Source organism: Halomonas sp. PAMB 3264, from assembly GCF_031954245.1.
Lineage (GTDB): Bacteria > Pseudomonadota > Gammaproteobacteria > Pseudomonadales > Halomonadaceae > Vreelandella.
Map to the genome: position 1 here is coordinate 2,562,954 of NZ_CP134866.1, position 230,686 is coordinate 2,793,639.

Below are 230,686 nucleotides of genomic sequence, written 5' to 3' on the forward strand. Positions count from 1 at the left end.
TTCTTCCCTTCTTCCCATCGCAGGCGCGGCGCTTGTTACAAGCCACTGGCCGCTCACCGTGCGCCGGTTGGGTAAAGCCGCGCTTATCGCCTAAACTGAACCCTATGCCGTCATGAGCAGTCCAAGCGATACCTATCGCTTTGAAGAACCAACGCTTTACCGACACACGCCATCAAGGAGGCGCCCATGGCCAAGATCGAAAAAACGCCGGAGCAGTGGCGCAGCGAGCTCAGCGCCGAGCAGTACCGCGTGGCGCGGGAAAAAGGCACCGAGCGTCCGTTCACCGGCGACTATCAGGTCAGCGACGAACAGGGCATTTATCACTGCGTCTGCTGTCATGCACCGCTGTTTGAAAACGAGCACAAGTTCGAGGCTGGCTGCGGCTGGCCAAGCTTCGACCGGCCGCTGGGGAGCCACAGCGTCGAAGAGCACAGCGATACGAGCCACGGCATGACCCGTACCGAGGTCGTCTGCTCACACTGCGATGCCCACCTGGGCCACGTCTTCCCGGATGGGCCGCCGGACACTACCGGGCTTCGCTACTGTATCAATTCGGTGTCGCTGGAGTTTCACCCCAACGAGTAATGGCGCCCCCGGTTTCCGGCGCATCCACATGAGTCGCGCACTCGCGGGCTGGCATTCTGATAGAATGGCAGCCCGTTTTTTTGCCCTTTGATTGCGCTTTCAGGAGAGTTCCATGCTCGGCTGGTTTCCCGGACACATGAACAAGGCCCGCCGCCAGATCAAGGAGGCGCTGCCGGAAATCGACGTGGTCATCGAGGTGCTCGATGGGCGTCTGCCCTACTCCAGCGCCAACCCGATGCTGGCCGAGTTGACCCGCCACAAGCCGGTTTTGAAGATTCTGACCCGGGCGGATCTGGCCGACCCGACGCGCACCAGCGAATGGGTCGCGCATTTCGATGCCCAACCCGACACCCGAGCGCTGGCGGTGACCACCACCCAGAGCCGCGAACTCAAGAAGATCCCCAAGCTCTGCCACGAGCTTGCCGGCGCGGTGCGCGCGGACCGCGACGTGCGCGTGATGGTGATGGGCATTCCCAACGTGGGTAAATCCACGCTGATCAACGGCCTGGCCGGGCGCAAGATCGCCAAGACCGGTAACGAGCCGGCGGTCACCAAGCGCCAGCAGAAGGTGCGCATCGACGGGCGCGTGGCGCTGATCGACACGCCCGGGGTACTGTGGCCCAAGATCGAGGATCAGGCGAGCGCCTACCGGCTGGCCGCCAGCGGCGCCATTCGCGACACCGCCATCGAGTACGTGGACGTGGCGATCGTCGCCTGCGCCGAGCTCGCCAAACGCTATCCCGAGGCGCTCAAGAGCCGCTACAAGCTCAAGGCGCTGCCGGTTTACGAGGCGCTCCCAACGCCTCAGAGCGTCGACGCCGACGGCCCCACGCGCCCGGACTTTCTCGCCCTGGCGGGCTTCGACGGCCACGCGATCCTCAAGGAGATCGCCGCCAAGCGCGGCGGCCTGCGCCCCGGCGGCGAGGTGGACTGGCACCGCGGAAGCGAGGTACTGCTGCACGAGCTTCGCGACGGCAAACTCGGGCGCATTACGCTGGAAACCCCGGACGACATCCCCGCCCCGACGGACGAGATCGATGCAGGTGAGACGCCCGACGATAGCGCCGAATTGGGCGCAGACAGCGCAGGCCCTCACGCGCATAATGATCAATGACTTCGTCGATCGACCCCGTTGACCAATAACCCGACCAACCAAGGTACTCTGGGACACTTCATGGACACGACGCACCCCGTAGACTCATCGCTCACAGAGCCGCAGCCGCTCATGAAATCGAACAAGTTGCACAACGTCTGCTATGACATTCGCGGCCCCGTTCTCGAGCACGCCAAACGGCTGGAGGACGAAGGTCAACGCATTCTGAAGCTCAACATCGGTAACCCCGCCCCCTTCGGGTTCGAAGCGCCCGAAGAGATTCTTCAGGACGTGATGCGCAACCTGCCCACCGCTCAGGGCTATTGTGACTCCAAGGGGCTCTACTCGGCGCGCAAGGCGATCATGCAGGAGTGCCAGCGCAAGGAGATTCCCGGTGTGGGCATCGAGGACATCTATATCGGCAACGGCGTTTCCGAGCTGATCGTGATGTGCATGCAGGCACTTTTGAACGACGGCGACGAAGTGCTGATTCCCGCACCGGACTACCCGCTCTGGACCGCCGCGGCGCACCTGTCCGGCGGCCACGGCGTTCACTACCGCTGCGACGAGCAGGCCGACTGGGCACCGGACATCGACGACATTCGCGCCAAAGTCACCAGCCGCACGCGGGCGATCGTGCTGATCAACCCCAACAACCCGACCGGCGCCGTCTACCCGCCGGAGGTGGTTCGCCAGGTGTTAAAGGTCGCCCAGGAGCACCAGCTGGTCGTATTTTCCGATGAAATCTACGACAAGATCCTTTACGACGGCGTCGAGCACACCGCCACCGGCGCGCTTGCCGATGACGACCAGCTCGTGATCACCATGAACGGGCTGTCCAAGAGCTACCGCTGCGCCGGCTTTCGCTCCGGCTGGATGACCATTTCCGGCACGCTGGCCAAAAAGCGGGCGCGGGACTACATACAGGGCCTGACCATGCTCGCCTCGATGCGTCTGTGCGCCAACGTGCCGGCTCAGCACGCCATTCAAACGGCGCTCGGCGGCTATCAGTCGATCAACGATCTGGTGCTGCCCGGCGGGCGACTTCTGGCCCAGCGCGATATCACCGTGGAAAAGCTCAACGCCATTCCCGGGGTATCCTGCGTCACACCCAAGGGCGCGCTCTACGCCTTTCCGCGGCTGGACCCGGCGATCTTCAATATCAAAGATGATCAGCAGCTGGTGCTGGATCTGCTGCTGCAGGAGAAAATCCTGCTGGTACAGGGCAGCGCCTTCAACGCCCCGGATACCGACCACGTGCGGATCGTCACCCTGCCCTGGGCGGATCAGCTTGGCGACGCGCTGGATCGGTTCGCCAACTTTTTATCCCGCTATCGTCAGTAGACGCTGGAAACTGGCGCGCGATAACCGACTCTAACCGCTGAACGTCAACCGTTTAAAATCCTGAAGGAGACCACTACGATGATGCGTATTCTGCTGTTTCTGGCCACCAACCTTGCGGTGGTGCTGGTAGCAAGCTTTACGCTGCGCCTGTTTGGCGTGGAAGGCTATTTACGAAGTCAGGGCATCAACTTCACCGGCCTTTTGCTGTTCTGCTTCATCATTGGCATGGCGGGCTCGATGATCTCGCTGTTCATGTCGAAGTGGCTGGCCAAGCGCTCCACCGGCACCGTGCTGATCGAGGCGCCCTCCAATTCCACCGAACAGTGGCTGGTGGACACCGTGGCCGAGCTTTCCCGCGAGGCGGGCATCAAGACGCCAGAAGTCGGTATCTTTCCGGCGCAGCAGTCCAACGCCTTCGCCACCGGCTGGAACAAAAACGATGCGCTGGTCGCGGTATCCGCGGGGCTACTCAACCGCATGCGCCCGGACGAGGTACGCGCGGTACTGGCCCACGAAATCGGTCACGTGGCCAACGGCGACATGGTGACGCTGGCGCTGATTCAGGGCGTGGTCAACACCTTCGTCATGTTCTTCGCCCGGGCCGTGGCGCACCTGCTCGACGGCTTCTTGAAAAGCCGCGGCAGCGAAGGCGGGCTTGGGTTCATGGGCTACTTTGCGGTGGTCATGGTCGCGGAGATCGTCTTTGGCATCATCGCCTCGGCCATCGTCGCCTGGTTTTCGCGCTTTCGCGAGTATCGCGCCGATGAAGCCGGCGCCAGGCTTGCGGGCACCAACGCCATGGTCAACGCGTTGGCGCGTTTGAAAGCCGAAACCGAGATGCCGGATCAAATGCCCGACACCATGCGCGCCATGGCGATCACCAAGGGCCAGACCCGCTCGCTTCTGGAGAAACTCTTTGCCAGCCACCCGCCGCTGGATGAGCGCATTCGCGCGTTGAAGGAAGCGGCCTATCGCCAATAAGCGCTTATAGCCGACCCTCGTAGCCAGCCCTTTTAAAAACACTTGCTACGCGATCGCGAGGCGCCCTGGACCAGCCGGTTCAGGGCGCCTCGCTTTTTCATGCCCTTGAATGCTCACGTGACCAGCGTATACAGCGCCGAACGCACGCACCCTCGCCCGGCCGCCTTGGCCTCGTAAAGTAACTGATCGGCCGCCTTGATCAGTACCGACGGGTCGTCGCCGGTCACACAGCGCGTGCTGGCAACGCCCAGGCTGATCGTCACTACCGGCGCGACATCCGAGGTGCTGTGGGTCAGCGCCAGCGCGCGAACGGCGGCTTCGAGCTCGAGCGCCTTGCGCGTTGCGTCGAATAGATCCGTGCCCGGCAGCAGGCAGATGAACTCCTCGCCGCCGTAGCGCGCGACCAGATCCCGGGGGCGGTGAATATGTTGTTTGAGCAGGTCGGCGATGGCCTTCAGGCACTCGTCGCCGCTTACATGGCCGTAGTGATCGTTGTAGCGCTTGAAAAAGTCGATATCGAGAAAAAACATCGACAGCGATAGCTGGTCCTGACGACAGCGCCGCCACTCCTGGTCCAGCCGCTCATTGAAGTAGCGACGGTTTGCAACGCTAGTGAGCCCATCCTTGAGGGCCAGTTCGTGAAGACGCTGATGCTCCTGCTCGCGGCGGCGCAATACCGCCGTGGAAATTTGCAGCGCCGCCGAGCGCAGCCGATCGGCGCTCTCTTCGAGCATGCCAGAGTGAAGTGGCGGCGCGGGCTCGTGGGTACGGGCCAAGCGAATGACGTGACCATTGACGCCAGGTAACTGGGTGACCGTTAGCGAGCGCCGGCCATTGATGTACTCGAATTCCGGTGGCAATGCCTGCGCGTCGAGCCAGGAAAGATCCAGCGCCCGTTCAGGCAACAGGCAAGCCTCAAGAATCGCCGTGGCGCTCACGCCCGGGTTGAGAAGCGTCGCGGCATCGGCGAACTCCTCGGCAAACCCGGCGTTCCAGTCGACCAGACGCTGCTGGGCATCGAAGACAGCCATGCTCTGAAGGGGCGCTGGATCTCTATTCATGCAGGGCGCCGGCGTGCAGCCGTTCGAGCGCCAGCTTCGTTCCTTCTATGCGCGCGCGAATCTTGGCCAGCGCGGTTTCCCGCGAGGTGGAAACATCGTCGCAAAACGGTGAAAAACCGCAGTCGTCGGTGGTACCCAACTGCTCGAGCGGGATGAAGCGAGCCGCCTGCAGCACGCGCTCACACACCTCTTCGGGGGTTTCGATACGCGGGTCGTTGACATCGATCACGCCGATAAAGGCGCGCTGCCAAGGCTTTAAATAGCGCGCAACGATTTTGAGTCCGCGCTCCGGGTCCGCCTCGCCGGCCATGGCGATGTAGAAACTGCCGGCCTTGAGCTCGAACAAACTCGGCAACAGCTCCGCGTAGTCGACATCGGCGCTATGAGTGGCGTCGTGGTCAGCGCCTGGGCAGGTGTGAACACCGATACGCTGGCGCTCCTCCTCGGTGAGCCGTGCCAGTACCCGGTTGTTGAGTTCGATGAAGCTATCGAGCACGCTGCCGCTGGGGTCGAGCTTGAGCGCCAGCCTGCCCTCGGTAAAGTCGATCTGCACCTTGTCGGCCCCCGCGGCGAAGCAGCCGCGGATCTCTTTCTCCTGCTCGTCGATCAAATCCTCGAGAAACTGAGCGCGGCTGTAGCCCTCGATTGGCTCGGAGGGGTAAAAAAGGCTCACCGCCGAAGCCGAGATGATCGCCTGCTTCATGGGCAGTTTCGTGTAGTGCCTCGCTTTTACGAGCGTGTCGGCGGCAGAGAGTGCGTAGCGAAACGGGCCGGATACCAGCCGCGGCAGGCGGCGCACGTGGCCATCGCTGAAGGGAATTTCGAGACCGTCCGGGGCGAAGTTGTGACCGCCCTCGACCAGATAGGTGGCAAAGCCATGGGTCTTGCGCTGCTCGCCGTCGGTGATGATCGGCGAGCCGGTGGCTTCCAGCTCGCTCATGGTTTGCTTTACCGCTTCATCAAAAAGAGCCTGCATGGCTGTCCAATCCAGCTGGCCCGCATTGTACTCGCGCTGGGCCTGCATCAGCGCTTGTGTACGGGGAAGGCTTCCGATGGCCTCGGTCGGCAGGATCGTGATTCGTTTATCCATGACGTGCGGTCCTCGTCGGGTAGTTTGTTCGATATAAAACAACCTGCCGGGCCCGTGCAAGCGTTATCTATCGCGCTCGCCGCTATGGCGCCTACTCGATGCATCGGGCGTTGAAGCCCGCCCCAGACAGCACAGCTTCGAGTGAGCGCGCATCGCCCGACAACTGAACCTCCAGGGTGGCGAACTCACGGCGCAGCGGATAGTTCGTTCGGCAGTCATCGAAACCGGCCGCCAGTCCGCGCTGGCGGCACTCTCGTTTGAGCGCCTGCCTATCGCGGCGCACGTCGTAGACCGCTCTCATACATAAACGTAGCGCATCCTCGACGGGCAGCGCACCTTGTAAATGCACCGCTCTCAATGCAGGCGCTGGGCAAAGGCTGGAAAATGACGGCCCTTCGGGCAGGTTTAGCGTTTGCGTCAGCGCCTGTTGAATCATGAAGGTGCCGCGCAGCTTGCCATCCAGGCTGTGGCCGGCAATGTGGGGTGTGCCAAGCGCGACCCGCTCGAACAAGCCGGCATCGATGGCAGGCTCACTCTCCCACACGTCCAGCACGGCCTCGAGATCACCGCGCGCCGCCAGGCGCTCATCCAGCGCCTGGCCATCCACACAGTCGCCGCGCCCGGCATTGATCAGCACCGTGTTGGGCGCAAGCGCCGCGAGCCGCTCGGCGTTGAGCAGATGGCGGGTTGCATGCTCGCCTTCGCGTACCAGCGGCGTGTGCAGGCAGAGCACGTCACAGCGCTCGATGAGCTCATCGAGCGCGACGAAGCCTTCGGCCCCCTCGCGCTCGGCCCGCGGTGGGTCGCACACCAGTACCGCCACCCCAAGCGCCTTGAGGCGCGCCATGAGCCGCCCGCCGACGTTGCCCGCGCCCACGATTCCAACGGTGCGCTCGAACAGCGACCAGCCGCCCTGCTCGGCCAACGTCAAAAGGCTTGCCAGCACGTAGTCCACCACCGCCTCGGCGTTACAGCCCGGGGCACTGGCAAAGCCGATGCCGCGCTCGTCCAGAAAGTCGAGGTCGACGTGATCCACGCCGATGGTGCAGCTTCCCACGAAGCGCACCGGGCTCTTTTGGAGCAGCGCCGCATCGACCTGGGTGACCGAGCGCACGATCAGCGCGTCGGCATCGCTTACGTCCTGGGCGCTGATCTCGCGACCGGGGCGACGCAGGATATCGCCCAGGTGACCAAAGCAGGTGTCGGCGGCGGGAATGTTCGCATCGATGACGAGTTTCATAGGCGTTTCAATATCCGGGCTTTACAATACGTTGGAGGCGCGCGAGGCGTGACAGGACGTATTCAAGGAGAACAGGTTTTGAGGAGACCATAGTGATCGTACGCTGGGAAACCGACCATGACTATGTGCTGGTGCATATTCACCAGGACATGTTCGGCGACTGGATCTTCAGCCGCGCCTGGGGGCAGATCGGCACTCAGTTCGGCGGGCTGAAACATCAGTTGGCCGATACCCGCGAACAGGCGCAAATGTGGCTCGACGACGAGGCCACCATCCAGGCCTCGCGCGGGTTCGATAAAGTGCTGGAAGCCGACGACCACACCCCGGAAGCTCAGGACGCGATGCGCCAGCTATCGCTTCTGGACGCGCTCTAACGCCGTTTCAGACCCGGTGGCGCAACGTGAAGACGTGGTGCAGATTCGTTCGCCGCTGAAAATCCGGGTCGAAGGTGTTAGCGGTGATCTCTTCCACCAGATAGCGCTCGGTGAGCGCTTCGTCGAGCTTGAAGCGGCGCTGGTTGTTGGAAAACACCAGCGTGCCGCCGGGGGCCAGCCGCGCCATCGCGAGTTCGATCAAGCGCGGGTGGTCGCGCTGCACGTCCAGGGTGTCGCGCATCTTCTTCGAGTTGGAGAAGGTCGGCGGGTCCATGAAGATCAGATCGAACTGGGTATCGGCGCGCTCGAGCCAGCGAAAGCAGTCCTCGCGCACTACCCGGTGGCGGCGCTGGTCGAGATCGTTGAGCGCGAAATTGTCCTTGGCCCACTCCAGATAGGTGTTGGACATGTCCACGCTGACGCTGTCGCTCGCCCCGCCGAGCGCGGCCTGTACCGTGGCGGTCGCGGTGTAGCAGAACAGGTTCAAAAAGCGCTTCCCCTGAGCCAGCTCGCCGAGCATACGCCGCACCGGGCGGTGATCCAGAAAAAGCCCGGTGTCCAGGTAGTCACGCAGGTTGACCCACAGCCGGGCATCGCCCTCGCGCACCTCGAAACGCTCACCGCTGGCACCGCGCTTTTGGTACTGGGCGTTGCCAACCTGGCGCTCGCGGCGCTTGATGTAGATGGCGCTTGAATGCACGCCGAGCGCCTCGGGCAGCACTTCGAGCGCATCGAACAGGCGCTTTTGCGCTTGGCCTGCGTTGATCGACTTCGGCGCGGCGTACTCCTGCACGTGCACCTTGTCGCCATAGCGGTCGACGGCCAGCGCGAACTCGGGCATGTCCGCATCGTATATCCGGTAGCAGGTCTCTCCGCTCTGCTTGAGCCACTTCTTCAAGCGCTTCTGGTTCTTGGCCAGCCGGTTGGCGAACATTTGGGCGTTCTCCGAGACCTGGCGCTCGCCGCTTACCGCCTGCGCGGCGGGTTGGCTCTCCCCTTGCTCGATACGCTCATCGCTTTCGTTCGCCTGAGGCGTCGCGTCGATCTCCATCAGCAGCAGCTTGGCGTCGAGCGCGGCGTTTTTCAGCGCGTACTGCTTGTGGGCGCGAAGCCCGAGGCGATGGCCCAGATCCGGGTTGCCGGTAAACACCGCCAGCGTCCAGCCAGGAAAGAGCGCGCGCGCCTTGTCGCCAAGCGTGGCGTACAGGCCGACAAGCTCCGGAAGTTCGCCCAAGCGCTCACCATACGGCGGGTTGGTGATGATCAGGCCGCGCGACTGATCGAGCGCCTCGGGCCGGGTGAGCTGTGACAGACTCTGCCCGGCCAGCTCAATCAGCGCGGGCACGCCGGCGCGCATGGCATTGGCCCGGGCCGAGGAGATTGCCGCCGGGCTCTGATCGAAGCCGTAGAGCGTGGTCTTGCAGCGTTTTCGCCCGATCGAGGCGCGCGCCTGGGCTTCACGCTTGAGCTCCTGCCAGATAGCGACGTCGTGGCCCGCCCAGCCTTCGAAGCCAAAACGCGGGCGATGCAGGTTGGGAGCCTGATCGGCGGCCATCAGGGCCGCCTCGATCAACAGTGTGCCCGAGCCGCAAAGCGGGTCGACCAGCGCCTCCCCTTGCTTGGCGCGCTCAAGCCAACCCGCCCGCACTAAAAGCGCAGCGGCCAGGTTTTCCTTGAGCGGCGCGTGACCGACCTCCTTGCGATAGCCGCGCCGGTGCAGGCTGTCGCCGGAAAGATCGACCCCCAGGGTCAAATTCGCCCGATGAAGATGGGCGTAAAGGCGCAGATCCGGCGTTTTGGTGTCGATGTCCGGGCGCGGCAACCCCGCCAGCGCCAGCGAATCCACTACCGCGTCCTTGACCGTTTGCGCGCCAAAGCGGGTGTGGCGAATCTGGTCGCTGCGCCCGTGAAAATCGACCGCCAGGGTGTTACCGGCGCTAACGTGCGACGGCCAGCTCACGCCGAGCGCAGCACTGTAGAGCTCGGCGGCGCTCTGTACCATCGTCGCGCGCTTGATCACGAGTACGACTCGGTTGGCCAGCCGCGACCAGAGACAGGCGCGGTAAGCGGTTTCGAGATCGGCGCTGAAGTAGACCCCGGCCACCGTGGCCTTGTCCGGACGGGCGCCCAGCGCCAAAAGCTCATCGAGCAGAAGACTTTCGATGCCTCTGGGGCAGGTGGCTAAAAACTCTAGCGAGGCGTTCTGGCTGGGCTCGGTCATAAGCATCGGCGCGCGTAACCGCGCGAAATTCCTGTATATGGCAAATGTGTTTACGTTCGATGACAATTTGGGGGTCGACAAGGGACCATATCATGGGCTAACAATAAGAGAGTAGCTACTTAAACGCATGCGTACATTGTCAGGGTTTGACGCCGAACGACCAACCTTTGCGTCGACGCAAACCCTTGGCTTGTCGAGTTGTTCCGGGTCGTTATGCACGTGAGTGCCGAACCCGTGGCCCGGAACCTACTCGCTCTTGAAGTAAGCTCCGAGGCTGCTTCCGGTTTTTTTCATCGCGCCGGTTAGCCGCTTCATACTCAAGGCTTTCATAAGAGAGGTCAGCCAATGAAACGACAAAAGCGTGATCGCTTCCAGCGGGCATACGTTCACGGTTACAAAGCGGGTGTCACGGGTCGCTCTCGTGACGATTGCCCAAGCCAGGACATCAATTTACGCGAGTACTGGATGAGCGGTTGGCGTGAAGGTCGCGGTGATCAGTGGGACGGCATGACGGGCGTCTCCGGTATCCATAAAAACCCGATGGTCATGACCTGACCCGGACGTTTTTCAAACGAACCTTCAAAACCAGATTTAACCGACCAAGCCCGCCTGTTTTCAAGCGGGCTTTTTCGTGCCTGACTGCGAGACTTTACTCCTTACCCCTTCGCAAGCGCCCTGGCGCAGCCACTCACGAGTTTGGGGCCTTCATAAATGAGCCCGGAGTAAAGCTGCACGAGATCCGCGCCGGCAGCGAGCTTTTCCTGCGCCTTTTTAGGGCTATCGATGCCGCCGACCCCGATGATGGGCAAGCCCGGCAAGTGCGCGCGCAGCGCGCGAATGATCCGGTTCGAGGGTTCGAACACCGGCCGCCCCGAAAGCCCGCCCGCCTCTTCGGCGTGAACGTGACCTTTCACCGCGCTGCGCTCGACGGTGGTATTGGTCGCAATAACGCCGTCAAAAGCGTTACGTGTAATGCTTTGAGCGACCAGCGCGATCTCCTCATCGCTCATGTCCGGGGCGATCTTGATTAAAAGTGGCACCCGGCGCCCGGTTTGCGCATCCAGTTCATTGGCGCGCTCGCGAAGAGGCCCAAGCAGCGCATCGAGCTGGTCGCCGAACTGCAGCGTTCGAAGCCCCGGCGTATTGGGCGAAGAGACGTTCACCGTCACATAGTCCGCCACGTCATGCACTGCCTCAAGGCACGTCAGGTAATCACCCAGCGCCCCGTCCACCGACGTCGTGAGGTTCTTGCCGATATTGATGCCGACCAGCCCCGCATAGCGGCGTTTTTTGACCTGCTCGACCAGGTGCAGCACGCCCTTGTTGTTGAACCCGAAGCGATTGATGATGGCGCCATGCTTGGCGAGGCGAAACAGGCGCGGCTTGTCGTTGCCCGGCTGGGGTTTGGGCGTCACCGTACCCACCTCGACAAAACCAAAGCCGAGCGCGCCCAGTGCATCCAGGTGATCGGCGTTTTTATCGAGCCCCGCGGCCAGCCCCACGCGGTTGGCGAACCTGAGCCCCATCAGCTCTACCGGATCGCTCACTGCGGGCCCATATAGCCGCTCGACGCCGCCCGCTTGATAGAGCTTGTCCAACGCGGTGAGGGTAAGGCCATGCGCGGTTTCAGGGTCGAGGCGAAACAGCAGCGAGCGAGTGAGCTGGTACATCGAGGGCTCCGGGCATTCATCGAAGGGTGGCGATAGCGTAGGCAACAGAATCGGGCGGGAGTATACCGTAAAGCGGTGGGCGTCGCAGAAAAGCGCCGAGGCCATGCATCACAACGCGGCATCTGCCCACAAAAAAGCGCGCCCCGCAAAGCGGGGCGCGCCGGGTCAAGCGAGTGGACCGCCTAGCCTTCGCTACCGCTTTCGGCCAGATCGACGAGTTCGCGTACGGCCACGGCAAAGAGCGCAAAGCCGCCCTCGGTGCCGCCGCTCACCTCTTCGATCAAACGGCGCCAGCGGCGGTGAAGGTCCGCGTGCTGCTTGAGCCACTCATCCACCAGCTCCTGGGTATCGCGGCTGCCGGCGTCCATGTTGAGTACGCTGATGGTCAGCGCCAGCTGCTGGCGGTCGATGTCGTCACGGAAGGTTTCCCGCGCCTGGGCCTGCCAGGCATCGCGCACCTCGAGCTGGGTCACCTGACGCGTCATCCAGGGCAGCTCCAGGCGGCTGCCGATTTCGTGGAATACCTCGGCCACGCGCTGGGGCTTTTCGTTGGTGCTGCGCGCGGCGAAGATGATCCCAAGCCCGCCGTAAAGATTGGGCGCGCCGGCCACGGTCGAGGCCAGTGTTTCCGGTACACCCTGCTCGACGAGCTCGTCGCGGCGCTTGAGCCACTGCGTTTGCTCCTCGCCGCTTAGAAGCTCGCCGATGCTCTCCTGAAGCTGCGAAAGCCGCGGACGGAAGTATTCGATCGCATCCTGGGTGGAGAGCCCCATGTGCAGGCGCACGAACCAGCGCGTCGCGCGGCGGATCAGGCGCATCAAATCGAGCATCATCGAGTACTGAACGCGGTTGGGCACCTGGTTGTCCAGCGCCTCGATCTGGCCCCACAGCTCATTGAAGTTGAAGGCGTCGCGGGCAATCACGTAGGCGCGGGTAATGTCCGCGCGGCCCGCGCCGGTAGAGTCGATCAGCCGGCGAATGAACACCACGCCCATGTGATCCACCAGATCGTTGGCGACCTGGGTGGCGACGATTTCACGCTTCAGACGGTGCTCGTACATTTCCTTCTGGTAGCGCTCGACCAAAACGGAGGGAAACAGCCGCTCGAGGTGGCGGTCGATGTAAGGATCGTCCGGCACGTTGGACTCAATCAGATCCCCCTTGAGCGTGCTTTTCGCATAAGACGTCAGCACCGATAGCTCGGGCAGGCGCATGCCTTCGTTATTGCTGGCGCGCTCCTTGAGCACTTCGTCCGAGGGCAAAAACTCGAGTTCACGGTCGATCTGACCGGCGCTTTCGAGCTCGCTGATAAAGCGCCGGTACGGCCCGGAGCCCTGGCGGGAGAGCATTTCAGACAGGTCGATCGACTGGGTCTGACGGTAGTTGTCCAGAACCACGAGCTCGCCGACCTCATCGGTCATCTCGGCGAGCAGCTCGTTGCGCTGCTTCTCGGTCATGTCGCCGCGCTTGACCACCTCGTCGATCAGGATCTTGATGTTGACCTCGTGATCCGAGCAGTTCACGCCGCCGGCGTTGTCGATGAAGTCGGTGTAGACGCGCACGCCTTTTGCCGCGGCTTCCATGCGCCCGCGCTGGGTCAAACCGAGGTTGCCGCCCTCGCCCACCACGCGGCAGTTGAGCTCATTACCGTTGATGCGAAGCCCATCGTTGGCCTTGTCGCCCACGTCGGCGTCGGTCTCCTCGGAGCCCTTGACGTAGGTGCCGATACCGCCGTTCCAGATCAGATCGACCTTCGCCTTGAGCATGGCGTTGATGAGCTCGTTAGGCGAGAGCTTGTCGGCCTCGATATCGAAGACCTCAGCCATTTCCGGGGTGATCGTGATCGACTTCGCGCTGCGGCTGAACACGCCGCCGCCCTGGGAGATCAGCTCCTGGCTATAGTCTTCCCAGCTCGAACGGCCCATGTCGAACATTCGCTTGCGCTCGGCAAAAGAGGCGTCGGTATCCGGATTGGGGTCGACGAAGACGTGCAGATGGTTGAACGCCCCGACCAGCTGGATCTTGTCGGATAGCAGCATGCCGTTGCCAAACACGTCGCCGGCCATGTCGCCGACACCGACCACGGTGAAGGGATCACGCTGGGTGTCGAGATCCAGGTTCTTGAAGTGACGCTTGACCGACTCCCAGGCACCGCGCGCGGTGATCGCCATCTTCTTGTGGTCGTAGCCGTTGGCGCCGCCCGAGGCGAAGGCATCGCCCAACCAGTGGCCATACTCCAGTGAGATCGCGTTGGCGTAGTCGGAAAACGACGCCGTGCCCTTGTCCGCTGCTACTACCAGATACGTATCGTCCTCGTCGTGGCGCACCACGTTCTGCGGCGGCACCACTTCGCTTCCTTCGAGATTATCGGTCACGTCCAGAAGCGCGCGGATGAAGATCTGATAGCAGGCGATGCCCTCGTTCTGCACGGTTTCGCGGTCGGCGTTTTCCGGCATGCGCTTGCAGACGAAACCGCCCTTGGCGCCGACCGGCACGATCACCGAGTTCTTGACCTGCTGCGCCTTCATCAGCCCCAGCACCTCAGTGCGGTAATCCTCGAGGCGCTCGGACCAGCGCAGCCCGCCGCGCGCGACCTTGCCGCCGCGCAGATGAACACCCTCGACCCGCGGCGAACACATGAAAATTTCGAACATCGGTCGCGGCTTGGGAATGCCGGTCACTTTCGTGGGTTCGAGCTTGTAGGCGATGTAATCCTTGAATTCGCCCTGCTCGGTTCGCTGATAGTAGTTGGTGCGAAGCGTCGCCTTGATCAGCTCCATCAAGCGGCGCAACAGCTGGTCGTCGCTGAGACTCGCCACGCCGTCGAGATGCTCGTTCAGGCGCTCTTCGCACGCTTGGGTGTCGTGAGACTCGACCTCGGGGTCGAAGCGCTGCTGGAACAACTCGACCAGGCTCTGGGTGATCAACGGGTAGTTGGCAAGCGTGGTGGCGATGTAGTCCTGGGACATGCCAAAGCGAATCTGCTTGAGATAGCGCGCGTAGCCGCGAAGCATCGCGACTTCGCGCCAGTCGAGCCCGGCGCCGAGCACCAGCCGGTTGAAGCTGTCGTTGTCTGCCTGGCCTGCCCAGATGCGCTGGAACGCTTCGCTGAAAATATCGCGCATCTGGCTCATGTCGACCCCGGTGCGCGAATGCTCGAGTTCGAAGTCATGGATCCAGTAGCGCGCGTGGGGGCTTGCGATATCGTAAGGGCGCTCGCCCTGCACGCGCAGGCCAAGATTTTCCATCATCGGCAGCACGTCAGAGAGCGGAATCTGACTGTCGCGATGATAGAGCTTCAGGTTCATGCCGCCGACCTGCTCTTCCATCGGCCGGTAGAGCGACAGCGACAGCTTTTTGTCGTCGCGAAGCGTCAGCAGGTGCTGGATGTCGAACACCGCGGTGCGGGCGTTGAAGTCCTCGCGGTAGCTTGCCGAAAACGCATGCTGGAACCGCTCCATCAGCTCGTTGGTGCGCTCTTCGCCAAAGCCCTCGCTCATGGCGTCAAAAAGCTCGTCGCGCCAGCTGCGCGAAAGCCTCGACACCTTGTTCTCGAGCCGTTTCAAATCGTAGGGCGTGGGCGAGTCGCCCTTGAAGCGCAAAATGAGCTGGATGCGCGCCAGCACCGACTCGGAGAGGTAGGTGTTGAAATCGCCAAAGCGGGCGTCGAGCTCGTCGCACAGCATGGTTTGAATGCGCTGACGTAGGTCGGTGGAGAATACGTCCCGCGGCACGAACACCAGGCACGAATAGAACTTGCCGCTCACGTCGGTGCGGATGAACAGGCGCACCTGACGGCGCTCGCGGATATTGAGAATCCCCAGTGCCGTCTCGGCAAGCTGCTCGGTGTCGATCTGGAAAAGATCGTCGCGCGGGAAGACTTCCAGAATCTGCAGCAGCTGCTTGCCGTTATGGCCGCGCGGGTTGAAGCCCGCAATATCCATCACCGCCTTGAGCTTGCGACGCAATAGCGGGATGTTGCGCGGCGATTCGTTGTACACCGTGGCGGTGAACAGGCCGAAAAAACGCCGCTCGCCGATCACGTTGCCGTCGTCGTCGTAGCGGTCGACGGTGATGTAGTCCGGGTAGGTGGGGCGATGTACGCGGCTATGGTGCGCGCTCTTGGCGAACGACAGAAGTTGCGGTACCAGCACGAAGCCACTTTCGTCGACGCCCTCTTCGGTACGGATGCGCTCGCGGTAGCGCGTCTGATTCAGGCGAAAAACGCCCAGCACGCTATTGGGATCGCGCTCGAGCTCGCCGTCCTTCAGGTAGTACTCGTCGTAGCCCAAAAAGGTGAAATTGTCTTTCAAGAGCCACTCGAGAAATGCGATGGCCTCTTCGTGGTCGTCCGGGTCGAGCTGCGGCGGGCAGTTTTTCTCGAGCTCCTGAATGGCCGAGGTGATCTGATTGCACATCGGGTCGAAGTCTTCCACCGCGGTGCGCACGTCGCGCAGCACGTTGTGAAGCTTCTCCTCCATATTCGACAGCGCCTGTGGGTCGGTCTGACGATCCACTTCGATGACGATCAGCGACTCTCGCGCCTCCGGGGCGTTCTCGTCGCGCGGCGTGGTCAAGGTCTCGAGGCGATGACGGTCGTCGCGGTCCACGGCGAACACGGCGTTTTGAATCGCGTGAACGGTCAAGCCCCGGCGGTTGAGCTCGATGCGCACCGAATCGACCAGAAACGGCATGTCTTCGTGCAGCACCGCCACGAAGGTGTGGTGCGACTGCCAGCCGTCCTCTTCGAAATCCGGGTTGAAAATGCGCACCTTCGGGCTTTGCGGGTCGTGGTGCAGCAAAAACTGCCAGATCGATAGCGTGGCGCCGTAGAGATCGTCGAGACGGCGGTCGACAAGATCCTCCACCGGGACGGTGGCGTAAAAGTGGCGGGCGAACGCTTCGATACACGCCGCCCGGTCCGGCTCCAGCCGCGCTTCCAGGCGCTCCTGCAGCTGTTTCAAAAGATCTTGTCGACTCTCATCACTCGCAACGTTGTGCATCCATCACCTCGATTGCCTGGGCCGGTGGGGCCAAAACGAACAATAATCGGCCTTGGGGCCACGATTTCCGTTAGCTTACTGTAGCAGCTCGCTCCTCTCTAACCATCTGCCAACTTGCTTATGGAGTATGCCGTACTGGCATCAAGGTCATTTATCGCTTTACCAGCACCACGCCACACTCACAGTGGTGGGTAAACGGGAACTGGTCAAACAGCGCAAAGCGCTCGATGTCGTGGGTTTGCGTCAAAAGCGCGAGATTGTCGGCAAGCGTTTGCGGATTGCAGGAAATATAGACGATCCGCTCGTACTCGCTGATCTGCCGACAGCTCTGCTCATCGAGCCCCGCCCGCGGCGGGTCCACCAGCACGGTCGAAAAATCGAAGCTATCGAGTTCCATCTCGGCGACCCGGCGCCCGGTTTTCTCGCCTTTTAACGCCAGCGAAAACTCCTCGGCGGACATCCGCGCCACCACCGCGTTCTCAATATGGTTAGCCTCGATATTAACGTTAGCACTGGCCACCGACGTACGGGAAATTTCCGTGGCCAGCACGCGGCGAAAATTACTTGCAAGCGCGATGGTGAAGTTGCCGTTACCGCAGTAAAGCTCCACCAGATCGCGCCCGGTTTGATCACGGGTCGCTTGCCTTGCCCACTCGAGCATGGTCTGGCAGATGTGGGCGTTGGGCTGGGTGAAGCTGTTCTCCACCTGCTGGTAGTCGAGGCTGCGCCCCTCCACCGTCAGCCGCTCCCAGACGTGGTCACGCGTCAGCACCAGGCGCTGCTTGCGCGAGCGGCCGATGATCATGATGCCCAACGTCTTCTCCAGCGCCTGCGCCTCAGTTTCCCAGGCCTCGTCGAGCGGTCGGTGGTAGATCAGCGTGACCAGCGCCTCGCCGGAAAGCGTGGTCAAAAACTCGACCTGAAAGAGTCGCCGCCTGAGCGTATCGCTTTGCAAAAACGCCTCTCTAAGCTTCGGCATCAGCGCGTTGATGCGCTCGCTGGCCACCGGGTACTGATCCAGACGCACGACCTTTTTATCCTTCGGGTCCTCCGGGTTGACCTCGAACATGGCGTAAAACAGGTCGTCGCCTTCGTGCCAGATCCGAAACTCGCAGCGCTGACGGTAATGGCTCGGCGGCGACGCGTAGACCTCGAGCGCTGGCGGTGAAAACGGCGCGAACAGCGCGTCGACGAACGCGCGCTTTTCATCGAGCTGCTCATCGTAACGTTGGGGGTCGACAGCGGGAATGGCCAAGGGGGCTCCTTAAAAAGTGATCAGCGCTGCCCTCGCTCAGGCAGCGACAAGCGGTGCGGGGCCTTGAAACCGAAGGTCTCGAAGCCGCGAACGAGGTGGTCGGCGTCGGCGGTGGTGAAAGAGCGCCCATCCTGAGGGCCGCGGGCGTGGGGCATGACGTCGACGACCCGGCGGGCAATGGCGTCGCCGGAGTCGATCCATTGAAGCGGCCCAGGCGCCAGGGTTTCGAGCACCGGCTTCAACAGCGGAAAGTGGGTACAGCCGAGCACCACGGTATCGAGCGGACATGGCGCGGTCACCGCCTGCCAGAGCGGCTCCAGCGCATGCTGCACGCGTGCGTGATCGACGTGTTGGCCGGCAAGCCAGGCCTCGGCCTCGGTGACCAGGGCGTCGGCCGCCACTTTGGTGACTTCGCAGTCGCTGGCGAAGCGCTCGATCAGATCCTGGGTGTAGGGGCGGTGCACCGTGGCGCGGGTAGCCAGAAGGCCGATATGCCGTGTTCGGCTTGCAAGCGCGGCGGGCTTGATGGCGGGCACGGTGCCGATCACCGGAATGTCCAGCGCCTCGCGAAGCCCACTCAGTGCCAGGGTGCTGGCGGTGTTACAGGCCACGACCAGCGCGCTGGCCCGACAGGCGGTGACCGCCGCTTGGCATACGGACAGAATACGTCTGGAGAGCGTAACGTCGTCGCGCAGCCCATAGGGCAACCAGGCGTTATCGCAGGCGTAGCACAGGGGGATATCTGGATGGCGCAAGGTGAGCGAGCGGGCCACCGAAAGCCCACCGACACCAGAATCGAAGATCAGGACGGGCCCGCTCATGGCGCCCCGCCCGGGCCAATGGATGAGTAAGCCACAAGCGCTCTCTGGGTGTTTAAAAGGCGCCAGTTTAACACGCCCGAAAGGCTCGGGCGCGCGTGGTCTTAGAGGTCGGGCACTTCGGCGTTATTGAGCTCGGCGTAAAGCTCGGGATAGGCATTTTGCAGGCGCTCGAGCTCCTGCTGCGCCTTGTCCGGCAGCGCCTGGCGAAGTGCTTCCAGATCCTCGTCAGTGAAGTACTTGTCGATCAACGGGAACAGATGCTCGCGCTCGTGGCGAAGGTAGGTGCGATGGGCGTCGAGGTAGGTGCTCAAGTCCTCGGCGAAACGATCCATCGGCAGCACGTTGTCCATCAGGATCATATCGATATCATCAGAGAGCTGGGCCAGGCTCGGCTTGAGCTGGCGGTAGTCCTCGGCCATCTTCTCCATGAAAGGCAGCTCTTCCGAGGCCTTCTCCTCCAGGCGCTCCACGCAGATCTTTTCCAGAGGTGTGGCGAACTCGTCCATGTAAGCGAGGATGTAGTCCACGACTTCACGCATCAGCTTGAAGTTGGGCCGCTCGCCTTGCACCAGCGTTTTTTGCTTAAGCTGAAGCACATGAAGCATGCGCGCCATATTGGCATGGTCCAGACGCAGTTGATTTAACATGAGCCAAACTCCTTAAATGGTGGTCGAGCCTTACCTTCAAAGTCCCTGTCAAGGCATTGGACACGCGCTGGATAAGCAATGTCTACTACACTGTGACAACTGATTTTTAGCAACTGACCTTTGATAACCTATCTTTAGCAAAAAATCCGTGGCAACGACGGCGCTTCGAGACACCGCGTTACAAAGCGTATGTCCTAAGGTAGCCTGCCGCAACGCGCTTTGCCATAGCAGGACCCGGCGACTCTCGACGCCCTGACGCACGAAGGATAAAGACATGGACCTTTTTGACAGCGCCGAGGCCCCGCCCGCCGACGGCGCCCCCCTCGCCTTTCGCATGCGCCCGCGCCACCTGGACGACTACGTGGGCCAGCAGGCGCTGGTCGGCCCTCATAAACCGCTGCGCCAGATGGTCGAGTCGAAAAGCGTACGCTCGATGATCCTCTGGGGCCCGCCCGGGGTGGGCAAGACCACGCTTGCCGAGCTGTTGGCCCGCGCCTCGGACTCGGCGCTGGAGCAGCTAAGTGCCGTGATGGCCGGGGTGAAGGAGATTCGCGCGGTGGTCGAGCGCGCGCGTCAGACCCGCGCGCAGACGCTGCTCTTTCTGGACGAAATCCATCGCCTCAACAAGAGCCAGCAGGATGCGCTTTTGCCCCACGTCGAATCCGGGCTATTGACGCTGATCGGCGCGACCACCGAAAACCCCTCCTTCGAGGTCAACTCGGCGCTTTTATCCCGCACCCGGGTCTACGTGTTGAAGCCTTTAAGCGAGCAGGAGTTGATCGACGTGATGCGCCAGGCGCTCGAGGACCGCGAGCGCGGATTGGGCCGGCGGTCGATCGAGCTCGAAGAAGGCGTGCTCCAGGCGTTGGCCCGCGCCAGCGCCGGCGACGCGCGCCGGGCACTGGGGCTTCTCGAAACCGCCTGCGACTTCACCGAGCAGCGCGGCGAGCGGGAAGTGCTGGCAAAGGCGGCGCTTTTGGATGTGATCGGCCACCAGTCCAGCGCCTTCGATAAGCAGGGTGACGCCTACTATGATCTGCTCTCGGCGATCCACAAATCGATTCGCTCCTCGCGCCCGGACGCCGCGCTTCTCTACATGGCGCGCTTCATTCAGGGCGGCGGCGACCCGCTGGACGTGGTGCGAAGGCTCAGCGCCATCGCCTCGGAAGACGTGGGCAACGCCGACCCGCGGGCGCTGCCGCTGGTGATCGCCGCCTGGGATGCTTACCTGCGCCTGGGCGACTACGAGGGCCAGCGGGCGATCGCCCACGCCGCCATTCACCTGGCGGTCGCGCCCAAGAGCAACCGCATCGACCGCGCCTGGAAAGCGGCGCAGTCGTTCGTCAATAGCCAGCCCCAGGTGGACGTGCCGAGCTACCTGAGAAACGCGCCGACGAAGCTAATGGAGGAGCTCGGCCACGGCGAAGGCTACCGCTACGCCCATAATGAGCCCAACGGCTATCCGGCCGGCGACGCCCACGACTGCTGGCCCGAGGCGCTGCCCAAAACGCGCTTTTTCGAACCCAGCGCCCAGGGCCAGGAGAAGCGCTTTGCCGAGATCATGGCCTGGCGCGAGGCCAGAGACGAAGAAGCCAACCAGACGCCGGGAAGCGCCTGATTGGCTTTTAGAGACTGACTTTAAAGCCGCCGGCTTTGAGCCCCGGTCAGCGCCGGGGCCAAGGCCGGGTTTTTCTAGTAGGTTTCGCGAATGACGTCGGTGCCTTCGGGAATCTCGAAATCGAAAAGGCTGCGGTCTACACGTCCGTTTTGCACGATATCGTCGAAGGTGATCAGCGTGCGCTGACCGGTGCTGTCGGTCATCATCAGCTCGCTCAGGGTCTCGCCTTCGAACACCATGGAGAGCTCTTCGAACAGCGTCTCGTTGGAGGTCGGCACGAGCGTGAACACGTCTTCGCTGCCTTCCTGGGCGTAGAAGACGTCGAAGTTCTCAGTCAGATCATAGGCGCTCCCCGAGAGCAGCAGCGCCGGGGTGTGGGAGACACGGTTGTCCATTGCCTGCACCGTGACCTGCTCCAGATCCGGGTCATAGAGATAGACTTCGCTTCCGTCGGACACCACTACCTGAGCGTACGGGGCTTCGACTTCCCAGCGCAGCATGCCCGGGCGGGATAGCCACATTTCACCGCGCGCATCCTGCAGGCGCTCACCGCCGCTGCCGCTGATCATCTGCTCAAACGATGCCTGATAGCTCTCCAGCGGCTCGAGACGTTCAGAGAGACGCTCGGCGGCCTCGTTGGCAAACGCCATCGGTGCTGCGAAGGTCAAACCCAGTGCGCTGGCCGTCAGCGCCAGCGAAGAACCGCGCCGTGTGTCTTGATCGCTCATTACCTTACTCCCCAGGCAGTGTTGCCAAATGGCGGCACGCGCGTGCCGCAACGGTTTTGATATTTGGACAGGAACATCCCTGTGTCCACACTCAGACGCTCATCGCGCCCCGGGGTTTCACCGGTGGCGCGACTTTCACGCTTGTTGCACGATTGATGCCTCACTTATTGGCCCACCGGCGGCGGGGCCAGCACTTCGCGGGCACCGTTGGAGCCCATCGTCGACACCACGCCGGCGCCTTCCATCGCCTCGACCAGCCGCGCAGCGCGGTTGTAGCCGATCTTGAAGCGGCGCTGCACCGCGGAGATCGACGCCTTGCGGGTCTCGGTGACGAACTGCACGGCCTCGTCGTAAAGCGCGTCCTGCTCGGCGTCGTCACCGTCGCCGCCTTCGGCTTCGAGCCCGGCCAGCGCATCCGCGGAAACACCGCCGGAGAGGATTTCATCGATGTACTCCGGCTCGCCGCGGCGCTTCCAATCCTCGACCACGCGGTGCACCTCGTCATCGTCGACGAAGGCCCCGTGAACGCGGTTGGGCGGCCCGGAACCGGCGGGCAGGTAAAGCATGTCGCCGTGGCCCAGCAGGCTCTCGGCGCCGCCCTGATCGAGAATCGTGCGCGAGTCGATACGCGAGGAGACCTGAAACGCCATGCGCGATGGAATGTTCGCCTTGATCAGGCCGGTCACCACGTCCACCGACGGGCGCTGGGTAGCGAGAATCAGGTGAATACCCGCGGCGCGAGCCTTCTGCGCCAGACGCGCGATCAGCTCCTCGACCTTCTTGCCGACGATCATGAACATGTCGGCGAACTCGTCGATCACCACCACGATATAAGGCAGCTTTTCGAGCACCGGCGGCGTCTGGTGCATTTCCCAGGGCTGCGGCTCCCAAAGCGGGTCCGCGACCTGAGCGCCGGCGCGCTCGGCTTCATCCAGGCGCGCGTTGAAGCCGGCGATGTTGCGCACGCCCATCGCGGCCATCAACTTGTAGCGCCGCTCCATTTCGGCCACGCACCAGCGCAGGCTGTTGGCGGCCTCTTTCATGTCGGTGACCACCGGCGCCAACAGGTGCGGGATGCCGTCATACACCGAAAGCTCGAGCATCTTGGGGTCGACCATGATCAGCTTGAGCTCGTCCGGCGTTGCTTTTAACAGCATCGAGATCAGCATGGCGTTCACACCTACCGATTTACCCGAGCCGGTGGTACCGGCGACCAGCAGGTGGGGCATCTTGCCAAGATTCGCCACGACGGGACCGCCGCCAATATCCTGGCCCAGCGCCATGGTGAGCGGCGAGCTCTCCTGCTGGTAGCGGTCGGAGTCGATCACCTCGCGCAGGCGAATCATCGCCCGGTGTGGGTTGGGAATTTCGATACCCACCGTGGGTCGACCGGGGATCACCTCGACCACGCGCACGCTCTTGACCATCAACGAGCGCGCCAGATCCTTGGCCAGATTGCTGATCTTGGAGACCTTCACGCCAGGCGCAGGCTTGATCTCGAAGCGCGTGATGACCGGGCCGGGCCAGGTGTCGACCACGTCCGCCTTCACGCCGTAATCGCGCAGGCGCACCTCGAGCAGCTCGGCCATGTCGCTGAGCTGCTCTTCGGTGTAGTTGGGCTGATGCGGCTCCGGCGGCGTCAGAAGCTGGTAGCTTGGCACCTCGCCTTCGGGCTCGTCTTCGGTTTCGAACGCCGGGCGCTGATTCTGTAGATGCTCGACGGTCCAGAGCGTGGGCCCGGTATCCGGCTCCGGCGCGGCGCGCTCCTGGGTGAACGTCGGCTCCTGACGCGCTTCCCGCGGCGCGACCGAGGCTGGGGCCGGTGCAGGCGTTGTAGTGGTAGCCGGCGCCGGGGTCGGCGCATACGCGGGCTCGATCTCTTCGTCGTCTTCCCACACCGGCTCGGGCACGACTTCCGGCACCCTGCGGGGCGGCTCGGGCGCGCTGGCGCTCAGCGGCTCGCGCGGCTGGGCGCTCCACGGCTGAGGCGACACGTCGTCATCGATAAGCGCGTCGTCGGACGCGTCATCCTCCTGGGGCTCGTCGATGAAAAAACGATTGGGCGGCACGGGCTCTTCATCGCGCCTTGACGCGCGAAGCGACAGCGGAACTTCATCGCTGTCGGACGGCGTGCTCCAGGGCGCCGGCTCAACGGGCGCTTCCTGCTCGGCAGGGGCCGGGCCAAAGGCCGCAGGCGCCGGCCGCGGCTCGGGCTCGGGCTCGGGCTCGGGCTCGGGCTCGGAAGTAGGCTCCTCAACTCGAGAGGGTGCCGCAAACACGTTGGACACCGGCGCTGTTTCTTCCGGTACTTGCACCGGCGTGGCCGACGTCGGCGCTTCGGTGTTCTCGGCCTCGAGCGGTGTTTGGGCGCGTGCGGACATCGGCTCGCTGGGCGCAGCATCTACCGGGCGCGACGCCATCGGTGCGTCATCGAGCGGCGCGTGTTCGAGGCGGGTATCTTCGCGCGGCGTCTGCTCGGCGGGCGCTTCTTCAACGGGCGGCACTTGCGTTGCCGGCGTCTCGTCGGTTGAAGCGCTTGCCGTCTGCGTCGCGTCGTCTTCTGCCAACGCCTCGGCATTAGAGGCTGAGAGCGTGGGCTCGGCGCGGGCGGGTTTTACCGCCGCCGGCTTGCTCGGGGCGGGCTCGGCGGCAGGCGGCTGCTCGCTGGAAGCCGGCGGCGCGTAGTGATGGGCCGCGGCCTCCCAGGGAATCGAGGTATCGGTGGTTTCGCTTTGATCGAAGGCGGCCATGCGCGGCTCGCGGCGGCTGCCTTCGCGGGCCCGGGGAGCGGCGTCCGCACTGGCCGCCGCGCTCGTCTCAAAGCGCGCCGCCTCGGCCTCCTGCTGCTCACGCGCTTCTCTCTCCTGGCGGTTGCGCTCCTTGAACTTGCGTGCTGCCTCTTTGGAGGCGGCCTTGATCGAGGCGCGCTCTTCACGCTTTTGCTTGCTTTTGGCGCGGCGATCGCGCCAGCCGGCGCCCAGACGACAAAAGCGTTTGCCGAGCTCGTCGGCCACGTTCAGCCAGGAGAGGCCGGTAAACAGCGGAAAGCCGATCAAAATGAGCGCGGCGGCGATCAGGCCCACCCCGCCACTTCCCACCAGCGGGCGCAGCGTGCCGACCAGGCCCTCGCCCAGAATACCGCCGGAGGCGTAGGGCAAAATGCTGTCGGGATGATAAAAGTGCAGCGCGCCGAGCATGGTGGTGCCGAACATCAACAGCACAAGCCCCCCGGCGTGCACCGCAATGGCGACCGGGTCGATCTCGAAGCGCACCTGGCGTGAGCGCATCAGCCACCAGGCGGCGAAGCCGAACATGCCGGGCCACCACAAGGCGCTTGCCCCCAAAAGTGAATAGAGCACGTCGGCAAGCCAGGCACCCACCGGGCCCATCCAGTTGTGCACGTCGGTTTCCGGCCCCTGGTAGGACCAGCCCGGGTCTTCCGGCTGGTAGCTGAACAGGGCCAGCAATAAAAAGACGCACAGCGCCAGCAGCACCACGACGACGCCTTCGCGCATCGAGCCCTGAAGGCGCAGGCCGAAACGCCGCGCCTTATCCCTGGCGGCCTTGACCCGAGTGGACTGGGCCGACGTCGATGGTCGACGCGAACCGCCCTGCGTTCGCTTGTCTACCGTCTTGTTTACTTTCAAGCGATTCTCCCTTTACACCTGGTGGCGTCGTTAGTCGACTTGCGAGTTTGCATCATACCGAGCATCCTTTCGCCATCACAGCGCTTGTCGCTTCGAGTTGGCGTTCAAACGTACTCGCGGCGTTTTTTCGAGACGATCACCAAGGCTGTTTCCAAAGGCGACAAGGAGTCCTTCATGCTGCCCTGGCTTTCATCGCCACTACCCGCCTTTCCGGAGACCGCCAGCGCGCTCGACACGCCCAACGGCCTGCTCGCCGCCGGCGGCGCGCTGACCCCCCGCTGGCTCATCGAGGCTTATCGCCGCGGGGTCTTCCCCTGGTACAGCGACGGCGACCCCGTGCTCTGGTGGAGCCCCGACCCGCGAATGGTACTGGCGCCTTCGCAGTTCAAACTGCGGCGAAGCCTTGCCAAGCGCCTGCGCAATGGTGGCTTTCGCGTGACGCTGAATCAACACTTCGATGCCGTGATCGACGCCTGCGCCGCGCCCCGCCAGGGCGAGCCAGACACCTGGATCAACCCGGACATGCGCGCGGCCTATTGCCATCTTCACAGCCTGGGCATTGCGTACAGCGTCGAGGTCCACCAGGACGACGAACTCGTCGGCGGGCTTTACGGACTGGCCATGGGGCCGGTATTTTTCGGCGAGTCGATGTTTTCGAAAGCGCCGGATGCTTCCAAGGTGGCATTGGCGCACTTGGCGCGCGCCATGGCGGACAACGGCGGCGCGCTGATCGACTGTCAGATGCATACGCCACACCTGGAGCGTTTGGGTGCCGCCCCCATCGCCCGCGCGACGTTCGTGAGCTATCTTGAACAGTGGCTGCCGGAAAACGCGTTCGACCTGACCGGTCACCACCCGGTCGTTCCGGCTTCGCCCTGGCTCAACGCCGTACCCGCCGCCTATTGACGCGAGGGTCAACACTCAAGGAGATAGCCGTGAGCAGCAGCGCCTCCCGCGGCCCGGTCCGCGATCTACGCTTTTTTCTGACCGTGCCCCACGCCTGCAGCTACCTGCCGGATCAAAAAGCGACGACGCTGTTTCTGGACCCCAAGGAAGCCCCCTCCCACGGCGTGTACGATGCGCTTTCGCTGCTGGGCTTTCGCCGCAGCGGCCGGCACCTGTATCGGCCTCACTGTGAAGGCTGCCAGGCGTGCCAGTCGGTGCGCATTCCCGTCGCGCAGTTCGAACCCAATCGGACCCAGCGCAAAATCGCCAAACGTAATGCCGATGTCACGACGCGCGTCGTGGCCGCCCATTACCATAACGCCCACTATGCGCTCTACGCCCACTACATACGCTCGCGCCATAGCGACGGCGACATGTACCCGCCAAGCCAGGAGCAGTATCGCACCTTTTTGACCCTCGACCAGCCCTACGCCAACCTGATGGAGCTTTACCTGGAAGAACGGCTGATCGGTGTCGCCGCGTTCGATCGCCTCGAGCACGGTCTCTCGGCGATCTACACTTTCTTCGCCGTGGATGAGGAACTCGACCGGCGCTCACTGGGAACGCTTGCGATCCTGAAGCTGATCGAGCTTTGCCAGCAGCAGGACTTGTGCCACCTGTATCTGGGCTACTGGATCGAGGAGTGCCGGAAAATGCGCTACAAGCAGGCGTTTTCTCCGCTCGAGGTGCTGGAAGGGCGCCGCTGGCGCGCGCTCATTCGCTAAAACGGCGCGCTTTTTTGCCTTGACGCCAGCCTTGCGGCACAATATAGCTCTGCTTACCAAGCCCTTGTAAACGATTTTGCCAGTTGACTCGTATTGGCCGACGGCTGTATCGGGCAACCCTGGTTTTGGTAAACCTGGTTTTGACAAGCAAAGTTCTTGGCCACCACAGTGCCAGCGAATCTGTTAAACTGGCAACGACGATATTAAATAAGTGAGGATTTGCCTATATGGCACGCGAAGACCATATTGAAATGGAAGGCGTCATTGTCGATACCCTTCCCAACACCATGTTTCGTGTCGAGCTCGAAAACGGCCACGTGGTGACCGCCCACATTTCGGGCAAGATGCGCAAGAATTACATCCGCATTCTGACCGGTGACAAGGTCAAGGTAGAGCTGACCCCTTATGACCTTTCCAAGGGCCGCATCGTTTACCGTTCGCGCTAAACACCCAACGCTTTCGTGCTTATTTGAATTGACGTAATCGCCCCCTTCGTTACGCGCACGAGCACGAGCGTTTCTCCTCTTTTACGGCGCCTCAAAATGACAACGCCCCGTCAATGACAGGGCGCTGTACGCGGTTGAATCTTACGCGTTGACCGTTACGGGGCGTCGGCCATTTCAGCTTCGGTCGAAAGCGAAAGCTCCCCTTCTTCCAGACTGACGTGCACCGTACCGCCATGCTCGGCCAGCTCGCCGAAGAGAATCATCTCGGCCAGCGGCTTTTTCAGTTTCTCCTGAATCAGGCGAGCCATCGGGCGTGCGCCCATATCCGGGTCGTAGCCCTTGTCCGCCAGCCAGTCGCGGGCCGAGTCGTCTACGTCGAGCTGTACGCGCTTCTCGTCGAGCTGCGCCTGAAGCTCGATCAGGAACTTGTCGACCACGTTGCGCACCACGGTCATCGGAAGCGCGCTGAACTGAATGATACCGTCCAAACGGTTGCGGAACTCCGGTGAGAACGTGCGGCGGATGACTTCCATCGCGTCCGTGGTGTGATCCTGAGTCTGGAAACCGATCGAGCGGCGCGATGCCTGTTCGGCACCGGCGTTGGAGGTCATGATCAGAATGACGTGGCGGAAGTCCGCCTCGCGGCCGTTGTTATCGGTCAGGCGGCCATGATCCATCACCTGCAGCAGCAGGTTGAAGACTTCCGGGTGTGCCTTTTCGATTTCGTCGAGCAGCAACACGCAGTGCGGCTGTTTATTGACCGCCTCGGTCAACAGGCCGCCCTGATCGTAGCCAACGTACCCGGGCGGCGCGCCGATCAGGCGTGACACCGTGTGGCGCTCCATGTACTCGGACATGTCAAAGCGCACCAGATCGATCCCCATGATGTGCGAGAGCTGCTTGGCGACTTCGGTCTTGCCCACACCGGTGGGGCCGGCGAACAGGAAGCTGCCCACCGGCTTGTCCGGCGCCTTGAGCCCGGCGCGGGAGAGCTTGATGGCCGCCGCCAACGAGTCGATCGCCTCGTCCTGCCCGAACACCAGCATCTTGAGGTCGCGGTCGAGCTTTTCGAGCAGCTTGCGATCGGAGCTGGAGACGCTCTTCGGCGGGATCCGCGCGATGGACGCCACCACGGCCTCGACCTGCTCGACATCGATGGTGTCGACCCGCATCTCAGAGGGCAGCATACGCTGATGCGCCCCCGCCTCGTCGATCACGTCGATCGCCTTGTCCGGCAGATGGCGGTCGTTGATGTAGCGATCCGCCAGACGCGCGGCGCTCTCGAGCGCCCCGTCGGTGTACTTGAGCTCGTGATGCTCTTCAAAGCGCGAACGCAGCCCCTTGAGGATCTTGATGGTGTCGTCCACCGAGGGCGCCGGCACGTCGACCTTCTGGAAACGCCGGGCAAGCGCGCGGTCCTTCTCGAAGATACCGCGAAACTCCTGGAACGTGGTCGAACCGATGCAGCGAAGCTCACCGGAGGAGAGGAGCGGCTTCAACAGGTTCGAGGCGTCCATCACGCCGCCAGAGGCCGCACCTGCGCCAATCACGGTATGAATCTCATCGATGAAGAGAATCGAATTGGGCTGCTTTTTGAGCTCACTCAAAAGGCTTTTCAAGCGCTTTTCGAAATCGCCGCGGTACTTGGTACCAGCGAGCAGCGCGCCCATATCGAGGGAGTAGACCACGGCGTCGGCGATGACGTCCGGCACGTCCTCTTCAACGATGCGCTTGGCCAGGCCTTCGGCGATCGCGGTCTTGCCCACGCCGGCTTCACCGACCAGAAGCGGGTTGTTCTTGCGCCGGCGCGCCAGAATCTGAACCACGCGCTCGAGCTCATGATCGCGCCCGATCAGCGGGTCGATTTTGCCCAGACGCGCCTGCTCGTTGAGGTTGGTGGCGTAGCCGGTCAGAGGGTGTGCGCCGCCTTCGGCACTGGCTTCTTCCACATCGTCACCCTCCTGCTGAGAAGATGTATTCGACGAATTGTGACCGGATACCTTGGAAATACCGTGGGCGATGTAGTTGACGGCGTCGACCCGCGCCACGTTTTGCTGTTTCAGGAAGTAGACGGCCTGGCTCTCCTGCTCGGAGAAGATGGCCACGAGCACGTTGGCGCCGCTGACTTCGCTTTTACCCGATGACTGTACGTGAAAAACCGCGCGCTGAAGCACGCGTTGAAAGCCAAGCGTGGGCTGGGTTTCGCGCTCGCTCTGACCTTCGGGAATCAGTGGCGTGGTCGAATTGATGAAATCCTGCAGATCGGACCGCAGCTTGTCGAGATTGGCCCCGCACGCTTTGAGCACATCGACGGCGGACGCGTTATCCAGAAGCGCTAAAAGCAGGTGCTCGACGGTCATAAACTCGTGGCGCTTTGAGCGAGCCACGGTAAAGGCCGTGTTCAGGGTCAGTTCAAGTTCTTTGCTCAGCATGGCAGTCCCCTTTTCGCTACTCCCCGGGGCGTATTCACCCGGGACTTGCGTCGGATCAGTTTAATCGACCGGCACTTTCAACATCGGGTACAAATGCCCCGCTTGCAAGCCCCACTGCCACTTTTTTTCAACGTTTACCGGCGCGCTTTCGCGCGTTCTCCGGCGCTTGTCTCAGTCGGCAGCTTCGATGTCGCTCATGAGCGGATGCTCGCATTCGCGGGCGTATTCGTTGACCTGATGGCTTTTCGTCTCCGCGATGTCGCGAGTGAAAATACCGCAGGTACCTTTGCCCTGGGTGTGCACGGCCAGCATGATCTCCACGGCCTTTTCGTTATCCATGTTGAAAAAGCCCTGGAGTATTTCGATGACGAACTCCATCGGCGTGTAGTCGTCGTTGTGCAGCACTACTTTATACAGCGGCGGCTGGGCGAGTTCGGGCTCTGACGTCTGTACGTCCAGGTCGTCGTCGTGCTCGGTCGATGCCGAGCATGTCATGCCTGACACCGAAGCATTCAGGCAAGGATTCTCAAGATTGGGCATAAAGCGTTGCGTATCGTCTCTGTGCTGACAGGCGAAGATGTGGCAAGCAGGCTTGCTATAAGACGCCCATGCTCAGCAAGGGTTCATGGAAAAGACAAAATTATCACACTGGGTCATACAAAAAACCCCCGCCCGCCGAGCGGACGAGGGTATGTACCTCCAGGCGGGCGTTAGCCCTTGGCGACCAGCGCCAGCGCCTCGTTGAAGGTCTGGCTCGGACGCATGGCCTTGCTTGCAAGCTCACGGTCCGGGTGGAAGTAGCCCTTGAGCTCGACCGGCTTGCCCTGGGCGCCGTTGAGTTCGTCCATGATGGTGGACTCGTTGTCGCGCAGGGTTTTGGCAAGCTCGGTGAAAAGCTTCTTCAGCTCGGCGTCCTGGTCCTGGGCGGCGAGCGCCTCGGCCCAGTACAGCGCCAGATAGAAGTGGCTGCCGCGGTTGTCGATTTCGCCGGTCTTGCGCGACGGCGACTTGTTGCTGTCCAAAAACTTGCCGTTGGCTTCATCCAGCGCGCTTGCCAGCACCGTGGCGCGCTGGTTGTCGAAGGTAGAGCCAAGGTGCTCGAGCGAGGCGGCCAGCGCCAGAAACTCGCCGAGCGAGTCCCAGCGCAGATGATTCTCTTCGACCAGCTGCTCGACGTGCTTCGGCGCCGAGCCGCCAGCGCCGGTTTCGAACAGGCCGCCGCCGTTCATCAGCGGTACGATCGAGAGCATCTTGGCGCTGGTGCCAAGCTCCATGATCGGGAACAGATCGGTCAGGTAGTCGCGCAGCACGTTGCCGGTGACCGAGATGGTGTCTTCGCCGCGGCGAATGCGCTCGAGCGACAGCGCCATCGCCTCGACCGGTGCCAGAATGCGGATGTCCAGACCGTCAGTGTCGTGCTCCTTGAGGTAGGTCTCGACCTTTTCGATCAGCTTGGCGTCGTGGGCGCGGTTGGCGTCGAGCCAGAAAATCGCCGGCGAGCCGCTTTCGCGCGCGCGGTTGACTGCAAGCTTGACCCAGTCCTTGATCGGCGCGTCCTTGGTCTGGCACATGCGCCAGATATCGCCGGCTTCCACGTCGTGGCTGAACAGTGTCTGGCCACTTTCGTCAGTCACCACCACGGTGCCATCCGCCGGGATGTGGAAGGTCTTGTCGTGGGAGCCGTACTCTTCGGCTTTCTGCGCCATCAGGCCAACGTTGGGTACGCTGCCCATGGTGGTCGGATCGAAGGCGCCGTTTTTCTTGCAGTCCTCGATCACGCTCTGGTAGATCGTGGCGTAGCAGCGATCCGGAATCACGGCCTTGGCATCCTGCAGCTCATCGCTTGCGTTCCACATCTTGCCGGAATCGCGAATCATGGCGGGCATGGAGGCGTCGATGATCACATCCGACGGTACGTGCAGGTTGGTGATGCCCTTGTGCGAGTTGACCATCGCCATCGGCGGGCGCTCCTTGTAGAGCGCGTCGATGTCGGATTTGATCGCCTCACTCTGCTCGGAAGGCAGCTTCTCGATCGAGCTGTAAAGATCGCCCAGACCAGAAGCCGGGTTGAAGCCGGCGAGCTTGAGTGCATCGGCGTGCTTGTCGAGCACGTCCTTGTAGAACTCCTCGACCACGATGCCGAACATGATCGGGTCGGACACCTTCATCATGGTGGCTTTCAGGTGCAGCGAGAAAAGGATACCGCGCTTTTTGGCATCCTTGATTTCGCTGTCGATGAAGTTACGCAGCTTACGGCTGCTCATGAAGGCGGCGTCGACCACTTCGCCTTCCTTCACCGAAAGCCCGTCTTTCAACACGGTGCGTGTGCCGTCTTTCTGCTTGAGCTCGATCTTGAGCGTGCCGGCGGATTCGATAATGGCGGACTGCTCGCTGCCGTAGAAGTCGCCTTCCGACATGTGCGCCACGTGGGAATCGGACTCCTTGCTCCACTCGCCCATGCGGTGCGGGTACTTGCGCGCGTAGTTCTTGACCGACTTCGGCGCGCGACGATCCGAGTTGCCCTCGCGCAGCACCGGGTTTACCGCGCTGCCCTTGGCCTTGTCATAGGCCGCCTTGATGGCCTTCTCTTCGTCGTTTTGCGGCTCGTCCGGGTAGTTCGGAAGATCGAAGCCCTGGCCCTGCAGCTCCTTGATGGTCGCTTTCAGCTGCGGACCGGAGGCGCTGATGTTCGGCAGCTTGATGATGTTGGCTTGTGGAGTGGTGGCAAGCGTACCGAGCTCGGCCAGGTCGTCACTGACGCGCTGCTCGTCGCTCAAACGATCGGGAAACTGCGCCAGCACGCGGGCCGCCAGAGAGATATCGCGGGTTTCGACGACGATACCCGCCGAGTCGGTAAACGCATCGACAATCGGTAACAGCGAATACGTTGCAAGCGCGGGGGCTTCATCGGTGAGCGTGTAGATGATCTTCGGCGTTTCGGACATTGTGCGTTAACCTCGTTTCTCACGGTGACTAAAAATTTCCGGGCGGCTCGATGGTGCGGGCCAGGATCAAGCCTGGCGCTTGGCCACGAATCAAAGCGTTTCATGCAAGCGACGCCATGACGATAGTGTCATCATAACGTTTAGTATTTGTGTAATTCAGCGCTGCACTTTACTCCTTTATGCGATTGTCGACAAATTCACCCCGCTTCAAGAGAGCCCGATGAGCACGCTCTATCTTCTGCACAAGCCCTATAAAATGCTGTCCCAGTTCACCGATAGTGAGGGGCGCGCGACACTCTCCGACGTGATCGACGTCCCCAACGTCTACGCCGCGGGGCGGCTGGACTACGACTCCGAAGGGCTGCTGCTGCTGTGCGACGACGGCGCGCTCATCCACCAGATCACCCATCCGCGCCACAAGCAACCCAAGACCTACTGGGTTCAGCTCGAAGGCGAGATCGACGACGAGGCACTCGCCGCGCTCAAGGCCGGCGTGACGCTAAAGGATGGCCCGACCCGCCCAGCCAAGGCCCGGCGCATCACCACCCCAGCGGTGGGATCGCGCGTCCCGCCCATCGAGCCCAAACGCCATCCAAACACCAGCTGGATCGAGCTGACCATCACCGAGGGGCGAAACCGCCAGGTGAGGCGCATGACCGCCCACGTCGGCTTTCCCACGCTGCGCCTGATTCGCGCGGCCATCGGCCACTGGCGCCTCGACGACCTGGCCCCCGGGCAGTGGCGTACCGAAACCCTGCACGCGCCGCAAAAGCCCGCTGCCAGAGGCGGTAAACAGAGCCCAAACAAGAAGTCACGCCAGGGCCAAGCGCCCCGCGCGGGTCAGAAACCAGGTCGAGGGCCACGCTCATGAAACGCATTCACACCACCGCGGCCTGCGTGATCGAGCGCGACGGGCGCTATCTGATGGTCGAGGAGGAGCGCGGCGGCCCGCACACGCTGTTCAATCAGCCGGCCGGTCACATCGAGCCCGGCGAAGGCCCGATGGCGGCGATTTTGCGCGAGGTCGAGGAAGAGACGGCCTGGCGAGTGCGCCTGAGCCACTATCTTGGCCTCGAGGTGTTCCACACCCCGGAGAAGACCTTTCATAGCCACGGCTTCATCGCCACGCCTGAGGTATGGCTCGCCACGCCGCTGGACCCTGACATCCTCGCCACTCACTGGCTAACCTTCGATGAAGTCAGACAGCTTGCGACCAACGAGCGGGTGCGAAGCCCGCTGGTGATCAAGCGTCTCGAGGCCGCCCGCGCCGGGCGCGTTTACCCCCTCGCCATCATCAGCGAGTGATGCCGCGACTGCCCGTATGACGCGGTGGGAAGCCGGCGTTTTACTCGGCGCCCTTTGACTCGAAGGCCAGCCCCCGCATCGTGTATAATCGCGGCCAACTGCATATCACTTGACGAGGATGGCAATGACATCCACACAGAACGCTTCCACTCCGGGCGCCGGATCGCCGGCCGCCGGCAAGGTGATCGTCGGCATGTCCGGCGGCGTCGACTCGTCGGTCTCGGCGCTTTTGCTGTTGCAGCAGGGCTATGAGGTCGAAGGCCTGTTCATGAAGAACTGGGACGAGGACGATGGCACCGAGTACTGCACCGCGAAGGAGGACCTGGCCGACGCTCAGGCCGTGTGCGACAAACTCGGTATCAAGCTGCATACCGCCAACTTCGCCGCGGAGTACTGGGACAACGTGTTCGAGCACTTTCTCGAGGAGTACAAGGCCGGACGCACGCCGAATCCGGACATCCTGTGCAACCGGGAAATCAAGTTCAAGGTGTTCCTCGACTACGCCGAAATGCTCGGCGCCGAGCTGATCGCCACCGGCCACTACGTGCGCCGCGGCGAGCGCGGCGGCCGTGCGCGGCTTCTGAAGGGGCTCGATACCAACAAGGATCAGAGCTACTTTCTGCACGCCGTACCCGAAGCCGCCATCGCCAGAACGCTCTTCCCCGTGGGCGAGCTCGAAAAGCCTGCGGTGCGCGCACTTGCCGAAGAGTTCGATCTCATCACGGCGAAGAAGAAGGACTCCACCGGTATCTGCTTTATCGGTGAGCGCCGCTTCAAGGACTTCCTGCAGCAGTACCTGCCCGCCCAGCCAGGCAAAATCGAAACCCTCAGTGGTGATGTCATCGGCGATCACATGGGCTTGATGTACTACACCCTGGGCCAGCGTCAGGGCCTGGGGATCGGGGGGTTGGCCAACTACTCCGAGGACCCCTGGTACGTGGCAGGCAAGGATCTCGAGCGCAACGTGCTCCAGGTCGTCCAGGGCAAAACCGACGAGCACCTTTATACCAACGCGCTCTGTACCGAGGCGATGGACTGGGTCGCCGGTCAAGCGCCGGTCGCCGAGGGCCGCTTCACCGCGAAAACGCGCTACCGCCAAAGCGACTGCCCCTGCGCCGTTCGCAGCCGCCCCGATGGCAGCGTCGAGGTCGTTTTCGACGACCCGCAGTGGGCGGTCACCCCGGGCCAGTCGCTGGTGCTCTACGACGGGGACGTTTGCCTGGGGGGCGGTGTGATCAGCGCGACCTGGAACGTTGCCGAGGTCGCCGCATGAGCTCGACCACACCGATTCATCGCGCCCCGGACTCCCCCTCCGCGCGCCAGACGCTGGCGTTGGCCGGCGTTTTCCAGGCGGCGAGTCTGGTCGACGAGCTGGCCCGCACCGGGCAGGTCGACACCCGCGCCTGGGAGACGCTGATCCACGCTACGCTCGACACCAATCCGGCCAGCTTCGAGGCGATCTACGGTGGCCATCCCAACAATCTGCGCCGCGGCCTCGAGACGCTCGAGGCGCTTTCCGGGCGCAAGCAGGCCAACCCGGTGGTGCTGCGCTACGGCTTCTCCATGTTGATGCTGATGAACAAGCTGCGCAGCGACACCGCGATGATGGACGCCCTGGGCGAGAAGCTCGCCCACGCCCAGCACCAGGCGGAGCACTTCGGCCCGACCCACGAAAACGTGATCGCAAGCCTGGGCGAAGCCTATCAACAGACGCTTTCGACGTTTAAAACGCGCATCGTCGTTCAGGGCGACCCGTCGCTTTTACAGACCCGCATGATGCCCGAGCGCGTACGAGCATGCCTGATGAGCGGCATTCGCTTTGCGCTCTTGTGGCACCAGCAGGGTGGGCGGCGCTGGAAGCTGGTGTTTCAGCGCAAGGCGCTGCGTCGCGCCCTCGATAGTTTCAATTAGGCCTTTGGCCCTCACGATCCCCCGTTATTTTTGGAAATCTTGCCATGCAACTCACCGCTTTGACCGCCCTCTCCCCCGTCGATGGCCGCTACGCCGACAAGGCTGCCGCGCTCAGGGAACACTTCAGCGAATTCGGCCTGATCCGCGCCCGCGTGATCGTCGAGGTGCGCTGGCTGCAGCGCCTGGCCGAACACGAGGGCATCGCCGAGGTCAGCCCGCTCTCGAGTGAAGCCACCGCGTTTCTTGAAACGCTGATCCGCGAGTTCTCGGTGGCGGACGCCGAGCGGATCAAGGAGATCGAGCGCACCACCAACCACGACGTCAAGGCGGTCGAGTACTTCCTCAAGGAGAAGATCGAGGGCAACGCGGAGCTTCACGCGGTGACCGAGTTCATTCACTTCGCCTGCACCAGTGAAGACATCAACAACCTCTCCTACGGCGTCATGCTCCTCGACGGCCTGAACGCCATGCTGCCGACGCTGCATCAGGTGGCCGACGAGATCGCCAAGCTCGCCGTCGCCCACGCCGGCGAGCCGATGCTCTCGCGCACCCACGGCCAGACCGCAAGCCCGACGACCCTGGGCAAGGAGATGGCCAACGTGGCGTACCGCCTGAAGCGCCAGCTCAAGCAGATCGAGGCCGTCGAGGTGCTGGGCAAGATCAACGGCGCGGTAGGCAACTACAACGCGCACCTGACGACCTACCCGGAGATCGACTGGGAAGCCAACGCGCGCACGTTCGTCGAAGGGTTGGGGCTTCGCTTCAACCCCTACACCACCCAGATCGAGCCGCACGACTACATCGCCGAGCTGTTCGACGCGATCGCCCGCTTCAACACCATTTTGATCGACTTCGACCGTGACGTCTGGGGCTACATTTCGCTTGGCTACTTCAAGCAGCGCACCGTGGAAGGCGAAATCGGCTCCTCCACCATGCCGCACAAGGTCAACCCGATCGACTTCGAGAACTCCGAGGGCAACCTGGGCTTGGCCAACGCGGTGCTCAACCACCTGGCCCAGAAGCTTCCGATCTCGCGCTGGCAGCGTGATTTGACCGACTCCACGGTGCTTCGAAACCTCGGCGTGGGCCTGGCCTACGCGCTGATCGGCTACCACGCGAGCCTGAAGGGCATCGGCAAGCTCGAGGCCAACCCGACGCGCTTGGCCGAGGATCTGGACAACAGCTGGGAAGTGCTCGCCGAGCCGATCCAGACCGTCATGCGCCGTTACGGGATCGAAAAGCCCTACGAAAAGCTCAAGGAGCTGACCCGCGGCAAGCGTATCGACCAGGCAGGCTTTGCCGCGTTCATCGACACGCTGGAACTACCCGCCGAGGTCAAACAGGAGCTGAAGGCGCTGTCGCCGGCAAGCTACATCGGCAACGCCCGTGCCCAGGCGCAAGCGCTGCCCGAGCGCCTGGATGCGCTGTAAGGCGCGCCGCTCAACCACCCGTTCACCAAGGATATCGCCATGAGCCACCGCAACGAGCCGCTGACCCTGCTGGGCGATCTGACGCCCGACGAGTTTTTGAAAAACTACTGGCAGCAGAAGCCGCTGCTGATTCGTGGTGCGATCCCGGATTTCGTCAGCCCGCTGGATCCGGACGAGCTGGCAGGCCTTGCCTGCGAGCCGGGCGTCGAGGCGCGGCTGGTCGAGGAGAACGGCCCCGACGGGCCCTGGCAGGTGAGCGCCGGGCCCTTCGATGACGCCACCTTCGAGCGCCTGCCGGCAAGCCACTGGAGCCTGCTGGTTCAGGCGGTGGATCACTACGTACCCGGCGTTGCCGCGCTGATGAAGGAGTTCGACTTTCTGCCCGGCTGGCGTCTGGACGACATCATGGTGAGCTACGCCCCGCCCGGCGGAAGCGTCGGTCCCCACGTCGACCAGTACGACGTGTTCCTGCTCCAGGGGCGCGGCCAGCGCCGCTGGCAGCTGGGTGGGCCGCAGCCGGACGACGCGCCGATCATCCAGGGCATCGATCTCAAGATTCTCGAGACCTTCGACATCGAGCCGGACTCCGACTGGACGCTGAACCCGGGCGACATGCTCTACCTGCCGCCGGGCTGGGCGCACCACGGCGTAAGCCAGACCGACAACTGCATGACGTATTCGGTCGGCTTTCGCGCGCTCTCTGCGGACGAGGCGATCACCTCTTTCGCCGACTATCTGGGCGAGCAGCTGCCCGGCTCGAAACGCTACAGCGACGCCGGCATGGCGCCTGTGGAGCATACCGGCGAACTCGACGACGCCGCCATCGAGCGGATGCGCCACTTCATCCTCTCGACGCTGGACCAGCCCAAAGAGCTCGCCCAGTGGTTCGGCCGGGCGATGACTCAACCAAAGTATATGGACCAGGTCATGCCGCTGGAGGAGCCGCTTGACGAAGAAGACCTTGTCGCGCAACTACACGCCGGCGAGCCGCTTTTCCACATGCCCGGCTCGCGCATCGCCTGGCGCACCGAGGCCGGGGTGACCACGCTATTCGCCGACGGCGACGGCCTGCCCTGTACCGAGCCCTTGGCGCGGCGCATCGCGGACCCGGCCCCGCTGTACGCCGATGTTCTCGAGCTCGACGGCGCCGCGGCGGTGCTCACCTACCTGGTCAACGCGGGTAGCCTTGCCTTCATGGATGACGACGACGAGTAGCGTCGATTTCAAAACCGTCACGCTCAAAGCGCCGCCTCCCAGCGGCGCTTTTTTTATGGTTGGTGAAAAAAAACGACCCAGTCGCGCCGTTCGCGTAATGCCGTGTCGTTTAACTACGACGACGTCTGCCCCGAAGTGTCAATTGCTGCGCTGCACCACCTTGTCGATAGTAAAGACACACCCGCCCCGACTGGCGCGGGAAACGCGGCCTAGGGGCCGACTGCGAACATGACCGGAGAGTGCGACATGACAGGACTTCTCGACGACATCAAGGCAATGGCTCAACTCAAGGAAGCCCAGGGCGGCAAGTGGAACGCCATCAAGCCCGAGTACGCCGCGCGAATGCGTGCCCAGAACCGCTTTCATACAGGGCTCGACATCGCCCGCTACACCGCGTCCATCATGCGCGCCGACATGGCGGCGTTCGATCAGGACCACGCCCAGTACACCCAATCGCTGGGCTGCTGGCACGGCTTCATCGGCCAGCAGAAGATGATCGCGATCAAAAAGCACTTCGGCTCCACCAAACGCCGCTATCTGTACCTGTCCGGCTGGATGGTCGCTGCGCTGCGCTCCGAGTTTGGGCCGCTGCCGGATCAGTCGATGCACGAAAAAACCTCCGTGGCCGCGCTGATCGAGGAGCTCTACACCTTTTTGAAGCAGGCCGACGCCTGGGAGCTCAACCACCTGTTTCGCCGGCTCGACGACGCCAAAGCGGCCGATGATCGCGGTCAAATCGAAACGCTGACCCGCCAGATCGACGAGCACGAAACCCACATCGTGCCGATCATCGCCGATATCGATGCCGGCTTTGGCAACGCCGAGGCCACCTACCTGCTGGCGAAGAAGTTCATCCTCGCTGGCGCCTGCTGTATCCAGCTGGAAAACCAGGTCTCCGACGAGAAGCAGTGTGGCCATCAGGATGGCAAGGTCACCGTGCCCCACGAGGATTTCCTCGCCAAGATCAACGCCGTTCGCTACGCGTTTTTGGAACTTGGGGTGGACGATGGCGTGATCGTTGCCCGCACCGACTCGCTCGGCGCCGGCCTGACGCAAAAGATCGCCGTGACCCACGCACCCAATGATCTGGGCGATCGGTACAACGCCTTTCTCGACGGCGAGGAGATCGCAAGCGCCGAGGAGATCCAGAACGGCGACGTGGTCATCAAACAAAACGGCAAGCTGGTCAAACCCAAGCGCTTGGCCTCAGGGCTTTACCAGTTCAAGCCCGGCAGCGGCGAGGATCGCGTGGTGCTCGACTGCATCACCAGCCTGCAAAACGGCGCCGATCTTCTGTGGATCGAAACCGAGAAGCCCCACGTTGGCCAGATCGCAGCCATGGTCGACCGTATCCGCGAGGTGGTGCCGGACGCCAAGCTCGTCTACAACAACTCGCCGTCGTTCAACTGGACGCTCAACTTCCGCCAGCAGGTGTTCGACGCCTGGCAGAAAGAGGGCAAGGACGTATCGGCCTATGAGCGCGACAAGCTGATGAGCGCCGAGTATGACGCCACCGAGCTTGGCAGGCTTGCCGACGACTGGACCCGCGACTTCCAGCGCAGTGCCGCGAAGGACGCCCACGTGTTCCACCACCTGATCACCCTGCCCACCTACCACACGGCGGCGCTCTCCACCGACAATTTGGCGAAGGGCTACTTCGGCGAGGAAGGCATGCTCGCCTACGTGGCTGGCGTCCAGCGCCAGGAGATTCGCCAGGGGATCGCCACGGTCAAGCATCAGGACATGGCCGGCTCGAACATCGGCGACGACCACAAGGAGTTCTTCCACGGTGACGCGGCGCTCAAGGCCGGAGGCAAGGACAACACCATGAATCAGTTCTAAGGCGCTTACCCAGCGGCGCGCTCGCCCCCACCCACGGCGCGCCGCTTTCGTTCAAGCCCCTTGTACAGCTCTTGCACAAAACGCCGGCGTTAACTAAAGTCTCAACGCGTCGCCGCGCTCGAAGCGTCGTGTCGAACGTATGAGGTTCGCCGCCCGCGTGCACGGCCTCTGCACACTGTTTGCTCGATTTGCCCACTCAAGCGCCAAATGTGACCTTTTTAAAGTTCAGTGACCTTTTTGACCCTTGGGTAGTCAAAGCGTGTAACTTTGGTTATTTTTAACGAACAGCGTTTGATAACCGTGACACTCAAAGCAGCCGCTCGCGCTGAGAGAACTGGAGGTTTTACATGAAACGACTTTTACCCGTTGCCGCCCTGAGTCTTTTGACCCTGGCCGGCTGTGCGAACACCGCCCCCTACTCCGGCGACGTCTACCGCGGTAACCAGGCCCAAACCGGCCAGAGCGTGAGCTACGGCACCATCGTCGCCATTCGCCCGGTTCAGATTCAGGCCGACAGCCGTGCGGGAGGCCTTCTGGGCACCGGTGGCGGCGCCATCATCGGTGGCCTTCTGGGTAGCCAGGTCGGTGGCGGTAGCGGCCGTCAATTGGCGACCGTCGCGGGTGCGCTGGGGGGCTCCGTGGCCGGCAGCTCCATCGAGGATCGCGCCAACCGCGTCAGGGCGCTGGAAATGGAAATTCGCCGCGATGATGGCAGCGATGTCGTGGTAGTTCAGCGCGCCGACCGCCAATTCCAGGCCGGCCAGCGAGTGCGCCTGATCGGTAGCGGTGGCAATCTGAGCGTGGCGCCCTACTAAGCGCTTCTCCAGCGTATGTACTGAACAGCAAAAGCCCGGCCAATGGCCGGGCTTTTAGCATGGGTGCTTTAATCCTGCGCCGGAATCGATGTGACGTGCCGAGATTAGTGCGACAGACCGCTCGCCCAGTTGGCGAGCTTCACCACGGCCAAACCGATCAGCGCGAGCAAGATGGCGACCAGCAGAATCTCGACCGGGTTGATCAGCGCGGTCGCGCCCAGCACGGCCAGCGCGATGATCCAGACGTAGCGGCTCTCGCCACGGCTTTTCAAGGCGGCAGGCAGTACCTTATCCAGCCCTTCACTGACGCCGTTGTCCCACCCCTTGTAGGCGAAATAGGCAATCAGAACAAAGGCAATAACCCATAAAATCATGACGGTGGTCATAAAAGCTCCCGGAAAAACGGTTTGAAGAAGCGCGAAAAAGTGAGGCTTAGAGTATCGCCGGGCTGTTTGACACGCAATACCGATCATTGTTCGAGAGGTCGAAAAACCGCTTCGCGCCCCCTGACAAGCGGGCTCACACACGTTACCATTATGGTACATGCACTCACCGAAAGGTTATTCAATGCAAATTGCGCAGAACTCGGTTGTCGCGTTCCACTACACCCTGACCAACGATGCAGGTGAAGTGCTAGACAGTTCTGAAGGCCGCGAGCCGCTGACCTATCTGCACGGCGCTGGCAACATCATTCCGGGCCTCGAAAAAGAGCTCGAAGGTCGTAATGAAGGCGAGAAGCTGAACGTCAAGGTAACTCCGGAAGAAGGTTATGGCGAAGTTCAAGAGCAGCTGATGCAGGAAGTGCCGCGTGATGCCTTCCAAGGCGTCGAGAGCGTCGAGCCGGGCATGCAGTTCCAGGCCCAGACCGAAGGCGGCCCGCTGATGGTCACCGTCAAGCAGGTCGAGGGTGACACGGTCGTTGTCGACGGCAACCACCCGCTGGCCGGCCAGCACCTGAACTTCGACGTTGAAATCGCCAACGTCCGCGAAGCAAGCCAGGAAGAAGTCGAGCACGGTCATGTACACGGCGAAGGCGGCGTCGAGCACTAAGCTCTTCCCATCTGACTCGACAGTGTAAAGGGCGGCCCTCGGGCCGCCCTTTTTGCGTCTACTCAAAGCTACTTGCTCAGACTTCCGGAATCAGCACCAGCTGGCCGTGGCGCACGCTGCGCGACGAGGTCACTTCGTCGGAAAACTGCTGCAGCGCCTGGCCGCTGCCTTTCAAGAGCGCCACTTCCAGGCAGCTGTCGGCATTGATATGCACGTGAAGCGTCGAGAGCGTCAGATCATGATGGTCGTGGGAGTGGCGCGTCAGGCGCTTGGAAAGCTCGCGAGCGCCGTGATCATAGACATAGACGAGCGCGCCCATATAGGTCGCCTCCGGCGTCGCCTCGGCCTTGAGCCGGTTGAGCCCGCTTCGCGCTAGATCGCGAATCGCCTCGGAGCGGTTCTGGTAGCCCCGTGCATGCATGAGCGCATCCACGTCCCTGACCAGGTCGTCGTCCAGAGTGAGCGTTACTCGCTGCATACAGGTCTCTCTATCGCTGGTTTTCGCGCCGCTCGAACCGGTAAAGGCCAAGCGCAATGAAAAAGGTAACGCCCAGCAGCAGCCAGGAGCCAACCGCCACGCCCGACCACTGCGCCCAGCGCCAAAACGGCTCGAGCCAGAACCCGCCGACGCTCGCCCCCAGGTAGTAAAACACCAGATAGAGCGCCGAGGCGCTGCCGCGCGCGCCCTGAGCGTAGCGTCCTACCCAGCCCGAGGCCAGCGAGTGGCAAAGAAAAAAGCCAAAGGCGTTGATCAATAGCCCCAGCATCACTAGCCACAGCGGCGATAAGAGCGTCACTCCGGTGCCCAGCATCAAAATGAGAATACCCGCGCCCATGCAACGTGCCGGCGAAAAGCGCTGCGCCAGCCGCCCCGATACCGTCGAGCCGAAGGTGCCGCCGAGATAGGTCAGAAAGATCAGCCCCAGGGCGCCGGCGGCGAGCTGATAAGGTGGCGCCGCCAAGCGAAAGGTGATGTAGCTGTACTGGTTGATGAATATAAGAAAGTTGAGCCCTCCCAGCACGTAGGCGGCCAGCAGCACCGGCGTGCGAAGATGGCCGGCCAAATCCCGCAGCGCCTGGCGAAGCTCGAAGGGCTTGGGCACGAATGCCTTGCTATTGGGTAACAGCCGCCAAAAAAGCAGACAGCCCAGTAGCGTCATCGTCCCGACCGTCAAAAACGCCGCGGCCTCGCCGCCAAGCGTCGCGGCGAAGCCGCCGACCACGCGCCCGCTGATGCCGCCCAGGGAGTTGGCGCCGATATAGAGCCCCACGGCGCTCAAAAGCGCCGGCTTGTCGAACTCGTCACCCATCCAGGCGATGGCCACCGCCGGCAGCCCGCCGAGCACGAAGCCTTGAATGAGCCTTAGTAGCAGTAGCGTCTCGAAATTGGGCGCCGCGGCCAGCAGCAGCGACAGCGCGCCGGCGGCTACCAGCGTCACGCGCATGATCGTCTCGCGGCCGATCGCGTCCGACAGCGGCCCAAAAATCAAGAGCGCAAACGCCAACGACAGAGTCGCGGCGGACATCAGAAGGCTTACGCCGAGGGTGGAGACCTCAAACGTCGTCTTGAGCGCCGGCAGCAGCGGCTGGGGCACGTAAAGATTGATGAAGACGAGAAAGGAGCCCAGGCAGAGCGCCGCCGTGGCGCGCCACCAGGCACGGGTTTTAGCCTCGATCATCGCACGTCCATCGACGAAAACGCCCGGCCGCTGGCCACCGCTTCATCCATCCCCGTAAGAATTAGAAACCGCCCAGGCTTGCCAGGTGCGTGGGCTCCAGCGCGCGGCGCGACTGCCAGTAGTAGCGCTGCCAGTAGCTGTTTTGCATGCTCGAAATGATCACGCCCTGGGAGGAGGAGGCGTGCATGAAGTAGCCGTCCCCCATGTAGATGCCGACGTGGTTGTAGGGGCCGGGGGGTCGGAAGAAGACCAGATCGCCCGCCTGAAGCTCCTGGCGGTCGATCAAGCGTCCCTCGTGGACCTGATCGGTGGTGGATCTTGGCAGATCCCGGTTGAACGCATCGCGGTAAATGTTTCGAACGAAGCCGGAGCAGTCCACCCCGCGCTGGGTGGTGCCGCCGATCCGGTAAGGGGTGCCGGACCATCGCTCGTGCTGGGCGAGCAGCGCGTTCTTGATCATCATTGGTGGAGGGGTCTGGACACTGCTTAGCGAGTTCAGGGGATTGTCGACGGACGACATTTGCGCGTTCTGGCCATTTTTAAGCCCGGGAAGCGACATGGCAAAGTAGTCGTCCGGGGGCTCTACACCGTGGCGGGATTGGGAACCGGCACACCCTGCTAACAAGGAAAAAATTACACAAGCGCCCACTACACGGGCAGCTGTCACAGACCAGTGTGGCAACGAAACCATGCAAACAACCCCTTGAATTAATGACCCGAAACCAAGCTTTTTTTCTAGCCAAGGACTATAAGCCAATTACAGGCCCTTTGGCGAGCCTCAATGTAATATCCGCTGGTCCCCCGGGAGCGTATCGATATGCAGCGGCGCAAAGTGGCGCGGGCGGGTGCCGGGAAAATCCAGGCTGGTCCAGGGGCCGGCAAGAATCGGCGCGCCGCTGAGCCAGGCGACCATGGCTTGGCGAAAGCCCGCCAGAAACTCCTCGCGCTCCGGGGTTTCGCCCATGAAAAAGGAGAAGCCAGCGTACATGCCCGCCGCGTACTCCTGCCAGCCCGCGTAGTGGGTATCGGCGAGCTGATAGGCGCGGTCCAGCGTGCGGTTGAAGGCGTCCCGGTCGAGCCACCCAAGCTGGCGCCCGGCGATCGCCAGATCCATGAGCTGGGCGATGTCCCAGGCGGCCATGTCGACATCGTTGCAGCCGTCCTCGTTGTCACGCACCCGGCGAAGGCGCAGAAGGTGGTGGCGCTCCTCCTCCACGCACTCGCCGGACTCCAGAATGGCGATCTCGCTTTCGAGCCGCTCCGGGTTCAAGGTATAGGGCGCGTAGTTGATCTGATACTCCTGACGATCACCGGACTCGAGCATGAAGCCGAGAAAATCCTGCATGTCGGCGGCGCTCGACAGGTGGTAGTGGGTGTCGACCCACTCGCGAATCGAGGCCTTTTCGCGCTCACTCTCGATCTGAGGCTCGCTCCACACGGCGCTATTGAGCGGGCCGACCAGCGCCATGGCGGTGAAGTGGGTAAGGCTTGGCCGCTCGCCGGGCTCACGCCAGCTCCCCGGGTGCCAGTCCAGCCAGTAGAAAAGACTGCCCGGATCGTCCAGATGCCAGGCGATCTCGCCGATCAGCGAGTCGTGCTCGGGCTCCGGCAAACACCCTTCCCAGGCGAACCAGGCTTCCAGCAGGTGTTTGGGCGAGGGATAAAAGCGGCACAGGCAGCTCTTGAGAGCGTCGGCGTACTCGGTCAGCGCCTTGCTTTCGAACAGGTGGCTATCAAAGGCCATGTAAAGATAGAAAGCGAACTTCTCGGCCATGTGAATGGTCGCGGCGTGGCGGCTGACGCCCTTGAGGCTTTGAAGCTGGCGGGCGTCGTCGACGCTCGGGCGGCCAAAGAGGGTTTGCGCCGGCGGCATGACGCCGTGCACGGCGTCGGCGGCGAGCTGGTTCAGGTGGTGCGCCTGGGCGGGCAGCCAGTAGCGCTCAAGCGCCCCGGCGCCCTCGTCGGCGTGCAGCGACAGCGCGTCCTGCAAATAGAGTGCGGCATCAGCGCGACGCTTCTCGCCCATGAAGGCACCCGGGTCGACCTGGCGCAGCAGCGCATCGGGTTCGCGCACGCTCGCCAGCGCCAGCAGCCAGTGGTGGCCGCTGGCGCGAAAGCCCTTGATGCGCGTGCGCGAGGCGCTTTGGGTGGCACTATCCAGCAGCGCGTTGGGGGCGATGTCCCAGGGGCTGCAGGCCGCCTTCAGCAGCAGCGTGGCATGGGCCCCCGGGGTCATGTCGCGCCGATCGATGCCCTCGAACAGGCTCTGACCACGCCGATAAGCGGCCAGTAGCGCCGGCCAATCGCCATAGCGCTGGCCAATCAAATCGGCGCTGTGGGCGGCGATGTCGTCCGCCTCGGCCTGGCTCAACAGCCCGCTACAGGCCCCGGCCCAGGCGAGTTCGACGATGCGCAGCCAGTCCCAGCCAGCCCAGTCGAAGGGCTCGTTCTGGCTGACGAACTGCACCAGCACCGGCGCATAGGCGGAGTCGTCGTCGGCGCCGCGCTGCCACTCCAGGCGCTGTGCCTGGTCCATTTCGAGCAGCTCCCGGGCTTCGATATCCCAGCGCTGGCGATCGCCCTGGGCGCTGAGCCAGAGCACCACACCCAACAGTTGGTCGCGATCGTCGACCTGCCATACCCGCGAGAGCCACTGGCGCGCCTCGGGCCAGTCGCCGGGGGTGGCCGGGTAGCACATCACCGGATGAAACAGCGCGCCGAGCCGCCAGGGCCGAGTGCCCGGCGCTTGGGGCCAGAGTGCATTCGGGGCCGGCGCCTTTACAAGCGCCTGCTCGAACGCTTCCCAGCTGACCGTGTCCGCCTCGTTTTCGCGTTGGGTCAGCGTTTGGCAGGCGTCCAGAAAACGCTCGTGGGCGCGCCTGGAGGCACGCTCGCCAAACGCCAGGCGCAAATCGCGAAGCCAGCTGCGCAGGTCGTGATACTCGCCGCCGATCCGGCGCATGACGTGGTGCGCCCAGGTACAGGCCTGCGCTTGTGTAATCCAGCCGGCGGCGCCAGCCAGCGCGCTGTACTCGAGTGCGCCCAGCAGATGGTATGCCGGGGCGCTCGTTGCCCCCAGCCCGTGCAAAAACGTCTCCACCAGCTCGCCGCGGTGGGAAATACCCAGTGCCTTGAGCCGTTTTTCGGCTTGTACGCTATCCAGCGCTAAAGGATGCGCGGTGGTCACCCCGTCGCACAGCAAAAGCTGTTGGGCCCACCAGGCGGTTAATGCATCGGACAAAAGACACCTCGAAAACGACACTCGGCAACGCGCCGGCACAAAGCGCCCTAGTGTAACGGAAACTGCAGTCCAGGCCGATAGCGCGCTTGAGGGTTTACACAAAAACACCGCCCCGGAGTAGGCTCCGGGGCGGTGTTTTTAAACGCTTGGAAACGTCTCGCCGGTTGGAACGGGCGCCGCTTTAGCGGCCCCCTTTATCCGGCCTTGTTCAGGCTTACGCCTTGCGTACCTTGCTGATGACCCACAAGAGCACGACAGCGCCTACGGTCGCGGTGACCAGCGAGCCGATGAAGCCACCGGCGGAAAGTCCCAACAGGCTGAACAAAAAGCCGCCGATCACCGCCCCTATGATCCCCACGCCAATGTTCGCGATGATGCCAAAGCCGCCACCGCGCATGATGTTGCCGGCGATCCAGCCAGCCAGACCACCAATGATAAGCCACGCTAAAAAGCCCATAATACCTCCCTGGTTTTTCGATATAGGCGCCGGTTTTACCTACCGGGCGCGCTTGTCCTAACATAGCACACAGTCACCGCGATGCGCCTGGTTTATGTGCAAGGCGGCTTAGGCCGTGTGAAGGCTTGAGACCGCCTGGCGTATCGGCCCACTACCCGCTCTGCACCACCACTATTCATTCTCCAAAGGAACGCCCATGATCCCCGATTCGCTGCAAACGCTCGTCGACGACGTCGACGGTCAGTCCAACGCCCGGTGGCAAGACCGCGAGGTCGTCGTCTTCAACATGGCGTGGGGGGAGATGGTCGTGAGCCTGCAAGGCGCCCAGGTGCTGCACTTCAAACCAAAAGGCGATAGCGCCGCCTGGCTTTGGGTCACACCGACGCCTGCAGCGCTTCCCGACACCATTCGCGGCGGTATTCCGCTGTGCTGGCCCTGGTTCGCCGATGAACGCTACGCCGACGAGTCACCCGAGCGCGACGGCCCTTTCCACGGTCTGGCCCGCCAGGCGCCGTGGCGCCTCGACGCGGTGGACGAGCACGCCGAAGGCATCGAGGTGCATCTCTCCCCTAATGATCGCCTGCACAGCCTGCTCACCGCGCGGGTCGTCATTCAGGCCAACGCCCAGCGTCTAAACGTCGAGCTGATCAGCGAGAACATCGGCGAGACGCCGGTGAAGATGAGCGGCGCGCTGCATACATATCTCGGCGTGGCGCACACCCACCAGTGCCGCCTGGAAGGCCTGGCCGGGGCGCGCTACCTGGACAAGCTCAAGGACTTCGCCGAGGCCGAGCAGCAGGGCGTGCTCGCCGTACACGGCCCGGTCGATCGCATTTATCACACCAACGAAGCGGTTGCGCTGAGTGACGGTGAGCGCACCCTGCGCGTAGCGAAGCAGTCGAGCGATTCAACCGTCGTGTGGCACCCGGGCGATGCCCTGCCCGCGGACACGCCGCAGGAGGCCGGCTTTCGCTTTGTCTGCGTGGAAGCTGCCAACACCCGCCTCGACCCGGTGTGGCTGGTGCCCGGCGCGCAGCACCTGTTAGGCACGACACTGAGTCTGGACTAACCCTCGCCGTTAATCGCCGGTTAATCAGCGCTTTGCTAAGCTTGAAAGCATCACCTGTCGATCGTTCACCGCAAGGAACCACTCGCATGCCCCAGCCGTTAAGTCGGGAGCTCAACAACCTGTTGGAGCGCGGCCGTGACCGCCAGCTAAGACTTGCCGTCACGGGGCTCTCTCAGGCCGGCAAAACGGCGTTTTTGACCTCGCTGGTCAACCAGCTTCGTCACGCGGGTCTTGAGGCGAAACTCGATCTGCTGCCCGCCGCCCGGGAAGGGCGACTTTTGGGCGCCAAGCGGCTCAACCAGCCAGACTTGGGCGTGCCGCGCTTTCCTTATGACCCTGGCATGGCCGCGCTCGACGACACGCCGCCGCGCTGGCCGGCGCCGACCCGAGGTATCAGCGAACTGCGCCTGGAGCTTCGCTTCAAGCCGGCGCAAAACGGCTGGTTCACGCCGGAGACCGCTAAGCTGACGCTGGATCTGTTCGACTATCCCGGTGAGTGGCTTCTGGATCTGCCGCTTCTGCAGCACGATTTCTACAGCTGGTGTCAGGCCCAGGCGCAGCACCAGGGCCCGCACCGCCGGGCGCTATTCAATGAGTGGTACGCCTCGATAGAGGCGCTCGACCCGGCCAAACCGGTCGACGAAACCACGCTTGCCAGCATCTCCAAGCAGTACGCCGACGGGCTCAAGCGCGCCAAGCAGGCAGGCTTTTCGGATCTCCAGCCGGGCCGCTTTCTGCTGCCCGGCGAGCTCGAGGACGCACCGGTATTACAGTTTTTCCCGCTGCCAGATTTGACTCAGCCCCAGGAGACCCTGGACACGCTGCCCGATGAAAGCCTCTACGCCACGCTCAAGGCGCGCTTTCGCTACTACCAGCAGCAGGTGGTACGCCCCTTCTACCGCGACCATTTTCGCCGTTTTGACCGCCAGATCGTGCTGGTCGACGTGCTGGGCGCGCTCAACGCCGGGCCCGAGCGCTTCGAGGATTTATCGAACGCCCTTGGCCAGCTGATGCAGAGCTTCAACTACGGCAAGCGCAGCCTGCTCACGCGGATGTTCGCCCCGAAAATCGACCGGCTCGCGATCGCCGCGACCAAGGCGGACCACGTCACGCCCGATCAGCACGCAAACGTAGTCACGCTTCTCGAGAGCCTTCTGGCCGAGCCGCTGAAGGATCTGCGCTACGCCAACGTGCCGGTCAAGGCGTTTTCACTGGCCGCCATTCGCGCGACCCAATCCCGTGAAGTGCAGGAGAACGGCAAGCGCACCCCGGCGCTTAGAGGCACGACCCTCGAGGGTGAGGACGTGCTGCTCTACCCGGGTGACGTGCCGAGCCGGCTGCCCACCGCCGAGTTCTGGCAGCGCCAGGGCTTCGACTACCCGAGCTTTCGCCCGATGAGCCGCAACACCGATGCGCTCGATCACATCCGCATGGACGCCGCCCTCGACTGGCTGATTGGAGACAAGCTGCAATGACCACCCCCAACCCGCGCCGCCAGTTCAGCCTCGACGACACGCCGCTGGATGATGAGCCGCTGCGCACCCACGAGCGCTTCGACCCGCTGCGCGAGGACCACCCGTTGACCGAGCCCGAGGCCCGCGCCCTGCCCGAGGCTAACCTGGGCGCGCCACGCAAGCGCCGCTGGGGGCTGATGTTCGCGCTGATCGGTGCAGGCGGGCTGGGGGCCGCCGAGTTCGCCACCGGCATTCCCGACGCCATCGAGGGCTCGGCCTGGCTAAGCGTGGCCTGGCAAGCGTTTGGTTTGGGGCTGATCACGCTGGGCGGCGCGTCGCTGGTCAAGGAGCTTGGCCGGCTCAAGCGCCTCAAGCGTCACGATCGGCTGCGCGAGGAGCTGGCCACGCTCCCCCACTGCTCCTCCGAGCAGTCGAAGGCGCTTGCCGAGAAGCTGAAAGTCCAGCTCAAGCTCAGTGACGACGACCCGCACTGGCAGGCATTCACGCGCGCCTGCCAGCCGCACCACAGCGGCGCGGAGGTACAAACACTGCTTTGCTATCACCTGCTCGCGCCCCGGGATCGCCGCGCGCAGCAGCTGATCACGCGCATGTCCGGTGAGACGGCGCTGATGGTGGCGATCAGCCCGCTGACGCTGGTGGACATGGCGCTGGTCGCTTGGCGAAGCCTCGCCATGGTCGACCGGCTCTGCCGGCTTTACGGGCTGGAGCTTGGCTACGCCAGTCGCCTGCGCCTGTTTCGCAACGTCCTGCACAACATGGCCTTCGCCGGCGCCACTGAGCTTGCCTCCGATGTCAGCATGGACATGCTCTCGCTCGACTTGACCGCCAGGCTATCAACGCGCGCCGGTCAGGGCTTGGCCACCGGGCTCTTGAGCGCCCGCCTGGGGCTTCGCGCCCAGCGCCTGTGCCGGCCGTTGGCGTTCAGCGCCGAAGAGCAGCCCCAGCTCTCCGATCTGCGCCAGTCGCTTTGGCGCCAGCTCAAACGGGCCGACAAGGAGCCCGCCCCGCGCGCTGAGCGCTAAGCGGAAACGAGTGCGTCAGGCGATACGCTGTTCGCTATCGGCATCGAACATGACCGCCCGGCTCATGTCGACTCGAAGCGCCAGCCGATCCCCCGGGGCAACCCTGCACTTGGGGCCGACTCGGGCGGTGACTTCCTCTTCGCCCAGCGGCAGGCGCAGCAGAATGTCCGCCCCGGTCGGCTCGACCACGCTGACCGTCGCCGCCATTGGCGTGCCCTCTGCCTGGGTGCCGAGGCGCGCGTCCTCCTCGCTGAAATGCTCCGGGCGCAGGCCGAGAATCACCGTTTTACCGATCCGCTCGGCAAGCGCTTCGGTTGTCCGCGCCGCGGGCCAGGGGAGCGTCAGGCGCTCCTCGCTCGGGGTCTCGATACGCAGTTGAACCCCGCCATCTTGTTGCTCGAGCGTGGCGCGAATGAAGTTCATCGAGGGCGAGCCCATAAAGCCCGCCACGAACATGTCCACCGGGTCGTTATAGACCTCGTCGGGCGAGCCCAGCTGCAGGATGTGCCCGTCACGCATCACCGCGATCTTGTCCGCCAGCGTCATCGCCTCGACCTGGTCGTGGGTGACGTAAACGATGGTGGTGCCCAGGCGCTGGTGGAGCTTCTTGATCTCGGTGCGCATATCCACGCGCAGCTTGGCGTCCAGGTTCGACAGCGGCTCGTCGAACAGATACACCTTGGGCTCGCGCGCCAGCGCCCGCCCCATCGCCACCCGCTGGCGCTGCCCGCCGGAGAGTTGGGCGGGCTTGCGCTCCAGAAGGTGCGAGATCTGCAGAAGATCGGCCACCCGCTCCACCGCCTCGAAGCGCTCGGCCTTCGGCACCTTGCGCATCTCGAGACCGAAGCTGATGTTCTGGCGCACCGTCATGCTCGGGTAGAGCGCGTAGGACTGGAACACCATGGCGATATCCCGCTCGGCGGGGGTGCGCCCGGTCACGTCCTCGCCGTCGATACGGATATACCCGCTGGTCACCGGCTCGAGCCCGGCAATGGCGTTCATGAGCGTCGACTTGCCACAGCCGGACGGCCCCACCAGTATCAGAAACTGTCCCGACTCGATGGAAAGGCTCACGTCCTTGAGCACCCGCTCGCGGCCGAACTCCTTGCGTACCTGGTCGATTTCAAGCGCTGCCATAAATACGTTCCCGTGATTATTGTTGAAGATTGGCCGTTAGCCCTTGACCGAACCGGCGGTCAATCCGCGCACGAAGTACTTGCCCGCCAGCACGTAAACCACCAGCGTCGGCAGTGCGGCAATCATCGCCGCCGCCATATTGACGTTGTACTCGGTGACCCCGGTCGAGGTGTTCACGAGGTTGTTGAGCGCGACCGTCACCGGCTGGGTGTCGTGGCCCGAAAACGCCACGCCGAACAGAAAGTCGTTCCAGATCTGGGTGAACTGCCAGATGATCGACACCACGATGATCGGCGCCGACACCGGCAGCAGAATGCGCCAGAAGATGCGAAAGAACCCGGCGCCATCGAGCTTCGCCGCCGACACCAGCTCATCGGGAATGCCGACGTAGAAGTTGCGGAAAAAAAGCGTCGTGAAGGCGATGCCGAACACCACGTGCACCAGCACCAACCCCGCCCGGGAGCTTGAAAGCCCCAGCCAGCCAAGCGTCTGCGCCATGGGCAGCAGCACCACCTGAAACGGAATGAAGCAGCCAAAGAGCATCAGGGCGAACACGACCTCCGCGCCCTTGAAGCGCCACTTGGTCAAGGCGTAGCCGTTGAGCGCGCCGAGTGTGGTCGAGATCAGCACCGCGGGAATCACGATGGCAAACGAGTTCCAGAAGTAGCCACCCACTCCCTCGCAGCGCATGCCGGTACACGCCTCGCCCCAGGCTTTGGTCCAGGGGGCGAGCGTTGGGTTTTGCGGAAGCGCCAAAAGTGAGCCGGCGGTGATCTCGTCCAGCGGCTTGATTGAAGTGATCAGCATGATCAGAAGCGGCAGCGCGTAGAAAAGTGCGGCCAGAATCAAAACGGCGTAAAGCGCGCTGCGCGAAAGGCGCGCGCCAACGGTTTGGCGACGAATGGCATCACCCATAGCGGCGGCTCCTCAGTTCCGAATAGAGATAGGGAATCAGAATCGCCAGCACCCCGCCCAGCATCAGCATGGCGCTGGCGGAGCCCAGCCCGATCTGAGCGCGGTTGAAGGCGTGGGTGTACATGAAGGTCGCGGGCAGGTCGGTCGCGTAGCCCGGCCCACCGCCGGTCAACGCCACCACCAGATCGAAGCTCTTGATCGCGATATGGGCCAGAATCATCACCGCGCTGAACACCACCGGGCGCAGACACGGCATCACCACCCGCCAGTAAATGCGCGGAAGGCTCGCCCCGTCGAGCTGGGCGGCCTTGACGATGCTGTCGTCGATGCCTCGAAGCCCGGCCAGAAACAGCGCCATTACGAAGCCCGAGGCCTGCCATACCGCGGCGATCACCAGCGTATAGATCGCCATGTTCGGATCGACGATCCAATCAAAGCGAAACGACTCGAAGCCCCAGCCCTGCACCATTGCCTCGATGCCGAGCTGCGGGTTCAAAAGCCACTTCCACACCACCCCGGTGACGATGAACGACAGCGCCATCGGGTAGAGATAGACGGTGCGTAGCGCCCCCTCCTGACGGATTTTCTGGTCGAGCAAAATGGCCAGCAACGCACCAATCACCAGGCACACCGCGACGAAAAGCGCGCCAAAGATCATCAGGTTGGTGGAGGCGACCCACCAGCGGTCGTTGGCCATCAGCCGCGCGTACTGCCCGAAGCCGACGAAGTCGTAGCTTGGCAGCATGCGCGAGCTGGTCAGCGACAGCACGAACGTCCAGAGCATGAAGCCGTAGACGAAGAACAGAATCACGGCCGCCGAAGGCGCCAGCACCAGCCGCGGCAGCCACGCCTGCAGTCGGCCGGACGCCGTCGGCCGCCGGGCCTTCGGTGAAATCGAGTGTGTCATGGGGAAATCTCGCCGGTCAGCAAGGCGCGCCGCCGGGCGGCGGCGCGAAGATCAAAGAACGTTTAGAACGAGGCCATCTGAGCGGCGCTCACCAGGCGCTCGGCAGCCTGCTCGGCGGGCATGTTGGCGTCATTGAAGTAGTTGGTCACCACATCGAAGATCGCGCCCTGCACATCGGCACGCACGGCCATGCCGTGGGACATGCTGGGCACCAGGCCACCGGTTTCGGCGGTGCGCTGGAAATCCGCCAGCGATTGCTCGGCGCAGCTGTCGAACTCGCTCATGTCGAGATCCGGGCGGGCGGGAATCGAGCCCTTGGCCAGGTTGAAGGCTTCCTGGAAGGTGGGTTCGAGTACCAGCCGCGCCAGCGCTTGCTGGGCCTCGCGTTCGCCGTCGTCGCTGACGCGGAACATGGCGAGGCTATCGATGTTGAACGAGAAAGCGTCTTCACTGCCAGGCGCTGCGGCGCACAGGTAGTCTTCGCCAGCAGTAAGCCCGGCGGCGGTGAACTCGCCCTTGGCCCAGTCGCCCATCAGCTGAAAGCCGGCCTCGCCCTCGATCACCATATTGGTCGCAATGTTCCAGTCACGCCCGGGCATACCCTCGTCCATCAGCTCGCGCAGGCGTTTGAAGGTCTCCAGCGCCTCGATCATTTGCTCGCTTCCCAGCGCCTCGGGGTCGAGCTCGACCAGCGACTGGCGGTAGAAATCCACCCCCTGGCTTCCCAGCACCACGCTCTCAAAAATCGTGGCGTCCTGCCAGGCCTGGCCGCCGTGGGCAAGCGGGATAAAGCCCGCCTCGCGAATCGCCTCGCCAGCGGAGAACAGCTCGTCGAGCGTCGTGGGCATTTCGACCCCGGCGGCGTCCAGCACGTCCGGGTTGGCCCACAGCCAGTTGACCCGGTGAACGTTGGCCGGCACTGCCACGTAATGACCGTCGAAGCGCATGATATTGGCGACCACCTCGGGCAGCAGCGCGTCCCAGTTCTCCTCGGCGGCGACGTCGTCGAGATCGCCCAGAAGTCCGAGCTCGCCCCATTCCTGAATTTCCGGACCCTTGATCTGGGCCGCCGACGGCGGGTTGCCAGACATGGCGCGGGATTTCAGTACGGTCATTGCGGTTTCACCGCCACCACCGGCCACGGCGAAATCTTCCCAGCCGTAGCCTTCGGCCTCGAGAAGCTCCTTGAGCACGTTGGCCGCGCGGGCCTCGCCGCCGGAGGTCCACCAGTGGAGGACTTCGACATCGCTTGCCTGGGCCGAGGTGGTGGCGGCCATCGAAAGCGCAAGGCCGAGGGCAGATTGACGCCAAGTCGGTAGAGGCAAAGCAGGTAGACGCAAAGTACGTAGAGGTAGAGTAGGTAGACGCAGCGTGGACATGGTGGCTCCTGGCGTTGTTATTGTCGGCGCCTGAGGCGGCGCGGATCGACTGTTATAAGACGTTCGACATCGAGGGCCAAATTCGAGCGTGCCCTTTACGTGAGGGTACGCCGCCAGACAGGCAAACGGGAGTCTCGCTTTCCTACAAAGTGTTGGCGCTTTATTACAAGCCAGTAACATTGGCCTGACGGGCAAGCGTCAGCGTGGCGACGAGCCCGCCGGCGGGATGATTGGCAAGCGTAATGTCGCCGCCGTGGGCGCGGGCGATGTGCCGGGCGATGCCGAGCCCCAGGCCGCTGCCGCCGGTGTGGCGGCTGCGTGAGGCTTCCAGGCGCACGAACGGCGAAAAGACCCGATCGAGCTGTGACTCCTCGATGCCGGGGCCAGCGTCTCGAATGCGCAGCGTCACGCGCTCCGGGGCGTCGATGATCTCTACCCGGGCGTGCCGGCCGTAGAACACCGCGTTTTCCAGAAGATTCGAGAGACAACGCTTGATCGCCAGCGGCTTGACCACCAAAGGCGCGGCCTGACCGGTGATCTCGACATCGCCGCCCTGCAGGCGAAGCTCCAAGGCGTGATGAAGCGCCAGCGCTTTGATATCCGTGGCCGCGGGCTCCTCGTGCAGGTCGAGCCCCTTGACGGAGGCCAGCGCCCCCTTGACCAGTTCGGAAAGCTCGTCGAGCGAGGCACAAAAGCGCTCGCGCTGGCGGGGGTCGTCGAGCATTTCGGCGCGAAGGCGCATCCGGGTAATCGGGGTTTTCAAATCGTGGGAGATCGCCGAAAAGAGCCGCTCGCGCTCCTCGACCTGCTCGCGTATGCGCCGCTGCATACGGTTGAACGCCGCCGCCGTCGCGGCGACTTCTCGCGGGCCGCTCTCCTTGAGCGGCGGGCTATCCAGGTCGTCGCCGAGCTGCCGCGCGGCGCGCGCGAGTCGCGCCAGGGGCCGGGTGGCGCTTTTGATGCTTAAAAGCGAGAGCCCCAGTACGCTGATCAACACCAGCACCCCCACCAGCAGGCGCTCGTCGGAAAGCCAGGCACCGGCGCTGAAAATATCCGGCACGCCGAGCAGCGTGGCGACATAGAGCCACATGTTGGGCGCAAGCTCGAGCTGCACCACCAGAATCGGCGGCGACAGCGGCTCCATCAACAGGCTGTGCTGGCCCCAGCGCGGCGGCAGATCATGCAGCAGCACCTCGTTATTGAAAAGGCGCAGCGTATCCGGGCGCGAGAACTCGACGACGACATCCTCGATGGCGAGCTCGCGGGTCAAAATGGTGTGGACGTTGTCCACCACCAGCGCCTTTTCCGGGCCGTCGCCGATATCGACCACCGGGATGCGCCGCTCGTTGACGCTGACGAAAAAGCGCGTGCCGCCCATGTTGCGCAGCTGGTCGAGCACGATATGGCGATAGTCCACCGGCAGCGAGCGAAAGTACTTCATGGTCGCGGCGATGCTTTGCGCCATATTGTTCGATAGCTCATCGAGCTGTTCGAGCTGGCTGGCGCGTACCTGAGCGCTCCAAAGCGCGTAGCTGCCCGCTTGGGCCGCTAGTACCCCAATGATCATGATGATCACGAAGCGCCCGCGAAGCGTGGCCGGAAGCAGGCGTTGAAGAAGTCGTTTCAGCGTCATCACCCGACGGCATCGACCCGGGCGGTGAGCACGTAGCCCGCCCCGCGCACGGTACGAATCAGCTGGGAGTGCTGGGCATCCTCGCCCAGGCGCTGGCGCAGCCGGCAGACGTGAACGTCGATGGAGCGATCCAGCGGCGGCGCATCGCGCCCTCGGGTGAGCGTGTAAAGATCGTCGCGGGTGATCACCGTCGCCGGGCGCTCGAGAAACACCTGTAGAAGCTGAAAGTCGGCGCCGGAAAGCGCAACCTGGGCGCCGCGCTCGTCGGTCAGCTCGCGGGTGGTGCGGTCGAGCTGCCAGGCGCCAAAGCGCACCACCCGGGCGTCTTTGACGCTGGCCTGCGCCGGGGCGTGGGCGCGACGCAGCACCGCCTTGATGCGCGCCAAAAGCTCGCGCGGGTTGAACGGCTTGGCGACGTAGTCGTCGGCGCCGAGCTCGAGCCCCAGAATGCGGTCGGTATCGTCGCTACTGGCGGTGAGCATGATGATCGGCAGATCCCCCTGGCGGCGCAGGCGGCGGCAAATGGCGAAGCCGTCGTCGCCGGGCATCATCACGTCCAGGATCAAAAGGTTCGGCGTGCTCGTCGCAAGCGTTTTGAGCAGCGAATCGGCCCCGTCGGCGGTCTCTACCCGGAAACCATGGCGGCCCAGATAATCCGCCAGCAGCTCGCGGATCTCCGGGTCATCGTCGACGACCATGATGCAGTCACTCGAGGTGGTCATGATAAGCGGGTTCCGGCTCATTATCGTTGGGCCACGATAATGGTGGAGAGCCCGGCCCGCTACAAGCGCCTATCGACCAAGGTGGTAGACGCCCTGCCCTGCCTTAAAGCCCGAAACGCTCGCGCAGAAGCTCGGCCACCCCCGCCTCGTGGTGGTGGCCGATCTGGCGTCCTCGCCCGAGCCGCCCGGCCATCTCCGGGTGGGCGTTGGCCATGTAATGCGCCTCGCCGGCGAGCGCGAGCATCTCCACGTCGTTCAGATTGTCACCAAAGGCGAGGCACTCGTCGGCGCGCAGGTTCAGGCGTTCGAGCAGTGCGGCAAGCGCCACACCCTTGTTCACCCCACCGGCCATGATCTCGAGCGAATTCGGCGTCGAGTAGGTGACGTGCAAGTCATCCCCGCCGATCTGGCGAACGCTTGCCTCGATGCGAGCGAGCTCTAATGGGTCGCCGCCATACAGCACCTTGCCGATGCCGTTGACCGGCATCTCGCTTGCCGGAACCACCTGATAGACGAAGCCGGTCGCAGCGTGCATCGCCAAATGCCCCGGCGACTCGGAATCGATATACCAGGCGTCGTCCAGATAAAGGCTCAAGCGCACGTTGGCCGGGCGCTCGAGTTCGATCAGCGCCCGCGCCTTTTCCGGGTCGACGTGGTGGGCCGCGAGCAGGGTGTCGTCCGGGGCGTGGGTGTAGGCGCCGTTGCTGCTGATCAGATGCATCGGTACGCCCAGCTCGTCGCGAAACACCTTCATGTCGCGGTAGTGGCGCCCGGAGGCGAGCGTGAGCTGGTGGCCCTGCTCGGTGAGCGCGCGCAGCACCTCGATGGTGCTTTCGTGCAGCACGTGATCACTTCCCAAAAGCGTTCCATCCAGGTCGGAAACAATCAGCCGGGGGGTCATGGTGGCTCCTTGGTCGAGGGCGTTAACGAGGGGCTTGGTCAGGTTTTTCACGCGCTTCAAACGGCTGGCAAGCTTAACCGATTATCAGAGCCGCAGGTAAGTCATTGACCTTGCGAGCCGGAGGCGATATCGACTCGCCGAGCAATTGGCGCGGTGGGCGGGAATCCGTATAGTGGCAGCCTACTCTCGCCAACTGATTGAACTCATGCTGCAAAATAATTCCGTGCTGGCTCAGCTCAAGCAACAGATTCGTGACACCACGCCGCGCGCCGAAGGCGTGATCAAGGGCACCGAGAAAGGCTTCGGCTTTCTCGAAACCGATGCCGGCGACTCCTATTTCGTGCCGCCCCCCGCCATGAAAAAGGTGATTCACGGCGACCGGGTCGAGGCAGTGATTCACGAAAACGGCGACAAGAAGTCCGTCGATCCGGAGAAGCTGATCGAAGCCGGCCTCGACCGTTTCGTCGCTCGCGTGCAAAAGCGCGAGGACCGCCTGGCCGTGGTGCCGGACCACCCGTCAATTCGCAACGTCATCAAGTCGCGCATCAAGCGCAGCCTGGACGAATCGAGCATCGGTGACGGCGACTGGGTCGTGGCGCGCCTCGTTCGCCATCCGTTAAAGGCGGACGATCGCGGCTTCTTTGCCCAGATCGACGAGCTGGTGGCCAAGGCGGACAACCCGGCGGTGCCCTGGCGGGTGACCCTGGCTCGCCACGCGCTCGAGCAAGCAAGCCCGGAGGCCGGCAGCGACTGGCCGCTGCGCGAGGAAGGCCTTGAGCGTGAAGACCTGACCGCCGAGCCCTTCTTCACCATCGACGGTGAAAAGACCAAAGACATGGACGATGCGCTGCGCATCACCACCCGCGACGACGGCGGCTGGGATCTCTCGGTCGCCATCGCCGACCCGACCGCTTATGTGGACGAAGAGCACGCCGCAGATCTGGAAGCGCGGGTGCGCGCCTTCACCGTCTACCTGCCGGGCCAGAACGTGACCATGCTGCCCGAGCAGCTGGCCGACGACCTCTGCTCGCTGTGGGAGGGCAAGACCCGCCCGGCGCTGGCCTGCACGCTGACCGTCAACGCCGACGGAAGCCTGGGCGACTACCGCTTCTTCGCCGCCAACGTGCAGTCCCACGCCAAGCTTGCTTATGACCGCGTTTCCGATTGGATCGACTGTGAAGGCGACTGGGCCCCGGCGGATGACATCGGCGAGCAGCTCAAGGCGCTCCAGGCGCTGACCGAGGCGCGCACCGCTTGGCGCAACGAGCACGCGCTGGTGTTCAAGGATCGCCCGGACTACGTGTTCGAGCTCGATGAAGCGGGCAACGTGTTGGCGATCAACACCGAAGAGCGCCGCATCGCCAACCGCATGATCGAAGAGTCGATGATCGCCGCCAACGCCTGCTGCGCGGATTATCTGGCCGCTAACATCGGCCACGGCATTTTCAACGTGCACCGCGCGTTCGAACCGGAAAAAGCCGAAGCCGCCCAGGAGTTTCTCGCCGGTCAGGAGATCGAAGTGGCCCTCGAGGCGCTCACCGAGCTCGACCACTACAAGGAGCTCAAGCGCGCGCTCGAATCCCGCGACGACGCCTGGCTCGACGCCCGCCTGCGCCGTTTCCAGGGTTTCACCAGCATGTCCGCCCAGCCCGGCCCGCACTTCGGTCTGGGGCTGGCCGCCTACGCTACCTGGACCTCGCCGATTCGTAAGTACGGCGACATGGTCAACCACCGCTTGATCAAGCGCGTGTTGAAAGGCGAGCAGGCCCCGGCCGAAGCGAGCCAGGCACTGACCGAGCAGCTCACCGAGCGCCGCCGGCTGAATCGCATGGCCGAGCGTGACGTGAAAGACTGGCTCTACGTGCGCTTTTTGACGTCGGCGGCCCAGAACCAGGACGTTTTTGAGGCCGAGATCATGGCGATCAACCGCGGCGGCATGCGCGTGCGTCTGCTGGCCAACGGCGCTACCGCCTTCGTGCCCGCGCCCTTGATGCACGCTGACCGCGACAAGGTCGTGATCGACGACAAGGAAGGCCGCATCCAGATCGAAAGCGAGGAGCGCTACAAGCTCGGCGACGCCCTGCGCGTACAGCTCGTCGAGGCGCGTGAAGAAACCCGCTCGCTGGTGGCCAAGCCTGCCGCCTAAACGGTGTTGAAACGCGAAAACGGCGGCGCCTTGAGGCGCCGCCGTTTTTTTATGTCCTGAAACTCGCCGCGGCGGGTCAGGTCGTCGCGTGGCGAGACGGCTTCGACGCCGCTCGATCGTTTTGAGCGTAATGAGGCTGGGCAAAGAAAAAGCGCAGCATTTCGCGGCTCGCCTCTACTCCCCTGGGGTCGGTATAGCTTCCCGACGCGCTGCCCCCGGCCCAGGCGTGGCCGGCGCCGTGCAGCGTCCACTGCTCCAGCCTGGCAACCCCTTGACCGTCGCGATGTACCCGGCGCGTATAGCGCTGGCCGGCGCCGGACGCCCCCTGCTCGGTCGTGGCGCCGAGTCGGCTAGCGGCGTACTGCGCCGCCACGCGCTCGGCGTTTTTTGGATGCACGGTGGTGTCGCGGTCGCCGTGGAAAACGATGGCCGGCACGCGGCACTCCTGCCCCTTCGTGACGGCGGTGGCGCCCTGCCCGCCCTGCATCGCGGCCAGCGCGTCCGGAAGGCTTTTGGCAACGCCGTGGGGCAGCCCCGAGTGCACGCCAACGGCAGCGTAAAGCTCCGGATACGTCATGGCCAGGGTAGTCGCCATGGCCGCGCCTGCGGACAGCCCGGCCACGAACACCCGCGAGGCATCGAGATGATAGGCGTCCAAAACCTGGCGCGTCATGCCCGCCAGAAGCTCGGGCTCGCCGCCGTCGCGCGCCTGGTCCTGGGCCTTGAACCAGTTCCAGCACTTCGAGGTATTGGCGCTTGCCGGCTGGGCCGGGTAGAGCACGCAAAACGTCTGCTCTTCGGCCAGCCGGTTCATGGCGGTACCGGCGGCGAAGTCGTCCGGGTTTTGGGTGCAGCCGTGCAGCATGACCACCAGCGCCAGCGGCTGTCCCTGATAGCCGCTCGGCGTGTAGAGCTTGTAATCGCGTGCGCCGATACGGTTGGCAAAGCGCCCGGCGGTGAAGGCGCCGGGAGTGGCCGGCGCCAAGCGCTCGGGCGCAGCGTCAGCACTCGTCGTGCCGCCTTTCATACCGGCCCACTGCTGGTGCCAATCAAACGCGTGGGGCTGGCGCGGTGCTTCGAACGGCTCGAAGATGCGCGCCTTCACCTCGCAGGTGCTATCAAACACGTTACCGGTTTCGGTCGACGCGGGCTCGGGGTCATCTGCGCCAGGCGCGCCCCCTTGCAGCACCCGCATCGCCTCAGTCAGCTTTCCGGCGCGGGTAAGCCGCGTCGCTTCTTGCATTCGCTGGGTACGGGTTGCGTCGGTCATGATCGATACCTCATGGATACATCAATGAATACGTCAGTGGATGCGGCCTGATAGCGCCGCCTTGACCGCTTTACTGGCATGCAGGGCGCCGAGCACCACGACGGAGTCGATCGTCGCGGCGGCAAGCTCCGGGGTGACATCGTCGGCGATCGTCGCCATGCCGAGCACCTGGATCTGCAGGGTTTCACCCGCCGCCTGCAGCGCTTCCAGATCCGCCCGGCTGTAGTGCGTAAGCCCCAGCACGAAGGCCTTGCGCGACACGGTTTGCTTGACCACCTCGGCGTGGCTCGCCAGCTGGTTACGGATCGCCGTGCGGATCAGGTCGGTGCGGTTGGCGTAGAAGCCTTCCTGGACCAGCAGATCGATCTGCCCCAAATCGACCACGCCCAGGTTGATGGTGATTTTTTCGCTGGTGTCGCCGGTCTTGCGGCGCAGCTCGTGAACGCTCATGAAAACTCCTTTCTACATTAAAGATGGCCTATGGAATCCATATACCATCCATATGGATGTTATATTAGACTCGCTTGAGCAATAAGCAAGATCTTTCGATGTAAAGGCGGTAATGAAACGTGCTCGATGCGGCAAGCGATGCCGCTGTCGCATAACTGACTTGTTTTCTCGCTAGGCTAAGCGATCACTACGGCCGGCGGAGACGACCTTGCATATTGCCGACATCACCATGTTTCACGCCCCGGCGAGCGGCGGCGTGCGTACCTACCTGCAGGCCAAGCACCGCGTGCTGCAAGCGAGCGGCGTTCGTACCAGCCTGCTGGTGCCCGGCGCCGAGCGCGACAGCCTGAACGATCGCCATACGCTGCCCGCGCTCAACCTGCCGTTGGGCCAGGGCTACCGCTTTCCGCTGCGCCGCGGGCCCTGGCGCGAAGCGCTCGTGAACCTTGCACCGAACGTCATCGAAGCCGGCGACCCCTACGTGACCGCCTGGGCCGCGCTCGAGGCCGGCCAGCGCCTTGGCGTTCCGGTGGTGGGCTTCTACCACTCTGACCTGCCCCGGCTGATGGGCGACCGCTTCGGCCACCGCGTACAGCGCCGCCTGATTCGCTACGTGGCCGATCTCTATAACCGTTTCGACAGCGTGCTCGCGCCCTGCCAGGCCATGGCGGATCGTCTTTTGGATTGGGGCGTCAATGACGTGCGCGTTCAGTCGCTGGGCGTGGACCTCGAGCGCTTTCATCCGCGCCATGCCGACCCTGCCTTGCGAACGCGCTACGGGATTGCCGAGCACAAGCGGCTGCTGATTTTCGTCGGGCGCTTTTCACGGGAGAAAAACATCGACGTGCTGCTCTCGACCATGAAGCACCTGGGCGAGGAGTATCATCTTCTGCTGATGGGCCCGGGGATGCCGACGCGCGTGCCCGCCAACGTGACCAGCGTGAGCCGCTGCTGCGGCGCTTTCGAGGTCGCGGCGGCGCTGGCCGCCAGCGACGCGCTGCTGCACGCCGGCACCCGCGAGACGTTTGGGCTGATCGCCCAGGAAGCGATGGCCAGCGGCCTGCCGGTGGTGGGCGCGCGCGCCGGGGCGCTGATCGAGAACGTGCCGTTGGGCGCCGGCGTGTTATGCCCGCCGCTCGACCCCGCCGCCATGGCCGATGCCTGCCGGGCACTGTTCGATAACGACATCGCCGCCAGCGGCCGCTATGCCCGCCACTTCGTCGAGCGCCGGTTTGGCTGGGAAAGCGTTATCGTTGACCTGCTTGGTCACTACAAAACGCTGGCCGGCGAGCAAAGCCATGTCCATCCCCGCGCTCTCAGCCGCTAAGCCCGCCCGGCGCCTGCACGCGCTGCCGGTGATTTTGCTGCTGGCGGCCGTTGTCGCGCCCCTGGTGCTGGTTTTGCTGGCCGGCGGGCGCGAAGCGCTTTTATACGCTAGGGCCTTTCCAACGAGCCTGCTGGGGCTGATGGTCGTCATTGCCGCGGTGTGCTGGAACATCAACGCCCTTCGGCTACGCCTGATGCTGGGAATCAGCACGCTGAATCAGCGCAGCGCGCTGGGTATCGAGCTTGCGGCCAAGTTCGCGCTGTGCGCCACGCCTGGCGGCAGCGGTGGACCGGTGACGCTGCTGGCGCTGCTTTCCAGGCGTGGCGTGCCGCCGGCCAAGGGCACCGCGGTGTTTCTCATCGACCAGGGCTGCGACTCGCTCTTTTTTCTGAGCATGCTGGGCGTGGCGGTCGCGGCCTCGCTGATCGACGAGACGCGCTGGCCTCATCAGGGGCTGATCGAGGCCGCCCTGCTGGGCCTTGGCGTTTTGATCACGCTCTTCGTGCTCGTGATCCTGTATTTACCCAGGCTTTTGCGACTGCGCCCTAAAGCGCGCCCGCAGGCTGCACGGCGGCGCTGGCTGGCGCGGCGGCTGCTGCGCGGCCGGCGGGCGCTGGCGATGACATTGCGCCTGCCCAAACCGACGCTTGCCGCCATTTTGCTGCTCACCGCGCTTCACTGGGTGCTGCGCTATAGCCTCTTGTTCATCGCGGTGATCGGCGTGGGTGGCCAGGCGGACTGGCTCTGGACGTTTCTCATTCAGATGCTGGCGATGGCGGCCAGTCAGCTAAGCTTTTTGCCCGGTGGTGCGGGCGCGGCGGAGCTGGGGGTCGGCACCCTGCTGCTGCCCTTGATGGCGCAAGAGCAGGCGGCGGCGGCGGTGCTGGTGTGGCGGCTGGTGAGCTATCACCTGTATCTCGGCGTGGGAGCGCCGGTATTTTTGTTGCTGGGCGCGCGCTGGCTCAAGCGGGTGTAAACGAGGCGCAATAAACAACCAACGGCCAGAGACTAAAAAGGGCACCCGAAGGTGCCCTTTTGACGTACGCGTGAACCGAGCGGCAACACTTACCAGCCGGTCGCTTCCTTCAGCGCATCGCCGATATCGGCCAGCGAGCGAACGGTTTTGACACCCGCCGCTTCGAGCGCGCCGAACTTATCGTCCGCCGTGCCTTTACCGCCGGAGATGATCGCACCGGCGTGGCCCATGCGCTTACCGGGAGGCGCAGTCACGCCCGCGATGTAGGCAACGACCGGCTTGGAGACGTTGTCCTTGATGTAGGCCGCCGCTTCTTCTTCCGCGGTGCCGCCGATCTCGCCGATCATGACGATCGCTTCGGTTTTCGGGTCCTTCTCGAACATCTCGAGGATGTCGATGAAGTTGGAGCCCGGAATCGGGTCGCCGCCGATGCCCACACAGGTGGACTGGCCGAAGCCGTGATCAGTGGTCTGCTTGACCGCTTCATAGGTCAGCGTGCCCGAGCGAGAGACGATGCCCACACGGCCCGGCTGGTGGATATGACCGGGCATGATGCCGATCTTGGTCTCACCGGGGGTGATGACGCCGGGGCAGTTCGGGCCGATCAGGCGAACGCCGAGCTCGTCGCATTTTACTTTCGCTTCGAGCATGTCAAGCGTGGCGATACCTTCGGTGATGCACACGATCAGCTTGATACCGGCATTGGCAGCTTCAAGGATGGAGTCCTTGCAGAACGCCGCGGGTACGTAGATCACGCTGGCTTCGGCGCCGGTTTCCTTGACCGCTTCTTTCACGGTGTTGAAGACCGGCAGGCCCAGATGCGTTTGGCCGCCCTTGCCCGGCGTGACACCGCCGACCATCTGCGTGCCATAGGCAATCGCCTGCTCGGAGTGGAACGTGCCCTGGCCACCGGTGAACCCCTGGCAGATGACCTTGGTGTTCTTGTCGATCAGGATACTCATTACTTGCCCTCCGCTGCTTTGACGACCTGCTGAGCGGCGTCGCTCAGGCTGGTGGCAGCGATGATGTTCAAACCGCTGGAGGCCAGCTTCTCGGCACCCAGCTCGGCGTTGTTACCTTCCAGACGCACGACGACCGGTACGTTGACACCAACCTGCTCGACGGCACCGATGATGCCTTCCGCGATCATGTCGCAGCGCACGATACCACCGAAGATGTTGACCAGTACGGCCTTGACGTTGTCGTCAGACAGGATGATCTTGAACGCCTCGGCTACGCGCTCTTTGGTCGCGCCGCCGCCTACGTCCAGGAAGTTGGCCGGCTTGCCGCCAGACAGGTTGACGATGTCCATGGTGCCCATCGCCAGGCCCGCGCCGTTGACCATGCAGCCGATGTTGCCGTCGAGCGCTACGTAGTTAAGCTCCCACTTGGCCGCATCCGCTTCACGCTGGTCTTCCTGGCTCGGGTCACGCATTTCCTGCAGGTCCGGATGACGGTACAGCGCATTGCTGTCGAGGCCGAGTTTGGCGTCGAGGCAGTGCAGGTTACCTTCATCGGTAATGACCAGCGGGTTGATTTCCAGAAGCGCCAGATCCTTGTCGTGGAACAGCTTAGAAAGCCCCAGGAAGATCTTGGTGAACTGCTTGATCTGGTCGCCTTTCAGGCCCAGTTGGAAAGCGAGCTCACGCGCCTGGTAGGGCTGTGCGCCGACCAGCGGATCGATCTCGGCTTTCAGAATCTTTTCTGGTGTCTCTTCGGCGACGGTTTCAATGTCGACACCGCCTTCGGTGGACGCCATGAAGACAACGCGACGGCTGGTACGATCGACGACCGCGCCCAGATACAGCTCATCGGCGATGTCGGTGCAGTTTTCGACCAGAATCTTGGCAACCGGCTGACCTTTTTCGTCGGTCTGGTAGGTGACGAGATTCTTGCCCAGCCACTGCTCGGCGAAGGCTTTCGCTTCTGCCGGGTCCTTGATCAGCTTGACGCCGCCCGCTTTACCGCGGCCGCCTGCGTGAACCTGAGCCTTGACGACCCACATTTCACCGCCGATTTTTTTGCACGCTTCTACCGCTTCTTCCGGCGTGTCCACGGCAAAGCCCTTGGATACCGGCAAGCCATAATCGGCAAACAGCTGTTTGCCCTGATACTCGTGAAGGTTCATCGATTCATGCCATTGGTTGCATGTGACTCGAACGATGGCCGATGCCGGGCACCGGCCATCCCCGTGCCTCGATCCGAAAACCGGCCGAGGCGTTGCGCCACCTCAGGGTGACGCCTGGTTATTACACAATCTATTGACTACGCTGCGTTGTTCGTCAGCGCCGTCACGAACTTACTTGCGCTTTTTGCGGTTCGCCATGTGAATGGCGTGCCCGTCCACGGCCAGCGCGGCTTCGTGTACCGCTTCCGACATGGTGGGGTGGGCATAGCAGGTCAGCGCCAGATCTTCGGCGCTGGAGCCAAACTCCATCGCGATCACGGCCTGTGCGATCAGCTCGCCGGCGTGCTGACCAACGATGTGTACGCCCAGGATGCGATCGGTTTCGGCGTCGGCGATCACCTTGGCGCTACCTTCGGTGGCGTTGTTCGCCATGGCGCGGCCGCTGGCAGCAAACGGGAAGGTACCGGTCTTGACTTCGATACCCTTGGACTTGGCGTCCTGCTCGGTCAAACCGACCCAGGCAACTTCCGGGGCGGTGTAGATGACACAGGGAATGGCGTCGTAGTTCATCTCGGCTTTATGGCCGGCGATGATGTCCGCCACCATGATGCCCTCTTCTGAGGCCTTGTGCGCCAGCATCTGACCGCGAACGCAGTCGCCGATGGCGTAAACGCCCGGCACGTTGGTGCGGCACTGGTCGTCGACGAAGATGAAGCCGCGCTCGTCGAGCTCGATGCTGACATCATCACTGATCACGCCCTTGGTGTAGGGGCGACGGCCAACGCAGACGATCAGCTTGTCGAAGGTGATTTCCTGCTCGCCGTCACCGTCGGTGTACTTGACGACGACTTCGTTGTCCTTCACCTCGGAACCGGTGACGCGGGCGCCGAGTTTGATGTCCAGGCCCTGCTTTTTCAGCAGTTTCTGGGTTTCCTTGGCAACGGTCGTGTCGACCATCGGCAGGAAAGTGTCCATCGCCTCGAGCACGGTGACGTCAGAACCCAGACGGTTCCAGACGCTACCGAGTTCCAGGCCGATGACGCCGGCACCGATCACGCCCAGACGCTTCGGCGCGTCCTTGAATTCCAGCGCGCCGGTAGAGTCGACGATCAGATCGTCGGTCAGCGGCGTCGGCGGGATTTCGACCGGCACGGAGCCGGCGGCGATGACGATGTTGTCGGCTTCGTATGTGGTGGCGTTGCCGTCCAGGTCGGTGACTTCGACCTGGTTGTTGGCAACGACTTTACCGGTACCGTCGATCGCGGTGACGCCGTTGGCCTTGAACAGCCCAGAGATGCCGCCGGTTAAGTTCTTAACGATCTTGTCCTTGCGGGCCATCATTTTGGTGACGTCCATGGAAACGTCGCCGGCCTGAATGCCCAGGTCGTCGAAGTCGTGCTTGGCTTCGACGTACTTGTGCGAGGCTTCCAGCAGCGCCTTGGACGGAATGCAGCCCACGTTCAGGCAGGTACCGCCGTGAACCACGTTGCCTTCCTTGCCCTGCCACTTCTCGACACAGGCAACTTTCTGACCCAGCTGCGCGGCGCGAATGGCGGCCACGTAGCCACCGGGGCCGGCACCGATAACGATTACATCAAACTTGTCAGCCATGTTGGCTCCTTTCGCTTGGTGACCCTGAATGCGTGCGGCTCGATTGTGCCAATCGAAACACGACGTCGGGGCCTTGTGCGATAACTTGAAACACCTGAACGGAATGTCGAGATACGCCGCCGGGCCTTGACCCGGCGGCGAAAGACGTTACACGTCGAGCAGCAGACGCGCCGGGTCTTCGAGCAGTTCCTTGATGGTGACGAGGAACTGGACTGCGTCCTTACCGTCGATCATGCGGTGATCGTAAGAGAGCGCCAGGTACATCATCGGGCGCACTTCGACCTTGCCGTTGACCGCCATCGGGCGTTCCTGGATCTTGTGCATGCCCAGGATGGCCGTTTGCGGCGGGTTGATGATCGGCGTCGAGAGCAGCGAGCCGAAGATACCGCCGTTGGTGATGGTGAAGGTACCGCCCTGCATTTCGTCGATGCCGAGCTTGCCGTCACGGGCACGCTTGCCGAAGTCGACGATGCCTTTTTCGACATCGGCGATCTTCATGGCGTCGGTGTCGCGCAGTACCGGCACGACCAGACCGCGGTCAGTGGACACGGCCACACCGATGTCCTGGTAGCCATGGTAGACGATCTCGTCACCGTCGATGGAGGCGTTGACGTCCGGGAAGCGCTTGAGCGCTTCAGACGCCGCCTTGACGAAGAAGCCCATGAAGCCGAGCTTGACGTCGTGCGCCTTCTGGAAGGTGTCCTTGTACTGCGCGCGCAGGTTCATCACCGCGCCCATGTCCACCTCGTTGTAGGTGGTGAGCATGGCAGCGGTCTGCTGGGCTTCGACCAGCCGCTTGGCGATGGTCTTGCGCAGACGCGTCATCGGCACGCGCTTCTCGGCGCGTTCGCCTTCCGCAGCGGCCGGTGCGGCGGCTTTCTTCGCCGGGGCGGAGGATTTCGAAGGCTTCTTGGCGCTGCCGTCTTTCACGGCTTTTTGCACGTCTTCCTTCAGGATGCGGCCACCCTTGCCGGTACCTTCGATTTTCGCCACGTCGAGATCGTTTTCGGCGATCATCTTGCGCGCCGCCGGGGCGACGATCTTGTCGCCGACTTTCTCATCGGCGCCTTCGTCGCTTTCGCTTTCAGAAGCCTTGCCGGCGCTGTCGTCTGACTTGCTGTCGCCGCCTTCGCTACCGCCGCCTTCAGAGAAGATGGCCAGTACCGCTTCGGACTCGACCTGGCTGCCCTCTTCGGCCTTGATCTCGGCAAGCGCGCCGTCCGCCGGTGCGACGACTTCGAGCACGACCTTGTCGGTTTCGATGTCCGCCAGCACTTCATCGCGCTTCACGGCTTCGCCGACTTTCTTGTGCCAGGTAGCGACGGTGCCTTCCTGAACCGACTCCGGGAAGCTCGGTGCCTTGACGTCATGCTGCTTGCCGCCGCCAGATTTTTCCTGCTTGGGGGCCTGCTTCTCGTCGCCGCCGTCTTTTTCCTGCTTCTCGCCGTCGTCTTTTTCGGCTTTTTCGGCTTTCTCTTCACCGCCGCCGCTTGCTTCGCCGATCTTGCCCAGCACCTGCTCGGACTCGACGGTATCACCCTCTTCGGCCATCACGTCGGTCAACGTGCCTGCTTCCGGGGCCACGACTTCGAGTACGACCTTGTCGGTTTCGATCTCGACGATCAGCTCGTCGCGCTCGACGCTGTCACCCGGCTTCTTGTGCCAAGCGGCGACCGTGCCCTCGGCAACGGATTCCGGAAAGGTTGGCGCTTTGATATCAGTTGCCATGTCATTTCCCTTAATAGGTTCTCTAAACCCGGTGGCCGCTTATAGGTTAAAAGCGTCTTCCACCAGCTGGCGCTGCTGTTCAGTGTGAACGGACATGTAACCTGCCGCGGGTGCCGCAGAGGCCGGACGTCCAGCAAATTTCAATTCGCGGCCGAGGCCGTTTTTGAGCATGTCGGCGACGGTGCGCATGTGATGCTGGCTCGGGTACCAGGCGCCCTGGTTCATCGGCTCTTCCTGACACCAGACGATATCCTCGAGGTTCGGGTACGTCTCCAGCACTTCGAGAAGCTCTTCCTTCGGGAAGGGATAAAGCTGCTCGAGGCGAATGATCGCCGTGTCGTTACGCTCGTACTCGGCGCGCCAGTTGGCGAGATCGTAGTAGACCTTGCCGGCACACATGATGACCCGCGTCACTTCTTCCGCCGGGCGCTCGGCCTGGTCGGGCAGCACCATGTGGAATTTGCCCTGAGCCAGATCCTCGAGACTCGAGGTCGCATCCTTGTGGCGCAAAAGCGACTTCGGCGTCATCACGATCAGCGGTTTACGCAGCGGGCGGATGACCTGACGGCGCAGCAGATGGAAAATCTGCGCCGGCGTGGTCGGCACGCACACCTGCATGTTGTGCTCGGCGCACATTTGCAGGAAACGCTCCAGGCGCGCCGAGGAGTGCTCGGGGCCCTGACCTTCGTAGCCGTGAGGCAGCAGCATGGTCAAGCCGCAAAGCCGTCCCCACTTGGTCTCGCCGGAGGAGATGAACTGATCCACCACCACCTGGGCACCGTTGAAGAAGTCACCGAACTGCGCTTCCCAGATCACCAGATCGTTGGGCGCGGTGGTCGAGTAGCCGTATTCGAACGCCAGCACCGCCTCTTCCGAGAGGATGGAGTCGTGAATGGTGAAGCGCGGCTGACCATCGGCGATGTTCTGCAGCGGGACGTAGGTGGTGCCGTCCTTCTGGTTGTGGATCACGGCGTGGCGGTGCGAGAAGGTACCGCGGCCCACGTCCTGACCGGTGATGCGGATCGGGTGGTGCTGATCCAGAAGCGTAGCGTAGGCCAGCGTCTCGGCGAAGCCCCAGTTCACGCCCATGCCGCCGGCCTGCATCTTGCGCCGGTCTTCATAGATCTTGGCGACCTGGCGCTGCACGTCGACCCCGTCCGGGATTTCGCACATCTTCGCGGCGAGCTGCTGCAGGCGCTTCATGTCGACGGTGGTATCGGCATCACCGGACCACTCGTGGCCAAGGTACGGCGCCCAGTCGACGAACAGCGACTTGTTGGGCTCCTGAACCAGGGCGTTAGCGACGTGATTACCGGCGACCAGATCGTCGCGGTAGGTTTCGATCATCGCCTTGGCGTCCTCTTCCGAGAGCACGCCTTGCTCGACCAACCGCTTGGCGTAGAGCGTACGCGAAGAGGCGTGATCCTTGATCTTGGCGTACATCATCGGCTGGGTGCCGGAGGGCTCGTCCGCTTCGTTGTGACCCCGACGGCGGTAGCAGACCAGATCGATCACCACGTCCTTCTTGAACTGCTGCCGGTAATCGAGCGCCACCTGGGCTGCGTGGATCACCGCGTCCGGGTCGTCGCCGTTGACGTGGAAGATCGGCGCCTGAACCATCTTGGCGATGTCGGTGCAGTACTCCGTCGAGCGGGCGTCCAGCGGGTTCGAGGTGGTGAAACCGACCTGGTTGTTGATGACGATATGCACCGTACCGCCGGTCTTGTAGGCACGGGTCTGGGACATCTGGAATGTCTCCATGACCACGCCCTGGCCGGCAAAGGCCGCGTCGCCGTGTACGTTGATCGGCAGCACCTTGCTGCCGTCGGTGTCCTGACGGCGGTCCTGACGAGCGCGCACTGAGCCTTCGACCACAGGGGCGACGATCTCGAGGTGCGACGGGTTGAAGGACATCGCCAGATGCACTTCGCCGCCGGGTGACATGACGTTCGAGCTGAAGCCCTGGTGGTACTTGACGTCGCCGGAGCCGCGCTCGATCACTTTCTTGCCGTCGAACTCGTCGATCAGATCCGCCGGGTTCTTGCCCAGAATGTTGACCAGCAGGTTCAAGCGGCCGCGGTGGGCCATGCCGATCACGACTTCCTTGGTGCCGTAGCCGCCGGCGCGCTGAATCAGCTCGTCCATCATCGGCACGAACGTCTCACCGCCTTCCAGACCGAAGCGCTTGGTGCCCGGGTACTTGGAAGCGAGGTAGTTTTCGAGGCCTTCCGCGGCGGTCAGGCGCTCGAGCACGTGCTTGCGCACGTCTTCGCTAAACGTGGGCGCACTTCTGACCGATTCGAAACGGCGCTGCAGCCAGCGCTTCTCTTCGGTATCGACGATGTGCATGATCTCGCAGCCGATCGAGCGACAGTAGGTCTGCTCGAGCGCGTCGACGATGTCACGCAGCGGGGCCTTGTCGATGCCCAGAAAGAAGGAGCCGGTCTGAAATTCGGTATCGAGATCCGCTTTGGAAAGCTGATGAAAGGACAGATCAAGATCCGGAATGGGGGTAGGATTTCGCAGGCCAAGCGGGTCGATATTCGCCTTTTGATGACCGCGGAAGCGATACGCGTTGATCAACTGCAGGACCTTGACCTGCTTTTTGTTCTCACCGCTGTCGACCTGGGCTACGCCCTGACCGGGCCGGCTTTCGCGGCCAAGCTGATAGAACTGATCACGAATGGGGCTAAGCGGAACATCCTGGGAGGCACTGTCGTCGGACTCGCGCAGCTCTTTGAAATAGCGGCGCCACTCGTCGGGGACAGAATCGGGATCGTCGAGGTACTGCTCGTAAAGCGCTTCCACGTAGTGAACATTGCCGCCACTCACGTGAGAGGAACGCCACATCAACTCCATTATGCCTTGTTGCATCTCTCGGTCACCCTACACTGATGGGGTGGTATCGGTATCGCTGCACCATGCGGCGACATCGCTTGTGCCCTGCCGGCGGGGCGATTCAAAGACCGGCGGCACCGACCAAAGGCCGGAAACCTTCACGTGGTTCAATATCCAGCAATTCGCTAGCAGTTCATGCTCAAAAGCCGGTACAAGGGCACCGGCTTTTAAACGTGGCTGTTTGATACTGCGACGCAGCGTCGCACCACATGTCGTACTCTATGATAACAAGCGAAGCGCCGGGATTTAAGTAACTTTGTACGACAACCTGCACTTCACTTGTCTTTTTTCAAAAGATTAACGAGTTACGTGGCATCCGCCAGCAGCATTTCGCGAATCTTACCGATCGCGCGGGTCGGGTTGAGCCCTTTGGGGCATACCGCCACGCAGTTCATGATGCCGCGGCAGCGGAACACGGAGAACGGATCTTCCAGGTCGGTCAGGCGCTCGCGGGTGGCGTTATCGCGCGTGTCCGCCAGGAAGCGGTAGGACTGCAAGAGCCCCGCCGGGCCGACGAACTTGTCCGGATTCCACCAGAACGACGGGCACGAGGTCGAGCAGCACGCACACAGAATGCACTCGTACAGGCCGTCGAGCTTGTCGCGGTCTTCCGGCGACTGCAAACGCTCGATGGCCGGCGCCGGGGTATCGTTTTGCAGGTACGGCTGGATGCGCTCGTACTGCTTATAGAAGATACCCATATCCACGACCATGTCGCGGATGACCGGAAGCCCGGGCAGTGGACGCAGCGTCAGCTTGCCGTTTTTGACCACATCGGACAACGGCGTGATGCACGCCAGTCCATTTTTGCCGTTCATGTTCATGCCGTCGGAACCGCACACGCCTTCGCGGCAGCTGCGGCGAAACGCTAGGCCGCTGTCCTGCTCTTTCATCATGTGCAGAACGTCCAGCACCATCACGTCGCGACCCTTGGTGTCGACCTGAAACTCCTGCATATAGGGTGCGGAGTCGGTTTCCGGGTTGTAACGGTATATCGATACCTGAAGATTGGACATTGTGACTCCCTCTCAGTACACAGACTGACTCAGTACGAAGATTAGTAGGTACGAACCTTCGGCTCGAACGTATCAACGGTTTTCGGCTTGAAGTTGACGTCGCGCTGCTTCAGCTCTTTAGTGAGCGGGAAGTAGAGCGAGTGTTTCAGCCAGTTGACATCATCACGGTCAGGATAATCGTAGCGCGAGTGCGCACCACGGCTCTCTTTACGCTCGAGGGCAGCAATCGCCGTTGCTTCAGCCACTTCCATCAGGTTATCGAGCTCGAGCGCTTCAACACGCGCCGTGTTGAAAGCGTTGGACTTGTCCGGCAGGTGCGCGTTGGCAATACGCTTACGCAGCTCGGACAGCTTCTGTACGCCTTCCTGCATGTTGTCCTCTTTACGGAACACACCGAAAGAGTTCTGCATGATGTCCTGAAGCTCGGCCTTGAGCTCGGGAATGCTTTCGCCACCTTCGGACTCGTTCCAGCGGGTGATGCGCTTCATCGCAGTTTCGATGTCGGACTCGGACGCGTCCAGGTACTCGATACCTTCGTTGAGCGCGCCTTCGATGAACATGCCCGCTGCGCGGCCGAAGACCACGAGATCCAGAAGCGAGTTGCCGCCCAGGCGGTTGGCGCCGTGCACCGATACGCAGGCCGCTTCGCCGCAGGCAAACAGACCGTTGATGATCTGATCTTCGCCGGACTCGTTTTGCATGATGGCCTGACCGTGAACGTTGGTCGGGATACCACCCATCATGTAGTGGCAGGTCGGTACGACCGGGATCGGATCCTTGGCCGGGTCGACGTGGGCGAAGGTCTTGGAGAGCTCGACGATCCCCGGTAGACGCTTGCCCAGTACCTCTTCACCCAGGTGATCGAGCTTCAGGAAGACGTGGTCGCCCTTGTCGCCACAGCCGCGGCCTTCGAGGATCTCCATGACCATGGAGCGAGCAACGACGTCGCGGCCGGCCAGGTCCTTGGCGTTGGGCGCGTAGCGCTCCATGAAGCGCTCGCCATCCTTGTTGATCAGGTAGCCACCCTCGCCGCGGCACCCTTCGGTGACCAGCGTGCCGGCACCGTAGATACCGGTCGGGTGGAACTGCCACATCTCCATGTCCTGCATGGGGAAGCCGGCGCGCAGCGCCATGCCGATACCGTCACCGGTATTGATCAAGGCGTTGGTGGTCGAGGCGTAGATACGACCCGCACCGCCGGTGGCGAGCACCGTGGCCTTGGATTTGACGTGAACCACTTCACCGGTCTCGATGCACATGGCGATACAGCCCACGACGTCACCGCTGGCATTCTTGACCAGATCCACCGCGTACCACTCGTTCAAGAACGTGGTGTTGTTCTTGAGGTTGTTCTGGTAAAGCGTGTGCAACAGCGCATGGCCGGTACGGTCGGCGGCGGCGCAGGTACGCGCGGCCTGACCGCCTTCACCGAAGTTCTTCGACTGGCCGCCGAAGGGGCGCTGGTAGATACGGCCGTTATCGAAACGCGAGAACGGAAGCCCCATGTGCTCGAGTTCGAACACCGCTTTCGGGCCTTCGGAACACATGTACTCGGCAGCGTCCTGGTCGGCGATGTAGTCACCGCCCTTGACGGTGTCGTACATGTGCCAGCGCCAGTCATCGTCCGGGTCGGACGAGGCGATCGCGCAGGTGATGCCACCCTGAGCCGATACGGTGTGCGAACGGGTCGGGAACACTTTAGAGAGAACCGCTGTCTTCTTGCCGGACTTGGCAAGTTCCAGAGCAGCGCGCAGGCCAGAGCCACCGCCACCGATGATGATGGCGTCAAACGTCAGGCTACGAAGGTTAGACATGGATTAAGCTCCCCACAGAATTTGAATGCCCCAGACCAGGTAAACGAAGATGGCCAGAATGATGAGCGCCTGGGCACCGACACGCAGACGAGTGGACTTGAGGTAGTCGGTGGTGACTGTCCAAAGGCCAATCCAGGCGTGCGCGGCGATAGAGATGAAGGCCAAAAGCGAGAAGATCCGCATCCAGATCTGGTTGAAAAGCCCGCTCCAGGTGTAATAGTCAAGGTCGGGGTTGAACAGCAGGTAGCCCACGATGAACAGCGTATAGAGCGCAAGAATCACGGCGGATACGCGCTGCATGAGCCAGTCGGAGAGGCCGCTACGACCGAAACTCGTAATGTTGGTTACCATACCCAAACTCCTGCCAAGATGATGAGGACTGCGCTAACGACGACGGTGATCTGCGCTTTTTGAACGCTACCTTCCAGGGTGACACCGATATCGGCATCCATCAGCAGGTGCTTGATACCCGCCACGAAGTGAAAGGCCAGCGCAGACAGCAGGCCCCAGGCAACGAACTTGGCGAGAATGTTGGTGGCCAGCGCGTCACGCACGGCATCGAAACCGGCCGGTGAAGAGAGGGATTCCCCCAGTGCCCAGAAGGCAAAGATCAGGCCGACGAACAGGATGACACCCGTAATACGGTGTGTGATCGACGTCAGCGCTGGCAGAGGAAAGTGGATTGTCGAAAGGTCCAGGTTTACGGGTCGTTTGCTATTCACGGCGTTATACACACTCTTTTGGCCCACTCTGCGAAGGTTCGGGCTAACCCCGAGCGGGCAGTGGTTGCTGGAAGGGGCTCGGCCGTTGCCAAGTCGCATCCGACTAATTAGAGGTCGGTCGCGCGCGGTGGATTATAAGAACCTTCGCCCCGGCTTACAAACCGAACACAGGTCTAACTCGACTGTAACTGCAAAAAATTGCTGCCAGGTAGAGTCGATTTTGCGTTGCAGCATGACTATAGTATTCGATAGACCGCTAGCTTCATAAGCCTGTTAACCGCTTTATTCTAGTACGTCTGAAGAATAATTTCTTCACCCGCCCCCAGAAATTAGACAAAAGCACGACGAGATAATAGCTTTTGTACAATTACGGCGACTATTAAGGCTAATTGACAAAAAGTCGCACGCTTCTATAGTAGGCGAGCCTTTTCGCCGGCGCGGTAAGCGAAACAACGACTTTACGTCCCAAACCGAATTCGAAAGGAGGCCTTCATGGCTGACAGGAAAGCGACCTTGACGGTAGACGGTCTTGACCCGATCGAGCTACCCATTTATTCCGGCACGCTGGGCCCCGACGTCATCGACGTCCGCGGTCTGGGTGGCGAAGGCCTGTTTACCTACGACCCTGGCTTCATGTCCACCTCTTCCTGCCAATCCGCGATCACTTATATCGATGGCGGCAAGGGCATGCTGCTGCATCGCGGCTACCCGATCGACCAGCTAGCCAAAGAGTCCAATTTCGTAGAGGTTTGCTACACCCTGCTGTTCGGCGAACTGCCGACTGAAGAGCAGTACGCGGATTTCGAAACCCGCATTCGTAACCACACTATGGTTCACGATCAGATCAACAACTTCTTCAAGGGTTTCCGCCGCGACGCGCACCCAATGTCGATTCTGTGTGGCGTCGTGGGCGGTCTGGCCGCGTTCTACCATGACCATATGGACATCACCCAGCAGGAAGATCGTGAAATCAGCGCCATTCGCCTGATCGCGAAGATGCCCACGCTTGCCGCGATGTCGCACAAGTACAATGTTGGCCAGCCGTTCAACTACCCGCGCAACGACCTGAGCTATGCAGAGAACTTTCTCTACATGATGTTCAGCAACCCGTGCGAGGAGTACAAGATTAACCCGGTCTACGCCAAGGCGATGGATCGCATCTTCATGCTCCACGCCGACCACGAGCAGAACGCCTCCACCTCCACGGTGCGCCTGGCAGGCTCGACCGGTGCCAACCCGTTCGCCTGCATCAGTGCCGGCATCGCAGCGCTTTGGGGTCCGGCCCACGGCGGCGCCAACGAGGCGGTACTGGCGATGCTCGACGAGATCGGTGATGACTCGGAAGAGAACATCCAGCGCTTCGTCGACAAGGCGAAAGACAAGGAAGACCCGTTCAAGCTGATGGGTTTTGGCCACCGCGTCTACCGCAACTTCGACCCGCGCGCCAAGGTGATGAAAGAGAGCTGCGACGAAGTGCTGGCCGAGCTCGGTATGGCCGACGACCCGCAGCTCAAGATCGCCAAGCGCCTCGAGCAGATCGCGCTGGAAGACGAATACTTCATCGAGCGCAAGCTCTACCCGAACGTCGACTTCTATTCCGGCATCATCCTGAAGGCCATGGGCATTCCGACCAACATGTTCACCGTGATCTTTGCCGTATCACGTACCATCGGCTGGATCTCGCACTGGAACGAAATGCTCAGCGAGAGCTACAAGATCGGTCGCCCGCGCCAGCTCTACACCGGCCACGACAAGCGCGACTACCCCAGCAAGAAGTAACGCGCCATAGTGCATGAGCAAATACAGTGCATGAGCAAATACAGTGCATGAGCAAATCATGCACCATCAAGAGGCCGCCTTAGGGCGGCCTCTTTGCGTCAGGGCGAATAAACACATTGCGCCACCCGCCTTGCCCGGCACGCCATGAGCGCCGCAGCGCCCTCTCCTGCTTATATATAGCCAATCAATAGCTACCCCGTGAGCAAGCACGCTTTCGCCACAAGAAGCTTTTCAGAGCCACTTACACCCCTTGCACGGCAAGTACCCACCGCATGTAAAAACCATGCACAGCGCCGCCTCTTCGAACGCTAAAAAGTCGGCGATTTCGACCATTTTTGCCTTGACAATTTTCCAACACGGCAAGGAAATCGCGTTTTCCACACTATCTGTGGATAACCCTGTTTACAACCATCATAAAACGTCCCGAAATCGCCATGAACAGTGGCTTTTCTTTAAATTGGTTACTTTTTGATCTAATGTAAGTTGCTGATTTTATTAAACTAATCTTAAATCGCTGATTTTTTGGGCAGTTGGACAGCTCTTGTGCACAACCCGCCCTACGGAACAGATCAAGTGGACAAGTCAAGCCCAAAAAGGCAAAAAATGGCTTGAATCGCGAGGTTCAAACGACAGAAATTCTCGCTAACCCATGTTAAGGGTGCGATATAAAGGGAAGTTAAAAAGAGTGTTTCTGAAGGAAGGATTGTGGCGTCCCATAGGGGGTTCGAACCCCTGTTACCGCCGTGAAAGGGCGGTGTCCTGGACCACTAGACGAATGGGACGTGTAATCACAAACTTGCGGTGGTGGAGCCTAGCGGGATCGAACCGCTGACCTCGACACTGCCAGTGTCGCGCTCTCCCAGCTGAGCTAAGGCCCCACGTGTCGTGAAGACGATGCGTATAGTACTGATTAGCCTCGCCTTCGTCAACCAGAAAAGCGGCGAATTCACGCTCGGCTTAAAGCACGGCCCGCCCGGTTGGCGGGCCGTGGCTAACGAATGGCGGCCTAGAGCGCGCGAAACTCTTTTTCGAAGCGTTTCGCCTGCTTTTTGGAGACCCCACCAAGCACGTCGATGGCGTGACGAAGCCGCGCGCGGGTCACGTCAGAGCCCAGAATCGCCATGGCATCCATGACCGAGGTGCTCGCGCTCGAGCCGGTGATGGCAATGAACACCGGCGCCAAAAACGCCTTCATCTTGAGATCGAAGGCGCCGGCCAGCGTCTGAACCTCGGCCAGAAGCGCCTCCTTGTTCCAGGCCGGCACCGTTTCGAAGCGCCACACCAGAAACTGCAGAAGCTTGACCAGCTCCTCGCGTTCGAGCTTCACGCTTTCGAAGTCGGCTTCCGTGATGGCGGGCAGCCCGGAGAAGAAGTGGCCGGCCAGCGGCGCAACCTGAGAGAGCGTTTCCACCCGGGTGCGTACCTGGGGCAGAATCTGGCGCACGTACTCTTCGTTGAACGCCCATTCTCTGAGCGCCTTGAGCAGCGCGTCATCGTCCATGTCTTCACGGATATAGACGCCGTTGAGCCAGGTGAGCTTTTCGAGATCGAACACCGGCCCGCCCAGCGATACGCGCTGGATATCGAAAGCGTCCATCATCTCCTGAAGGCTGAACTTCTCGCGCTCGTCGGGCATCGACCAGCCCATGCGGCCCAGGTAATTGGTGACGGCCTGGGGCAGAAAGCCCATGCGGCGGTAGTAGTTGATCGAGGTCGGATTCTTGCGCTTGGAGAGCTTCGACTTGTCCGGGTTGCGCAACAGCGGCATGTGGCAAAGTACCGGCATCTCCCAGCCAAAGTACTCGTACAGAAGCTTGTGCTTGGGCGCGGAGTTGATCCACTCCTCGCCGCGCAGCACGTGGGTGATCCCCATCAGGTGATCATCCACCACGTTGGCCATGTGGTAGGTCGGCATGCCGTCGGACTTGACCAGAATCTGGGCGTCCACCTGAGCCCAGTCCACTTCGATGCGACCACGCAGCATATCCTCGACTACGCACACGCCTTCGACGGGAACGTTCATGCGTACCACGTACGGCCAGTTCTCGGCTTCGCGGCGCGCCTGCTCGGCGTCATCCAGCGCCAGATCCGCCGGTTTGAGCGCCAGCTGCAGGCCGGCTTCCTTGCGCGCCTCGCGAAGCTCATCGAGCTCTTCGCTGGTGCGATAGCATTTGAAGGCGTGGCCGGCGTCGAGCAGCTTCTGAGCGTGCTCGGCGTAAATGTCGCCGCGCTCGCTTTGCCGGTACGGGCCGTACGGGCCGCCCACGTCCGGGCCTTCGTCCCACTCGATGCCCAGCCAGCGCAGCGAGTCCAGAATCATCTGCTCGGATTCCGCCGTCGAGCGCACCTGGTCGGTGTCCTCGATACGCAAAATGAATTCGCCGCCCTGCTTTCGCGCAAAGCATAGATTGAACAGCGCAATATACGCCGTGCCGACGTGGGGGTCTCCCGTGGGAGAAGGCGCTATACGCGTGCGTACGGTCATTCAGATATCCTTTTAACATCGAGCGTGGGCGCCATTATACGCGCCCAATGATCATCAGACAGCCTGTCGAGGGAACATCCTGGCCGGTTTGGCGTCCTAACGAAAGTTGCTAAGGATATAGCAGCTGCTTCCGCAGGGTCTTTGCTATTTTGGACACACTGCCTATGATGCATGACCGTGCTGACGCAACGGCTCGTTGCATCAGCAGGAACATACTGATCATTGGCATCAACGGAAGTAAATCAAACGCGTTTGTTTGGCTCATCGATGGGAAAATAAAATGGAATCGCTTGGATCACGTATCAAACAGCTCAGGCAACGGGTAAAGCTGAATAAAGCTGCTCTTGCCCGAAAAGTTGGCGTGTCGGATGTCACCATATCGTACTGGGAGTCGGGGGCGATCAAGCAGATCGGTCATGAACGCCTGGTGGCGCTGGCCGACGCACTGGAGTGCTCACTGGCCACGCTGTTGGAAGGTGACAGCGCACCGCCGCTTCTGACACTGACGCACCAGGGCCCCCTTCCCTGGGAGCAGGTGCAGGCAACGATGATGACGCCGCCCGCTCATCTGCCGCTTAAAATCGACTGGAAAGCGCCTTGTGTGATGACCACGCCCGCGGCCAAAACGGATTTCGCCCCCGCCTCCCCGGGTGATCTTCTGTTACTTGGCCCCACGCACGTGTTCCACAAGGCCGGTCACTATCTGGTCAAGCGTGACGATCACTTTCAGCTGGCGCATTTTGCCAAAACGCCCAGCAGTGAAGAGATTCACGCCGTCGTACTCGCTCACTGGTGTCCTGCCTAAAGCACCCTGTTCACTCTTCAATCACGTCCACCTGGTCACGCGTACGTCTTGGCTCGCTCCCCACCAAAAAGCGCCGTGAGTAGGTGGCTACCTGCCCCAGTCCATGGCGAGTTTGGGTAACGAGCTCGCCTGACAGGTTCTCGCCTTCCCGACCGATCACGTCCTGCACGGTTTGCGGCTGAACGCTGCCCTCGCTCGACTGCACCTGCACGAGGTACCCGCCGTCTGGCAGCCCGCTCCCCGAGCCAAACGGCCCAGCCGTGAACCGCCCCTCGCTGATGGTCGTGCGCGACTGCCAGCGCACGCGACTGATTTCACGCTCCACGACCACCTGAACCCGCGTCCCGTCCGGAAGATTCGATGTCCCCTCGACGGTTAAACGCCGATCGGTTCTCAAACCGGCGTGCAGTGAAAATTCGACCTCGATCAGCGCGCGCTCGGGTTCGCTCGTGGTTTGCTCGACCACTGCATCGCTCGGCACTTCCTCGACCACCCGCGGCTCATCCTCCATCTGTTCGTTACAGCCGGAAAGCCAAAGAAGGCTCACCGCCACCGCCGCGATACCACCGCGTGCTTTCAACATACCGTCTCTCCCCACGAACCCGACCTCTACGCTATACCATTAAAGGTGGCAGCGCGTCATTAGCAGTCGCTTGCAAGCCAGCGGTATTCGCTCAGCGTTTGCGCAGTGTAGCCGTGGGAATGGCTTTTCAAGCTGCTACTAAACGCGGTGGGGCTATCGAAGGTTAACGTGTCGACGAACCGCAGTACGCTTTCACCTTCACTACAGACCACCGACACCTGCGCCCCACCCTCACGGTAGTCGATCTCGACATCGTCGCAGGTGAGCTCTCCCCATAGCGCCTGAACCACGCCTTTCGGACTCTGCGCCTGCGCCGGCGTCAGGCATAGGGTTTTAGTTTCGCTAGAAGCCAACGCGTCATCTTCAACGCGTGGATCGAACGTCGTCATGTCGACACGCCATAAGCCGGGTCGAACATCGTCCTGGGCCCATAGGGTGCAGGGGAGAAAAAGGGCTAGGAGAGCCAATGAATGAAGACGTGGCATAGGGGTCTCTTGATGGCATGGAGGATGAGCGAGGATAGAAGATCCGATAAGGGCTTGAATAGTTTTTAAAGAACCACACCTACCAGCACCGCCAACAGCTCAGCCTGATGGAAATCCCGCAAACGGAAGAGGAACGCCAGCGCAGCCAACAGCTCATGGCCACGATGGATGCGCTGAACGAGAAGATGGGCAAGGGGACGGTGCGCTTAGGGCTACCGGAGAAGAATGCGCCGTGGCACCTGCGGTGTGCTCATCGCAGCCCGCGGTATACGACTCAGTGGGGGGGGAGTTGATGCGGGCTTATACGGATGATCAAGCGGCAAAAATAGCGATGGCCACAGCACATCCAAAAGACTAGAATTGCGTTAATTAACGAAATAACGCAGCGGGGGGTGTGCCTGCGAGGCCGCAGAGCGTTAGAATCCCCTCCTTTCACGAACACCACCATCCCGTGAGGGAGCTACGGTTTAGGACGACGGCATGCCGACAGCAGTGTCACTTTTTTCAGGTTGCGGGGGCTCCGACGCTGGTATTTTCAATGCCGGCTTCGAGGTTCTGATGGCTAACGACGTACTTGCGTACGCGCAAGCCGTTTATGAGCACAACCATCCTGAGACAGACTACCGACTCGGTGACGTTAGCAAGATACAGCACTTCCCAGAGGCCGAGCTGCTCGTAGGCTGCTACCCATGCCAAGGGTTCAGCCAAGGTGGTGTGCGTGACGCTGGCCGCAAAATTAATACCCTCTACCTCGAGTTTGCGCGGGCCTTGAATCAAATCAAGCCTAAAGCCTTCATCGTGGAGAATGTCTCTGGCATGGTGCGTAAAAATTACGCTCACCTTCTACAGGATCAGGTCAAAGTATTCACTGATGCTGGCTACAACGTGTCTTTCCAAGTGCTGAATGCCTCTGACTTTGGCGTGGCACAGGAGCGGAAACGTATCTTTATCGTAGGCATTCGAGAAGATTTTGGGATTGAGTATGACTTCCCTCAACCAACCCACGGCGTGCTAGGCGGCCAACCCAAGACCACGATCCGGGATGCTATTGACGGTATGCCGGAGTGGCCCGAAGGCGAGTTCTATGATCTTGGCTTTCACTGGTATTACCTATCAAGGAATCGGCGTAATGAATGGGGAGATCAATCTAAAACGATTGTGGCCAATCCTCGGCACATGCCACTGCATCCAATGAGCCCACCGCTGGAAAAGCTCGATCAGGATGTATGGCGGTTCCAACATGATGGACCTGCACGTCGCTTTAGCTATCGAGAGGCTGCAAAGCTTCAAGGGTTTGGATATCTAGCGTTTCCAGAACATAAATATGGAAGCTTAAACATGCGGTACAAAGTGGTAGGTAATGCAGTACCACCGCCCCTTTTTGAGGCAGTGGCACGTGCGTTACCAAACATATGGAATTAACTCTTAAGAAACAAGACTATAAGACTCAAACTCACTTTCAAATTGCCTAAAATAGTCTTGAAGAGCGATACTTTCAAAACCTTCGCTCTTCTCAATTAAACTTATAATTCGTAAGCGATCAATTACAACTACGCCAGTCACTTTACTTCCACTAACCCACTTCCCAGTTGAAGATCTATACAAAACAGGAGTAAACATTGTAGTAATCACATCATGAGAAAACTGGAAATAGTTTGACAAACCTATAGGATGAGCTTCTAACCTCTTTTCCGGCCACTCTTCTTCTTGTGCTCCACACTGCCCAAATACAACATGTGCGCCATAAGCCGTATCACCAAATGAAATAACACCTACTAAATCTATTCCACCATCACCAGATGAGCTCCGCTCCCTAATTTCTTCTTCATGGACTTTGAAAGCGCTCAGCTGCCTTCCAAGCACAATCAAAGCTTCTCTACAATCCGTACCGTAATATTCACGCCTGTCAACAGAATTAGCGTCAAAGATTTTTACATCAGCATAAGGTGGCAATAGTGAGCCTAGAGCGATAGATGATACTCTAGCAAAAGCTTGAGACCAGCAATATCTATTTGAAGCGGTAAAAGAGCGCAAACGAGAAGAAGCCAACAAAAACCTATATACTTTATGCCTTGGGTCACTCCAATCAGTATTGAGCTTTAATAAATCACCCTCTACATTAAAGGGATAATTTTCAGCAAAACAATATGCTCGATACTCTAACTGAGACCAAGCATCTTCTAAACGCGCTTCTTTTATATCATGCTTAGAAGCATCAGAAAGACCTGAGTCATCAAGATCTTCTTCATCATCAACATCTTCATCCGAAACGGGCAAACCATTAACAATATTTACAATATCATTTTTATGTATTTCATTTTTCCCATAAGGATCAAAGATAGCTAAAAACTCAATCAAATCTGCAAACAAATGAGGAGAATTTGGCTGTAAAACCCCTATCTCAAAATTCATCGTCGTCAACCTTCTTATCTGACAATGCTTTACCTATAAGCTTAATATTGCTTCGTATCTCTCTTGCAACATCCAAAGCCTCTTCTGAATAATCAATATTAGCAACCAAGCCAGAAGCTTGAGCAAGTGACGCTTGTGCGTTGTAAAGATATTCCATGAACTCTTCTTCAGAGCCTTTCGACAACCTAAAGGCATAGTCTAAAGTGCTTCCACCCATAAAAGCACCTTTAGCCTTCTCTGAATCTAAAACCGCTCCTAACCGCTTTAAATTACGAGACTCTCCGACTCTAGTTTCCCCATTCTCACCTTTCCGATAAAGCCAGTTTGTTAAGTCTTCAATACTCTTTCCTGATAGCGAATCAGGATTGACTATCGGGTGAGTATGATTAGTTTCTCTACCGTTCTTTGTAGCAGAGCCAACAAAAACTGCTATTCTTTCATCAGCTAGGGCTGTTGATAAAACAGCAAACTTTATGCTTTCTTCATTAAGACCTTTTATTCCATAAAAGTCCTCATTTTCAATCTCTTCATATACTGCTAAAGCATCTAAACTACGCTTGATATGATTACTGCGAGAACCTATCATCTGAGCCACCTTCTTATAACGCTCAGCTGGTTCACCATCAGTCAGTAAAAAAAGCTCTCTCATGTATCGAGCCTTGGAAAGAGGCTCCCACTGCTTGACACCCGTTATATGCCTATAACCTAAATATGGAAGTACTTTCTCTCTGCTATCCCTTACGACAACAGGCAATTTTTCAATTTTTTCACAGGTATCTGCGATTTCCTGTATAAGCCTGCTCGGTCTATCGATTTCATTAGGGTTATTTAACAACCTTACCGCTGAAAGTCTTCTATTTCCTTCAACAACTATATATCTACCATCTTCTTTGACAGCAACTAATGGCTCTCCTGGGAAAAAACCATTTTGAGCAATAGCTTCCATTAAGTCTTCCAGGCTAGTGGTAGAAGCTATGTAACTGAGTATAGTTTTTTCTGTTTTTTGAACATTTGATGGTAATCTTGGATTTTTAAAATCAAGATGTAGCTGATCTACATCTATCATCTTTATTTCGCTATCCTGAATCATGCTTAACCTCAAAATAAACAAAAAAGCATATAAGTAAAAAGGGTGCACAGAAAAATGATTAATGATGGCAGGTGTAGCTAAAGAGGTTAAACCACCCGCCCAATCCGAATCTCACACCGCCCTAGAATCTCCAGCCCCCCCATATCCTGCGGCTTAATCATCTTCGGCTGGTACAGCTCGTTATCACTGATTAGGTACAGCGCGCCTTCGGCCAACCGCTGCACCCGCTTGATGATCTGTTCACCAACCATAAGGTCGCCCATTAAAAACCTCTGCATCCGTTCAAGTTGAACCATGCCCTGCCCTACTTATCATATCGACCTCAAAAGCCAACCTGAACGCTCTGCAACCTTCGCTTCTGTTAAGCGAGCTTAACCTACCAGGGTCATCATCACTATCTCAATAGCGCCTATTTTTGGTTTCGATTTGCTCGCTCAAACCAACGCCGTTGCGCGGAGCCTACCCCGAGCTTTCTTGTCACCTTTCGGGCTTCTCGCGCTGTGAGTACTGCCCTTTCTTCCGTACAATACCGCCAATCCCATTGATTGTGCATGAAACGACCCGCCACAAACCGGCCTTCTGGCGAGCCAGGGCTCGTCGCTACCGGTTTTACGCCGCGGTCGTTGCAGCCACCCTCACATTATAGCTATATATTTATACAGCTAAAGAACCGATTTCCATGACCGACTTGACGAACGAAAACAGCGCTGACCGGGGCCGCCGCTTCTCGGTGGCGCCGATGATGGACTGGACGACCCGCGACTACCGCGCGTTCGCCCGCACGTTGACCAGGCGCACCCTGCTCTACACCGAGATGGTGACCACCGGGGCGATTCTGCACGGCTCGCCCCGGGAACGGTTTCTGGGCTATACCGAGGTGGAGCACCCGATCGCGCTGCAATTGGGCGGCAGCGATGCGGGAGAGCTTGCCGAGTGCGCGGCGATTGCCGAGGCCTGGGGTTATGACGAGGTGAACCTGAACGTGGGCTGCCCCAGCGACCGGGTGCAGAACAACCTGATCGGCGCGTGCCTGATGGGCTACCCGGAGAAGGTGGCGGCGGCGGTGAAGGCGATGCAGGCGGCGGTGACGATTCCGGTAACGGTGAAGTGCCGTATCGGCATCGACGACCAGGATGAGGATGCGGACCTGGCGCGCTTTATCGATATGGTGGCCGAAGCCGGCTGCACCACGTTTACCGTGCACGCGCGCAAAGCGTGGCTGCAGGGACTGTCACCCAAGCAGAACCGCGACGTGCCGCCGCTGAACTACCCGCGCGTACACCGCTTGAAAGCCGCCAACCCCGCGCTTCACATCGGTATCAACGGGGGCATCAAGACGCTCGAGGAGTGCCAGGCGCAGCTCGAGCACGTGGACAGCGTGATGGTGGGCCGTGAGGCGTACCAGAACCCGTGGCTGCTGGCCGGGGTCGATCAGGCCATTTTCGGAGAACCGGGTCCGGCCATGAACCGGCTGGACGCGGCGCAGGCGTTTCGCCCGTACATCCAAACGCGGCTCGACGAAGGCGCGAAGCTCAACCACATCACCCGCCACCTGCTGGGGCTTTTCCAGGGCTGCCCGGGCGGGCGTCGCTTTCGGCGTCATCTTTCCGAGCACGCTCACAAGGAAGGTGCGGGCCTGCGTCTTTATGACGATGCGCTTGGCCTGATCCGCGAGCCCGACACCGCGGCATAAAAAAACCCGCCACGGCGTACCGTGGCGGGTGGGGCTTACCCGGCGCTTGAAAGGCTCGGTTTACTTGCCGGCCTTCTGGCGGTTTTCCATTACGCCCTTTTCGACGCGCTCGCCGATGGTCTGATCGACGTTCTTCCAGTACTCGAATACCCGCGACAGCACCGGCTCTTCCACGCCGCCGGAAACGTGCCCGACGATGTTGTTTACCAGGCGATCACGCGCGGCGTCGTCCATTACCTTATTGACCAGGTCGTTGGCCTGATTGAAGTCGCCGTCGTCCGGGCGCAGCGTGTAGGCGGCACGAACGAATTCACCATCCGCTTCCCATACCGCGTCTTCCGGATATGCGCTCGGATCGGCGTGGGCGCCGCCCTTGCTATTGGGTGCGTAGACCGGATCGGACGTATTGGAAATACGCATCCGCCCGCCCTTGGCGTAGCTGTTGACCTGGCTTTTCGGCGCGTTGACCGGGATCTGCTGGTAGTTGACGCCCAGGCGAGCGCGGTGTGCGTCGGCGTAGGAAATGACGCGCGCCAGCAGCATCTTGTCCGGCGAGAAACCGGTGCCCGGTACTGAGTTGCTGGGCTGGAACGCCGCCTGCTCGATCTCGGAGTGGAAGTCCGTCGGGTTGCGGTCGAGCGTCATCTTGCCCACTTCCTGCAGCGGATAGTCGTCGTGCGGCCACACCTTGGTCAGATCGAACGGATTGATGCGATAGGTTTTGGCGTCCTCGAAGGGCATGATCTGCACATGCAGTGTCCACGTGGGGTTGTCGCCGCGCTTGATGGCGTCGAACAAGTCGCGACGGTGGTAATCCGCATCGGTACCCGCCATTTGATCGGCCTGTTCTTGGGTCATGCACTTGATGCCCTGGTCGGTCTTGAAGTGGTACTTGACCCAGAAACGCTCGCTTTTATCGTTGACCCACATGTAGGTGTGGCTGGAGTAGCCGTTCATGTGGCGCCAGCTGGCGGGTACGCCGCGATCCCCCATCAACCAGGTCACTTGGTGGGCGGACTCCGGCGAGAGCGTCCAGAAATCCCACTGCATGTCGTGATCGCGCAGGCCGTTATCGGCACGGCGCTTTTGCGAGTGGATGAAGTGCTGGAACTTGAGCGGGTCGCGCACGAAGAACACGGGGGTGTTGTTGCCCACCATGTCGAAGTTGCCGTCTTCGGTGTAAAACTTCAGCGAAAAGCCGCGCGGGTCGCGCCAGGTGTCCGGGCTGCCCGACTCACCGGCCACCGTCGAGAAGCGCGCCAGCATTTCGGTTTTCTTGCCCGGCTGCAGAAACTTTGCGCGGGTATACTGGCTGACGTCGTGAGTGACCTCGAAATGGCCAAACGCGCCGCCGCCCTTGGCGTGGGGCTGGCGGTCCGGAATCATTTCCCGGTTGAACGCCGCCATCTGCTCCATCAGGTAGTGGTCGTGCAGTACGATCGGGCCGTCCGGGCCGACGGAAAGCGAGTGCTCGTCGCTGGCTACCGGAATGCCGGCGTCCGTGGTGGTGGTGTTGGATTTACCGTTTGTCATACCCTTCCTCCATGTCACGATCCGGGGCCTCAAGGGCCACCTTTGTACGGGCCTTCTTGGCCACTAATGCGTTCCAACTGGTGCTTTGATCCACAGTTATAGCCAGGATGTCACCATCATGCCACGTGGCGGCGCCAACCCCTGCCTATAGTGTCCATAGTCAAAGACGATCAGCTTCGCTTTGATTGGGGGTTTCAAACTATGACACCCCGCCGCCGGATTCGTGGCGCAACCGGCGCGCTTTTTTATCGAAGGCCGGCAGCGCACGCATTTCGATACAGCCCCTCACTACAGCACTTCACTACAGAATTTAATACATGGGATCGGTCACCGGCTCGAGACTCGACTGGAAGCTCTCGATAGCGGTTTCCGCCTCCTCGATCTCGTCGAAGCGGGCAATGTGATAGAGCGCCTCGCCTTCGTTGGCCAGCGGCAAACGACTCATGCCGATCACGATGCCATCGGCCATTGAAACCACATCGCCCTCATCGTTGCCGAAGGGGTCCGCCACCCGGCCCAACACTTCGCCCTTGGCGACCCGCGCGCCCAAACGCACCTTCGGGCGTAGAATGCCGTCGATCGGCGCACGCGCCCAGCTCGAACCATTGGCCAGTTCCGCCGGGGCGGGCAGGCGGCGGCGCTGCTCGCCGGAAAGCATCTTGAGCCTGCGCATCACGCGCAGAATGCCGCGCACGCCCGGGGCGATCGCCCACTCGTCAAAGCGCAGCGCCTCGCCGGCCTCGTAGGTGAGCACGGGAATGCCGCGGGACTGGGCGTAGTGGCGCAGGCTGCCCTCGCGAAGCTCGGCGTTGAGCACTACCGGCGCCCCAAACGCATCCGCCATGCGCGCGGTTTCGCTGTCGGGTTCGAGCTGAGCGCGAATCTGCGGCAGGTTGGTGCGGTGAATGGCACCGGTGTGCAGGTCGATGATGTGCGTGGCGTGGTCGACGATCTCTTCGCGCAAGAGCGCGGCGATGCGCCCCCCCAGTGAGCCCTTGTCGCTCCCGGGAAAGCAGCGGTTCAAATCGCGCCGGTCCGGCAAGTAGCGGGTCTGCTGCAAAAAGCCGAAAACGTTGACGACGGGTACGGCGATCAGCGTACCGCTCAGGCTATTGATCGAGCGCGAGCGCAAAAGCCGGCGCACGATCTCGACGCCGTTGATCTCGTCGCCGTGAATGCCGCCGCACACCAGCATGACCGGCCCCTCGCGGCGCCCGTGGACGACCTCGATGGAGATATGCAGCGGCGTATGGGTGTAAAGGCGCGCCACCGGCACGTCGATTTGTAGACGTTGGCCGGGTTGAAGGGTGTGGCCTGCAATCTGAAACGGGGCTTGTGCCATGAGCACTCCTGATGAGGGCGTGGGCGCGCAAGAGCGAGCGCCGGCGCTGGATGATCTATCGCTTATCGGCCGCGTGAGGCGTTGATTGAGCGCGCAAATGACGTCGGTCAGTTAACCATACAGTTTTGAATGTAAAACGGCGGTGTTTAAGATAAAATATCGCTCCTTCGACGTCGTTACCAGGGTTGCTTTTATGGCTAGAAAAACCAAGGCAGAAGCGGCAGCCACGCGCGAAGCGCTGCTGAACGCGGCCGAAGAGGTGTTTTTCGAAAAAGGCGTCGCGCGTACCTCGCTCGAGCAGGTGGCCCGCCACGCCGGCGTCACTCGCGGAGCGGTTTACTGGCATTTCAAGAACAAGGGCGATTTGTTCATGGCGCTGATCGAGCGTGTGCGCATGCCCTTTCAGTCGCTGGTCGAGGAGGTTCAAAACGTCGACCCGGACATTCTGCCGCTGGACGCGGTGCACCGCGCGTGCCTGGCGGGCATGCACCGTCTGGAGCAGCCTCACTACCAGCGCACGCTCTCGATTTTACTGCACCGCTGCGAGTTCTTTAGCGATATCAATCCGCTCGAAATGCAAAACGAGATCAACGAAGAGTGTTTTGACGAAATGCTCTGCCTGTTTGAAATGGCCCACGAACAGCATCAGCTTCGTGAAGGTCTGACCCCGCAGGTATCCACCCAGCTCTTGCAGGCAACGCTTGGCGGGCTCTTTCATGACTGGCTGCGTGCCCCGGACCGCTATTCGCTTAGCGAGCGCGGCGCCGAGGTCATCAACGCTCTCATCCTGCTGATACGTCGCTAGCGGTTTGGCGTTTGTCACCATCGCAAAAGCCCGCCGTGCTGGCGGGCTTTTGCGTGATGGCCAGAGTAACAACGCGCTAGTTTGAGTGCGCCGTTTCCTGATGCTTGTGGCGCAGGCGCAGCTGGTTCAAACGCTGGCGCGTCTCCATGTAGGTTTGCACCTCGACGCTACGGTAGGCGTTCTCCTCCTTCAGATACTTTACCAGCACCCGGCGCTCGCCTTCGGTGAAGGCATCGTCCTGTTTGCAGTGTAGATTTACCTTACAGCCCGGTTTTCCCTCCACCACGGCGTCGGCAAGCTCGGCTCCGTCGAGCGCGGTCACCTTCACGGTCACACCTAAAAGGCTGCGCCGCTTGAAGGGCGCAAAGCGGTAGAGCCCGCGCGCCATGCCTTGGCAAATAACGGCGGCCAGGGGGGATGCCACGGCCAGTGTGGCCCAAAGAATCACGACACCCAGCGGCACGCGCAGCATGCCCAGATCCAACCAGCGCAGCACTAGAAGCTCCAGCGCCAGCGAAAGCGCACCGGCGAGCAGCATCAATACGGTCAGCGCGAGCGTGGCGGGTACGCCGATAAAGCCAAGCGAGACCAATGTGCTTGCCATGTGATCATCACGCAGGCTGTCACGCTCGAAAAGCTCCAGCGGCGCCAGTCGGATCAGCACCAAAAGCCAGTAAAGCGCTAAAAGGCCCAGCACGAAGGTGAAGACGATGGTCGGGAAATTCAGAGCGGCGGAGAGAATCGGTTGCATGGCGTGCCTCCTCCAGGTGATTGCCTGGTCGGTTTGGCCTGCTGTTATGGTATTGGATGCAGACTCAAACGGTTCATTAGCAAGTCTAGATCACACTACTCGTCTCTGCCCAGGCGCGCCTTGACACCGATCAAGCGGGCAAAAAAAAGCGGGCCCGAAGGCCCGCCGGAATCACCACGCGATCACTGTGGATCGTGGGCGATGCGATCATCACGCTCATCGCGCCCGTCACTCGAACCGCGCTGATCGTTTTGATCGTGCTTATTGCCGCCCAGCTTGCGCCGCATCCAATCGGCGCTGTAGGCGATCATGGCGTAGAACGTGGGAACGAACAGGCTGCCCAGAATCGCCACCGACGCCATGCCCACCGCCACCGTGGTGCCGATATGGTGGCTGCTCACGTCACTCGCGCCGGTAGCCAGCGCCAGCGGCAGCGTGCCGAAGATGAAGGCCAGTGACGTCATTACGATCGGCCTAAAGCGCAGCTCCGCGGCGGTAATGGCCGCTTCGCGAATGCTCTTGTTCTCTTCCTTACGCTGAAGCTCGGCAAACTCGACGATCAGGATGGCGTTCTTCGCCGCCAGCCCCACGACCACCAACATACCGATCTGCACGTAGACACTGGTATCCAGCCCGCGCAGCACGATACCCGCGATACCGCCGAAAAAGGCGAACGGCGTGGCGGTGAGTACCGCCAGCGGCAGTGCCCAGCTTTCGTACTGCGCCGCCAGGATCAAAAACACCATCAAAATACCGAACACAATGGCAATCATGGCAGCATTGCCCAGGTTCGCTTCCTGATAGGCGGTGCCGGTCCAGCCCATACCCCAGTTGGGACCGAGGGTGTCGAGCACGACCTCTTCCATCGCCTGGATCGCCTGCGCGGAGCTGTAGCCGGGTGCCGCGCCGCCCTGGAACTGGGCACCGGTATAGACCCCAAAGCGCGACACCACCGACGCACCCACCTGGCGCTCGAGGGTTACGAACTCGGAGAGCGGAATGCGATCGCCGCTGCCGCCACGCACGTAGACATTGTTCAAGTCGTCCGGCGTTTTACGGAATTCGTCCTCGTTTTGCAGATACACCTGGAAGTTACGGTTCTGATAGCTGAAGTAGTTAACGAAGCCGTTACCGAAGGTGTTGGCGAGCGCCGAGTTGATGTTCTCGAGCGCAACGCCATAGCTCAGCGCCTTCTGCTGATCGATGTGTGCCTTATAGGACGGCACGTTGACGTTGAACGTCGAGAAGACCTGGGAGAGCATCGGGTGCTGGTTCGCCGCGCCCATGACCTTGAGCGAGGCTTCGTAAAGCTCGCGGGTCGAGGCGCCATCGAAGGACTGCAGGTAGCCGGTGAAACCACCGGTGGTCGAAAGCCCCATGATCGGCGGCACGTTAAAGGCCATGGCGCTACCGCCATCGATACTGGCACCCAGCTGCATGATGCGCCCCACCAGCGCGTCGGCGCTCAAGGTACGTTCGCCCCAGGGCAGCATGTTGACGAAGATGACCCCGCGCGCGGTGTTGACCGCACTTGCCAGCAGGTCGTAGCCCGCCACGGCCGAGGCGTACTCGACGCCCTCGATCTTTTCGATCTCGTTGCTGAGCTTCGCCATGTAGGTCTGGGTGCGATCGAGCGAGGCGGCGTCCGGCAGCGATATGCTGGCCAGCACGATGCCCTGATCGGTTTCCGGCACCAGCGTGGAGGGCGTGGACACGTACATCCAGTACGAGCCCGCCCCGATGGCCACGGTGATCGCCAGCGCCAAGAGCCAGAAGCGCACCAGCTTTTTCACACACCACATGTAGGCCGCGGTGATACCGGCGAACAGGCGATCGAACAGACGCAGCGGCGTGCGAATGGCGCGGCGAAACTTCGACGGCCGGTCGTGATTGAGGTTGTGCTTGATGAAGATCGCCGACAGCGCCGGGGTGAACGTCAGCGCCATCAGCGCCGACAGCGCCACCGAGATCGATACGGTAATGGCGAACTGCTGATAGATCTGCCCGGTGAAACCACCCAAAAACGCGACCGGTACGAACACCGCCGCCATGATCAGCGAGGTTGCGATGACCGGCCCGCCGACTTCGCGCATGGCCTGAATCGTCGCATCGCGCACGGTGATGTCATCGTCTTCGCTGATCACGCGCTCGACGTTTTCGACCACCAGAATCGCGTCATCGACCACGATCCCGATCGACAGCACCAGCGCGAACAGCGTCAGCAGGTTGATCGAGTAGCCAAGCACGTAAAATCCGGCGAAGGTGCCGATGACCGCCACCGGCACCACCGACATGGCGATGACGGTAAAGCGCCAGTTCTGCAAGAAGATGAACAGAATCACCGCGACGATCAAGAATGCTTCGATGAAGGTGTGAAGCACCGTTTCCACAGAGGCATCAATGAACAGCGTCGTGTCGTAAGGCGTAACGTACTCGAGCCCCGGCGGGAAGCGGGATTCCAGATCCTGCATGGTCGAGCGCACCGCTTCGGCGGTGGAGAGCGCGTTGGCGCCAGGCTGCTGGTTGATGATGATTGGCGTCATGGTGGCGCCGTTCAAACGCGCATCCACGCCGTAGAACGACGCGCCGAGTTCGATGCGGGCCACGTCCTGCAGGCGCAGCGACGAGCCGTCCGGATTGGTGCGCAGATAGATATTGCGAAACTCGTCCGGGTCGGTGAGTCGCCCGCCGGCGGTGATGGTGTAGGTGTAGGCGCGCGGCTCGGACTGCGGTTCTGATGCCAGGCTACCGGCGGGAATCTCGGTGTTCTGCGTGCGTATGGCGCTGGCGATTTCGCTCGGCGTCAGGTCGTACTGCGCCAGCTTGTCCGGGTCCATCCAGATACGCATGGCGAACTCGCCGCCGCCGAGTACCGAAGCATTACCCACGCCTGGCACCTGACGCAGCTCGTCGAGGATGTTCAGCGTGGCGTAGTTCTGCATGTAGACGCGGTTGTAGTCGCCGTTGGGCGAGGTCAACGCCACCAGCATCAGAATCGAGTCCGAACGCAGCTCGACCGTGACCCCTTGCGACTGCACCTGCTCGGGCAGCTGGGAGAGCGCGCCCTGAACGCGGTTGTTGACGTTGATGGTGTTGATGTCGCCGTCGGTGCCGATGTTGAACGCTACGCTCAGGCTCATGGAGCCGTTGTCGGAGCTGTTCGAGGTCATGTAGAGCATGTCCTCGACACCGTTGATCGCCTCGGCCAGCGGTGCGGCCACCGTTTGTGCCACGGTTTCGGCGTCGGCGCCGGGGAACTGCGCCTGCACCGACACCGTTGGCGGCACCACGCTTGGATACTGCTCGATCGGCAGTATGCGCATGGACATCACGCCGATCAGCGTGACGATAATCGCCAGTACCGTGGCGAATATCGGTCGGCCGATGAAGAAGTTAGAGAAATTCATTATTGCGCACCCTCTTCTCCCTCACCCGTCGGCATGCCGCCGCCGGCCATCTCGGAAGCCTCTTCGGCCTGCTGGCGCTCTTCGCGCGCCTCTTCCTCTTCGACCTCCTCGACGATGTCGTCGGCGTCACCATCGAAAGGCTGCGGGTCGATGGCCGTGCCCGGCTCGAGGCCGGAAGGATCACCGACGATTACGCGATCGCCCTCTTCCAGCCCGTCGACGATGATCTGCCAGGGGCCGGCCACGTCACCGAGCTGCACGGTGCGCTCGCGGGCCTTGTTTTCATCGTCCAGGGTGTAGACCCGCGGGCCCATCAGGCCCTGAGTGACCGCGATCTCCGGCACGGCGATCACGCCATAGCGCTTGAGGCCTTCCAGACGTACGCGCACGAACTGGCCCGGCAGCACGGCGGCATCCGGGTTGTCGAAAGTGGCCGACGCCTGCACGGTGCTGGTGCCGTTGTCCACGCGTGAGCCCAGAAAGTCCAGCTCGCCGGCGAGCTCGGCGTCGTCGCTGCCGCTCAAGCCCGGCACGCTCAGCCGCGCGATGATCGTCGAGTTGGTGTCGCTGTCGCGCAGCTGGCGGCGAAGCTCGAAGGCATCATTCTGGGGCAGCTGAAAGCGAACTTCGAGCGGGTCGAGCGGGGTGATGGTGGCAAGCTCGGTGCCGCTGGTGACCACGTTGCCCAGGTTGATCTGGCTCAGGCTGATCATGCCGCCGACCGGGGCGGTCACGTCGGCGTAGTCCAGATCCAGATTGGCGCTGGAGAGCGCCGCTTCGGCCTGGGCGACGCTTGCCTGGGCAACGCGCTGGTCAGCCTGGGCCTGGTCGTACTGCTGACGGCTCACCGAGTTCTGACGCAGAAGCTGCTCGAAGCGCTCGGCGTCGCGCTGAGCGCGGGCGTACTCGGCCCGCGCGCTTTGCAGATCCGCCTGGCGCTGATTCACCGTTGCCTGATAGCGGTCGGGCTCGATGGTGTAGAGCGAATCGCCCTGCTCGACCATCTGGCCGGGCTCGAAAAGGCGCTCCTCGAGCGCGCCGTCGACTCGGGCGATGACCACGACTTCGTTGTCGCTGCGCAAAAGCGAAGGGTAGGATTGGTCGATCGGCAAATCCTGGCGCTCCACCTCGGCCACCGCCACCTTATGGGGTGGCTTCTCCTCGGAAGATTGCTGCTGCTGTTGAGGCTCTTCATCACCACCGCAGGCGGTCAGCGCCAGCGCCGCGATCAGCGTCACTAGACTCGCTCTCGTTGAGTGAATCGCTCTTCTCATGCGTCGAATTCCCATGTATGGCTCTTTTTTTGGCGATCGATGATCGATGGATCGCTCTTCTGACGACCGGCGTTCTGGTGACCGGCACTCTGACGACCGATGTTCTGGTGACTAACGTTTCAAGGGCCTGCTACGCGATGTCGCCTGTCAGGCCTTTGGTATCAGTATCAGTAGCCGCCGGGCTGACCGACACCCACGCCGCCGTTACCGACCTCTGGCTGACCAAGGCCCTGCGGAGAGACGCCCTGCTGATAACCGCCCGGGCCGTAGCCACCGCCGTACCCGCCACCATAGCCTCCGCCGTATGCACCGGGCTGGCGACGCGCGGGGGCGTACTCGGCCGCGGAGTAGGTCGTGGAGGAGGAAGAGGAAGAGGATTCACGCCGCGGCGGGGCGCCGATATCCATCGCGCTCTCATAACGGTCGCCGTCGCTGGTTTCCGGCAGCGTGAAATTGACGTCTTCGCCGGTCAGCCAGCCGTTGACCTCTTCGAGCGCCGCCACGTCCAGAAGCCCGGACTGCTGGCGCAGCGAGAGCAGGTTGATGACGTAGTCATAGCGTGACTCGGCGTAGTTGGCGATCGCGTTGTAAAGATTCTGCTCGGCATTGAGCACGTCGACGATGTTACGTGTGCCCACCTCGTAGCCGGCCTGGGTCGCTTCCAGCGCGCTTCGGGTGGAAACGATCGCCTGCTGGCGCGCGTCGACGGTTTCGACGTTGTTGCTCACCTGCGTGTAGAGCGAGCGCACCTGTTGAATCGTGGCGCGGCGCTGGGATTCGAAATCGTACTGGCTGCTTTCGAGCTGGAAGGTGTTCTGGCGAATGTTGGCGCTGGTGCTACCGCCGGTGTAGAGCGGCACGCTCGCCGACACGCCCAGCTGGCCCGAGGCGTCGTGGCCGCTCAGGTAGTCGATATCGGAATCGGCGTACTGGTAGTTGGCGAAGGCCGACAGCGTCGGCAGCCGCCCGGCGCGAGCGACCTCGACGCCGGCGCGGGACACCTCGATACCGGCGCGCTGGGCCAGCACCTCGGGGTTTCGCTCGAGCGCCTGGTCGACCCAGTAGTCACGCTCGCTGGGGGCGGGCAGGCCAATGGGCATGTCGCCCAGGGATTCGATATTGGCGTAGCGACGCCCGGTGAGTCGCTCCAGCGCCTCAAAAGCGACCTGCAGGTTGCTCTCGGCGGTGATCCGCTCGGCGCGGGCCTGGTCGAAGCTCGAACGCGCCTCTTCCACTTCGGTAATGGCGATCAGGCCGACCTCGAACTGCTCACTGGACTGCTCGAGCTGACGGCCGATCGCCCGCTCCTGGGCACGCCGGGCTTCGAGCACCTCATAGGCGCGAAGAATATCGAAATAGGCCGTCACGACGTCGATCAGAAGCTGCTGCTCGGTCGCCGCCAGCAGGTAAACCTGCTGGTCGATCTGACGCTCGGCCTGGTCGACCTGACGCGCCGTCGCGGCGTTAAAAAGTGCCTGGGTGGCCTCGAGCGACAGCGACAGCGAGTTGTAGCTATCCTCATCGCCACGTCCGCCGCCGATCGCAGCACCTGCGCCACCGTCGGTGGGCGCGCCGGTCTCAAAACCACCCGCTGATTGGCTTTCGAACTGGCGATTGTGGGTTGCGTTACCCGAGGCGTTCACCTGAGGCAAAAGCTCGCCGCCCACGACGTCGCGGGCCGCCTCGACACCGGAAAATTCGGAACGGGCGGAAGCGAGCTCGGCGTTGTTGTTGAGCGCATCGCGAGTAATGGTGATCAGATCTGCCGCCTGAACGGGCAGCGCGATCGAGCTTGTCAGCACGGCTAACATTAAAGGGCGAAGGGGGGCATTGACTGCCCAGTGTGCCAGTCGCATGGGAGTGCCTCTAGGTGTCAACGTGGGATAGTGCGCCACACAATGGGGGTGTGAAAGGGTGGCATTATAGTTACATTCATGTATGTATGCTAGCCTTGAAGTTCGGCCAAAACTGTGTCCGGCCAGAGGTCAAGTCTAACGCAACTTACTTTAGTCGAACGTGCAAAAAGTGCGCATGTCTCGCGCCCGTTTTTAGCCCGCTCGCTCCACTCAGGCGCGCGAGCGCTCCAGCGCTTTCATACAGCGCTCTACCCCGCCAAGGTACATGTCGCCAAACAGCAGCACGTGATTGAGCAGCGGATAGAGCTGGAAAAGCGCTTCGCGACGGGGCCAGTCCTGCGGGGCGAAGCCGTTCCAGTAGGCATCGAAAAACGCCGCACCCGGCTCGCCAAACAGCGTCAGCATGGCAATATCCACTTCGGGATAGTGGCGATACACCGCGGGGTCGATCAGCGCGGGGCCTTTCGCGGTATAGAGTACGTTACCCGCCCACAGATCGCCGTGCACCAGACACGGCGAGGCGTCCGGCAGCCACTGTTCGAGCGTATGCGCCTGAGTTTCGACACGCGCGTAAAGTTCAGGTGTGATGAGGCGCTGATCGAGACAGGCGCGAGCGAGCGCCAACAGGCGGCACTCGCGCTGAAAGGCCCGGCCGTCGCTCATGGGCGCGTTGGGTTGGGGAGTGCGTCCGCAGGCGTTGTCGTGTAGCCAGCCGTGCTCACTGCCGATCACGCCGTGAAGCTCGCGAAGCCCTTCACCGAGTTGGATGTCGCCCTGGGTGGAGCGGGGAACGGTGTGCAGCGCCTCGATCACCAGCCACTCGCCGGCCTGGCCCAGGACCTCGGGGATGATCAGCGAGCTGCCCGCCCCTTTCAGCGCGCGAAGCCCTTCGGCTTCGCCGCGTAGGCGCGCCGGGTCGTCCTGCTTGATCACCACCGCGCCCTCGGCGGTGTCGAGCTCGAATACCGCGGCGATATCGCCGCCGCTCAAGGGCGTCAAGGCGCCGCGGGGCGAAAGCTGCAGCACGCTTAGAATCTCGAGTAGCTCGGCGTTCATGGCGCTCTCCCCGTGGTCGATGGCGGCCTCAACCGAGAAATGGATCGAGGGATGGGTCGTGTGGTGCCAAAACCCTACAGGGATAAGCGTATATCAGGCAATGCCGTGGCGCTCGTTCAGCGCCTGGCGATAGCGCTGATAGACGTGGCGGTAGGCGTCGACGCGCTCGGGGTCGGGGTCGGCAAGCGAGGCCGCGTCCAGATGCACCAGCCGCTGACAAAGCGCCTCGAGTGTGGTGCCCTGCGACTGCTGCTCGCACCAAACCGCCTGCAGGGCAGCGCCGAGCGCGGCGGCGTCGGTGATCTCCGGGCACACCACTTCGGTACCGGTGATGTCCGCCACCATCTGGCGCCACACCGGGCTTTTGGCGCCGCCGCCGCTCAGGCGAATCTGGCTCGCCCCGGCGGTGAGATCGCCCAACAGATCCAACCCGTAGCGAAGGCCGAAGGTCGCCCCTTCGACCACTGCGCGGCACAGGTTGGCCTGGGTCATGTTCATACTCGTAAGCCCTAAAAAATCGCCTGAGGCGTTGGGCAGCATCGGCACCCGCTCGCCGTTGAAAAATGGAAGGCAGGTCACGCCGTCGGCGCCGATCGAAGCCCTTGCCACCCGCTCGCCAAAAGCGTCGAGATCGAGCCCAAAAAGCTCGCGCACGCGAGTCGTGGCGGAGGTGACGTTCATGGTGCAGATCAGCGGCAGCCAGCCGCCGTGGCTGGCGCAGAAGTTGGCCACCATGGCGTTATCGCTTTCGACCGGCTCGGGCGAGTAGGCGCACACCGTGCCGGAGGTGCCCAGGCTCAGCGTGACGATTCCGCGGGCGATGTTGCCGGTGCCGATGGCGCCGAGCATGTTGTCGCCGCCGCCGCTCGAGACCACCACCCCATCACTCAAACCAAGCTCAGCAGCGATACGCGGGCGCACCACACCTGCAGGCTCACAAGGCGTTAAAAGGCGCGGCAGCACTTGGGCCGGGTCGAGTTCCGGGGCGATCTGGCCAAACACCTCGGTTTGCCAAACGCGGGCGCGGGTATCGAAATAGCCGGTGCCCGAGGCGTCGCCGGCTTCGGTGACCCGCTCGCCGGTGAGCCAGAAGTTGAGGTAGTCGTGGGGCAGCAGGATCGTGGCGATGCGCCGGTAGGCGTCCGGATGATGGCGCTTGAGCCAGGCGAGCTTGGAGGCGGTATAGCCGGTTTGCAGCACCAGGCCGAGCTTCTCCAGACACCCCGCCTCGCCGCCCAGGCGCTCGACCAGCAGGGTGTTCTCGCTGCTTGTCTCGGTATCACACCAGAGCTTGGCCGGGTAGACCGGCACCCCATCGGCGTCCAGCGCCACCATGCCGTGCTGCTGGCCGGAGACGCCGATCGCGCGCACCGCGCGGGCGTCGACCCCGGCGCGCTCGATGGCATCAAAAAACGCGCCTCTGAAGGCAGCGAGCCACTCGGCGGGGGCCTGCTCGCGGCGCCCGTTCGGCCCTTCTTCCAGCCGGTGGGCGCGGCTGGCTTCACCGAGAATGCCCCCTTGTTCGACATCCAGCACCACCACCTTGGTGCTTTGGGTGCCGCAATCCACACCGATGTACATCACGAGCTTCCTTTAGAGGCGAGCAGTGCTTGAAGCGTAGCGCGCGCGCCGCGTTCGTGCAGCAGTGAAAGCGCCTCGAGATACGCCGCCATGAAGCGCGGGCTGTCGGCCAGATCGCCAAAGAGCTCGCGGTTGTCGACGAACGCCTCGGGCCGGGTACGGTTGTCGCGGGCGATCGCCATCAGCGGCTCGCGCAGCGCGTCGACCACCTCGATTGGCTCGCCCTGCTCGTCCACGCCCTCGGCGTAGCGCGCCCAGCTGGCCACGACCGCCGCGCTCATTGCCATGTCGCCATCGTGGGCAAGCTGGTGGCGAATCACCGGCACCAGCCACTTGGGGATACGATCCGAGCTTTCGGCACAAAGCCGTGCCAGGGTGTCCCTGATTTCCGGGTTGGCGAAGCGCTCGATCAGCGTGCGCTGGTAGGCGTTTAGATCGATACCCGGCACCGGCGCCAACGTCGGCGCGCCCTCCTCTTTCATGTAACGGCGCAAAAACTCGACGAACAGCGGGTCCTGGCACACCTGGTGAGCGTAGCGGTAGCCCGCCAGATAGCCAAAATAGGTCAGCGCCTGATGGCTCGCGTTCAAAAGCCGCAGCTTCATCAGCTCGAAGGGCTCGACGTCGTCGACCAGCTGCACGCCGGCCGCCTCGAAAGGCGGGCGGCCCAGCGGGAAGTGATCCTCCAGCACCCACTGAGTGAAGGGCTCGCACACCACCGGCCAGCCGTCCTCGACGTCGAAGCGGCGGGCAAGCTCATCGATATCGTCGGCCACGGTGACCGGCGTGATGCGATCGACCATCGAATTGGGAAAGGCGACGTTATTCTCGAGCCACTCGCCGAGCTCGGGCTCGCGCGCCGCCGCAAACGCCGAAAACATGCGCCGCGCCACGTCGCCATTGCCCTGAATGTTGTCGCAGGACATCACCGTGAACGGGGAAAGCCCACGCGCGCGGCGGCGCACCAGCGCCTCGACCACCAGCCCAAAGGTGCTGGCCGGGCGCTCGGGGTCGCTCAGATCGCGCTTTATGAGCGGGTTGTCCAGATTGAAAGCGCCGCTGACCGGGTGAACATTGTAGCCGCCCTCGGTCACGGTGAGCGACACGATCCGGATAGCCGGGTCCGCCATGGCCTCGATCACCGCGTCCACATCGTCCGGGGCGAAAAGGTAATCGACCATGCTACCAATCACGCGGGGCTCAAACGTGCCGTCGGGGTGCTTCACCACTAGCGTATAGAGGTGATCCTGGCGTGAAAGCACCTCCTGCATGCGCTTGTCGCCAGGCATCACGCCCACCCCCACAATCCCCCAGTCGAGCGCTTCGCCCTGGTTCATGAGCGTGTCGAGATACATCGCCTGGTGGGCGCGGTGAAAGCCGCCCACGCCGATATGCACGATGCCGGCGCTCACGGCGCGGCGATCATAGGTCGGCACCGTAACCGCGGCGTCAAGCGCGGTCAGCGCGTTTTTCGTGAGCTTGACCATGGAAGTCTCCTGAAAAAAGGGGGCGGGACGACAAGCGCCGGGAGCGCCTACAAAGAGGAGTTGGCAGTCATCGCGTCGTCGCTCCAGGACGCGACGAGCGCGCCGAGCTCGTCGAAGCTTGCGATCACCCGCCAGGCGCCGGCGTCACGTAGCCGCTCGGCCTGGCGCTCGTCCAGGTGGCTGGCCCCGACGAAACCGACCACGGTCAGCCCGGCGGCAACGGCGGCGCGCACGCCGGCCACGCTATCCTCCACCGCCAGGCACGCCTGAGGTGGTAGCTCGAGTTTTCTTGCCGCCAGCAGGTAAAGGTCCGGCGCGGGCTTGGGGTTTGCCACCTGCTCGGCGGTCACGATCAGCGCCCCATCGAGCACCCTGTCGAGCCCCGTGGCGGCAAGCGAGGCCTCGACCCGGCGGCGGTGGCTGTTGGAAACCACGGCGGTGACGTGAAGGCACGCTGTGATCGCCTCACTCGCGCCTTCGATGGCGCGCAGTTCACGGCTCAAACGTGCCTTGATGGCCGCATCCACCTGGTCGACGGCATTATCTGGCAGCGTATGGCGGCTCAGCGTCTGCAGGTGGGCGATGATGTTAGCGGTGGTCATGCCGAGCGCCTGATTCAGCTCGGCGGCGACGTCCACGTCCGGCAGCCACGCTTGAAGATGCGTTTGCAGGGTATGCTCGGCGAGGATTTCGCTGTCCACCAGCACCCCGTCGCAGTCGAAGATAACGGCCCTCATGGCGCCGCCTCCTCGCTTTGGGTACCGGCCTCGGCGCGGTTGTCCTGGCGTGTGAGCGCGGCCAGCGGGTGCGCTTCCAGGCTTTCGAGCGCAACTCCTTTTGGGTCGAACAGGTGCGCTCGGCGCGCGTCGAAGCCGAAACGCACCGTGTCATTCACGCGGTAGGCAACGTCGCCGTCGGCCATGATCGTCAGAAGCTGGCCCTCCATCTCGACGTAGAGCGAGGTTTGCCCGCCCAGGCGCTCCAGCACCTGAATGCGCCCGCCGAGCGTACCGGCCGCCTCGATCGAGAGGTGCTCCGGGCGCACCCCAAGCTCGAGCGTAGCGCCGGGCGCGACGCCTTCGCCGTTGACCGGTACTCGGCAGGCAGCGCCGCCGGGCAGCGTCACTTCGACACCGTCCGCGCCGGCGGACACCACCGTCACCGCGAAGAAGTTCATCTTCGGCGAGCCGATGAACCCTGCCACGAAGCGGTTTCGCGGGTGATGATAAAGCGCCATGGGCGAGCCCACCTGCTCGACCACGCCGTCGTGAAGCACGACGATCTTGTCCGCCATGGTCATCGCCTCGATCTGGTCGTGGGTGACGTAGATCATCGTGGCGTCGAGTTCTTCGTGGAGCCTGGCGAGCTCGATGCGCATCTGCACTCTGAGCGCGGCGTCCAGGTTCGACAGCGGCTCGTCGAACAAAAAGATGCTGGGGTTTCGAACGATCGCCCGGCCGATGGCGACCCGCTGGCGCTGGCCGCCGGAGAGCGCTCGGGGCTTTCGATCAAGAAGCGGTTCGAGCTGCAGGATCTTCGCTGCCTCGAGCACCCGGGCGCGGCGCTGCGCCTTGGGCACCCCGGCCAGACGCATGGAGAAGCCCATGTTGTCCGCCACGCTCATGTGCGGGTAGAGCGCATAGCTTTGAAACACCATGGCCAGGCCCCGGTCGGCGGGGCCGATATCGTTCATGCGCTCGCCATCGATCAGGATATCGCCGCTGGTGGCGCTTTCGAGCCCGGCGATCATGCGCATCAGGGTAGATTTGCCGCAGCCGGAGGGGCCGACGAACACCACGAACTCGCGGTCCTCGACGTCAAGGTTGACCCCCTTGATGACCTCGGTGTCGCCAAAGCGTTTGACGATGTTGTGGAGGGCAAGCGTTGCCATGAAAAACTCCTTACTTGACGGCGCCGAAGGTCAGGCCACGGACCATCTGTTTTTGGGTCATCCAGCCAAGGATCAGAATCGGCGCGATCGCCATGGTCGAGGCCGCCGAGAGCTTGGCCCAGAAAAGCCCTTCGGGGCTTGAAAACGAAGCGATGTAGGCGGTCAAGGGAGCGGCCTTGGACGAGGTCAGGTTGAGGCTCCAGAACGCCTCGTTCCAGCTCAGAATGACCGACAATAGCCCCGTGGAGGCGATGCCGGGCAGCGTCAGCGGCAAGAGCAGATACACCACCTCCTGAAGCGTGGAGGCGCCGTCCATCCGCCCGGCTTCGAGGATGTCCCGCGGCATGTCCTTAAAGAAGGTGTAGAGCATCCAGACCACGATGGGCAGGTTCATCAGGGTATAGACGAGAATCAGCCCGGTGCGCGTGTCCAGAAGCCCGACGTCGCGAAAGATCAGGTAGATCGGCACCAGCACGCCGACCGGCGGCAGCATCTTGGTCGAGAGCATCCACAGTAGCGTGCCCTTGGTACGCCGGGTGGGTAAAAACGCCATGGCGTAGGCCGAGGGAATGGCGATCAAAAGCGCCAGCGCAGTAGAGCCGAAGGCGACCGCGACGCTGTTGAGCGCAAAGCGCGCGTAGCCCGAGCGCGCCTGCACCGCCTGGTAGCTTTCGAGCGTGGGTGAGAAAATGAAGCTTGGGTCGGCGATCGCCGCGGTTTCGGTCTTGAAGCCGGTGAGCACCATCCAGAGGATGGGAAAGAAGATCACCAGCGCGACCGCCCAGGCCAGCAACGCAAGCAACAGCCGCTTGAAACGACCCGAGCCGCCGGGGGCGGTGTAGGAATTGGGCGTACTCATGAATAATCGCTCATGTCAGTCATCCAGGTTCTCAGTCATCCAGGTTCTTGGCGACCATGCGCACCAGAAAGATCGCCACGATATTGGCCAGAATGATGGCGACTACCCCGCCGGCGGAGGCGATGCCGACATCGAAATCCAGCAGCGCCCGGATATAGATCAGGTACGCCAGATTGGTGGTGGCAAGCCCGGGCCCGCCGGAGGTGGTGACGAAAATCTCGGCGAAGATCGTGAGCAAAAAGATCATCTCGATCATGATCACCACGCTGATCGCCCGCTTGAGGTGTGGCAGCGTGATGTAGAAAAAGATCGCCACCGGCCCCGCGCCGTCCATGCGTGCCGCCTCGACCTGGTCCTCGTCCAGCGACTGGAGCGCGGTGAGCAGAATCAACAGCGCAAAGGGCAGCCACTGCCAGGCGACGATGATGATGATCGAGGTCAATGGGAGCGACGAGAACCAGTCGATCGCTGGCAGGCCGAACTGACTGGAAAGCCAGGCCAGCACCCCGCTCGAGGGGTGCATCATCATGTTCTTCCACACCAAGGCGCTTACTGTGGGCATGACGAAAAACGGCGAAATCGCCAATACCCGGGCCACGCCCCGGCCCAGGAACGGCTGTTGGAAAAGCACCGCCAAAAGCGTGCCGCCGACCACGGTAATAGCGAGCACCCAGCCCACCAGCAAAAGCGTGGTGCCCATGGCGGACCACAGCGCCGGGTCGGTGAGCAGGTACTCGTAGTTTTCGAACCCGGCGAAGCCGGTCATCCCCGGCATCAAAAGGTTGTAGCGCTGGAAAGAGAACCAGACGGTCATCCCCAGCGGTATCAGCATCCATAAAAGCAGCAGCGTGACGGCGGGCGCCTGGAGCGACAGCGTCCTGAACCCGCCGACCCTGCGGCCCGATGCACGTGTTCTGGTCATAACAACCCCTGCCCGCAAACGTGGAAACGAAAAGGCGCCCGCGTGGCGGGCGCCTGAGGGTCAGTCGTAGTAGCCGGCGCGTTGCATGGTGCGCTCGGTGGCGCGCTGGGCGCTATCGAGGGCCTGCTCGACGCTGGTGTCGCCGGTGAGCGCGGCGGCGATGCTCTGGCCGACCTGAGTGCCGATCGACTGGAACTCGGGGATGTTGACGATCTGCACCCCGGTATAGGGGTTGGGCTCGAGGGTCGAGTCGGTGGGGTCGGCGTCCTGAATCGCCTGCAGCACGAAATCGGCAAACGGCGCCGCGTCCTGATACTGCGCGTTGGCGTAGGTCGACGCGCGGGTGCCTGGCGGCACGCTGGTCCAGCCCTCGGTCTCACCGACCAGCTCGATGTACGCTTTCGAGGTCGCCCAGGTGATGAACTCCTTGGCGGCGTCCTTTTTCTCCGAGGAGGCCGGGATCGCCAGTGCCCAGGTCCAGAGCCAGTGCGAGCCCTTGGGCGTTTCGGCCACCGGCGCCGGCGCAAAGCCCAGGTTGTCGGCCACGCTCGACTCGTCCGGGTCGTAAAGCTTGCCGGCGGCGGAGGTGGCGTCGACCCACATGGCGCAGTTGCCGCGGGCAAAGAGCGCCAGGTTCTCGTTGAAGCCGTTGGAGCTCGCCCCGGGCGGCCCGTAATTACCCAACAGATCGACATAGAATTCGATGGCGTTCTGCCAGGGCTCGGAAGTGAGCTCGGGCTGCCACTGCTCGTCGAACCAGCGCCCGCCGTAGGTGTTGACCAGGGTGGTCACGAACGCCATGTTCTCGCCCCAGCCGGGCTTGCCGCGCAGGCAGATCCCCGCCAGCCCCTCTTCGCTGCCGTGCAGCTGCTCTGCCCAGTCGCGCACCTGATCCCAGGTGGGCTGATCCGGCATCTCGATGCCGGCCTGCTCGAACAGATCCTTACGGAAATACATCATCGAGCTTTCGGCGTAGAACGGCAGCGCGAACGGCGTGCCGTTCAAGCTCAGGCCGTCGCGCACCGAGCCCAGCAGGTCATCGATGTCGTAGTCACTCGGCAGGTCGTCCAGCGGGGCCAGCCACTCGCGCTCGGCCCAGATCGGTGCCTCATAAGCGCCGATGGTCATGACGTCGAACTGGCCACCGCCGGTGGCGATATCGGTGGTCATGCGCTGGCGCAGCACGTTCTCCTCGAGCACCACCCAGTCCAGGGTGATGTCCGGGTGCTCGCTTTCGAACGCGTCGGTCAAACTCTGCATGATGACCATGTCGTTGTTGTTGACGGTGGCCACGGTGATTTCGGTTTGAGCCTGGGCCTGACCCGCCAGCGCGATACCAGCGGCCAGCGCGCAAAGCGGCCAATGAGGGGCGAAACGCATACGGCACTCCTTGAACGGATAGTGTCTTGTTATGGTGCTGATGTTTTTGATCATTGTTCGAACAAATGATCGTCTTTAACGCAAAAAAAAGCAAAGCCCGCGGGCTAAGACTTTACGCTAACACCGCCAGGCGAGCGCCACGCCCGTCAAGACAAGGGCTCACGGCGCCTCGAGCACGTAGCGCGCAGCGGCTTCATCGGTGATCAGCCCCTTGAGCCAGCCGCCGCGCAGCGCGGCCAGAATCGCCGGCCCCTTGTCGCGGCCGCCAGCGATCGCCACCATCGTCTGCTGGGAAAACGCCGCAAGTGGAAGGCTGGTGACACGCCGGGTGATCGAGCACTCGATCAACTCGCCCTGCTGGTTGAGCGGCCAGCCCAGAAGCTCGCCCACCGCCTCGAGCGCCAACAGCTCGTCGAGCTCGGCCTGGCTGATGAAGTGATCCTGATAAAGGGTTGCCTGGCCATCGATGCGCCCCACCCCGATGAATGCCGCTTTGGCGGCCGCCGCGACCTCGCCGATCGCCTTGAACAGGCGCTGGTCGAGCAGCGCGCGCTTCTCCTCGATGGACTGCGCCACCACCGGCGCCGGCAGCAAGAAGCGCTCGCCGCCGGTCTTGTCCGCCAGCGCCATCACCGCATCGAACCGGTTGGCCGAGCCGTCCCGGGCGACGTTGCCGATCAGCGATACGAAGCGGTGCTGGGCGCGCTCGATACGCCCCAGCGCCTCGACGGTGGCGCGCACCGAACGCCCGGCGCCCAGCGCCAGCGTCAAGGGCTCGCTCTGCTCCACGAAATGGGCAAGGCGACGGGCACCGGCCACTGCCAGATAAAACGCCGCGCTTTCCGGGGCGCCGGTCTGAGCCGGCACCACGTCGCAGTAGCCAAGCCCGAAGCGCTCGCCAAGCGCCCGGCCCAGCGCCATGCACGACGAAATGGGGTGATCGATCTGCACCTTGATCAGCCCCTCTTGGCGGGCCAGGGAGAGCAGGCGCTGCACGCCCGGGCGCGAGACACCCAGCTGAGCGGCGATGTCGTCCTGGGTCAGCCCACCGACGTAGGAGAGCCAGGCCGCTCGGGCAGCCTGGTCCAGCTTGACCTCGAATTTATCCATGGCGTGGCCTGGTCATCATCGTGAAAACGCCTATAAAAACCGATCGACTGCGAACCCGCGCCAGAGCCTCGTCGGCACTAATCCGCGACCATGGGCGTACGTCCGACTTTTAGAGCAATCGTTCACACCGGCGAAACCGTTATTAGCCGAGCGCCTCAGGCGCTGCCGAAATAGCGCTCGCGGTCTTCCGGGGTGATGGTGCTCATGTGTAGCGGGAAGCGGCCGCTTTCGCGGTCCTCGAAGAAGTGCTTGAGCGTGCGCTCGATAGTGGGAAAGGCAAGCTCGCTCCAGGGGATGTCCTGCTCGGCGAACAGCGCCACCTCGAGGCTCTCTTCGCCGGCGCCGAATTCGCCTTCGAGCTCGGCCAGAAAGATCATGTAGACCTGGTTGATATGGGGCAGGTCGATGAGCGTGTAGAGACTTTCGATCTCGACCTCGGCCTTGGCCTCTTCCCGGGTTTCGCGAAGGCCGGCCTCGCGGGTGGTTTCGGCGTTCTCCATGTAGCCGGCGGGTAGCGTCCAGTAGCCCTTGCGCGGAGAGATCGCGCGCTTGCACAACAGCACCTTGTCGCCCTTGACCGGCAGCGTGCCCGCCACGATACGCGGGTTCTGGTAGTGGATCGTGCCGCAGGCGTCGCACAGGTAGCGCGGGCGGTCGTCGCCTTCGGGCACGGCAAAGCGGACTTTTTCACCGCACTGGCTACAAAAATTCATGTTGGCATCTCAACTGCTGATAAGGTGTGGCGATCGACCCGGTGCCGACTGCCCTTTCGAGCGCACATTCGACGGAAACGCCATGTTAGAGAAACTACGTAAAGAGCTGCAACACTATCGACCAAAAGAGTTGAGCCGCGCCAAACTTTTACAGGCGGCGGTACTGCTGCCGATCGTCGACCGTCCCGAGCCTACGCTTTTGTTCACGCGCCGCGCGCGCCATCTCTCGACCCACAGCGGACAGGTGGCATTTCCCGGCGGCAAGCGCGAACCCGGCGACCGGGATCTCTATCACACGGCGCTGCGCGAAGCCGAAGAGGAGATCGCTTTGGCGCCCGATCAGGTAGAGCGTATCGGCCAGCTTTCCGACGTCATTTCGCTGCATGGGCTCTGCGTGACGCCTTGGGTCGGCATCATCGCACCGGATCTCGACTTGAAAGCCGACCCCAATGAGCTCGACGCCATTTTCGAAGTGCCCTTGAGCCACTTCCTGGACGATAAAAGAACCTACACCGATGTCATCGACGTGGACGGCGTTGCCCACTACGTACCGAGCTACCAGATCGATGATCACATCATCTGGGGGCTTTCTGCGATGATGCTGGTCGAGCTTCTGGCCAAGGGCTTCGGCATGGAGATCGACCTCTATCAGCGCCCGGCTGGCACGCTCAAACACCACCCGCCCCGCACTCAGCGCACGCCTAAAAAAGCCGATATCGACGTCGCCCCACAACGCCGGAGCAGATCATGACGCACGCCCACCTTTCCCCCGTCGAGGCGTTTGACTCGCGCGCCGAAGGCGAGCTGATCGATGCACTGGTCGAACAGGGCTGGTACGTAGGCAAGGGGGTGATCGACGCGGGTCTTTGTCAATCTCTTGAGCAGGAGCTTTTCCGGCTCAAGGACGCCCAGGCGCTCGAGGAAGCGGGGATCGGCCGTGGGCGCGAGCACCATCTTCGCAAGGACATTCGCGGCGACGCCATCCACTGGCTGAACCGGGAAAGCGAAGCGCAGCGCGTGTACCTAAGCGCCATGCAGCGCCTGCAGGTCGCCCTCAACCAGACGCTATTTTTGGGGCTCTTCGAGTACGAGGCGCACTTCGCTCACTACCCGACCGGCGCCTTCTACAAGCGCCATTTGGACAGCTTTCGCGGCCGCGCCAACCGGGTGGTCTCGACGGTGGGTTACCTGACGCCAGAGTGGCCCAGTGACGGCGGCGGCGAAATGGTGATTTTCGACCCCCGGGAGTCGGAGCGCGAAGTGGCACGCGTAATACCCGAAGCTGGCACCTTCGCCTGCTTTCTCTCCGATACCATCCCTCACGAGGTGCTGCCCACTCGCTACCCAAGAAGCAGTATCGCTGGCTGGTTCCGGCGCAACGCCTCGACAGGCGGCGTGCTCGACCCGGCGCGTTAATCTGAATTAAAAAAACAGTTCAAGCGACTGTAAAAAAATTGAATAAAGGCTTTTTAGAAAAATCAGCGTGTATAGTTATTGCAAAGCCATTCACAGCGTCTACCTTGAGAAGTGTCCGCGCAGTAAAGCGCACGACAGGATCAACGAGCTACCCCCGTAGTTTCAAGCCTGATCGCACGACACGCCCTATATGCCTTTGGGCACGCAGGGCGTAAAGCAAGAAGCGGTTTTACTACCAGGAAAATAGCCAGCTGTCTTTTGAAGACACTTTCGATCGAGTTTTTAGAGGCTGTGGCTATTCAAGGTTGAGGTATCGGGTTAACGCCCATGCCTTACTACGAACGCAAGGAGCAATCGCAATGAAAATGATCAAACCCGCTTTTCTCGGCACGCTGATGGTACCGGCCTTCATGTTCGCTGCAGGCGCCAACGCCCAGTCCGACAACGCCGCCGAGCCGAACGCGCAGTCCGACAACTCAGCGACCATGCAGCACTCCAACGACATGGACGCCACCTACCTCACATCCGCGCCGCAAGACAGCTTCCACGCTGATGCACTGACGGGTAACGCGGTACTCAGCGCCGTTGAAGAAGACGAAGAGATCGGTACCATCAACGATCTGATCATTGATATGGATGGCCAAATTCAAGCGGTCGTAGTGGGTGTCGGCGGATTCCTCGGCATGGGCGAAAAAGACGTCGCCATCGAGTGGGATTCTCTGGACCTGACCATGGACGAAGACAACGATGACTACGTGATTCGTGTCAACGCCACCCAGGAAGCGCTCGAAGAAGCTGAAGGCTATGAGCGTGATGGCAATACTGAAGAGATGAACAACGACGGCATGAACAGCGATACCGGCATGGAAAACGATGCGGGTATGGAAAACGACGCTGACATGACTGACGAAGAGATGGATACCAACAGCTAATCGCTATCTGGTTCATCTACAAGGCCCCGGCATCGACCGGGGCTTTTTATGGCCGGGAGAACGGTCAATAACGCTTACCAAACGTTTTAGCTCGCTTTCGCCAGTCCTGAATCAATACATGAGTACTTGTTGATCTGGTTCTGGACTGGAGCTTTCGCCCACAAAAAAGGCGCTGTCGATGACAGCGCCTTTTTCGATTTCAAAATCGAACGATCAAACGTGACTCTTAGCCCTTAAGTTTGGCGTTCATGGTCACTTCGGCTTTCAGCACCTTGGAGACCGGGCAGTTGGCCTTGGCGGTTTCCGCCGCTTCCTGGAACGCGGCGTCGTCGGCACCGCTGACGGTGGCTTCGACGTCCAAATGAATTTTAGAGATATCGAAGCCTTTATCGCTTTGTGACAGCGTAACTGTCGCTTGGGTGTCGATGGCGTCGGCGGTATAACCCTTGTCGCCCAGAATCATTGAAAGCGCCATCGAGAAGCAGCCCGCGTGTGCGGCGCCGATCAGCTCTTCCGGGTTGGTGCCCTTCTCACCTTCGAAACGCTGCTTGAAGGAGTAGCCGGCATCCACCGCGCCGCTTTCGGTCGCGATTTTGCCCTTGCCATCTTTTAAGCCACCTTCCCAATGCGCATTCGCTTTACTATCCATGGAACACTCCTGTTGCCATCAATTGCTTGGTTACTCAAAAGGGCCGGGAAACCATCCCGTTATCCCATCTCCAAGCGTAGCCTACTTTAAGCGAGATTGCCGATAAGCGGCTTTCTTACAACGTAAAACGCCATACTTTAAAAGGCTACCGCGAGTAAAACCGCACGCCCTCTCGGTGTTCTCGTACTTTCGTCTCTTTCATGCGCGTAACGGCGCTGGCGCAGCCGCTGCCCCCACACGAATCGTCGTTTCGCCGCGCTGGTCGAGCGTGGCGTTTTGTCCAAAGTAGCCGCCCTTGAGCGCGGGCTGCGTCTTGAGCTTGACCAGCGTGGCCAGAGGCTCGGCGGCGGTGGGGATGACACCCAGGCGTTGGTCCACGGTAATGATGGTGCAGCGCTTACAGGGTTTTCGAAACGTTAGCCGCGCCGCGCCGTCGATGACGAGCGCCTGCCAGCCGTTTTCCGCCCAGGCCTCAAAGCCGTCGAGTACGATGTTGGGGCGAAAGCGCGCCATTGGCACCGCGGCCTGACCACGGGCCTCGAGCGCTTCGTTGAGTGCGGCGAGCGAGCCGGTGGTGGTCACCAGATACGGATAGCCGTCGGCGAAGTGAGTATCGGCGACATCGCCGTCCATATAGTCGGCTTCAACATGTCGGGTGAAGCCCTGGGCAAAACGCACCAAACAAAGCCCCTGGGCCTGCTCGCCCAGCGCCGCCACCAGCCAGCGCGACACCTCTTCACGCTCGGCAATGGCCTTGCAGTGATCCTGCCACACCGTGACCAGACGAATTTTGCCCGCGGGCTCCTCGAGCGGTATCTCGATCTCGCCGGCATTGGGGTGGGAAAGCACCAGCGCCTGGTCGGTCAGCGCCACCTTGATGCTTGCAAGCGCAGGGAGCTGACGCTGAGTCACGAAGCGCTGGGCGGAATCGACCCACATCCAGCGACGGTCCCAGGCCAGCCCCTGGGGCGTGGCCACCGCCTCGTCAAGATCGATTCCCTGCAGGGATTTTACCGGATAGATAGTCAGCTGCTGGATCTTCACATTGGCGCTCCGTGGCGATGTCGAGTCGCTACTCTAGCGAACTCCAAAGGCGCCCACCAGCGCGTCAAAGCGTCTCGCCCAACTCGATGCGATAGCCCAGATCGAGCACCCGGTGGGCGTCACTGTCACTGTTTCCGTCACTGCTTCCATTTTTGTCGCTGTCGATATCGATGCGCTCCAACAGCGTTTTTGCCGCCGCCTCGCCGATCATTCGGCGCGGGGTGATGACGCTGGCAAGCCTGGGCGTCATCGCTTGGCCGACATCGTGGCCGTGAAAACCTGCCAGCGCCATCGTCTGCGGCACGCGCACGCCCAAACGCAGGCACTCGTAGTAGGCGCCGATGGCGACATCGTCGTTGGTGCAGAAAAGCCCGTCGGCGTTCGGATAGTCGCGCAGCACCGTCTGCATCAGCGACGCCCCGACGCTGTAGGAGGAGCGCTCGGCGCTTTCAAGCGTGACCGGCTCGAGCCCGTGGCGGGCCATGGCGCGGGCGTAGCCCTGCTCACGCTGGCGGGTGCGCTCATCCAGACGAACGGCAAGATAAACGATGCACCGGCGACCGCGTGCAATCATGGCGCTGACCATGTCGTCGGCGGCCTGAACGTTGTCGTAGCCCACCGCCTGGTGCAGCGGCGGACGGTGGGTGTCCATGATTTCGACGATGGGAATACCCGCGGTTTCCAGCATGCGCAGGCTGCGCGGCGAGTGCTCGTGATCCGACAAAATCACGCCGTCGACGTTGTAGGACAAGAGTGATGCGAGGCTTCGCTCCTCGAGCGCCGGGCTGTAGCCGTAGTGCGAGAGCATCAAATGAAAGCCCGCCGGCTCGGTATGAGTCTCGATGCCGAGGATGACGTCGGCGAAGACCTGGTTGGTCAGCGAAGGGACGAGCACACCGATGGAACGGCTCTTTGCGCGTGAAAGAAGCTCCGGAGCGCGATTGGGAATGTAGCCCACCTGCTCGGCGGCGCTGAAGATACGCTCGCGTAGGCCTTCGGAAACCGTTTGCGGGTCGCGCAGACAGCGGCTGACGGTCATTTTCGTCGCACCGACGCGCTCGGCGATGTCCTGCAGAGTGGGGCGTTTTTTCTTCACAAGTCGCGGGCCTTTGATCGAACGCGCAGGGCCTACTCACAGGTCGGCGCAAAACGCCCAGTGTATCAGCGCTTGCCGAGCAGGCGCGTGGTGAAGCGCTCGGCAATGAGTTCGGGTGTGAGCGTAATCGAAAGCGCTTGCGCCTCCTGCTCGTCGGGCGCCTCCAACGCCTCGAGCTGGCTCGCCAGCATCGCCTCACCCTTGAAGAAGTGATCTTCGCGAGTGGTTAGGCGCTCCTTCAAAAGCGCGTGCTCGCCTTCGAGATACAAAATTTCGAGCGCCGGGTCGCCGGTTCGCAGGCAGTCGCGATAGCGCTTTTTGAGCCCGGAGCAGGCGATCACCACGGTTTTGTCCTCGCGGCGATACGTATCGAACAAACCGGCCAGGGTTTCCAGCCACCCCTGGCGGTCGCCGTCGTCGAGCGGCGTGCCGCTGGCCATTTTAGCCACGTTGGCGGGCGGGTGGTAGTCGTCGCCGTCGATGAACTCGGCGTCAAGCCTGGCGGCGAGGCGCTGGCCCACCAGGGATTTTCCGCAGCCGGAAACGCCCATGACCAGAATACGGTGGGAAGTGGCGGTCATTCGTTTTTGTCTCCCAGAGGTACGCGGCGCTCGACCGTTTTTTTGAAAAAGAGAAAGTAACACACCGGTTGTGCGCTCGATCGACGGCACCTTGTTACCGGTAACAATGTAGCGCAAAAGGCTAACCAGCCCCCGGCGGCGTGTCAAAGCAAAACGCCCTTGCTTCGACTAACGTCCAACAATAGCGATATGGGCAAAGAGGTACTACATTACCTCCAGCTTATGGGTTCCAACGATCTACCCCCGTCTTTTGCTCACGAAAAGGAGATGTCATGTCTATCGAAAAAATCGCTTACCGCGCTGAAGCCCACGTTAGCGGCGGCCGCGAAGGCCACGCCAAATCCTCTGACGGCGCGCTGGATGTCGATCTCAGCACGCCCAAAGAGCTCGGCGGCGCCGGCGGCAGCGGCACCAACCCGGAGCAGCTCTTCGCCGCCGGCTATGCGGCGTGCTTTCTCGGCGCGCTCAAGCACGTCGCCAGCCAGGAGAAGGTGAAGCTGCCCTCGGATGCGAACATCGACGCGTTGGTGGGCATTGGCGCCGTCGAGGTCGGCTTTGCCATCGAAGTCGAGCTCAAGGTGAGCCTGCCCGGCATGGACAAGCCCGCCGCTCAGTCGCTGGTCGAGAAAGCGCACACCGTCTGCCCCTACTCCAACGCCACTCGCGGCAACATCGACGTTACCCTGACCGTCGTTTAAGGCTTGGCGGCGTCTTCCAGCGACCAGGCCACCGCCTTCGCCGCGTGCAGGGCGGTGGTATCGAAAAGCACGACGCGGGTGTGTCGCTGCTCTACCAGCAGCGCGATTTCGGTACACCCCAGAATCACCGCCTCGGCGCCCCGGGTCTGCAGACCTTCGATGATGTCGAGATAGCGCGCTCGCGACGCTTGCTTTATCTCGCCACGGCAAAGCTCCTCGAAGATGATCCGGTGAACGCTTTCGCGCTCCTGGTCCGTGGGAATGACGACGTCGATGCCGTAGCGCTCCTTGAGCCGCGCCTTGTAGAAATCCTGCTCCATGGTAAAGCGCGTACCCAACAGCCCAACCCGCTTGATGCCGTCTTTCTGGCACTGCTCGGCGGTGGCGTCGGCAATGTGTAAAAGCGGAATGCCGATGGCCGCCTCGATCGCGGGCGCCACCTTGTGCATGGTGTTGGTGGCCAGCACCAGACAGCCCGCGCCGGCGTGCTCCAAACGTTTTGCCGCCTGGGCTAAATACTCGCCGGCCGTGTGCCAGTCACCGGCGCGCTGCAGCGCCTCGATCTCGGCGAAATCGACGCTCTCCATGATGATTGAGGCCGAATGAAAGCCGCCCAGCGCCTCATTGACGCCTTCGTTCAACGCCTGGTAGTAGCTTTGCGTGGACTCCCAGCTCATGCCGCCCAGCACCCCGATTGTTCGCATTCGCCTCTCCTGTCGTGACGTTCTGTCGTGACGTTCTTTTGTGAAATTCTGTCGCGCAGCTCTATCTTGCAGCCCTGTCGTTCATTCGTTTGTTTGCGTAAAAACTAATACAACATACACCCTTGCAGACGGGTGTCACTAGCCCCATTGATGACCAGAGGCTACGTTACAAGGGTCGGGTTTCAAGCGCCCATCACCTCGATGCGCCACCCTATCGATAGGCCACTATTGAGCGACAAGGAGCAGTGACGATGAGTGATAGCTACACGCCGCCCCGCGTATGGGAGTGGGAGGCCGGTAACGGCGGCAAGTTCGCGAACATTAACCGCCCAACGGCGGGCGCGCGGGAAGAGAAGCCGCTGCCGGTGGGCAAACACCCGCTTCAGCTCTATTCGCTGGCCACGCCCAACGGCATCAAGGTCACGATCATGCTCGAGGAGCTTTTGGAAAAAGGCATCGAGCAGGCGGAGTACGATGCCTACCTGATCGACATCGGCGAAGGCGACCAGTTCGGCAGCGGCTTCGTCGAGATCAACCCGAACTCCAAGATCCCGGCGATGATGGACCACAGCGCCAATCCGCCCCAGCGGATCTTCGAATCCGGTTCGATTCTTCTTTACCTGGCCGAGAAGTTCGACGCCTTTTTGCCGCATGAGCCTGCCAAACGTACCGAAACGCTCTCCTGGCTTTTCTGGCAGATGGGCAGCGCGCCGATGCTCGGGGGCGGCTTCGGCCACTTCTACGCCTACGCGCCGGAAAGCTACCAGTACCCGATCGATCGTTACACCATGGAAGTGAAGCGCCAGCTCGATGTGCTCGATAAACACCTGGCCGAGAACCGCTACATGGCCGGCGACGAGTACACCATCGCCGACATGGCGATCTTCCCCTGGTACGGGGCGCTGGTGAAAAACCGCGTTTACGAGGCGGCGGAGTTTTTGCAGGCGCACACCTACGAGAACGTGATGCGCTGGGCCGATGAGATCGACGCGCGCCCGGCCGTCAAACGCGGGCGCATGGTCAACAACGTCAAGGGCGACGAAAGCGAGCAGCTCAGAGAGCGCCACGACGCCAGCGATTTCGAACACAAGACCCAGGACAAGCAGTGACGTCTGATGGTGTTCAAACGCAAAACGGCCCCTTTCGGGGCCGTTGTCATTGGCGGGTACCGTCAGGCGTCAACGTCTGATCACAGGCGGCGCACGTCCTCGAGACTCGAGCGCTTTTGCGCAGGTGTTTGAGTGACTACGCTGAGCGAGCCGTCGGTTTCGAGCACCACCGCAGACACGTCGGCCACGCTCGAAAGCCCGCTTGCGCGTACCGCCGAGTGCACCTCGTCTTCGGTGACGCGCGCCCGGTAGAGCGCTTGTTTCAGAAACTCACCTTCGTATAAAAGCATCAAGGGCTCGCCGGTGACGGCGCGTTTGACCCAGCCGACCCGCACACTCAGCCACGTAATCAGGTACTGAAGCGCGATCAAAAGCGCCAGTGCCAGCGTACCTTCGGCCAGCGCCACGTCTTTTGAAAGCAGCACCGTCGCCAGCGTCGAGCCCAGCGCCACCGTAACGATCATGTCGAAGGCGTTCATCTTGGAGAGCGTGCGGTTGCCGGAGAGACGCAAGAACGCAATCAGCACGACATAAGCGAGCACTCCGACCACCAGCGTGCGTACCAGGCTTTCCCAGCCACTAAAGAACATCATATCCATCGGTAATCGCCGCTTTTTGATCCATGGACATTGAGTGTAGTCACTCAGGGCAAGGAGCCAAGGCGGATGATGCCAATCGCGTCAGGTCGGGTCGCCGTGGCGCTTTTGATACTCACGCCACCACTCGGCGTAGGAGCTGTTTTCCGGAGCGCGCTCGTTTTCGTCCGGCGCGCCGTCGTCCCACCACACCGGGCCGCGCTCGCCAAGCGCGACCTTCGCCTTTTGCACCTCGCTTCTGGCTTTTTTGAGCGCCTCGTCGTCGTTCTGATCCTTGGCGGTCTTGACCGCGCGGCGCGCCTTCATCAACGCGTTGACGTGAGTTTGCTCTTCGTCGTCGTCAAGCGCTGGATTGGTGGCGCGCCAGAGTCGGTTTTTAGCCACGAAGTAACGGCCATCGGGGGTGTGGGGAAACGGCGCTTTCGCCATGAAGCGATCCTCTCGGAATGTAAACACTCCAAGGATAGATCGCCTCGGTGATTTAGAAACGTTTGGTCAGGGTAATCGAGCCGATGGCGTCGTGGCTTTGCTGGCCGTCGAACTCGCGCGAGCGCGCCAGCATGGCGTAGTTGACCTGCCAATCGTTCCAGCCAAGCGCCAGCCCCGCGGAGGCGTCGCCTACCCACTCCTTACGATCCACCGAATGGCTCGACGAAAAAACGTTGCCGTCCAGCGTCAGATTGTGCGCCATGTAGTAGCCGTCGACGCTGGCAAACAGGTACCACTGCCACCCGCGGGTCGCGTCGAACTGCCCGCGATTGCCCGGGTTGGGCGTCAGCGTCGGTACGCCGCTGGCGTCGTCGCCCCAGCGTACGCTGTAACCGGCGCTGGCGTAGGTGTAGAGATTACCCAGCGCCGCGCCCACGCTCGGCCCGTGGGCGAACTGCTTGCCGGCCAGGGGCGTATCGACCCACCACTGGCGGCGCAGGGTAAGGTTCAAAAGCGGCTCGTCACTTAGCTGGTTATCCCACCCGCGCGGGCGGTCGCTGCCGGTGACGTGGTGAACTTCGCGCTGAATGCTGTCGGCCAGCGACGACGGCCCCACCAGCCCCACGTCCAAATGTAGATCCGTCGATCGCGTGATGTTCGATGTCATCGGCGCGTCTTCATAAAGCGACACGCCGCCGAACACGAGCCCGGCGTAGGGGCGATCGCTTTCGATCAACTGCGGCTGTTGAATATCGTTCGGGGTGTAGATTTGATGCACCAAACGAAACGCTGCCTGGTCGGCCTCGCCGATGATCGGCTCGGGTAGCGCGGCCGCCAGGCGCTGTGTCCAGCTATCAGGTGACGGCGCATAGCCGTAGTTGAGCTCGAACCCACTGGTGAAGTGGCCATCGTCGGCGCTTGCCAAGCCATCGTTTTCGATCTTGAACGTAAAACGGCTATCGTCTGCCAACGCCAGTGGCGACGTCAGCGCCAGTGTGATGGACAAGATCAGTGGGTTCCGCCTTGCGGCAGAAGGAATGCGCATGTCTCTTTCCTTGGAGATTCGGGGATCGGGTAAGCATAGTCGTGATGAGCGCCTTGAGAAAAATGCCTCACGCTGAGCAAATTCGCTTATAAAATTCGCTTATAAACGTTTTTGATTGTATGTAATCAAACAAGCGTTCGGCAAGCGACTCGAACAATCCTCAAGGCCTGTCAGACCCTCTCCCGACGTCGAACGCGTGGATCGGTTTTTTAGCGCTCGCGCACGAGCCATTGCGGGGTGATTTCGTGCTGGCCGCGATCGTCGGTCACGTAAAGCGCGCCGTCGCTGATCATGACCGCCCAATTGATCGCTCGCGGCAACTCTGTCGCTATCTGCGCCAGCGCCTGCTCCGGCAAACTCGCTACGTGCAAATTCTTCAGCGACGACACGCCGGGCAGCACCTTCGCTTCCCACTGCTCCGTGCGCCCGTAAGCGAGCAGCGATACTCGCTCGGCGCGCCGCGAGCACCAGGTCAAGCGCTCGGCGTCGGGCTGACCCACCTCGATCCAGTGCAGCACGCGCCCGTCCAGGCTTTTCTCCCAAAGTGCCGGCTCGTCGACATCCGATAGCCCCCGGCCAAAGCCCAGCGCCTCGCCGTACCAGAGAACAAACGCCAGCAGCCGCGCGCAGAGCCGCTCCTCGGTCTCGGAGGGGTGCCGGGCCACGGTGAAACGCAGCGTTTCATACACGTTGCGATCCAGATCGGTCAGATTCAGATCCACTTTATAGGGGGTCGCGCTTAGAGCCATCGGTCGTATCCAGAGTCGTTTGGCGGTCAGTGTAACGGATTCGCTGCCGCGGGTCTTAAACGAAGGTCGAGTGTCTGCGGGACGTGGCGATGATCTACCATGCGTATGCCTCGATGTTACCGATAACATTACACGTTGATCGTCCCACTTTAGACCCCGGAGCCTGCTTATGGACGGATGGACACAAACGATGTCGGCAGGCCCCTTGCTGGGCATTGCTACCGCTGCCGTGCTGTTACTGCTGCTGCTGATCATCAGATTCAAGGTGCACGCCTTTCTCGCCCTGATTTCGGTCAGCTTTTTGACCGCGCTGGTCACCGGCATTCCTTATGACGCCATCGTGCCGACGCTGGTGCAGAGCTTTGGCGGCACACTCGGCGCCGTGGCGCTGCTGGTGGGTCTTGGCGCCATGCTTGGCAAGCTCGTCGAGCACTCCGGCGGCGCACGCGTGCTGGCGGATCGCATGATTACCCTGTTCGGCGAGCAGCGCGCGCCGCTTGCCCTTGGCGTCGCCTCGCTGCTGATGGGCTTTCCGATCTTTTTCGACGCCGGTTTGATCGTCATGCTGCCGATCATCTTCGCCGTGGGCCGCCGGCTTGGCGGGCCGATTCTCTTGTATGCCATGCCCGCCGCCGCGGCGTTTTCGGTCATGCACGTGTTTTTGCCACCCCACCCGGGGCCGGTCACCGCTGCCGAACTGTATGACGCCAACCTCGGGCTTTTGATGCTCACCGGCGTCGTCATCGCCTTTCCGCTCTGGTGGATTTCCGGCTACATGTGGGGCCAGTTCGTCGCCAAACGCCACCCATTTCCACTCGACAAGGCGCTGTTTGGTGAAGTGAAGGACGATGAGGTCACCCACCCGCCAGCGGTCGGTACGGTGATCTTCATGCTCCTGCTGCCGCTTTTGCTCATCTTCATGAATACGGGGCTGGACTTTCTGCGCTCGCTGGGCGCGGTGGACAGCGACCAGGGGTGGTTTCAGCTGATGCGGGCGCTTGGCAGCACGCCGGTGGCGCTGTTGATTTCCGCGCTGGTCGCCATGCTGGTGCTGGGCCGGCGTCGCGGGGTCGAGGGCAATGCGCTGGAGAAAGTGCTGGACTCCTCGCTCGGCCCGATCTGCTCGGTGGTATTGATCACCGGCGCCGGCGGCATGTTCGGCGGCGTGCTGCGCGCCTCCGGCATTGGCGATGCGCTCTCCGATTCGCTGGGCGATCTGGGCTTTTCCGTCATCGTGGCGGCTTACCTGATCGCGGTCATCCTGCGCCTGGCCCAGGGCTCGGCGACCGTGGCACTGGTGACCGCCGCCGGCCTCATGGCCCCGGCCGTTGCCGGCGCCGACTTTAGCGCCATGCAGATCGTGGCGATCACGCTGGCCACTGCCGCGGGCTCGGTCTTCGCCGGCCACGTCAACGACTCGGGCTTCTGGCTCGTCGGCCGGCTTCTGGGTATGGACGTCAAGACCACGCTCAAGACCTGGACGGTACAGCAGGCGCTCGAGTCTTTGGTCGGCTTCGTCTTCGCTTATGTGATCTTCGTCCTTTTCTAGTCAAACCGCATGTCCAGGAAAACCGCATGAACCCGACACTTTTCGACATTCAGGATAAACTCGCACTGGTGACCGGCTCCTCCCGGGGGCTGGGTAACGCCCTGGCGCGGGGCCTTGCCCAGCAGGGAGCACGCGTCGTTCTGCACGGCCGTGAGCAGGCTCAGGTCGAGCGTCAGGCGCAGGCGCTGGCCGAGGAAACCGGCGCACGCGTCGAGGCCGTGAGTTTCGATGTCACCCATGCTAGAGCCGCCAAAGAGGCGCTCGAGGCGCTGGTCGAGCGCTGCGGCGCACCGGACATTCTGGTCAATAACGCCGGCCTGCAGCGCCGGGCGCCGTTCAACGAATTCGCGCCCAACGACTGGGATGCGCTGGTCGCGACCAACCTGTCGAGCGTGTTTTACGTCTCTCAAGTCGTCACTCGCGCCATGAGCGAGCGCGGCTCGGGCAAGGTCGTGAATATCGGCTCGGTACAGTCGAAGCTCGCCCGGGAAACCATTGCGCCCTACTCCGCGACCAAGGGCGGCGTGGCCCTGCTGACGCAGGGAATGGCGGCGGATCTCGCGCGCTTCAACATCCAGGTCAACTGTATTTCGCCTGGCTACTTCAAGACCGAGATGAACACCGCGCTATGGCAAGACCCGGACTTCAACGCCTGGGTGGAAAAGCGCACGCCGGCACAGCGCTGGGGGCATTTCGACGAGCTGGTCGGCACGCTGATCTATTTGTGCTCCGGGGCGTCGAGTTTCGTGTCGGGACAGAACATTTTCGTCGATGGCGGCATGACGTCGGTCGTTTGACGGCCCTCCAGAGGAAACACCCTATGCAAGCATTAGTCATTCACGGCAAGCAGGACCTGCGCGAAGAGACCCGCTCACTGCCGGCGCTGGCCGCCCACAAGGTGCGGCTGCGCATGGCCTTCGGCGGCATTTGCGGGTCGGACCTTCACTACTATCACGAAGGGGCCAACGGCGCGTTCGTGGTGCGCGAACCGCTGATTCCCGGGCACGAAATGGCCGGCGTGATCGAACAAGACCCCAGCGGTACGTTCGAGCCGGGCACGCCAGTCACGCTGCACCCGGCGACCTTCGGCATTTGCGAGCCGGGCCTTGAAGAGAAACCGCATCTTTGGCCCCAGGGCGCCTATCTCGGGTCGGCCTCGACCTGGCCCCACACCCAGGGCGGCATGAGTGAGTATCTCGACGTGGACCCGTCCATGATTCGCGTGCTGCCCGCTTCGCTTCCGCTATCGCGGGCGGCGCTTGCCGAGCCGTTGGCGGTGGCCTTGCACGGTATCGAGGTGGCCGGCGGCGTCGCCGACCAGCGCGTGCTGGTGTGCGGCGCCGGGCCGATCGGGCTACTCGCCGCCGCGGCGGCGCTGGCCAAGGGAGCACGCGAGGTGAGCATCACCGATGTGCTCGAAGGCCCGCTCGCGCGCGCACAAGCGCTGGGCGTTTCGGCCACCTATCGCATCAATGAGCAGGCACTCCCCGACGAGGCCTTCGATGTGGTGCTGGAGTGCACCGGCGTGCCCGCCTCCATCAACGGCGCGATCAACGCGGTGCGGCGTGCGGGCATCATCGCCCAGATCGGCATGATGCCCGCGACCGCGCAGCCCATTGCCCTGGCACCGCTGATTTCAAAGGAAGTTCAGCTGCGCGGCTGCTTTCGTTTCAGCCACGAGATCGACGAAGCGATTGCCCTGCTGGCGAAAGACGCGCGCTTTGACGATGTCATTACCCATGTGCTGCCGGCAAGCGATGCGCAAAACGCCTTTGCTATCGCCAAGGACTCCGAACGCTCCGGCAAGGTGCTCATCGAGCTCTGGCCCGCCGGATAGAGCGAGCACGAAAAAGCGGGCCGAGGCCCGCTTTTTTTGTTGGTGCCGACTTAAAAGTTCGCCTTGCGCTTCTCCACAAATGCGCTCATGCCCTCTTTCTGCTCCTCTCCCGCAAAGCAGAAGGCGAACAGGCTCGTTTCGAGCGCCAGAGCGCTGTCCAGGTCCTGATCCAACCCGTCGTGGACCGCCTGCTTGGCGGCGCGCACCGCCTGGCGGCCGTTGCCACCCAACTGTTTGGTCAGCTCCTCGGCGTAGCTTGAAAGCTCGGCTTGAGACATGACGCGGTTGACCAGTCCGATACGTAGCGCCTCTTGGGCATCGATCTTGCGCCCGGTGGTGACCAGATCGATCGCCATGGCCGGGCCGACACGGCGCGGCAGGCGCTGGGTGCCGCCAAAGCCTGGAATCACGCCGAGCAAAACCTCCGGCTGGCCGAAGATGGCGTTGTCGCTGGCCACTGCCCAGTCGCAGGCCAGCGCCAACTCGCAGCCGCCGCCCAGGCAGAACCCGTTGACCAGCGCCACGACCGGCACCGGAAGACGCTCAAGGCGCTTGATGGTGGAAAGCGCCTGGGCGGCGAAAGCGCGCGCCTGCTCGGGCGTTTTGTCGCGCATTTCGGTGATGTCCGCCCCGGCCACGAAGGCTTTCTCGCCGGCGCCGGTCAAAAGAACGGCGCGAAGATTGGTCTGGCCCTCGAGTTCGCTCAGGTGGGCGGCAAGCGCTTTTAGTACGTCGCTGTTGAGCGCGTTCAGCGCCTTGGGGCGATTGAAGGTAAGCGTTACGATACCGTCGTTATCGTTTTTTTCGATCACGTTGTCGCTCATGCTGACTCCCAGTTGGTTGCGTTAGCGAACGGGTAATTCGCGCTGGTGCTAGCGTTGGTCGAGCCCTCGGGCTTCGTCGCGCAGCACGAACTTCTGGATCTTGCCGGTAGAGGTTTTCGGCAGCTCGCTGAAAACGACCGTTTTGGGGACCTTGAAGCCCGCCAGCCGCTCGCGGCAGTGGGCGATGATCGCGGCTTCATCGATATCGTTGTAACCTGGCTTCAGGGTGACGAAGGCGCAGGGCGTCTCGCCCCACTTTTCATCCGGCCGGGCCACGACCGCCGCGGCTTCCACGGCGGGGTGGTCGTAAAGCGCGCTCTCCACTTCGATGGTCGAGATGTTTTCACCGCCGGAGATGATGATGTCCTTGGAGCGGTCCTTGATCTCGATATAGCCATCCTCGTGCCAGACCGCCAGGTCACCGGTGTGGTACCAGCCGCCGGCAAGCGCCTTTTGGGTCGCATCAACGTTCTTCAAGTAGCCCTTCATGACGTTATTGCCGCGCATCAGGATCTCGCCAATGGCCTGACCATCGCGGGGGACGGGCTCGAGCGTCTGCGGGTCGGCGACGCACAGCGCCTCGAGCATATGATAGCGCACGCCCTGGCGGGCCTTGATTTTGGCCCGCGCTTCGAGGGGCAATGCATCCCAGGCGTCGTGCCAGGCGCACACCGTCACCGGTCCGTACACCTCGGTCAAACCGTAAACGTGGGTGACCTCGATGCCCAGCTTCTCGACCCCGGCAATGATGGAAGCCGGCGGCGCCGCACCAGCGGTCGTCGCCTTGACCGGATGGTCGAAGACGCGCTTTTGCGCCTCCGGCAGATTCACCAGCGCGTTGAGCACGATCGGCGCGCCGCTGAAGTGGGTCACCCGCTCCTCCTCGATCAGCGCGTTGATACGCGCCGGGTCCACCTTTCGCAGGCACACGTTGACCCCGGCGCGAGCGGCGATCGACCAGGGGAAGCACCAGCCGTTGCAGTGAAACATCGGCAGGGTCCAGAGATAGACCGGATGGTGGGGCATCGCCCACTCCATGATGTTGCTCACCGCGTTGAGATACGCCCCGCGATGGTGATACACCACGCCCTTCGGGTCACCGGTGGTGCCGGAGGTGTAGTTCAGCGAAATGGCCTGCCACTCATCATTTGGCAACCGATAGGCGTAGTCCGGGTCGCCCTCTTGCAGCAGCGCCTCGTACTCTATCTCGCCGATGCCTGTCGACTCGCCGAAAAACTCCTCATCGCGTACGTCGATGAGCAGCGGCTTGTCGGCCAGCCCCTCCACCGCCTGTTTGATGACATCCTTGAACTCCGGGTCGACCAAAACCGCCTTCGCCTCGCCGTGGGCGAGCATGTGGTGAATGGCGTGGGCGTCCAGACGGATGTTGAGCGTATTGAGCACGCAGCCAGCCAGCGGCACGCCGAAGTGCGCCTCGAACATGGCCGGTACGTTGGGCAGCATGGCGGCCACGGTCTGGCCGGGTTCGATGCCGCGCTTTTCAAGGCCGCTGGCAAGCCGGCGACAGCGCGACCAGGTCTCTGCCCAGCTTAAGCGACGCCCGCCGTAAACCACGGCCGGGTAGTCCGGATACACCGCCGCCGAGCGCTCGATGAACGTCAGCGGCGACAGCGCTACGTAGTTCGCCGGCGTCGGCGGCAGATCCTGCTCGAAGATCGTGTTCATGGGCCGTCCTGTTGTCTTTATTGTGCTGGAATGGTCGTGCGCCGGGCGTCGAACGTTGGGCGCCCGGCGCCGGTTCGCCTAGTGGGCGCGGCTATCGAACGCCTCCAGACACTCGACTCCCGCCTCGATCACCGCGCGCTGGGCCAGGCCCACCGGTAGCCACTGGGTGATCGCAAAGCGGGCGCTGGCGAGCTTGGCCTGATAGAACGGATCGCTTTGGTCGGCGCGGCTGGCGATCAGCGCCGCCTCGCCCATTTGCCAGGCGCACAGCACGTGGCCGGAAAGCGATAGAAACGGCGTGGCGTAGGCCTGCACGGCGTCGACGCCGCGCGTCTCGTGTCGGCCCTCTTCGAGCACGATGGCCATCGCCGCACGCAGAGCTTCAATGCCCTGGCCAAGCGCTCTGCCAAGCCCTGCAAGCGCTGCGTCCTTACCGAGCGCCTGTGCGGTCTGCTCGACCCGCTCGATCAGCCGCGTCATCGCCTGGCCGTCGTCGCGCTGCAGCTTGCGCCCGGCCAAATCCAGCGCCTGAATACCATTGGTGCCTTCGTAGATCGGCGCGATGCGGGCGTCGCGCAGAAGCTGGGCGGCGCCGGTCTCCTCGACGTAGCCCATGCCGCCGTGCACCTGAATGCCGGTGGAGGCAATATCAACGGCCTGGTCGGTGGAGAAGCTTTTGACGATGGGAATCAGCACGTCGACCAGGGCCTGAGCCGCCTCGCGCTCGCCGGCATCTTCGCTGTTGCGCGCGATATCGAGCTGACCGGCGCAGTAAAGCGCCAGCGCCCGGAGTGCGTCGGTGCGCGCACGCATGGAAAGCAGCATCCGTTTGACGTCGAAGTGCTCGCCAATGGTGGTCTCGACACCGCCGCGCTCTTTGGAGAGTTTGCCCTGCACGCGCTCATTGGCGTAGGCCAGCGCGTGCTGGCAGGCGCGCTCGGCCACGCCAATGCCCTGGATACCGACCTTGTGACGCGCCTCGTTCATCATGGTGAACATGTGGTTGAGCCCGCGGCCCTCGTCACCGACGAGATAGCCCACGGCCCCGCCCTGCTCGCCGAAGCTGAGCGTACAGGTGGGCGAGCCGTGAATGCCGAGTTTGTGCTCGAGCGAGGCGCAGACGACGTCGTTGCGCTCGCCGAGCGAACCGTCGTCATTGACCAGAAACTTCGGCACCAGAAACAGCGAAATACCCTTGTTGCCCTCCGGGGCGCCCTGCTTGCGCGCCAGCACCAGATGGACGATGTTTTCGGCGGCGTCGTGCTCGCCCCAAGTGATATAGATCTTCTGGCCGCTGATGCGGTAGTGATCCCCTTCGGGAACGGCTTTGGTGCGTACCTTGGAGAGATCGGACCCCGCCTGGGGTTCGGTCAGGTTCATGGTGCCGGTCCAGCGGCCTTCGACCAGCGGGGTGAGGTAGATCTTTTTGAGCGCGTCGCTTCCGTGGTGCGCCAGCGCTTCGATTGCCCCGGCGGTGAGCATCGGGCAAAGGCCAAGCGCCATGTTGGCGCCATGAAGCATCTCCTGCACCGCGCTTGCGACCACTTCCGGCAGATTCTGCCCGCCCAGCGCATTGGATACGCCGATGCCGTTCCAGCCGCCTTCGACATAGGCCTGGTAGGCGGCAGCGAAGCCCTCGGCGGTGGTCACGCTGCCGTCCGGGTGACGCGTCGCGCCCTGCTGGTCGCCCACGCGGTTGAGCGGGCCCCACACGTCGCCGGCCAGTTTGGCGGCCTCTTCGAGCACCGCCTCGACCAGATCCGGCGAGGCCTCTTCGAAACCGGGCAGCGATAGCGAGCGATGCGAAAGCATCTCCTCGAGAACGAAGCGTAGATCGCGAACCGGTGCGACATAATCCTTCATGGCAACTCCTTGGCTTGAATAGAGTGACGCCCTGAAGCGCCTGGGCGTTAAAACCGCACGATCGACTCATGGTAGTCAAACGAGCGTTTTGACACTATTCATCCAAGGTATCACGTCAGCTGATAAGCGACGCCGGGAACGTTCGCTTTGATGCGGCGCTCAAGGCACGCGGTGGGGGCGGTGGATTTCGACGGTTTCGACGTCATCAAAGTAGGTGATGTGCACTTCGTCCGCCGCCGGCGGGCCGACCACCGGCTCCGCCACGTGAACCTCCGGCAGTACCTGGGAGAGATCCTCCAGGTGCTCGTGCTCCAGCGCCCCCTGCACCAGCTCTTCGGTGATGACGAGCTCGGCGCCGGCACTGGACATGGGGGTCGTGGCGGTGAACGGCGCCACCGGCAGCGGCGCCGGACGCACGCTGCGTCGCCAGCCAAAGAACAGCAAAAAGAACAGGCTCATCGCACCGAAGGCCCAAAAAAGCCCGGTATCGCCCACCGCCGTCATCACCGGTGAGATCAAAAGCGGGCTGACGGTGGCGCCAATGGAGTTGATCAACAAGAGCCCCTGGCTCATGCGCACCAACGCGCCCGCCGGGGCGCGGTCGGCGGCGTGACTCACCGCGACCGGGTAGAAGGCGAACACGCCGCCGCCGAGCAGAAACAGCAGTACCGCCAGCAATGGCGTGGAGAGCGGAAGCCACAGCATCGCCCCGGAAATGACGATACAAAACGCGCTGATCCCGATCAGCACCATCTGGCGGTCGTGGCGATCCGACCAGCGCCCGATCGGATACTGCAGCAGCATGGCGCCGAGAATCACCACCGCCATCATCTGCCCGACCTGGCTTACGCTCATGCCGATACGCTGCAGGTAGAGCGGCAGCAGCGAGTAGGCCGCGGCCACCACCATGCCCGACCCCAAACTGCCCATCACGCCGGTCGGGGTCATGGTGATCAGCCGGTGCGGCGGCAAGGGCTCGGCGTGCTCGATCAGTGGCGAGACGCGCGGAATCATGGCCATGGGCAGAACAGAAAGCGACGCCAAAAGGCCAATGACCATGAACGGCGCGGAATCACCCATGGCGTTGGTCACGCCGAGCAGCAGCTGGCCCACCACGCCGGCGGCGTAGAGCGCGATCATGTAGAGCGCGAGCAGCCGGCCGCGCACCTTTTGGTCGCCGACGGTCAAAAGCCAGCTCTCGATGACCAGATATACCCCGACCGTCGCCCAGCCGCCGATCAACCGCAGCGCGAACCAGGCCCAGGGGTCGAAGAAGAGCCCTTGCAGCAACACGGTGACCGCCACCAAGGATGCAAAGCTTCCGTAGGCGCGAATGTGGCCGATGCGTAGCAGCAGGCGGTCGTTGAACATGGCGCCAAAGGCGAGCCCGATGAAGTAGGCCGACGACACGACACCGATCAGCGTGGCGGATTCGCCCGCCGCGTCCAGACGCAGGGTGATCAGCGTGGCCAGAAAGCCGTTGCCGATGCCCAGAATGAAAAGTCCCAAAAGCGGCGCAAGCGCCATAGCCAACAGTTGCCGCGACATGCCCACCTCACCCTGCCTTGTCCAGAAGCGCTGAAACCCACCACCCCTTCGCTGCCGACCGTCGATTGATTAAGCACCGATCGGTAAACAATCGATTAGAGAACACAGTCTGGCAGGAAAACGGGCGCGCAATTATTACGCGCAAGGCCCTAAAGTCAACGCTTTTTATCGCTTAAATCGATCGCTCGAACGCCCGCCGCGCCGCACCACGCTGGTGCAGGCGTCATTTTGCATGCCCGGCGGGAGCGGCCAGGGTAAGATGAGGCTTTCAAAACTGATCGAAGGAAGGTGGCATGCTCTCAGGCCTGGACCATTTGGTAGTCACGGTGACCGACATGGGGCGCGCGGTGGATTACTACTCCCGCGTGCTGGGACTCGACGTGCGCTACCGCGACGCCCAGCGGGTCGACCTGATGCTGGGCGACACCGCGCTCAGATTGCACCAGACCGACACCGATATCGCGCCGATCTCCGCCACCCCGACGCCTGGCAGTTTGGATCTTTGCCTGCGTTGTCAGCTGCCGCTTGCCGAGTTCATGGACCACCTGGCAGCACTCTCGGTCGAGATCGAGCTTGGCCCGGTGGAGCGCCAGGGCGCCAACGGCGCCATCGAGTCGGTCTATCTGCGCGACCCGGACGGCAATCTACTGGAAATCTGCCGCCCGCTGGGACGCTGAATCGGCCTTTGACGTAATGATAAGCCCCGCCCGGCGCGCTATCATGGGCGGCCTGGGCGCCCGCGAGGCGAACATCTTTGAGTGAAGGAGCACGCATGCGCCACAACGCGAATGAAGAGCCCATCGAGGGTGAAGTCGTCAACGAGCGCGTTCATGAGGAGACGCGCGAGCCGGCTCCCAAGGCCGATACCACCGTCGCGCTGGTGGTCTATGCGCTCTATCTGGCCAATTTTTTCACCGGCTTTACCGTGATCGTCGGCGTGATCGTCGCCTACGTCTATCACGGCCGCGGCCCGCACTGGCTCGACGAGCACTACCGCTATCAGATCCGCACCTTCTGGATCGGGCTTTTGTATCTCAGCGTGGCCTCGCTGCTCACCCTGGTACTGATCGGGTTTCCGCTGCTGCTGGCGGTCGCGGTGTGGTTCATCGTGCGCTGCGTGAAAGGGTTCAAGGGCATTCAGGACAAGCGCCCGCCGAGTGACGTCAACGGGTGGCTGCTGTAGACCATGAGCGGATCGAACTCTTCTCGTCTGCAGGCGCTGCAGGCGCGCACCATCAATGCGCTGTGGCGACGCCTGTCGCGCTGGTCGCTCACGTCGCTCTGGCGCGGGGCGCGGCTTTTGGGCCCGGCAGTTTACGGGCTCAGCAAGCGCGAGCGCCGGGTCACCCATACCAACCTGGCCGTGGTCTACCCGGACATGCCGATCCGCACCCGCAAGGCGCTGGCCCGGCAAAGCCTTCGCCACTCGGCGGCCACCATGCTGGAGCTGGGCCACGCCTGGCTCGCCCCGCCCGAAACGGTCCAGGCGCATATTCTCGAGGTGCACGGGCGCGACAAGCTCGACAGCGCCCGCGCTGACGGGCGCGGGGTGATCGTGCTGGCGCCCCACTTCGGCAACTGGGAAGTGCTCAATTTTTGGCTGTCGAGCCACTTTCCTTTCACCGCCATGTACGAGCCGCCCAAGATCGCAGAGCTCGAGCCTATCATCCGCCACGGCCGCGAGCGCATGGGGGCGAGTCTCGTGCCGACCAACCCGCGCGGCGTGGCCGCACTTCTGAAAGCGCTCAAGCGTTCTGAAGCGATCGGCATTCTGCCGGACCAGGAGCCGAGCTGGGGCAGCGGCGTGTTCGCGCCGTTTTTCGGGCGCAGCGCCTATACCGCCACGCTGTTACCCAAACTGGTCGCCCGCACCAAGGCGCGGGTGGTCACCGGCGTGGCGCTCAGAGTGCCGGGCAAGGGCTTTGCGATTCACTTTCTCGATGCCGACGACCGTGTCTACAGCGAGGAGGACGTCACCTCTGCCACCGGCGTCAACGCAAGCGTCGAGGCCTCGATCGCGCTCGACCCGGCGCAGTACCAGTGGGAGTACAAGCGCTATCGCAAGGTCGTCGAGGAGACCCAGGGCGTGGCCAACGTCAAAAGCTACCGCCTTTACTGAGCCGCCCCGTTCGCTGTCTTTGCGTTTTTAGACGCAGCGCCGTCGCCGAAATCCTCCTGCAGCCAGTGGCGTAACTCGCTCATACGGGGCGCGCGCTCGGTATCATCGAGTGCCGGCAGCGCCCCATCGACGAAGCCGCGCTTGCGAAAGGCGTCCAAAAGGGCCGGGTCGCGACTGAACACGTGAACCGGCACCGCTGCGCTTGCGTTCTCGCCGGTGATCAAGGGCGCGGCCTGATGATCGCCCATGACGATCAAAAGCCCCGTTTCATCCAGCGCGCGCTCGGCAAAGCCTGCCACGCTTGCCACCGAGTAGTTCACCGACCAGCCGTAGTGATCGCGAATGCGCTCCAGGTCCTGCCACAGCACCTCGGGCGGATCGGCGGCGTTTTCCCAGGGACCATAGATCGACCCATCGCCGATCATCGCCCAATTCTCGAGTACCGGTAGAATCGGCGTCCAGGGCGCGTGACTCGAGATCAGCGTGATCTGAGCGAACAGCGGCCCCCGGTCGAGCTGGCGCCGCGCCACGTAGTCCAGCGTGAACTGATCCGGCATGGTTACCCAGTTGAGCGCCGGGCCCTGATAGGGCAGGTTGCGCGCGGTGCGAATCTCCTGAAAGCCGTAGGCGAGCCCCTCGGGCCAGGCCAGCGTAATGCCTGGCATGACGGTGAGCGAGCGCTGACCGGTGGCGTGGAAGTCATCGACCAGGCTCGCGTGGGGGCTTTCGAGCATCAGCCGGTACCAGAGCTGGTTGTCGATCCAGCGCCCGCTGAGCACGCTGGCGTGGGCAAGCCAGGACTGGCCGCCGCGTATCGGCGCCTCCAAAAGCCCAGAGACCACGCCAATCCCCCGCGCTTCCAGGCGCGAGTCCATCTCGTCAAGGGTCGCTCGAATCAGCTTCGCGTAGCGCGGATCAATCAGCGCGCTCACCCCGTAGGACTCGATGAACGTCAACAGCACGTTACGTCCGGCAAGCCCGGGCAGCGCCTGGGCCTCGAGCGGGCGCTGCTCGAGCTCGGCCTCGAACGCCAGCCGCGCCTGGTGGGTCGCCCGCACCTGCTCGATTTGAAAACGCGTGGTGTCGATGAGTGGCAGCGCCCCACGCTCGACGACGCGCAGACCCTGGTAGTGAAGCCCGCAAAGCACCAGCGCTAACACCGCGAGCGCGGCCGCTGCCTTCCCCGACACCCGCTCGAGCGAGAGCGCGCGTTTGGGCGAAAGCAGCGCATAGATCAATAGCAGCATGCCCACGAGTGACAGCGCGCCAAGCGCCATGATCAAGGTGCCGGCGAGTTTGCCGACGTTGCCGGAGAGCAGATGATAGATCGAACGCACGAGCGGCACGTCGAGATACAGATTCAGCGCGCGACCAAAAGCGGCGTGGGTGGCAGCGTCGCCCAGGTGGGCAGCGCTGACCAACCCCACCCATAAAACGACCAGCGCCGCCAGCAGCCGACGCCAACCGCGCGCGGGAATCAGCGCCAAGGCCGGAGCAAGCATCCACACCTCGAGCGCGACCAGCGGCATCCCCAGGCGTTCAAAGCGCCACCAAAGCGGCGCGACCAGCATGATATTCAGCGCAGTGGCGGCGATTAAAACGCGAAGCATGGCATCATCAACGGCATGAGCAAAAACCCTGTAGGCGAGGCGAAGAGTAACCTTTATAGTGAATGCGTGGCGCGCGTACTTTCGTTAAACGCTCACGCATCGCTATAGTGGTTTGAACGTTGGACAAGGGCGTTCGAGCTTGCCCGGGAACATAACGATAGTCAAAACGCCCGCTGCCATAATAGTTATAAAAACCGATTCCGGTGCCAGGTAATTGATTACCCATGGCCTTTGAAGGAAGGGACCCCGTTTATGAAAGGTCGTATTGGCACACAGTGGCTTATCGCGCTTGGACTGGCGAACGCCTCGATCTCCCAGGCAGACGACACCTTTTTCGATAACGTTATCGAGCGCGCCAAAACGCTGGCCGAGGCCCCGTACACGCCCCCCAACGCCCCGCTTTCAAGCGCTCTCGAGAACCTGGACTACGACGCCTACCGCCAGATTCGCTTCGCCCCCGAACGGGCCTATTGGCGCGACGAAAGCCCGTTTTCGCTGCAGCTGTTTCACAGCGGCTTTCTATTCAAGGAACCCGTCACCCTCAATATCATCGACGACGGCCAGAGCGAGCCGCTGCCTTTCGAGCGCGACGATTTTCGCTACGAAGGCCAGGCCCGGGCGCTTTCCAGTGAAGACCTCATTGATAGCGGCCACGCCGGCTTTCGCCTGCACTACCCGATCAACGACCCCGACTACCGCGACGAGGTCGCGGCGTTTCTCGGCGCCAGCTACTTTCGCCTGGTCGGGCGCGACCAGGTGTACGGCCTCTCCGCCCGTGGGCTCGCCATCGATACCGCCTCGAGCAAGCCAGAAGAGTTTCCCCGGTTTAGCGAGTTCTGGTTTTTCAAACCCCAGCAAGGCGATCAGACGCTCACCTTTCTGGCGCTGCTGGATAGCCCATCGATCAGCGGCGCCTACCGCTTTACGCTCACGCCGGGCGAGCAGACGAACCTCGAGGTCGAAGCCGAGCTCTTTGCTCGCGAGGATATCGACAAGCTCGGCGTCGCCCCGCTCACCAGCATGTTCGCCTTCGGTGATGTCACCGCTCATCGGCCGGACGATTTCCGCCCCCAGGTACACGACTCTGACGGGCTTTTGATGCACACGGGCCAGAACGAGTGGATCTGGCGCCCGCTCTCGAATCCGAGCGACACGCGCCTGTCGCTTTTCAGCGACGACGACCCGGCCGGATTTGGCTTGATGCAGCGCGAGCGAGATTTCGACCGCTACCTGGACATGGAAGCACGCTACCATCGCCGCCCGAGCCAGTGGGTCGAACCGCTGGCGAACTGGGGCCCGGGCCACGTGGAGCTCGTCGAGCTGCCCACACCGGACGAAACCCACGACAATATCGTCGCCTACTGGGTCTTCGATGCCCCGCTCGAGGCCGGCGAGTCACTGGCGCTTCACTACCGCACCTACACGCTGAACGACACCCCCGAGGCCTTTGACCAGGCGCGCGTTTTTCGCACCCGTCAGGGCCAGGCGGGGCTTGCCAGCGACCCGGCCGCGAAAGCGCAGCGCCAGTTCGTCGTGGATTTCGAAGGCGGCGCGCTCGAAGGCCTGAATGACGACGCATCGATAACGCTTTTCATCGATACCGGTGAGGTCGAGGCGCGTGAAGCCCACGTGCTCGCACTGCCAAGGAACCGCTGGCGCGCAAGCTTTCGCGTTCCGGCCAACGCGACGAGCGACATCCGTCTGCGGCTCGAGTTGAACAGCGAGCCGATCAGCGAAACCTGGAACTACGTGTGGACTCCCGATGACTGAACAGCCGATCACTGCCGTCGCCATCCCCGGGCTCTTCTGGCGCCGCGCCTTCTATACGCTGGCCGTGCTCACCACCAGCGTGGTGGGGCTTCTGGCGATGCACCGCGTCGTCGATGATCTGGCGCTGGGGTGGCAAATCGCCCTGCTGACGCTGTTCGCGCTGACCTTTAGCTGGATCGCCATGGCCTTTTGGGGCGCGGTGTGCGGGTTCGTGCTCTGCGCGCTGCGCCTGGACCCGCTGTCGCTGCGCCGTTTGCGGCCAACGCCGCCCAGCGCCTACCGTCTGATGAGCAAGACCGCACTGGTCATGCCCATCTACGCCGAGCCGCCGGTGCCGACCATCGCCGGGCTCGAGGCGACCTGCCGCTCGCTTTTGAGCCAGGCACGCACCGAAGGCGGCTCGCCTGCCATCGGCGAGCACTTCGACGTATTCATCTTGAGCGACACCCAAACCCAGGCCCAGGCCCGCGAAGAAGCGGCTCACGTGGCGGCGCTGCAGCAACGCCTGGCCGGTCAGATCAACGTCTACTATCGCCGCCGGGAGAAAAACGAAGGACGCAAGGCGGGCAACATCGCCGAGTTCTGCCGGCGCTGGGGGCGGCGCTACGACTTCATGGTAGTGCTCGATGCCGATAGCCTCATGAGCGGCGCCACGCTTTTGCACATGGTGCATCGGATGCAGCGCGAGCCCCGCGTCGGTTTGATTCAGACCGTGCCGATTCCGGTGGGCCAGCGCACGCTGTTCGGCCGCTGTCTGCAGATCGCCTCGGCGCTTTACAGCCCCATGCTCGCCGCTGGGCAAAGCTTTTGGCAAGGCGATGCGGCCAACTACTGGGGACATAACGCCATCATTCGCACCCGCGCCTTCATGGCCCATGCCGGGCTCCCCGCCCTACCCGGCAAGGCACCGCTCGGCGGCGAGCTTTTAAGCCACGACTTCGTCGAAGCCGCCCTGTTGAAACGCGCCGGCTGGCAGGTACTGCTGGATACCTCCGCCACCACGGCGGTATCGCAAAAGGCGCCGCACGCTGGCGCCTCGCACAACAGTTTTGAGGCGATGCCAAGCAACTTTCTCGACTTCGCCAAGCGCGACCGGCGCTGGCTGCAGGGCAACCTGCAGCACTTGCGCCTGCTCTCCGGCGCTGGATTTCACCCCATTAGTCGGCTGCACTTTCTGTTCGGCGCCTTTGCTTATCTTTCGTCGGTCGTGTGGCTGGGCCTTCTGGTCTGCACCAGCTTGCTGGTCGGTGTGCAGGCCATCGCGCCGCCTCAAAGCCCCGCGTTTCCCCCGCTTTTATCGGTGGGGCTTTTGTGGATTACGCTGTTCATGCTGCTCGCGCCAAAGCTTTTGGGCTATTTGCTGACGCTTTCGCAGTGCCCGCACGCCTTCGGCGGACGTTTCAAGCTGACGCTTAGCGTGCTGTTCGAACTCGCCTTCGCCGCGCTCATCGCGCCCTTGATGATGGCCTGGCACAGCCTGTTCATCGTCAACGTGCTGCTTGGCCGCTCGGTGGAGTGGCAAACCCAGCACCGCGGCGAGCGCTCGCTCGCCTGGCGTGAAGCCTGGCGCCACACCTATTGGATGACGGTGTGCGGCGTGATTTGGGCCGTCGCCATGGCGGCGTGCTCGTTGCACGCCTTTTTCTGGCTGACGCCGGCCTGGGCCGGGCTCGTACTGGCCACGCCCATCGTCAAATACTCCAGTAGCGGTACCTGGGGCGGCGTCGTCAGCCACCGGCTGGGGCTTTTGAAGACGCCCAGCATTACCTACCGCCCCACGCTTCTGGATGACTTTGCCGCCCTCAGCGCCCGGGGCGATACGCCCGACCACGCCCCGCTCGAAGGCGTGGTCGCGCCGCTTCCCGGCGAGCTGGTCGGTGAGATGCCGTGTCAGTCGTTTCGATGTTTCGTCAAGCGTTCTGCCAGCGCCTCGGCCCGTGAGCCCCACTGATGCGCCTTGCGCTCGGTCAACGGCTTAGAAGCGGTGGTGGTCTGGCACGCTCGCTGATCGTCTACTGGCGCCCCGGGCGACAAAAGGGGCTCAGGCGGCTGTATCATCCGTTCATCGTGCCCGGCGACATCGCTTTCGATATCGGCGCTCACCTGGGCGATCGCAGCGCCGCGTTTCAGGCACTCGGCGCCAGGGTCGTGGCACTCGAGCCGCAGCCGGCGCTGGCGCGCTGGTTTCGCCGCCTCATCAAACACGATGACATCACGCTATTGCCAGTGGCGGCGGGGGTGGAGCCGGGCCACGCCGAGATCGCGATCAGCAGCGCCAACCCGACCCTTTCGACGCTCGCCCACGACTGGCGCGGGCGCATCGGCACGGAAAACCCGGCGTTCAAGCACATTGCTTGGGAGCGGACACTTCGCGTCGAGGTGACCACGATGGACCGGCTGATCGAGCGTTTCGGCATGCCCTGCTTCATCAAAATCGATGTGGAAGGTTTCGAGGCAGAGGTGCTCAAGGGCTTGAGCCACGCCGTGGCGGCGCTGTCGGTGGAGTTCGTCGCCGGTGTCTTGCACGTAAGCCACGCCTGTATCGAGGAGATCACCCGACTCGGCGACTACCGCTTCAACGCCATCGCCGGCGAGCAGCGCGCCTTTCGCTTTGCCACGTGGCAAACCCCGAGCGCCATTCGCCGCTGGCTCGACGACGGCGCCGACGGGCTCGCCTCCGGCGATCTTTACGCTTGTCGCGTCGATCATCCGGTGGTGGCCAACCCCGTCTGACACCGAAAAAGGAGTTTCATGATCTACCACTGGCAGGCGCTGAGCGCGCCCCAACTCAAGGCGGTGGCCGCCGACGATGCGGTGGCCGTGCTCACCCTGGGCGCCATCGAGCAGCACGGCACTCACCTGCCGCTCGCCACCGACCTGATCATCGGCGAAGGGCTGCAACGCGCAGCGCTCGAGGCGCTCGATCCATCCATCGACGCGGTATGCCTACCCTCGCTTGCCATCGGCGCAAGCGATGAGCACGCCAACTTCGCCGGCACGCTGAGTCTTCCGCCAGCGCTTGCCATCGCCACGCTCGAAGCGCTGGGTGAAAGCGTGTGGCGGGCGGGGTTCAAGAAGATGGTATGGATCAATAGCCACGGCGGTAACAAGGCGGTCATGGACCTGGCCGCGCTCACGCTTAGAAAGCGCTTTGACCTGCGCGTGGTGAAAGCGACCTACACCCGCCTGCCGCCGCTCGACGGCGCCATCGACGCCGAGGAGCTGCGCTATGGGCTGCACGGCGGGCTGCTGGAAACGGCCATGATGCTGCACCTGGCCCCAACGCTGGTCGACCTGCAGGGCTACCGGCCCGCGGCGCCTGCGCGCCCGCAAAGCCCGGATCATTTGGTCGCCCCCGAAGGCGCGGCAGCGTTTGCCTGGCTTGGCGAGGATTTGAGCGCCCAGGGCGTGGCAGGTAACGCCTCGAATGCCGAGGCCGCGCTTGGCAAGCGGCTGGTCGAGCACTACGGTAAAAAGCTTGCCCGGGTGATCGAGGAAACCGCGGCGCTGCCCCCTTTCGTGCCGACTCAGGGCACGCCCACTGACTAAATCTTTCTCACCCACCTGAAAGACAGCGCGAGCGCCGAGCGCTCGCACGACTGATCGCTCAGTGGCCTCGGCTCTCCAGCACTTCGTCGAGCAGGTGGCCGGCGCGATTGGCCTTGGCGCTCAGGTAGCGGTGGTTTTGATCCGTGACGCTGCCGTAAAGCGCCTGGCGCGAGGCGACTTCGACGCCGCCGGCTTCGAGGGCCTGCATCTTGAGTGGGTTGTTGGTCAGTAGCTGCACCTTGTCGATCGCCAGTGCTCGCAGCATATCCACCGCCACCGCGTACTGGCGCTCGTCGTCGCCAAAGCCGAGCACCTGGTCGGCATCGACGGTATCGAGTCCGCCATCCTGCAGGGTATACGCGCGAAGCTTGTTGGCCAGGCCGATTCCCCGACCCTCCTGGGCCAGATACAGGAGCACTCCGCCGCCCATCGCCTGAATGTCCGCCACCGCGTTTCTCAGCTGCTCGCCGCAGTCGCAGCGCAGGCTGGCGAACAGGTCACCGGTCAGACAGGCCGAGTGCATGCGAAGCGGCACCGGGCCTTCCATACGTTCGGGTTCGCCGATCACTACCGCCACGTGCTCGCGCAGCCCGTCCGGCTCGCGAAACAGTACGAAGCGGCTCTCGGCCGCCTCCTCGAGCGGAATACGCGCTTCGCTGACCCGCTTGAGCATCCCCGGCGCCCCGGCCAGGCACCTGGCGGCCTCGTCGGCGTCGATCTCCAGAAGCTCCGCCTTCGCAAGCTTTTGGTCGATCGCGGGTGCCTGGTCATCGCTAATCTCGGCGCAGAGCGCGGCGGGAATGAGCAGTGCCCGGCGCATCAGCGTCAACGCGGCGCGTTCACCGCTGCCGGCGGGCTTGAGCCCGGTGAGCAACGTCGACGAGGAACTCGCTTCACTCTTGGCCACGGCCAGCCGGTGCAGATCGCTTTCGCTGATCTGCTCGTGAAGCGGCAGGCTCGCCGCCTCGGCCTTGAGCGACATGCCCATGGCCTCGAGCCGGTGGCGCGTCAAAACCATCGAGGGCCGTGAGCCGGACAGACTCGCCAGCGTATCGACCGAGTCGCTGCCTTCCAGGGCCTGCACCAGCAGGCGCTGATCGCCGGTTTTCAAAATGACGGGAAGCCCGCGGCGAATGTCGAAAATAGCGCGTTCAATGTGATACATGTAGGCCTCCTGGTTGCCTGGTCGAGCGGGCAAGGGTCGCTGCTTGCGCTGGGCGTATGCCCCTGGCATGATTCCACGTTGTTCTCTTCATGGAGGCGTCATGCCCCACTCCAACGGTGTTGTAGGTTCTGACGGTACGGGTTCTGGCTTTGAGGGCGCTTTGATCGAGCGTGAAACCGCCTGGCGGTGGTTGCTCGACCGGCGCGCCGGCGTTCTGGACGGCTCGCTTCGTGTCGATGACGAAGGCTATTGGCAGTGCGATGACGCCAGAAGCCTGACCATCGAGGCGCGCTCGATGCTGGAGTGTCTGGCACCGCTGGCGGTGCGCGAGCGCTGGACGCTGGCACAGCTGGGTCAGAGCCTCGACGGGCGTATCGCCACCGAAAGTGGCCACTCGCATTACATCAACGGCTTCGAGAGCCTGGTGCACCTGCACCGGCTCAGGGCGTTGGCGGACGCGGTGGTGGTGGGCGTGGGCACCGCGATGGCGGACGATCCTCAGCTCACCGTGCGCCACGTCGAGGGCCGCCACCCGGTGCGCGTGGTGCTCGACCCGCGCGGGCGGGCGCGCGCCACGCTCGGCGTGTTGCAAAGTAACGAGCCTCCCACGCTGCACGTGACCGGCCCCAGGGTCGACACCCTGGAAAGTCGTGCCACACACTGCGTACTGGCGCTCGATGACGCCGGTCAGTTCGACCCCGCTGACGTGGTCGCGCTGCTTCACGAGCGCGGCTACCGGCGACTTCTGATCGAAGGCGGCGGCATCACGATTTCGAAATTCATCGAGGCCGGTATGATCGACGCGCTGCATCTGATGGTAGCGCCGCTTTTGATCGGCTCCGGCCGGCCGGGACTCCAAATGACGCCGATCGATACGCTGGAGAGCGCGCTGCGTCCCCGGATGCGCACCTTTCGCTGCGGTGACGATACGCTGTTCGATGTCTGCCTGAACGCCGCCGCCGTTTGACGGCGTCGCTTTGCCACGGCGGCCAAGAGCCACCCAGATGCCCGGCAGGCTTGAAAGCATCACCAGTACTCCGTAAGCAAGCGAAATGGCTACGCCCTGGGAGGACGGCAGCCCAACGAACATCCAGATCGTGGCCGCCGCGCCTTCGCGCAGCCCCCACCCGGCGATCGACAGCGGAATCAGCATGGCCAGCAGCAGCACCGGCGCCAGCGCCAGAATGCTCAAGGCGCTTTGCTCGATGCCGATGGCGCGGGCCGCACACACCATGACCAGGCCGTAGCTAATAACAATGGCAAGGGATGAGGATAACTGCCAGTACCAAACGCGGCGTCTCAAAAGGCTTCGGCGCAGATCGCGCCCAAACGCGCTGCACCAGGCCGGCAGCGCCCCGGTGCGGGCCAGCCCAACCCCCAGCGCCAACAGGCCCGCCCCGAAAAGCGCAAGCCCCCCCAGCAGCGTGACGATGCCGGTGATCCCCAGCGAGCGGTGCCAAAGCGGCGACGCGCAAAGCGAAAGCACCATTAAAAGCACCACCGCCGCCTGGCCCGAGGCGCGCTCGAGCACCACCGCTCGCCAGGCGCTTGCCCGGCTGGCGGACTGCGTGGCGTGGCGATGGGCGCGGCCGGCATCGCCCAGCACGCCGCCGGGCAGCAATTGATTGACCAGCAGCGCCAGATAGTACTCGGCGAGCGCGTAGCGGTAGCGAAGCGGCACCTCCAGGCATGTGGCAGTAAGCCGCCAGCGCCAGGCGCTCAGCATTACCTGGGCTACGCTGATGAGCAGCGCCAGCGCCGCCCAACCCGGTGAAAAGCGCGTGACTTCACGCACGATGTCGCCAGGGTTCACCCAAAACGTCACCGCCCCCAGCAGCGCAAGACTCATCAAGGCCCGCTGCACCCAGGTAGTTTTAAGCCAAACGAGCGCGCGCACCGGCTACGCCTTGTCCGCGGGCAGGGCGAGCAGATCTTGATGGCCGACCCAGACCCCGAGCACGCCTGCGCGAACGCCTGTCAGGCGCGCATCGCGCCACTGGGCGATGCGGCTTGCCTCCATCGGTGCCTGCTCGGTCATCGCCTCGGCAAAGCCTTCGATGAGCGAGCACGCCAACGGCCGCCGTTCGCGGTCGCCGGCCTCCAGCCGCCAGGGCGTATCCGCCTGCTCGACGCGATAGCCGCGGGCGTCAAGCGCTTGGGCAAGCGCCGTTTGCGCCGCGCCGCCGAGCGCACTGCCAAGCCCCTTGTCGCGAGCCTGGTGGGCGTTGAACAGTGAGCGCGCCCACCGATCGTCACCGTCTTCGAGCGCCTCACCGCGCTCATCGAGAAAGCACCACTGCCCGGTGACGCTCAGCGCGATCAACACCGCCTGACGCTTGTCGGCACACCGGTCGGCCAGCGACTCGATCCACGCCTGTGAGACCAGATCCAAAAGCGCCGAGGCGCTGACGAGCCGAACGGATGCCAGCGCCGGGTGGTCCAGGTCCGCAATCGACGCGCAGTGAACCTCGACGGATACCGGCTCATGGCTTGCGCTCGTAAGCGCCTCAGCCCGGGCTTTCGCTTCATCAAGAAGCTGCTCGTCGTGATCGAACAGCTGCCAGGTGTGTGCGCCCTGGAACAGCGGCGCGAGAAACTGCAGGTTGCTGCCGCGCCCACAGCCAAGATCGGCAATGACCGCCTCACCGGGCTCGCGGGCAAGCCACTCGCCGGCCTTTTGCGCAAGCTCGCGGCTTCGCGCCCCAATGTCGACGCGTTCTCTAAGCGTCAGCCAATCGGCGGCGAAGCGGCTGCCTGTCGAGAAGTGCGCCGGACGCTTCAGTGCCCGGGTGAACGCGGCGCCAGCGGCTTGCCAGTCACCGAGCGCCTCGCGCGCCTCACGCGCTCCTTCATAAAGGCGGGCGCGCAGAGAAGTGTCGCTCAGAAAGCGCTCGAGTGCCTCACCAAGCGCCTGGCTGTCGCCGGGGGGCACGCCGAGGCCGGCGTTTTCAGGCAGCGTATCCTCCAGTGCCCCGCCGGTGGTGGTGATCACCGGCAGACCATGGGCCAGCGCCTCGGTCACCACCATGCCGTAGCCTTCGTACCAGGAAGGCAGCACCAGCGCGTGAGCGCCGCGGTAAGCGGCTTCCAGCGTGTCGGCGTCGCACTCGCCGTGAAGCGTGACCATCGAGAGGTCGTGGCGCTCGATGAGTGCTGCGACCTCGGCGGCAAAGGCTTCGTCGCGCGGGGCGCCGTAAAGGTCGCACTGAAAGCGGCGCACCTTTAGCCCGGCCAGCGCCTCGATCAGCACGTTCTGGCCCTTGCGCGGGGTGAGCGTGGCTACGCACAAAAGCCGAATCGGCTCGTCATTCAACGGCGCCTGGCTGATGGGGGCCGGCTCGACGCCGGGCTCGACGACCGCTATGGGTGCGCTCAGGGGCAGCTGGTACTGCCTGGCAAGCTCATCCAATCGACGCGCGGTGAAGCGGCTGGTGACGACGATGCGGGTCACGCTTTGAAGCCCCTCGAGCTCGCTCGTGTGCAGCCGCGCTTGGGTTTCCTCCTCCAGGCCCTGCTCGTCACCCAGCGGGTGGTGCAGAAGTGCGGTGATATCCAGGCGCGCACCGTGGGTGGCGACGATGTCCGGCAGGCTCCCCATGACCAGCCCGTCGATGATGACGCGCTCGCCATCGTCGAGCTTGGCAAGCGCCTCACCGAACTCTCCCGCGGCCCGGTCGCAGGCCAGCGGAAACTGCCCGCCGAGCTCGACCACCTCGACACAGTGACCCTGGCCGCGCAGCGCATCGACCATGCGCGCGTCATACATATAGCCGCCGGTGCGCTGGTCGAGCGCGCCGGCCACCATCAGTGTGAAGCGCTCGCTCGACGCGGGGCTTTCGCTCAAAGCGCGGCTTTGGCTCATAATGCGCCTTCGTAACTTGCCCACGCCACGTGGGACTCGTGAAGCTTCACTTCCATGTGGGTAATGCCCTGGGCGGTGGTGCCCATCCTCCCCTCCTTGATCCCTTTGGCCAGCGCATTGAAAATCACGCCAGCCATGAATTCGGTGGTGGTGTTCTTGCCCTTGAACTCGGGCACCTCGTCCAGGTTTTGAAAGTTGTAGCTCGCCAGCACCTCCTTGAGCGTGTCGCTGGCAAGGCCTATGTCGATCACCAGACCGTCCGTATCGAGCTCCGGGCGCTGGAAAACTACATCGACCACGTAAGTGGCGCCGTGGGTGCGCTGGGCCGGGCCGAAGATTTCGCCGTTGAAGCTATGGGCGATCATGAAGTGGTCGCGAACGCAGAGACGGTACATGGGAACATCCTTTTTTGATGTCGCAAGACATGAATAAGCGTGAGCAGCGCTGTAATCAGCCGGTCACGGGATAGGTAATGCGGTGGCAAAGCGCTTGGCTTCGAGGGCCGAACAGCGAAGGCGCCGCCTGGGGAAACTCGTCGAACGTGCACTCGCCGCTGATCAGGTGATCGAGCCGCTCATCCTTTAAAAGCTCGAGCGCAAGCATCAGGCGCCGGCGGTAATCCCAGCGCGGCTTGAGCGCGGCGGGCAGCTGGCCGACCTGGCTTGCCTTGATGGAGAGTCGCTGTGAGTGGAAGGCGCCGCCAAGGGCAAGCGCGGTGTCGCCTTCGCCAAACCAGCTCATCTCGATCAGGCGCCCTTCGCTGCCCAAAAGCGACAGGCCCAGGCGCAGCCCTTCACCGTGGCCGCTGGCGTGAATCACGCCGTCCTGGTCGGTCGGGGCGTTGTCCGGGGTGCAGAACTCGACGCCCAGCGCGGCTGCCAGCGCCTGGCGTTCGGGGTTGATGTCGATGAGATGCACGCGGGTGCCGGGGATCTGGGCGCACAGATAGGCCACCAGCGCGCCGACGACGCCGGCACCCACGACGCAGAGCCTTTCGCCGGGCTGCACGCTTGCATCCCACACGCCGTTGATGGCGGTTTCCATGTTGGCGGTGAGCACCGCGCGCTGAGCGGGGAGTCCTTCCGGCAGCGGTACGACGACGCTTGCCGGTACGACGTAGCGGGTTTGATGCGGGTAGAGGCAGAAAACGGGTTTATCGCGCAGCGTTTCCGGCCCCTTCTCGACCACGCCGATGCTGCAGTAGCCGTACTTCACCGGTGTCGGGAAGTCGCCGGCCTGAAAAGGCGCGCGCATGCGGGCGTACTCGCTGGGCGGCACCCGGGCGTTGAACACCAGCGACTCCGTTCCCCGGCTGACGCCGCTATAAAGCGCGCGTACCAGAACCTGGTCATCCAGCGGCGCCTCGAGCGTTTCAGGTCGGATCTCGGCCGTGTGCGGGCGTGTGATCCAAAGAGCACTGGCGGTTTCCGTCAGCGGCATAAAAACAATTCCCTGTGATTAATCCGTTCTTATCGTTCATCATTCAAGCATTGCCAGGTTTTCGCCACTTTTCAATGCCATCGGTGCTTTTCATTTGCCTTCGGTGGCGGTAGCCTGGAAGCCGAAGCACCCACCGCGGTCAAAATGCCGCCTTCATCCATGTTCGCTTCGGGGCACGGGCTCGGTAACCCTAACACCTCGAACGCAGAAGAATCCCTATAACGATCGCGCGGTCGAGCGCCGCTTTGTGAGTCGCCATGCCCTTTGTGTTCCCTGTTGCCAGAACGCGCCCGCGCCTTTTTACCCTTTTCGAACTGGCGCTGGGCGCGGGGCCTTTGATCGCGGCAGGCACGATCCTTTCGCCACTGCTCGTCTCGACCGCCACCTGGGCGGTGACGGCGGCACTTTATGGCGTCATCGCCCTGCTGACGCTTTGCTACTGGGACCACGGACCGCTTGGCTGGGCGAACCGGGTGACGCTGGCCCGCGCCATCCTGGTCGCTATCGTGGCCGGGGCGCTGGCCGAGCGCGCCTTTATCGAGGCGATCTGGCTGTGGCTCGCCGTGGCGCTCGTGTCGCTGGCGCTCGACGGCGTCGACGGTTTCGTGGCGCGCAAGACCAACAGCCACTCCCGCTTCGGCGCGCGCTTTGACATGGAGCTCGACGCGCTGATGATCCTGCTGTTGTGCATTGCGCTGTTGAAGCTCGAATCCCTCGGTGCGTGGGTGTTGATGATCGGCGGCATGCGCTACGCCTTCGTGCTGGCAAGCTGGCGCCTTGAGTGGCTGAGCGCGCCACTGTTTGAAAGCTTTCGCCGCAAGACGGTGTGCGTCTGGCAGGTCGTGGCGCTGCTTCTGGCACTCACGCCGCTCACGAGTCATACCGGCGCAACGCTTCTGGCACTGAGCGCGCTCATCGCCTCGCTCTACTCCTTTGGGGTCGACGTGGGATGGCTTTACCGGCGCCGCCTTGAGCCGTGAACGCTCGCCCCGCGATGGCGGGCAGCTGCTACACTGGGCGCCGTAACCCTGTCGGAGCCCGCCGTGACGCGTACCCACCATCCTATCCCCACTTTTCAACTGCGCCTGGCGCTGCACCGCGACGTGATTCTCGGCCCGGGCAAGGTGGCGCTTCTGGAAGCCATCGACGAGAGCGGCTCGATCTCGAGCGCCGGGCGAGCGCTCGGCATGAGTTACAAGAAAGCCTGGCAGCTGATCGAGACCATGAACGGCCATTTTCTCGAGGCGCTGGTCGAGACCCACGCCGGAGGCAACGAGCGCGGCGGCGCGCGACTCAGCGCCACCGGGCGCCAGGTGATCGCCCACTTTCGCGCTCTGGAGCGGCGCCTGGCCTTGGAAGATGCCGAGGACGCCCGTGCCCTGCTCGATCTCCTGGCGCCCGGGGCGGCCGAGACGAGCGCTTGCGATAACGGCGCTTGATCATTGATCGGGTTGGCTTTAATCTCCGCTATATCCAAACGGAAATAACGGGAATATCTACAATGACTCTCGCCTCGCCTCGCACGTTCGTCGCCCTTGCGCTGGTCTGCGCGCCGCTGTCGGCTCACGCCGCCGAGAACGTTCAGATCGCCGCCGCCGCCTCGCTGACCGATGCCATGAACGAGGCCATCGCCGCCTTCGAGGCGACGCACGATATCGACGTCACGCCGGTCTATGCCTCGTCGTCGACGCTGGCACGTCAGATCGCCAACGGCAGCCCCGCCGAGGTGTTCGTCTCCGCCAACGTCGACTGGATGGACTGGCTCGAAGCACAAGGCGTTGAAGTAAGCGCCCGCGGGGATCTGCTACAGAATCGCCTGGCACTGGTCAGTGCAAGCGACGACTCCCCAAAAACGTTCACTCCGGGCGACGGCGCGCCGATCGAAAACCTGCTGGGTACAGGCGATCGCCTGTCGGTGGGCGACCCGGACCACGTGCCGGCGGGCATCTACACAAGGCAGGCGCTGGAGACGCTCGGCGAGTGGGAGGCACTCGCGCCGCGCCTGGCGCGGGCAAGTGACGTGCGCGCCGCGCTGGCGCTGGTCGAGCGCGGCGAAACACCGGCAGGCGTGGTCTACCAGACCGATGCCTTCGCAAGCGACACCGTGCGCGTGCCGGGGCTTTTCCCGGCGGAGAGTCACGATCCGATCACCTACCCGGCGGCGCTGGTCGGCGCAAAGGAGAGCGAAGCCGCACGGACGCTCAGAGAGTGGCTCGAAAGCGACGCGGCGCTGGCTATTTTCGAGGCTTACGGCTTCGACACCGCCATCAGCCGACCCTGATGCTAACGCCTGCGGAGTGGGAAGCGATTCGGCTGAGCCTTTTGATCGGGCTGGCCGCCGTAGCTTGGATTCTGCCACCGGGTATCGTCATGGCCTGGTGGCTGGCGCGCTTCGAGTTTCGCGGCAAGGCGCTGGTTGACGGGCTGATCCACCTGCCGCTGGTGCTGCCGCCGGTGGTGGTGGGCTATCTGCTGCTGGTGGCGCTGGGCCGCCAGGGGGTCATCGGGGCGTGGCTCTACCAGTCGTTTGGCGTGTCGCTGCCCTTCACATGGCAGGGCGCGGCGGTAGCCAGCGGCGTGATGGCGTTTCCGCTTTTGGTGCGCGCGCTGCGCCTGTCACTCGAAGCGGTGGACCCCAAGCTCGAAGCCGCGGCCAGCACCCTGGGCGCCGGGCGGCTGCGGGTCTTCACCACGATCACCCTACCGCTGGCGGTGCCGGGGCTCTTGACCGGTACCATGCTCGCCTTTGCCCGGGCGCTGTCCGAATTCGGCGCCACCATCACCTTCGCCTCCAACATTCCCGGCGAAACCCGCACGCTGCCGCTGGCGCTCTACACGCTGATTCAGAGCCCGGGGCGAGAAAGCGCCGCGGCCAGACTCTGCGTGCTGGCGATCGTCATCGCGCTGGTGTCGCTGATTGCATCGGAATGGCTTGCTAGACGGACCCGACAGAGAGTGCAGGAACGCGATGCCTACTGAACCCAGCCCCCCGGCCACCGGGCTTTCGCTTGAGCTCGACCAGCACTTGGGGGCGTTTCATCTGAGCGCCGCGCTTGACCTGCCCGGGGCCGGCGTGACCGGCGTGTTCGGCCCCTCCGGCAGCGGCAAGACCAGCCTGCTGCGCCTGATCGCCGGGCTCGAGCGCCCCAATACCGGCCGCATCCAACTCGGCGAGCGAGTGCTGGTGGACAGCGCCAAACGTATTTTCGTGCCCCCCCACCAGCGCCGGCTGGGCGTGGTCTTCCAGGAGGCGCGGCTGTTCCCCCACTACCGGGTGCGCGGCAATCTCACCTACGCCATGCCGGCGCACGCGGCATCGCGCTTTGACGACCTCGTCGAGCTTCTCGGGATTGGGCACCTGCTCGAGCGCATGCCCGGGGCGCTGTCCGGCGGTGAGGCGCGCCGGGTCGCCATCGGCCGGGCGCTTTTGAGCGACCCACAGATGCTGCTGATGGACGAGCCGTTGACCGGGCTCGACGGCGCGCGCAAGCAGGAGCTTCTGCGCTATATCGCAACGCTTACGCGTCAGGTGGACATCCCGGTGGTGTACGTCAGCCACGACGCCGACGAGATCGCCGCCATCGCCGACCACCTGGTGGTAATGAGCGCCGGGCAAGTGGTGGCAAGCGACACCCTCTGCGCGCTGTTGCAGCGTCTGGATCTTACCGAGACGCTTAAAGCGTTCGAGGCCGCCTCGCTTCTTGAGGCCACCATCGTCGATCACGATGCGGCCTATGGGCTCACCCAGGTGGTTATCGGCTCAGGCGCATCGCACGACTTCCCGAGCCTTACAATTCCCGCACCGGCGCTGGCGAAGGGCCAGCGCGTTCGGCTGCACGTGAAGGCCCGCGACGTTAGCCTGGCCCGATCAATCGCGCCGTCCACCAGCGAACTCGACGCGCTGCCCGCGGTGATCGAGGCAATGACGCGCCTGCCGCAAACGCCGCATCAGATCGAGGTTCGCCTGCGCGTGGGCACGCAGACGCTTCGCGCGCAGCTCACGCGAAAGGCGTGCGACGCCCTGGCGCTTGAAGAGGCCATGGCGGTCACCGCGCTGATTCGCCGGGTGACGCTTTCACCGATTTGAGCGCCGCCCCAACCGATAGACATTTGACCAACCGCCAAAACGACAGCGCCCCGCCCGGTTGACCGGGCGGGGCGCTGTCGCGCTATAGCGCGGCTAGAAAGCCTTGGGAAACATCATTTGCGGCAGGTACATGAAGATACCGGGCAGCAGGATCACCGCAATGATCACCAAAAGAATCAGCCCGATCAGCGGCATGACCGCCATGAAGGCGCGCGGCATGGAGACCTCGCCGATCTGCGTGGCGATCAATAGACAGATGCCGTAAGGCGGCGTGATCAGCCCAAGCGTGAGCGAGAGAATGACCACCAGCGCCATGTGCACCTGGTTGATATCCGCGGCCACACAGAGCCCCTGAATGATCGGCAGGAAGATGATGACCGCGGTGACCGGGCTCAGCACCGTGCCGATGATCAGCATGCAAATCATCACCATCAGCATGATGCCGATGCGCGTTTCGGTAACTGACAGGATGAAGTTGGCGACCTCCTGAGCGATGCCCAGATACGAGATCAGCCAGCCCATGATGCCGGCGGAGGCCACGGCGAACATCGGTAGCGAAAACGCCACCACCGAGTCGCTGAGAATGCCGGGCAGCTGGCGAAAGCGAATGGCGCGGTAGAACACGAACGCCAGCAGCATGCCGAGCAGTACCGCCACCGACGCCGCTTCGGTGGCGGTGAACACCCCCAGCGTAATGCCGCCCAGAATGATCAGCGGCAGCAGCATCGGCGGGGTTGCGGTGACCGCGGTTCTCCCCATCTGGGCGAACGAGAACGTGCCCGTCGCCTTGATGCCGTGCTTTTTGGCGATGTAGTAGACGTAGCCCATCTGCATCAGCCCGACCAGCACGCCAGGCAGCACCCCGCCCATGAACAGCGCGCCGACGGAAACGTTGCCGAAGGCACCGTAGATGACCATCAGAATCGACGGTGGAATGACCCCGCCGAGCACCGACGAGGCCGCGGTCAGCGCCACGGCGAACGGCGCCGGGTAGCCGGATTTCTTCATCGCCGGAATCAGCACCGCGCCAACGCTTGCGGTATCCGCCGCCGCCGAGCCGGACAGGCTAGCAAACATCATGGAGACCATGACGTTGATATGGCCAAGCCCGCCGCGGATGTGGCCCACGGTGCTGTCGGCGAAGCGCAGCAAACGGTCGGTGATACCGCCATCGTTCATCAGCCTACCCAAAAGCAGGAAAAACGGCACCGCCAGCAGCGGAAAGGAATTGATGCTGGCAAACATCTGGTTGACCACCGAGGTCAACGGCAGGCCCAGTTGCAAAATGGTAATGATCGAGGCCAGCCCAATGGCGAAAGCGATCGGCACGCTCAGCGCGATCAAAAGCAGGAAGCTGCCGATCAGGGTCAGTAAAGGAGTCATGAATCGATGGCCTCGCTTTGGCTTGCGGCCTCTTTTCCGCGGGCCAGCATCTTGATGTCTTTCAAGAGAATTTCGATGGAGAACAAAAACATCGCCACGCCCGCCACGGGCATGGCGGCAAAGACGTAGGACATCGGCGTGCCGAGCGCCACCGAGCGGCGGTGCCAACCCATGTCCACCAGCACGTTGCCGTTGACCACCAGCACGTAGATGACCGGCAGACAGGCGATGCTGCCAAACAGGCGCAGCGCGCGCTGGGTGACGACGAAATGCGAGGGAAAGACGTCGACCACATAGTGTTGGCGCCGACGCAACGCTACCGCGGCGCCGAGAAACACCGACCAGACGAAGCAGGACATGGCGATCTCATCGGTCCAGGAGACCGAGATGGCCAGCACGCTGCGGGCAAACACCTGGTAGAGTACCGTCAGGATGAAGATCGCAAACAAGCTGCCAGCAATCAGCGTCAGTACCCTCTCCAGCACATCATTGATCAATCGCATGCGTTCATCCTTTCAAGCCAACGGCGCCTCCCGCAAGGCGGAAAGCGCGCGATGTGCGGCATTCTTTAAAGGGCGCGAATCGTCTCGAGCAGCTCGGTCAAACCGCGCTCTTCGGCGAACTCGTCGTGAAGCGGCAGCGCCCGGTCGATGAAGGCCTGCTTGTCCACCTCGGTGACCGTCACGCCCAGCTCTTCGAACTGCTGGATGAACTCGGCGTCGTACTCTTCGCCCTTGTCGGTACCCAGCTCTCCGGCGTGCTGCGCGGCTTCCAGAATCAGCGCCTGATCCTCTTCTGAGAAACGGTTGAAGCGGTTTTCACCGATCGAGATGTGGCTCATCATGATCTGGTGCTCGGTCTTGGCGTGGTACGGCGCCACTTCATACAAACGGCTGGAGAAGTAGCCGCTGATGGTGCTTTCGAACGCGCCCACGACGCCGGTCTGCATGCCGGTGTAGATTTCCGTCCAGGGCAGAGACGTGGTCAAGGCGCCATAGGCCTGCCACATGTCGGCGTCCAGCCGCGAGCCGGTCACGCGCATTTTCACGCCTTCCAGATCAGAAGGCTCGGTGACCGGACCGACGTTGGTGCTCAGGTTACGCGTGCCGCCGCCGGTCAGGCTCAACAGTTTGAGACCGACATCCGCTTCAGTCACGGCGTTATCGAAGTACTCGAACACCGGTGAGTCCGGCGCGGTGGCGGCGCGGAACGTGTCCATGTCTTCGAACAGGTAGTTGAGACTGAAAATTTCGAAATCCGGCACGTAAGGCGAGACGTTCATGACGCCGCCGATGATCATGTCGGTGGTGCCGATGCGGATCTCGTCGACCATGGTCTGGTCGTTGCCGATCTGGCCGCCCGGGAAAATCTGCACGGTGATGCGGTTATCGGTGGCTTCCTCGATTTCCGCCTTGAACGCCTCGGCGGCATCGATCCAGGGGTGCGGCGCACTGACCACCGTCCCAATGCGCAGCGTTTCGGCCAGCGCCGGTGTGGCCCCCATCATCGTGACTGCGCCGAGTACCGCAAGCGTTGAAATAGAGCGTTTTGTCATGATAGTTCCCCTGTCAGGCGGTTTGTGATCATTAGTGAACGGTGGTGGGTAACGAACAATCGATACTCAGGCGTTGGAAACCGGCTCGCCGAGCGTGTGCATCAGCCGGTTGGCCCAGCCAAATAGCGTCGTCGACAGCGTCAAATCCAGGATCTCCTGCTCGTCGAGCCCGACGTCGCGAAGCGCCTGGATATCGCTCTGATCGACGTTCGGCGGCGTCTCGGAAAGGCGCATGCCAAAGCGCAGAATAGCGCGAGTCCGCTCGTCGAGCTCGGCCTCCTTGCCGCGCAGGAAGATATCCTTCATCACCGCGTCACTGCCGACGATGTTGTTGTAACGATGGGCGTGCACCGCCGCGCAGTAGATGCAGCGGTTGACCACCGAGGCCGCCACGGCGCCGAGCTCGCGCTCCTCGCGGCAAAGCCCGCCCTTGTCGTACATGATGCCATTGAAAAGCGAGGTCCGAATACGCAGCGATTCCGGGTCGTGGGCCAGCACCAGCACGTAGTCGGAAATTTTGGTGTTCGACGGCGTCTCCTTGAGCGCCTCGCGCTGGGCCTCATTGGCGTTGTCGAAATCGACCGGCGTAACGTGGGGCCGCCAGGTGGGAATACGCGTGGTGAACTTGTGAATGACGCGACTCATTGCGTTTCTCCCATGACGCTCAGCACCGCGGTGACGCGCAGCTGATAGTTGACGAAGGCGACGAGACCGGCTAGGCGTACGATATCGGCATCGATGAGTCCCGCTTCGCGCAGCGCTTCGATATCGGCTTTGGTAGCGTCCTTGGGCGAGCGCGTGACCAGATCCACGTAGGTCACCATGGCCGCCAGGCGCGGCGCATCCGCGCCAGGCGTGGCGTCGGGGTCGGCCAATCGATGCGGGTCGGCGTCGGCGCCGTAGCTTTCCAGCAGCGCCTGATAATGGGTGATCAGGCCGGTTTGGCGGCAGATTTTCGCCATGCGGCAGGCCAGTGCGGCGCGCGCGGCCCGCGGTACGCCGCCTTCCTCATTCGGCAAAAGCGCAGCGTCGTGGGACTGCTCGGTGAGATCCATCAGTTTACCGCGCATGGTCAGCGCCTCGAAAAGCGCACCGCTGTCCGATACGTTAGCCGCGGTCTCGATTACATGTGCCATTGATACACTCCTTGGGCAGGCGGACCATCAATCATTGGGTAGCGGTGAAGCCGTCCATTCATCGCCCTGAAGCTCCGGGGCGTCGTAGTGCTGTAGCTGCTGCCAGTGACGCTCCACGTCCTCCTGATAAAAGCGCGAGGCGATGGCGCTGGCAAGCCAACTCGCGCCTTCGCTGATACCGGGGATATCGCCGCTCACCTTGCCAAGGCTGACCGACGCCCCGTAGTTGAAGCAGTGAATGTTTTTAAGCCAGGGGGCACTGCCGGGTTCGCGCTCCTGAAAGGCGAAATCGCGCCCCACGTAGGGGAATTTGCCCAGCTCGTCGTGGGCAAGCTCCTTCGGGGGCTGGTAGCAGTCGCGCCAGAGCAAAATGCGGTCAGCGTAGCCGGCAAGCTCGGTGCGCGCCAGCGGGTCGATCTCAAAGCCCGTGCCCAGGATCAGAAAGTCGCCGCGCACCTCGCCCTGGCGAGTGGTGACGACGATCTCGTCGCCCTCCATACGGGTCGCTTCGACGCCGCACTCGAAGTGGAAAAAGGCATTCTCGTGGCGGCTGACGCGCATCGTCGAGCCCCGGGGTGGCGGCGTCTGGGTGATGAACGAGTAGTGCATGATGCGCCAGCGCCAGTCATCACTGAGCCCCGCGTAGCCGTGGGTGAAGCCGAACGAGCCGATGCCCATCATCTTGTTGATGGTCGGCATCTGGGCGCGGCGGATCAAAAAGCGAACCTCGGACGCACCGTGCTCCAGCGCCTCGGCGGCGTTGTCGACCGCAGAGGCCCCGACGCCAACCACGATCACCCGCTTGCCTTCAAGCGCGGCGAAGTCAACGTCATCGGCAGTGTGCGCCCAGGCCGTTTGCGGCAAGCCTTCGACGAAGCCGGGAATTTTCGGCCCGCCGGTACCGTCGCGCCCGGTCGCCATGATCAGCTTGCGCGTCAGCACCGTTTGGGCGGGGGCCCCGTCACCGGAAAGTTCAAGGCGTAGAAGGTCGCCTTCGGGTGTGACGTGCTCGACGTTGACGCCGTTTTCGACCGGCAGCGCCAGCACTTCGCGGTACCAGCTCAGGTACGCCATCCAGGTAGGGCGCGGGATCTTGTCGAGCGCCTCCCAGGCGTCATTTCCGTACTGCGCCTCATACCAGGCGCGGAACGTCAGCGAAGCAAAGCCGTAGCTCGGCCCGGGCAGGGTCTTGGGCGAGCGCAGGGTTTCCATGCGCGCGTAGTTCAGCCACGGCCCCTCGAGCCCTTGCGGGTTGCGATCGAAAATGCGCAGATTGCGAATGCCGCCGGACATCAGCGCGAACGCCGCCACCAGCCCGCACTGGCCACCGCCAATGATGACGACGTCGTGAACGTGCTCGCCCTGCTCCCCGGTGCGGGCGGGCACCCAGTTCGCGGGCGGCAGGTTTAGACACGCGAGATCAAAGCGTACGCGCTCGTTGAGCGCCTCCAAACCGGCACCCGCAAGCGTAGGGGAAGAAGAAGTCGTCGTCATGGTGTCATCTCATCCTGGGAGCGCACGGCGTCCTCGGCCTCATGAGGCCACCAGAACCAGCGTATCGGTGTATCGGAAAAGCGCGGCTCAGAGGGAAGCTCGGCGCGTTTGGCAAGCTCGACAAGACGTTCGGCCTCGGCGAAGGGCTCACATCCCTCGCTTGAAGCGGCGCGCGAACGCGCGGGGTCGAGCAGTTCATCCAGCGTCGTGGCCGCGGTTTCGATCGAGGGTGTTGGATAAACGCCGTCGCGCACCGTCCAGGTGCCCGTGCGTTCGTCGACGCTGTAAAGCTTCATGAGTAAGGCCGCGTGACGTGCAATAAATTCGACCGCCGATATTACATAGTTAGCCGTCTCATTGCTAAAAAAGAAATGAAATCCGAGCCTTACCCAGCCCGGACGATATAAGCTTCTTCCATTTCGGACTAACGATTCGTGCTCGAAGGCGGTGTCGGCGTCGATATTCAAAAGCGCATGACCGTAGGGGCCGGCGCAGGAGCAGCCGCCGCGCGCCTGAATACCGAACAGGTCGTTCAGTAGCGCGACGATGAGATTATGGTGCACCTCGCGCTCGCCGGCGCGCACGTTGAACGAGAAGATCGAAAGCCTGGGCGCGTCGCTCGGCCCCAGCAGCGTCAGGTTGTCGAGGCGCGACCAGCGCGCAAGCGCAAGCTTGGCAAGTTCGGCCTCTCGCGCCTCGATCCGCTCTTCGCCAATCATGGATTTGATGCGAAACGCAAACCCGGCGCGAATGTCGCCCAGAATGTTCGGCGTGCCGCCCTCCTCCCGGCGCTGAATGTCGCTGACGTAGCGGTGGCCATCCGCGGTGACATAGGACACCGTGCCGCCCCCGGCGACCGAGGGCACGGCGTTGACGCACAGCGCCCGGCGCACGATCAAAACGCCAGAGCTTCCCGGCCCGCCGACGAACTTGTGGGGTGAGACGAACACGCCGTCCAGGTGATCGTTACACCCAGTGCCCGCCACGTTGATGGGCACGTAGGGACCGCTGGCGGCGTAATCAAACAGCGCGATGCCGCCATGGGCGTGCATCAACCGGGCGATCGCCGCCACGTCACTCTTGACGCCGGTGACGTTGGAGGCCGCGCTGAACGCGCCGATCAGCCGCCGCCCCTGGAAACGTGAAAGCGCCGCTTTCAGCGCGTCCAGATCGATCAGCCCCGCCGCATCAAGCGGCACACGAATGATTTCGGCGTCACACTCGCGCCACGCCAGATCGTTGGAGTGGTGCTCGTAAGGCCCCAAAAACACGACCGGACGAGCCTGATCCGCCGCCTGATCAAAGCGAGCGAGCCCCAGCATCTTCCAGCAGCGGTCGATGGCGGCGGTGGCGCCGCTGCCGGCAAAGATCACCGCGTAGTCGTCGGTGGCGCCGACGGCGCTGGCGATCTGGCGGCGGGCGTCCTCGCGCAGACGCGTGGTGATGCGCCCGGTGTAGGAGGTTTCGGTATGAGTGTTGGCGTAGTACGGCAGCACCTGCTCGCGCATCGCCCGCTCGACGGTGCCGAGCGCCCGCCCGGAGGCGGTGTAGTCGGCGTAGAGTAGCGGGCGCGGGCCGAAGGGGCCGGCGATCGGCTCACCTTCGCCGATGACGTCATCGGCAAGGGTCGTCATCCAGTCAGATGCCGCCGAGGGGCAGCTCGCTGGTTTTCTTGACTTGTTCCATGGAGAAGCAGGATGTGACATTGCTGAGCTCTATTCTCGCGATGAGTCTTTTGTAGAAAGCGTCGTAGGCAGCGTTGTCGCGCGTGATGACCTTGAGCAGATAGTCGAACTCGCCGGCCAAACGGTTCACTTCCATGATTTCGGGAAAGGACTGAACCACGTCCTGAAACGCGTCCAGCCAGGCCTGGGTATGCTTGTCGGTCTTGATCATCACGAAAACGGTCAGGCCGAGATCGAGCTTGTGGGGGTTCAATACGGCGATACGCTTCTCGATCACGCCCTCTTTTTCCAGGCGCTGAATACGCCGCCAGCAAGGGGTGACAGAAAGCCCCACTTTCTCGGCCAACTGCGCAATAGATACGCTATCATCCCGCTGAAGCTGTTCAAGAATTTTTAAATCGAAACGATCAATAAGCAATTTATTTCCTTTTTATCTTTTGAAGAGAAATATTATTCCTTATAGAGCATTGGATACCCAATCCAAAGAAATAATTTTTCAGCCCTGCCTGGAACAATTAAAACGGTATCGACTTCAATGATGACAATCGCTTACCTACCCCAGCCCACGCATTCACCCAGCGCTTAAATTGTTAGCCAAGGCTATACAAGTTATTGGTTATAAAGTTTATTTTTTGAAACACCTACTCAGTGCAAGAGACTACCGTGCTAGTATTTCGATACTTGAACGGCAGGGTTCGTCGCCCTGATCGTCTGCCGTTTGAAAGCGCTTCTTAAGCCACACGAGTTCCCCCGCCATGACGCCCGTTGCCCTTGTCCTGCTCGCTTTTTCCATGTCGGCAGATGCGTTCGCCGCCTCGATCAGCAAAGGCGCCGAGCTTCGCCGCCCGCGCTTTCGCCACGCGGTGGGTATCGGGCTGGTCTTTGGCGTGATTGAGGCCATTACGCCGGTACTGGGCTGGGCGGCGGGGGTGGCGTCGCAGCGCTTCGTGCAGGCCTGGGATCACTGGGTGGCGTTTGCGCTGCTGACGGCGATCGGCGCGCACATGGTTTACGCCGGGCTGAATAAAGAGGACAAAATCGAACACCGCCGGCAGACGCTCTGGCTTTTGATACTGACCGCCACCGCCACCAGTCTGGACGCCATGGCCGTGGGCGCGAGCCTCGCCTTCATCGAGGTCGATATCGTCACCACGAGCCTCGCCATTGGCCTTGCCACCACGTTGATGGCCTCGATCGGTACGGTGCTCGGCCACCGGCTAGGCCGCTTCGTCGGCCATTGGGCCGAGCTGATCGGCGGCGTCGTGCTGATCGGCATCGGCTGCGCCGTGTTGGCCGAACATACCGGTGTGTTCAGTTGATCAACGCTTTCAGCCACTCAACTAACGCCTGGTGGTTCAGGCTGAAGCCCCGCAGGGCGCCGGCGTGCGCGCGAGCACATGAATCACCCAGATCCCCATATCAAAACGCTGAGTCACTACCTGGGCGTCGAGACCTTTCACGAGATCGGCGCGGAGTATCAGGAGTTCAACGACGAGCGCCACCGCCAATCGCTGGCTCGAGCGTTTGATGAAGCCAAAGCGTTGGCTACCAGGCTGAGCGTTGAGCGTTGAGCGTTGAGCGTTGAGCGTTGAGCGTTGAGCGTTGAGCGTTGAGCGTTGAGCCAGAAGGATCGTCCATGGAGGAAGCGAGACCTGGTGCTGTCTAGCTAAGCCGCCGAGCAAAAGACCAAAACGATTACGGGGCGCCGAGGCGCCCCATAATCATGATCATCCGTTCGTGAGCTCAAACACAGAAGCCCGCGCTTGTTCGATAGGGATCAGAACGTGTACTCGATACCCACTACTGCCACCGGGTAGATGTTGTACTTGTCGAGTTCGTCTTTAAGGTCGTCTTCTTGCTCGCGCGCTTCGCGCTCGGCGATCGCTCGAACGAACGGAATATCGAGCGCATCGCCTCGCGGGGTAAGAGACACGCTGGGGTCGATCCAGAAGGCCCCCACTTCGGCATAGAAGCCCAGACCCTGTTTGGCGCTGTTGCGCCAGCCAATACCCAGGTAGGGCTCCACGCCGTCTGAAAGTTTGCCCACGCCATCCAAACGTGCGCTATTGGCATCGATGGGAATACCGCCAAATTCATCGAACGTTTCGCCGCCCGTGTAGCGACCCACCGCCTTGAGCTGAATATCGGGCCTGACGGCGCCGGCCGAAACGAAGAAGCCGTTTTCAGCCCATGGGTAGACGTCGAGTTTCAGGCTGTAAACGTTCATGTCGACTTCGCCGGTATAGGTAAAATCGCCGTTGGTATGATCCAGGTCGTCGTAGTTGAACCCGCTATAGCCCGCGGTCAGCGCCATATGGTCATGAAAGCGCCAGCTGGCGTTAGCACCCAGCCCTGTGGTGCCGGCACTACCTGCGACCGACCAGCGACTATCGGCCATGGTGACAGTACTGGCCGCTAGCAAAAACGACCCGGTCAATAAAACGGTGGCAAATCGATACATGCAGCAGCCTCAACGTGAAAGTTTTAGAGCGGCGCCGGTCGGCGCCAACTGTTTGGTTGAAGCGAGTTTACGTAAGAGCGCGTTAGTCTATTGAAAGAAAAGCGAAGTGTTAGGCCAGTATTTACCCAACGACACTTAACGTTACCAAACAGTCAGCGTTAACCACTAACAAGTAGTTCTCGTCGACTCATCACTTTTGGGTGATTCAAGTGGCTCAGGATTACCGGCTGTGTGTATGTCTGCGCGCTAAAATCCTAGGCAAAATTCCACACGGCTTTGGGACTGAAGCTGCCCCAGGGGTCTTCGCCGTTAAAAGGCCCAACGTAGAGCACGTGCCGGTTGCGCACGACCCACTCCATGCCGTGCTCGGGCTCCCAGTCGCACTCGAGCTCCATGTGCACCACGGGCGTCGCTTTTTCGAAATGGGGGACGATCAATAGGCTCGGGGTAACGTGCGTGAGCACCTCGCGAGGCGTTGCAAACTCTCTGGGCAGTTCCCCGCTCTCGCTTTGATAGGTCTGGCAGTAATGCTCGGTGGCTTGGCAAAGATGATCGATCACCGCGTCATCGAGCTCGTTGAGGTACGCCGCGCAGTGTTGCACGCCGTCGGGGTCGCGCTCCAGGCTCAGAAACGGAATGTAGCGCTCGAACAGGGCGCAGTACACCTCGCCTTCCAGACCATCCTCACCATCGGTGACTCCCCGAACCATTTTCATAGTGCCTCCTGCCAAGTTGTTTAGCGGGTGCGACCAACGAACGCCATGTGCAAAAGCGGATAAGGCTTGCCAAGACCGTCCACCGGCGAACGGCTCTGCACCTCGAACCCCAGCCGCTGATAAAAGCCTAGCGCCTGAGTATTTTGTTCGTTCACATCGACGTTGTTCACGCCCTGGTTAAGCGCCTGATCGACAAGGGTTTTACCGATGCCCTGACCCCGTGCTTGCGGGGAGATGAAAAGCATTTCGAGCTTCCCATCCGCCACGCCGCTGAATCCGAGGACTTCGTCGCCATGCCCCTTGGCGATGCGCAGTTCCAGCGCGTCGAAGAACTGCTCGAAGATCAGCGGCTTGAGCATCAATAGATCCTCTTCGGCCAGAAAATCGTGGGTGGCGCGCACCGAAGCTTCCCAAAGTGCGATCAATGCCGGGTAGTCGGACTGGGTGCTCGTGGTGATCTCGAAGTCCGCACGCGCAGACGGCGTCACGGCGATGTACCAGGCCGGGTGCATGGCGTCGAAATCGGTGCGCATGTTGGCGGGCAGATAGCTGGCGCTATCAAGCACCACCGCTTGCCCCTTTTCGCGCTGAAACACCGCCCAGTGCCAGAAGTTTCTGCCGTCGCGCTGGTGGGGCTTGATCGCGATCAGCGCCAGATCCGGCAGCGCCTGCCAGCCCGTGAAAGGCGTTTCCTCCGGTGAGGTGTCAACCTGTCTTTCCGCGAGCAGGCGGCGCACGTAATCCGTGCTCGACCATAGCGACTCATCCTCGGCGTAGATACCCATCGCATTGGCGCGGGCTTTCATGTCCGCGTAGGTGAGGCCGAGAATCGTAGCGGCGGATGCAATGCCGCAGCCGGTGGGTTCGCGTTGTATGACAGGGGTAAGCAAGAGAGTGTCCCGTTGTGCGCGTGAGAGGCCAAAGCGGCGGCGACATTTACATTAGAAATGTATCACGCGAGCCGCCGCGATTTAACCGACGCGCTATTGGGTTGACCGCTCAATACCGGCCATCGTGAGAATCTCCTCGGTAGGAACGTGCACCAATGCCGCCGCCGTCCGTTGGAAGGCGCGAATGGCACGGTTAGCGATGTACATGCCGGTCCGCAAGGCTCGACTTCCGGGCGTTGATAAAGCCATTCGTCTAATCCCACTGCGTTTAACGCATGAATCATCTACATTCGCCATCATACGGCGATCTCTCACGCTGACTCGGTTCGCTACTGTAACGCTTTTCGTCCTCTTATGAGAAGGAACATCATGCGCGCTATTTCGAGTACCTCCTTCGCGGTATTTGGCGCCGGGTTGATCGCCATCGGCTATGGTATCGCGCGGTTCGCTTTCGGGCTTTTCGTGCCGCCCATTCGTGAAGAGCTTGCACTGAGCACATCAGTTATTGGGCTGATCGGCTCGCTGCCGCTGATCAGTTTCGTGCTGGCAACGCTGATAGCACCGGCCGCGGCCAACCGGCTAGGCGCGCGGCTGGCCGCCATTGTCTCGGGTCTATTCGGCATTCTGGGGCTGGCGCTCATCAGTCAGGCGTCCAACGCGCTCATGCTGGGAAGCGGCGTATTCGCCTGCGGTATCTGTACCGGGCTGATGATGCCAGCGCTCACCACCGGCATGCAGGCAATGGTCAAGCGTTCGCTGCACGCACGGGTCAGCTCGGTCATGAACGCCGGTACCAGCGTGGGGATCATGGTGGCCGTGCCCACGGTGCTTTTCATGGCGGATGCCTGGCGGCTGGCCTACGTGTCGTTTACCGTGCTGGCCGCGCTTGGCGTGGTGGCAACCTGGTTCTTTTTACCCTCGATATCGCCGGTCACGCCCGCCAACGCCGCGCCGCCCCCGCCACTTAACGCACTGCCCTGGTCGCGGCTTTTAAGGCTCACCCTCTTTGCGTCACTGATGGGGTTCGTCTCGTCTGCCTATTGGATATTCGCGCCGGACCTTGTGATTACGCTGGGCGGCCTTTCCGCCAGTACGACGGGGTGGCTCTGGTTCGCGGTGGGGCTTGCCGGGTTGGGCGGCGCCTTCGTGGCGGATCTGGCTGATCGCAACAACCCGCCCATTACCCAAGCGCTGATGCTGATGATGCTCTCGGCCAGCCTGTTGCTACTTGCCGCGAGCCCCTCTCAGCCTTTGCTTGCGATCTTTTCGGCGCTGATTTTCGGTTTGGCCTACATGAGTCTGACCGGGCTTTATCTGATGACCGGCATTCGCCTTCTACCCGGACGGCTCTCGGTGGGGCCGGTGCTGCCTTTTCTTGCCGTCTCGCTGGGTCAGGCAACGGGCTCGCCCGCTATCGGCGCGCTGATCAACGCCTTCGACTACGCTACTACGTTCTCGGTCATTGCGGTGCTGGGCATCGTCATCGCGCTGCTATCGCCGCTGTTTCCTGGTCACATTTATCAGGAAAACGACGACGAACTGGACGAGCAGACCGGCTTGCAGGCCGCCTACGATCATCAGTTAAGAGACGAAGCCGGCGAGCCGCTGGAAGACCCGTTTCAGGATAGCGAAGAGGAAGGTGCGATCACGAAACCCAGCAGGCACTAAACGCTGCACGTTTGAGTCCCCCTGCCGCGCGCGCTCGGCAGGGGGACGCTTACTGCAAAGGTAGTTTACTGCACGGCTAGCCCCTCGAGCAGCGCTTCATGAAAACGGGCCGGCGCCTGAATCTGCGGCGAGTGGCCGAGTTCGGGAAATTCGACCAGCGTGGCCTCGGGAATGGCATCGCGGGCCTGCTCACCCAGCACGTCGTAATGGCCCAGGGTGGCCTGCACGTCTTGTGAGGCGCGACCCTTGCCAATCGCGGTGTTGTCCTGCTCGCCGATCAGCAGAAGCGTAGGCACTTCGAGCTCGCCAAATTCGTACACTACCGGCTGGGTGAAGACCATGTCCGAGGTCAGCGCCTGGTTCCAGGCCACGCGCTCGCCGTCCTCGCCTTCGTACATGCCTGCCAGCATTTCGACCCAGCGGTCGTACTGTGGCGCCCAGGTATCCGCGTAGTAGGTGCTTTGCTGATACTCGCGAATGCCTTGGGCGGTGGTTTCCAGTTCGCTTTGATAGCCATCATCGATGCTTTGGTACGGCACGCCCAGCGCTTTCCAGTCTTCCAGGCCGATCGGATTGGCCAGCACCAATTGCTCGGTCGCTTCCGGGTACATCAGCGCAAAACGGGTGGCCAGCATGCCGCCCATGGAGTGCCCCATGACGGTGGCGTTGTCGATGCCCAGCTCGTCGAGCAGCGCGTGGGTGTTGGCGGCCAGTTGATGAAAGCTGAACTGATAATGCTCGGGCTTGGTGGATTTGCAAAAGCCGATTTGGTCCGGCGCGATGACGCGGTAGCCGGCGTCCACCAGCGCCTCGATCGTTGCCTCCCACGTACCGGCGCAGAAGTTCTTGCCATGCAGCAGTACCATAGTGCGGCCGTTGGCACTGCCCTCTTCCGGTTGAACGTCCAAGTAGGCCATTTGCATCTCTTGCCCTTGGGATTCAAATTCGAACCGCTCGACCGGGTAGGCGTACTCGAAACCGGAAAGCTCGCCGTCGAAGGCGGGCATCTCATCGGCGCTGGCCATGGCGCTTGTGGCGAACGCGCTTGTGATCGCGCCGGCCAGCAGCGTGCGGGTAAACAAGGAAGTAGGCACTGAATCGCTCCTTTCGTCCGTGAAGTAAGTGGCTCAAGAGAGTATGGCAGGGTTTTCGGTATTGGGCGGGCGCCTTAAGAGCGTGCAACGTTCACGTCATTCGCAACTAGCAGCGCGGCGATTCGACCAGCGCGAGTACCTCGTGGGCAAACGGCTCCCAGCCAAGCGCCGACAGTGCGATCGGGCGCACTCGGCGAACTTCTGCAATCGCCTGCGCCGCCGTCATGGCGTAATAGCGAACGAGCAAATAGGCAAAGACCAGCCCGGTCCGATCCTTGCCATGAGTGCAGTGCACCAGTACGGGCCGGCCGCTTTGGCTCTGCTCCCAAACCCAGCGGCCCGCCTCGCCCAGCGCAGGCAGCGCGATATCGATGGCACCGAACTGCGGCGGCGCCTGAACCGGTACGGGAACGCGGCGATGCGCGATACCGCTGGCGTTCAACGCCGATACATCGACCTCGTGCCCGCGGTTGAGCGTGAGCACGGCGCGAATGCCTCCCTCCGCCAACGCCTGGGGTGACCAGGCCGCCATGTTGGGGCCGGCGCGACCGGCCACCCTGCCCTCGACGAGCCAGAACAGATGTCTCATGAAGCGCTCTTGAGTTATTGGGTTCTAACGATCAGGTCAGCATTGGCCGCTTGCAAGCCGAGTGCCGGCGACGGGATATCAGCCCGGTGATGAGCAGCGGGACACCGGCGATCAGGCAGCCCAGCGCCGCTCCCCAAAGCGCTGAGCCTGCCAGCGCCAGCGCCAGCGTCATCACCCAAAACACGACACTATTCATGAGCAAAACGGCGCCCGCGATGGTCAGCGGCTTCCAGAACGAACGGTCACGCATGCAGAACTCCTTTTTCGGCATTAGAGCGCGTAGCCAGAGCCGGCGCGCAAATACGTGAAGCGATACCAGGTTTTAATCAGGCGCTAAACGTGTCGATATACAGCGCTTCCACCTTATCGCGCGCCCAAGGCGTTTTGCGCAGAAACTTGAGCGATGACTTGATGGAGGGGTCATTGTTAAAGCAGTTGATGCGCACTTTTTCGTACAAGCCATCCCAGCCGTAATGTTCGACCAGGCGGGTCACGATCGTTTCCAGGGTCACGCCGTGCAAGGGGTTATTGGGCTGTGGCTGACTCATCGAATTACTCTCCGTATCGGTTTCAAGCGCCCTGCCAGGCCGGGCAGCCGGTTTCATACTTTAACAGACCCGCCCGTGGCCGAGTTCGACAGGTTGCACTACGATTGAAACCGTTTTCCCTGATATCGGCAGATACACGAATGCGCACACTCTCCCGCAAGAAACAGATTCTGGGCCTTATCGGCTGGCTGGGGCTGGCCTATCTCGCCGCCGCCATCGGCGCCGTGGCGTCCATCAACGCGGCCGACTTTTACGCCTCGCTCGAACAGCCCAGCTGGGCGCCGCCGGCCTGGCTGTTCGGGCCGATGTGGACAACGCTTTATGGCCTGATGGGCATCGCCGCCTGGCTTGCCTGGCGCGAGCGCGGTGCGCGGCCTGCGTTAACCGTATTCGTGGGGCAACTGGCACTGAACGCGCTGTGGAGCTGGCTGTTCTTCGTCTGGAATCTGGGCGCTATTCCATTCATCGGCACAGTGGCACTGTGGGTATTGATACTGGTGACGCTGGTGATGTTCTGGCGGCTCAAGGCACTGGCCGGTGTGCTGCTGATACCCTACCTGGCTTGGGTAAGCCTGGCCTGCGCATTGACTTGGAGCGTGTGGCAGCTCAACCCGCAGGTGTTTGGATAACGCTGCACACAGCTAAAAAAGCCCTATCGACCTGGTATTACACCGCTTCATCAGCGTTTGGGCCGTCGCCATCGCGGCCCACCACGACCTGATTTCGGCCGGCCCGTTTGCCAATGTACAGCAGCTGATCGGCCTGCTTGATCAAGGCGTCGAGGTTCTCCCCTTCCGCGTTGGCGGCCGCGACGCCGATGGTCACGCTGGGGCTTTGCGTTCCCATTTCATCCGGCAGTGACAGGTTGGACACCTCCCTTTTCAGTCGCTCGGCCACTTTTTGCGCGTCATCGAGGTTGGTATTGGGCAGCGCCACGATAAACTCCTCGCCCCCAAAGCGCCCAATCACATCCGTTGGACGCAGGGACTCCTCGCAGACCTCGGCAATTTCCGCTAACACCTTATCGCCATGGCAATGTCCGCAGGTATCGTTGATGCGTTTGAAGTGATCCACGTCGATCATGAACAAACTGAAGGGTGCCTGGCCGGACTGGGAGCGTTGCAGCATTTTGCCGGCCAGCTTCATGAAATGGCCGCGATTGTTGAGATTCGTCAGCGCATCGCGCTCGGCACTCGTGCGCAGCTGCTCTTCGAGCAACTTGCGGCTTATAATTTCCTCATTTAGCGCCTGGTTTCGACCGCGCTCGTTATTGAGCAGCGCAAACTGCACGCGCTGCAGACTCTCCATACGCAGCAGGGTGGAAAACCCGATAACGTTGGCAGTCAACAATAAAATCGCGGTGCGGGTAACATCGACCAGATTAGCGTCCGTGAACGCCACCAACGCCACCAAAAAGCCGCTAGTCAGATACAGGCTGACCAGCGTGACCACGGTAAGCCGATTGGGAATAAAGAGATAGAACCCCAGGACCGCAACGACGGCCGCGATAATTTGAGTAGAAAAGCTTTCGGGACGCAGGGGCACGATCAAAATAATGCCCGTCGCAAGCAGCCATAGCGGTAGCGTGTACCATCCATCCACACCAATTTTACCGCGCCGAATCTTGAAAGCGATCAGTAAGCACGTGCTCACGACTGCAAGGCGCAAGGCCAACAGCAGAAAAAACTCGAGCGCTAACCCCAGCAGAAAATAATCCGACAGCACGTAGATGCCAAAGATAAACGCCCCAATGCCCAGCGCCAGGCTGTACTCGTTACTCAGGCGCTGCTGAATGGAGTGGCGATACGCCGTCTCCAGGTCAGAATCGCAAAGCTGCCCCGTCAGCCGATGGATGCGATATCGATCTTCTTCTATTACCAAACCCCCTCCCCGTAACGCTGCCATCTTTTATCGCCGTTCGCGGCGCATAACGCTTTAAAAAAAGCGTCTGAACCCGGCGCGTGGCATGTCGTTACATTGTGCGATTTTTTAACCGCTCTACACGTTAAGCCAAATTGAGCTGAGCTCTAACGGCTCATTGAACCCTTGATTGATGACAGGTGCATGTCCTCACGATACCTAGCCTGCCACTATATTCAGTCGAATCTTATCCGGAAACACGGCGCCGGAATACGTTTCTCACGCTGTTATTTTCAACGCCTTTTCTCTAATCAAAAAAGCGTTTTAAAAGATGCCGTAAACGCCGTCATAACCTGTATCAAAACAATGCCTTTCGATTGGTTTTTTTAGTCCCTCTCTTTGCACCAGAAAGCTTTAGCATGCTAACAATACCAATACTTCAACAATGACAGGGAACAATCGCATGGAAGCTTTTATCTCCTTACTGCCACCCATCGTGGCGGTCGTGCTGGCCCTTGCCACCCGGCGGGTCAACGTTTCGCTGTTCGTCAGCATCTGGATCGGCGGCTGGCTGATGGCGGGCAATCCCATCGCCGCGTTGGGGCAAACCTTCGACTGGTTCGCGGAGGTGATGACCGACGAGTGGAATGCCCGCTTTCTGGTACTGGTCGCTTTGCTCGGTGCGGGCGCGGCCTTCATGCACCGCACCGGCGGCTCCCAGGCACTGGCCCGGGCGCTGGCCAAGCGCATTCACTCGGGCCGGACCTCACTCCTGCTCACCTGGGCGCTGGGCATGGTGATCTTCTTCAATGATTACGTGAACTCGGTCATCGTGGGCAACGCCACCCGCGATTTGACCGCGCGCCAGCGCCAGTCCCGCGAGAAGTTGGCTTGGGTGATGGATGCGACCTCCGCGCCCATGGCCACCCTAGGGCCGGTGTCGGACTGGATCGGCTATCAGGTTTCGCTGATTGCCGGGGCACTCGTGGGGCTAAGCTTCGCCTCGGCGGAGCCCTACCGGCTCTTTCTGCTGTCGATTCCCTGGAACTTCTACGCCCTGCTCTGCCTGGCCTCAATACCCATGATTCTGCTGGCCGGGGACTTCGGCCCCATGGCAAAAGCCCAGCGCCGCGCCGAGGAGACCGGTGAGCTAGTCGCCCCCGGCGATACCCCGCTTTCCAACGTGGATGCGGACCTGGGCGAAGTGCCCGAAGGCCGCGGGCGGCTGTGGCACTTTCTGCTGCCGCTGGTGGTGCTGATTAGCGTGGCCTGCTGGGGGCTCTGGTACACCGGCGGCGGCGCCGAAGGGGCAAGCGTGATGGACGCCCTGGAGAATACCGACGTGAGCGTGGCGCTTTCCTGGGCGGCCTTCGCCATGGTAATGACCGGCATGATCATGGCACTTTTCCAACGCCAGACGCTCAAGGACTGCGAAGAGACGCTGCTGGCCGGGTTTCGCACCATGCTGCCGGCGCTCGTGATCATGGTGCTGGCCTGGAGCATCGGCACCGTCACCGGAGCGCTGGGGACCGGCGAGCACGTGATCGATGCGACCCGCGACTGGCTCTCGCCCGCCCTTCTGCCGCTGCTGATCTTTTTGATCGCCATGGTGATCTCGTTCGCCACCGGCAGCTCTTGGGGCGCGATGGCGATTCTCACGCCCATTGCCGTGCCGCTGGCGTTTGAACTTTCCAGCGGCGACGTAGCGCTGGTCAGCATGGCCATTGGCGCGATTTTCTCCGGCTCGATCTTCGGTGACCACTGCTCGCCGATTTCCGACACAACGGTGATGGCCTCAATCTTCGCGGGCTCGGATCATATCGCCCACGTGCGCACGCAAATTCCCTACGCGCTGGTGCCTGCGAGCATCAGCGGGCTGCTGTATATCGCCTCGATGGTGGTGGAGTCGGTGTGGGTGCTTCTGGTGGCGGGGCTGATGGTGCAGTTTGGGGTGTTGATGGCGCTGGGGCGGTTCGGGCAGCGACAGTACAAAGGATAGCCCCTACTCCGGGCGTTTGTTGATCAAGCGCCCGGAGCAAAACTTCTGGCGGGCGTTGAAGCAGCTGCGTGAGTAAAAAGTCATTGCCTGTCGCTCATGAACGTACAATAATTCGTACAGTACAACATTATGTACAGGAACATCATTATGGATGCTATTAGCTATACTGCCGCCCGAAGCCACTTGGCCAAGACCATGGAACAGGTCTGCGAAGACCATTCGCCTGTCATCATCACCCGCAGTAAAGCGCCTTCAGTGGTCATGCTGTCGCTGGAAGATTTCGAAGCGTTACAGGAAACCGCCTATCTACTACGTTCACCTAATAACGCGCGACGCTTGATGGACGCAATGGACGAATTGGAAAAAGGAGGCGGCCAAGAAAAGGAGCTACTTGAGTGAAGCTCGTCTTTGCCGAGAATGCTTGGGAAGATTACTTGTACTGGCAAAAAACCGATAAGAAGATTCTTGGCCGCATCAACAAGCTGATCAAGGAAATTCAGCGGCAGCCGTTCGAGGGAGTAGGGAAACCCGAACCGCTCAAACATGGTTTCACGGGCTACTGGTCTCGGCGTATCAACGATGAGCATCGGATCGTTTATAAGGTAGCGGACGATGCACTGCTAATTGCGCAGCTTCGGTATCATTATTGATTAATAATTAGTAGTCGACCTTCTATTCATTTGGTTTCGGGCTGTGTATAACGGCTGCTTAAGGGGCGCCGTAGGCGTCCCATTTGAAGCACTTGTTAGAGGTTTTCTGGTACAACAGGGAATAGGTTGATGGCTTCCCAGTCCCTTTTGGCCGATGAGATAGATATTCTATTCTCTGAATTAAGGGCTTCTTGAGGTATGAGCAACCTGACTCCATCTATCTCAATGGAGAAATCTGCACCTGCCCACTCTGGAAAGTCAATTTTATATTCTGAGAATGATATTGTTGAATCCTCAATTTCGAATAAAGGATTGATTATTATTTCTCTGCGAGCAGACCTGATTTTAAGTTTCCCATCCGGTAAAGGTAATAAACCTGGTAGGTCATCCGAGAAGCCTTGTAAGTTAGACACGATTCTCTCATATATCTCTCTTGCTAGAGCTAAAAAATACTCACCCTTGCCAAGGTCACCTTTCACATACATAACTATTAATGTGTAAAAGTCATCCAATACTCGTTTGGATAATGTCATGGAATACATTGTACTTTTGAATACATATTTAACACAAAGCTTATTATGATCAAAATCTATCCCATTAGGGTTGTGGACCATAGCATTTCGAATGACTTTGGCTATTCGATATAGACCAGAGAATATTATCTCGTAGTCATTCGTTTTTGGAAGACTCTGATATTTCTGCCTGAACGATTTTCCTTCGCTTTCTGGATTAACCGTATCTGCAAAAACATCGAGCATTGAAAATGTGATTATAAATTTTAAGTTTTCATTTTTATTTAAATGGTTGTTCTGAGAAAAGTTACAGGCAAAAGCCATATGTATCTCTCGGTCTTTTTCTTCCTTCAGAATGACGTGATTAATGTCCGGATAATTGATTTTAAAATCCGTTTTATCAAGAAAATTTAAGGTTTCTTGGATGTATGGAACCATTTTGATAAGAACTCCTAACGCCCGCAGCATGCGCGGCTTTGTAATGAAGGCGCAGCCGCAATGAAAAAGCCGTCGCTGTGCCTGCGATTGTTAGGGCGGTGTATGTATCTTAAGACCACGGATCAAGTTTTTCTGTTTTTCTGGTATCTGAAAACGGTGAATTCCGACTTCACGCCCCTTGGCTGGAAAAATCATGGCGAACATACGCCCATCATCAACACCATAGTCAGCTACTGCCGCACCCGCGAAAATCGCCTGGTCACTGACACGTTCAAAGATATGGAACTGTGGTTCGATAACTCGTTTACGCCACTGCAAGTGACCTGAAATAGTTACGGAATCCAAGCGGAACGGGGCATGTCCTTCCAATCTCAGATAAACCTCGTCATTTGACAGGTCAAGCGTATGAGTATGCGGCCAAGCGGGCCCAGTCATATAACCCTCTGCTTCATTGTACATATTGTACGGAAAGGTCTTAAGCACATTACTGGCGGGACTTTGCGTACATAAGAGCCCTGTAGATCGCATCAATACTTCATTCAAGTAATCAAGCATCGTCGAATACTGCTGATGCTTCTTTCCCTCAGGCGAGAACAGCGGCGTTTCGTCTCCGAACGAGAAAGACTCTGGCCCGGTAGTAGAAATAAAATAGCTCTGCCACTCAGCCCAATATAACAAGCTACTTTGAAACTGAGCCAAAAATTCGCCGGGTGTTCCAACTCCAGGAAAGTCTGGGAAATTTTCTGCTATTGGACGATCCCAAGGCAGCATGCTGTATAGATCTACTTCGTGCCTCTTTGCCTTGGCCTGAGCCCCATCGGTGTATCCAGAAGTTGAAAAAATAGCTTTGTGAGTAACTCTAGGCATGTCAGCCAACTTCAGAATGAGCTGCTCTACCGCAACTACGTCCAGGGGCTTACCCTCGTGTTTTACCTCAGAGGCTTTAAAAGCAGACACTTCACCGTTTGAGTCAGTGACGGTGACCGTCACATCGACATCACGCTCTTTGCCGGCAGCTTCATCCAAGACCATGTTCCCGATCGTGACATCGATAGCTTTTGGGTCGTGCCTTAAGCAGCAAAGGCCAACCAAGTACTGAACCATCATTGGTGTGAGCATGTGCATAAGCCCTAACAGTGATTACATAGTCGGCCGCATAACCCTAATGAACGTGCCGGCGCGTTCATTGAGGTTATCTAGCCTCTCTAATCAAATCTACCTTATTGATTCTATTACTAGCAAAGCAAATTTTGGCTAATTATCCAAAATTCGCGTGCTGACAAGATTTGCCATTCTCAATAATACTGTATATAAATACAAATAAAATATTCATGCAAAAGGATGCCTCCATGAAGTTAATGGATAGGGTCCTGGCTACCTTGCGGATAAAACGTTATAGCGCTCGCACTGAGAACAAAGCTCGCCTTAACAGCGGTGAGGCGGCTCCCGTTTGATTGGCGCGATAGAAGGTTTCCCAGCACGTTTTGTTATCGCTGTTCAATGTCAATGCTCCCAAGTCGCAACATGCCTTGATAATGAGTATTGATGTCCCATTAGTTAAATTAACTCGTAGCAACGCTAACCACTCTTTTGTACTTCCCTCCACCGTCCTAAACTCGTCTAGTAAATTGCTTATCGAAGGGCCAATGGTATCCACCAGAGATGGCGCAGAGCGTGTCTTTTGGATGTTCGTTATTCCCACTGAACCTGATTCAGGCGATATGTTTGGTCATAAATACGCTATTCGGGTCTTCTACATAATCTTCGAGAGGTGGGCATGGTTTGAAGTCAAACGAGGCGTATAGCTTCCTTGCTGGCTCGAAATAATCCATCGAACCGGTTTCCAGACTCAGTTGAACATATCCGTTCTTTTTTGCCTCATCGACGATGTGTGAAAGCAACCGGGACGCAACGCCCTGCCCCAGGTAGCTTTTTGCCGTGCGCATGGATTTGATCTCTCCATGCTCTCGAGACAGGCGTTTTAGCGCGCCGATGCCTGCCAGCTGCGAGCCGTCCCATACCGCCCAGAAGGTAATGTTGGAGCCGCGCAACCCTTCAAGGTCGAGCGCATGGCGACTCTCGGCGGGTGCCGTGGGGGCCATTGATGCAAGGTGCTCGCTTATCAAGCTGATCACTTCGGGACTATTTAAATCATCAATGCGTATATCCAAAGCGACTCCTTGGTTTAATGGGGCCATATAATGATTGATACGACGAGCTTGTCGATTGGAGTGAACCGCCTGGCAAGTTCATTGACGTGATACTCTCCTCAAATAAATCTACCCCATCGATTATCAAAGAGACAAAGCAAATTTGACGGCAGTTTCATGGCATCTACAGCGTCGCTTCAATACATCAAGGCGTTCAAGGCTAAACGAGCCATTTTATAGATGCGTGCCAAATGAACGCGCCGTTGAACACTCAATGCTCAACGGCGCGTTTGATAATGGACAGACGCAACGTCCTCTCATTAATAATGGCATGCTTTAAGACGGGAGGCTGCGCAGCTGGATGCGTGTCAGCGTTTGCTGCCGGTAAAGCGATCAGGCGACAGATTCGCCGCGTATTGCGGAAGCTCATTGCCATCGACCATATCGGCAATCAGTTGCCCGGTATGAGCCGACAGCGTCAAGCCCAGGTGACCGTGTCCGTAGGCCAGGTAGAGGCCTTGATGCTCGGCTAATTCACCGATGGCGGGCAAACCATCCGGCGTCGAGTGACGCACTCCAAACCAGCTCTCCCCCAGGGTAACCGGCTGGCCGAAGAGCTCGCCTCCCCACTGGCGCAATTGCTCCCAGCGTCGCTCGTCGGGCAACGCGTTAGCGGTCTTGAACTCGGTGGTGCCGGCCATTCGCACGCCTCCCTCCATGGGCGTAGCGTAGAAGTGGTGCGCCAGCCAGCCCACCGGACGTGTCAGGGCGACCGGTGTTTCCAGACGAATGTGGTAACCACGCTCGCTGACCACGGGCAGTTTTATATTCAGCGCTTTTAACAGCCGATTATTGACCATCCCCGCGCACAGCACGACCTGATCGACTTGGACCTGCTCGACATGAGCCTTACCGCTGCCGGCATCAGCGCTGTCGATATCAGGGTAGTTGACCGATAGCTGCCACCCACCATCACGCTGGGCGCTTAGCTGAGTCACCTCTGCGCGATGAAAGTGAAGCCCTTGGCTCACCAAACACTGATAGAGAGTCCGGGTCACCGCCAATGGGTTTTTAAGGTGGCGGGTAGCGGGAAAATAAAGCGCGCCTTCCAGCCCCTTGGCGGCCAATTCAGGCTCCAGCTCGCGGACTTCCTCGGCGGTTAATGCCCGGCAGTCAAGACCATCGCGGCGCTTATTGGCAGCGGCTTGCTCGATCCCCTGCGCCGCACTGGCATCGTTGCGTACAATTTGTAGACACCCGCTGTCGGCAAACAGCGTCGGCGCATCCAGCGTATCGAGAAGTGCATGCTGGGCAGTCACGCTATTTTTGATCAGCGACAGCAAATCTGCCTTGTTGCGAGCAAAGCGTGTTGGGGTCGCCGCGCTTAAAAAGCGCCGCCCAAAGCCCATCAGTGGCAATGCATAGCGCGGGTCGATCGAGAGCGAAGCGTCCGCACGCGTCAGCTCACGAGGAAGGCTACGCAGGGTCGCCATGCTGGCCAATGGATCCGTGACGTAGTTGGCAATCATGCCGGCATTGCCAAAAGAGGCTCCTTCTCCGGGCGCTCTCGGGTCATACAGGTGCACCTGGTGGCCGCGCTCAATCAGAGAAGCGCATACAGATAGTCCCACGCTGCCCGCTCCAATTACAGCGATGTTTGTCATTTCAAAATTCCTTATACGCTCCTGAGCGTTGATCGTTCAGGGGCGTGAGTCAGCGTGACGCGCGATTAGTTATCGCGGTAAAAGCGCCAAGCGGAAATCCCGACACCGATGGCAGCGATTACGCAAATCAGGCTTGCGGCATACAAGGCGAAGGCATAAAAAGTCATGGCAATATTCCTTATTGGGTGGGTGTCGAGGCATCAGGCCGGATCTGGCTAGCCGCCGAGTCGATAGGCGGTTGGCGGAAAAAGCGATACACCAGTGTGAACACGACCACGTTGCTAATGACCCCAGCGATGAGCGCAGTCAAGCCCGTCATGCCCTGCATATCCAGCGGCCCCCACTTCCATAAGGTGGTGATCAAGGCGCCCCCCAACATGGCGGCAATTGCCGAGCGTGCGCAGCGCAAATTGAGCAGCACTGCGAAAACGAAAGGCAACAGGATCGTCGGCGCCCACAGGGAGTAACTCAGTAGCAGCGCATCGACGATGGACGTTGCGTAAAGCGCAAAGATCACCGCCCCGACACCGATCACCAGGTTCACGAGCCGCTCAATCCATAGGCGACGTTTTTCGCTTACCTCAGGCTCAATAAATGGCTTGTAGATGTCGCTGACGAAAATGACCGCCGCAGAGTTCAGGTAGGAGTCGGCCGTGGACATGACCACTGCAAGAAGCGACGCCAACACTAGGCCGGTCAGCCCCACAGGCAGAGCATCACGTATCAGTGCGGGCATAGCCTGATCCGGTGATATGTTCGGGTAAAGCACCAGTGCAACCAAGCCGATCGTGGCGCTCACAAAGTAGAACAAAAAGCCAAAGCCGCCCGCCAAGGAGTAACCAATTTTGGCATGACGCGAGTCCGGTGCTGACAGGGCGCGCTGGGTATATGGGGGGACCAGCGTTTCACCCAACAGGAAGGCGACAAAAATGCTGATGAACATGCCGATCGAATAGTCCCCCATGAGACTAAAGTGTGCCTCGGGGAGACGCTCTACCAATGCCGCCGGCCCCCCCAGGTCGTGAACTCCGATCAACATGGTGAGAGGTAAAAAAATCGCCAGCATCAAAAACTGCACCACATCGGTCTGGATGACGGCCCACATTCCTCCCAGGGTGGAGTATATAAGCACTACCGCCATGCCGATGAGAATACCCGTGGACACTTCGATGCCAAGGATCATGTGAAACACGGTCCCCACCGCCAGCGCTTGTGCGCCCAAAATGCCGACACAAAAGATCAGTGAAAAAATGCCGGTAAACAAGCGAGCGCTAGCACCAAAGTGATAGGCCATGATGTCCCCGACCGTTTGAGCGCCTATATAGCGCTTCAAACGTGGCGCGATGAAGAGCCCAGCGAGCACGGTTGCAATCGGGAAGGCTGAGGCCGCAAACATGAAGACATAGCCTTCTTCGAAGGTTTTGCCCGCTCGCCCCATGGAGGCGCCCCCGCCCAGAAAGGAAGCGGCAAGGGTAGCGAATAATATCGGCCAGATAATCTTGTTGCCCGCGACCGCGAAATCAGAACTGTTGGAGACTTTTTTCGCACTGCGGTAGCCAATCACGATAAGAATAGCGAAATACAGGAGTAGACCGAGCAGATCGACCAGGTTCATGAGATCACCTTCGTTGTTTCTTTTATGATGAGTCTTTCAGCATCCTTTCACTGTGATATAAATACAATTAAAAGATGACTATGAACTCATAAACAAAATCTTGAGCCAACGATGATGAAACTGCGCTATAGCTTTCGCCAGTTGCAGATCTTTCAGGAAGTAGCCCGCACCGCCAGTCTCTCCAAAGCCGCACGCCGCCTAGATTTGACTCAGCCTGCTGTGAGCACGGCTATCGCTAACCTTGAGCAGGAGGCAGGATTTTTACTTTTCCGACGCAACCACTACGGAACCGAGCTGACCCCTGAGGCCAAACATCTGGCCGAGGGCGTGGATAAGGTGCTGTCCTCGGTCAGGCATTTAGAAGAGCTTTCGGATCTCATTGGCCAAGGGCACTCCGGCAAACTCACCATCGGCTGCATGCCCGGCCTCTCGCCAACCGTGATACCCCGGACAACCTCGGCTTATCTGGCAGAACACGAAGCTAGCCGGCTGTCGCTGCAAACCTTCAGTACACCCAAAATTGCCGAGTGGGTATCCGAAGGACAGTTTGATCTTGGGGTCATTGAGGCAGAGAGTGATCTTCCGGAATTGAGCATGACCCGGTACCAACTCAGAATGCATTTAGCGGTGCCTACCTCGAGCGAACTCGCCTCTTTTGCCGAGCTTTCTCCCGAGCAACTTTACGGTCAAAACCTGATTACGCTCGATGAGAATCATCAAAGTACCGCCAAGCTTAAACACGTACTCCTTCAAGCCAACGTCCCCTTTCGCCGTGGCCTTGAGGTCCATCTCTTCTCTTCCGCGATTGCGTTAGTCAATGAAGAGCTGGGCGTCGCGCTGGTGGATCCCGTTACCGCTCACGGGTTTCTTAAACGCCGGGATTGCCAAGTCACCATGGTGCCATTTGCGCCCCATATCGACTTGGATATTGCGGTCGTAACGTCACGCTTTCACGCCTTGTCACGTCAGTGCCAAGGGTTTTTGCCTTACTTACACGCGAACCTCACCGCTTGGCAAACGCTTGCACAGTCAGCCTCTCCCTGGAACACAGTGACTCCCTGAACCGCTGAGGCACAGGACCGTAAGGTAAATGGTAGATGCGCTTCAACGTTAGCCAGCCCCCGGCTTATTGATTGTTTGCCTCGTTCACGCCCCTTGCATCCTCCCTGATCGCCCCCTAGACTCCCCCAGACAACTGCTTGACGGGGTGCCGGTGAATCCGGCTGAGATGGCGCAGGGCGAGCTTCAAGCTTCCAAGCGCTGGTCCCGCTGAACCTGATCCGGCTAATGCGCTTTTTTGGAAAAGCGCGGGTACCGGCGTAGGGATCAAGCGATGGCGCCGGCTCGCTCTCTGTGCATTTCACGCCTCCTCCGCGCCACTCCCTCGATCTTCTCGCCTGCCCTTCGGATCTCTACTCCCGGAGGATGTATGGGCTACTGCTTTACCGATCTCACCACCGCTTGCGAAAGCGATTGGCGCGCTTATATCGAGCACGACTTCGTGCGCCAATTGGGCACCGCCACCCTTCCCGAAGACGCCTTTCGCCACTACCTGAAGCAGGATTACCTGTTTCTGATCCATTTCGCCCGCGCCTACGCGCTGGCCGCCTACAAGAGCCCTAGCCTTGCCGACCTGCGCCAGGCTCATGAGGGCATGAAGGCGATCGTCGACGTGGAGCTTGGGCTGCATATCGGCTTTTGCCGCGAGTGGGGTATCTCGGAAGCCGAACTTGCAACGCTTCCCGAAGCGCGGGCGACGATGGCCTACACCCGCTACGTACTGGATACCGGCAGCCGCGGCGACCTGCTCGATCTGCACGTGGCGCTCGCCCCCTGCCTGGTGGGTTACGGCGAAATTGCCAACTGGCTGAACGCCCAGAGCACTACCGTGCGCGGCGGCGATAACGCGTATGACGCCTGGATCGCCATGTACGAAGGCGAGGAGTTTCAGGCGGCGATGCGCGCGGAGCTTGAGTGGCTGAATACGCGCCTGGCCGATGTCACCCCGGCGCGCTTTGAAGCGCTTACGAAGATATTTCGCGACGCCACGCGCCTGGAAATTGATTTCTGGCAGATGGGTCTGGATTTGGCCGATTGATACGCCTTTATAACAACCATAACGAGAGAGTCTGATCATGAGCCGCACTCAACACTTCCTGGCTGAAACCGCCAAGGTAGACGCCGCCGCTATCGCCCCGCTGCCCGCTTCGAACAAGGTGTACATCGAAGGCTCGCGCCCGGATATCCGCGTGCCGTTTCGCGAAATTACCCTATCACCGACCACCACCAGCGGCGCGGATGAGCAAAACCCGCCGCTGCTGGTCTACGACACCTCCGGCCCCTACACCGACCCCGCCGCCCAGATCGATCTGCGCCAGGGGCTTCCTGAGCTGCGCCGGGCGTGGATCGAGGAGCGCGGGGATACCGAGTTTTTAGATGGCCTGACCTCGGAGTACGGCAAGCGCCGCGCCAACGACCCCATGCTTGCCCAGCTGCGGTTTGATCTCAAGCGCACGCCACGCCGGGCGGAAGCAGGCAAGAACGTGACCCAGCTCCACTATGCCCGCCAAGGGATCGTCACCCCGGAGATGGAGTTTATCGCCATTCGTGAGAATCAGCGCCGCCAGGCGCTTGGAACGGCGGAAGTTGAGCGGATTCTGGGCCACCAGCATCGTGGCCAGAACTTTGGCGCCAGCATACCCGAGGAGATCACCCCCGAATTCGTGCGCGACGAAGTGGCCCGCGGCCGGGCGATCATTCCCAACAACATCAACCACCCGGAAAGCGAGCCGATGATCATCGGGCGCAACTTCCTGGTGAAGATCAACGGCAACCTGGGCAACTCGGCGGTGACCTCCTCTATTGAGGAGGAAGTCGACAAGATGACCTGGGGCATCCGCTGGGGCGCGGATACCATCATGGATCTTTCCACAGGCCAGAACATTCACGAAACCCGCGAGTGGATTCTGCGCAACTCGCCGGTGCCCATCGGCACGGTGCCGATCTATCAGGCGCTGGAGAAGGTCAACGGCGTGGCGGAAAACCTCACCTGGGAGGTATTTCGCGACACGCTGATCGAGCAGGCGGAACAGGGCGTGGACTACTTCACCATTCACGCCGGTGTGCTTTTACGCTACGTGCCGCTGACCGCGAATCGGGTCACCGGCATCGTCAGCCGCGGCGGCTCCATCATGGCGAAGTGGTGCTTGTACCACCATCAGGAGAGCTTCCTGTATACCCACTTCGAGGAGATCTGCGAGATCTGCAAGCAGTACGATGTGGCGTTTTCCCTGGGCGACGGCCTGCGCCCGGGCTCGATTGCCGACGCCAACGACGAAGCCCAGATGGCCGAGCTAAAAACCCTGGGGGAGCTGACCCATATCGCCTGGAAGCACGATGTGCAGGTGATGATCGAAGGCCCAGGGCATGTGCCCATGCACCTGGTGAAGGAGAACATGGACAAGCAGCTCGAGTACTGCGACGAAGCGCCCTTCTACACACTCGGGCCGCTGGTCACGGACATCGCGCCGGGCTATGACCATATTACCTCCGGTATAGGCGCTGCCATGATCGGCTGGTTCGGCTGCGCGATGCTCTGCTACGTCACTCCCAAGGAGCACCTGGGACTGCCCAACAAGGAGGATGTAAAAACCGGCATCATCACCTACAAGATCGCCGCCCACGCGGCGGATCTCGCCAAGGGGCACCCGGCGTCGCAGAGGCGCGACAACGCGCTCTCGAAAGCGCGCTTCGAGTTCCGCTGGGAAGACCAGTTCAACCTGGGATTGGACCCGGATACCGCGAGGGAGTACCACGACGAAACCCTGCCCAAGGACTCCGCGAAGGTGGCGCACTTCTGCTCCATGTGCGGGCCGAAGTTTTGCTCGATGAAGATCAGCCAGGAGGTGCGCGATACCTACCGCGCGCCGGTAGCCGGGGGCGAGGCGGCATCGGTCCAGCGCGGTATGGAAGAACAAGCAGAGAAATTTCGCCAGACAGGCAGCGAGCTTTACCAAAAGGTATAGAGCGTGACGGCGATTTTGCTAATGGACGGGCTCACTCTCCTTTTATGAACAATGGAGTAGTTTCGTCCAAATTATTTGACCAATTTGTGACCGCATGCAACGTTACCAGCGGGGCGACGTATCTTTTATGAAATCATATCGTTGTGACGATGTGCCCAGGCAAAGAATACGTCGCAGCACGCTAGCAGCCGAACTGCTGAAAAGCATGGCCTTATAACGCTAACAAGAGCTTTCAGCCTTACGTGAACAGGAAAAAAACAATGAGTACCCCACAAATCGGTCGTTTCACGACCTCGCCTCAGCAGGCGGCCTCACGGCCGGTGCTGAGGCAATTGCTTATGACGACCACCCTGGCGCTTGGCGTATCGAGCACCGGTGCGATGGCGCAGACGATCGGCAATCCGGACGCTGCCCGCCACCTGGAGCCGCTGCCGGACTGGCAGTTCACGACCGATGACGTCGATCCCGCCGACGATACAGCGACGGCGACAGGCGATGGCTGGACGCAGGTCAACCTACCCCATACGTGGAACGCGCAGGATGGCAGCGAGGGCGGCGATAACTATTATCGCGGCGACGGCTTCTACCAGACCATGTTCGAGGTCACCGATGATCTGGGCGACCGGCGCGTGTTCGTGCAGGTCGGCGCGGCGAATGAGATCGCCGAGGTCTTCGTCAACGGCACGAGTGTGGGAACCCATGCCGGCGGCTACAGCGCATTCCGGTTCGATGTGACCGATGATCTGGTGCCGGGCGAAAACCGTATCGTGATCCAGGTGAACAACGCCCCACACCGGCTCGCCCCGATCGATGCAGATTTCACGTTTTTCGGTGGGCTCTACCGCGACGTGGCCCTGGTCGAGGTCGCACCGGTCCATGTCGATCTAACCGATTTCGGCGGTCCCGGCGTCTATCTGACGACCCAGGACATCAGCCCGGAGGAGGCTACTGTCGAGGCTCGGATCAAACTGGCCAACGACGGTGCGGATGACGCCACCGTTACCCTGCGTACCCAGGCGCGCGACGATACGGGCACGGTTGTCGCAGAGAGTGAGGCCTCCGTCACGCTGGCCGCGGCGCAAAAGCAGGAGCAGGTGCTTGATCTCAAGATCGATCAGCCGCGGCTGTGGCAGGGACGGGCGGATCCTTATCTCTACAGCGTCGTCACCACGGTGACCGACGCCGAAGGAAACGTACTGGACGAGGTGACGGAACCGCTCGGCATCCGAGAGATCAGGATTGACCCGCAGGAAGGCTTCCTGCTGAACGGTGAATCGGTGCCCTTGCGCGGCGTCAGCTATCATCAGGACGTCGAAGACGGCGGATTTGCCGCAACCGAGGAGCAGAAGCGCCGCGATTTCGACATCATGGACGAACTCGGTGCCAATGCCGTCCGCCTGGCGCATTACCAGCACAGCCGCAGCGTCTACGACCTGGCTGACGAATTCGGGATGGTGACCTGGGCGGAGGTTCCGGTGATCAGCGAGGTCGACCTGACCGACGCCTATGCCGAGAACGCCCGGCAGCAGATGCAGGAGCTTGTGCGCCAGAACTACAACCATCCCTCGATCGCGGTCTGGGGTATCTGGAACGAGGTCTCGCTGCAAAGCGACAGTGACGTCTCCTCCTTGCTGACCGAGCTAAACGCGCTGGCCAAGTCCGAAGACCCGTCGCGGCCGACGACCGCCGCCGTTCTGGGGCGTCTTGGCCCCGATGAGCCGGTAATGAACGTCACGGATACCGTCGGCCAGAATCTCTATTTCGGCTGGTATTACGGCAATCCGACCGGCGATCTGGGTGCCTGGCTGGATGAGCTGCATGCGGCTGCGCCCGAACTCCCCATCGGGGTCAGCGAGTACGGCGCGGGTGCCGGCCCTTCGATCCAGTCCGAGACGCCGTTCCAGCAGGACCACACCGAAACCTATCAGGCCAACTACCACGAAGAAGCCTACCTCCAGATGAAGGAGCGGCCCTGGCTCTGGTCCACGTTCGTCTGGGCGATGTTCGATTTCGCCTCCGACGGCCGCGACGAAGGCGAAGCTCCCGGCATCAACGACAAGGGGCTCGTGACGCGCGACCGCGAGACACGCAAGGATGCCTTCTACTGGTATCAAGCCAACTGGAGCGAGGATCCGGTCCTTCATCTCACCGGCAAGCGACTCATCGAACGTCAGCGCGGCAATACCACGGTCAAGGTCTATTCGAATCTGCCGCAGGCCGAGCTTTTCCTGAACGGTGAGTCGATGGGCGTCGTCGAAACCCCTGACAGCCGCCGTCTGACCTGGGACATCGAGCTGGCCTCTGGCACCAACAGCGTCGAGGTGGTCGCCGAGGTCGATGGTGACACCATGACGGATACGGCAGAGTGGGAACTGGTCACCAACGACGACACGCTGCTGACATCGGGCGTCATCGCCGTCGATGGTATTCAGGACCGCGTACTGAACCTGCCCTACGACACTGTCGTCGACGACATGCAGACCCTGTTCGATCTACCTTTCGGGGCGCACTTCGATTTCGGCGATCGCGCGGGTGACGCGCCGCTGTCCGTCGACGATACCTTTGACGTGGTGGCACAGAATGGGGACCGGCGCACCTACACCATCGACGAAGGCGCCCTGTCCGTCGCGCGACGCGTTCAGGCCAACCGCGAAGGCGTTGGTCGCGGCCTGCCGGACGGCCCGGCGACCTTTGCCGTGGACGGTAAAGCGGACTTCGTGACTGACATGTCGGAAGGCGGTTACTGGCACACCCGCGACGTCCTGCCAATACCCGCCTGGATCAAGGTCGACCTTGGGTCCGAGTACTATGTGGATACCGTCGAGACGAGCTGGTTTGATCCGTCCTCCTCGGTTGAAGGCACGGGGTTGCTGACGTACAAAATCGATACTGCCCCGGAGGAAGAGCGCAGCTTCGCGGTCTTTAACGAGACGTACGAGCCGGTCATCGATACACGCGATACAACGGAATCTGGAAAGACGGAGGACGACATTGACCGGGTTGCGCGCTACGTCCGTGTCACTATCCAAAGCTCCGATTACTACATGATGCGCGGTGGAGAACCGTTCCAGAACAAGGGGCTGACAGAACTGTCCGTTCTTGGCGGGCTAATCCACTCCGACGAGGTGGAGATCGACTATCGCGCCAAAACGATTCAAGCGGGGTCCCGGTCCGTCGAGGAAGTCGCGGCGCAGCTTGAGACCGTGAGTGACGACGACCAGGTCACCGTCGAGGACGGTGCCATCGTGGTCACCGCGGCGGATGGCCTGCGGCGTGAAAGATACGACGTGATCTCGAACTAAGGCCTGAGGCGCCGGATAGGTGCGGCCCTTGCCCTGCCGGGCAAGGGCCGTTTTCGTCAGGTACGGTTTGCCTGTGCCATCAGGCGATGAAAAAGAGGGTCGCTGTGTAGCGCCAGGCGCTACACCAAACGCCCCCGACCGTTAGCGCGGTCGGGGGCATTTTTTTAACGGCGCATGCCCCTCCCGTACGTTAGGCGGGTTATGCTTTTAAACCGCTATTCCCATGAGCCAATGTGTACACGCCAGTGGATTCGATATGATTAAAAAAACATCGCTGCTTGCCTCTCTCGCGCTGCTGGCTGGCGGCACCAGCCTCGACGCTCAGGCCGCCGAAACCGATATGCTCGGCTATATTCCGGCCAACGCCCCCTACTTCATGGCCACGCGGGAAACGCTGGACCAGCAGGAGGTGTTCGCGTTTTATCAGCGCACGATGCTGCTGGGCGACGGGCTCGAGCGGGATCTGGAAGCGCTTCGCGAGCAGAGGCGAAATGAACCCAACGAGCAGGCGCAGGCCTTTTTGTCGCTTGTGATCGCACTCGGCGAAGAGTTCGAGGACATTGACACGCTGGAGGACGTTCACGCCCGCGGTATCAACGTGTCGCCGAACGTCGCGCTTTACGGGCTGGGCATTCTGCCGGTGATGCGCTTCGAGCTGGAAGACGACGCGGCGTTTCGCGACACCTTCGAGCGAGTGGTCGAGCGGGCGGGGCTTACGCCGCGCATCGGCCGCGTCGAGGGCACCGACTACTGGCGGATCACACCGGAAGACGACGTCGAACTCATCCTCGCCATCGTCGACGGCCAGGCGCTGGTTTCCTTGATACCAGGTGATGCCAGCGACGAGCTGCTCGCTCAGATACTCGGCAAGCGCCTGCCGGATGAAAGCATGGAGGAGTCCGGCGAGATTGCCGAGATCGAACACCGCTACGGCTTCACGCCGCTGGGTACGGGGCAAATCCGTACCGCGCGGGTGTTGAGTGAACTCGGCTCGCCCCGCCATCCCGCGACGCGCGCACTACTCGACGCCCTCGGTGAAGAGCCGCTGGACCTTACCGCCTGCCAGGCCGATATCGACCGCTTGACCGGGCGCTTTCCCGGCCTGACGGTGGGCTCGCGCGCGTACGATTTACGAGGCCGCTCGGAGGTCAACCTGATCGTGCAAACCGATGAGGAGGTCGTGCGTGACCTTCGCCGGTTGGTGACGCCGGTGCCAGGGCTCGGCCAGCGGGATGGATTGGCAAGCTTTGGGCTGGGGCTCGACCTATCGGTGCTTTTGGAGCTCGTGGACACCTACGCGCGCCAAATTCGCGAGGCGCCGTTTAGCTGTGACGACCTTCAAGAGCTCAACACCCTGTGGGACGAGACCAGCGCGCTGACCAGTGACCCGATGGCGATGATGATTGCCCCGGCGCTTTCCGGGCTCAATGCGCGTATCGACCGGCTCTACCTTGCCAAGGGCGGCCCCATGGCCACGGGGCTTTTGACCCTGGCGTCATCGAATCCCATGACGCTATTGGAAAACGCCGCCGCCTTTGTGCCCGAACTCAGCGAGCTATCGCTCATGCCTGACGGCGAACCCCGGCGACTCAAGAGCCGCCAATTGCCTGCGCAGGTATCGACCCTTTACGCGGCGATGTCGGACTCGGCGCTGGCCCTGGGCGTTGGCCTCGATGACCCGTCAACGCTGACAAACGGACTACAGGCGCCGGTCGCCGATGACGACCTGCTGCTGAATATCTTCGCGACCGGTGATCTTTACACGGCTTTGGCGGATCTGCTGATCAAATCGCCGCAGGAGGACGTCTCGGAAGAGGACATCGCTCAGCTCAAACACTACGGGGAGATATACGACAGCCTGGAAGTGCGGGTATCGGTCGGTGATGAAGGGCTTGAAACGAGCTTTGCCATGGATATGGCCGATTGAGTGGGTTTGAAACGCCCGGTTCGTGAACGCTTGGTGTAGAAAGCAAAACAGGGGCCCGAGGGCCCCTGTTTAATATCCTGACGAATGTCGTTACTTCTTCTTGGCGGCGTCTTTCAGCTCACCTTTACCTTTTTGCGCTTCGCCCTTGGCCTGCTGAGCGTGACCCTTGGCTTCGGTCTTGTCGCTGCCGGTGACTTTACCCACGGCTTCCTTCACTTTGCCAGCGGCCTTGTTAGCGGCACCTTTCGCTTTGTCTTCGTTTGAATTTGACATGATGATTACCTCTAATCCGTTAGTAGGAAATACGCTGCATGCGAGGAAGACGTCGTTGTCTATCAGCAGTGCAGGTATTTCTTAGAGTAGACGGTGCGAAAAAAGTTGCCTCAATTTCTTTTTGGCAGCGCCGTGGCCGTCCATGCATTGAGCAATGAGTGAAGGCAGGCCATGACCATCAGCGTCACCGCGAGGGCTACGAACATGGAGGAGAACCGATAAAGGGCACTGTAAACAAGGTCTTGGCTTGGCCCGAGCGACTGGCCGAACAAAATGCCCAGCGTCGTCATGCCGCCAAACCCGACGCCGGAGCCACCGGCCTCGCGCACGTGTTCGCGGGCGAACAGCATCAACCCCAACCAGTAGATCACGATCACCAGCAAAAAGTGGTGGCTCTGGGAGTAAAGCAAAAGCTGGATCAACAGCGCCATGTTGCAGCCCAGGAGCGTACCGATGATCCGTCTGATCGAGGAGACCTGGGCCCCGGCGTAGCCCATGGCAAACAGCACCAACACCGTCGCCATCTGCGCGGAGAGCGAATCGCGCAGATCGAAGGTTTGAAATACGACGAACGATAGCGTCGCGGTAATGCCGCCCAGCAGCGTTTCGTGACGAATCTGCGCGGCGGTTTTCTCCACGCGTGGCGGCGGCTGGCGCGGCGAGACGTCGGGAAAGAGCGTGTGCATGAGCATGGCGATGATCACCGCCAGCACGCTCGCCAGAAAGTTCGCCCCCAGAAGCTCGCTCAAATCCACGTTCGGGTAGCTTGCAAAGTGCAGCAGAACGCTGAGCGTGACCACGCCATTGGCCCCGTACAGAAACAGCGGCCCTTTCGCCATCACATTGAAACGAAACAGGAAGATACCCAGCACCACCAGCGTCATCACCACCGGCATGTGCTGCAGAAAGCCGATGATCAGGCTGACCTCGACCACGTTGAACGTGGCGTTACCCAGAAACTGGCGGATGATACTGGCATTAAGCAGCGGCACCATACCCAGCAGAAACATGGGGAACACGGTAAAGAAGACGCCGTAGTTCCAGCCCATCAGCTTGCTGATCACAAAGCCAATCGTGGCCCCACCGGCGACCCGCAGGCATTGACGCAGGCCGTTTTCATCGAGAATCGCCGCGCGGTTCTCTTTTGCCGACGGGCCTTCACCGCGTTTCCCGCTCCATGGCACGATCGACCAGACGCGCCGGCGGCCTGGCCCAGGCGATGTGCCTTCCGGCTCGGTCGGCTCAGTAGACATAGTGCAGCCAGCTGATCAGGTGTACCTGCAGCCAGGCGAACGGATGCGCCAGCGTATGCTCGCCGGGCAGAAGCTGAACGCTTGCCCGCGCGCCGCTCGGCGGCATCTCTTCCAGCGGCGCGTCGAGTGCCACGTGCAGGCGCAGGCGCTGGGCATCGCGTACCCAGCGGTCAGACGTGGGAATATCCGCAAGCTGACCGTTGGCGCTGACCTGGCCCTCACGCACGCCGGCATCCAGCGCCGTGACGTGGCCTGCGAAAATATGGCCGGGCAGCGCGTCCAGTACGACCTTCGCTTCGTCACCCACGCGCACGTGGCGCAGGCTCTTTTCGCGAAAGTCCGCCACGATGTCCACGCCGCCTCCGACCAGTGCCAGCACCGGCTGGCCCGCCTGGACGTAGTCGCCGGCCTGAAGCTGCAAATTGGTGACTTGCCCCGCCTCGAGAGCGCGCACCTCGGTGCGTTCCAGGTCGAGCCGGGCGTTGGCCAGCGCGTTGCGGGCCTGGCGCAGACGCAGGTTGGCATTCCCCTCCTCGCCGAGCTGCGCTTCAAGGCTCGTAATCTTCGCTTCGGCGGCGCGCACATCGGCGTTGGCGGTGTTCGCCGCCGATACTCGCTGCTCGTACTGCTGGCGCGAAATGCTCTGGCGCCCCACCAGCGACTGCGCACGCTGGCGTTCGCTGTTGAGCTCGCTGGCGTTGGCCTGGGCTGCGCTTAGCGAGGCCCGCGCCGCGGCCAGGTCGGCCTGCAGCCGGTCGTTCTCCTGGGCAGCCTGCTCGACGTTGAGCTGCGCTTTCTCCACCGCGATCTCGTAGGGCGCGGCGTCGAGGCGAAACAGTACGTCGCCCTTGTCGACGTGCTGATGATCGCGAACGACGACCTCGACCACCGGCGCGCTCAGCTCCGGGGCAATACGCGTGACCGGGCGCATGATGCGCGCCTGCGGGGTCAGCGGCATGAAACTGTCGGCCACCATGAAATAGACGAACAAAAGGACAAAGGCAGCCAGGGCTACCCTTACCCATCGGGTAAAGCGCTGATCGGGAGACATCGGGATTCACTCGTTAAAAAACCCCGGCGTGGACGGGGTCTGTTCAAATAATACCTTAGTCTACACCATAATTAGCGTGCTAACAATGTGCTCGACTGTTCGTTCGCCCATTAAAAAGCCCCACGCGAAGGTGGGGCTTGCCGCTTTGGCGCTTTTTCATCGCCCCGATTAAAAACGGTAGCGAAGCCCTAGGCTCAGGGCGTCAAAATCGTACTCCGACGGGCTCAGGTACCGCATCAGGTCGGCGCTCAGCGCGAAGGTATCGTTGATGTCGACCTCGGCCCCGCCTCAAACGAAATACCGTCGTCGCGGCCGCTGCCAAAGCCGTCCGCCATTGGCGGGGCCTGAGCATTGCCCCCGTCAACGAACTTTCGAAAGGCCGAGAATCACGATGCCGCCGACCACGACGGCGCCGCCCAGTAGCTGCACCGGCCCAAGCGTTTGCCCCAGTACGAAGTAGCCAAACACCAGCGAAGCGACGGGTTCGATGTTCATGACCGGGGCGTTGCGCGCCATGTCCAAACGCGGCACGCATATCAAGAGCGTTGAGAACCCCGCGCCGTACAAAAGCGCCAGCAGCGAAAGCCCGACCCAGCCCTGGCTGTTATCCGGCAGGCTCATGCCGCCGGGCACCACCCCAAGCGCCGCGCCAATGATCATCGCCACAAACACCGTCTGCATGGTCAGAAGGCTTCGAAGCGTACTGCCCACGCCCGCCAGACGATGCTCGGTGATCCAAAGCGCACTCGAAAACACGAAGGCCGAAAGAAGCCCCAAAGCGATGCCCAGCACCCACTCGCTGCCGAGCGTTTCGGCCTGAATCAGCCAGGCAGGGATATCCAGTACGACCAGAAGCCCGAGCAAAATGGTGCCCATGATCACGCACTGCCTGAGCGAGGGGCGCGCCCCGCCCAGCGCCCAGGTGAGCAGCGCCAGCTGAATGGGGAAGGTGTTGGCAAGCAGCAGCGCGATCACCACGGGGAGCCTGGCGACCGCGGAGTAGAGCGCGAGGCTTTGAATGGTGATCAAGCACCCCACCGCAAGCTGCCAGGGCCAGGCGGCCTTGGGTAGCCACAGCCGTTTTCGCTTGACTGCCACCAGCGTCAGTAAAATGGTGCAGGCCACGCCCGAGCGCGTGAGGATTGCCAGTAACAGCCCGGTGCCGTTATCGAAGGCGAGCCGCGCAGAGACGTGATTGGCCGCGAACGCGCAGGCCACCGTAACCAGCAGCGCCAGGGCCAGCTTGCGCGGCAACGGGGAAGAGAGCGAAGACATAGCGAAGAGTCGCCTCAGGGTCAGTAATCGGGAGATGAAACTCGCCATGTTACAGGGTTAGCCGCGGCGCAACAGCGCAGAATCACAGCGAACCGGCATGATCGAGTAAGCGGGCCTGCAGATCGCGCTCGAGTGATGTCATCCAGTGGCGCAGGTGCGGCACTGGTCAGCGAGACTGGAGTAGGCCTGTGTACCCAAAGAAAAACGCCCAAAGGTGAAACCCCTGGGCGTTTTTTAGTGCAGGTGATGATCGCGTGACCTAGGCCAGCGGTACCACTGCCTCGAGTACCATTACCAGGCTCATGGCGGTGATCGTCAGAATCGAGACCCCGAAGACCTGCTTGGCCCAGCGAACGTCATCGGTCAGGCGATAGCCGCGAAGCGCGAGGTAGAGCCAGTAACAGCCCATCACCAGCGCCACGCAGAGATAGCCAAGGCCCGCTTGGCTTGCCAATCCCAGTGCCAACGAGGCGGGAATGAACGCCACGATGTAGCCCAGGATGTGATGCTTGGCGGTTTTGATGCCGCGCACCACCGGCAATACCGGAATCGATGCCCGCTGATAGTCCGCGTAGCGAAAGATCGCGATGGCGTAGGAGTGCGGCATCTGCCACAGGCAGAAAATCACCAAAAGCGCGATCGCGCCGCTGTCGAACGTGCCGGTCACCGCGCAGTACCCCACGACCGGCGGCATCGCGCCGGAAAGGCTGCCTACCAGCGTGCCGTACTCGGAGTGGCGCTTCATGTAGAGGCTATAAATGCCCACATAAACGCCCCAGCCGATCACGGCCAGCGCCACGGTCAACCCGTTGGTGCCCAGCGCCAGACACACCACACCGCAAACGCCCAGAAGCGCCGAGAGCCCCAGCGCCTGGGTGATCGACACGCTGCCGCGAACCAGCGGGCGATGGCGCGTGCGCGCCATCAAAGCGTCGATATCCCGGTCGATTACATTGTTGCAAGCACAGGCCGACCCAATGATCAGCGCGATGCCAAGCAGCACGGCGGCGAAGGTCACCAGATCGAACTGCCCCTGAGCGGCCAGGAAGTAGCCCCCGATGGCGGCAATCAGATTGCCGCCGATGATACCGGGTTTGGTCAGTTCCAGCAGATCCTGCCGCCGGCTAGGCATCGTGGTTAGCCGATCATCATGTTGATGTGCAGATGATGCATGATCCACAGGGAGCCTCCTACCACGAGGGCGAGAATAGAGACAGTGAACACGAAGGACATCATGCCCCACCCTTCGTCCGACTTGGTGTTCAGGTGCATGAACATGACCAGCTGAACGAGCATCTGCATCACGGCCGTGATCACGATGATCCAGACCGTCACCGGCGTGCTGAACAGCCCCATCATGACCGCCCCGAAGGGAATGATCGTCAGTACCAGCGACAGGATCAGACCCAGTACGTAGGACTTGGTAGAGCCGTGATCGGCCGACGGTTGGCTAGAAGAAGAACTCATCTCAAAGCACTCCCATCAGGTAGACGAAGGAGAAGACGCAGATCCAGACGATGTCCAAAAAGTGCCAGAACAGGCTCAAGCACAGAATGCGCGGACGCGTCGCAGGATTGATGCCCTTGGTCTGAAGCTGAACCAGCATCACCAGAATCCAGATCATGCCGAAAGTCACGTGCAGGCCGTGAGTGCCGACCAGCGTGAAGAACGCCGACAAGAACGCGCTGCGATCCGGACCGTAGCCTTCATGAATCAGGTGATGGAATTCGTAGAGCTCCATGCCCAAAAACATCAGGCCCAGTACGAACGTGACGATCAGCCACATCTTCACCTGGCCGACACGGTTGGCGTTCATTGCCAGAACGCCCATGCCGAAGGTGAAACTACTGATCAAAAGCGCAAAGGTGCCGAACAGGATCAGCGGCAGCTCGAAGATATCGGCGCCGCTCGGCCCGCCCGCCGTGCCCTTCATGAGCACGGCGTAGGTGGCGAACAACGTGCCGAAGATCACCAGGTCACTCATCAGGTAGACCCAGAAGCCGAATACTTTCGTACCCGCTACGTCATGATGATCATGATCGTGGTGTTCATCGGCATGGGCGCCATGGTGCATTGTATCTGTCGCCATTACGAATGTGCCTCCAAACGCTTGAGGTGCGCCTGCTCGATCCGTTCGACTTCGGCGGCCGGCACGTAGTAGTCAATGTCGTCGTTGAACACGCGCGCGAGGAAGCTCACCAGCGTACCCACGGCGCCGACGATCGCCAGCCACCAGATGTGCCAGATCATCGCAAAACCAAAGATCATGGCGAAGACACTGATGATCGGGCCAGCCCAGGTGTTCTTCGGCATGTGGATGTCCTGGTAGTCCTTCTCTTCAGCCTGCTCGATGCCACGCTGCTTTTGCGTCCAGAAGCTGTCGATATCACCGACCACTGGCTCGTGCGCGAAGTTGTAGAACGGGGGTGGTGAAGAGGTGGACCACTCGAGCGTACGGCCATCCCACGGGTCGCCAGTCACATCCTGGTTCTGCTTGCGGTCACGAATACTGACGTAGAACTGGATGATGGTACACGCGATACCACAGGCGATCAGCACCGAACCGACCCAAGCCACGATCATCCAGGGCTGCCATTCGGCGTTCGGGTAGGACTGCATGCGGCGCGCCGCACCGTAGAAGCTCAGCACGTAAAGCGGCATGAACGCGGTGTAGAAACCGGTGATCCAGAACCAGAAGGAGCGTTTGCCCCACTTCTCGCTCAGCGTGAAGCCGAAGGCTTTCGGGAACCAGTAGGTCAGACCCGCCAGCATACCGAAGACAACGCCGCCGATGATCACGTTATGGAAGTGCGCGATAACGAACAGGCTGTTGTGCAGCACGAAGTTCGCCGCCGGCAGCGCCAGCATTACACCGGTCATACCACCCAGAGTAAAGGTGATGATGAAGCCCAGCGTCCACAGCACCGGCGAGGTCAGCTCCAGACGACCGCGGAAGATGGTGAAGATCCAGTTGAAGACCTTAACCCCGGTCGGGATGGCGATGATCATCGTCATGATGCCGAAGAAGGCGTTAACGTTGGCCCCTGCCCCCATGGTGAAGAAGTGGTGCAACCAAACGATGAACGACAGCACGGTGATCGCAACCGTCGCCCAAACCATGGTGTGGTAGCCAAACAGACGCTTACGCGCAAAGGTCGCGATGACTTCAGAAAAGACACCGAACGCCGGCAGAATCAGGATGTAAACTTCCGGGTGACCCCATGCCCAGATCAAGTTGACGTACATCATCACGTTGCCGCCAAGCTCGTTGGTAAAGAAGTTCATACCAAAGTAGCGGTCGAGCGTCAGTAGCGCGATGGTCGCGGTCAGAATCGGGAACGAAGCGATGATCAACACGTTGGCGCACAGGGCAGTCCAGGTGAAGATCGGCATGCGGAACAGCGTCATGCCTTTGGTACGCATCTTCAGGATGGTGACGAAGAAGTTGATACCGGTCAGCGTCGTACCGATACCGGATATCTGTAGTGCCCATATCCAGTAATCCACGCCGACCCCGGGACTGTACTCTATTCCCGATAGTGGCGCGTAGGCCAACCAACCGGTCTTGGCGAACTCGCCCAGTACCAGTGAAACGTTGATCAAAACCGCCGACACGGCGAACAGCCAGAAGCTCAGGTTGTTCAAGAACGGGAAGGCAACGTCGCGCGCGCCAATCTGTAGCGGTACGACCAGGTTGATCAAACCGATGACCATCGGCATCGCCACGAAGAAGATCATGATCACGCCGTGGGCGGTGAAGATCTGGTCGTAGTGATCCGGCGGCAAAAAGCCCATCGAGCCGCCAGCGGCCAGCGCCTGCTGACTACGCATCATGATGGCGTCGGCGAAGCCGCGCAGCAGCATGACCAGGGCCACGATGAAGTACATGATACCGAGTTTTTTGTGGTCTACCGAAGTGAACCACTCATTCCAGAGCCAGCCCCACTTACGAAAGTAAGTCAGTGCGCCTAACAGCGCGATGGCTCCCACAATCATTCCCAAACCCACGACCACAATAATAGGATCGTGCAAGGGGATTGCTTCTAAGCTTAATTTACCGAACACGGCTTACCCTCCCGCCTCGTTGCTGATGAGCTCATCGTCATCTGATCGCTCACCCTCTTGGTTGTCGGTCGATTGATAGGCTTCATTGGTATCAACGGCCGGTGCACGGTCTGCGTCCTGCGTGTCCGTCTCAGGGTCGGTTCCCGTATGGAAACTGCTTACTAGCCGCTCGTAGAACTCCGGCGTCACATCCGAGAAGTACCGGACATCGACGAACGAGGAGCGTTCGGCAAGCTCGGAGTAGCCTTCGGGATACGTCAACGGCTCACCCTCGGCGCGCACCTGGTCTACCCACGTCTCGAAGTCTTCATCGGAGGTCACCAGCGCATCGAAGACCATGCCAGCGAAACCTGCGCCGCTGTAATTGGTCGAACGACCCCAGTAGGTGCCGATTTCGTTACCAACGAGGTGAACGTCGTTATCCATACCCGCCATCGCGTAGATCTGAGTTCCCAGGCGCGGAATGAACAGCGAGTTCATCACCGAGCCGGAGCTCACACGAAAGCGTACCGGGCGATTGACCGGCAGAGCGACTTCGTTGACCGTGGCGATGCCCTGCTCGGGGTAGATGAACAGCCATTTCCAATCCAGCGAGATCGCCTGGATTTCGAGGGTCGGCTCATCACTTTCCAGCGGACGGTGCGGGTCGAGCTCGTGAGAAGAGCGCCAGGTAATCACCGCCAGAATGGCAACGATGACCACGGGCACCAGCCACACGATGGCCTCGATCAAGTTGGAGTGCGCCCAATCCGGCAGGTACTGTGCCACGGTGTTGCTACGGCGGTAGTGCCAGCCGAAAGCGACCGTCAGCACGATGACCGGAATGACCACGATCATCATCAAGCCAAAGGAGCTCAAGATCAGCGAACGCTGCGCTTCACCAATATCGCCCTTGGGGTCCATCAGGGCCGAGCTACAGCCTGCAAGGAGCAAGCACAGCGCGAGGAGCACGAAGAAAGTGCCACGCCTGCGCCATTGGGAGGGTTGTTGCATGGTGCGATCTCGTCAGAGTTGCGTTTCAAAACTAGTCGCCAGACAGCAAGCCAAACGATATGCCATATAGCAGACCAACTAGCACCCCATATTTTTCCCAGGGCACTAGAGCAACGCCTGATAACACCGGGAAAAATATGCGCTACCGCATGGGGTTGGTAGCGAACCTGGCGTGCGTTTCACGCACAAACACAAGCACGAACATTTTCTACCGATTACGTGCGCGCAGAAAGCGACGCATTGCCGCACCCTGCTCGTTTAAAACCGTTAGTGATCGCGCTCAAGGCCAGGTGATTGCGATGTCCGGCATAGAGGCCAAGCCGGCCTCAAATCGCTTTGAAACCTGCTCATCATCTGTCACCAATACATCGAAGTCGCCAAGGGTAGCAAAATAGGCCGGTCGAACAACACCCATTTTGCGCGTATCGGCGAGTAAAATTCGCTTTTCAGCGGTCGCGATGGCCGCCTTTTTGGGCGCGACTTCGTGAAAATGAAAGCAGCTCACGCCCTGGTCATCGTCGATTCCGGCCGCCGTTATCAGCGCCTTGTTGATGCCAAGACCACGGATTTGCTCCGCCAGTCGCTCTCCCCCAAAGGACTGAGACGCGGGGTAGTAGAGCCCTCCCAAAACGATGAGCCGCACGCTGGGAAGTTTGGCCACGCTCGTGGCCACGTTGAGCGCGTAGGTGACGACGGTGAGCGCCTTGAAACGCGCCAGAAAACCCAGCAGCGGTAAAAGCGTCGAGCCGCAATCGATGAATAGCGTATCGCCCTCGTCGATGAACGAAAGCGCACGCTGGCAAAGCCGGTACTTGGCCGGATACCCCAGCGCCTGCTGTTCGATGAGATCATAGGCGCTCGCCTGGGGAGACACTTTGATCAGCCGCCCGCCAATCAGACTGATCGACTGCGAGCAGGTATGCAGGTCGCGCCGGATGGTCATTTCGCTCACGCCACAGAGCGTCGCCGCATCGCGCAGATGCAGCGTCCCCTCGTTGACCAGCGCTTCTCTTAAAAGAGTGAGTCGCTCCTCACGACGATCGCTCATGCTGTTTCTGACCTCGCTCGAACCATGATCGCAAACACGGTTTGTACATACTTTTTATCAATACTGTTTGTAGATACGGCGTTCAAAAGATGCCTGCAATCGTGCCTAACAAGCAACGCCTGCAAACGCCGGTTGCAAATCGGTGTTAAAGGAATAACACTGAATGTTATAATTATAACATCCGCCAGCCCGCACCGATGATCACACTCTCAGCGCATACTGATTTCGTACTCTATAAAAACAGAGCGCGGCGGCGCTATTTCGACCATTTGAGGCCTTATGACTGCTCAACGCTTTACCCTTGATTCACAGCGCACGGTAACCCGTGGTGCCCTGACGCTACTCGCCGGCGCCCTGATCGCCTCTCCCACACTGGCCGATGAGCCCGAGCCACAAACCCTCGACCGGCTCTGGTCGTTTAGCAACGTCTCGGTCAACTACCTGGACTGGTCCAACGGCACCGAGCGTCGCACGGCGAGCAACGCCGCCAAAAGCGATTTCACCTATGTCGAGCTCGAAGGCGGTGTGGGCTTTAGCTGGGGTGAATTCTACGGCTTTTTCGATTTCGAGAACCCGACCAACGACCAGTTCGACGAATCGAGCAACGGTCAGGATAACTTTCGCACCGCGGGCAAGGTCACCTCGCATATCTACCTGGGTGACACGCCCTTCTCGGTCTACGCCCACATCTACGATTTCCGCGACTACGGTTTCAATAGCCGCGAGCAGGATCAGATCCTCGGCTTCGGCTATCGCGCCACTTTCGATAACGGCTTCTGGTTCAAGCCCTTCATCGGCCCGGCGCGGGTGCAAAGCGACGGCTACACGGGCATGAACGGCTACATGGCCGGCTGGGTCGCGGGTTACGACTTCACCGCGTTCGGTCAGGGCTTTGGCATCACCAACTGGCACGAGCAAACCTTCGATCGTGACAGCGACTACCTTGAGCAGAACTACGTGAACGGCACCGCGGGCAGCACCGGCACCAACGGCGCGGTAGGTCTTTGGTGGCATCCGGCGGATCTGATCACCACCGGCATTCAGTATCGCTATTCGGACAACAAGTTGGGCGCGCCGAACGTGTATCAAAATGCGATGATCTATACGGTCAAGCTCAACTTCCTGTAACCCGAGGCGTGCCTCGCGAACTCAAGGGATCTCCTTATGACACTCCTCATGAGCCTGGTCGGTATGGCCACCCTGGTGATCATCGCCCTGATTTTCTCCTATGACCGCAAATCCATACGCCTGCGCACGGTGCTCGGCGCCTTTGCCATTCAGGCGGGGATCGGGGCGTTCGTGCTTTACATCCCCTTCGGCCAGGTCTTTCTGGAGACGATCTCCGCCGGGGTGAGCCAGGTGCTGGTCTTCGCCAACGACGGTATCGACTTTCTGTTCGGGGGTCTGGCGGACGTCGAAAGCATCGGTTTCGTCTTTGCCGTGCGCGTTCTGCCGGTCATCATCTTCTTCTCCTCATTAATTGCCGTGCTCTACTACCTGGGGATCATGCAGTGGATCATCCGGATTCTGGGCGGTGCACTGCAGAAAGCACTCGGCACCTCACGCACCGAGTCGCTCTCGGCCACGGCCAACATCTTCGTCGGCCAGACCGAGGCGCCGCTGGTGGTGCGCCCGTTCATCGCGCGCATGACGCCGTCGCAGCTCTTTGCCGTGATGTGCGGCGGGCTTGCCTCGGTCGCCGGATCGGTGCTCGCCGGCTACGCGCAGCTCGGTATTCCCATGGAGTACCTGGTCGCCGCCTCGTTCATGGCCGCCCCCGGCGGGCTGTTGTTCGCCAAGCTGATCATGCCGGAAACCCGGGACAACCAGGATGCCGATAGCATCACCAAAGTGGACGAGGAGCTCAAGGAGCAGGAGGACAAGCCGGTCAACGTGCTCGACGCCGCAGCCTCCGGGGCAAGCTCCGGGCTGATGCTGGCCGCCAACGTGGGCGCGATGCTGCTGGCATTCATCGGCCTGATCGCGCTGGTCAACGGCATTCTGGGCGGAGTCGGTGGCTGGTTCGGTTTCGAGTCGCTGAGTCTGGAGCTGATTCTTGGCTGGCTCTTCGCCCCGCTGGCGTTTTTGCTCGGCGTTCCCTGGTCCGAGGCCACGCTTGCCGGCTCCTTCATCGGCCAGAAAATCGTGGTCAACGAGTTCGTCGCGTTCATTAACCTGGCGCCCTACATCGATGGGGAACAGGTGGTGGCCGCGACAGGTCAGATGATGACGCCACATACGCAGGCCGTTTTGTCCTTTGCGCTGTGTGGCTTCGCCAACCTGTCCTCGATCGCCATTTTGCTGGGCGGGCTTGGCAGTATCGCGCCGACAAGACGCAACGAGATTGCCCGTTACGGTGTCAAAGCCGTACTCGCGGGGACGCTTTCGAATCTCATGTCGGCGTCGATCGCGGGCTTTTTCATCGCCCTGGGCAATGTAGCGGCATAAGCCCTGCCGCAAGCGCTAAACTGAACGGGCACGGCCAAGCGCAGTGCCCGTTCGTTTTTTTACCGGCCTGCTTTTCGTGCGCATGCTTTTACACTGTTTCTCTTGACACCAATTTTCTTAATACCCCATTTTTTTCAACACCAACGTGAGAACGCCATGACTGCCTCTTCCGACCTGATTCAAGCCGCTAAACAAGCGCTCGCCCTGATGGACGTCACCAGCCTCAACGACGACGATACCGATGCGCGCATCGAGTCGCTTTGCCAGATGGTCAAAACCCCGGTCGGGACCCCAGCCGCCATTTGCGTCTACCCACAGTTCATCGTGACCGCGGCCCGCGCGCTCACCGCGCACAACCTGAAAGATCAGGTGAAGATCGCCTCGGTCACCAACTTCCCCGCCGGCGGCGACGACATCATGGGCGCGGCGCGGGAAACCCGCGAAGCCGTGGCCTCCGGCGCCGACGAAGTCGATGTGGTCTTCCCCTACCGCGCGCTGATGGCCGGCGACGAAGAGACCGGCCGCGAGCTGGTCGAAATGTGCAAGGCAGCCTGCGGCGGTCAGGCGCTTTTAAAGGTCATTCTGGAGACCGGCGAGCTGAAAACGCCCGAACTGATCAAGCGCGCCAGCGAACTCGCCATCGAAGGCGGCGCCGACTTCATCAAGACCTCCACCGGCAAGGTCGCTACCAACGCAACGCTTGAAGCCACCGAGATCATGCTCGGCGCGATCAAGGAGAGCGGCCAGGATGTCGGCTTCAAGGCCGCCGGCGGTGTGCGCACCGTCGAAGAGGCCGCTGAATACCTGAAACTCGCCGCCGACATCATGGGTCCGCACTGGATCACCCCGCAGCACTTTCGCTTCGGTGCCTCGAGCCTGTTGGGTGACGTGCTGATGACCCTGAACCCTGACGCCGATGCCGCGACACAAGAAGGAGGCTACTAATCATGGCACACCTGCTCCCCCAGGAATTCATCCGCCTTAAGCGCGACGCCCAGGCGTTGCCTTTTGATGAGATCAAGCACTTCGTTCAGGGCGTGGCGGACGATCGCATCAGCGATGCCCAGATCGGCGCCTTCACCATGGCGGTCTTCCTCAACGGCATGAGCCGTGAGGAAGTGGTCGCGCTGACCACCGCCACCCGTGACTCCGGCCACGTCATGCAGTGGGATTCACTGAACCTGCCAGGACCGGTGGTCGACAAGCACTCCACCGGCGGCGTCGGTGATCTGGTGTCCCTGGTGCTCGGCCCCTGGGTCGCTGCCTGCGGCGCGTTCGTGCCGATGATTTCCGGGCGCGGGCTCGGCCACACCGGCGGCACACTCGACAAGCTCGAATCGATTCCCGGCTACGACCCCTACCCCGCTCCCGAGCGCTTCGGCCAGGTAGTGAAATCCACCGGCGTCGCCATCATCGGCCAGACCGGCAACCTGGCGCCGGCGGACAAGCGCATTTACGGCGTACGCGATGTGACCGGCACGGTGGAGTCGATTCCCTTGATCACCGCCTCGATCCTCGGCAAGAAGCTCGCCTCGGGCCTCGACGCGCTGGTGATGGACGTGAAAGTCGGCAGCGGTGCCTTCATGCCGACGCCGGAAAAATCCCGCGAGCTTGCCGAGAGCATCGCCAACGTGGCCACCCAGGCCGGCACGCCGACCACCGCGCTTCTGACCGACATGAGCCAGCCGCTGGCGCCGTGTGCCGGCAACGCGGTGGAAATCGTCGAGACACTGGCGCTTCTGCGCGGCGAGCGCGCCAATAGCCGCGTGATGGAGGTCACCCGCGAACTCGCCGTCGAGATGCTGATGGCCGGCAAGCTCGCCGCCAGCCGCGATGAAGCCCTCTCGATGCTCGAAAAAGCGCTGAACTCCGGCGCCGCTGCCGAAATTTTTGCGCGCATGGTGTCCGAGCTCGGCGGCCCGAACGACTTCATGGAGCGCTCGGAGCACTACCTGCCCAAAGCGAACGTAGTGAAGCCGGTCTACGCCGATGAGGCCGGCATCGTGAACCGTATCGATACGCGCGCGGTGGGCATGAGCGTGGTCGAGCTCGGCGGCGGGCGCCTGCGTAACGACGCCAGGGTGGATCACAGCGTTGGCTTTAGCGCGATTGCCGAAATCGGTGCTCGCGTCGACGCTGATCGGCCGCTGGCAATGGTGCACGCGGCGAGCGAAGACGCCGCCAACCGCGCCGCCGAGCAGCTCAAGGCCGCGATCATTTTGGGCCAGAGTGCCGTCGACGCCGACACGCTGATTCAGGACACCTTTAGAGGAGAAGCCTAATGCGTCGCGCGATTGTAGTGGTACTCGACTCCTTCGGCATCGGCTCGGCGCCGGACGCCGCGGCGTTCGGCGATGAAGGCGCCGACACCCTGGGCCACATCGCCGCCGCCTGCGCGCGTGGCGAGGCGGATACCGATGACCGATGCGGCCCCCTGAAGCTGCCCAACATGGGCAAGCTCGGGCTTTTCCACGCCCACCGTGACGCCACCGGCGCCGTGGCCGAAGGCGTCGAGCTTCCCGAGGAGCTGAGCGGCGCTTACGCCCACGCCCAGGAGATCTCCAGCGGCAAGGACACGCCTTCCGGACACTGGGAGATCGCCGGCGTGCCGGTACGCTTCGACTGGGGCTACTTCCTCGATAAAGAGCAGAGCTTCCCGCCGGAGCTTCTGGAAAAAATCAAGGAGCAAGCCGAGCTTCCCGGCACGCTCGGCAACTGCCACGCCTCGGGCACCGAGATCATCGCGCGCCTAGGCGAAGAGCACGTCCAGTCCGGCAAGCCGATCGTCTACACCTCGGCGGACTCGGTGTTTCAAATCGCCGCCCACGAGGAGCACTTTGGCCTTGAGCGTCTTTACGCGCTGTGCGAAACCGTGCGCGAGCTGCTCGAGCCCTACAACATCGGTCGGGTCATCGCCCGCCCGTTCGTGGGTGAGAGCGCCGATAGCTTCGAGCGCACCGGTAATCGCCGCGACTACAGCATCGAGCCGCCTACGCCAACAGTGCTGCAAAAGCTCCAGGAGTCCGGCGGCGAGGTGGTGTCGATCGGCAAGATCGCCGATATCTACGCCCACTGCGGCATCACCCACAAGGTGAAGGCGAGCGGCCACGACGCGCTGATGGAGGCAACGCTTGGCGAGATCGCACGTACCGATAGCCGCGACAAGCCAACCTTCATCATGGCCAACTTCGTCGATTTCGACTCGCTCTACGGCCACCGCCGCGATATCAAAGGCTACGCGAGCGCACTCGAGCACTTCGACGCCCGCCTGCCGGAGCTTCTGGACGCGCTCGACGAGGACGATCTCTTGGTGCTGACCGCGGATCACGGCTGCGACCCGAGCTGGAAAGGCACCGAGCACACCCGCGAATACGTGCCGATTCTGGTGCATGGCGCCACCTTTACGCCGGGCCCGCTGGGTAAACGCGATACCTTCGCCGATATCGGCCAGACCCTGGCTGACTACTTCGTACTGCGCGCCCTCGACGACGGCGAGAGCTTTTTGCCCCGCGTCGCGTGATCTTCAACCGGTTACTCAAGGAGTTTTCATGGCAACGCCGCACATCAACGCAGAACCCGGCGATTTCGCCGATACCGTGCTCATGCCCGGCGACCCGCTGCGGGCGAAGTACATCGCCGAGACTTATCTGGAGAACGTGCGTCAGGTGAACGACGTGCGCGGCATGCTCGGCTTCACCGGCACCTACCAGGGCGTGGACGTCTCGGTGATGGGCCACGGCATGGGCATTCCGTCGGTCTCGATCTACGCCAAGGAGCTGATCACCGATTACGGGGTGAAATCGATCATTCGCGTAGGCTCGTGTGGGGCGGTACGCGACGACGTCAACGTGCGCGACGTGGTGATCGGCCTCGGTGCCAGCACCGACTCCAAGGTCAACCGTATGCGTTTCAACGACCACGACTTCGCCGCCCTTGGCGATTTCGAGTGGGCGAGCCACGCCGTCGCCGCCGCCAAGGCGCAGAACGTGCCGGTCAAGGTGGGCAACATCTTTTCCGCGGATCTTTTCTACAACCCGCAGGAGCACATGGCCGAGCTGATGAAGCGCTTCAACATCGTCGGCGTGGAGATGGAAGCCGCGGGGCTTTACGGCGTCGCCGCCGAGTTTGGTGCCCGGGCGCTGACGATCTGCACCGTCTCGGATCACATCCTCAAGGGCGACTCGCTCTCGAGTGCCGAGCGCCAGAACACCTTCAACGACATGATGACCGTTGCGCTCGAGGCCGTACTGCGCGACAAGGGCGTGCACGCCACGGAGAAAGCATGAAGGTAGAAACCACTCTGCTCGAGTCGCTCACCCAGGCGCTCGGGCGCGCCTACGTACCCTACTCCGACCACCCGGTGGCCGCCGTAATGGAGACGCCGGACGGCGAGCGTTTCGTCGGCTGCAACGTCGAGGTAGCGCACTATAAAGGCATCTGCGCCGAAGGGTCGGCGCTTTCCGCCATGGTGACCGGCGGAAAGCGAACGCTTGCCCGCGTGTTTGTAATGGGCCCGGGCGAGCACCTGTGTACGCCCTGCGGTGACTGCCGTCAGCGCATCCGCGAGTTCGCCACGCCCGAGACCGAAATCCACGTCGTCTCCCGCGACGGAGAGGTGCTCAAGACCTACACCATGGAGTCGCTGCTGCCGGATGCCTTCGGCCCCGAGCAATTGCCGCCGCGCTAACGCGTGCTCGTCTCAGGCGCCGGCCGACCCCGGCTGGCGCCGATTTTCGAATCCTCGTATGCTGAGGCCCCTTTCCTTCTCGCCTGTCTCAGGAGAAACGCCATGGCGGCTCTGTTGCCCAACGTCGACCCCAACGGTCTGCTCGAATACTCCGTGGTCTACACCGACCGCTCGCTGAACCACATGTCCCAGCGCTTTCAGGACGTGATGCGTGATATCTCCGCCACGCTCAAGGAGGTGTACAACGCCGATTCAAGTGTCATCGTGCCCGGTAGCGGCACCTTCGGCATGGAAGCGGTGGCCCGCCAGTTTGCCCAGAACGAGAAAGTGCTGATCCTGCGCAACGGCTGGTTCAGCTACCGCTGGACCCAGATCATCGAGATGGGCCGGCTGACCGATGACCACACCGCGCTCAAGGCGCGCCGCCTCGACCCGGCAAACGCCCGCTCGCCCTTCGCGCCGGTGCCGGCCGCCGAGGTCGCCGAGCGCATTCGCGCGGAGAAACCCGCGGTGGTGTTCGCCCCTCAGGTGGAAACCTCGGCGGGCGTGCTGCTGCCGGATGACTATATCCGCGAGGTAGCCAGTGCCGCCCGTGAAGTGGGCGCCTTGTTCGTGCTCGACGCCATCGCCGCCGGGACGCTCTGGGTCGACATGCAGGATCTGAACGTCGACGTGGTGGTCAGCGCCCCGCAGAAAGGCTGGAGCGGCCAGCCCTGCTGCGCCATGGTCATGCTGGGAAGCCGCGCCGTCGAGCGCCTGGAGAACACTCAAAGCAACAGTTTTGCCTGCGATCTGGGCAAGTGGCACGCCATCATGCAGGCTTACGAGAACGGTGGCCACGCCTACCACGCCACCATGCCCACCGACGCGCTCACGACGCTGCGCGACATCATGCAGGAGACCCGCGAGTACGGTTTCGACAAGGTAAAGCAGGAGCAGATCGACCTGGGGCTGGAGGTACGCGCCATGCTGGCCCGCCAGGGCTTTGATAGCGTGGCCGCCGAGGGCTTTCAGGCGCCGGGCGTGGTGGTCAGCTACACAGACGATGCCGGCATCGTCGGCAAGCTTGCCGGGGCCGGCGTGCAGGTCGCCGGCGGCGTGCCGCTGATGTGCGACGAAGGCGACGACTTCCAGACCTTTCGCATCGGGCTTTTCGGCCTGGACAAGCTGCACCACACCGAGCGCAGCGTCGACAAGCTCGAGCGCGCGATCGAACAGGTAAAGACCTGAGCGGAAAGTCGTGAACGGTAAGTATCGAACGGTAAGTAGTGAAGCGTAAGTCGCGAAGCGCCCTCAGGGGCGCTTTTCGTTGGCGGGGGCGATGGCCTCGTCGACCCGTTCGACATCGACGATTCCCGAGCGGCTGACCACTACTTTCCAGCGCGCCAGGTGCGGGGCATCTTCGCTGCCGGTTTCGCGAATCACCAGGTTGAACAAATGGCGACGCTCGACGCTTTCTCGCACCGCCTGGCCCTCCTTCAACCGGTAGATATGGTGCTTGCCCTTGCTCATCAGCCGGGTGAGCAGCGAAATGTCCAGCGTCAGGGTTTCGCGGGTGTGTTCGTAGCCACTCAAAAAGCGCGTGGGCGACATACGTGACTGCGACCGATAGTGCAGCACCTGCTCCTCGCGCTGGGTGACGCTCCGGTGGCGCAGATTCTTGATCTCCTCGTCGAGTGATTTGAAGCGCTTGTAATTGAACCACTCGAGCTGGCGGCCGACGACCACGTCGCGCGTGGCGTCCTTGTACTGACGGCGCCACTTGGGCCGGCCCTTGCGCAGAAGTCGCCATAGGGTGTTGCGCAGATCGTCCTTGAACACCTCACGCATGGCGTACAAAAGCGCCATGGCGAGCACGAACAGCGCGGTGATATCGCCCACCACGTCGCGTACGCGCAGGATTCCCAGCGTCACGAACGCCATGACGACCGCCGTTGCCAGCGCCTTGACCACGCGCTGCTCGTTCTGCCCAAGCTCTAAAGACTCCTGTTTCAGGGTGATCGGGTACTCGATCAGCCGGCGCAGCAGGCGCATCTTGTTGGATATGCGGGTAGGGTCGGCCATGACCCGCTCGGCGTTGTACTGACGCTCGCGCCGGTGGGCGTTTTCGACTTCGCAAAGCGCGATCAGCTGGGCGCGCACCGGGTTGAAAACCCCACCCCGCGGCAGGTGCGCCACCAGAGCCAAACGCTGCTGCTCGGTGAACCAGGAGAGGTAGTTATCGATGTTGGCGAAGTACTTGTAGAGCGTTTCGTCGCTGGGCTCGTTGCGCCGCAGCCGCTTGAGAATGCCTTCGCTGAGTTCGTTGACCTCGTCGACCTTGTCCATCAGCGCCTGACGCTCTTCGCGCTCGGAATCCGTCAGCGGCTCCTTCTTGTCGAGGCGCAGTGAGCGGGTATCCGCCAACACCTTCTGTACCGCCTGCTCCAGGGCGAGCACGTACTGGTAGGCGTACAAGCTCAAACTCAGTCGATAGGATTCGCTACCCAGCCGGTTGCGGCTCGCCAAACGGCTGTGCACCAGCGGCAGGTGATACTGATCGCTGTAATAGGTGCGCGAGACATGAAGGGCGCTGTGGAAAAAGGCGTCTTCGCTCACCAGCTGGGTGCTCAGTCCAAGCTCGCCGGGAACGAACAGATAAACATCCAGCGTATGCGACGTCTCCTCTTTCAGCCGCCGGGTCAGGCTAAGCTGAAAGCTGTTTTTACGCTCGACGTTGATCACCTGGGCGCGGACTCCCTCGCGGCAAGAGCGCATCAGCGGCTCTTTAAGGCATTGACCTGGTTAATGATCTCTTAGCATAGACCAGAATGGGGCTTGCCATCGATCAAGGGGCGGGCGAGTATTGCTCGTTGACTCTTCACCACCGCAGGGAGCCCGAATGCCCGCCGCCCGCTTCTCTCGTTTCGAGCGTGTGCTGATCGAAAGCCGTAGCCGGGTGGAGTCGGCGGCGCTGCTATTGCTGGCCTGGGTGCTGTGCAAGCGCCCGGAGCTCTCGCCGACCCAGCGACTTCAGCGTTTGGCCCGAGCCGGCGCGCAGTTTCGCTACGCCACCGGGCTCAAACAGCTGCTCGAAATCGCCGGCGAGCAGGACGTGAGCGCGCTGCAGCTGGCCGCCGAGGTCGTACAGAGCGAGTCGACCCCGGCGCGGCGACTCACCATCCTGCAGCAAGCCATCGGGCTTGCCACCGACGACGGCACGCTATCGCCTTCCAACCACTACGTGCTGCGCTTTTTAGCCGACGTGTTGGCCTTCGAGCCCGCCGCGCTCACCACGCTTTTTGGCGAGCTGACCGGTCACGCGCTCACACCGGCCGAAGACATCAGCCGAAGCGACTATTGGCTGCGCGAGGACGCCGCCTTTCGGCAGGCCCAGGCCGAGCGCGCCCGGGCCGAACAGCAGGCCGAGCAGCAGCGCGCCCGCGAAAGGGAAAAGGCGCGGGAAAGAGCCGAGCAGGCCAACGAGCAGGCGCGCCGCGAGCGCGACCGCTCCGAGCGCGCCTCCAACAGTGCCCATGACCCTTCCGGCGCCTACAAAAGCCGCCGGGCGCTGGCGGTGCTGGGCCTTTCCCCCGGCGCTACGCGTGAGGAGATCCGTCGCGCTTATCGACGCCTGGCGCAGCTCCATCACCCGGACCGTGCCTATGCCAAAAGCGAGCACCACGTGGCGCTCGCCTCGCAGCGTTTTCAACGGATCAAAAACGCCTATGATTACCTGATCAAGGCGAGCACCTGACGACACCGCACGATACGACTGAGCAAGACACGCCACCAAACCCAACAACCGAGAGTCCTGCCATGCGCGACCTTTATCAACGCCTCGCCGTTTCGCCGGTGGCCGACCAGCCTACGCTCGATTCGGCACTGAGCCGCTGTCCCAACAGCGCCCTTCGCCGCGACGCCGAAGCGGCGTTGGGCATTGCCAGCCACCGCGCGCGCTACGACGAGGTGCACCGCACGCTTGGCGACATTGGCCGGCTACGCGCCGGGCTCGGGCTCACCCACGCCCCGCACTGGCAAATTGAGGCGGCCAACGACTTCTCGATGCCGGCGGACACCGCCCCGCCGCGCGTCGAGACGCTGGATCGTCGCGTCGCCGCCGCGGTGTCGTTTTTCGATCGCTGGTGCAGCGCTCAAGGGGTTTGGCTACTCGTCACCGTGTTCGCCATGGGGGCTGGCGTAGGCCTCGCTTTGGGGCTGCCCCTGCTCGCGTGGCTTGGTTTTTTGTGACTTGGTCTGCTGCGATGTAGTCTGCTGTGCTGTGCGCTCATCCTTGCGCTTTTCCGCTTGGGTGGGGCGCGGGGCTGGCTTGGGCGGCGCGGGGCGCTGGCGCGGGCCTTGCGGCTCTTCCCCGCTGGCATCCATGAAGAAATCGGTGCCGGCACTCTCCTCGATCTCTTCCTGCGAGCGAGGCTCCATGCTGAGACTGAGCCGCGGCACGCCAAGATCGATGTTCTGCGCTTCCATCCGCTGCTTGAGCATCAGGTTGAACGCCCGGGATACGTCCCACTGCATCTCCGGGGCGGTGCGAAAGCGCATGCGCAGAATCGGGCAGCCATCCTCGAAGCCCTGCACGCCCTGCATCTCCAGCGGCGACCAGATGTAATGGCGCATCATCGGGTCCTTTCGAAGCTCCTGGGCGGTCTCCTGCATCAGCGTGATGGCGTCGTCGATGCGCATGTCATACGGGATACGAATGCGCATCAGGGCGATACCGAACTGGCGCGACATGTTGTGGATCGACTCGATCCGGCTGAACGTGATGATATGCACCACGCCGTCGAGATCGCGCAGCTTCACGGTTCTTAACGTCAGGCCTTCGACGGTGCCCATGTGGCTGTTGATCTGGACGAAGTCATCCACCGCCAGCGAATCCTCGATCAAAATGAAGATGCCGGTGATCAAATCCTGCACCAGGGTCTGAGCGCCAAAACCGATCGCCAGACCGATGACACCGGCACCGGCGAGTAGCGGCGTGACGTTGACGCCGATATTGGCCAGCCCCACGATCACCGCAATGATCAAAATGGTGACGAAGATGACGTTGCGAATCATCGGCGTGATCGTCTGGGCGCGGGCCTGATTGACCCGCCGCCCCCGCGAGCGCGCCGACGAGGTCAGCGCCCGCGAAATGGCGGTATCGGCGAAAATCCAGACAAGCCAGGCGATCAACACGGTCGCGCCCAGACTCACCAGTGCCTGGCCAATGCGAGCGCTGGCCACCGCCTGCTGACCGAGGCCGAACAGCGAGCCGCCCCACACTTGCATCGAGAGCTCGGCGAACACCATCCACGCGCACAGGTGCGCCAGCACGAAACCAAAGCGCTCCAGGCGCTTGCGGTACTGGCTATGGCGGCGGCGATGGCGGCGCTTGGTCAGCCGCTCGGCCTGGCGGCGTAAAAGCCCGGTCACGACCAGCGTGACGACCAGAAGGCTCGCCGAGACGATCGAGCGGGCCAGGGCCGTGGCCACGTCGCCTACGGTGATGAAGATCGCCAACAGCGAGCCGCCTACCATCAAAAGCGCCGGAATGTGCCAAAGCCCGCCCAGGGTGCGGACCATTTCAACCGCGGCGCTGGCGTCGCGGCGCTGCTTGTAGGGGCGGTTGCAGATCAGGTGGCGAATCGGGCGCTTGAACTTGATGATGAAGCGAGCCGCTAAAAGCGCCGCCAGCATGTTGGTGAGCACGGACACCAGGCCTGCGAGCTCGACGCCAAGCAGGTCGACCAGGCGAACCGAGTTGACCGCGTCACCCAGCGCAATCAACGCGCCGATCAAAAAGAGCCCGCGAAGCGCCTGGTTTTGCAGCTGCTGTACCGCGGTAAAGCGGTGGCCACGACTGAAAAACGCGATCACCGTTTCGAACACCACCGACAGCGCCCGCCCGCACAGGCATATATAGGCCACGACCAGCACCAGCGTACGCCCGGAGCTCGCGGATAGTAGCTGGCCAATGCCGAGCACGATCGCAAAGGAGAGCGCCCAGGGCAGCATGCGGCGGAAAAAGTGCGCGACCAACAGCCGCGCCTTCGGATCGCGCGGCAGATCCAGCGGCCAGTCGCGGCGGGTCGCAATCAGCCGCCCAAAGGCGATCATGGCGACCAAAAGCGATACCCAGATGGCGGCCAGAATGGCCGCGTCGACGATCTCACGAATCGCCTCACCCTGGTTGGTACCGTCGTTGAGAGCGCGCAAATCCTGCGCGCCCTGCAAAAGCTGGCGCGACCACTCGTCTACCGGGGAGTGGCCAGACTGCGCCTGGTCACCGATATCGCTCAGCGTGTCCGCCAGCGCCCCCAAAAGGCCCTGGCGGTCGGAGCTCTGCTGCTCGGTGGCCTCGGAGGTGGTTTGCAGCTCGCGAAGTGATTGCAAAAGCGCCTGGCGCTGGTCCTCGTTCTCCAAGAGCCTGATGACATCGGACAGCGAGTCCTGAAACTCGTCGCTGCTGACCGAGGCCGGCTCTTCGCTGCTGCTTTCGCTGCCGGTAAGGCCGGGCAGGCTCACGCCTTGCGCCTGGGCCGAGCCCAACCCCAAAAGCGCCCACAGCGCGATACCTAAAACGAACGTGATCAACCAGGGCTTTCGCACATGCTCCTCCGGGCGTAATGGCTGCGAGCCGGTATGGGTAGTCGGCGTTGGGGCGCGCTGTATTCACCGGCCAGGACGAATACCGCTTAGTCTGTCGCCTGACTATGATAGGCTGACGGAACAAACGTTCACCTCAAGGATATAGAGATGACGCTCCAGGCGCCCCCCCACCGCTCGACCCGCCGCGGCCAAACGCGCCAGGTCGGCGTGGAAATCGAATTTGCGGGGCTGCCTCCGCAAGAGACCGCTCAGCTCGTCCAGACGCTGTTCGGGGGCGAGCTTAACGTGGTCAGCCCGCACAGGCTACTGGTGCGCGACACGCGTTGGGGTACCTTCGGCATCGAACTCGATACCCAGTACGCCCATCCCGACCAGGCGCTGGTCGAGGACGCGCACGCCGACGATAGCGAATGGGCGCGCCAACAACATCTTAGACGCGTCGAGTTTCATCGCAAAACCCGCGAGCTGATTGGCGATATGGTCACGGGGCTCGTGCCCACCGAAATCGTCTGCCCGCCGGTGCCCTGGGACGAGCTCGAAGCGCTCGATACGCTGTTCAAGGCGCTGCGCGAAAAAGGCGCCAAGGGGACCGACGCCAGCCTGCTTTACGGCTTCGGCCTGCATTTGAACCCGGAAGCCGCCGCGCTCGATGTCGACTACCTGCTCTCGATGCTGCGCGCCTATCTGCTGCTGGCACAGTGGCTGCGCGACGAGATAAAGGTGGACATCACCCGTGAAGTGCTGCCCCACGCCAACCCGTTCCCGAAGGAGTATGCGCTCAAGGTACTCGATCGCAACTACGCGCCAGACCTTGACGGCTTCATCGATGACTACCTGCGCTTCAATCCGACACGTAATCGCGAGCTGGATCTTTTGCCGCTGTTTGCCCACCTGCGCCCGGAGCATTCTCACGCGCTGTTACACAATCAACTGACCAAACCGCGCCCGACCTTTCACTACCGGCTGCCCAACGCCGAGCTTTCAAAGCCTGGCTGGGGCTCGGCAGTGGAGTGGAACCGGTGGGCCGAGGTCGAAAAGCTCGCCGCCGACCGGCAAGCGCTCGACGCCCGCTGCGACGAGTATATCGCGCGCAATGCTCAGTCCTTGACCACGCGCCTGAAAAACACTCTGCGGCGCTTGTTCAAGCGCCGCGGACATCAGTAGACGAGATACGGTTTTTATGACGCGCCCGCTCATTGGCATCACGACTTCCGATCAAAAAAGCCACTTGGCCTGGTGGTTCGACTGGTTCGCCGTTTGGCGCCATGGCGGAAAGCCTGTACGGCTTTCACCATCGCGCCCACGGCCCGAGGCGCTGGATGGCCTGATCATTGGCGGCGGCGACGATATCCAGGCGCACCTCTACGGCGGCGAAGTGCAGCTCAACGTCCGCCTGGACCCGGCCCGCGACGAGCTCGAGCTTGCGCTGCTGGCGCGCTTCATTCCAAGCCACACCCCGGTGCTGGGCATCTGTCGTGGCGCGCAGCTGATCAACGTCCACCAGGGCGGCACTCTGGACCCGGACATCTACACCACTCACGAGGGACTCAAGCGACGGCGCACGGTACTGCCCAGAAAAACGGTGGATATCGTCACCGGCAGCAAACTACACGGGCTTTTGAACGTGAGCTGGTGCCGGGTCAATAGCCTTCACCACCAAGCGGTGAACGCGGCTGGGCGCGGCATCAACATCGTTGCCCGCGACCGCGACGGGCTGGTGCAGGGCATCGAATCCGACAACCACGACTTTTTGATCGGCGTACAGTGGCACCCGGAGTGGTTGATTTTCAACCGCCCTCAGCAGCGGCTGATCAGCGCGCTGGTGAAGGCGGCGAAAAAGCGCCGCCAGGTCTTGAATAGTAATTCCTGAGCCTTAAGCCTTGAGCGCGGCAATGGCAGCGTCGTAGTCCGGCTCATGCTTGAGTTCGCTGACCAGCTCGCTGTGCAGTACGGTATCGTGCTGGTCGAGTACCACGACGGCCCGGGCGCAGAGCCCCTGCATCGGGCTGTTGGTCAGCGCCACGCCCCAGCGCTCGAGAAACGCCGGATGACGAAAGGTCGACAGCGTCTCGACGTTGTCGAGCCCCTCGGCCCCGCAAAAGCGCACCGCGGCAAAGGGCAGGTCGGCGGAGACCACCAGCACGACCGTGTCCGGCAGGCTCGAGGCCAGCTCGTTGAAGTGGCGCGTCGAGGTCGCACAGGTGGGCGTGTCGATGCTCGGTATGATGTTGAGCACCTTGCGTTTGCCAGCGAAGCTTTCAAGCGTCACGTCCTCGAGATCGCGGTTGGTCAACGTCATTGAGGGCGCTTTGGCGCCGGTTGGGGGGAGTTCGCCGGCCACGTCCATCGGCGCGCCGCCTCGTGTGATTTGCTGCATGGTTGAGTCGTCCCGTGTTATAGGTGTTCATTGATGAAGGTCGTGCAAAACATCACGGCCAGTATGGTCCGCCCTCTCTTGCCATTCGACCGCGCACCGCGAGTATGCCATGCCCTTAGTATTGATCGTAAAAACCGGCGACGCTTTTCCCGAAGTCGTCGAACAGCACGGTGATTTCGGTGCGCTCTTTGAGCGGCCGCTCACGCGCGGCAACCCCGCCCTCACCGTCAAGGTGTGGGACCCACGCGCCGAGCCCGACGCGCCGGAACTCGACGGCCTCGACGCCATCGTGATTACCGGCTCCAACAGCATGATCAGTGACGCCGAGCCCTGGAGCGAAGCGCTCAAACCCTGGCTGCGAGCGGCGCGAGCGCGCGATATCGCCATGCTCGGCGTCTGCTATGGCCACCAGCTCATGGCCGAGGCGTTCGGCGGCGAGGGCGGCGATCATCCGAATGGTCGCGAAGCGGGCACCTTCGACATCGAGCGTAACGAGGCCTCCAACGCCGATCCGCTCTTTAGTCAGCTCCCTACCCGCTTCATGGCGCACCTGACCCATGGCCAAACGGTGCTTAAAGCACCGGAAGACGGCGTCGTGCTGGCCTATAACGACCACGACCATCACCAGGCGATTCGCTATGGTACCCGCCAGTGGAGCGTTCAGTTTCATCCGGAATTCAACGCCGACATCCTGCGCGCCTACCTCGAGCGCGTGAAAGACGCGCTGATCGACCAGGGCGACGACGTCAGCGAGCTAATCAACCGCATCCGCGAAACGCCCGAGGCGTCCAGCCTGCTCGAACGCTTCAGCCGGCTGCTGTAGCCGCACCAGAACACTCAGCGCGCGCGGCGCTTCTCGTCGCGTCTGGAAGCGAGCCGGTCAGCAAGCCGGGTAGGCTCAGGCAGCTTGGTGCGACCCAAACAGCGCAGTACCCAGCCAAGGGCGGTGTCGACCGACACGCGGTGGCCAGGGGATACGAAAATCGGCTTGACGTTTTGTCGCGAGCGAAGCACGACCCCCAGAGTTTCGCCTTTGGCCGTCAGCGGGCTGTAGTCGCCGCGCTCGCTGCCCACCTCTTCAAAGCGCCCGTAAAGGCGCGACTTGGCGACGCCGATGGTGGGCAGGTCGAGCCAGAGCCCTAGGTGGGCGGCCACACCCAGCCTTCTGGGATGGGCGATGCCCTGCCCGTCGACCATGACCAGCTGCGGGGATTGCGAAAGCCTGGCAAAGGCACCCAGGGCGGCGGGAATTTCACGAAACGACAAAAGCCCGGGCACGTAGGGCATGCGGGTCGGCTCGCGATGAACGACCTGCTCGACCACCTCCAGCGCCGGCGCCTTTTCGGCTTCCCACTTCAGCAGCACCACCGCGGCACGGGTGGTAGCGCCCTGGTCCTCGAAGCCGATATCGACGCCAGCGATGAGGTCGACATCGTCGACCCGATCCCTTGATTCCAGCCGTTTGGCAAGCTCGCCTTGCAGCGCGACGGCGGCCCGGGGCTCGAGATTCCAGTCGTGTAGCCGTGCCTGCATGGCTCTTTACTCCTGTAACGATGTTGATCAAGCAGTCTAGCGGGCAATAAAAAACCCCGCTCGAAAGCGGGGTTTTGGATCGTGCGAAAAAGCGCTATTTGATCAGGCGCGTTCGCGGCGACGAACCGGCGCATCGCCGCCTTCGTCACGACGACGGCGCGGTGCGCGTTCCGGCGCGCTGTCTTCGCTGATTTCCAGCGGACGACCGGCGACGCGAGCGCGGGCCATCTTGGCCAGAATCGTGGAGGGCAGGTTGCTCGGAAGCTCGACCACCGAGAAGGCGTTGCGAATATCGATACGACCGATACGCGCACCTTCGATACCGCCTTCGTTCGCCAACGCACCGACCAGTTGACCCGGCTTGACACCGTCCTTGTGGCCGACGGAGACACGGTAGCGGGTCATGCCTTCACTCGGCGTGCTGGAGCGCTCGCGGCGCGGCTTGGCACCGTCACGGCCGCCTTCACGAGCCGGACGCTCGCGCTCCTTGCGCGGTGCCTGCAGGCGACCGATCGGCGCTTCGTCGGCGCGGGCCATGGCGGCAAAGGCGCAGGCAAGCTCGATCGGGTCGTGACCTTCGCTGACCAGACGCTCGACCAGCGTGCGCTGCTCTTCGGCGCCGGCGGTCAGGGCAGCGACGACGCGCTGATGGAACACTTCGTCGCGGTGCGCGCGAATGGCGCTTTCGTCGGGCAGCGGCATCTCGGTCATTTTCTGACCGGTGGCCTGCTCCATCCAGCCGACCTTACGGCCTTCGCGGAAACCGGCGAACGTGATCGCGATACCGCTACGACCGGCACGGCCGGTACGACCGATACGGTGAGTGTAGGCTTCCGCGTCCTGGGGCAGATCGTAGTTGACCACGTGGGTGATGCGCGGAACGTCGAGGCCGCGCGCCGCCACGTCGGTGGCGATCAGCACGTCGACCTTGCCACGCTTCAAGCGTGTGATGGTACGCTCGCGCAGGCTCTGGTCCAGATCACCGGAGAGGCCAGCGGCGTTGATGCCGCGCGCGGTGAGCTGCTCGACCAGCGTGGTACACGCCGCCCGGGTACGTACGAACACGATCGCCGCATCGACGGGCTCAACCTCGAGAATACGCGACAGCGCCTCGAGCTTGGCGCCGCCATCGACGCGCACGATGCGCTGCTCGATGTTTTCGCCGGTGGTGGTCCTGGACTCGATGGCGACCTTGACCGGATCGACCAGGTAGCGGTTAACGATGCGCTCGATTTCTGTCGGCAGGGTCGCGGAGAAGAACACGCGCTGCGCGTTTTGCGGGGTATCGGCGACCACGCGTTTGACGTCGTCGATAAAGCCCATGCGCAGCATTTCGTCAGCTTCGTCGAGCACCAGTGCCGACAGGCCGTCAAGCTTCAGGCTGGCACGGTCCAGGTGGTCGATGATACGACCCGGTGTGCCGACCACGACCTGAGCGCCGCGCTTGAGCGCGCCCAGCTGCTCGCGGTACTCCTGACCACCGCACAGCGTGGCGACTTCCAGGCCCTTGAGGTTTTGACCATACTTGGTGAACGAGACCGCGACCTGCTGAGCGAGCTCGCGGGTCGGCGCCATGACCAGCACCTGAGGCGCGCGGCGGTCAAGATCGATACGTGACAAAAGCGGTAGTGCAAACGCCGCGGTTTTACCGGTACCGGTTTGGGCCTGGCCCAACATGTCACGGCCTTCCAGCAACGCAGGAATGGTTTGCGCCTGGATCGGCGAGGGGGTTTGGTAACCCTGTGCTTCAACAGCAGAGAGAACGGCAGGCAACAAGGCCAGATCGCCGAAGCTCGGCGAGGCGACAGAAGTCGAGGTCATTAATCACACCTTGGTAGGCCGGCATGGCCGGCAAAAAACATCTAAAGCGTCTTCGACACGTTGAAAAGCGCAGTCGCGCTGTAGGCAAACGCCGCCGGGCGGCTGAATGGCTAAAGGAGTCAAAGACGCCGGTCGCACCTGGCATTCGGTTGGCAAAACAATGAAACGCGCCAACCGCTGTGGCGACCTTCTGCGTCGATTTCACCCGGTTGGTGAAATACTGAAAACGCGCCATCTTCACAGCATCGAACATCGCGTCGGGATGTTCCTGCAAGCGCACTGCGTCGTGGCAGTCAAACGCTTAGCGTCATGATGGAGGGGTCAACACATGCGAGGAGCGCGAATACTAACACCCATGAATGCCTCTGACCAGTCTTTTTACTTTACCCAACCTGGACAGGCGCGCTTGCGCTTGTCGACATATGGTCTAGAGTTTTAGTGGCAATACCGCGTTATATGATCAAGGAGAGAGACCATGAACTGGGATCAGATCGAAGGTAAATGGACCGAAGTCAAAGGTAAGGCGCGCTCCAGCTGGGGCGAACTCACTGATGATGAGCTGGATCAGGTCGCCGGCAAGAAGGATCAGCTGGTAGGTAAACTGCAACAAAAGTACGGCCTGGAGCGTGAAGAGGCCGAAAGACGTGCCGACGATTGGGCCGATTCGCTTTAAGCGCCCCCTATCGAACGTTCGTCAATCAGTCGCAGTAACGAGCAACACCCGCTTTTCAGTACCCGCCTCCGTCACTTTATTCGGGCGGGCTCGGTCAACGAAAAGCCAGTTTGAGTTAAACCCCTTCGGGTTAAATGAGTTAAACCCCCTCGGGTTAAAGGAGTAACGCGATGAAGAAATCACTGCTATTGACTGCCATGAGTGCAGCTTTACTGGCTGGCACCACGCTGAGCGTTCAGGCGTCTCAAGAGCCTCAGGGCGTTTACTCCGCAGACGACATTCTGGATGCCGACGTCTACTTCGCTAACGGTTCCGGTGAAGAGATTGGTGATGTTGACGACATTCTGTTCGACGATGATATGCGCATCACTGCATTGGTAATAGAGAGCGGCGCGGTACTCGGCCTTGGCGGTCGTGAAATCGTGGTCGACACCGACTATTTCACGCTCGAAACCAGCACCGAAGGCGATGGTGAAACCGAGCATCGCATCATGCTGAATGCGACGCCGGAAGAAGTCGAAGAATTCCCGGCGTATGACCGCGACTGGTGGGAACAAACCCAGGCCAACGCGCGCGATGCGTGGCAGACCACTCGCGACGGCGCCCAAAGCGCGTGGCAGTCCACGCGTGAAGCGTTCGACAACGATGACGAGCCGCAACCCCAGCAGTAAACCATTGACGATGTCCTTTCAAGACATCTCACTCAAAGGCCGCCCTTCTGGGCGGCCTTTTTAGTACGGGAACAGTTGTGGCGGGGGAACAAGACCATCAGCGGCGACGAATGCCCTGTCCGCTCAGGCGCTCGCGGTCGTGGGCGCGCTCAAGATCGAGCGCGGGCCCCACGGGTACGATACGCGTGGGATTGATCGATTCGTGGCTGTAGTAGTAGTGGCGCTTGATATGATCCAGATCGACCGTTTCAGCCACGCCCGGCCACTGGTACAACTCGCGCAGGTAGTTCGAGAGGTTCGGGTAATCCTCGATGCGTCGAACGTTGCACTTGAAGTGGCCGTGGTAAACCGCATCAAAGCGTATCAGCGTCGTAAAAAGGCGAATATCCGCTTCCGTCAGCCACTCCCCGGCCAGGTAACGCTGACGCTCAAGGCGTGCCTCGTGTCGGTCGAGCGAATCGAACAGCGCCTTGACGTGCTTTTCGTACACCGACTGCTCGGTCGCGAACCCGGCCTTGTAGACGCCGTTGTTGACGTTGTCGTAGACGTCCTCGTTGACCTCGTCGATGACGTCACGCAGATCGCTCGGATAGAAATCCAGATCATTGCCGGTCAACGTATCGAAGGCACCATTGAACATGCGTACAAGCTCTGCCGACTCGTTATTGATGATGGCGCTGCGCTTTTTGTCCCACAGCACCGGCACCGTCACGCGCCCGGTGTAGTCGGCCTCGGTCATGGTGTAGAGCTCATGATGATAGGCTACGCCGTTGACTCGATCGCCGCTCGAGCCTTCGGCCTCGTTGTAGGTCCAGCCGTGATCGAGCATCAAGGGGCTCGTACAGGAGACGCCAACCAGCCCCTCCAGGCCCTTGAGCTTACGCATGATCAGTGCGCGATGCGCCCAGGGGCAGGCCAGCGATACATACAGGTGGTAACGATCCTGCTCAGCGGGTAAGCTCGCGCGATCCGCGTCGTCGGTTTTGCCAACCCAATCGCGCAGCTTGGCCGATTCCCGGACGAACTCGCCGCCGTGTTTTTTAGTGTCGTACCACTGGTCGACCCACTCACCTTCCACCAATAGTCCCATTGCGCGGCTCCTTGCTGCATTGCGTTGATGCTCTAGAGCATAGCGGGCCATCAAAACGGCTCAAGCGGATGTTTTACCCTTTACCGTTCGAGAAAATAGAATCTCGCGGGCAACGCTCGCCGACCGCCTCTTTCAGCACCTGCGCCATGGCGTGAGTTGCAGGGCCCGCCCGGTCCCGATCCTTGAAGATCAGCTGAAACGGGGCTTCACGCGTGCCGCCGGCGGAAAGCGGCAAGGCCTTGAGCTCGCCGCGCTCGAGCTCGGCGGCGATGCGGGTGATCGGCATCCACGCGAAACCGAGCCCACGCTTGATCATGTCGAGCGACGTATTGAGATGGCTCACTGTCCAGCGCTGCTCGGCCTTGAGCCAGCCGGCATCGACGGACTCTCGTGTCGCCGAGTCGCGCACCACCAGCTGGCGGTACTGTGCCAAATCACGCAGGTCGAGCGAGCGCTCCAATCCGTGAAGCGGGTGCGACGGGTGCGCCACTGCGATAAAGCGCACGTTGACCAGCGGCTCGCCCAGAAAGCCTGGCACCTCCATCCCGGAAATCACTAAATCGGCACTGCCGTCGAACAGCATCTCGACACCGCCATTGAGCACGCTCTCAAAAAGCTGAACCCGCACCTGCGGATAAGCTTCGGAAAAGCGCTCCAGCGCCTTGGCCTGGGCGTCTGCCGGAAATACCTGATCGATGGCGACGGCCACTTCGGTCTCGAGCCCTTCAGCCAGGCGCAGGGCTATGTCCTCGATGGAGGCGGCGCTTTCGATCAGCTGGCGCGCCCGGCGCAGCAGAAGCTCGCCGGCCTCGGTCAGCCGCACCTGCCGCCCGACCGGTTCCAGCACCTGTACGCCCAGCTGCTCTTCAAGTTTATGCACCGCGTGATTGAGCGTGGAAGGACTTTTATGTATGGCTTCAGCGGCGCGTGCAAAACCGCCATGATCCACAACCGCAGCGAGCATGTGCCACTGTGCAAGGGTTACCCGAGACATTTCGATTTCCTCGACGCTTTAAGCGTATTTGTGCGCTTGGTCTTCGAAAAAACCATACCAGAATGGTAGTGACGGCGAATAGACACGGTACCCTTCCTTTACGGGTTAAAAAATCAAAAAAACAAGGGAACTTTTCTTAAAACATGTATAACATCGCCCGATATCGCAGGCTCGGCCGTTTCTCGATCAATATGGCTTGAACGTTACAAAAAAAAACAAAATACCGGGAGTCACGCACTTAATCTTTAGCGCGCATTTAATTAGCGGCCTAACAAGCAAACCGTACCGCCAATTGACGGTGTTCAATAGCGAACATCCCGCGGGCACTCTTGTACAAAAAAGCGCGACACAACTCGTACTCCCTGCAGGCCAAATGCGTGATGATTCTTTGTCTTCACCCGAGCCAAAGGGGCAGCCCGTCAGCGTTTGCTGAACGAATCTTGTACATTGCGCTTTACACCCCGCCACTCTTGTCTATATTTTAAACGAGAAACGATACAAGTCGTCATCCCTGTACAAGCTGTTTTCAGGGGTACCGGCAACGGGCAATATAGTGAAGCAGAATTAGCAAACACTGTTTCCTTTGCAAGCCTCGTCTCACGGGCTTTTGCGGTAACGCGAAAGTTCGCTTTCTGTATGCAAATACAGTCTATTCACCCCCTACCCCATGGGGTATTGTTCCCGAGCTTGTTCATTTTTACGTTCATTTTAACTTCGAACTCGGCGGTCAATTTACCCATGTTGCGAATCCTCCATTCGCTGCCTCGCACGCATAAGTTATTACTTTTACCCGTGGCCACGATGGTCACAGTGCTGGGCACACAGAAGCTGCTAACAACGTATCAAGACCTGAATTCCCCCCGTACGTCGCTTGAAAGCGTGCTGGTTCCGCTTTCAAGCGACGCCGTTGCAACGGTCCCCTCCCTTCACCAGGAGCGGCGCCCGGTTGCCGAAGCGATCGACCGCGCCTCTCGCGCCATCGACGCCACTCGCGAACAAATTCCGCTCAAGGACCTCGCGCCCCGCGAAATCGTGGATCTCGACGTCATTGCGACCGCGGAAGCCTCCATGGCCAGCGAAATCGACGCCCGGCCCAAGCTTGACGATGGCGCCATTCACATGGCGGTCGTGTTCGGCACGCTGACCAGTGGCATGCTCAATATCGACGACCCGAGCGGCTACGGCCCGGTCGAGATTGCCGATGCCTCTTCTGCCGACATCGTCGATGATGCTACCTCTTACGAGGACTACGGCATCGAGCTGTTCGACGACATCTCGTTTCTCGATCTCGAACTCGCCGCCGAAGAGCCTTACGTTCCCGAGTGGCAAACCCACATCGTCGAGTCCGGGGAAACCTTCGCACTGGTGGCGCAAAACGAGCTGGGGTTGGGCTACAGCGAAGTCGCCGCGCTACTGGACGACATGCCGGACCCGCGGATTTTGACCAACTGGCGTGCGGGTAACAGTTTCGACTACAAGGTCGACGAAGATGGCCGCCTACTCTCGCTTCGCATGATGAAGGATATCCGCGATGGCGTGCTGCTCGAGCGTGACGACAACGCCTTCGCTTCGACCGTGATCGAACGCCAGGGCGAGCCGGTACAGCGCCTGTTCGCCGGCAGCGTCAGCGGTAGCTTCGCGCGCTCCGCTCAGGCGACCGGCCTTTCGAGCGGCTCGGTGACCGAACTGACTCACCTGCTCGAGCAGAAGCTCGATTTTCGTCGCGACAGCCGCCGGGGCGACCGCTTCAGCGTGTTGGTCGAGTCCGACATGATCGACGGCGAAACGCTGGACTCACGCGTGCTGGCGGTTCAGTACGACGGCGAGCGCATGGATCTGACCATGGTTCGCAACGCCGGCGACGACAAGTTCTACACGCCGGACGGGAGCGGATTGGAGCCGGGCTTCGCGCGCTACCCCTTCGAAGGCAGCTACCGGCTCTCCTCCAACTTCAACCCGCAGCGTCGTCACCCGGTGACCGGTCGAATCAGCCCCCACAACGGAACCGACTTCGCCATGCCCATCGGCACGTCGGTCGTCGCGCCGGCGGACGGTCGCGTCGAGCGGGTCGCCAACCATGCCGCCGCGGGCCGCTACGTGGTCATTCGCCACGACAACGGCTACCGCACGCGCTACCTGCACCTCTCCAAGCCCCTGGTCAGCGTCGGCGAGCGCGTCACCATGGGCGAGCGCATCGCGCTTTCCGGCAACACCGGCCGCAGTACCGGTCCGCACCTTCATTACGAAGTCATCGTGAACAACTCGCCGGTCAACGCCATGAACGTGGACCTGCCGGAATCGTCAGGCCTGTCCGGCGATACGCTGATCGCTTTCCAGAATCAGGCCGAGCCCATGCTGGCCGCGCTTGAAAGCGGCGAAACCGGCACCGTTAGCGTCGCCAACTACCAGCGCGGCGAATAACTCACTCACCGCGCACGAAAAAGCCGCCTGTCGAGGCGGCTTTTTTCGTTTCACGCGGGGGTCAGGTTCCACGTCAATTTACGTTCTACGCGGGCTTCGCTTCGACGTTTGCGGCGCGGTCACACCGGGCGGCTGAGCGCCGCGAGAAGCGCATCGTCGTGGCGGTAGATGTCGTCGCGAAACTCGATCTCCCCTTCGGCGTTGGGCCAGGCCGTCAGGTAGTGAAGCTGTACCGGAATGCGCTGGGGCAGACTCACATTCTGATCGCTGCGCCCACGCTGGATCAGTGAATTGACCTGATGCTGACTGCCGCTGTCGCGAAGCAGCAGCTGCGCCAGCTCACTGATGCCCTCGACCCGAATGCAGCCGGAGCTCAGCGCACGGTCGGCGCGCCCAAACGCCGCTTTCGAAGGCGTATCGTGCAGATAGATCATGTCGTCGTTGGGAAAGCGCACGACCAGGCGCCCCAGCGGATTGCTGCTGCCCGCCACCTGGCGAAGCATGACCCCGCCCGGGCTTTGCCAGTTGACCGATGACGGGTTTAGGCGCTCACCGTCGGGGCTCAACACCTGAATGTTACGCGCAGAAAGATAGTCCGTATTGCTACGGACTCGTGGCAGCACGTCCTCGCGCATGATGGTCGGCGGAATCGTCCAGGTCGGATTGATGGTGAGGTGACTGATCGAGGAGTGGATCATGGGAGTCGCGCGCTGGGGCGAGCCCACCACGACTCGAGCATTCCACTGCTGGCCGTTGGGCCGCTGATAGTGGAGCTGGTAACCGGCCACATCGACCCATACGCGTGCGTCGCCATCGAAATGCGCCAGCCAGCGCGCCCGCTCGAGATTGATGCGCAGCTGATCGATACGCGCCGACAGCGGCGTATTGAGCGCGTGTCGCGTGCGCTCGCCGACCACCCCGTCCGCCTCGAGCAGGTGCCGGCGCTGAAAGCGCTTGACCGCGCTTTCCACCGTGGCGTCGAAACGGCGCTGGTTGTCGTCGCGCACTCGGGCATCGATCATCGGGTAGGCGTCGTCATCGGCGGTGACCAGACCATTTTCACCCCAGAGGGCGAGCCGCTCGCGCAGCGTCACCACGTCATCGTCGGTGTCGCCAAGTCTGAGCGCGGCTTCGCGGCCGCCTAGATAAGGCGCGCTCGCCTCGCCGCGGCGCTCGAGCGCGCGATACTTACTCAGGGTCTGGCGAAGCTTACGGTAGGCACTCGACTGCGGTCGCGCCGCTTCGAACGCCGCCTCCACATCGCCCTGGGCCAGCGCCATGCGCACCTGGCTCATGCTGTAAGTACGCGCCGGACGCTCGCCGCTCCACTGCGATCCCAGCGTCTGCGGGTCCACCTTCCCGCGCGAAAGATGATCGAGCGCCAGCAGCAACGCTTGTGTGGCCTTGATATCGAAGCGCGCCTGAGCGGCGGCCCCCATTTGCTGGCTCAGCTTGAAATCGTCGACGAGCTCCGCACCGCGGTAGTCGCTGGGGGTCAGGCCGTCTTCGTCGAGTCGTGCTATCGCCGCCGCGAGAGACTCCACCCGCGCGGCATCCTGCCACACCCGCTGATTCTCCCGGCCCTGATAGAACTGCTGGAGCGGCTGATCGTTGGCGTAAGCGTTTAACTGCTGGGCAAGCGCCGGTTGAGCCGATGTGTCGGCGTAGGCATGATGGATGGCGTGCGGCAGCGGCAACAGCGCGGCGACCATGACGGCGCGCATCGCCCAGTGGTGGATCGATGCATTCTCGTTCATAACCCCTCCATGGGTTACTATGCAGCGTCGCATGCCAACCCAATAAAGATACAACATGCGCAACTGACGTTTGGTTTTGCCAACACCGGTTTCACCCTCGAACCCGGCGCTATTGCCCTGCCATGGGCCTGTAAACGCAGGCTAGTGAAAAAAGCCTTTTGCAAACGGGCTGGACGGGCACTGGCGCGACCAACAATGGCTTTATCGCTCGGCGTACCCCTAATGATAGTAGGTCTGACACTATGCGGCTCGGATTAGGCATTTTTTCACGTTTACTCATTCTTTCCATTCCGCTTGCAAGCACCGCGGCTCACGCGGACTCCTCCCCTTTCTACGCTCAAATGGACGCGGTAAAACCCGCCGGCGTCTCTTCGCTCAACCATCAGCTTCAGCTGCTCGCCCCGGAGGCCACCCCCAGAGCGCTCGAGCTCGCCGCCCAGGCGCTCTCCTGTGCCGACCCCGGCGCCGAGCGCCTGGCCGTCATCGACTATTCGCTGCCCTCGACCGAAAAACGCCTGTGGGTTTTCGATCTGGCGCACAATCGGCTGCTGTTCAAGGAGCTGGTTTCCCACGGGCGCGGCTCGGGTGACGCTAATGCCGAGGTGTTCTCCAACGTCCCGGAGAGCCACCAGTCCAGCATCGGGCTCTTTCGCACCATGAACAGCTACTACGGGCGCAACGGCTACTCGCTGCGCCTGGACGGGCTCGAGGCCGACGTCAACGACCAGGCCTTCGATCGCGCCATCGTCATTCACGGTGCAAGCTATGTCAGCGACGACTTCATCACCCAGACCGGGCGGCTGGGCCGAAGTCACGGCTGCCCCGCGGTGCGCGAAGAGGTCACCTACCCGCTGATCGATAGCCTGAAGGAGAACCAGTACGTCTTCGCCTACTACCCGGACGCGCAGTGGATAGAGAATTCCGCGTTTCTGCGCTGCCCCAACGGCGGGGCCGGCATTTACCAGCTCGCCGCCTCGACGCACTAGCCTGGCCAATCAAGACCGCCGCCGCGCGGCGCCGTTGAAGCGCCCGCTTTCGCGATGGTTTTTTTCTGCCAGGCTTAGACTTTCGAAGCAACCAGGCGAGGAGGCGGCATGGCGAACGCGAAAACGCTGGATCTGGCGCTACAGGGCGGCGGTGCTCACGGCGGCTACACCTGGGGGGTGATCGACCGCCTGCTGGAAGACGACCGCATCGAGATCGAAGGCATTAGCGGTACCAGCGCCGGCGCCATGAACGGTGTGGTCATGGCCGATGCGCTGACGAGAGGCAACAAGGAGACCGCCCGCCAGGCGCTGCGCGATTTTTGGCAGGCGGTCAGCCGCGCCGGCATGGCAAGCCCAATCCGCCGCTCGCCGCTGGATATCCTCACCGGCAACTGGAGTCTCGATCAGTCGCCAGGCTATGTCGCCATGGATTTGATGAGCCGGCTCGTCTCGCCCTACCAGCTCAATCCGCTAAACCTCAATCCGCTGCGCACCATCGTCGACGAGCATATCGATTTCGATCGGGTGCGACGCTGCGACCAGCTCAAGCTGTTTGTGGCCGCTACCAACGTGCGTACCGGCAAGCAGCGCGTCTTTCGCCGCGAGGAGATGACGCTGGACGCGGTCATGGCCTCGGCCTGTTTGCCCTTTGTGTTCCAGGCCGTGGAAATCGACGGCGAGGCTTACTGGGACGGCGGCTACATGGGAAACCCCGCGCTGTTTCCGCTGATGGAAGAGTGCGGCGCTCGCGACATCATGCTGGTGCAGATCAACCCGATCAGCCGTGACACTCTGCCGACCACCGCCTCGGCGATCATGAACCGCCTGAACGAGATCACCTTCAATGCCGCGCTGATCAAGGAGATACGCATGATCGCCCTGCTCAAGCACGCTCTCGACGAGCAAGGCATCGAAAACTGCTACCAGCAGGCGCTGTTTCACCGCATCAGCGGCGAGCAGGCGCTCGAGGACCTGTCCGTGTCGAGCAAGATGAACGCCGAGTGGCCATTCTTGTGCCACCTGTTCGAGCTGGGCCGCGCCGCCGCCGACCGCTGGCTCGATGAGAACTTCGACGCCCTCGGCGAGCGCTCCACGCTCGATATCGATACCGTCTACATGAACGAATAGCCGCCCCGGGCGCCCCATTTTGATGCAGCGACCCCGCATCACGGCGCGCCCGCTCTCCCCTCACAAACGCTAATACGCTGTCATTTCGATAAAAATCGCCGTCTGGCGACATAATTGCTTTGTATTTATCGATAACGACAGGCGTGGACCAGGCCCAACGGGTACGAGTGCGTCGAGTAGGCCTTCAAGGGCGAAGGCGTCTTCTCGTACGCCGCCGGCGCGAAAGCGCGGCGGTCTCAAAACTCGTTCGCGCTTGGTGAGGTTCCCATGGATATTCGCAACAAGGCTAATCGGATTCGCCTGTTCAGCTTTTCGACGCCGCAGATGCGCGCTTTTCACTTCTCCTGGTTTGCCTTTCACATCTGTTTTTTTGGCTGGTTCGGCATCGCCCCGCTCATGGCGGTGGTGCGCGACGATCTGTCGCTCACGCAAACCCAAATCGGCAACACCATCATCGCCTCGGTGGCGATCACCGTTATCGTACGGCTCTTGATCGGTGTGCTGTGCGACCGGCTGGGGCCGCGCAAGACCTACACCGGGCTGCTGCTGGTGGGCTCGCTTCCGGTCATGGGTATTGGCCTGGCCGACAGTTTCGAAACCTTTTTGCTGGCCCGGCTGGCGATCGGCGCGATCGGTGCCTCGTTCGTCATTACCCAGTACCACACCACCATGATGTTCGCCCCCAACGTGGTCGGCACGGCCAACGCCACCAGCGCTGGCTGGGGTAACCTGGGCGGCGGCACGACGCAGATTCTGATGCCGCTGATCTTCTCGGGGCTTTTGATGCTGGGTGTCAGCGAGACGCTCGGCTGGCGCCTGGCCATGGTGGTACCCGGCGTGGTGCTCTTCTTTACCGGTATCGGCTACTGGTTCTTCACTCAGGATGCGCCGAACGGCAGCTTCGCCGAGCTGAGAGCCCGGGGCGAACTACCAGAAGCCTCCGGCGAGTACGGCGCAATGAGCAGCTTTTTGTCCGCGGCGAAGGATATCCGCGTGTGGGCGCTGTTCGTGGTGTACGGGCTCTGCTTTGGGGTCGAGCTCACCATCAACAACATCGCTGCGATCTACTTTTTCGACCACTTCGAGCTGACGCTGGCCACTGCGGGCCTGATCGCGGGGCTGTTTGGCCTGATGAACATTTTCGCGCGCACCCTAGGTGGGGTGTTTTCGGATCTGTTCGCCAAACACGGCGGGCTGAAAGGCCGGGTGCGCTGGCTGTTTATTGCGCTGGTGTGCGAGGGCATCGCGCTGATCGCCTTCTCCCAGATGCACGTATTGAGTCTGGCGATCGGCATCATGCTGGTCTTTAGCCTGTTCGTGCAGATGGCCGAAGGCGCCACGTTCGGCGTGGTGCCGTTCATCAATAAAAAGGCGCTGGGCGCGGTGGCGGGTATCGTCGGCGCCGGCGGCAACGTCGGCGCGGTACTGGCGGCGTTTCTGTTTCGAAGCGAAAGCCTGACCTATCAGCAGGGGCTTTTCTATCTGGGCCTGTGCGTGCTGATGCTGGCGGGTAGCGTGCTGGTGGTGCGCTTTAGCGATGCCACGGAAGCCGAGGAGGCCAGCGCCTATCAGGACGCGCTCGGCGAGCAAACCGGCGCAGGGGCGCTGTCGCTGCGCTAGACACTCACTCCCGGCCTTGCGACATCAAAGGGCCGGGCACACAAGGAGCGCTTCATGGCTTCTGGTCGCACACTGCTACTTACGGCACTGCGCTTTGATATCGACAACCTGCGCCACCTGGCAACCGCGTGCGACATGGTGGGCGATATCAGTCGTTTCATTCACGTGCTTCAGCGTGAGCGCGGTGCTTCTACCATTTATCTTGCCTCGAAGGGCAAGCAGTTCGCGACCCGGCGCACCGAGTTCATGGCATGCAGCCAGCAGGCCGAAGCGCTGATGCGCACGCGGTTGGAAGCGCTTTGCGAAAAGCCGCGCCCCGAGGCCGGGGCACGGCTTTTGCGCCGCATCGCCACCGTCTGGATGGCGCTCGACGACCTGCCCCGGCTGCGCGAGGCGATCGACGCGCGCGAGCTAACGCCGGACGGCGCCACCCGGGCCTTCAACGACGTGATCGGCGGGCTTTTGGCGATCGTGTTCGAAGCCGCGGACACCGCCGCCGACCCGGACATCACCCGAGCGCTGGTCGCCATCTTTCATCTGATGCAGGGTAAGGAGCTTGCCGGCCAGGAGCGCGCCTGCGGCGCCTTCGGCTTTACCTACGGGCGCTTTGACGAGCCGCACCGGACGCTGTTCGAACGGCTGACCCAGGATCAAAACCGCTGCTTCGACACCTTTCTGGAATTCGCTGGCGCCAACGCCCGAGAGAGCTGGCACCAGTCGCTTTGTAAGCAAACGCTTACTTACATCGAGACGCTGCGCGCAAGCGCCCACCGCGGCGAACGTGCCCGCTCTGATAGCGACGCGCGCATGAGCGAAACCTGGTACGCGCTCGCCACGCAGCGCATCGATGGCCTGAAGCAAGTGGAGGACACCGCGATTCTTGAACTGGCCGCGCTATGCCACGTAAAAATCGAAGCGGCGCAGCGGGCTTTTGATGAGGCGCACACGCCCCGCGTGCGGGCACAGCCTGCGCCGTGCGAGCAGCTTCTGGCGCTGGGCGAGGCGAGCGCGCTCGGTGATCTCACGATCAGCGCGCTCGCCTCGCCGCTTAGCCGCTCGCTGATCGAGCTCACCCACGCCCAGTCCAGCCGCCTTCAAGGGCTTAGCGACGAGCTGGAAAACACCCGTAAGGCGCTTCGCGAGCGCAAGCTGATCGAGCGGGCCAAGGGGTTGATCATGGCGCACCAATCGATGAGCGAAGAGCAGGCGTACCGCTTTTTACGCAAGACCTCGATGGATCAGAGCAAAAGCATGGCGAGCATGGCACAGTCGATTCTGGATCTTTCGAGCATGCTATCGCGCCCAACGCCTTGACGGCGGGCCTTGACCGGGCGCGGCGGGTTTGCAACATCCAGGCCCATTGACCATGCTAAAAGGCCCCGTTGAAACATTGGCAAGGAGCGCTACCCATGCAGGATCGTGTCATTCTCATCACCGGCGCCTCGAGCGGTATCGGCGCCGCGACGGCGCGCGCGGCCGCGCGTGAAGGCTACAAGCTGATACTCGCCGCGCGCTCGACGGACAAGCTCGAAGCCCTTGCTCAGGAACTGGGACGGGAAAATCTATTGACCGTCGAGCTCGACGTTACCGATATGGAGCAGCAGCGCGCCATGGTCGAACTAGCGCTGGAAACCTTTGGGCGCATTGACGCGGTGTTCGCCAACGCCGGACAAGGCGGCTCGACCGGCGGCTTCAGCGAAGCCGACCACGCGCAGTGGAAGGAGATGATTCTCACCAATGTCTACGGCGTGGGATTAACGCTTCAGGCCTGCCTGCCGGCGCTCAAGCGCTCCGCGGGCCACGTACTGCTCACCGGCTCCGCCGCCGGGCGCACCACCATTCCCGGCTCGATGTACAGCGCCACCAAGTGGGCGGTCACGGGCATTGGCTATAATCTTCGCGAAGAGCTTCGCGGCACCGGCATTCGCGTCACGCTGATCGAACCCGGCATGGTCGATACCCCGTTTTTCGACGAGCCCCCGGAGCAGGCACTCGAGGACAAGGATATCGCCAACGCCGTCATCTACGCGCTGAACCAGCCGGCCCACGTGGACGTCAACGAAATTCTCATCCGCCCCACGCCGCTGCGCGAATAGTCATCCCCCGCCTTTGCGTTCGGCGGTATCGACAGCGTCAACAGCGCGCTGTCGATACCGCTCCCTTGTTTTAGGCTTGGCTCGCCCGCATAACAGGGTATTAACAAGCGGGCTAATGAGTTTTCTGAAAACATGAATTTCATGAAAACGACCATCGTCAGCCGCTTTTCACTCAACGTGCAGGTGAATCATGAGCCAACTCGCCGAGACCGCCCTATCGGTACTGGATCTGGCACCCATTCGCGAAGGCGGTAGCGCCGCCGAGACCTTTGCCAACAGCGTCGAGCTTGCAAAGCGCGCCGAGGGACTGGGCTACACGCGCTACTGGCTGGCGGAGCATCATAACATCGCCGGCATCGCCAGCGCCGCCACCTCGGTACTGATCGGCCACGTCGCGGGCCAGACCTCGACGATTCGCGTCGGAAGCGGCGGTATCATGCTGCCCAATCACGCGCCGCTGGTCATCGCCGAGCAGTTCGGCACGCTGGAAACGCTCTACCCCGGGCGCATTGACCTGGGCCTTGGCCGGGCGCCGGGCTCGGACGGTGCCACCATGCGCGCCATGCGCCGAAGCGCCCAGGCCGGTGTGGACGACTTCCCCGCCCAGCTCGACGAACTGACGCGCTACCTGGGCGACGCCGCCCCGCATCAGCAGGTCAAAGCGGTGCCCGGCCAAAGTACCCATGTGCCCATCTGGCTGCTGGGCTCGAGCGGCTACAGCGCCCAGCTCGCCGCGCGTTTGGGGCTGCCGTTCGCCTTTGCCGCCCAGTTCGCGCCGGGCTACCTGTTCGAGGCGCTGCGCCTTTATCGGGACAACTTCCGCCCTTCTAACGTGCTCGACAAACCCCACGCCATGGTCGGCATGCCGGTGATCGCCGCCGACACCGACCAGATGGCGCACTATCTGGCTACCACCGCCCAGCAGAAGTTTCTTAACCTGATTCGCGGACGGCCTACCACCTCACAGCCGCCGGTCGAGCAGCTCGATTGGACGCCGATGGAGCAGGCCCAGGTCAGCCAGTTTTTGGGCGCAGCCATCATCGGCGGCCCGGATACCGTCAAGACGGAACTCGAAGCGTTTCAGGCGCGCACTGGCGCCGATGAACTGATGATCAACAGCGACTTCTTCGACCAGCAGGACCGGCTAAGAAGCTACGAAATCGTCATGGAGGTCGCGCGCTAGCCTCATCTTTCCTTTAGCGGCAGCGGTGCCAGGCATCGCTGCCTGAATATTTTAACGTCAGCGGATAGCGCCATGTCTGATCACACCATCACGCCCATGACCCGGGAGGACTTCACCGCTTTCTGGCCGGTTTTCCACGACATCGTCAGGGCGGAGCAAACCTACGCCATCGACCCGGCGATTGACTTCGAGGCGGCCTATGCGCTCTGGTGTGAAGCGCCGCTGGCCAGCCGGGTGATCATGGACGCTGAAGGCACGCTGCTGGGCGCCTACTACCTGAAGGCCAATGCGGCGGGGCCGGGCAACCATGTGTGTAACTGCGGCTACATGGTCGCCCCCGCCGCTCGCGGCCAAGGCGTTGCCCGCACGCTGTGCGAGCACTCGCAAGCGCTGGGTAAGGAGCTTGGGTTCAGTGCCATGCAGTTCAACGCCGTGGTGGCCAGTAACGAAATAGCGGTGGCGCTGTGGCAGCGGCTCGGCTTTGCGATTGTGGGGACGGTGCCGGGTGCCTTTCGCCACCCAACGCTTGGGCCGGTCGATACCTACGTGATGCACAAGTTTTTGTAGCCTCGACTGCTCGCCTTACGTCTTTGGAGGTGAAAGCCTGGCGCGACGCTCCAATAATTTTACCCATGGTTGCAATCGGTTACATGCAAACGGCGCGCTTTTAGGGTAGCTTCACAGGCATATCCGGCGGCCAAATGTGGCCTGCTCTTATCAACCGGCTGGCCAACGTTCTCCCATGGGGCATTTTTTCGCAGAGTGGTCCTCGCGCTTTTCACTGCGCACGCGCTTTATCGCCCTGATCGCCGCGCTGGTGTTCGCGACGACGCTCATGCTGGGCTGGGTCGCCTCAAGGGAGTCGGCTCAGCAACTCGAAGCGCATATCGGCTCGGCCTCTTCCCGCGCCGCCTACCAGATGGTGAACATGCTCGATCGCAGCATGGACGCGCGCATCAAACAGGTGAACCTGCTG

At 61.8% G+C, this 230,686-nt stretch carries 205 protein-coding genes, 2 tRNA genes, 1 pseudogene and 1 riboswitch (1 of these 209 running past the window's edge); of the genes and pseudogenes, 88 read left to right on the forward strand and 120 right to left on the reverse strand.

Going from position 1 to position 230,686, the window contains the following annotated elements:
• The first annotated feature begins 186 nt into the window (after positions 1–186).
• The 4 genes from msrB to htpX all read left to right on the forward strand — a co-directional run bounded on the left by msrB (position 187) and on the right by htpX (position 4,003).
• On the forward strand, positions 187–585 hold the full coding sequence (msrB, locus tag RN347_RS11635; protein ID WP_263586652.1) for a peptide-methionine (R)-S-oxide reductase MsrB: 399 nt from the start codon (positions 187–189) through the stop codon (positions 583–585).
• A gap of 112 nt (positions 586–697) precedes the next feature.
• Positions 698–1,699 carry a ribosome biogenesis GTPase YlqF gene (ylqF, locus tag RN347_RS11640; protein ID WP_311958318.1) on the forward strand — a complete coding sequence of 334 codons (1,002 nt, stop codon included), beginning with the start codon at positions 698–700 and terminating at the stop codon, positions 1,697–1,699.
• Positions 1,700–1,759: 60 nt separating this feature from the next.
• Complete coding sequence (locus RN347_RS11645; RefSeq protein WP_409365755.1) at positions 1,760–3,022, forward strand: pyridoxal phosphate-dependent aminotransferase; 1,263 nt, start codon at positions 1,760–1,762, stop codon at positions 3,020–3,022.
• Between the two features lie 78 nt (positions 3,023–3,100).
• The gene (htpX, locus tag RN347_RS11650) at positions 3,101–4,003 is read left to right on the forward strand and encodes a protease HtpX (protein WP_263586649.1); all 903 of its coding nucleotides are present in this window, start codon (positions 3,101–3,103) and stop codon (positions 4,001–4,003) included.
• A gap of 113 nt (positions 4,004–4,116) precedes the next feature.
• Here the strand turns inward: htpX and RN347_RS11655 are convergent, their stop codons facing one another.
• The 3 genes from RN347_RS11655 to pdxB form a co-directional block, all read right to left on the reverse strand.
• Positions 4,117–5,064: a diguanylate cyclase gene (locus RN347_RS11655; RefSeq protein ID WP_311958323.1), complete on the reverse strand. Its 948-nt coding sequence runs from the start codon at positions 5,062–5,064 to the stop codon at positions 4,117–4,119.
• Complete coding sequence (locus RN347_RS11660) at positions 5,057–6,154, reverse strand: cobalamin-independent methionine synthase II family protein (RefSeq protein ID WP_311958325.1); 1,098 nt, start codon at positions 6,152–6,154, stop codon at positions 5,057–5,059. The genes RN347_RS11655 and RN347_RS11660 overlap by 8 nt, the downstream gene beginning before the upstream one ends.
• A gap of 91 nt (positions 6,155–6,245) precedes the next feature.
• Positions 6,246–7,394, reverse strand: coding sequence for a 4-phosphoerythronate dehydrogenase PdxB (gene pdxB / locus RN347_RS11665; RefSeq protein WP_311958326.1), 1,149 nt, complete (start codon positions 7,392–7,394; stop codon positions 6,246–6,248).
• A gap of 92 nt (positions 7,395–7,486) precedes the next feature.
• On the opposite strand from pdxB, the gene RN347_RS11670 reads away from it, so the two are divergent.
• Positions 7,487–7,768 (forward strand): hypothetical protein, encoded by a 282-nt coding sequence (locus tag RN347_RS11670; RefSeq protein ID WP_263586645.1) that lies wholly within the window; start codon positions 7,487–7,489, stop codon positions 7,766–7,768.
• Between the two features lie 7 nt (positions 7,769–7,775).
• Here the strand turns inward: RN347_RS11670 and rlmKL are convergent, their stop codons facing one another.
• A complete protein-coding gene (gene rlmKL / locus RN347_RS11675) occupies positions 7,776–9,989 on the reverse strand; it encodes a bifunctional 23S rRNA (guanine(2069)-N(7))-methyltransferase RlmK/23S rRNA (guanine(2445)-N(2))-methyltransferase RlmL (RefSeq protein ID WP_311960851.1) in 2,214 nt (737 codons plus the stop codon).
• Positions 9,990–10,334: 345 nt separating this feature from the next.
• Between rlmKL and rmf the strand changes: the two genes are divergently transcribed.
• On the forward strand, positions 10,335–10,544 hold the full coding sequence (gene rmf, locus RN347_RS11680; RefSeq protein WP_227388219.1) for a ribosome modulation factor: 210 nt from the start codon (positions 10,335–10,337) through the stop codon (positions 10,542–10,544).
• Positions 10,545–10,645: 101 nt separating this feature from the next.
• On the opposite strand, the gene RN347_RS11685 is transcribed toward rmf, so the two are convergent.
• The 5 genes from RN347_RS11685 to RN347_RS11705 all read right to left on the reverse strand — a co-directional run bounded on the left by RN347_RS11685 (position 10,646) and on the right by RN347_RS11705 (position 19,385).
• Positions 10,646–11,659, reverse strand: coding sequence for a quinone-dependent dihydroorotate dehydrogenase (locus RN347_RS11685; protein ID WP_311958327.1), 1,014 nt, complete (start codon positions 11,657–11,659; stop codon positions 10,646–10,648).
• 182 nt (positions 11,660–11,841) lie between these two features.
• Positions 11,842–16,662 carry an NAD-glutamate dehydrogenase gene (locus RN347_RS11690; protein WP_263586643.1) on the reverse strand — a complete coding sequence of 1,607 codons (4,821 nt, stop codon included), beginning with the start codon at positions 16,660–16,662 and terminating at the stop codon, positions 11,842–11,844.
• Positions 16,663–16,813: 151 nt separating this feature from the next.
• The gene (trmA, locus tag RN347_RS11695; RefSeq protein ID WP_311958328.1) at positions 16,814–17,917 is read right to left on the reverse strand and encodes a tRNA (uridine(54)-C5)-methyltransferase TrmA; all 1,104 of its coding nucleotides are present in this window, start codon (positions 17,915–17,917) and stop codon (positions 16,814–16,816) included.
• 20 nt (positions 17,918–17,937) lie between these two features.
• Complete coding sequence (gene murI, locus RN347_RS11700; protein WP_311958329.1) at positions 17,938–18,738, reverse strand: glutamate racemase; 801 nt, start codon at positions 18,736–18,738, stop codon at positions 17,938–17,940.
• 101 nt (positions 18,739–18,839) lie between these two features.
• Positions 18,840–19,385: a hemerythrin domain-containing protein gene (locus RN347_RS11705; RefSeq protein WP_263586640.1), complete on the reverse strand. Its 546-nt coding sequence runs from the start codon at positions 19,383–19,385 to the stop codon at positions 18,840–18,842.
• A 274-nt stretch (positions 19,386–19,659) separates the two neighbouring features.
• Here RN347_RS11705 and RN347_RS11710 point away from each other — a divergent pair, with 274 nt between their 5' ends.
• Complete coding sequence (locus RN347_RS11710; RefSeq protein WP_311958330.1) at positions 19,660–21,003, forward strand: replication-associated recombination protein A; 1,344 nt, start codon at positions 19,660–19,662, stop codon at positions 21,001–21,003.
• Positions 21,004–21,077: 74 nt separating this feature from the next.
• Here the strand turns inward: RN347_RS11710 and lolA are convergent, their stop codons facing one another.
• Positions 21,078–21,731, reverse strand: coding sequence for an outer membrane lipoprotein chaperone LolA (lolA, locus tag RN347_RS11715; protein ID WP_263586638.1), 654 nt, complete (start codon positions 21,729–21,731; stop codon positions 21,078–21,080).
• A 164-nt stretch (positions 21,732–21,895) separates the two neighbouring features.
• Positions 21,896–25,378, reverse strand: a complete 3,483-nt coding sequence (locus tag RN347_RS11720; protein WP_311958331.1) for a DNA translocase FtsK 4TM domain-containing protein — start codon at positions 25,376–25,378, stop codon at positions 21,896–21,898.
• A gap of 174 nt (positions 25,379–25,552) precedes the next feature.
• On the opposite strand from RN347_RS11720, the gene aat reads away from it, so the two are divergent.
• From aat to infA, 3 genes are all read left to right on the forward strand, one after another.
• The gene (aat, locus tag RN347_RS11725) at positions 25,553–26,284 is read left to right on the forward strand and encodes a leucyl/phenylalanyl-tRNA--protein transferase (protein WP_263586637.1); all 732 of its coding nucleotides are present in this window, start codon (positions 25,553–25,555) and stop codon (positions 26,282–26,284) included.
• A gap of 29 nt (positions 26,285–26,313) precedes the next feature.
• Positions 26,314–27,048: an arginyltransferase gene (locus tag RN347_RS11730; protein ID WP_311958332.1), complete on the forward strand. Its 735-nt coding sequence runs from the start codon at positions 26,314–26,316 to the stop codon at positions 27,046–27,048.
• A gap of 227 nt (positions 27,049–27,275) precedes the next feature.
• Positions 27,276–27,494: a translation initiation factor IF-1 gene (infA, locus tag RN347_RS11735; RefSeq protein ID WP_007111068.1), complete on the forward strand. Its 219-nt coding sequence runs from the start codon at positions 27,276–27,278 to the stop codon at positions 27,492–27,494.
• 155 nt (positions 27,495–27,649) lie between these two features.
• On the opposite strand, the gene clpA is transcribed toward infA, so the two are convergent.
• From clpA to RN347_RS11750, 3 genes are all read right to left on the reverse strand, one after another.
• The gene (gene clpA, locus RN347_RS11740) at positions 27,650–29,926 is read right to left on the reverse strand and encodes an ATP-dependent Clp protease ATP-binding subunit ClpA (RefSeq protein ID WP_263586635.1); all 2,277 of its coding nucleotides are present in this window, start codon (positions 29,924–29,926) and stop codon (positions 27,650–27,652) included.
• A 171-nt stretch (positions 29,927–30,097) separates the two neighbouring features.
• Entirely contained in the window at positions 30,098–30,421 is a 324-nt protein-coding gene (clpS, locus tag RN347_RS11745) for an ATP-dependent Clp protease adapter ClpS (protein WP_263586634.1), read from the reverse strand.
• A 215-nt stretch (positions 30,422–30,636) separates the two neighbouring features.
• Positions 30,637–32,871: an NADP-dependent isocitrate dehydrogenase gene (locus tag RN347_RS11750; protein WP_311958333.1), complete on the reverse strand. Its 2,235-nt coding sequence runs from the start codon at positions 32,869–32,871 to the stop codon at positions 30,637–30,639.
• 220 nt (positions 32,872–33,091) lie between these two features.
• Between RN347_RS11750 and RN347_RS11755 the strand changes: the two genes are divergently transcribed.
• The 8 genes from RN347_RS11755 (at position 33,092) to RN347_RS11790 (ending at position 41,389) form a co-directional block, all read left to right on the forward strand.
• Complete coding sequence (locus tag RN347_RS11755; protein ID WP_311958334.1) at positions 33,092–33,742, forward strand: pseudouridine synthase; 651 nt, start codon at positions 33,092–33,094, stop codon at positions 33,740–33,742.
• Entirely contained in the window at positions 33,739–34,176 is a 438-nt protein-coding gene (locus tag RN347_RS11760) for an NUDIX domain-containing protein (protein WP_263586631.1), read from the forward strand. The genes RN347_RS11755 and RN347_RS11760 overlap by 4 nt, the downstream gene beginning before the upstream one ends.
• Positions 34,177–34,300: 124 nt before the next feature.
• Positions 34,301–35,449, forward strand: coding sequence for a tRNA 2-thiouridine(34) synthase MnmA (mnmA, locus tag RN347_RS11765; protein ID WP_409365756.1), 1,149 nt, complete (start codon positions 34,301–34,303; stop codon positions 35,447–35,449).
• The gene (gene hflD, locus RN347_RS11770; protein ID WP_263586629.1) at positions 35,446–36,087 is read left to right on the forward strand and encodes a high frequency lysogenization protein HflD; all 642 of its coding nucleotides are present in this window, start codon (positions 35,446–35,448) and stop codon (positions 36,085–36,087) included. The genes mnmA and hflD overlap by 4 nt, the downstream gene beginning before the upstream one ends.
• Positions 36,088–36,131: 44 nt before the next feature.
• The gene (gene purB / locus RN347_RS11775; RefSeq protein ID WP_311958336.1) at positions 36,132–37,517 is read left to right on the forward strand and encodes an adenylosuccinate lyase; all 1,386 of its coding nucleotides are present in this window, start codon (positions 36,132–36,134) and stop codon (positions 37,515–37,517) included.
• A 39-nt stretch (positions 37,518–37,556) separates the two neighbouring features.
• Positions 37,557–38,732, forward strand: a complete 1,176-nt coding sequence (locus tag RN347_RS11780) for a cupin domain-containing protein (protein WP_311958337.1) — start codon at positions 37,557–37,559, stop codon at positions 38,730–38,732.
• Between the two features lie 246 nt (positions 38,733–38,978).
• Positions 38,979–40,574 (forward strand): isocitrate lyase, encoded by a 1,596-nt coding sequence (locus RN347_RS11785; RefSeq protein WP_263586626.1) that lies wholly within the window; start codon positions 38,979–38,981, stop codon positions 40,572–40,574.
• 347 nt (positions 40,575–40,921) lie between these two features.
• Entirely contained in the window at positions 40,922–41,389 is a 468-nt protein-coding gene (locus RN347_RS11790) for a glycine zipper 2TM domain-containing protein (RefSeq protein WP_263586625.1), read from the forward strand.
• Positions 41,390–41,493: 104 nt separating this feature from the next.
• On the opposite strand, the gene RN347_RS11795 is transcribed toward RN347_RS11790, so the two are convergent.
• The gene (locus RN347_RS11795; protein WP_263586624.1) at positions 41,494–41,775 is read right to left on the reverse strand and encodes a hypothetical protein; all 282 of its coding nucleotides are present in this window, start codon (positions 41,773–41,775) and stop codon (positions 41,494–41,496) included.
• A 181-nt stretch (positions 41,776–41,956) separates the two neighbouring features.
• On the opposite strand from RN347_RS11795, the gene RN347_RS11800 reads away from it, so the two are divergent.
• On the forward strand, positions 41,957–42,439 hold the full coding sequence (locus RN347_RS11800) for a peptidylprolyl isomerase (RefSeq protein WP_252106700.1): 483 nt from the start codon (positions 41,957–41,959) through the stop codon (positions 42,437–42,439).
• A gap of 76 nt (positions 42,440–42,515) precedes the next feature.
• Here the strand turns inward: RN347_RS11800 and nikR are convergent, their stop codons facing one another.
• The 5 genes from nikR to RN347_RS11825 form a co-directional block, all read right to left on the reverse strand.
• Complete coding sequence (nikR, locus tag RN347_RS11805; RefSeq protein ID WP_263586623.1) at positions 42,516–42,917, reverse strand: nickel-responsive transcriptional regulator NikR; 402 nt, start codon at positions 42,915–42,917, stop codon at positions 42,516–42,518.
• Between the two features lie 10 nt (positions 42,918–42,927).
• Positions 42,928–44,118: an MFS transporter gene (locus RN347_RS11810; protein WP_263586622.1), complete on the reverse strand. Its 1,191-nt coding sequence runs from the start codon at positions 44,116–44,118 to the stop codon at positions 42,928–42,930.
• Between the two features lie 61 nt (positions 44,119–44,179).
• Positions 44,180–44,809, reverse strand: a complete 630-nt coding sequence (locus RN347_RS11815) for a C40 family peptidase (RefSeq protein ID WP_263586621.1) — start codon at positions 44,807–44,809, stop codon at positions 44,180–44,182.
• Between the two features lie 87 nt (positions 44,810–44,896).
• Positions 44,897–47,359, reverse strand: a complete 2,463-nt coding sequence (locus RN347_RS11820) for a YbeU/YbeR family protein (protein WP_311958338.1) — start codon at positions 47,357–47,359, stop codon at positions 44,897–44,899.
• Positions 47,360–47,573: 214 nt separating this feature from the next.
• Positions 47,574–47,816 (reverse strand): GlsB/YeaQ/YmgE family stress response membrane protein, encoded by a 243-nt coding sequence (locus tag RN347_RS11825; protein ID WP_263586619.1) that lies wholly within the window; start codon positions 47,814–47,816, stop codon positions 47,574–47,576.
• Between the two features lie 196 nt (positions 47,817–48,012).
• Between RN347_RS11825 and RN347_RS11830 the strand changes: the two genes are divergently transcribed.
• From RN347_RS11830 to RN347_RS11840, 3 genes are all read left to right on the forward strand, one after another.
• Positions 48,013–48,885 carry a D-hexose-6-phosphate mutarotase gene (locus RN347_RS11830; protein ID WP_311958339.1) on the forward strand — a complete coding sequence of 291 codons (873 nt, stop codon included), beginning with the start codon at positions 48,013–48,015 and terminating at the stop codon, positions 48,883–48,885.
• An 86-nt stretch (positions 48,886–48,971) separates the two neighbouring features.
• The gene (locus tag RN347_RS11835; protein ID WP_263586617.1) at positions 48,972–50,360 is read left to right on the forward strand and encodes a YcjX family protein; all 1,389 of its coding nucleotides are present in this window, start codon (positions 48,972–48,974) and stop codon (positions 50,358–50,360) included.
• Positions 50,357–51,382 (forward strand): TIGR01620 family protein, encoded by a 1,026-nt coding sequence (locus RN347_RS11840; RefSeq protein WP_311958340.1) that lies wholly within the window; start codon positions 50,357–50,359, stop codon positions 51,380–51,382. The genes RN347_RS11835 and RN347_RS11840 overlap by 4 nt, the downstream gene beginning before the upstream one ends.
• A gap of 15 nt (positions 51,383–51,397) precedes the next feature.
• Here the strand turns inward: RN347_RS11840 and RN347_RS11845 are convergent, their stop codons facing one another.
• The 7 genes from RN347_RS11845 to RN347_RS11875 all read right to left on the reverse strand — a co-directional run bounded on the left by RN347_RS11845 (position 51,398) and on the right by RN347_RS11875 (position 58,976).
• A complete protein-coding gene (locus RN347_RS11845) occupies positions 51,398–52,519 on the reverse strand; it encodes an ABC transporter ATP-binding protein (RefSeq protein WP_311958341.1) in 1,122 nt (373 codons plus the stop codon).
• Between the two features lie 36 nt (positions 52,520–52,555).
• The gene (locus tag RN347_RS11850) at positions 52,556–53,434 is read right to left on the reverse strand and encodes a carbohydrate ABC transporter permease (RefSeq protein WP_311958342.1); all 879 of its coding nucleotides are present in this window, start codon (positions 53,432–53,434) and stop codon (positions 52,556–52,558) included.
• Positions 53,427–54,341: a sugar ABC transporter permease gene (locus RN347_RS11855; RefSeq protein ID WP_311958343.1), complete on the reverse strand. Its 915-nt coding sequence runs from the start codon at positions 54,339–54,341 to the stop codon at positions 53,427–53,429. Before RN347_RS11855 ends, RN347_RS11850 begins: the two co-directional genes overlap by 8 nt.
• Positions 54,342–54,403: 62 nt before the next feature.
• Entirely contained in the window at positions 54,404–55,618 is a 1,215-nt protein-coding gene (locus tag RN347_RS11860) for an ABC transporter substrate-binding protein (protein ID WP_311958344.1), read from the reverse strand.
• 265 nt (positions 55,619–55,883) lie between these two features.
• Positions 55,884–57,353 (reverse strand): ATP-binding protein, encoded by a 1,470-nt coding sequence (locus RN347_RS11865; protein ID WP_311958345.1) that lies wholly within the window; start codon positions 57,351–57,353, stop codon positions 55,884–55,886.
• The gene (locus RN347_RS11870) at positions 57,353–58,075 is read right to left on the reverse strand and encodes a response regulator (protein ID WP_311958346.1); all 723 of its coding nucleotides are present in this window, start codon (positions 58,073–58,075) and stop codon (positions 57,353–57,355) included. The genes RN347_RS11865 and RN347_RS11870 overlap by 1 nt, the downstream gene beginning before the upstream one ends.
• 103 nt (positions 58,076–58,178) lie before the next feature.
• Positions 58,179–58,976: an HAD family hydrolase gene (locus RN347_RS11875; RefSeq protein WP_311958347.1), complete on the reverse strand. Its 798-nt coding sequence runs from the start codon at positions 58,974–58,976 to the stop codon at positions 58,179–58,181.
• Positions 58,977–59,181: 205 nt separating this feature from the next.
• On the opposite strand from RN347_RS11875, the gene RN347_RS11880 reads away from it, so the two are divergent.
• Complete coding sequence (locus RN347_RS11880; protein WP_311958348.1) at positions 59,182–61,122, forward strand: exoribonuclease II; 1,941 nt, start codon at positions 59,182–59,184, stop codon at positions 61,120–61,122.
• Positions 61,123–61,198: 76 nt separating this feature from the next.
• On the opposite strand, the gene RN347_RS11885 is transcribed toward RN347_RS11880, so the two are convergent.
• Together RN347_RS11885 and RN347_RS11890 are read right to left on the reverse strand one after the other, a co-directional pair.
• The gene (locus RN347_RS11885) at positions 61,199–62,392 is read right to left on the reverse strand and encodes a PHB depolymerase family esterase (RefSeq protein WP_311958349.1); all 1,194 of its coding nucleotides are present in this window, start codon (positions 62,390–62,392) and stop codon (positions 61,199–61,201) included.
• A 33-nt stretch (positions 62,393–62,425) separates the two neighbouring features.
• Positions 62,426–62,842 carry a CopG family transcriptional regulator gene (locus RN347_RS11890; protein WP_263586606.1) on the reverse strand — a complete coding sequence of 139 codons (417 nt, stop codon included), beginning with the start codon at positions 62,840–62,842 and terminating at the stop codon, positions 62,426–62,428.
• Between the two features lie 208 nt (positions 62,843–63,050).
• Between RN347_RS11890 and RN347_RS11895 the strand changes: the two genes are divergently transcribed.
• Together RN347_RS11895 and RN347_RS11900 are read left to right on the forward strand one after the other, a co-directional pair.
• Positions 63,051–64,169 (forward strand): glycosyltransferase, encoded by a 1,119-nt coding sequence (locus RN347_RS11895; RefSeq protein ID WP_263586605.1) that lies wholly within the window; start codon positions 63,051–63,053, stop codon positions 64,167–64,169.
• Positions 64,141–65,145, forward strand: coding sequence for a lysylphosphatidylglycerol synthase transmembrane domain-containing protein (locus tag RN347_RS11900; protein ID WP_311958350.1), 1,005 nt, complete (start codon positions 64,141–64,143; stop codon positions 65,143–65,145). The genes RN347_RS11895 and RN347_RS11900 overlap by 29 nt, the downstream gene beginning before the upstream one ends.
• Before the next feature lie 89 nt (positions 65,146–65,234).
• On the opposite strand, the gene sucD is transcribed toward RN347_RS11900, so the two are convergent.
• The 9 genes from sucD to sdhC form a co-directional block, all read right to left on the reverse strand.
• Positions 65,235–66,107 (reverse strand): succinate--CoA ligase subunit alpha, encoded by an 873-nt coding sequence (gene sucD / locus RN347_RS11905; protein WP_263586603.1) that lies wholly within the window; start codon positions 66,105–66,107, stop codon positions 65,235–65,237.
• A complete protein-coding gene (gene sucC / locus RN347_RS11910) occupies positions 66,107–67,273 on the reverse strand; it encodes an ADP-forming succinate--CoA ligase subunit beta (RefSeq protein ID WP_263586602.1) in 1,167 nt (388 codons plus the stop codon). Before sucC ends, sucD begins: the two co-directional genes overlap by 1 nt.
• A 171-nt stretch (positions 67,274–67,444) precedes the next feature.
• Positions 67,445–68,884, reverse strand: a complete 1,440-nt coding sequence (lpdA, locus tag RN347_RS11915; RefSeq protein ID WP_263586601.1) for a dihydrolipoyl dehydrogenase — start codon at positions 68,882–68,884, stop codon at positions 67,445–67,447.
• Positions 68,885–69,031: 147 nt separating this feature from the next.
• On the reverse strand, positions 69,032–70,612 hold the full coding sequence (gene odhB, locus RN347_RS11920) for a 2-oxoglutarate dehydrogenase complex dihydrolipoyllysine-residue succinyltransferase (RefSeq protein WP_311958351.1): 1,581 nt from the start codon (positions 70,610–70,612) through the stop codon (positions 69,032–69,034).
• A 39-nt stretch (positions 70,613–70,651) separates the two neighbouring features.
• Complete coding sequence (locus RN347_RS11925; protein WP_311958352.1) at positions 70,652–73,486, reverse strand: 2-oxoglutarate dehydrogenase E1 component; 2,835 nt, start codon at positions 73,484–73,486, stop codon at positions 70,652–70,654.
• A 329-nt stretch (positions 73,487–73,815) separates the two neighbouring features.
• Entirely contained in the window at positions 73,816–74,526 is a 711-nt protein-coding gene (locus tag RN347_RS11930; RefSeq protein WP_252106674.1) for a succinate dehydrogenase iron-sulfur subunit, read from the reverse strand.
• 41 nt (positions 74,527–74,567) lie between these two features.
• Complete coding sequence (gene sdhA / locus RN347_RS11935) at positions 74,568–76,340, reverse strand: succinate dehydrogenase flavoprotein subunit (RefSeq protein WP_263586598.1); 1,773 nt, start codon at positions 76,338–76,340, stop codon at positions 74,568–74,570.
• Between the two features lie 3 nt (positions 76,341–76,343).
• Positions 76,344–76,691: a succinate dehydrogenase, hydrophobic membrane anchor protein gene (gene sdhD, locus RN347_RS11940; RefSeq protein ID WP_252106672.1), complete on the reverse strand. Its 348-nt coding sequence runs from the start codon at positions 76,689–76,691 to the stop codon at positions 76,344–76,346.
• Positions 76,685–77,062, reverse strand: coding sequence for a succinate dehydrogenase, cytochrome b556 subunit (sdhC, locus tag RN347_RS11945; RefSeq protein ID WP_252106671.1), 378 nt, complete (start codon positions 77,060–77,062; stop codon positions 76,685–76,687). Before sdhC ends, sdhD begins: the two co-directional genes overlap by 7 nt.
• A 492-nt stretch (positions 77,063–77,554) precedes the next feature.
• On the opposite strand from sdhC, the gene gltA reads away from it, so the two are divergent.
• Positions 77,555–78,841: a citrate synthase gene (gene gltA, locus RN347_RS11950; protein WP_263586597.1), complete on the forward strand. Its 1,287-nt coding sequence runs from the start codon at positions 77,555–77,557 to the stop codon at positions 78,839–78,841.
• A 706-nt stretch (positions 78,842–79,547) separates the two neighbouring features.
• Here the strand turns inward: gltA and RN347_RS11955 are convergent.
• From RN347_RS11955 to gltX, 3 genes are all read right to left on the reverse strand, one after another.
• A tRNA-Glu gene (locus tag RN347_RS11955) sits at positions 79,548–79,623 on the reverse strand.
• Positions 79,624–79,643: 20 nt separating this feature from the next.
• Positions 79,644–79,719 (reverse strand) — tRNA-Ala (locus RN347_RS11960).
• Between the two features lie 128 nt (positions 79,720–79,847).
• Positions 79,848–81,326 carry a glutamate--tRNA ligase gene (gene gltX, locus RN347_RS11965; RefSeq protein ID WP_311958353.1) on the reverse strand — a complete coding sequence of 493 codons (1,479 nt, stop codon included), beginning with the start codon at positions 81,324–81,326 and terminating at the stop codon, positions 79,848–79,850.
• 280 nt (positions 81,327–81,606) lie between these two features.
• Between gltX and RN347_RS11970 the strand changes: the two genes are divergently transcribed.
• Positions 81,607–82,131, forward strand: a complete 525-nt coding sequence (locus RN347_RS11970; protein WP_311958354.1) for a helix-turn-helix domain-containing protein — start codon at positions 81,607–81,609, stop codon at positions 82,129–82,131.
• 10 nt (positions 82,132–82,141) lie between these two features.
• On the opposite strand, the gene RN347_RS11975 is transcribed toward RN347_RS11970, so the two are convergent.
• Both RN347_RS11975 and RN347_RS11980 read right to left on the reverse strand, forming a co-directional pair.
• Entirely contained in the window at positions 82,142–82,714 is a 573-nt protein-coding gene (locus RN347_RS11975) for a hypothetical protein (protein WP_311958355.1), read from the reverse strand.
• Between the two features lie 59 nt (positions 82,715–82,773).
• A complete protein-coding gene (locus RN347_RS11980) occupies positions 82,774–83,103 on the reverse strand; it encodes a DUF3617 family protein (RefSeq protein ID WP_311958356.1) in 330 nt (109 codons plus the stop codon).
• A gap of 281 nt (positions 83,104–83,384) precedes the next feature.
• Here RN347_RS11980 and RN347_RS11985 point away from each other — a divergent pair, with 281 nt between their 5' ends.
• Together RN347_RS11985 and RN347_RS11990 are read left to right on the forward strand one after the other, a co-directional pair.
• Positions 83,385–83,492 (forward strand): DUF4113 domain-containing protein, encoded by a 108-nt coding sequence (locus RN347_RS11985; RefSeq protein WP_311960852.1) that lies wholly within the window; start codon positions 83,385–83,387, stop codon positions 83,490–83,492.
• A 187-nt stretch (positions 83,493–83,679) separates the two neighbouring features.
• The gene (locus RN347_RS11990) at positions 83,680–84,621 is read left to right on the forward strand and encodes a DNA (cytosine-5-)-methyltransferase (RefSeq protein ID WP_311958357.1); all 942 of its coding nucleotides are present in this window, start codon (positions 83,680–83,682) and stop codon (positions 84,619–84,621) included.
• Positions 84,622–84,624: 3 nt separating this feature from the next.
• On the opposite strand, the gene RN347_RS11995 is transcribed toward RN347_RS11990, so the two are convergent.
• The 3 genes from RN347_RS11995 to RN347_RS12005 form a co-directional block, all read right to left on the reverse strand.
• Entirely contained in the window at positions 84,625–85,611 is a 987-nt protein-coding gene (locus RN347_RS11995) for a hypothetical protein (RefSeq protein ID WP_311958358.1), read from the reverse strand.
• Positions 85,601–86,701 carry a ParB/RepB/Spo0J family partition protein gene (locus tag RN347_RS12000; RefSeq protein ID WP_311958359.1) on the reverse strand — a complete coding sequence of 367 codons (1,101 nt, stop codon included), beginning with the start codon at positions 86,699–86,701 and terminating at the stop codon, positions 85,601–85,603. The genes RN347_RS11995 and RN347_RS12000 overlap by 11 nt, the downstream gene beginning before the upstream one ends.
• 86 nt (positions 86,702–86,787) lie before the next feature.
• Positions 86,788–86,997 carry a S24 family peptidase gene (locus tag RN347_RS12005; protein WP_311958360.1) on the reverse strand — a complete coding sequence of 70 codons (210 nt, stop codon included), beginning with the start codon at positions 86,995–86,997 and terminating at the stop codon, positions 86,788–86,790.
• Positions 86,998–87,380: 383 nt separating this feature from the next.
• Between RN347_RS12005 and dusA the strand changes: the two genes are divergently transcribed.
• Positions 87,381–88,394 carry a tRNA dihydrouridine(20/20a) synthase DusA gene (gene dusA / locus RN347_RS12010; RefSeq protein WP_311958361.1) on the forward strand — a complete coding sequence of 338 codons (1,014 nt, stop codon included), beginning with the start codon at positions 87,381–87,383 and terminating at the stop codon, positions 88,392–88,394.
• 60 nt (positions 88,395–88,454) lie between these two features.
• On the opposite strand, the gene RN347_RS12015 is transcribed toward dusA, so the two are convergent.
• A complete protein-coding gene (locus RN347_RS12015) occupies positions 88,455–89,927 on the reverse strand; it encodes a catalase (protein WP_311958362.1) in 1,473 nt (490 codons plus the stop codon).
• A 310-nt stretch (positions 89,928–90,237) separates the two neighbouring features.
• Entirely contained in the window at positions 90,238–91,269 is a 1,032-nt protein-coding gene (locus RN347_RS12020; protein ID WP_252106655.1) for a succinylglutamate desuccinylase/aspartoacylase family protein, read from the reverse strand.
• Between the two features lie 193 nt (positions 91,270–91,462).
• Between RN347_RS12020 and RN347_RS12025 the strand changes: the two genes are divergently transcribed.
• Positions 91,463–92,074 carry a TetR family transcriptional regulator gene (locus RN347_RS12025; RefSeq protein ID WP_311958363.1) on the forward strand — a complete coding sequence of 204 codons (612 nt, stop codon included), beginning with the start codon at positions 91,463–91,465 and terminating at the stop codon, positions 92,072–92,074.
• A 76-nt stretch (positions 92,075–92,150) separates the two neighbouring features.
• Here RN347_RS12025 and RN347_RS12030 read toward each other — a convergent pair whose 3' ends face one another.
• From RN347_RS12030 to RN347_RS12095, 14 genes are all read right to left on the reverse strand, one after another.
• Complete coding sequence (locus RN347_RS12030) at positions 92,151–92,825, reverse strand: hypothetical protein (RefSeq protein ID WP_311958364.1); 675 nt, start codon at positions 92,823–92,825, stop codon at positions 92,151–92,153.
• Positions 92,826–93,007: 182 nt separating this feature from the next.
• Positions 93,008–96,232, reverse strand: a complete 3,225-nt coding sequence (locus tag RN347_RS12035) for an efflux RND transporter permease subunit (protein WP_263586586.1) — start codon at positions 96,230–96,232, stop codon at positions 93,008–93,010.
• Entirely contained in the window at positions 96,232–97,506 is a 1,275-nt protein-coding gene (locus RN347_RS12040) for an efflux RND transporter periplasmic adaptor subunit (RefSeq protein WP_263586585.1), read from the reverse strand. The genes RN347_RS12035 and RN347_RS12040 overlap by 1 nt, the downstream gene beginning before the upstream one ends.
• A gap of 167 nt (positions 97,507–97,673) precedes the next feature.
• Positions 97,674–99,362, reverse strand: a complete 1,689-nt coding sequence (locus tag RN347_RS12045) for a TolC family outer membrane protein (RefSeq protein WP_311958365.1) — start codon at positions 99,360–99,362, stop codon at positions 97,674–97,676.
• A gap of 210 nt (positions 99,363–99,572) precedes the next feature.
• Positions 99,573–100,418: a fructosamine kinase family protein gene (locus RN347_RS12050; protein WP_311958366.1), complete on the reverse strand. Its 846-nt coding sequence runs from the start codon at positions 100,416–100,418 to the stop codon at positions 99,573–99,575.
• Positions 100,419–100,511: 93 nt separating this feature from the next.
• Positions 100,512–101,999, reverse strand: a complete 1,488-nt coding sequence (gene xylB, locus RN347_RS12055) for a xylulokinase (protein ID WP_311958367.1) — start codon at positions 101,997–101,999, stop codon at positions 100,512–100,514.
• The gene (locus RN347_RS12060) at positions 101,999–103,486 is read right to left on the reverse strand and encodes a mannitol dehydrogenase family protein (RefSeq protein ID WP_311958368.1); all 1,488 of its coding nucleotides are present in this window, start codon (positions 103,484–103,486) and stop codon (positions 101,999–102,001) included. The genes xylB and RN347_RS12060 overlap by 1 nt, the downstream gene beginning before the upstream one ends.
• A gap of 47 nt (positions 103,487–103,533) precedes the next feature.
• Positions 103,534–104,223, reverse strand: coding sequence for an HAD family phosphatase (locus tag RN347_RS12065; RefSeq protein WP_311958369.1), 690 nt, complete (start codon positions 104,221–104,223; stop codon positions 103,534–103,536).
• The gene (locus RN347_RS12070; RefSeq protein WP_311958370.1) at positions 104,220–105,377 is read right to left on the reverse strand and encodes a sn-glycerol-3-phosphate ABC transporter ATP-binding protein UgpC; all 1,158 of its coding nucleotides are present in this window, start codon (positions 105,375–105,377) and stop codon (positions 104,220–104,222) included. The genes RN347_RS12065 and RN347_RS12070 overlap by 4 nt, the downstream gene beginning before the upstream one ends.
• Positions 105,378–105,387: 10 nt before the next feature.
• Positions 105,388–106,236, reverse strand: a complete 849-nt coding sequence (locus RN347_RS12075; RefSeq protein WP_263586578.1) for a carbohydrate ABC transporter permease — start codon at positions 106,234–106,236, stop codon at positions 105,388–105,390.
• A gap of 31 nt (positions 106,237–106,267) precedes the next feature.
• Positions 106,268–107,158, reverse strand: coding sequence for a carbohydrate ABC transporter permease (locus RN347_RS12080; protein WP_263586577.1), 891 nt, complete (start codon positions 107,156–107,158; stop codon positions 106,268–106,270).
• 60 nt (positions 107,159–107,218) lie between these two features.
• The gene (locus tag RN347_RS12085; protein WP_263586576.1) at positions 107,219–108,538 is read right to left on the reverse strand and encodes a sugar ABC transporter substrate-binding protein; all 1,320 of its coding nucleotides are present in this window, start codon (positions 108,536–108,538) and stop codon (positions 107,219–107,221) included.
• A 159-nt stretch (positions 108,539–108,697) separates the two neighbouring features.
• Positions 108,698–109,648 (reverse strand): sugar-binding transcriptional regulator, encoded by a 951-nt coding sequence (locus tag RN347_RS12090; RefSeq protein WP_263586575.1) that lies wholly within the window; start codon positions 109,646–109,648, stop codon positions 108,698–108,700.
• 155 nt (positions 109,649–109,803) lie between these two features.
• Positions 109,804–110,361 (reverse strand): NUDIX hydrolase, encoded by a 558-nt coding sequence (locus RN347_RS12095; protein WP_311958371.1) that lies wholly within the window; start codon positions 110,359–110,361, stop codon positions 109,804–109,806.
• Positions 110,362–110,443: 82 nt separating this feature from the next.
• Between RN347_RS12095 and RN347_RS12100 the strand changes: the two genes are divergently transcribed.
• The 3 genes from RN347_RS12100 (at position 110,444) to RN347_RS12110 (ending at position 112,709) form a co-directional block, all read left to right on the forward strand.
• Positions 110,444–111,112, forward strand: coding sequence for a CoA pyrophosphatase (locus tag RN347_RS12100; protein ID WP_311958372.1), 669 nt, complete (start codon positions 110,444–110,446; stop codon positions 111,110–111,112).
• Positions 111,109–111,777, forward strand: coding sequence for a 2OG-Fe(II) oxygenase (locus RN347_RS12105; RefSeq protein ID WP_263586572.1), 669 nt, complete (start codon positions 111,109–111,111; stop codon positions 111,775–111,777). Before RN347_RS12100 ends, RN347_RS12105 begins: the two co-directional genes overlap by 4 nt.
• A gap of 359 nt (positions 111,778–112,136) precedes the next feature.
• Complete coding sequence (locus tag RN347_RS12110) at positions 112,137–112,709, forward strand: PRC-barrel domain-containing protein (RefSeq protein ID WP_311958373.1); 573 nt, start codon at positions 112,137–112,139, stop codon at positions 112,707–112,709.
• Between the two features lie 226 nt (positions 112,710–112,935).
• Here the strand turns inward: RN347_RS12110 and RN347_RS12115 are convergent, their stop codons facing one another.
• The 4 genes from RN347_RS12115 to RN347_RS12130 form a co-directional block, all read right to left on the reverse strand.
• Complete coding sequence (locus RN347_RS12115; RefSeq protein WP_263586570.1) at positions 112,936–113,358, reverse strand: OsmC family protein; 423 nt, start codon at positions 113,356–113,358, stop codon at positions 112,936–112,938.
• A gap of 198 nt (positions 113,359–113,556) precedes the next feature.
• Positions 113,557–114,402, reverse strand: coding sequence for an MOSC domain-containing protein (locus RN347_RS12120; RefSeq protein ID WP_263586569.1), 846 nt, complete (start codon positions 114,400–114,402; stop codon positions 113,557–113,559).
• Positions 114,403–114,466: 64 nt separating this feature from the next.
• Positions 114,467–115,498 carry a substrate-binding domain-containing protein gene (locus RN347_RS12125; RefSeq protein ID WP_311958374.1) on the reverse strand — a complete coding sequence of 344 codons (1,032 nt, stop codon included), beginning with the start codon at positions 115,496–115,498 and terminating at the stop codon, positions 114,467–114,469.
• A 65-nt stretch (positions 115,499–115,563) separates the two neighbouring features.
• Positions 115,564–116,079, reverse strand: a complete 516-nt coding sequence (locus tag RN347_RS12130; RefSeq protein WP_263586567.1) for a gluconokinase — start codon at positions 116,077–116,079, stop codon at positions 115,564–115,566.
• A 272-nt stretch (positions 116,080–116,351) separates the two neighbouring features.
• Between RN347_RS12130 and RN347_RS12135 the strand changes: the two genes are divergently transcribed.
• Positions 116,352–116,777, forward strand: a complete 426-nt coding sequence (locus tag RN347_RS12135) for an organic hydroperoxide resistance protein (protein WP_311958375.1) — start codon at positions 116,352–116,354, stop codon at positions 116,775–116,777.
• Here the strand turns inward: RN347_RS12135 and RN347_RS12140 are convergent.
• Entirely contained in the window at positions 116,774–117,481 is a 708-nt protein-coding gene (locus RN347_RS12140; RefSeq protein ID WP_311958376.1) for an aspartate/glutamate racemase family protein, read from the reverse strand. The two genes, RN347_RS12135 and RN347_RS12140, sit on opposite strands and share 4 nt — an antisense overlap.
• 251 nt (positions 117,482–117,732) lie before the next feature.
• Here RN347_RS12140 and yghU point away from each other — a divergent pair, with 251 nt between their 5' ends.
• Complete coding sequence (gene yghU, locus RN347_RS12145) at positions 117,733–118,590, forward strand: glutathione-dependent disulfide-bond oxidoreductase (protein WP_263586564.1); 858 nt, start codon at positions 117,733–117,735, stop codon at positions 118,588–118,590.
• Positions 118,591–118,670: 80 nt separating this feature from the next.
• Here yghU and RN347_RS12150 read toward each other — a convergent pair whose 3' ends face one another.
• The 4 genes from RN347_RS12150 to RN347_RS12165 all read right to left on the reverse strand — a co-directional run bounded on the left by RN347_RS12150 (position 118,671) and on the right by RN347_RS12165 (position 121,409).
• Positions 118,671–119,189 (reverse strand): DUF421 domain-containing protein, encoded by a 519-nt coding sequence (locus tag RN347_RS12150; RefSeq protein ID WP_263586563.1) that lies wholly within the window; start codon positions 119,187–119,189, stop codon positions 118,671–118,673.
• Between the two features lie 81 nt (positions 119,190–119,270).
• Positions 119,271–119,615, reverse strand: a complete 345-nt coding sequence (locus tag RN347_RS12155) for a hypothetical protein (protein ID WP_311958377.1) — start codon at positions 119,613–119,615, stop codon at positions 119,271–119,273.
• 52 nt (positions 119,616–119,667) lie between these two features.
• Positions 119,668–120,660 carry a lipid A deacylase LpxR family protein gene (locus RN347_RS12160; RefSeq protein WP_311958378.1) on the reverse strand — a complete coding sequence of 331 codons (993 nt, stop codon included), beginning with the start codon at positions 120,658–120,660 and terminating at the stop codon, positions 119,668–119,670.
• 209 nt (positions 120,661–120,869) lie between these two features.
• Complete coding sequence (locus tag RN347_RS12165; protein WP_263586560.1) at positions 120,870–121,409, reverse strand: YaeQ family protein; 540 nt, start codon at positions 121,407–121,409, stop codon at positions 120,870–120,872.
• 169 nt (positions 121,410–121,578) lie between these two features.
• On the opposite strand from RN347_RS12165, the gene RN347_RS12170 reads away from it, so the two are divergent.
• The 3 genes from RN347_RS12170 to RN347_RS12180 are packed head-to-tail and all read left to right on the forward strand — an operon-like array spanning position 121,579 to position 124,795.
• Positions 121,579–122,958 (forward strand): GntP family permease, encoded by a 1,380-nt coding sequence (locus RN347_RS12170; RefSeq protein ID WP_263586559.1) that lies wholly within the window; start codon positions 121,579–121,581, stop codon positions 122,956–122,958.
• A 26-nt stretch (positions 122,959–122,984) separates the two neighbouring features.
• Positions 122,985–123,755, forward strand: coding sequence for a glucose 1-dehydrogenase (locus RN347_RS12175; protein WP_311958379.1), 771 nt, complete (start codon positions 122,985–122,987; stop codon positions 123,753–123,755).
• A gap of 23 nt (positions 123,756–123,778) precedes the next feature.
• The gene (locus tag RN347_RS12180; RefSeq protein WP_311958380.1) at positions 123,779–124,795 is read left to right on the forward strand and encodes an L-idonate 5-dehydrogenase; all 1,017 of its coding nucleotides are present in this window, start codon (positions 123,779–123,781) and stop codon (positions 124,793–124,795) included.
• A gap of 50 nt (positions 124,796–124,845) precedes the next feature.
• Here the strand turns inward: RN347_RS12180 and RN347_RS12185 are convergent, their stop codons facing one another.
• The 4 genes from RN347_RS12185 to RN347_RS12200 all read right to left on the reverse strand — a co-directional run bounded on the left by RN347_RS12185 (position 124,846) and on the right by RN347_RS12200 (position 130,716).
• Positions 124,846–125,619, reverse strand: a complete 774-nt coding sequence (locus RN347_RS12185) for an enoyl-CoA hydratase-related protein (RefSeq protein ID WP_311958381.1) — start codon at positions 125,617–125,619, stop codon at positions 124,846–124,848.
• A gap of 48 nt (positions 125,620–125,667) precedes the next feature.
• A complete protein-coding gene (locus tag RN347_RS12190) occupies positions 125,668–127,305 on the reverse strand; it encodes an acyl-CoA synthetase (RefSeq protein ID WP_311958382.1) in 1,638 nt (545 codons plus the stop codon).
• A gap of 78 nt (positions 127,306–127,383) precedes the next feature.
• On the reverse strand, positions 127,384–129,168 hold the full coding sequence (locus tag RN347_RS12195) for an acyl-CoA dehydrogenase (RefSeq protein ID WP_311958383.1): 1,785 nt from the start codon (positions 129,166–129,168) through the stop codon (positions 127,384–127,386).
• 159 nt (positions 129,169–129,327) lie between these two features.
• Complete coding sequence (locus RN347_RS12200; RefSeq protein ID WP_311958384.1) at positions 129,328–130,716, reverse strand: MFS transporter; 1,389 nt, start codon at positions 130,714–130,716, stop codon at positions 129,328–129,330.
• Positions 130,717–131,009: 293 nt separating this feature from the next.
• Here RN347_RS12200 and RN347_RS12205 point away from each other — a divergent pair, with 293 nt between their 5' ends.
• The 3 genes from RN347_RS12205 to RN347_RS12215 all read left to right on the forward strand — a co-directional run bounded on the left by RN347_RS12205 (position 131,010) and on the right by RN347_RS12215 (position 132,835).
• Complete coding sequence (locus tag RN347_RS12205) at positions 131,010–131,393, forward strand: VOC family protein (RefSeq protein ID WP_263586552.1); 384 nt, start codon at positions 131,010–131,012, stop codon at positions 131,391–131,393.
• Between the two features lie 95 nt (positions 131,394–131,488).
• Entirely contained in the window at positions 131,489–131,899 is a 411-nt protein-coding gene (locus RN347_RS12210; protein WP_311958385.1) for a DUF4870 domain-containing protein, read from the forward strand.
• 3 nt (positions 131,900–131,902) lie between these two features.
• Positions 131,903–132,835: a lipid A biosynthesis acyltransferase gene (locus RN347_RS12215; RefSeq protein WP_311958386.1), complete on the forward strand. Its 933-nt coding sequence runs from the start codon at positions 131,903–131,905 to the stop codon at positions 132,833–132,835.
• Here the strand turns inward: RN347_RS12215 and RN347_RS12220 are convergent.
• Positions 132,829–134,445, reverse strand: a complete 1,617-nt coding sequence (locus RN347_RS12220; RefSeq protein ID WP_311958387.1) for an alkaline phosphatase — start codon at positions 134,443–134,445, stop codon at positions 132,829–132,831. The two genes, RN347_RS12215 and RN347_RS12220, sit on opposite strands and share 7 nt — an antisense overlap.
• Before the next feature lie 252 nt (positions 134,446–134,697).
• On the opposite strand from RN347_RS12220, the gene RN347_RS12225 reads away from it, so the two are divergent.
• The 4 genes from RN347_RS12225 to RN347_RS12240 are packed head-to-tail and all read left to right on the forward strand — an operon-like array spanning position 134,698 to position 139,764.
• Positions 134,698–136,215: a glucan biosynthesis protein G gene (locus RN347_RS12225; protein ID WP_311958388.1), complete on the forward strand. Its 1,518-nt coding sequence runs from the start codon at positions 134,698–134,700 to the stop codon at positions 136,213–136,215.
• Positions 136,208–138,166, forward strand: coding sequence for a glucans biosynthesis glucosyltransferase MdoH (gene mdoH / locus RN347_RS12230; protein ID WP_409365757.1), 1,959 nt, complete (start codon positions 136,208–136,210; stop codon positions 138,164–138,166). Before RN347_RS12225 ends, mdoH begins: the two co-directional genes overlap by 8 nt.
• Complete coding sequence (locus tag RN347_RS12235) at positions 138,166–138,948, forward strand: FkbM family methyltransferase (RefSeq protein WP_311958389.1); 783 nt, start codon at positions 138,166–138,168, stop codon at positions 138,946–138,948. Before mdoH ends, RN347_RS12235 begins: the two co-directional genes overlap by 1 nt.
• An 18-nt stretch (positions 138,949–138,966) precedes the next feature.
• Positions 138,967–139,764, forward strand: coding sequence for a creatininase family protein (locus tag RN347_RS12240; protein WP_311958390.1), 798 nt, complete (start codon positions 138,967–138,969; stop codon positions 139,762–139,764).
• A gap of 58 nt (positions 139,765–139,822) precedes the next feature.
• Here RN347_RS12240 and ribA read toward each other — a convergent pair whose 3' ends face one another.
• A complete protein-coding gene (gene ribA / locus RN347_RS12245) occupies positions 139,823–140,929 on the reverse strand; it encodes a GTP cyclohydrolase II RibA (RefSeq protein ID WP_311958391.1) in 1,107 nt (368 codons plus the stop codon).
• 100 nt (positions 140,930–141,029) lie between these two features.
• Here ribA and RN347_RS12250 point away from each other — a divergent pair, with 100 nt between their 5' ends.
• Positions 141,030–141,896 carry a RibD family protein gene (locus tag RN347_RS12250; RefSeq protein WP_311958392.1) on the forward strand — a complete coding sequence of 289 codons (867 nt, stop codon included), beginning with the start codon at positions 141,030–141,032 and terminating at the stop codon, positions 141,894–141,896.
• Between the two features lie 117 nt (positions 141,897–142,013).
• Here the strand turns inward: RN347_RS12250 and RN347_RS12255 are convergent.
• The 4 genes and pseudogenes from RN347_RS12255 to RN347_RS12270 form a co-directional block, all read right to left on the reverse strand.
• Positions 142,014–142,778: pseudogene (locus RN347_RS12255) on the reverse strand (lysylphosphatidylglycerol synthase transmembrane domain-containing protein); the annotation flags it as partial.
• 51 nt (positions 142,779–142,829) lie between these two features.
• A complete protein-coding gene (locus RN347_RS12260) occupies positions 142,830–144,791 on the reverse strand; it encodes a glycosyltransferase (RefSeq protein WP_311958393.1) in 1,962 nt (653 codons plus the stop codon).
• Positions 144,788–145,186: a 6-carboxytetrahydropterin synthase gene (locus RN347_RS12265; protein WP_311958394.1), complete on the reverse strand. Its 399-nt coding sequence runs from the start codon at positions 145,184–145,186 to the stop codon at positions 144,788–144,790. The genes RN347_RS12260 and RN347_RS12265 overlap by 4 nt, the downstream gene beginning before the upstream one ends.
• Before the next feature lie 55 nt (positions 145,187–145,241).
• Positions 145,242–146,231 (reverse strand): zinc-binding alcohol dehydrogenase, encoded by a 990-nt coding sequence (locus RN347_RS12270; protein ID WP_311958395.1) that lies wholly within the window; start codon positions 146,229–146,231, stop codon positions 145,242–145,244.
• A 257-nt stretch (positions 146,232–146,488) separates the two neighbouring features.
• On the opposite strand from RN347_RS12270, the gene RN347_RS12275 reads away from it, so the two are divergent.
• The 5 genes from RN347_RS12275 (at position 146,489) to modC (ending at position 150,318) form a co-directional block, all read left to right on the forward strand.
• Positions 146,489–147,211 (forward strand): CDP-alcohol phosphatidyltransferase family protein, encoded by a 723-nt coding sequence (locus tag RN347_RS12275; RefSeq protein ID WP_311958396.1) that lies wholly within the window; start codon positions 146,489–146,491, stop codon positions 147,209–147,211.
• A gap of 63 nt (positions 147,212–147,274) precedes the next feature.
• Positions 147,275–147,670, forward strand: coding sequence for a LysR family transcriptional regulator (locus tag RN347_RS12280; protein WP_311958397.1), 396 nt, complete (start codon positions 147,275–147,277; stop codon positions 147,668–147,670).
• A gap of 62 nt (positions 147,671–147,732) precedes the next feature.
• Complete coding sequence (modA, locus tag RN347_RS12285) at positions 147,733–148,512, forward strand: molybdate ABC transporter substrate-binding protein (protein WP_311958398.1); 780 nt, start codon at positions 147,733–147,735, stop codon at positions 148,510–148,512.
• A complete protein-coding gene (modB, locus tag RN347_RS12290; RefSeq protein WP_311958399.1) occupies positions 148,512–149,210 on the forward strand; it encodes a molybdate ABC transporter permease subunit in 699 nt (232 codons plus the stop codon). The genes modA and modB overlap by 1 nt, the downstream gene beginning before the upstream one ends.
• Positions 149,200–150,318 carry a molybdenum ABC transporter ATP-binding protein gene (gene modC, locus RN347_RS12295; protein ID WP_311958400.1) on the forward strand — a complete coding sequence of 373 codons (1,119 nt, stop codon included), beginning with the start codon at positions 149,200–149,202 and terminating at the stop codon, positions 150,316–150,318. The genes modB and modC overlap by 11 nt, the downstream gene beginning before the upstream one ends.
• Before the next feature lie 93 nt (positions 150,319–150,411).
• On the opposite strand, the gene RN347_RS12300 is transcribed toward modC, so the two are convergent.
• The 8 genes from RN347_RS12300 to RN347_RS12335 all read right to left on the reverse strand — a co-directional run bounded on the left by RN347_RS12300 (position 150,412) and on the right by RN347_RS12335 (position 157,989).
• On the reverse strand, positions 150,412–151,701 hold the full coding sequence (locus RN347_RS12300; protein WP_311958401.1) for a TRAP transporter large permease: 1,290 nt from the start codon (positions 151,699–151,701) through the stop codon (positions 150,412–150,414).
• Positions 151,698–152,204: a TRAP transporter small permease gene (locus tag RN347_RS12305; protein ID WP_263586534.1), complete on the reverse strand. Its 507-nt coding sequence runs from the start codon at positions 152,202–152,204 to the stop codon at positions 151,698–151,700. Before RN347_RS12305 ends, RN347_RS12300 begins: the two co-directional genes overlap by 4 nt.
• A gap of 65 nt (positions 152,205–152,269) precedes the next feature.
• Positions 152,270–153,256 (reverse strand): TRAP transporter substrate-binding protein, encoded by a 987-nt coding sequence (locus RN347_RS12310; protein WP_263586533.1) that lies wholly within the window; start codon positions 153,254–153,256, stop codon positions 152,270–152,272.
• Positions 153,257–153,322: 66 nt separating this feature from the next.
• Positions 153,323–153,901, reverse strand: a complete 579-nt coding sequence (locus RN347_RS12315) for a peroxidase-related enzyme (protein WP_263586532.1) — start codon at positions 153,899–153,901, stop codon at positions 153,323–153,325.
• Positions 153,898–154,392, reverse strand: a complete 495-nt coding sequence (locus RN347_RS12320; protein WP_263586531.1) for a CMD domain-containing protein — start codon at positions 154,390–154,392, stop codon at positions 153,898–153,900. The genes RN347_RS12315 and RN347_RS12320 overlap by 4 nt, the downstream gene beginning before the upstream one ends.
• A 27-nt stretch (positions 154,393–154,419) precedes the next feature.
• Positions 154,420–155,886, reverse strand: coding sequence for an NAD(P)/FAD-dependent oxidoreductase (locus RN347_RS12325; RefSeq protein WP_311958402.1), 1,467 nt, complete (start codon positions 155,884–155,886; stop codon positions 154,420–154,422).
• On the reverse strand, positions 155,883–157,520 hold the full coding sequence (locus RN347_RS12330) for an aminotransferase class V-fold PLP-dependent enzyme (RefSeq protein WP_311958403.1): 1,638 nt from the start codon (positions 157,518–157,520) through the stop codon (positions 155,883–155,885). Before RN347_RS12330 ends, RN347_RS12325 begins: the two co-directional genes overlap by 4 nt.
• A gap of 4 nt (positions 157,521–157,524) precedes the next feature.
• On the reverse strand, positions 157,525–157,989 hold the full coding sequence (locus tag RN347_RS12335) for an Lrp/AsnC family transcriptional regulator (RefSeq protein ID WP_263586528.1): 465 nt from the start codon (positions 157,987–157,989) through the stop codon (positions 157,525–157,527).
• A 337-nt stretch (positions 157,990–158,326) separates the two neighbouring features.
• Here RN347_RS12335 and RN347_RS12340 point away from each other — a divergent pair, with 337 nt between their 5' ends.
• Positions 158,327–158,890: a manganese efflux pump MntP family protein gene (locus RN347_RS12340; protein WP_263586527.1), complete on the forward strand. Its 564-nt coding sequence runs from the start codon at positions 158,327–158,329 to the stop codon at positions 158,888–158,890.
• A 78-nt stretch (positions 158,891–158,968) separates the two neighbouring features.
• Complete coding sequence (locus RN347_RS12345; RefSeq protein ID WP_311958404.1) at positions 158,969–159,142, forward strand: hypothetical protein; 174 nt, start codon at positions 158,969–158,971, stop codon at positions 159,140–159,142.
• Positions 159,143–159,348: 206 nt separating this feature from the next.
• Here RN347_RS12345 and RN347_RS12350 read toward each other — a convergent pair whose 3' ends face one another.
• From RN347_RS12350 to RN347_RS12360, 3 genes are all read right to left on the reverse strand, one after another.
• The gene (locus RN347_RS12350) at positions 159,349–160,032 is read right to left on the reverse strand and encodes a hypothetical protein (protein WP_263586524.1); all 684 of its coding nucleotides are present in this window, start codon (positions 160,030–160,032) and stop codon (positions 159,349–159,351) included.
• 254 nt (positions 160,033–160,286) lie between these two features.
• The gene (locus tag RN347_RS12355) at positions 160,287–160,748 is read right to left on the reverse strand and encodes a DUF6985 domain-containing protein (protein WP_311958405.1); all 462 of its coding nucleotides are present in this window, start codon (positions 160,746–160,748) and stop codon (positions 160,287–160,289) included.
• A 20-nt stretch (positions 160,749–160,768) separates the two neighbouring features.
• On the reverse strand, positions 160,769–161,638 hold the full coding sequence (locus tag RN347_RS12360; protein ID WP_311958406.1) for an acetyltransferase: 870 nt from the start codon (positions 161,636–161,638) through the stop codon (positions 160,769–160,771).
• A 369-nt stretch (positions 161,639–162,007) separates the two neighbouring features.
• Here RN347_RS12360 and RN347_RS12365 point away from each other — a divergent pair, with 369 nt between their 5' ends.
• Entirely contained in the window at positions 162,008–163,306 is a 1,299-nt protein-coding gene (locus RN347_RS12365; RefSeq protein ID WP_311958407.1) for an MFS transporter, read from the forward strand.
• Positions 163,307–163,371: 65 nt separating this feature from the next.
• On the opposite strand, the gene RN347_RS12370 is transcribed toward RN347_RS12365, so the two are convergent.
• The 4 genes from RN347_RS12370 to RN347_RS12385 all read right to left on the reverse strand — a co-directional run bounded on the left by RN347_RS12370 (position 163,372) and on the right by RN347_RS12385 (position 165,537).
• The gene (locus RN347_RS12370; protein ID WP_311958408.1) at positions 163,372–164,400 is read right to left on the reverse strand and encodes an alpha/beta hydrolase; all 1,029 of its coding nucleotides are present in this window, start codon (positions 164,398–164,400) and stop codon (positions 163,372–163,374) included.
• A gap of 106 nt (positions 164,401–164,506) precedes the next feature.
• Positions 164,507–164,989 carry a dual specificity protein phosphatase family protein gene (locus RN347_RS12375; RefSeq protein ID WP_311958409.1) on the reverse strand — a complete coding sequence of 161 codons (483 nt, stop codon included), beginning with the start codon at positions 164,987–164,989 and terminating at the stop codon, positions 164,507–164,509.
• Between the two features lie 31 nt (positions 164,990–165,020).
• Positions 165,021–165,239, reverse strand: coding sequence for a hypothetical protein (locus tag RN347_RS12380; protein WP_311958410.1), 219 nt, complete (start codon positions 165,237–165,239; stop codon positions 165,021–165,023).
• A gap of 76 nt (positions 165,240–165,315) precedes the next feature.
• Complete coding sequence (locus RN347_RS12385) at positions 165,316–165,537, reverse strand: VF530 family protein (RefSeq protein ID WP_311958411.1); 222 nt, start codon at positions 165,535–165,537, stop codon at positions 165,316–165,318.
• Positions 165,538–165,677: 140 nt separating this feature from the next.
• On the opposite strand from RN347_RS12385, the gene RN347_RS12390 reads away from it, so the two are divergent.
• Positions 165,678–166,166 (forward strand): TspO/MBR family protein, encoded by a 489-nt coding sequence (locus RN347_RS12390; RefSeq protein WP_311958412.1) that lies wholly within the window; start codon positions 165,678–165,680, stop codon positions 166,164–166,166.
• 37 nt (positions 166,167–166,203) lie between these two features.
• Here RN347_RS12390 and RN347_RS12395 read toward each other — a convergent pair whose 3' ends face one another.
• A complete protein-coding gene (locus RN347_RS12395; protein WP_311958413.1) occupies positions 166,204–167,418 on the reverse strand; it encodes a GGDEF domain-containing protein in 1,215 nt (404 codons plus the stop codon).
• A gap of 442 nt (positions 167,419–167,860) precedes the next feature.
• On the opposite strand from RN347_RS12395, the gene RN347_RS12400 reads away from it, so the two are divergent.
• The 3 genes from RN347_RS12400 (at position 167,861) to RN347_RS12410 (ending at position 170,046) form a co-directional block, all read left to right on the forward strand.
• Positions 167,861–169,396, forward strand: a complete 1,536-nt coding sequence (locus RN347_RS12400; RefSeq protein ID WP_311958414.1) for a Na+/H+ antiporter NhaC family protein — start codon at positions 167,861–167,863, stop codon at positions 169,394–169,396.
• Between the two features lie 147 nt (positions 169,397–169,543).
• Positions 169,544–169,795 carry a type II toxin-antitoxin system prevent-host-death family antitoxin gene (locus RN347_RS12405; RefSeq protein ID WP_311958415.1) on the forward strand — a complete coding sequence of 84 codons (252 nt, stop codon included), beginning with the start codon at positions 169,544–169,546 and terminating at the stop codon, positions 169,793–169,795.
• On the forward strand, positions 169,792–170,046 hold the full coding sequence (locus RN347_RS12410; protein WP_311958416.1) for a Txe/YoeB family addiction module toxin: 255 nt from the start codon (positions 169,792–169,794) through the stop codon (positions 170,044–170,046). The genes RN347_RS12405 and RN347_RS12410 overlap by 4 nt, the downstream gene beginning before the upstream one ends.
• Positions 170,047–170,141: 95 nt before the next feature.
• Here the strand turns inward: RN347_RS12410 and RN347_RS12415 are convergent, their stop codons facing one another.
• From RN347_RS12415 to RN347_RS12435, 5 genes are all read right to left on the reverse strand, one after another.
• Entirely contained in the window at positions 170,142–170,996 is an 855-nt protein-coding gene (locus RN347_RS12415; RefSeq protein ID WP_311958417.1) for a hypothetical protein, read from the reverse strand.
• A gap of 90 nt (positions 170,997–171,086) precedes the next feature.
• The gene (locus tag RN347_RS12420; protein WP_311958418.1) at positions 171,087–172,028 is read right to left on the reverse strand and encodes a restriction endonuclease; all 942 of its coding nucleotides are present in this window, start codon (positions 172,026–172,028) and stop codon (positions 171,087–171,089) included.
• A 680-nt stretch (positions 172,029–172,708) separates the two neighbouring features.
• Positions 172,709–173,167: a GNAT family N-acetyltransferase gene (locus RN347_RS12425; protein WP_311958419.1), complete on the reverse strand. Its 459-nt coding sequence runs from the start codon at positions 173,165–173,167 to the stop codon at positions 172,709–172,711.
• 347 nt (positions 173,168–173,514) lie between these two features.
• Positions 173,515–174,810, reverse strand: a complete 1,296-nt coding sequence (locus tag RN347_RS12430; protein ID WP_311958420.1) for an FAD-dependent oxidoreductase — start codon at positions 174,808–174,810, stop codon at positions 173,515–173,517.
• Positions 174,811–174,988: 178 nt separating this feature from the next.
• Complete coding sequence (locus tag RN347_RS12435; RefSeq protein ID WP_311958421.1) at positions 174,989–176,425, reverse strand: sodium:solute symporter family protein; 1,437 nt, start codon at positions 176,423–176,425, stop codon at positions 174,989–174,991.
• 111 nt (positions 176,426–176,536) lie between these two features.
• Between RN347_RS12435 and RN347_RS12440 the strand changes: the two genes are divergently transcribed.
• The 5 genes from RN347_RS12440 to RN347_RS12460 all read left to right on the forward strand — a co-directional run bounded on the left by RN347_RS12440 (position 176,537) and on the right by RN347_RS12460 (position 185,679).
• Positions 176,537–177,487 (forward strand): LysR family transcriptional regulator, encoded by a 951-nt coding sequence (locus tag RN347_RS12440; protein WP_311958422.1) that lies wholly within the window; start codon positions 176,537–176,539, stop codon positions 177,485–177,487.
• A 131-nt stretch (positions 177,488–177,618) separates the two neighbouring features.
• Positions 177,619–177,768, forward strand: a riboswitch (TPP riboswitch).
• An 86-nt stretch (positions 177,769–177,854) separates the two neighbouring features.
• Positions 177,855–178,523, forward strand: coding sequence for a thiaminase II (gene tenA / locus RN347_RS12445; protein ID WP_311958423.1), 669 nt, complete (start codon positions 177,855–177,857; stop codon positions 178,521–178,523).
• Positions 178,524–178,560: 37 nt separating this feature from the next.
• Positions 178,561–180,450, forward strand: coding sequence for a phosphomethylpyrimidine synthase ThiC (thiC, locus tag RN347_RS12450; RefSeq protein ID WP_311958424.1), 1,890 nt, complete (start codon positions 178,561–178,563; stop codon positions 180,448–180,450).
• A 260-nt stretch (positions 180,451–180,710) separates the two neighbouring features.
• Positions 180,711–183,752: a glycoside hydrolase family 2 TIM barrel-domain containing protein gene (locus tag RN347_RS12455; RefSeq protein WP_311958425.1), complete on the forward strand. Its 3,042-nt coding sequence runs from the start codon at positions 180,711–180,713 to the stop codon at positions 183,750–183,752.
• Between the two features lie 256 nt (positions 183,753–184,008).
• Positions 184,009–185,679 carry a hypothetical protein gene (locus tag RN347_RS12460; protein ID WP_311958426.1) on the forward strand — a complete coding sequence of 557 codons (1,671 nt, stop codon included), beginning with the start codon at positions 184,009–184,011 and terminating at the stop codon, positions 185,677–185,679.
• A 90-nt stretch (positions 185,680–185,769) separates the two neighbouring features.
• Here RN347_RS12460 and RN347_RS12465 read toward each other — a convergent pair whose 3' ends face one another.
• From RN347_RS12465 to RN347_RS12510, 10 genes are all read right to left on the reverse strand, one after another.
• Positions 185,770–185,952, reverse strand: coding sequence for a CsbD family protein (locus RN347_RS12465; RefSeq protein WP_263586502.1), 183 nt, complete (start codon positions 185,950–185,952; stop codon positions 185,770–185,772).
• 110 nt (positions 185,953–186,062) lie between these two features.
• The gene (locus RN347_RS12470) at positions 186,063–187,205 is read right to left on the reverse strand and encodes a DUF2955 domain-containing protein (RefSeq protein ID WP_311958427.1); all 1,143 of its coding nucleotides are present in this window, start codon (positions 187,203–187,205) and stop codon (positions 186,063–186,065) included.
• Entirely contained in the window at positions 187,195–188,256 is a 1,062-nt protein-coding gene (locus RN347_RS12475) for an HlyD family secretion protein (RefSeq protein ID WP_311958428.1), read from the reverse strand. The genes RN347_RS12470 and RN347_RS12475 overlap by 11 nt, the downstream gene beginning before the upstream one ends.
• Before the next feature lie 360 nt (positions 188,257–188,616).
• Positions 188,617–189,531 (reverse strand): DMT family transporter, encoded by a 915-nt coding sequence (locus tag RN347_RS12480; protein ID WP_311958429.1) that lies wholly within the window; start codon positions 189,529–189,531, stop codon positions 188,617–188,619.
• Positions 189,532–189,790: 259 nt separating this feature from the next.
• Positions 189,791–190,711 (reverse strand): heme o synthase, encoded by a 921-nt coding sequence (gene cyoE, locus RN347_RS12485; protein ID WP_263586498.1) that lies wholly within the window; start codon positions 190,709–190,711, stop codon positions 189,791–189,793.
• Positions 190,669–190,998: a cytochrome o ubiquinol oxidase subunit IV gene (gene cyoD / locus RN347_RS12490; protein ID WP_252106560.1), complete on the reverse strand. Its 330-nt coding sequence runs from the start codon at positions 190,996–190,998 to the stop codon at positions 190,669–190,671. The genes cyoE and cyoD overlap by 43 nt, the downstream gene beginning before the upstream one ends.
• 1 nt (position 190,999) lies before the next feature.
• Positions 191,000–191,620, reverse strand: coding sequence for a cytochrome o ubiquinol oxidase subunit III (gene cyoC / locus RN347_RS12495; RefSeq protein ID WP_263586497.1), 621 nt, complete (start codon positions 191,618–191,620; stop codon positions 191,000–191,002).
• Entirely contained in the window at positions 191,620–193,596 is a 1,977-nt protein-coding gene (gene cyoB, locus RN347_RS12500; protein WP_263586496.1) for a cytochrome o ubiquinol oxidase subunit I, read from the reverse strand. Before cyoB ends, cyoC begins: the two co-directional genes overlap by 1 nt.
• A gap of 3 nt (positions 193,597–193,599) precedes the next feature.
• Complete coding sequence (gene cyoA, locus RN347_RS12505; protein ID WP_263586495.1) at positions 193,600–194,589, reverse strand: ubiquinol oxidase subunit II; 990 nt, start codon at positions 194,587–194,589, stop codon at positions 193,600–193,602.
• Positions 194,590–194,869: 280 nt separating this feature from the next.
• The gene (locus RN347_RS12510; RefSeq protein ID WP_311958430.1) at positions 194,870–195,637 is read right to left on the reverse strand and encodes a DeoR/GlpR family DNA-binding transcription regulator; all 768 of its coding nucleotides are present in this window, start codon (positions 195,635–195,637) and stop codon (positions 194,870–194,872) included.
• 279 nt (positions 195,638–195,916) lie between these two features.
• On the opposite strand from RN347_RS12510, the gene RN347_RS12515 reads away from it, so the two are divergent.
• From RN347_RS12515 to RN347_RS12550, 8 genes are all read left to right on the forward strand, one after another.
• Positions 195,917–196,765: an outer membrane protein OmpK gene (locus RN347_RS12515; protein ID WP_311958431.1), complete on the forward strand. Its 849-nt coding sequence runs from the start codon at positions 195,917–195,919 to the stop codon at positions 196,763–196,765.
• A gap of 36 nt (positions 196,766–196,801) precedes the next feature.
• Positions 196,802–198,085: a NupC/NupG family nucleoside CNT transporter gene (locus tag RN347_RS12520; RefSeq protein ID WP_252106554.1), complete on the forward strand. Its 1,284-nt coding sequence runs from the start codon at positions 196,802–196,804 to the stop codon at positions 198,083–198,085.
• A gap of 156 nt (positions 198,086–198,241) precedes the next feature.
• On the forward strand, positions 198,242–199,030 hold the full coding sequence (gene deoC, locus RN347_RS12525; protein WP_311958432.1) for a deoxyribose-phosphate aldolase: 789 nt from the start codon (positions 198,242–198,244) through the stop codon (positions 199,028–199,030).
• A gap of 2 nt (positions 199,031–199,032) precedes the next feature.
• Positions 199,033–200,367, forward strand: a complete 1,335-nt coding sequence (gene deoA, locus RN347_RS12530) for a thymidine phosphorylase (RefSeq protein WP_311958433.1) — start codon at positions 199,033–199,035, stop codon at positions 200,365–200,367.
• Positions 200,367–201,605 (forward strand): phosphopentomutase, encoded by a 1,239-nt coding sequence (locus tag RN347_RS12535; protein ID WP_311958434.1) that lies wholly within the window; start codon positions 200,367–200,369, stop codon positions 201,603–201,605. Before deoA ends, RN347_RS12535 begins: the two co-directional genes overlap by 1 nt.
• A 28-nt stretch (positions 201,606–201,633) precedes the next feature.
• Positions 201,634–202,371, forward strand: a complete 738-nt coding sequence (deoD, locus tag RN347_RS12540; protein WP_311958435.1) for a purine-nucleoside phosphorylase — start codon at positions 201,634–201,636, stop codon at positions 202,369–202,371.
• Positions 202,368–202,772, forward strand: a complete 405-nt coding sequence (gene cdd, locus RN347_RS12545) for a cytidine deaminase (RefSeq protein WP_263586488.1) — start codon at positions 202,368–202,370, stop codon at positions 202,770–202,772. The genes deoD and cdd overlap by 4 nt, the downstream gene beginning before the upstream one ends.
• Positions 202,773–202,874: 102 nt before the next feature.
• The gene (locus RN347_RS12550) at positions 202,875–204,002 is read left to right on the forward strand and encodes an aminotransferase class V-fold PLP-dependent enzyme (protein ID WP_311958436.1); all 1,128 of its coding nucleotides are present in this window, start codon (positions 202,875–202,877) and stop codon (positions 204,000–204,002) included.
• A gap of 63 nt (positions 204,003–204,065) precedes the next feature.
• Here the strand turns inward: RN347_RS12550 and RN347_RS12555 are convergent, their stop codons facing one another.
• Positions 204,066–205,496 (reverse strand): hypothetical protein, encoded by a 1,431-nt coding sequence (locus tag RN347_RS12555; protein WP_263587289.1) that lies wholly within the window; start codon positions 205,494–205,496, stop codon positions 204,066–204,068.
• A gap of 157 nt (positions 205,497–205,653) precedes the next feature.
• Between RN347_RS12555 and RN347_RS12560 the strand changes: the two genes are divergently transcribed.
• Both RN347_RS12560 and RN347_RS12565 read left to right on the forward strand, forming a co-directional pair.
• Positions 205,654–206,508: a DnaJ domain-containing protein gene (locus tag RN347_RS12560; RefSeq protein ID WP_311958437.1), complete on the forward strand. Its 855-nt coding sequence runs from the start codon at positions 205,654–205,656 to the stop codon at positions 206,506–206,508.
• Positions 206,509–206,570: 62 nt separating this feature from the next.
• The gene (locus tag RN347_RS12565; protein ID WP_263586485.1) at positions 206,571–207,002 is read left to right on the forward strand and encodes a hypothetical protein; all 432 of its coding nucleotides are present in this window, start codon (positions 206,571–206,573) and stop codon (positions 207,000–207,002) included.
• Here RN347_RS12565 and RN347_RS12570 read toward each other — a convergent pair.
• Entirely contained in the window at positions 206,919–209,360 is a 2,442-nt protein-coding gene (locus tag RN347_RS12570) for a mechanosensitive ion channel family protein (RefSeq protein ID WP_311958438.1), read from the reverse strand. The genes RN347_RS12565 and RN347_RS12570 overlap by 84 nt on opposite strands.
• A gap of 147 nt (positions 209,361–209,507) precedes the next feature.
• Here RN347_RS12570 and RN347_RS12575 point away from each other — a divergent pair, with 147 nt between their 5' ends.
• Together RN347_RS12575 and RN347_RS12580 are read left to right on the forward strand one after the other, a co-directional pair.
• On the forward strand, positions 209,508–210,524 hold the full coding sequence (locus RN347_RS12575) for an amidoligase family protein (RefSeq protein WP_311958439.1): 1,017 nt from the start codon (positions 209,508–209,510) through the stop codon (positions 210,522–210,524).
• Positions 210,525–210,540: 16 nt separating this feature from the next.
• Positions 210,541–211,230 (forward strand): gamma-glutamyl-gamma-aminobutyrate hydrolase family protein, encoded by a 690-nt coding sequence (locus RN347_RS12580; RefSeq protein WP_263586482.1) that lies wholly within the window; start codon positions 210,541–210,543, stop codon positions 211,228–211,230.
• Between the two features lie 3 nt (positions 211,231–211,233).
• Here RN347_RS12580 and tpx read toward each other — a convergent pair whose 3' ends face one another.
• Positions 211,234–211,737 carry a thiol peroxidase gene (tpx, locus tag RN347_RS12585; RefSeq protein ID WP_311958440.1) on the reverse strand — a complete coding sequence of 168 codons (504 nt, stop codon included), beginning with the start codon at positions 211,735–211,737 and terminating at the stop codon, positions 211,234–211,236.
• Between the two features lie 109 nt (positions 211,738–211,846).
• Here tpx and RN347_RS12590 point away from each other — a divergent pair, with 109 nt between their 5' ends.
• On the forward strand, positions 211,847–212,560 hold the full coding sequence (locus RN347_RS12590; RefSeq protein ID WP_311958441.1) for a glutamine amidotransferase: 714 nt from the start codon (positions 211,847–211,849) through the stop codon (positions 212,558–212,560).
• Between the two features lie 14 nt (positions 212,561–212,574).
• On the opposite strand, the gene nfi is transcribed toward RN347_RS12590, so the two are convergent.
• Together nfi and RN347_RS12600 are read right to left on the reverse strand one after the other, a co-directional pair.
• Positions 212,575–213,270, reverse strand: a complete 696-nt coding sequence (gene nfi / locus RN347_RS12595; RefSeq protein ID WP_311958442.1) for a deoxyribonuclease V — start codon at positions 213,268–213,270, stop codon at positions 212,575–212,577.
• Positions 213,271–213,372: 102 nt separating this feature from the next.
• A complete protein-coding gene (locus RN347_RS12600) occupies positions 213,373–215,091 on the reverse strand; it encodes a DEAD/DEAH box helicase (RefSeq protein WP_263586478.1) in 1,719 nt (572 codons plus the stop codon).
• 475 nt (positions 215,092–215,566) lie between these two features.
• Here RN347_RS12600 and RN347_RS12605 point away from each other — a divergent pair, with 475 nt between their 5' ends.
• Positions 215,567–215,764, forward strand: a complete 198-nt coding sequence (locus RN347_RS12605; RefSeq protein ID WP_252106537.1) for a CsbD family protein — start codon at positions 215,567–215,569, stop codon at positions 215,762–215,764.
• A gap of 170 nt (positions 215,765–215,934) precedes the next feature.
• Entirely contained in the window at positions 215,935–216,435 is a 501-nt protein-coding gene (locus tag RN347_RS12610) for a PRC-barrel domain-containing protein (protein ID WP_311958443.1), read from the forward strand.
• 97 nt (positions 216,436–216,532) lie between these two features.
• Here the strand turns inward: RN347_RS12610 and RN347_RS12615 are convergent, their stop codons facing one another.
• Positions 216,533–217,525 carry a glutathione S-transferase family protein gene (locus tag RN347_RS12615; RefSeq protein ID WP_311958444.1) on the reverse strand — a complete coding sequence of 331 codons (993 nt, stop codon included), beginning with the start codon at positions 217,523–217,525 and terminating at the stop codon, positions 216,533–216,535.
• 73 nt (positions 217,526–217,598) lie between these two features.
• Entirely contained in the window at positions 217,599–218,519 is a 921-nt protein-coding gene (locus RN347_RS12620; RefSeq protein ID WP_263586475.1) for a LysR family transcriptional regulator, read from the reverse strand.
• 738 nt (positions 218,520–219,257) lie between these two features.
• On the opposite strand from RN347_RS12620, the gene RN347_RS12625 reads away from it, so the two are divergent.
• Entirely contained in the window at positions 219,258–220,940 is a 1,683-nt protein-coding gene (locus RN347_RS12625; protein WP_311958445.1) for a peptidoglycan DD-metalloendopeptidase family protein, read from the forward strand.
• Between the two features lie 119 nt (positions 220,941–221,059).
• On the opposite strand, the gene RN347_RS12630 is transcribed toward RN347_RS12625, so the two are convergent.
• Positions 221,060–222,697, reverse strand: a complete 1,638-nt coding sequence (locus tag RN347_RS12630; protein ID WP_311958446.1) for a L,D-transpeptidase family protein — start codon at positions 222,695–222,697, stop codon at positions 221,060–221,062.
• Positions 222,698–222,939: 242 nt separating this feature from the next.
• Between RN347_RS12630 and RN347_RS12635 the strand changes: the two genes are divergently transcribed.
• The 8 genes from RN347_RS12635 to RN347_RS12670 form a co-directional block, all read left to right on the forward strand.
• Positions 222,940–223,683: a murein L,D-transpeptidase catalytic domain family protein gene (locus RN347_RS12635; RefSeq protein ID WP_311958447.1), complete on the forward strand. Its 744-nt coding sequence runs from the start codon at positions 222,940–222,942 to the stop codon at positions 223,681–223,683.
• A gap of 108 nt (positions 223,684–223,791) precedes the next feature.
• The gene (locus RN347_RS12640) at positions 223,792–224,811 is read left to right on the forward strand and encodes a patatin-like phospholipase family protein (RefSeq protein WP_263586471.1); all 1,020 of its coding nucleotides are present in this window, start codon (positions 223,792–223,794) and stop codon (positions 224,809–224,811) included.
• 267 nt (positions 224,812–225,078) lie between these two features.
• Positions 225,079–226,431 carry an MFS transporter gene (locus RN347_RS12645; RefSeq protein WP_311958448.1) on the forward strand — a complete coding sequence of 451 codons (1,353 nt, stop codon included), beginning with the start codon at positions 225,079–225,081 and terminating at the stop codon, positions 226,429–226,431.
• A gap of 54 nt (positions 226,432–226,485) precedes the next feature.
• On the forward strand, positions 226,486–227,745 hold the full coding sequence (locus RN347_RS12650) for a nitrate- and nitrite sensing domain-containing protein (RefSeq protein WP_311958449.1): 1,260 nt from the start codon (positions 226,486–226,488) through the stop codon (positions 227,743–227,745).
• Positions 227,746–227,840: 95 nt separating this feature from the next.
• Positions 227,841–228,527: an SDR family oxidoreductase gene (locus RN347_RS12655; protein WP_263586468.1), complete on the forward strand. Its 687-nt coding sequence runs from the start codon at positions 227,841–227,843 to the stop codon at positions 228,525–228,527.
• A gap of 190 nt (positions 228,528–228,717) precedes the next feature.
• A complete protein-coding gene (locus RN347_RS12660) occupies positions 228,718–229,710 on the forward strand; it encodes an LLM class flavin-dependent oxidoreductase (protein ID WP_311958450.1) in 993 nt (330 codons plus the stop codon).
• Positions 229,711–229,782: 72 nt separating this feature from the next.
• Positions 229,783–230,277 (forward strand): GNAT family N-acetyltransferase, encoded by a 495-nt coding sequence (locus RN347_RS12665; protein ID WP_311958451.1) that lies wholly within the window; start codon positions 229,783–229,785, stop codon positions 230,275–230,277.
• A gap of 175 nt (positions 230,278–230,452) precedes the next feature.
• Positions 230,453–230,686, forward strand: partial view of a diguanylate cyclase domain-containing protein gene (locus RN347_RS12670; RefSeq protein ID WP_263586465.1) — the 5' end (the start) only. 1,431 nt of this gene lie beyond the right edge of the window; 234 of the gene's 1,665 nt are visible here — the first part of the coding sequence; it begins with the start codon at positions 230,453–230,455; its stop codon lies beyond the right edge, outside the window.

Coding starts and splice junctions, on each gene's coding strand:
- RN347_RS11825 (WP_263586619.1), bottom strand. CDS start 47,816: ATGGGCTTTTTAGCGTGGCTTATCATTGGTGGTCTGGCTGGCTGGATC.
- RN347_RS12140 (WP_311958376.1), bottom strand. CDS start 117,481: ATGCGAACAATCGGGGTGCTGGGCGGCATGAGCTGGGAGTCCACGCAA.
- RN347_RS12640 (WP_263586471.1), top strand. CDS start 223,792: ATGGCGAACGCGAAAACGCTGGATCTGGCGCTACAGGGCGGCGGTGCT.
- sucC (WP_263586602.1), bottom strand. CDS start 67,273: ATGAACCTTCACGAGTATCAGGGCAAACAGCTGTTTGCCGATTATGGC.
- RN347_RS12270 (WP_311958395.1), bottom strand. CDS start 146,231: ATGCCGCTGACGGAAACCGCCAGTGCTCTTTGGATCACACGCCCGCAC.
- RN347_RS11880 (WP_311958348.1), top strand. CDS start 59,182: ATGCTGCAAAATAATTCCGTGCTGGCTCAGCTCAAGCAACAGATTCGT.
- RN347_RS11795 (WP_263586624.1), bottom strand. CDS start 41,775: ATGACCACCGTCATGATTTTATGGGTTATTGCCTTTGTTCTGATTGCC.
- RN347_RS12195 (WP_311958383.1), bottom strand. CDS start 129,168: ATGAAGGATTATGTCGCACCGGTTCGCGATCTACGCTTCGTTCTCGAG.
- ribA (WP_311958391.1), bottom strand. CDS start 140,929: ATGTATCACATTGAACGCGCTATTTTCGACATTCGCCGCGGGCTTCCC.
- RN347_RS12165 (WP_263586560.1), bottom strand. CDS start 121,409: ATGGCTCTAAGCGCGACCCCCTATAAAGTGGATCTGAATCTGACCGAT.
- clpA (WP_263586635.1), bottom strand. CDS start 29,926: ATGCTGAGCAAAGAACTTGAACTGACCCTGAACACGGCCTTTACCGTG.
- RN347_RS12440 (WP_311958422.1), top strand. CDS start 176,537: ATGATGAAACTGCGCTATAGCTTTCGCCAGTTGCAGATCTTTCAGGAA.
- RN347_RS12515 (WP_311958431.1), top strand. CDS start 195,917: ATGACTGCTCAACGCTTTACCCTTGATTCACAGCGCACGGTAACCCGT.
- cyoD (WP_252106560.1), bottom strand. CDS start 190,998: ATGAGTTCTTCTTCTAGCCAACCGTCGGCCGATCACGGCTCTACCAAG.
- RN347_RS12170 (WP_263586559.1), top strand. CDS start 121,579: ATGGACGGATGGACACAAACGATGTCGGCAGGCCCCTTGCTGGGCATT.
- tenA (WP_311958423.1), top strand. CDS start 177,855: ATGGGCTACTGCTTTACCGATCTCACCACCGCTTGCGAAAGCGATTGG.
- purB (WP_311958336.1), top strand. CDS start 36,132: ATGCAACTCACCGCTTTGACCGCCCTCTCCCCCGTCGATGGCCGCTAC.
- RN347_RS12400 (WP_311958414.1), top strand. CDS start 167,861: ATGGAAGCTTTTATCTCCTTACTGCCACCCATCGTGGCGGTCGTGCTG.
- sdhD (WP_252106672.1), bottom strand. CDS start 76,691: ATGGTAACCAACATTACGAGTTTCGGTCGTAGCGGCCTCTCCGACTGG.
- RN347_RS12655 (WP_263586468.1), top strand. CDS start 227,841: ATGCAGGATCGTGTCATTCTCATCACCGGCGCCTCGAGCGGTATCGGC.
- murI (WP_311958329.1), bottom strand. CDS start 18,738: ATGAGCGGGCCCGTCCTGATCTTCGATTCTGGTGTCGGTGGGCTTTCG.
- RN347_RS12620 (WP_263586475.1), bottom strand. CDS start 218,519: ATGTCTCGGGTAACCCTTGCACAGTGGCACATGCTCGCTGCGGTTGTG.
- modB (WP_311958399.1), top strand. CDS start 148,512: ATGCTAACGCCTGCGGAGTGGGAAGCGATTCGGCTGAGCCTTTTGATC.
- RN347_RS11810 (WP_263586622.1), bottom strand. CDS start 44,118: ATGATCGAGGCTAAAACCCGTGCCTGGTGGCGCGCCACGGCGGCGCTC.
- RN347_RS11690 (WP_263586643.1), bottom strand. CDS start 16,662: ATGCACAACGTTGCGAGTGATGAGAGTCGACAAGATCTTTTGAAACAG.
- RN347_RS12580 (WP_263586482.1), top strand. CDS start 210,541: ATGACGCGCCCGCTCATTGGCATCACGACTTCCGATCAAAAAAGCCAC.
- RN347_RS12300 (WP_311958401.1), bottom strand. CDS start 151,701: ATGACTCCTTTACTGACCCTGATCGGCAGCTTCCTGCTTTTGATCGCG.
- RN347_RS12130 (WP_263586567.1), bottom strand. CDS start 116,079: ATGACCGCCACTTCCCACCGTATTCTGGTCATGGGCGTTTCCGGCTGC.
- RN347_RS12155 (WP_311958377.1), bottom strand. CDS start 119,615: ATGGCGAAAGCGCCGTTTCCCCACACCCCCGATGGCCGTTACTTCGTG.
- RN347_RS11900 (WP_311958350.1), top strand. CDS start 64,141: ATGTCCATCCCCGCGCTCTCAGCCGCTAAGCCCGCCCGGCGCCTGCAC.
- RN347_RS12050 (WP_311958366.1), bottom strand. CDS start 100,418: ATGAACGCCGAGCTACTCGAGATTCTAAGCGTGCTGCAGCTTTCGCCC.
- RN347_RS12025 (WP_311958363.1), top strand. CDS start 91,463: ATGGCTAGAAAAACCAAGGCAGAAGCGGCAGCCACGCGCGAAGCGCTG.
- RN347_RS12015 (WP_311958362.1), bottom strand. CDS start 89,927: ATGACAAACGGTAAATCCAACACCACCACCACGGACGCCGGCATTCCG.
- RN347_RS12105 (WP_263586572.1), top strand. CDS start 111,109: ATGACGCACGCCCACCTTTCCCCCGTCGAGGCGTTTGACTCGCGCGCC.
- RN347_RS12070 (WP_311958370.1), bottom strand. CDS start 105,377: ATGGCAACGCTTGCCCTCCACAACATCGTCAAACGCTTTGGCGACACC.
- RN347_RS12060 (WP_311958368.1), bottom strand. CDS start 103,486: ATGGTCAAGCTCACGAAAAACGCGCTGACCGCGCTTGACGCCGCGGTT.
- RN347_RS11835 (WP_263586617.1), top strand. CDS start 48,972: ATGCCCCAGCCGTTAAGTCGGGAGCTCAACAACCTGTTGGAGCGCGGC.
- RN347_RS12250 (WP_311958392.1), top strand. CDS start 141,030: ATGCCCCACTCCAACGGTGTTGTAGGTTCTGACGGTACGGGTTCTGGC.
- mnmA (WP_409365756.1), top strand. CDS start 34,301: ATGACATCCACACAGAACGCTTCCACTCCGGGCGCCGGATCGCCGGCC.
- RN347_RS12565 (WP_263586485.1), top strand. CDS start 206,571: ATGCGCGACCTTTATCAACGCCTCGCCGTTTCGCCGGTGGCCGACCAG.
- cyoA (WP_263586495.1), bottom strand. CDS start 194,589: ATGCAACAACCCTCCCAATGGCGCAGGCGTGGCACTTTCTTCGTGCTC.
- RN347_RS11780 (WP_311958337.1), top strand. CDS start 37,557: ATGAGCCACCGCAACGAGCCGCTGACCCTGCTGGGCGATCTGACGCCC.
- RN347_RS11645 (WP_409365755.1), top strand. CDS start 1,760: ATGGACACGACGCACCCCGTAGACTCATCGCTCACAGAGCCGCAGCCG.
- RN347_RS12150 (WP_263586563.1), bottom strand. CDS start 119,189: ATGGATATGATGTTCTTTAGTGGCTGGGAAAGCCTGGTACGCACGCTG.
- RN347_RS11710 (WP_311958330.1), top strand. CDS start 19,660: ATGGACCTTTTTGACAGCGCCGAGGCCCCGCCCGCCGACGGCGCCCCC.
- RN347_RS12590 (WP_311958441.1), top strand. CDS start 211,847: ATGCCCTTAGTATTGATCGTAAAAACCGGCGACGCTTTTCCCGAAGTC.
- RN347_RS12390 (WP_311958412.1), top strand. CDS start 165,678: ATGCGCACACTCTCCCGCAAGAAACAGATTCTGGGCCTTATCGGCTGG.
- RN347_RS11885 (WP_311958349.1), bottom strand. CDS start 62,392: ATGACCGACGCAACCCGTACCCAGCGAATGCAAGAAGCGACGCGGCTT.
- nikR (WP_263586623.1), bottom strand. CDS start 42,917: ATGCAGCGAGTAACGCTCACTCTGGACGACGACCTGGTCAGGGACGTG.
- RN347_RS12190 (WP_311958382.1), bottom strand. CDS start 127,305: ATGAACACGATCTTCGAGCAGGATCTGCCGCCGACGCCGGCGAACTAC.
- RN347_RS12465 (WP_263586502.1), bottom strand. CDS start 185,952: ATGTCAAATTCAAACGAAGACAAAGCGAAAGGTGCCGCTAACAAGGCC.
- RN347_RS12455 (WP_311958425.1), top strand. CDS start 180,711: ATGAGTACCCCACAAATCGGTCGTTTCACGACCTCGCCTCAGCAGGCG.
- deoA (WP_311958433.1), top strand. CDS start 199,033: ATGGCACACCTGCTCCCCCAGGAATTCATCCGCCTTAAGCGCGACGCC.
- RN347_RS11995 (WP_311958358.1), bottom strand. CDS start 85,611: ATGAATTTTGAGATAGGGGTTTTACAGCCAAATTCTCCTCATTTGTTT.
- dusA (WP_311958361.1), top strand. CDS start 87,381: ATGACCGACTTGACGAACGAAAACAGCGCTGACCGGGGCCGCCGCTTC.
- RN347_RS11865 (WP_311958345.1), bottom strand. CDS start 57,353: ATGACGCTGAAACGACTTCTTCAACGCCTGCTTCCGGCCACGCTTCGC.
- htpX (WP_263586649.1), top strand. CDS start 3,101: ATGATGCGTATTCTGCTGTTTCTGGCCACCAACCTTGCGGTGGTGCTG.
- RN347_RS11840 (WP_311958340.1), top strand. CDS start 50,357: ATGACCACCCCCAACCCGCGCCGCCAGTTCAGCCTCGACGACACGCCG.
- RN347_RS12305 (WP_263586534.1), bottom strand. CDS start 152,204: ATGCGATTGATCAATGATGTGCTGGAGAGGGTACTGACGCTGATTGCT.
- RN347_RS12135 (WP_311958375.1), top strand. CDS start 116,352: ATGTCTATCGAAAAAATCGCTTACCGCGCTGAAGCCCACGTTAGCGGC.
- deoC (WP_311958432.1), top strand. CDS start 198,242: ATGACTGCCTCTTCCGACCTGATTCAAGCCGCTAAACAAGCGCTCGCC.
- RN347_RS12235 (WP_311958389.1), top strand. CDS start 138,166: ATGCGCCTTGCGCTCGGTCAACGGCTTAGAAGCGGTGGTGGTCTGGCA.
- RN347_RS12430 (WP_311958420.1), bottom strand. CDS start 174,810: ATGACAAACATCGCTGTAATTGGAGCGGGCAGCGTGGGACTATCTGTA.
- RN347_RS12065 (WP_311958369.1), bottom strand. CDS start 104,223: ATGAGGGCCGTTATCTTCGACTGCGACGGGGTGCTGGTGGACAGCGAA.
- RN347_RS11655 (WP_311958323.1), bottom strand. CDS start 5,064: ATGAATAGAGATCCAGCGCCCCTTCAGAGCATGGCTGTCTTCGATGCC.
- RN347_RS11930 (WP_252106674.1), bottom strand. CDS start 74,526: ATGTCCAATCTTCAGGTATCGATATACCGTTACAACCCGGAAACCGAC.
- thiC (WP_311958424.1), top strand. CDS start 178,561: ATGAGCCGCACTCAACACTTCCTGGCTGAAACCGCCAAGGTAGACGCC.
- ylqF (WP_311958318.1), top strand. CDS start 698: ATGCTCGGCTGGTTTCCCGGACACATGAACAAGGCCCGCCGCCAGATC.
- RN347_RS12550 (WP_311958436.1), top strand. CDS start 202,875: ATGGCGGCTCTGTTGCCCAACGTCGACCCCAACGGTCTGCTCGAATAC.
- RN347_RS12090 (WP_263586575.1), bottom strand. CDS start 109,648: ATGGATAAATTCGAGGTCAAGCTGGACCAGGCTGCCCGAGCGGCCTGG.
- RN347_RS11750 (WP_311958333.1), bottom strand. CDS start 32,871: ATGTCCGAAACGCCGAAGATCATCTACACGCTCACCGATGAAGCCCCC.
- RN347_RS11970 (WP_311958354.1), top strand. CDS start 81,607: ATGGAATCGCTTGGATCACGTATCAAACAGCTCAGGCAACGGGTAAAG.
- RN347_RS12470 (WP_311958427.1), bottom strand. CDS start 187,205: ATGTCTACTGAGCCGACCGAGCCGGAAGGCACATCGCCTGGGCCAGGC.
- modA (WP_311958398.1), top strand. CDS start 147,733: ATGACTCTCGCCTCGCCTCGCACGTTCGTCGCCCTTGCGCTGGTCTGC.
- lolA (WP_263586638.1), bottom strand. CDS start 21,731: ATGAGCGATCAAGACACACGGCGCGGTTCTTCGCTGGCGCTGACGGCC.
- RN347_RS11785 (WP_263586626.1), top strand. CDS start 38,979: ATGACAGGACTTCTCGACGACATCAAGGCAATGGCTCAACTCAAGGAA.
- RN347_RS12320 (WP_263586531.1), bottom strand. CDS start 154,392: ATGGCACATGTAATCGAGACCGCGGCTAACGTATCGGACAGCGGTGCG.
- RN347_RS12375 (WP_311958409.1), bottom strand. CDS start 164,989: ATGAGACATCTGTTCTGGCTCGTCGAGGGCAGGGTGGCCGGTCGCGCC.
- RN347_RS12560 (WP_311958437.1), top strand. CDS start 205,654: ATGCCCGCCGCCCGCTTCTCTCGTTTCGAGCGTGTGCTGATCGAAAGC.
- RN347_RS12355 (WP_311958405.1), bottom strand. CDS start 160,748: ATGAAAATGGTTCGGGGAGTCACCGATGGTGAGGATGGTCTGGAAGGC.
- xylB (WP_311958367.1), bottom strand. CDS start 101,999: ATGTACATCGGTGTGGATTGCGGCACCCAAAGCACCAAGGTGGTGGTG.
- RN347_RS12420 (WP_311958418.1), bottom strand. CDS start 172,028: ATGGTCTTGGATGAAGCTGCCGGCAAAGAGCGTGATGTCGATGTGACG.
- rlmKL (WP_311960851.1), bottom strand. CDS start 9,989: ATGACCGAGCCCAGCCAGAACGCCTCGCTAGAGTTTTTAGCCACCTGC.
- RN347_RS12415 (WP_311958417.1), bottom strand. CDS start 170,996: ATGGTTCCATACATCCAAGAAACCTTAAATTTTCTTGATAAAACGGAT.
- RN347_RS12460 (WP_311958426.1), top strand. CDS start 184,009: ATGATTAAAAAAACATCGCTGCTTGCCTCTCTCGCGCTGCTGGCTGGC.
- RN347_RS11990 (WP_311958357.1), top strand. CDS start 83,680: ATGCCGACAGCAGTGTCACTTTTTTCAGGTTGCGGGGGCTCCGACGCT.
- RN347_RS12085 (WP_263586576.1), bottom strand. CDS start 108,538: ATGCGTTTCGCCCCTCATTGGCCGCTTTGCGCGCTGGCCGCTGGTATC.
- RN347_RS12035 (WP_263586586.1), bottom strand. CDS start 96,232: ATGAATTTCTCTAACTTCTTCATCGGCCGACCGATATTCGCCACGGTA.
- RN347_RS12175 (WP_311958379.1), top strand. CDS start 122,985: ATGAACCCGACACTTTTCGACATTCAGGATAAACTCGCACTGGTGACC.
- RN347_RS12520 (WP_252106554.1), top strand. CDS start 196,802: ATGACACTCCTCATGAGCCTGGTCGGTATGGCCACCCTGGTGATCATC.
- RN347_RS12635 (WP_311958447.1), top strand. CDS start 222,940: ATGCGGCTCGGATTAGGCATTTTTTCACGTTTACTCATTCTTTCCATT.
- RN347_RS11890 (WP_263586606.1), bottom strand. CDS start 62,842: ATGAGCGTTCACGAGCTGCGCCGCAAGACCGGCGACACCAGCGAAAAA.
- hflD (WP_263586629.1), top strand. CDS start 35,446: ATGAGCTCGACCACACCGATTCATCGCGCCCCGGACTCCCCCTCCGCG.
- RN347_RS12575 (WP_311958439.1), top strand. CDS start 209,508: ATGACGCTCCAGGCGCCCCCCCACCGCTCGACCCGCCGCGGCCAAACG.
- msrB (WP_263586652.1), top strand. CDS start 187: ATGGCCAAGATCGAAAAAACGCCGGAGCAGTGGCGCAGCGAGCTCAGC.
- modC (WP_311958400.1), top strand. CDS start 149,200: ATGCCTACTGAACCCAGCCCCCCGGCCACCGGGCTTTCGCTTGAGCTC.
- RN347_RS12185 (WP_311958381.1), bottom strand. CDS start 125,619: ATGAGCGACAACGTGATCGAAAAAAACGATAACGACGGTATCGTAACG.
- RN347_RS12180 (WP_311958380.1), top strand. CDS start 123,779: ATGCAAGCATTAGTCATTCACGGCAAGCAGGACCTGCGCGAAGAGACC.
- tpx (WP_311958440.1), bottom strand. CDS start 211,737: ATGCAGCAAATCACACGAGGCGGCGCGCCGATGGACGTGGCCGGCGAA.
- RN347_RS12260 (WP_311958393.1), bottom strand. CDS start 144,791: ATGAGCCAAAGCCGCGCTTTGAGCGAAAGCCCCGCGTCGAGCGAGCGC.
- RN347_RS12380 (WP_311958410.1), bottom strand. CDS start 165,239: ATGCGTGACCGTTCGTTCTGGAAGCCGCTGACCATCGCGGGCGCCGTT.
- RN347_RS12535 (WP_311958434.1), top strand. CDS start 200,367: ATGCGTCGCGCGATTGTAGTGGTACTCGACTCCTTCGGCATCGGCTCG.
- RN347_RS11870 (WP_311958346.1), bottom strand. CDS start 58,075: ATGACCACCTCGAGTGACTGCATCATGGTCGTCGACGATGACCCGGAG.
- lpdA (WP_263586601.1), bottom strand. CDS start 68,884: ATGGCTGACAAGTTTGATGTAATCGTTATCGGTGCCGGCCCCGGTGGC.
- RN347_RS12630 (WP_311958446.1), bottom strand. CDS start 222,697: ATGAACGAGAATGCATCGATCCACCACTGGGCGATGCGCGCCGTCATG.
- RN347_RS12110 (WP_311958373.1), top strand. CDS start 112,137: ATGAAAATGATCAAACCCGCTTTTCTCGGCACGCTGATGGTACCGGCC.
- cdd (WP_263586488.1), top strand. CDS start 202,368: ATGAAGGTAGAAACCACTCTGCTCGAGTCGCTCACCCAGGCGCTCGGG.
- RN347_RS12095 (WP_311958371.1), bottom strand. CDS start 110,361: ATGAATTTTTGTAGCCAGTGCGGTGAAAAAGTCCGCTTTGCCGTGCCC.
- RN347_RS12205 (WP_263586552.1), top strand. CDS start 131,010: ATGCTCTCAGGCCTGGACCATTTGGTAGTCACGGTGACCGACATGGGG.
- RN347_RS12605 (WP_252106537.1), top strand. CDS start 215,567: ATGAACTGGGATCAGATCGAAGGTAAATGGACCGAAGTCAAAGGTAAG.
- RN347_RS11815 (WP_263586621.1), bottom strand. CDS start 44,809: ATGGTTTCGTTGCCACACTGGTCTGTGACAGCTGCCCGTGTAGTGGGC.
- RN347_RS11790 (WP_263586625.1), top strand. CDS start 40,922: ATGAAACGACTTTTACCCGTTGCCGCCCTGAGTCTTTTGACCCTGGCC.
- RN347_RS12475 (WP_311958428.1), bottom strand. CDS start 188,256: ATGTCTCCCGATCAGCGCTTTACCCGATGGGTAAGGGTAGCCCTGGCT.
- RN347_RS12160 (WP_311958378.1), bottom strand. CDS start 120,660: ATGCGCATTCCTTCTGCCGCAAGGCGGAACCCACTGATCTTGTCCATC.
- sdhA (WP_263586598.1), bottom strand. CDS start 76,340: ATGTCTAACCTTCGTAGCCTGACGTTTGACGCCATCATCATCGGTGGC.
- odhB (WP_311958351.1), bottom strand. CDS start 70,612: ATGGCAACTGATATCAAAGCGCCAACCTTTCCGGAATCCGTTGCCGAG.
- RN347_RS12600 (WP_263586478.1), bottom strand. CDS start 215,091: ATGACCTCGACTTCTGTCGCCTCGCCGAGCTTCGGCGATCTGGCCTTG.
- RN347_RS11975 (WP_311958355.1), bottom strand. CDS start 82,714: ATGTTGAAAGCACGCGGTGGTATCGCGGCGGTGGCGGTGAGCCTTCTT.
- RN347_RS12000 (WP_311958359.1), bottom strand. CDS start 86,701: ATGATTCAGGATAGCGAAATAAAGATGATAGATGTAGATCAGCTACAT.
- nfi (WP_311958442.1), bottom strand. CDS start 213,270: ATGCAGGCACGGCTACACGACTGGAATCTCGAGCCCCGGGCCGCCGTC.
- RN347_RS12045 (WP_311958365.1), bottom strand. CDS start 99,362: ATGCGACTGGCACACTGGGCAGTCAATGCCCCCCTTCGCCCTTTAATG.
- RN347_RS12225 (WP_311958388.1), top strand. CDS start 134,698: ATGAAAGGTCGTATTGGCACACAGTGGCTTATCGCGCTTGGACTGGCG.
- RN347_RS11755 (WP_311958334.1), top strand. CDS start 33,092: ATGAGCACGCTCTATCTTCTGCACAAGCCCTATAAAATGCTGTCCCAG.
- RN347_RS12265 (WP_311958394.1), bottom strand. CDS start 145,186: ATGTACCGTCTCTGCGTTCGCGACCACTTCATGATCGCCCATAGCTTC.
- RN347_RS12625 (WP_311958445.1), top strand. CDS start 219,258: ATGTTGCGAATCCTCCATTCGCTGCCTCGCACGCATAAGTTATTACTT.
- RN347_RS11685 (WP_311958327.1), bottom strand. CDS start 11,659: ATGTACCAGCTCACTCGCTCGCTGCTGTTTCGCCTCGACCCTGAAACC.
- RN347_RS12480 (WP_311958429.1), bottom strand. CDS start 189,531: ATGTCTTCGCTCTCTTCCCCGTTGCCGCGCAAGCTGGCCCTGGCGCTG.
- rmf (WP_227388219.1), top strand. CDS start 10,335: ATGAAACGACAAAAGCGTGATCGCTTCCAGCGGGCATACGTTCACGGT.
- RN347_RS12310 (WP_263586533.1), bottom strand. CDS start 153,256: ATGACAAAACGCTCTATTTCAACGCTTGCGGTACTCGGCGCAGTCACG.
- RN347_RS12365 (WP_311958407.1), top strand. CDS start 162,008: ATGCGCGCTATTTCGAGTACCTCCTTCGCGGTATTTGGCGCCGGGTTG.
- pdxB (WP_311958326.1), bottom strand. CDS start 7,394: ATGAAACTCGTCATCGATGCGAACATTCCCGCCGCCGACACCTGCTTT.
- RN347_RS12315 (WP_263586532.1), bottom strand. CDS start 153,901: ATGAGTCGCGTCATTCACAAGTTCACCACGCGTATTCCCACCTGGCGG.
- mdoH (WP_409365757.1), top strand. CDS start 136,208: ATGACTGAACAGCCGATCACTGCCGTCGCCATCCCCGGGCTCTTCTGG.
- RN347_RS12115 (WP_263586570.1), bottom strand. CDS start 113,358: ATGGATAGTAAAGCGAATGCGCATTGGGAAGGTGGCTTAAAAGATGGC.
- RN347_RS11705 (WP_263586640.1), bottom strand. CDS start 19,385: ATGTTAAATCAACTGCGTCTGGACCATGCCAATATGGCGCGCATGCTT.
- RN347_RS11855 (WP_311958343.1), bottom strand. CDS start 54,341: ATGACACACTCGATTTCACCGAAGGCCCGGCGGCCGACGGCGTCCGGC.
- RN347_RS12610 (WP_311958443.1), top strand. CDS start 215,935: ATGAAGAAATCACTGCTATTGACTGCCATGAGTGCAGCTTTACTGGCT.
- RN347_RS12200 (WP_311958384.1), bottom strand. CDS start 130,716: ATGTCGCGGCAACTGTTGGCTATGGCGCTTGCGCCGCTTTTGGGACTT.
- RN347_RS12215 (WP_311958386.1), top strand. CDS start 131,903: ATGAGCGGATCGAACTCTTCTCGTCTGCAGGCGCTGCAGGCGCGCACC.
- RN347_RS12030 (WP_311958364.1), bottom strand. CDS start 92,825: ATGCAACCGATTCTCTCCGCCGCTCTGAATTTCCCGACCATCGTCTTC.
- RN347_RS12325 (WP_311958402.1), bottom strand. CDS start 155,886: ATGACGACGACTTCTTCTTCCCCTACGCTTGCGGGTGCCGGTTTGGAG.
- RN347_RS11985 (WP_311960852.1), top strand. CDS start 83,385: ATGGGCAAGGGGACGGTGCGCTTAGGGCTACCGGAGAAGAATGCGCCG.
- clpS (WP_263586634.1), bottom strand. CDS start 30,421: ATGACATGCTCGGCATCGACCGAGCACGACGACGACCTGGACGTACAG.
- RN347_RS11760 (WP_263586631.1), top strand. CDS start 33,739: ATGAAACGCATTCACACCACCGCGGCCTGCGTGATCGAGCGCGACGGG.
- sucD (WP_263586603.1), bottom strand. CDS start 66,107: ATGAGTATCCTGATCGACAAGAACACCAAGGTCATCTGCCAGGGGTTC.
- RN347_RS11860 (WP_311958344.1), bottom strand. CDS start 55,618: ATGGCCGCCACCACCTCGGCCCAGGCAAGCGATGTCGAAGTCCTCCAC.
- RN347_RS12510 (WP_311958430.1), bottom strand. CDS start 195,637: ATGAGCGATCGTCGTGAGGAGCGACTCACTCTTTTAAGAGAAGCGCTG.
- RN347_RS12435 (WP_311958421.1), bottom strand. CDS start 176,425: ATGAACCTGGTCGATCTGCTCGGTCTACTCCTGTATTTCGCTATTCTT.
- cyoC (WP_263586497.1), bottom strand. CDS start 191,620: ATGGCGACAGATACAATGCACCATGGCGCCCATGCCGATGAACACCAC.
- RN347_RS12345 (WP_311958404.1), top strand. CDS start 158,969: ATGAATCACCCAGATCCCCATATCAAAACGCTGAGTCACTACCTGGGC.
- RN347_RS12385 (WP_311958411.1), bottom strand. CDS start 165,537: ATGAGTCAGCCACAGCCCAATAACCCCTTGCACGGCGTGACCCTGGAA.
- RN347_RS12020 (WP_252106655.1), bottom strand. CDS start 91,269: ATGGCACAAGCCCCGTTTCAGATTGCAGGCCACACCCTTCAACCCGGC.
- RN347_RS12210 (WP_311958385.1), top strand. CDS start 131,489: ATGCGCCACAACGCGAATGAAGAGCCCATCGAGGGTGAAGTCGTCAAC.
- RN347_RS12340 (WP_263586527.1), top strand. CDS start 158,327: ATGACGCCCGTTGCCCTTGTCCTGCTCGCTTTTTCCATGTCGGCAGAT.
- RN347_RS11800 (WP_252106700.1), top strand. CDS start 41,957: ATGCAAATTGCGCAGAACTCGGTTGTCGCGTTCCACTACACCCTGACC.
- RN347_RS12080 (WP_263586577.1), bottom strand. CDS start 107,158: ATGACCAGAACACGTGCATCGGGCCGCAGGGTCGGCGGGTTCAGGACG.
- RN347_RS11845 (WP_311958341.1), bottom strand. CDS start 52,519: ATGGCAGCGCTTGAAATCGACCAGGTACGCAAGGAGTTCGGCCGCGAG.
- RN347_RS12220 (WP_311958387.1), bottom strand. CDS start 134,445: ATGCTTCGCGTTTTAATCGCCGCCACTGCGCTGAATATCATGCTGGTC.
- RN347_RS12240 (WP_311958390.1), top strand. CDS start 138,967: ATGATCTACCACTGGCAGGCGCTGAGCGCGCCCCAACTCAAGGCGGTG.
- RN347_RS12650 (WP_311958449.1), top strand. CDS start 226,486: ATGGCTTCTGGTCGCACACTGCTACTTACGGCACTGCGCTTTGATATC.
- RN347_RS12040 (WP_263586585.1), bottom strand. CDS start 97,506: ATGAGAAGAGCGATTCACTCAACGAGAGCGAGTCTAGTGACGCTGATC.
- RN347_RS11660 (WP_311958325.1), bottom strand. CDS start 6,154: ATGGATAAACGAATCACGATCCTGCCGACCGAGGCCATCGGAAGCCTT.
- RN347_RS12645 (WP_311958448.1), top strand. CDS start 225,079: ATGGATATTCGCAACAAGGCTAATCGGATTCGCCTGTTCAGCTTTTCG.
- deoD (WP_311958435.1), top strand. CDS start 201,634: ATGGCAACGCCGCACATCAACGCAGAACCCGGCGATTTCGCCGATACC.
- RN347_RS12330 (WP_311958403.1), bottom strand. CDS start 157,520: ATGACGACCCTTGCCGATGACGTCATCGGCGAAGGTGAGCCGATCGCC.
- RN347_RS12005 (WP_311958360.1), bottom strand. CDS start 86,997: ATGGTTCAACTTGAACGGATGCAGAGGTTTTTAATGGGCGACCTTATG.
- gltX (WP_311958353.1), bottom strand. CDS start 81,326: ATGACCGTACGCACGCGTATAGCGCCTTCTCCCACGGGAGACCCCCAC.
- yghU (WP_263586564.1), top strand. CDS start 117,733: ATGAGTGATAGCTACACGCCGCCCCGCGTATGGGAGTGGGAGGCCGGT.
- RN347_RS11850 (WP_311958342.1), bottom strand. CDS start 53,434: ATGGGTGATGCCATTCGTCGCCAAACCGTTGGCGCGCGCCTTTCGCGC.
- RN347_RS12350 (WP_263586524.1), bottom strand. CDS start 160,032: ATGTATCGATTTGCCACCGTTTTATTGACCGGGTCGTTTTTGCTAGCG.
- RN347_RS12275 (WP_311958396.1), top strand. CDS start 146,489: ATGCCCTTTGTGTTCCCTGTTGCCAGAACGCGCCCGCGCCTTTTTACC.
- RN347_RS12075 (WP_263586578.1), bottom strand. CDS start 106,236: ATGAGTACGCCCAATTCCTACACCGCCCCCGGCGGCTCGGGTCGTTTC.
- RN347_RS11980 (WP_311958356.1), bottom strand. CDS start 83,103: ATGACGACGTTCGATCCACGCGTTGAAGATGACGCGTTGGCTTCTAGC.
- RN347_RS12100 (WP_311958372.1), top strand. CDS start 110,444: ATGTTAGAGAAACTACGTAAAGAGCTGCAACACTATCGACCAAAAGAG.
- RN347_RS11925 (WP_311958352.1), bottom strand. CDS start 73,486: ATGCAACAAGGCATAATGGAGTTGATGTGGCGTTCCTCTCACGTGAGT.
- RN347_RS12615 (WP_311958444.1), bottom strand. CDS start 217,525: ATGGGACTATTGGTGGAAGGTGAGTGGGTCGACCAGTGGTACGACACT.
- RN347_RS12665 (WP_311958451.1), top strand. CDS start 229,783: ATGTCTGATCACACCATCACGCCCATGACCCGGGAGGACTTCACCGCT.
- RN347_RS12660 (WP_311958450.1), top strand. CDS start 228,718: ATGAGCCAACTCGCCGAGACCGCCCTATCGGTACTGGATCTGGCACCC.
- infA (WP_007111068.1), top strand. CDS start 27,276: ATGGCACGCGAAGACCATATTGAAATGGAAGGCGTCATTGTCGATACC.
- gltA (WP_263586597.1), top strand. CDS start 77,555: ATGGCTGACAGGAAAGCGACCTTGACGGTAGACGGTCTTGACCCGATC.
- aat (WP_263586637.1), top strand. CDS start 25,553: ATGCTGCCCTGGCTTTCATCGCCACTACCCGCCTTTCCGGAGACCGCC.
- RN347_RS11875 (WP_311958347.1), bottom strand. CDS start 58,976: ATGACCCCCCGGCTGATTGTTTCCGACCTGGATGGAACGCTTTTGGGA.
- RN347_RS12405 (WP_311958415.1), top strand. CDS start 169,544: ATGGATGCTATTAGCTATACTGCCGCCCGAAGCCACTTGGCCAAGACC.
- RN347_RS11830 (WP_311958339.1), top strand. CDS start 48,013: ATGATCCCCGATTCGCTGCAAACGCTCGTCGACGACGTCGACGGTCAG.